General features: G+C 70.5%; 202 protein-coding genes, 3 tRNA genes and 2 pseudogenes (2 of these 207 only partly in view). 121 read left to right on the top strand and 86 right to left on the bottom strand.

From position 1 onward, the window contains the following. Together ACWD5F_RS19240 and ACWD5F_RS19235 are read left to right on the top strand one after the other, a co-directional pair. Positions 1 to 844, top strand: the 3' portion of a protein-coding gene (locus ACWD5F_RS19240) for a hypothetical protein (RefSeq protein ID WP_401720110.1). 20 nt of this gene lie to the left of the window's left edge; the window shows 844 of its 864 coding nt (coding positions 21-864); its start codon lies beyond the left edge, outside the window; its stop codon occupies positions 842 to 844. Between the two features lie 149 nt (positions 845 to 993). Further along, on the top strand, positions 994 to 1668 hold the full coding sequence (locus ACWD5F_RS19235) for a response regulator (RefSeq protein ID WP_451255731.1): 675 nt from the start codon (positions 994 to 996) through the stop codon (positions 1666 to 1668). A gap of 9 nt (positions 1669 to 1677) precedes the next feature. On the opposite strand, the gene ACWD5F_RS19230 is transcribed toward ACWD5F_RS19235, so the two are convergent. Next, the gene (locus tag ACWD5F_RS19230; RefSeq protein ID WP_451255729.1) at positions 1678 to 2898 is read right to left on the bottom strand and encodes a sensor histidine kinase; all 1221 of its coding nucleotides are present in this window, start codon (positions 2896 to 2898) and stop codon (positions 1678 to 1680) included. Positions 2899 to 3086: 188 nt separating this feature from the next. Next, positions 3087 to 4889 (bottom strand): phosphomethylpyrimidine synthase ThiC, encoded by a 1803-nt coding sequence (gene thiC / locus ACWD5F_RS19225; protein ID WP_451255727.1) that lies wholly within the window; start codon positions 4887 to 4889, stop codon positions 3087 to 3089. A 263-nt stretch (positions 4890 to 5152) separates the two neighbouring features. On the opposite strand from thiC, the gene ACWD5F_RS19220 reads away from it, so the two are divergent. Beyond that, entirely contained in the window at positions 5153 to 6928 is a 1776-nt protein-coding gene (locus tag ACWD5F_RS19220) for a YibE/F family protein (RefSeq protein WP_451255725.1), read from the top strand. Positions 6929 to 7091: 163 nt separating this feature from the next. On the opposite strand, the gene ACWD5F_RS19215 is transcribed toward ACWD5F_RS19220, so the two are convergent. From ACWD5F_RS19215 to ACWD5F_RS19200, 4 genes are all read right to left on the bottom strand, one after another. Beyond that, complete coding sequence (locus ACWD5F_RS19215) at positions 7092 to 7529, bottom strand: SsgA family sporulation/cell division regulator (RefSeq protein WP_451255723.1); 438 nt, start codon at positions 7527 to 7529, stop codon at positions 7092 to 7094. Positions 7530 to 7639: 110 nt separating this feature from the next. Beyond that, positions 7640 to 8374: an IclR family transcriptional regulator gene (locus ACWD5F_RS19210; RefSeq protein WP_451255984.1), complete on the bottom strand. Its 735-nt coding sequence runs from the start codon at positions 8372 to 8374 to the stop codon at positions 7640 to 7642. Between the two features lie 851 nt (positions 8375 to 9225). Continuing rightward, positions 9226 to 9438 carry a DUF5326 family protein gene (locus ACWD5F_RS19205; RefSeq protein WP_123999010.1) on the bottom strand — a complete coding sequence of 71 codons (213 nt, stop codon included), beginning with the start codon at positions 9436 to 9438 and terminating at the stop codon, positions 9226 to 9228. A 192-nt stretch (positions 9439 to 9630) separates the two neighbouring features. Next, complete coding sequence (locus ACWD5F_RS19200) at positions 9631 to 9948, bottom strand: cupin domain-containing protein (RefSeq protein WP_451255720.1); 318 nt, start codon at positions 9946 to 9948, stop codon at positions 9631 to 9633. Between the two features lie 59 nt (positions 9949 to 10007). On the opposite strand from ACWD5F_RS19200, the gene ACWD5F_RS19195 reads away from it, so the two are divergent. From ACWD5F_RS19195 to ACWD5F_RS19175, 5 genes are all read left to right on the top strand, one after another. Beyond that, positions 10008 to 10385, top strand: coding sequence for a phage holin family protein (locus ACWD5F_RS19195; RefSeq protein ID WP_401720123.1), 378 nt, complete (start codon positions 10008 to 10010; stop codon positions 10383 to 10385). A gap of 7 nt (positions 10386 to 10392) precedes the next feature. Continuing rightward, positions 10393 to 10884: a low molecular weight protein-tyrosine-phosphatase gene (locus ACWD5F_RS19190; RefSeq protein ID WP_451255718.1), complete on the top strand. Its 492-nt coding sequence runs from the start codon at positions 10393 to 10395 to the stop codon at positions 10882 to 10884. After that, the gene (locus tag ACWD5F_RS19185; RefSeq protein WP_451255716.1) at positions 10881 to 12035 is read left to right on the top strand and encodes a cystathionine gamma-lyase; all 1155 of its coding nucleotides are present in this window, start codon (positions 10881 to 10883) and stop codon (positions 12033 to 12035) included. The genes ACWD5F_RS19190 and ACWD5F_RS19185 overlap by 4 nt, the downstream gene beginning before the upstream one ends. Positions 12036 to 12263: 228 nt before the next feature. Continuing rightward, a complete protein-coding gene (locus ACWD5F_RS19180) occupies positions 12264 to 13166 on the top strand; it encodes a LysR family transcriptional regulator (protein ID WP_451255714.1) in 903 nt (300 codons plus the stop codon). An 88-nt stretch (positions 13167 to 13254) separates the two neighbouring features. Beyond that, positions 13255 to 13737 (top strand): NUDIX domain-containing protein, encoded by a 483-nt coding sequence (locus tag ACWD5F_RS19175; protein WP_401720135.1) that lies wholly within the window; start codon positions 13255 to 13257, stop codon positions 13735 to 13737. A gap of 49 nt (positions 13738 to 13786) precedes the next feature. Here the strand turns inward: ACWD5F_RS19175 and ACWD5F_RS19170 are convergent, their stop codons facing one another. Together ACWD5F_RS19170 and ACWD5F_RS19165 are read right to left on the bottom strand one after the other, a co-directional pair. Continuing rightward, positions 13787 to 15220 (bottom strand): globin domain-containing protein, encoded by a 1434-nt coding sequence (locus ACWD5F_RS19170; protein ID WP_451255712.1) that lies wholly within the window; start codon positions 15218 to 15220, stop codon positions 13787 to 13789. A gap of 297 nt (positions 15221 to 15517) precedes the next feature. Continuing rightward, positions 15518 to 16150 carry an HAD family hydrolase gene (locus ACWD5F_RS19165; RefSeq protein WP_451255710.1) on the bottom strand — a complete coding sequence of 211 codons (633 nt, stop codon included), beginning with the start codon at positions 16148 to 16150 and terminating at the stop codon, positions 15518 to 15520. A 180-nt stretch (positions 16151 to 16330) separates the two neighbouring features. Between ACWD5F_RS19165 and ACWD5F_RS19160 the strand changes: the two genes are divergently transcribed. Then, positions 16331 to 17197 carry a GNAT family N-acetyltransferase gene (locus tag ACWD5F_RS19160; protein WP_451255708.1) on the top strand — a complete coding sequence of 289 codons (867 nt, stop codon included), beginning with the start codon at positions 16331 to 16333 and terminating at the stop codon, positions 17195 to 17197. Positions 17198 to 17232: 35 nt separating this feature from the next. Next, positions 17233 to 17685: an N-acetyltransferase family protein gene (locus tag ACWD5F_RS19155; protein ID WP_451255706.1), complete on the top strand. Its 453-nt coding sequence runs from the start codon at positions 17233 to 17235 to the stop codon at positions 17683 to 17685. A 57-nt stretch (positions 17686 to 17742) separates the two neighbouring features. Here the strand turns inward: ACWD5F_RS19155 and ACWD5F_RS19150 are convergent, their stop codons facing one another. The 3 genes from ACWD5F_RS19150 to ACWD5F_RS19140 all read right to left on the bottom strand — a co-directional run bounded on the left by ACWD5F_RS19150 (position 17743) and on the right by ACWD5F_RS19140 (position 21092). Next, complete coding sequence (locus ACWD5F_RS19150) at positions 17743 to 19128, bottom strand: serine hydrolase domain-containing protein (protein ID WP_451255704.1); 1386 nt, start codon at positions 19126 to 19128, stop codon at positions 17743 to 17745. Beyond that, the gene (locus ACWD5F_RS19145; RefSeq protein ID WP_451255702.1) at positions 19125 to 19805 is read right to left on the bottom strand and encodes an HAD family hydrolase; all 681 of its coding nucleotides are present in this window, start codon (positions 19803 to 19805) and stop codon (positions 19125 to 19127) included. Before ACWD5F_RS19145 ends, ACWD5F_RS19150 begins: the two co-directional genes overlap by 4 nt. 81 nt (positions 19806 to 19886) lie before the next feature. Continuing rightward, positions 19887 to 21092, bottom strand: coding sequence for an MFS transporter (locus ACWD5F_RS19140; protein WP_451255700.1), 1206 nt, complete (start codon positions 21090 to 21092; stop codon positions 19887 to 19889). A gap of 89 nt (positions 21093 to 21181) precedes the next feature. Between ACWD5F_RS19140 and ACWD5F_RS19135 the strand changes: the two genes are divergently transcribed. Together ACWD5F_RS19135 and ACWD5F_RS19130 are read left to right on the top strand one after the other, a co-directional pair. Next, a complete protein-coding gene (locus ACWD5F_RS19135) occupies positions 21182 to 21943 on the top strand; it encodes a DeoR/GlpR family DNA-binding transcription regulator (RefSeq protein ID WP_401720153.1) in 762 nt (253 codons plus the stop codon). Between the two features lie 140 nt (positions 21944 to 22083). Continuing rightward, on the top strand, positions 22084 to 22650 hold the full coding sequence (locus ACWD5F_RS19130) for a dihydrofolate reductase family protein (RefSeq protein ID WP_451255698.1): 567 nt from the start codon (positions 22084 to 22086) through the stop codon (positions 22648 to 22650). Positions 22651 to 22687: 37 nt separating this feature from the next. Here ACWD5F_RS19130 and dnaB read toward each other — a convergent pair whose 3' ends face one another. Then, positions 22688 to 24163 (bottom strand): replicative DNA helicase, encoded by a 1476-nt coding sequence (gene dnaB / locus ACWD5F_RS19125; protein ID WP_123998992.1) that lies wholly within the window; start codon positions 24161 to 24163, stop codon positions 22688 to 22690. Between the two features lie 461 nt (positions 24164 to 24624). Between dnaB and ACWD5F_RS19120 the strand changes: the two genes are divergently transcribed. Then, positions 24625 to 25962: an MATE family efflux transporter gene (locus ACWD5F_RS19120; RefSeq protein WP_451255696.1), complete on the top strand. Its 1338-nt coding sequence runs from the start codon at positions 24625 to 24627 to the stop codon at positions 25960 to 25962. A 172-nt stretch (positions 25963 to 26134) separates the two neighbouring features. Here ACWD5F_RS19120 and rplI read toward each other — a convergent pair whose 3' ends face one another. The 4 genes from rplI to rpsF form a co-directional block, all read right to left on the bottom strand. Further along, positions 26135 to 26581: a 50S ribosomal protein L9 gene (gene rplI / locus ACWD5F_RS19115; RefSeq protein WP_451255694.1), complete on the bottom strand. Its 447-nt coding sequence runs from the start codon at positions 26579 to 26581 to the stop codon at positions 26135 to 26137. A gap of 18 nt (positions 26582 to 26599) precedes the next feature. Then, positions 26600 to 26836 (bottom strand): 30S ribosomal protein S18, encoded by a 237-nt coding sequence (gene rpsR, locus ACWD5F_RS19110; RefSeq protein ID WP_003949403.1) that lies wholly within the window; start codon positions 26834 to 26836, stop codon positions 26600 to 26602. Positions 26837 to 26894: 58 nt separating this feature from the next. Beyond that, the gene (locus tag ACWD5F_RS19105) at positions 26895 to 27512 is read right to left on the bottom strand and encodes a single-stranded DNA-binding protein (protein WP_451255692.1); all 618 of its coding nucleotides are present in this window, start codon (positions 27510 to 27512) and stop codon (positions 26895 to 26897) included. A 77-nt stretch (positions 27513 to 27589) separates the two neighbouring features. Further along, positions 27590 to 27880: a 30S ribosomal protein S6 gene (gene rpsF / locus ACWD5F_RS19100; RefSeq protein ID WP_005482942.1), complete on the bottom strand. Its 291-nt coding sequence runs from the start codon at positions 27878 to 27880 to the stop codon at positions 27590 to 27592. Between the two features lie 263 nt (positions 27881 to 28143). On the opposite strand from rpsF, the gene ACWD5F_RS19095 reads away from it, so the two are divergent. The 3 genes from ACWD5F_RS19095 to ACWD5F_RS19085 all read left to right on the top strand — a co-directional run bounded on the left by ACWD5F_RS19095 (position 28144) and on the right by ACWD5F_RS19085 (position 30859). Further along, a complete protein-coding gene (locus ACWD5F_RS19095; protein ID WP_123998988.1) occupies positions 28144 to 28461 on the top strand; it encodes a hypothetical protein in 318 nt (105 codons plus the stop codon). A gap of 179 nt (positions 28462 to 28640) precedes the next feature. Beyond that, on the top strand, positions 28641 to 29762 hold the full coding sequence (gene femX / locus ACWD5F_RS19090; RefSeq protein WP_401720168.1) for a peptidoglycan bridge formation glycyltransferase FemX: 1122 nt from the start codon (positions 28641 to 28643) through the stop codon (positions 29760 to 29762). A gap of 65 nt (positions 29763 to 29827) precedes the next feature. Next, positions 29828 to 30859: an alanine racemase gene (locus tag ACWD5F_RS19085; RefSeq protein ID WP_123998986.1), complete on the top strand. Its 1032-nt coding sequence runs from the start codon at positions 29828 to 29830 to the stop codon at positions 30857 to 30859. Positions 30860 to 30992: 133 nt separating this feature from the next. Here the strand turns inward: ACWD5F_RS19085 and ACWD5F_RS19080 are convergent, their stop codons facing one another. Further along, a complete protein-coding gene (locus ACWD5F_RS19080; RefSeq protein ID WP_451255688.1) occupies positions 30993 to 32501 on the bottom strand; it encodes a glycosyltransferase family 87 protein in 1509 nt (502 codons plus the stop codon). 130 nt (positions 32502 to 32631) lie between these two features. Then, positions 32632 to 35286 carry a transglycosylase domain-containing protein gene (locus ACWD5F_RS19075; protein WP_451255687.1) on the bottom strand — a complete coding sequence of 885 codons (2655 nt, stop codon included), beginning with the start codon at positions 35284 to 35286 and terminating at the stop codon, positions 32632 to 32634. A 352-nt stretch (positions 35287 to 35638) separates the two neighbouring features. Between ACWD5F_RS19075 and ACWD5F_RS19070 the strand changes: the two genes are divergently transcribed. From ACWD5F_RS19070 to ACWD5F_RS19055, 4 genes are all read left to right on the top strand, one after another. Beyond that, positions 35639 to 36319: a PadR family transcriptional regulator gene (locus tag ACWD5F_RS19070; protein ID WP_401720179.1), complete on the top strand. Its 681-nt coding sequence runs from the start codon at positions 35639 to 35641 to the stop codon at positions 36317 to 36319. 44 nt (positions 36320 to 36363) lie between these two features. Then, positions 36364 to 37446, top strand: coding sequence for an inositol-3-phosphate synthase (locus tag ACWD5F_RS19065; RefSeq protein ID WP_401720182.1), 1083 nt, complete (start codon positions 36364 to 36366; stop codon positions 37444 to 37446). A 98-nt stretch (positions 37447 to 37544) separates the two neighbouring features. Beyond that, positions 37545 to 38807, top strand: coding sequence for an MFS transporter (locus tag ACWD5F_RS19060; protein ID WP_451255684.1), 1263 nt, complete (start codon positions 37545 to 37547; stop codon positions 38805 to 38807). A 123-nt stretch (positions 38808 to 38930) separates the two neighbouring features. Next, on the top strand, positions 38931 to 39440 hold the full coding sequence (locus ACWD5F_RS19055) for an LppU/SCO3897 family protein (RefSeq protein ID WP_451255682.1): 510 nt from the start codon (positions 38931 to 38933) through the stop codon (positions 39438 to 39440). Between the two features lie 147 nt (positions 39441 to 39587). On the opposite strand, the gene ACWD5F_RS19050 is transcribed toward ACWD5F_RS19055, so the two are convergent. After that, positions 39588 to 41030: a CCA tRNA nucleotidyltransferase gene (locus ACWD5F_RS19050; RefSeq protein WP_451255680.1), complete on the bottom strand. Its 1443-nt coding sequence runs from the start codon at positions 41028 to 41030 to the stop codon at positions 39588 to 39590. Between the two features lie 233 nt (positions 41031 to 41263). Between ACWD5F_RS19050 and ACWD5F_RS19045 the strand changes: the two genes are divergently transcribed. The 7 genes from ACWD5F_RS19045 to trxA all read left to right on the top strand — a co-directional run bounded on the left by ACWD5F_RS19045 (position 41264) and on the right by trxA (position 50983). Continuing rightward, the gene (locus tag ACWD5F_RS19045) at positions 41264 to 43630 is read left to right on the top strand and encodes a DUF6049 family protein (RefSeq protein WP_451255679.1); all 2367 of its coding nucleotides are present in this window, start codon (positions 41264 to 41266) and stop codon (positions 43628 to 43630) included. Between the two features lie 45 nt (positions 43631 to 43675). Beyond that, complete coding sequence (murJ, locus tag ACWD5F_RS19040; RefSeq protein ID WP_451255677.1) at positions 43676 to 45937, top strand: murein biosynthesis integral membrane protein MurJ; 2262 nt, start codon at positions 43676 to 43678, stop codon at positions 45935 to 45937. Between the two features lie 138 nt (positions 45938 to 46075). Continuing rightward, entirely contained in the window at positions 46076 to 47764 is a 1689-nt protein-coding gene (locus tag ACWD5F_RS19035) for a protein kinase family protein (protein ID WP_451255675.1), read from the top strand. Between the two features lie 27 nt (positions 47765 to 47791). After that, positions 47792 to 48517 (top strand): RNA polymerase sigma factor SigM, encoded by a 726-nt coding sequence (gene sigM / locus ACWD5F_RS19030; protein WP_451255673.1) that lies wholly within the window; start codon positions 47792 to 47794, stop codon positions 48515 to 48517. Beyond that, positions 48514 to 49455, top strand: coding sequence for an anti-sigma factor family protein (locus ACWD5F_RS19025; protein WP_451255671.1), 942 nt, complete (start codon positions 48514 to 48516; stop codon positions 49453 to 49455). Before sigM ends, ACWD5F_RS19025 begins: the two co-directional genes overlap by 4 nt. 183 nt (positions 49456 to 49638) lie before the next feature. Further along, positions 49639 to 50607 carry a thioredoxin-disulfide reductase gene (trxB, locus tag ACWD5F_RS19020; RefSeq protein WP_451255669.1) on the top strand — a complete coding sequence of 323 codons (969 nt, stop codon included), beginning with the start codon at positions 49639 to 49641 and terminating at the stop codon, positions 50605 to 50607. Positions 50608 to 50650: 43 nt separating this feature from the next. Beyond that, a complete protein-coding gene (gene trxA / locus ACWD5F_RS19015) occupies positions 50651 to 50983 on the top strand; it encodes a thioredoxin (protein WP_123998972.1) in 333 nt (110 codons plus the stop codon). A gap of 95 nt (positions 50984 to 51078) precedes the next feature. Here trxA and ACWD5F_RS19010 read toward each other — a convergent pair whose 3' ends face one another. The 9 genes from ACWD5F_RS19010 to rpmH form a co-directional block, all read right to left on the bottom strand. Beyond that, positions 51079 to 51696, bottom strand: coding sequence for a GNAT family N-acetyltransferase (locus tag ACWD5F_RS19010; protein ID WP_401720211.1), 618 nt, complete (start codon positions 51694 to 51696; stop codon positions 51079 to 51081). A gap of 327 nt (positions 51697 to 52023) precedes the next feature. After that, positions 52024 to 53121 (bottom strand): ParB/RepB/Spo0J family partition protein, encoded by a 1098-nt coding sequence (locus ACWD5F_RS19005; protein WP_401720214.1) that lies wholly within the window; start codon positions 53119 to 53121, stop codon positions 52024 to 52026. Next, a complete protein-coding gene (locus ACWD5F_RS19000) occupies positions 53118 to 54191 on the bottom strand; it encodes a ParA family protein (RefSeq protein ID WP_280876266.1) in 1074 nt (357 codons plus the stop codon). Before ACWD5F_RS19000 ends, ACWD5F_RS19005 begins: the two co-directional genes overlap by 4 nt. Before the next feature lie 296 nt (positions 54192 to 54487). Further along, positions 54488 to 55204 carry a 16S rRNA (guanine(527)-N(7))-methyltransferase RsmG gene (gene rsmG, locus ACWD5F_RS18995; protein ID WP_401720215.1) on the bottom strand — a complete coding sequence of 239 codons (717 nt, stop codon included), beginning with the start codon at positions 55202 to 55204 and terminating at the stop codon, positions 54488 to 54490. Positions 55205 to 55320: 116 nt separating this feature from the next. Beyond that, entirely contained in the window at positions 55321 to 55833 is a 513-nt protein-coding gene (locus ACWD5F_RS18990; protein ID WP_401720218.1) for a Jag family protein, read from the bottom strand. A gap of 15 nt (positions 55834 to 55848) precedes the next feature. Further along, positions 55849 to 57147, bottom strand: a complete 1299-nt coding sequence (gene yidC / locus ACWD5F_RS18985; RefSeq protein ID WP_401720221.1) for a membrane protein insertase YidC — start codon at positions 57145 to 57147, stop codon at positions 55849 to 55851. A 3-nt stretch (positions 57148 to 57150) separates the two neighbouring features. Next, a complete protein-coding gene (gene yidD / locus ACWD5F_RS18980) occupies positions 57151 to 57504 on the bottom strand; it encodes a membrane protein insertion efficiency factor YidD (RefSeq protein ID WP_402356714.1) in 354 nt (117 codons plus the stop codon). Further along, positions 57501 to 57872 (bottom strand): ribonuclease P protein component, encoded by a 372-nt coding sequence (gene rnpA, locus ACWD5F_RS18975; protein WP_079078065.1) that lies wholly within the window; start codon positions 57870 to 57872, stop codon positions 57501 to 57503. The genes yidD and rnpA overlap by 4 nt, the downstream gene beginning before the upstream one ends. A 21-nt stretch (positions 57873 to 57893) precedes the next feature. Continuing rightward, entirely contained in the window at positions 57894 to 58031 is a 138-nt protein-coding gene (gene rpmH, locus ACWD5F_RS18970; RefSeq protein WP_006381191.1) for a 50S ribosomal protein L34, read from the bottom strand. Positions 58032 to 58406: 375 nt separating this feature from the next. Here rpmH and dnaA point away from each other — a divergent pair, with 375 nt between their 5' ends. From dnaA to ACWD5F_RS18925, 9 genes are all read left to right on the top strand, one after another. Continuing rightward, positions 58407 to 60341, top strand: a complete 1935-nt coding sequence (gene dnaA / locus ACWD5F_RS18965) for a chromosomal replication initiator protein DnaA (RefSeq protein ID WP_451255664.1) — start codon at positions 58407 to 58409, stop codon at positions 60339 to 60341. Between the two features lie 857 nt (positions 60342 to 61198). Further along, positions 61199 to 62329: a DNA polymerase III subunit beta gene (dnaN, locus tag ACWD5F_RS18960; RefSeq protein ID WP_123998963.1), complete on the top strand. Its 1131-nt coding sequence runs from the start codon at positions 61199 to 61201 to the stop codon at positions 62327 to 62329. Between the two features lie 141 nt (positions 62330 to 62470). Beyond that, positions 62471 to 63346, top strand: a complete 876-nt coding sequence (gene gnd / locus ACWD5F_RS18955) for a phosphogluconate dehydrogenase (NAD(+)-dependent, decarboxylating) (protein WP_451255662.1) — start codon at positions 62471 to 62473, stop codon at positions 63344 to 63346. Positions 63347 to 63397: 51 nt separating this feature from the next. Continuing rightward, positions 63398 to 64519 (top strand): DNA replication/repair protein RecF, encoded by a 1122-nt coding sequence (gene recF / locus ACWD5F_RS18950; protein ID WP_451255660.1) that lies wholly within the window; start codon positions 63398 to 63400, stop codon positions 64517 to 64519. Continuing rightward, positions 64516 to 65052 (top strand): DUF721 domain-containing protein, encoded by a 537-nt coding sequence (locus ACWD5F_RS18945; protein ID WP_401720237.1) that lies wholly within the window; start codon positions 64516 to 64518, stop codon positions 65050 to 65052. Before recF ends, ACWD5F_RS18945 begins: the two co-directional genes overlap by 4 nt. Positions 65053 to 65427: 375 nt before the next feature. Then, on the top strand, positions 65428 to 67488 hold the full coding sequence (gyrB, locus tag ACWD5F_RS18940) for a DNA topoisomerase (ATP-hydrolyzing) subunit B (RefSeq protein ID WP_401720240.1): 2061 nt from the start codon (positions 65428 to 65430) through the stop codon (positions 67486 to 67488). Between the two features lie 42 nt (positions 67489 to 67530). Continuing rightward, positions 67531 to 70122: a DNA gyrase subunit A gene (gene gyrA / locus ACWD5F_RS18935; RefSeq protein ID WP_451255657.1), complete on the top strand. Its 2592-nt coding sequence runs from the start codon at positions 67531 to 67533 to the stop codon at positions 70120 to 70122. An 18-nt stretch (positions 70123 to 70140) separates the two neighbouring features. Continuing rightward, the gene (locus ACWD5F_RS18930) at positions 70141 to 70965 is read left to right on the top strand and encodes a DUF3566 domain-containing protein (RefSeq protein WP_401720245.1); all 825 of its coding nucleotides are present in this window, start codon (positions 70141 to 70143) and stop codon (positions 70963 to 70965) included. Positions 70966 to 71099: 134 nt separating this feature from the next. Then, positions 71100 to 71176, top strand: a tRNA-Ile gene (locus ACWD5F_RS18925). Positions 71177 to 71282: 106 nt separating this feature from the next. Here ACWD5F_RS18925 and ACWD5F_RS18920 read toward each other — a convergent pair. Next, a complete protein-coding gene (locus ACWD5F_RS18920) occupies positions 71283 to 72131 on the bottom strand; it encodes an alpha/beta fold hydrolase (protein ID WP_451255655.1) in 849 nt (282 codons plus the stop codon). Between the two features lie 245 nt (positions 72132 to 72376). After that, complete coding sequence (locus ACWD5F_RS18915; protein ID WP_451255654.1) at positions 72377 to 72736, bottom strand: DUF6344 domain-containing protein; 360 nt, start codon at positions 72734 to 72736, stop codon at positions 72377 to 72379. A 329-nt stretch (positions 72737 to 73065) separates the two neighbouring features. Here ACWD5F_RS18915 and ACWD5F_RS18910 point away from each other — a divergent pair, with 329 nt between their 5' ends. Both ACWD5F_RS18910 and ACWD5F_RS18905 read left to right on the top strand, forming a co-directional pair. Then, positions 73066 to 73194 carry a DLW-39 family protein gene (locus ACWD5F_RS18910; protein WP_003999697.1) on the top strand — a complete coding sequence of 43 codons (129 nt, stop codon included), beginning with the start codon at positions 73066 to 73068 and terminating at the stop codon, positions 73192 to 73194. Between the two features lie 230 nt (positions 73195 to 73424). Further along, positions 73425 to 74858: a hypothetical protein gene (locus tag ACWD5F_RS18905; protein ID WP_451255652.1), complete on the top strand. Its 1434-nt coding sequence runs from the start codon at positions 73425 to 73427 to the stop codon at positions 74856 to 74858. A gap of 25 nt (positions 74859 to 74883) precedes the next feature. Here ACWD5F_RS18905 and ACWD5F_RS18900 read toward each other — a convergent pair whose 3' ends face one another. After that, a complete protein-coding gene (locus ACWD5F_RS18900) occupies positions 74884 to 76506 on the bottom strand; it encodes a serine/threonine-protein kinase (RefSeq protein WP_451255651.1) in 1623 nt (540 codons plus the stop codon). 450 nt (positions 76507 to 76956) lie between these two features. Continuing rightward, positions 76957 to 77505, bottom strand: coding sequence for a helix-turn-helix domain-containing protein (locus tag ACWD5F_RS18895; protein ID WP_280876032.1), 549 nt, complete (start codon positions 77503 to 77505; stop codon positions 76957 to 76959). Between the two features lie 181 nt (positions 77506 to 77686). On the opposite strand from ACWD5F_RS18895, the gene ACWD5F_RS18890 reads away from it, so the two are divergent. Next, a tRNA-Ala gene (locus ACWD5F_RS18890) sits at positions 77687 to 77759 on the top strand. 114 nt (positions 77760 to 77873) lie between these two features. Here the strand turns inward: ACWD5F_RS18890 and ACWD5F_RS18885 are convergent. Then, positions 77874 to 78494 (bottom strand): annotated as a pseudogene (locus ACWD5F_RS18885) (ScbR family autoregulator-binding transcription factor); the annotation flags it as partial. Between the two features lie 317 nt (positions 78495 to 78811). Next, positions 78812 to 79516 (bottom strand): DUF5324 family protein, encoded by a 705-nt coding sequence (locus tag ACWD5F_RS18880; RefSeq protein WP_401720298.1) that lies wholly within the window; start codon positions 79514 to 79516, stop codon positions 78812 to 78814. A gap of 253 nt (positions 79517 to 79769) precedes the next feature. Here ACWD5F_RS18880 and ACWD5F_RS18875 point away from each other — a divergent pair, with 253 nt between their 5' ends. Together ACWD5F_RS18875 and ACWD5F_RS18870 are read left to right on the top strand one after the other, a co-directional pair. After that, complete coding sequence (locus ACWD5F_RS18875) at positions 79770 to 80303, top strand: peptidylprolyl isomerase (RefSeq protein ID WP_123998948.1); 534 nt, start codon at positions 79770 to 79772, stop codon at positions 80301 to 80303. Between the two features lie 147 nt (positions 80304 to 80450). Further along, entirely contained in the window at positions 80451 to 81341 is an 891-nt protein-coding gene (locus ACWD5F_RS18870; protein ID WP_451255648.1) for a rhomboid family intramembrane serine protease, read from the top strand. 257 nt (positions 81342 to 81598) lie between these two features. Here the strand turns inward: ACWD5F_RS18870 and crgA are convergent, their stop codons facing one another. Then, positions 81599 to 81853: a cell division protein CrgA gene (gene crgA / locus ACWD5F_RS18865; protein WP_123998946.1), complete on the bottom strand. Its 255-nt coding sequence runs from the start codon at positions 81851 to 81853 to the stop codon at positions 81599 to 81601. A gap of 142 nt (positions 81854 to 81995) precedes the next feature. Here crgA and ACWD5F_RS18860 point away from each other — a divergent pair, with 142 nt between their 5' ends. Genes ACWD5F_RS18860 through ACWD5F_RS18835 form a run of 6 tightly spaced genes read left to right on the top strand, consistent with a single transcriptional unit; the run spans position 81996 to position 86226 of the window. Then, positions 81996 to 82787, top strand: a complete 792-nt coding sequence (locus ACWD5F_RS18860) for a DUF881 domain-containing protein (protein ID WP_451255646.1) — start codon at positions 81996 to 81998, stop codon at positions 82785 to 82787. Between the two features lie 23 nt (positions 82788 to 82810). Next, positions 82811 to 83509, top strand: coding sequence for a class E sortase (locus ACWD5F_RS18855; protein WP_451255644.1), 699 nt, complete (start codon positions 82811 to 82813; stop codon positions 83507 to 83509). 16 nt (positions 83510 to 83525) lie between these two features. Beyond that, positions 83526 to 83723, top strand: coding sequence for a hypothetical protein (locus ACWD5F_RS18850; protein ID WP_185146162.1), 198 nt, complete (start codon positions 83526 to 83528; stop codon positions 83721 to 83723). Next, positions 83720 to 84358, top strand: coding sequence for an aminodeoxychorismate/anthranilate synthase component II (locus ACWD5F_RS18845; RefSeq protein ID WP_451255642.1), 639 nt, complete (start codon positions 83720 to 83722; stop codon positions 84356 to 84358). Before ACWD5F_RS18850 ends, ACWD5F_RS18845 begins: the two co-directional genes overlap by 4 nt. Then, a complete protein-coding gene (locus ACWD5F_RS18840) occupies positions 84355 to 85464 on the top strand; it encodes a class E sortase (RefSeq protein WP_451255640.1) in 1110 nt (369 codons plus the stop codon). Before ACWD5F_RS18845 ends, ACWD5F_RS18840 begins: the two co-directional genes overlap by 4 nt. 6 nt (positions 85465 to 85470) lie before the next feature. After that, the gene (locus ACWD5F_RS18835) at positions 85471 to 86226 is read left to right on the top strand and encodes a class E sortase (protein ID WP_401720315.1); all 756 of its coding nucleotides are present in this window, start codon (positions 85471 to 85473) and stop codon (positions 86224 to 86226) included. Positions 86227 to 86495: 269 nt separating this feature from the next. On the opposite strand, the gene pknB is transcribed toward ACWD5F_RS18835, so the two are convergent. The 6 genes from pknB to ACWD5F_RS18805 form a co-directional block, all read right to left on the bottom strand. Next, positions 86496 to 88484, bottom strand: a complete 1989-nt coding sequence (gene pknB / locus ACWD5F_RS18830; protein ID WP_451255638.1) for a Stk1 family PASTA domain-containing Ser/Thr kinase — start codon at positions 88482 to 88484, stop codon at positions 86496 to 86498. 169 nt (positions 88485 to 88653) lie between these two features. Beyond that, positions 88654 to 90144, bottom strand: coding sequence for a peptidoglycan D,D-transpeptidase FtsI family protein (locus ACWD5F_RS18825; protein WP_451255636.1), 1491 nt, complete (start codon positions 90142 to 90144; stop codon positions 88654 to 88656). Beyond that, on the bottom strand, positions 90141 to 91592 hold the full coding sequence (locus tag ACWD5F_RS18820; protein ID WP_451255634.1) for an FtsW/RodA/SpoVE family cell cycle protein: 1452 nt from the start codon (positions 91590 to 91592) through the stop codon (positions 90141 to 90143). Before ACWD5F_RS18820 ends, ACWD5F_RS18825 begins: the two co-directional genes overlap by 4 nt. 27 nt (positions 91593 to 91619) lie before the next feature. Then, complete coding sequence (locus ACWD5F_RS18815; protein WP_401720605.1) at positions 91620 to 93182, bottom strand: Stp1/IreP family PP2C-type Ser/Thr phosphatase; 1563 nt, start codon at positions 93180 to 93182, stop codon at positions 91620 to 91622. A 91-nt stretch (positions 93183 to 93273) separates the two neighbouring features. Further along, a complete protein-coding gene (locus ACWD5F_RS18810) occupies positions 93274 to 93786 on the bottom strand; it encodes an FHA domain-containing protein FhaB/FipA (RefSeq protein ID WP_123998936.1) in 513 nt (170 codons plus the stop codon). 10 nt (positions 93787 to 93796) lie between these two features. After that, positions 93797 to 94672, bottom strand: coding sequence for an FhaA domain-containing protein (locus ACWD5F_RS18805; RefSeq protein WP_401720331.1), 876 nt, complete (start codon positions 94670 to 94672; stop codon positions 93797 to 93799). Positions 94673 to 95196: 524 nt separating this feature from the next. On the opposite strand from ACWD5F_RS18805, the gene ACWD5F_RS18800 reads away from it, so the two are divergent. Then, positions 95197 to 95283 (top strand) — tRNA-Leu (locus ACWD5F_RS18800). A 112-nt stretch (positions 95284 to 95395) separates the two neighbouring features. On the opposite strand, the gene ACWD5F_RS18795 is transcribed toward ACWD5F_RS18800, so the two are convergent. Then, the gene (locus ACWD5F_RS18795; RefSeq protein ID WP_451255632.1) at positions 95396 to 96049 is read right to left on the bottom strand and encodes an FMN-dependent NADH-azoreductase; all 654 of its coding nucleotides are present in this window, start codon (positions 96047 to 96049) and stop codon (positions 95396 to 95398) included. A 102-nt stretch (positions 96050 to 96151) separates the two neighbouring features. On the opposite strand from ACWD5F_RS18795, the gene ACWD5F_RS18790 reads away from it, so the two are divergent. The 6 genes from ACWD5F_RS18790 to ACWD5F_RS18765 all read left to right on the top strand — a co-directional run bounded on the left by ACWD5F_RS18790 (position 96152) and on the right by ACWD5F_RS18765 (position 100928). Further along, the gene (locus ACWD5F_RS18790) at positions 96152 to 96514 is read left to right on the top strand and encodes a winged helix-turn-helix transcriptional regulator (protein ID WP_451255630.1); all 363 of its coding nucleotides are present in this window, start codon (positions 96152 to 96154) and stop codon (positions 96512 to 96514) included. A gap of 116 nt (positions 96515 to 96630) precedes the next feature. Next, a complete protein-coding gene (locus ACWD5F_RS18785) occupies positions 96631 to 98142 on the top strand; it encodes a DUF2252 domain-containing protein (protein ID WP_451255628.1) in 1512 nt (503 codons plus the stop codon). 28 nt (positions 98143 to 98170) lie between these two features. Continuing rightward, positions 98171 to 98644 (top strand): hypothetical protein, encoded by a 474-nt coding sequence (locus ACWD5F_RS18780; protein ID WP_451255626.1) that lies wholly within the window; start codon positions 98171 to 98173, stop codon positions 98642 to 98644. 56 nt (positions 98645 to 98700) lie between these two features. Next, positions 98701 to 99495, top strand: coding sequence for an inositol monophosphatase family protein (locus tag ACWD5F_RS18775; RefSeq protein WP_451255624.1), 795 nt, complete (start codon positions 98701 to 98703; stop codon positions 99493 to 99495). A 165-nt stretch (positions 99496 to 99660) separates the two neighbouring features. Beyond that, positions 99661 to 100506 (top strand): J domain-containing protein, encoded by an 846-nt coding sequence (locus ACWD5F_RS18770; protein WP_451255622.1) that lies wholly within the window; start codon positions 99661 to 99663, stop codon positions 100504 to 100506. 92 nt (positions 100507 to 100598) lie between these two features. Then, positions 100599 to 100928, top strand: a complete 330-nt coding sequence (locus tag ACWD5F_RS18765; RefSeq protein WP_451255981.1) for a rhodanese-like domain-containing protein — start codon at positions 100599 to 100601, stop codon at positions 100926 to 100928. A gap of 23 nt (positions 100929 to 100951) precedes the next feature. Here ACWD5F_RS18765 and ACWD5F_RS18760 read toward each other — a convergent pair whose 3' ends face one another. After that, positions 100952 to 102085: an acyl-CoA dehydrogenase family protein gene (locus ACWD5F_RS18760; protein WP_451255620.1), complete on the bottom strand. Its 1134-nt coding sequence runs from the start codon at positions 102083 to 102085 to the stop codon at positions 100952 to 100954. Between the two features lie 312 nt (positions 102086 to 102397). Between ACWD5F_RS18760 and ACWD5F_RS18755 the strand changes: the two genes are divergently transcribed. The 3 genes from ACWD5F_RS18755 to ACWD5F_RS18745 are packed head-to-tail and all read left to right on the top strand — an operon-like array spanning position 102398 to position 105257. Then, complete coding sequence (locus tag ACWD5F_RS18755) at positions 102398 to 103282, top strand: DUF5819 family protein (RefSeq protein ID WP_451255618.1); 885 nt, start codon at positions 102398 to 102400, stop codon at positions 103280 to 103282. Further along, a complete protein-coding gene (locus tag ACWD5F_RS18750; RefSeq protein WP_451255616.1) occupies positions 103279 to 104499 on the top strand; it encodes an HTTM domain-containing protein in 1221 nt (406 codons plus the stop codon). The genes ACWD5F_RS18755 and ACWD5F_RS18750 overlap by 4 nt, the downstream gene beginning before the upstream one ends. Beyond that, positions 104496 to 105257, top strand: a complete 762-nt coding sequence (locus tag ACWD5F_RS18745) for a TrmH family RNA methyltransferase (RefSeq protein ID WP_451255614.1) — start codon at positions 104496 to 104498, stop codon at positions 105255 to 105257. Before ACWD5F_RS18750 ends, ACWD5F_RS18745 begins: the two co-directional genes overlap by 4 nt. A 91-nt stretch (positions 105258 to 105348) precedes the next feature. Here ACWD5F_RS18745 and paaN read toward each other — a convergent pair whose 3' ends face one another. After that, positions 105349 to 107040 (bottom strand): phenylacetic acid degradation protein PaaN, encoded by a 1692-nt coding sequence (gene paaN / locus ACWD5F_RS18740; RefSeq protein ID WP_451255612.1) that lies wholly within the window; start codon positions 107038 to 107040, stop codon positions 105349 to 105351. 170 nt (positions 107041 to 107210) lie between these two features. Here paaN and ACWD5F_RS18735 point away from each other — a divergent pair, with 170 nt between their 5' ends. Both ACWD5F_RS18735 and ACWD5F_RS18730 read left to right on the top strand, forming a co-directional pair. Beyond that, positions 107211 to 108728, top strand: a complete 1518-nt coding sequence (locus tag ACWD5F_RS18735) for a 3-hydroxyacyl-CoA dehydrogenase (RefSeq protein WP_451255610.1) — start codon at positions 107211 to 107213, stop codon at positions 108726 to 108728. Continuing rightward, positions 108725 to 109315 carry a TetR/AcrR family transcriptional regulator gene (locus ACWD5F_RS18730; protein ID WP_451255608.1) on the top strand — a complete coding sequence of 197 codons (591 nt, stop codon included), beginning with the start codon at positions 108725 to 108727 and terminating at the stop codon, positions 109313 to 109315. Before ACWD5F_RS18735 ends, ACWD5F_RS18730 begins: the two co-directional genes overlap by 4 nt. 13 nt (positions 109316 to 109328) lie before the next feature. Here ACWD5F_RS18730 and ACWD5F_RS18725 read toward each other — a convergent pair whose 3' ends face one another. Then, positions 109329 to 109847 (bottom strand): Lrp/AsnC family transcriptional regulator, encoded by a 519-nt coding sequence (locus ACWD5F_RS18725; protein ID WP_450350525.1) that lies wholly within the window; start codon positions 109845 to 109847, stop codon positions 109329 to 109331. Positions 109848 to 110021: 174 nt separating this feature from the next. Here ACWD5F_RS18725 and pdhA (ACWD5F_RS18720) point away from each other — a divergent pair, with 174 nt between their 5' ends. The 6 genes from pdhA (ACWD5F_RS18720) to ACWD5F_RS18695 all read left to right on the top strand — a co-directional run bounded on the left by pdhA (ACWD5F_RS18720) (position 110022) and on the right by ACWD5F_RS18695 (position 117636). Further along, a complete protein-coding gene (pdhA, locus tag ACWD5F_RS18720) occupies positions 110022 to 111155 on the top strand; it encodes a pyruvate dehydrogenase (acetyl-transferring) E1 component subunit alpha (protein ID WP_451255606.1) in 1134 nt (377 codons plus the stop codon). After that, on the top strand, positions 111155 to 112159 hold the full coding sequence (locus ACWD5F_RS18715) for an alpha-ketoacid dehydrogenase subunit beta (RefSeq protein ID WP_450350523.1): 1005 nt from the start codon (positions 111155 to 111157) through the stop codon (positions 112157 to 112159). Before pdhA (ACWD5F_RS18720) ends, ACWD5F_RS18715 begins: the two co-directional genes overlap by 1 nt. Then, positions 112159 to 113613 carry a dihydrolipoamide acetyltransferase family protein gene (locus ACWD5F_RS18710; RefSeq protein WP_451255604.1) on the top strand — a complete coding sequence of 485 codons (1455 nt, stop codon included), beginning with the start codon at positions 112159 to 112161 and terminating at the stop codon, positions 113611 to 113613. Before ACWD5F_RS18715 ends, ACWD5F_RS18710 begins: the two co-directional genes overlap by 1 nt. A 377-nt stretch (positions 113614 to 113990) precedes the next feature. Beyond that, entirely contained in the window at positions 113991 to 115148 is a 1158-nt protein-coding gene (locus ACWD5F_RS18705; RefSeq protein ID WP_451255602.1) for an NTP transferase domain-containing protein, read from the top strand. Continuing rightward, positions 115145 to 116542, top strand: a complete 1398-nt coding sequence (locus tag ACWD5F_RS18700) for a molybdopterin molybdotransferase MoeA (protein WP_451255600.1) — start codon at positions 115145 to 115147, stop codon at positions 116540 to 116542. The genes ACWD5F_RS18705 and ACWD5F_RS18700 overlap by 4 nt, the downstream gene beginning before the upstream one ends. After that, a complete protein-coding gene (locus ACWD5F_RS18695) occupies positions 116539 to 117636 on the top strand; it encodes a potassium channel family protein (RefSeq protein WP_451255598.1) in 1098 nt (365 codons plus the stop codon). Before ACWD5F_RS18700 ends, ACWD5F_RS18695 begins: the two co-directional genes overlap by 4 nt. A 24-nt stretch (positions 117637 to 117660) precedes the next feature. Here the strand turns inward: ACWD5F_RS18695 and ACWD5F_RS18690 are convergent, their stop codons facing one another. Both ACWD5F_RS18690 and ACWD5F_RS18685 read right to left on the bottom strand, forming a co-directional pair. Then, entirely contained in the window at positions 117661 to 118509 is an 849-nt protein-coding gene (locus tag ACWD5F_RS18690; RefSeq protein ID WP_451255596.1) for an ABC transporter permease, read from the bottom strand. Beyond that, entirely contained in the window at positions 118506 to 119540 is a 1035-nt protein-coding gene (locus ACWD5F_RS18685; protein ID WP_451255594.1) for an ATP-binding cassette domain-containing protein, read from the bottom strand. The genes ACWD5F_RS18690 and ACWD5F_RS18685 overlap by 4 nt, the downstream gene beginning before the upstream one ends. Before the next feature lie 140 nt (positions 119541 to 119680). Between ACWD5F_RS18685 and ACWD5F_RS18680 the strand changes: the two genes are divergently transcribed. Then, positions 119681 to 120661, top strand: coding sequence for an NAD(P)H-quinone oxidoreductase (locus tag ACWD5F_RS18680; RefSeq protein WP_451255592.1), 981 nt, complete (start codon positions 119681 to 119683; stop codon positions 120659 to 120661). A gap of 101 nt (positions 120662 to 120762) precedes the next feature. Here the strand turns inward: ACWD5F_RS18680 and ACWD5F_RS18675 are convergent, their stop codons facing one another. Next, positions 120763 to 121164, bottom strand: coding sequence for a hypothetical protein (locus ACWD5F_RS18675; protein WP_451255590.1), 402 nt, complete (start codon positions 121162 to 121164; stop codon positions 120763 to 120765). A gap of 328 nt (positions 121165 to 121492) precedes the next feature. Between ACWD5F_RS18675 and ACWD5F_RS18670 the strand changes: the two genes are divergently transcribed. Both ACWD5F_RS18670 and ACWD5F_RS18665 read left to right on the top strand, forming a co-directional pair. Continuing rightward, positions 121493 to 122080 carry a PadR family transcriptional regulator gene (locus ACWD5F_RS18670; RefSeq protein WP_451255588.1) on the top strand — a complete coding sequence of 196 codons (588 nt, stop codon included), beginning with the start codon at positions 121493 to 121495 and terminating at the stop codon, positions 122078 to 122080. Positions 122081 to 122175: 95 nt separating this feature from the next. Then, on the top strand, positions 122176 to 122718 hold the full coding sequence (locus tag ACWD5F_RS18665; protein WP_280875995.1) for a bacterial proteasome activator family protein: 543 nt from the start codon (positions 122176 to 122178) through the stop codon (positions 122716 to 122718). A gap of 55 nt (positions 122719 to 122773) precedes the next feature. Here ACWD5F_RS18665 and ACWD5F_RS18660 read toward each other — a convergent pair whose 3' ends face one another. Next, positions 122774 to 124402, bottom strand: a complete 1629-nt coding sequence (locus tag ACWD5F_RS18660) for a protein kinase domain-containing protein (RefSeq protein ID WP_451255586.1) — start codon at positions 124400 to 124402, stop codon at positions 122774 to 122776. 335 nt (positions 124403 to 124737) lie between these two features. Between ACWD5F_RS18660 and ACWD5F_RS18655 the strand changes: the two genes are divergently transcribed. After that, complete coding sequence (locus tag ACWD5F_RS18655) at positions 124738 to 126327, top strand: protein kinase domain-containing protein (RefSeq protein WP_451255584.1); 1590 nt, start codon at positions 124738 to 124740, stop codon at positions 126325 to 126327. A gap of 109 nt (positions 126328 to 126436) precedes the next feature. Here ACWD5F_RS18655 and ACWD5F_RS18650 read toward each other — a convergent pair whose 3' ends face one another. From ACWD5F_RS18650 to ACWD5F_RS18640, 3 genes are all read right to left on the bottom strand, one after another. Beyond that, positions 126437 to 127441: a phosphotransferase gene (locus ACWD5F_RS18650; protein ID WP_451255582.1), complete on the bottom strand. Its 1005-nt coding sequence runs from the start codon at positions 127439 to 127441 to the stop codon at positions 126437 to 126439. Between the two features lie 92 nt (positions 127442 to 127533). Next, the gene (locus ACWD5F_RS18645; protein WP_451255580.1) at positions 127534 to 127992 is read right to left on the bottom strand and encodes a pyridoxamine 5'-phosphate oxidase family protein; all 459 of its coding nucleotides are present in this window, start codon (positions 127990 to 127992) and stop codon (positions 127534 to 127536) included. 62 nt (positions 127993 to 128054) lie between these two features. Beyond that, a complete protein-coding gene (locus ACWD5F_RS18640; RefSeq protein WP_451255578.1) occupies positions 128055 to 128714 on the bottom strand; it encodes a response regulator in 660 nt (219 codons plus the stop codon). Positions 128715 to 129058: 344 nt separating this feature from the next. Here ACWD5F_RS18640 and pdhA (ACWD5F_RS18635) point away from each other — a divergent pair, with 344 nt between their 5' ends. The 3 genes from pdhA (ACWD5F_RS18635) to ACWD5F_RS18625 are packed head-to-tail and all read left to right on the top strand — an operon-like array spanning position 129059 to position 132657. Beyond that, positions 129059 to 130240 carry a pyruvate dehydrogenase (acetyl-transferring) E1 component subunit alpha gene (gene pdhA, locus ACWD5F_RS18635; RefSeq protein ID WP_451255576.1) on the top strand — a complete coding sequence of 394 codons (1182 nt, stop codon included), beginning with the start codon at positions 129059 to 129061 and terminating at the stop codon, positions 130238 to 130240. Position 130241: 1 nt separating this feature from the next. Then, positions 130242 to 131237: an alpha-ketoacid dehydrogenase subunit beta gene (locus tag ACWD5F_RS18630; RefSeq protein WP_451255574.1), complete on the top strand. Its 996-nt coding sequence runs from the start codon at positions 130242 to 130244 to the stop codon at positions 131235 to 131237. 10 nt (positions 131238 to 131247) lie between these two features. Continuing rightward, positions 131248 to 132657: a dihydrolipoamide acetyltransferase family protein gene (locus ACWD5F_RS18625; RefSeq protein WP_451255572.1), complete on the top strand. Its 1410-nt coding sequence runs from the start codon at positions 131248 to 131250 to the stop codon at positions 132655 to 132657. A 100-nt stretch (positions 132658 to 132757) separates the two neighbouring features. Here ACWD5F_RS18625 and ACWD5F_RS18620 read toward each other — a convergent pair whose 3' ends face one another. Beyond that, complete coding sequence (locus ACWD5F_RS18620) at positions 132758 to 133660, bottom strand: D-alanyl-D-alanine carboxypeptidase family protein (protein ID WP_451255570.1); 903 nt, start codon at positions 133658 to 133660, stop codon at positions 132758 to 132760. A 262-nt stretch (positions 133661 to 133922) separates the two neighbouring features. On the opposite strand from ACWD5F_RS18620, the gene ACWD5F_RS18615 reads away from it, so the two are divergent. Next, complete coding sequence (locus tag ACWD5F_RS18615; RefSeq protein ID WP_451255568.1) at positions 133923 to 134594, top strand: GntR family transcriptional regulator; 672 nt, start codon at positions 133923 to 133925, stop codon at positions 134592 to 134594. Further along, positions 134591 to 135904 (top strand): MFS transporter, encoded by a 1314-nt coding sequence (locus tag ACWD5F_RS18610; protein WP_401720419.1) that lies wholly within the window; start codon positions 134591 to 134593, stop codon positions 135902 to 135904. Before ACWD5F_RS18615 ends, ACWD5F_RS18610 begins: the two co-directional genes overlap by 4 nt. A 37-nt stretch (positions 135905 to 135941) precedes the next feature. On the opposite strand, the gene ACWD5F_RS18605 is transcribed toward ACWD5F_RS18610, so the two are convergent. Beyond that, positions 135942 to 136766 (bottom strand): maleylpyruvate isomerase family mycothiol-dependent enzyme, encoded by an 825-nt coding sequence (locus ACWD5F_RS18605; RefSeq protein ID WP_451255565.1) that lies wholly within the window; start codon positions 136764 to 136766, stop codon positions 135942 to 135944. 184 nt (positions 136767 to 136950) lie between these two features. Between ACWD5F_RS18605 and ACWD5F_RS18600 the strand changes: the two genes are divergently transcribed. After that, positions 136951 to 137769 (top strand): carbon-nitrogen family hydrolase, encoded by an 819-nt coding sequence (locus tag ACWD5F_RS18600; RefSeq protein ID WP_451255563.1) that lies wholly within the window; start codon positions 136951 to 136953, stop codon positions 137767 to 137769. Between the two features lie 92 nt (positions 137770 to 137861). Here the strand turns inward: ACWD5F_RS18600 and ACWD5F_RS18595 are convergent, their stop codons facing one another. Beyond that, on the bottom strand, positions 137862 to 138272 hold the full coding sequence (locus ACWD5F_RS18595; RefSeq protein ID WP_451255561.1) for an SsgA family sporulation/cell division regulator: 411 nt from the start codon (positions 138270 to 138272) through the stop codon (positions 137862 to 137864). Positions 138273 to 138504: 232 nt separating this feature from the next. Here ACWD5F_RS18595 and ACWD5F_RS18590 point away from each other — a divergent pair, with 232 nt between their 5' ends. After that, on the top strand, positions 138505 to 140214 hold the full coding sequence (locus ACWD5F_RS18590) for a sigma-70 family RNA polymerase sigma factor (protein ID WP_451255559.1): 1710 nt from the start codon (positions 138505 to 138507) through the stop codon (positions 140212 to 140214). 9 nt (positions 140215 to 140223) lie between these two features. On the opposite strand, the gene ACWD5F_RS18585 is transcribed toward ACWD5F_RS18590, so the two are convergent. Then, entirely contained in the window at positions 140224 to 140715 is a 492-nt protein-coding gene (locus ACWD5F_RS18585) for an LURP-one-related/scramblase family protein (protein WP_123998894.1), read from the bottom strand. Positions 140716 to 140816: 101 nt separating this feature from the next. Between ACWD5F_RS18585 and ACWD5F_RS18580 the strand changes: the two genes are divergently transcribed. Then, entirely contained in the window at positions 140817 to 142643 is a 1827-nt protein-coding gene (locus ACWD5F_RS18580) for an NHL domain-containing thioredoxin family protein (protein ID WP_451255557.1), read from the top strand. Between the two features lie 93 nt (positions 142644 to 142736). Here the strand turns inward: ACWD5F_RS18580 and ACWD5F_RS18575 are convergent, their stop codons facing one another. The 3 genes from ACWD5F_RS18575 to ACWD5F_RS18565 form a co-directional block, all read right to left on the bottom strand. Then, on the bottom strand, positions 142737 to 142985 hold the full coding sequence (locus ACWD5F_RS18575) for a DUF6458 family protein (protein ID WP_280875979.1): 249 nt from the start codon (positions 142983 to 142985) through the stop codon (positions 142737 to 142739). A gap of 111 nt (positions 142986 to 143096) precedes the next feature. Next, the gene (locus tag ACWD5F_RS18570; protein WP_401720434.1) at positions 143097 to 144389 is read right to left on the bottom strand and encodes a M18 family aminopeptidase; all 1293 of its coding nucleotides are present in this window, start codon (positions 144387 to 144389) and stop codon (positions 143097 to 143099) included. A gap of 135 nt (positions 144390 to 144524) precedes the next feature. Then, a complete protein-coding gene (locus tag ACWD5F_RS18565; RefSeq protein WP_451255555.1) occupies positions 144525 to 146351 on the bottom strand; it encodes an acyl-CoA dehydrogenase in 1827 nt (608 codons plus the stop codon). A 161-nt stretch (positions 146352 to 146512) separates the two neighbouring features. On the opposite strand from ACWD5F_RS18565, the gene ACWD5F_RS18560 reads away from it, so the two are divergent. From ACWD5F_RS18560 to ACWD5F_RS18550, 3 genes are all read left to right on the top strand, one after another. Further along, a complete protein-coding gene (locus ACWD5F_RS18560; RefSeq protein ID WP_123998889.1) occupies positions 146513 to 146980 on the top strand; it encodes an SseB family protein in 468 nt (155 codons plus the stop codon). Between the two features lie 111 nt (positions 146981 to 147091). After that, positions 147092 to 148069 (top strand): pirin family protein, encoded by a 978-nt coding sequence (locus ACWD5F_RS18555; RefSeq protein WP_401720439.1) that lies wholly within the window; start codon positions 147092 to 147094, stop codon positions 148067 to 148069. Between the two features lie 166 nt (positions 148070 to 148235). After that, positions 148236 to 149312: an AI-2E family transporter gene (locus ACWD5F_RS18550; protein ID WP_451255552.1), complete on the top strand. Its 1077-nt coding sequence runs from the start codon at positions 148236 to 148238 to the stop codon at positions 149310 to 149312. Here the strand turns inward: ACWD5F_RS18550 and ACWD5F_RS18545 are convergent. After that, positions 149267 to 151471, bottom strand: coding sequence for a SpoIIE family protein phosphatase (locus ACWD5F_RS18545; protein WP_451255551.1), 2205 nt, complete (start codon positions 151469 to 151471; stop codon positions 149267 to 149269). The two genes, ACWD5F_RS18550 and ACWD5F_RS18545, sit on opposite strands and share 46 nt — an antisense overlap. 176 nt (positions 151472 to 151647) lie before the next feature. On the opposite strand from ACWD5F_RS18545, the gene aspS reads away from it, so the two are divergent. Continuing rightward, entirely contained in the window at positions 151648 to 153411 is a 1764-nt protein-coding gene (gene aspS / locus ACWD5F_RS18540; protein WP_451255549.1) for an aspartate--tRNA ligase, read from the top strand. 153 nt (positions 153412 to 153564) lie between these two features. Continuing rightward, entirely contained in the window at positions 153565 to 154449 is an 885-nt protein-coding gene (locus ACWD5F_RS18535) for an intradiol ring-cleavage dioxygenase (RefSeq protein ID WP_451255547.1), read from the top strand. 74 nt (positions 154450 to 154523) lie between these two features. Here the strand turns inward: ACWD5F_RS18535 and ACWD5F_RS18530 are convergent, their stop codons facing one another. Further along, a complete protein-coding gene (locus ACWD5F_RS18530) occupies positions 154524 to 156044 on the bottom strand; it encodes a polysaccharide pyruvyl transferase family protein (protein WP_451255545.1) in 1521 nt (506 codons plus the stop codon). 170 nt (positions 156045 to 156214) lie between these two features. Between ACWD5F_RS18530 and ACWD5F_RS18525 the strand changes: the two genes are divergently transcribed. Next, positions 156215 to 157561 carry a pectate lyase family protein gene (locus ACWD5F_RS18525; RefSeq protein ID WP_451255543.1) on the top strand — a complete coding sequence of 449 codons (1347 nt, stop codon included), beginning with the start codon at positions 156215 to 156217 and terminating at the stop codon, positions 157559 to 157561. A 102-nt stretch (positions 157562 to 157663) separates the two neighbouring features. On the opposite strand, the gene metG is transcribed toward ACWD5F_RS18525, so the two are convergent. Further along, positions 157664 to 159388 (bottom strand): methionine--tRNA ligase, encoded by a 1725-nt coding sequence (gene metG / locus ACWD5F_RS18520; RefSeq protein WP_451255541.1) that lies wholly within the window; start codon positions 159386 to 159388, stop codon positions 157664 to 157666. A 146-nt stretch (positions 159389 to 159534) separates the two neighbouring features. Continuing rightward, entirely contained in the window at positions 159535 to 161157 is a 1623-nt protein-coding gene (locus ACWD5F_RS18515; protein ID WP_451255539.1) for a VWA domain-containing protein, read from the bottom strand. Positions 161158 to 161390: 233 nt separating this feature from the next. On the opposite strand from ACWD5F_RS18515, the gene ACWD5F_RS18510 reads away from it, so the two are divergent. Further along, positions 161391 to 163475, top strand: coding sequence for a PhoX family protein (locus tag ACWD5F_RS18510; protein ID WP_451255537.1), 2085 nt, complete (start codon positions 161391 to 161393; stop codon positions 163473 to 163475). Positions 163476 to 163490: 15 nt separating this feature from the next. Here ACWD5F_RS18510 and ACWD5F_RS18505 read toward each other — a convergent pair whose 3' ends face one another. Next, on the bottom strand, positions 163491 to 164489 hold the full coding sequence (locus ACWD5F_RS18505; protein WP_451255535.1) for a LysR family transcriptional regulator: 999 nt from the start codon (positions 164487 to 164489) through the stop codon (positions 163491 to 163493). Positions 164490 to 164663: 174 nt separating this feature from the next. Between ACWD5F_RS18505 and snpA the strand changes: the two genes are divergently transcribed. Continuing rightward, complete coding sequence (gene snpA / locus ACWD5F_RS18500) at positions 164664 to 165374, top strand: snapalysin (protein WP_451255533.1); 711 nt, start codon at positions 164664 to 164666, stop codon at positions 165372 to 165374. A gap of 119 nt (positions 165375 to 165493) precedes the next feature. On the opposite strand, the gene ACWD5F_RS18495 is transcribed toward snpA, so the two are convergent. From ACWD5F_RS18495 to ACWD5F_RS18485, 3 genes are all read right to left on the bottom strand, one after another. Further along, complete coding sequence (locus ACWD5F_RS18495; RefSeq protein WP_451255531.1) at positions 165494 to 167428, bottom strand: FUSC family protein; 1935 nt, start codon at positions 167426 to 167428, stop codon at positions 165494 to 165496. Positions 167429 to 167456: 28 nt separating this feature from the next. Continuing rightward, complete coding sequence (locus ACWD5F_RS18490) at positions 167457 to 168398, bottom strand: endonuclease/exonuclease/phosphatase family protein (RefSeq protein ID WP_451255529.1); 942 nt, start codon at positions 168396 to 168398, stop codon at positions 167457 to 167459. Between the two features lie 109 nt (positions 168399 to 168507). After that, positions 168508 to 169254: an alpha/beta fold hydrolase gene (locus ACWD5F_RS18485; RefSeq protein WP_451255527.1), complete on the bottom strand. Its 747-nt coding sequence runs from the start codon at positions 169252 to 169254 to the stop codon at positions 168508 to 168510. A 111-nt stretch (positions 169255 to 169365) separates the two neighbouring features. Here ACWD5F_RS18485 and ACWD5F_RS18480 point away from each other — a divergent pair, with 111 nt between their 5' ends. Next, positions 169366 to 170817: an aminotransferase-like domain-containing protein gene (locus tag ACWD5F_RS18480; protein WP_451255525.1), complete on the top strand. Its 1452-nt coding sequence runs from the start codon at positions 169366 to 169368 to the stop codon at positions 170815 to 170817. Between the two features lie 981 nt (positions 170818 to 171798). Further along, the gene (locus tag ACWD5F_RS18475; RefSeq protein WP_451255523.1) at positions 171799 to 172350 is read left to right on the top strand and encodes an SH3 domain-containing protein; all 552 of its coding nucleotides are present in this window, start codon (positions 171799 to 171801) and stop codon (positions 172348 to 172350) included. Between the two features lie 118 nt (positions 172351 to 172468). Here the strand turns inward: ACWD5F_RS18475 and ACWD5F_RS18470 are convergent, their stop codons facing one another. Continuing rightward, entirely contained in the window at positions 172469 to 172945 is a 477-nt protein-coding gene (locus ACWD5F_RS18470; protein ID WP_451255521.1) for a hypothetical protein, read from the bottom strand. A 114-nt stretch (positions 172946 to 173059) separates the two neighbouring features. Here ACWD5F_RS18470 and ACWD5F_RS18465 point away from each other — a divergent pair, with 114 nt between their 5' ends. Further along, a complete protein-coding gene (locus tag ACWD5F_RS18465; protein ID WP_451255519.1) occupies positions 173060 to 174271 on the top strand; it encodes a PP2C family protein-serine/threonine phosphatase in 1212 nt (403 codons plus the stop codon). Positions 174272 to 174373: 102 nt separating this feature from the next. Continuing rightward, positions 174374 to 175843, top strand: coding sequence for a hypothetical protein (locus ACWD5F_RS18460; RefSeq protein WP_451255517.1), 1470 nt, complete (start codon positions 174374 to 174376; stop codon positions 175841 to 175843). Positions 175844 to 175854: 11 nt separating this feature from the next. On the opposite strand, the gene ACWD5F_RS18455 is transcribed toward ACWD5F_RS18460, so the two are convergent. Next, the gene (locus tag ACWD5F_RS18455) at positions 175855 to 177090 is read right to left on the bottom strand and encodes an amidohydrolase (protein WP_451255515.1); all 1236 of its coding nucleotides are present in this window, start codon (positions 177088 to 177090) and stop codon (positions 175855 to 175857) included. Between the two features lie 124 nt (positions 177091 to 177214). Here ACWD5F_RS18455 and ACWD5F_RS18450 point away from each other — a divergent pair, with 124 nt between their 5' ends. After that, positions 177215 to 178033, top strand: coding sequence for a membrane protein (locus ACWD5F_RS18450; protein ID WP_451255513.1), 819 nt, complete (start codon positions 177215 to 177217; stop codon positions 178031 to 178033). A gap of 92 nt (positions 178034 to 178125) precedes the next feature. Here ACWD5F_RS18450 and ACWD5F_RS18445 read toward each other — a convergent pair whose 3' ends face one another. Both ACWD5F_RS18445 and ACWD5F_RS18440 read right to left on the bottom strand, forming a co-directional pair. Then, positions 178126 to 178434 (bottom strand): DUF6401 family natural product biosynthesis protein, encoded by a 309-nt coding sequence (locus ACWD5F_RS18445; protein ID WP_451255511.1) that lies wholly within the window; start codon positions 178432 to 178434, stop codon positions 178126 to 178128. Positions 178435 to 178480: 46 nt separating this feature from the next. Next, positions 178481 to 178642 carry a hypothetical protein gene (locus ACWD5F_RS18440; RefSeq protein ID WP_451255509.1) on the bottom strand — a complete coding sequence of 54 codons (162 nt, stop codon included), beginning with the start codon at positions 178640 to 178642 and terminating at the stop codon, positions 178481 to 178483. A gap of 117 nt (positions 178643 to 178759) precedes the next feature. Here ACWD5F_RS18440 and ACWD5F_RS18435 point away from each other — a divergent pair, with 117 nt between their 5' ends. The 4 genes from ACWD5F_RS18435 (at position 178760) to ACWD5F_RS18420 (ending at position 182777) form a co-directional block, all read left to right on the top strand. Beyond that, the gene (locus ACWD5F_RS18435) at positions 178760 to 180103 is read left to right on the top strand and encodes a helix-turn-helix domain-containing protein (protein WP_401720498.1); all 1344 of its coding nucleotides are present in this window, start codon (positions 178760 to 178762) and stop codon (positions 180101 to 180103) included. Between the two features lie 106 nt (positions 180104 to 180209). Continuing rightward, positions 180210 to 181220, top strand: coding sequence for a permease (locus tag ACWD5F_RS18430; protein WP_451255507.1), 1011 nt, complete (start codon positions 180210 to 180212; stop codon positions 181218 to 181220). Then, positions 181217 to 181978, top strand: coding sequence for a TIGR03943 family putative permease subunit (locus tag ACWD5F_RS18425; RefSeq protein ID WP_451255505.1), 762 nt, complete (start codon positions 181217 to 181219; stop codon positions 181976 to 181978). The genes ACWD5F_RS18430 and ACWD5F_RS18425 overlap by 4 nt, the downstream gene beginning before the upstream one ends. Before the next feature lie 118 nt (positions 181979 to 182096). Continuing rightward, positions 182097 to 182777 (top strand): ANTAR domain-containing protein, encoded by a 681-nt coding sequence (locus ACWD5F_RS18420; protein ID WP_451255503.1) that lies wholly within the window; start codon positions 182097 to 182099, stop codon positions 182775 to 182777. Between the two features lie 77 nt (positions 182778 to 182854). Here ACWD5F_RS18420 and ACWD5F_RS18415 read toward each other — a convergent pair whose 3' ends face one another. Beyond that, entirely contained in the window at positions 182855 to 183646 is a 792-nt protein-coding gene (locus ACWD5F_RS18415) for a hypothetical protein (RefSeq protein ID WP_451255501.1), read from the bottom strand. Between the two features lie 369 nt (positions 183647 to 184015). Here ACWD5F_RS18415 and thrS point away from each other — a divergent pair, with 369 nt between their 5' ends. Beyond that, positions 184016 to 185266 carry a threonine--tRNA ligase gene (thrS, locus tag ACWD5F_RS18410; protein WP_451255499.1) on the top strand — a complete coding sequence of 417 codons (1251 nt, stop codon included), beginning with the start codon at positions 184016 to 184018 and terminating at the stop codon, positions 185264 to 185266. A gap of 88 nt (positions 185267 to 185354) precedes the next feature. After that, entirely contained in the window at positions 185355 to 186344 is a 990-nt protein-coding gene (locus ACWD5F_RS18405; RefSeq protein WP_451255497.1) for a nucleoside hydrolase, read from the top strand. Positions 186345 to 186433: 89 nt separating this feature from the next. On the opposite strand, the gene ACWD5F_RS18400 is transcribed toward ACWD5F_RS18405, so the two are convergent. Next, positions 186434 to 187366: an LAETG motif-containing sortase-dependent surface protein gene (locus ACWD5F_RS18400; protein ID WP_451255495.1), complete on the bottom strand. Its 933-nt coding sequence runs from the start codon at positions 187364 to 187366 to the stop codon at positions 186434 to 186436. 241 nt (positions 187367 to 187607) lie between these two features. On the opposite strand from ACWD5F_RS18400, the gene ACWD5F_RS18395 reads away from it, so the two are divergent. Then, on the top strand, positions 187608 to 189251 hold the full coding sequence (locus tag ACWD5F_RS18395; RefSeq protein ID WP_451255493.1) for a glycoside hydrolase family 13 protein: 1644 nt from the start codon (positions 187608 to 187610) through the stop codon (positions 189249 to 189251). A 16-nt stretch (positions 189252 to 189267) separates the two neighbouring features. Here the strand turns inward: ACWD5F_RS18395 and ACWD5F_RS18390 are convergent, their stop codons facing one another. After that, positions 189268 to 190044, bottom strand: a complete 777-nt coding sequence (locus ACWD5F_RS18390) for a DUF4142 domain-containing protein (protein ID WP_451255491.1) — start codon at positions 190042 to 190044, stop codon at positions 189268 to 189270. A gap of 200 nt (positions 190045 to 190244) precedes the next feature. Between ACWD5F_RS18390 and ACWD5F_RS18385 the strand changes: the two genes are divergently transcribed. Continuing rightward, on the top strand, positions 190245 to 190949 hold the full coding sequence (locus ACWD5F_RS18385) for a DUF6445 family protein (RefSeq protein ID WP_451255489.1): 705 nt from the start codon (positions 190245 to 190247) through the stop codon (positions 190947 to 190949). 30 nt (positions 190950 to 190979) lie between these two features. On the opposite strand, the gene ACWD5F_RS18380 is transcribed toward ACWD5F_RS18385, so the two are convergent. Then, a complete protein-coding gene (locus ACWD5F_RS18380) occupies positions 190980 to 191348 on the bottom strand; it encodes a DUF6479 family protein (protein ID WP_451255487.1) in 369 nt (122 codons plus the stop codon). A gap of 142 nt (positions 191349 to 191490) precedes the next feature. Here ACWD5F_RS18380 and ACWD5F_RS18375 point away from each other — a divergent pair, with 142 nt between their 5' ends. The 3 genes from ACWD5F_RS18375 (at position 191491) to ACWD5F_RS18365 (ending at position 194856) form a co-directional block, all read left to right on the top strand. After that, positions 191491 to 191886, top strand: coding sequence for a luciferase domain-containing protein (locus tag ACWD5F_RS18375; RefSeq protein ID WP_451255485.1), 396 nt, complete (start codon positions 191491 to 191493; stop codon positions 191884 to 191886). A gap of 226 nt (positions 191887 to 192112) precedes the next feature. Then, complete coding sequence (locus ACWD5F_RS18370) at positions 192113 to 194083, top strand: YncE family protein (protein WP_451255483.1); 1971 nt, start codon at positions 192113 to 192115, stop codon at positions 194081 to 194083. Between the two features lie 86 nt (positions 194084 to 194169). Further along, on the top strand, positions 194170 to 194856 hold the full coding sequence (locus ACWD5F_RS18365) for a DUF4328 domain-containing protein (RefSeq protein ID WP_451255481.1): 687 nt from the start codon (positions 194170 to 194172) through the stop codon (positions 194854 to 194856). On the opposite strand, the pseudogene ACWD5F_RS18360 reads toward ACWD5F_RS18365, so the two are convergent. The 4 genes and pseudogenes from ACWD5F_RS18360 to ACWD5F_RS18345 form a co-directional block, all read right to left on the bottom strand. Continuing rightward, a pseudogene (locus tag ACWD5F_RS18360) lies at positions 194852 to 195943 on the bottom strand (chitinase); the annotation flags it as partial. The gene ACWD5F_RS18365 and the pseudogene ACWD5F_RS18360 overlap by 5 nt on opposite strands. A 92-nt stretch (positions 195944 to 196035) precedes the next feature. Beyond that, entirely contained in the window at positions 196036 to 198597 is a 2562-nt protein-coding gene (locus tag ACWD5F_RS18355) for an FtsX-like permease family protein (RefSeq protein WP_451255479.1), read from the bottom strand. Between the two features lie 62 nt (positions 198598 to 198659). Then, the gene (locus tag ACWD5F_RS18350) at positions 198660 to 199424 is read right to left on the bottom strand and encodes an ABC transporter ATP-binding protein (RefSeq protein WP_451255477.1); all 765 of its coding nucleotides are present in this window, start codon (positions 199422 to 199424) and stop codon (positions 198660 to 198662) included. Further along, entirely contained in the window at positions 199421 to 199690 is a 270-nt protein-coding gene (locus ACWD5F_RS18345; protein WP_451255475.1) for a hypothetical protein, read from the bottom strand. Before ACWD5F_RS18345 ends, ACWD5F_RS18350 begins: the two co-directional genes overlap by 4 nt. A 183-nt stretch (positions 199691 to 199873) precedes the next feature. Here ACWD5F_RS18345 and ACWD5F_RS18340 point away from each other — a divergent pair, with 183 nt between their 5' ends. Further along, on the top strand, positions 199874 to 201169 hold the full coding sequence (locus ACWD5F_RS18340; protein WP_451255473.1) for a sensor histidine kinase: 1296 nt from the start codon (positions 199874 to 199876) through the stop codon (positions 201167 to 201169). A 63-nt stretch (positions 201170 to 201232) separates the two neighbouring features. Further along, entirely contained in the window at positions 201233 to 201892 is a 660-nt protein-coding gene (locus tag ACWD5F_RS18335; RefSeq protein ID WP_451255471.1) for a response regulator transcription factor, read from the top strand. 21 nt (positions 201893 to 201913) lie between these two features. Here ACWD5F_RS18335 and ACWD5F_RS18330 read toward each other — a convergent pair whose 3' ends face one another. Continuing rightward, on the bottom strand, positions 201914 to 202960 hold the full coding sequence (locus ACWD5F_RS18330; protein ID WP_451255469.1) for a glycoside hydrolase family 26 protein: 1047 nt from the start codon (positions 202958 to 202960) through the stop codon (positions 201914 to 201916). Between the two features lie 297 nt (positions 202961 to 203257). Here ACWD5F_RS18330 and ACWD5F_RS18325 point away from each other — a divergent pair, with 297 nt between their 5' ends. From ACWD5F_RS18325 to ACWD5F_RS18315, 3 genes are read left to right on the top strand one after another with little or no spacing between them, the layout of a single operon-like run. Beyond that, positions 203258 to 205813, top strand: a complete 2556-nt coding sequence (locus ACWD5F_RS18325; RefSeq protein WP_451255467.1) for an ATP-binding protein — start codon at positions 203258 to 203260, stop codon at positions 205811 to 205813. 21 nt (positions 205814 to 205834) lie between these two features. Continuing rightward, entirely contained in the window at positions 205835 to 206602 is a 768-nt protein-coding gene (locus tag ACWD5F_RS18320; protein ID WP_451255465.1) for a DUF4118 domain-containing protein, read from the top strand. 32 nt (positions 206603 to 206634) lie between these two features. Beyond that, a complete protein-coding gene (locus ACWD5F_RS18315) occupies positions 206635 to 207033 on the top strand; it encodes a hypothetical protein (RefSeq protein ID WP_451255463.1) in 399 nt (132 codons plus the stop codon). Here ACWD5F_RS18315 and ACWD5F_RS18310 read toward each other — a convergent pair. Further along, positions 207011 to 207544 carry a hypothetical protein gene (locus tag ACWD5F_RS18310; protein WP_451255461.1) on the bottom strand — a complete coding sequence of 178 codons (534 nt, stop codon included), beginning with the start codon at positions 207542 to 207544 and terminating at the stop codon, positions 207011 to 207013. The genes ACWD5F_RS18315 and ACWD5F_RS18310 overlap by 23 nt on opposite strands. Before the next feature lie 266 nt (positions 207545 to 207810). Between ACWD5F_RS18310 and ACWD5F_RS18305 the strand changes: the two genes are divergently transcribed. The 6 genes from ACWD5F_RS18305 (at position 207811) to ACWD5F_RS18280 (ending at position 215108) form a co-directional block, all read left to right on the top strand. Continuing rightward, the gene (locus tag ACWD5F_RS18305) at positions 207811 to 209655 is read left to right on the top strand and encodes an APC family permease (protein WP_451255459.1); all 1845 of its coding nucleotides are present in this window, start codon (positions 207811 to 207813) and stop codon (positions 209653 to 209655) included. Between the two features lie 239 nt (positions 209656 to 209894). Continuing rightward, complete coding sequence (gene kdpF / locus ACWD5F_RS18300; RefSeq protein WP_016434100.1) at positions 209895 to 209984, top strand: K(+)-transporting ATPase subunit F; 90 nt, start codon at positions 209895 to 209897, stop codon at positions 209982 to 209984. 6 nt (positions 209985 to 209990) lie between these two features. After that, on the top strand, positions 209991 to 211655 hold the full coding sequence (kdpA, locus tag ACWD5F_RS18295) for a potassium-transporting ATPase subunit KdpA (protein WP_451255457.1): 1665 nt from the start codon (positions 209991 to 209993) through the stop codon (positions 211653 to 211655). Between the two features lie 29 nt (positions 211656 to 211684). Further along, complete coding sequence (gene kdpB / locus ACWD5F_RS18290) at positions 211685 to 213784, top strand: potassium-transporting ATPase subunit KdpB (RefSeq protein ID WP_451255979.1); 2100 nt, start codon at positions 211685 to 211687, stop codon at positions 213782 to 213784. A 5-nt stretch (positions 213785 to 213789) separates the two neighbouring features. Further along, on the top strand, positions 213790 to 214425 hold the full coding sequence (locus ACWD5F_RS18285; RefSeq protein WP_451255455.1) for a potassium-transporting ATPase subunit C: 636 nt from the start codon (positions 213790 to 213792) through the stop codon (positions 214423 to 214425). Then, complete coding sequence (locus ACWD5F_RS18280) at positions 214425 to 215108, top strand: response regulator (protein ID WP_451255453.1); 684 nt, start codon at positions 214425 to 214427, stop codon at positions 215106 to 215108. Before ACWD5F_RS18285 ends, ACWD5F_RS18280 begins: the two co-directional genes overlap by 1 nt. Positions 215109 to 215159: 51 nt before the next feature. Here the strand turns inward: ACWD5F_RS18280 and ACWD5F_RS18275 are convergent, their stop codons facing one another. After that, entirely contained in the window at positions 215160 to 216011 is an 852-nt protein-coding gene (locus tag ACWD5F_RS18275; protein WP_451255452.1) for an aldo/keto reductase, read from the bottom strand. A 163-nt stretch (positions 216012 to 216174) separates the two neighbouring features. Here ACWD5F_RS18275 and ACWD5F_RS18270 point away from each other — a divergent pair, with 163 nt between their 5' ends. The 3 genes from ACWD5F_RS18270 (at position 216175) to ACWD5F_RS18260 (ending at position 218970) form a co-directional block, all read left to right on the top strand. After that, positions 216175 to 217080, top strand: a complete 906-nt coding sequence (locus ACWD5F_RS18270) for a helix-turn-helix transcriptional regulator (RefSeq protein WP_451255450.1) — start codon at positions 216175 to 216177, stop codon at positions 217078 to 217080. 91 nt (positions 217081 to 217171) lie between these two features. Continuing rightward, the gene (locus ACWD5F_RS18265; RefSeq protein ID WP_451255448.1) at positions 217172 to 218179 is read left to right on the top strand and encodes an ATP-binding cassette domain-containing protein; all 1008 of its coding nucleotides are present in this window, start codon (positions 217172 to 217174) and stop codon (positions 218177 to 218179) included. Beyond that, a complete protein-coding gene (locus tag ACWD5F_RS18260; protein WP_451255446.1) occupies positions 218176 to 218970 on the top strand; it encodes an ABC transporter permease in 795 nt (264 codons plus the stop codon). Before ACWD5F_RS18265 ends, ACWD5F_RS18260 begins: the two co-directional genes overlap by 4 nt. Here the strand turns inward: ACWD5F_RS18260 and ACWD5F_RS18255 are convergent. Next, a complete protein-coding gene (locus ACWD5F_RS18255; RefSeq protein WP_451255444.1) occupies positions 218948 to 222142 on the bottom strand; it encodes an ATP-binding protein in 3195 nt (1064 codons plus the stop codon). The two genes, ACWD5F_RS18260 and ACWD5F_RS18255, sit on opposite strands and share 23 nt — an antisense overlap. Positions 222143 to 222229: 87 nt before the next feature. After that, the gene (locus ACWD5F_RS18250) at positions 222230 to 222679 is read right to left on the bottom strand and encodes a DUF5707 domain-containing protein (RefSeq protein WP_451255442.1); all 450 of its coding nucleotides are present in this window, start codon (positions 222677 to 222679) and stop codon (positions 222230 to 222232) included. Positions 222680 to 222950: 271 nt separating this feature from the next. Here ACWD5F_RS18250 and ACWD5F_RS18245 point away from each other — a divergent pair, with 271 nt between their 5' ends. The 5 genes from ACWD5F_RS18245 (at position 222951) to ACWD5F_RS18225 (ending at position 228163) form a co-directional block, all read left to right on the top strand. Beyond that, entirely contained in the window at positions 222951 to 225287 is a 2337-nt protein-coding gene (locus tag ACWD5F_RS18245) for a histidine kinase (protein WP_451255440.1), read from the top strand. Then, positions 225284 to 225967 carry a response regulator gene (locus ACWD5F_RS18240; RefSeq protein WP_451255438.1) on the top strand — a complete coding sequence of 228 codons (684 nt, stop codon included), beginning with the start codon at positions 225284 to 225286 and terminating at the stop codon, positions 225965 to 225967. Before ACWD5F_RS18245 ends, ACWD5F_RS18240 begins: the two co-directional genes overlap by 4 nt. A gap of 25 nt (positions 225968 to 225992) precedes the next feature. Next, a complete protein-coding gene (locus ACWD5F_RS18235) occupies positions 225993 to 226337 on the top strand; it encodes an SCO4225 family membrane protein (RefSeq protein WP_451255436.1) in 345 nt (114 codons plus the stop codon). Between the two features lie 75 nt (positions 226338 to 226412). Then, positions 226413 to 226961, top strand: coding sequence for an RNA polymerase sigma factor (locus ACWD5F_RS18230; protein WP_451255434.1), 549 nt, complete (start codon positions 226413 to 226415; stop codon positions 226959 to 226961). Continuing rightward, positions 226958 to 228163 carry a CU044_5270 family protein gene (locus ACWD5F_RS18225; RefSeq protein WP_451255432.1) on the top strand — a complete coding sequence of 402 codons (1206 nt, stop codon included), beginning with the start codon at positions 226958 to 226960 and terminating at the stop codon, positions 228161 to 228163. The genes ACWD5F_RS18230 and ACWD5F_RS18225 overlap by 4 nt, the downstream gene beginning before the upstream one ends. A 12-nt stretch (positions 228164 to 228175) precedes the next feature. Here the strand turns inward: ACWD5F_RS18225 and ACWD5F_RS18220 are convergent, their stop codons facing one another. Next, positions 228176 to 228358, bottom strand: a complete 183-nt coding sequence (locus ACWD5F_RS18220; protein WP_450357049.1) for a hypothetical protein — start codon at positions 228356 to 228358, stop codon at positions 228176 to 228178. 134 nt (positions 228359 to 228492) lie between these two features. After that, positions 228493 to 228714 (bottom strand): hypothetical protein, encoded by a 222-nt coding sequence (locus ACWD5F_RS18215; RefSeq protein ID WP_123998827.1) that lies wholly within the window; start codon positions 228712 to 228714, stop codon positions 228493 to 228495. A gap of 302 nt (positions 228715 to 229016) precedes the next feature. On the opposite strand from ACWD5F_RS18215, the gene ACWD5F_RS18210 reads away from it, so the two are divergent. Then, positions 229017 to 230686 carry the 5' portion of a protein kinase domain-containing protein gene (locus tag ACWD5F_RS18210; protein ID WP_451255429.1) on the top strand. It continues 262 nt past the right edge of the window, so only the first 1670 of its 1932 coding nucleotides appear in the window; the start codon lies at positions 229017 to 229019; its stop codon lies off the right edge, out of view.

Here is a 230686-nt window from a genome sequence, read left to right as displayed (position 1 = left end):
GCAGCACCTGCACAGCGAGGACCGCCAAGAGTACGAGCGGATCCTCGACGAGGCGCTGCGCTCCGCCCCTACCCGCCCGGAACTGGCCGCTGTCGGACAGCGGCTGAACCCCGAACAGCTGCGCACCATGGCGCTGAACGCCACCGCCCTCATCACGGTGGCCGCCGCGACCGAGTACCAGCACTACGTGAAGGTCCGCGAGGAACTGCGCCAGCCGGCGTCGTCCACCCCGTCGTCCACCCGCGAGACCGGCTCGGCCGAGTCGGGCGTGGGTGCGATGGGGCTCGCCACCACCCTGGGGGAGGCAGCCGAAGGGGCGGGCGCCGTCGCCGTCGCCGCGGTCCTCACCCCCGTCCTCGCCGGCACGGCCGCGGCGATCTTCCTGCTCGTGGGCTACATCCTCAAGATGCTCACCCCCGAACCGGCCTTCGCCCAGACCATGCTCACCGCCGGATGGGTGTTCGGCGCCATGACCGCGGCCGCGATCCTCGTCGCCGCCGTCGGGCTGCTGCTCACCGCACTGCGCAACAGGCCCTCGCTCGAGACCGGCCTCTACGGCGAACTCGGCGAGGAGGTGACCCGAGCCAGGGAAGCCTGGCGCGAGGCCCTCCTGGAGCGCGGCATCCTGCCCTTCCTGCGAGACGCGCTGGCCGATCCCGGCACCGCCGTGGCCCTGCACCCCACGGCACCGTCGGCACCGACCGGCCGCATCCCGCACCTCGGCTACGACCGCCCGGGCTTCACCAGCCCGGACGACGGCCCGGCCGCCGGCCCACGCCCGAGCTTCACGAGCCCGGACTACACCAGCCCGGACTTCGGAGGCCCGGACCACCAGCCGGAGTAACCCTCGGCTTGCGCCCTCCGCCTCGACAGACCCCTTCGGGGGAGCGCAAGCCGAACACTCGTTCTGTCGGCCGAATGACCGACAACCGTGCGTGAGAACCGTGGGCACGGTCGACGTGGCCGTCGCTCACGCCGTGGTAGGAACGGGCAGTGGCCGATACACGGATCACTGTGGTGATCGCCGACGACCAGCAGCTGGTGCGCACCGGATTCAGTCTGATCCTGGGGGCGCAGCCGGACATCGACGTCGTCGGCGAGGCGGCCGACGGCGTGGAGTGCGTCGAACTGGCCCGCAGGCTGCGCCCGGACGTCGTGCTGACCGACATCCGCATGCCGCGCCTGGACGGCCTGGACGTGGTGCGGCAGTTGGCGGGGCCGGGAGTGGTCGATCCGCTGAACGTCGTCCTGATCACCACCTTCGACCAGGACGACTACGTACGGACCGGGCTGCGGAACGGCGCGTGCGGGTTTCTGCTGAAGGACGCCTCACCGGGGTTGCTGGTGGAGGCGGTGCAGGCGGCGGCCCGGGGGGACGCGCTGGTGTCGCCGGCGGTGACGGTGCGGCTGCTGCGGCGGCTGGAGGAGAACGAGCGCGGCTCGGCGTCGGGGGACGCGGGGGTCGGTGGGCTCAGTGGGCGTGAGCTGGACATCGTGCGGCTGGTCGCGGTGGGGCGGACGAACCAGGAGATCTGCGACGAGCTGTTCCTGTCGCTGTCGACGGTGAAGACGTATCTGGCGCGCATTCAGGCCAAGCTCGACGCCCGCAACCGGGTGGAGGTCGCCGCGTGGGCCTGGGAGCACGGCGCGGTGCACCGGCCCCGGTGACGCCGGCTGTCAGCGCCTGAGCCGGTCGGCCCGGAGGGTGTCGGCGGCGGGCACGGCCAGGGGGAAGGCGGCCTGGACCTGCCAGCCGCCGTGGGGGAGGGCGCCGGTGGTGAGCGTGCCGTCGAGTGCCTCGACGCGTTCGCGCAGACCCAGCAGTCCGAAGCCGCCGCGGCCTCCGGCGGGTACGGCGGCCCGGTGACCGGGGGCGGTGTTGGTGACCGTCACCTCCAGCCAGGCGGGGTCGGCGTTCAGGTGGACGGCCGTGCGGGCGCCGGGGGCGTGGCGGCGGACGTTGGTGAGGGCCTCCTGGACCAGCCGCTGCACCGAGAGTTCGACCTCGGGGCTCAGGCGGGCGGTGCGGGCCGCCGCCGTGACCTCCAGCCGGGCCGGTGTGCCCTCGCCGGCGGCGGTGGAGTGGGCGGAGACCAGGTCGGCGAGTTCGGTGAGCAGGTCGCCGGGGCGCAGGGCGGCGTGGTTGTCCTCGCGCAGGACGCGTACCAGGCGGCGCATCGACTCCAGGGTCTCCGTCCCCGACCGGGCTATCTCGCGCAGGATGGGCTCCACCTTGGCGGGGGCGGTGGCCCTGATGGTCAGCGCCGCGTTGGCCTGGACGATGATGCCGGTCATGTGATGGGCGATCAGGTCGTGCAGATCGCGGGCCAGGGCCAGGCGTTCGGTCTGGCGTACGTCGTGCACGGCGCGTTCCCTGCGGACCTCCAGGGAACGGATGGCACAGCCCACGACGACGCAGATCGCCAGGGCGATGGTCAGGACATAGCCGCCGGCGACGAACACCTCCCATGACCCGCTGCGCAGCGGCACCGCGAGGATCGCGACGATCACGGTGAGGGTGTACGCGGTCGCGATTCCCGGCCGCCAGGAGTGCCCCGTGGTGTGCACGACGAGGACGAGCAACCCGGCTGTCTCCAGCGTCCCCCACCACCCCAGGTCGGAGGGTTCGATCATGGTCCAGACGGTCATCGCGAGAGAGATCGCCACCGCGGCGGCGACGCGCCTGACCAGGCCTGCCGAGCGCGGCAGGCCGAGGGCGAGCAGCCCGACCAGCGGACCGGTGACGTACACGGGCAGCCAGGTGGTGGGCGATCCGTAGGGATCGGCGCTCCTGCTGAGCAGGGCGAGGTCCGCGGTCCAGGTGAGCACGAACGCGATCAGGCTGCTGACCTTGAGCAGCCGACCGGCGGCCGGGTTGAGCAGGCGTTTCCAGTCCACGCGGTTCAGCGTAGGAGCGCGGGTCCGATCCGGTGTCGGCCGAATGACCGACAGCCCGATGGGCGGTCGGATACCGCTGCGGTGGTGCCGGTGACGAGGGGGCAGCCCACGCGGTCCGCCCCCTCGTCACCCTGTGGCCGTCAGGGCTCAGCCTTGAACCTTCAGCCCTGACTCCTCAGCCCTGAGCCTCAGTCGGCGATCGGCAGGTAGACCCGGTTGCCCGCCGCCGCGAACTCCTTCGACTTCTGGGCCATGCCCTCCTCGACCTCCGCCCTGGTCCCGCCGTGTTCGCGGCGGATGTCCTGGGAGATCTTCATCGAGCAGAACTTCGGCCCGCACATCGAGCAGAAGTGGGCCGTCTTGGCAGGCTCCGCCGGCAGCGTCTCGTCGTGGAACTCCCGCGCGGTGACCGGGTCCAGGGCGAGGTTGAACTGGTCCTCCCACCGGAACTCGAAGCGGGCGTCGGACAGCGCGTCGTCCCAGTCCTGCGCGCCGGGGTGTCCCTTGGCGACGTCGGCGGCATGGGCGGCGATCTTGTAGGTGATGACGCCGGTCTTGACGTCGTCACGGTTGGGCAGACCGAGATGCTCCTTGGGCGTGACGTAGCAGAGCATCGCCGTCCCCCACCAGGCGATCATCGCCGCACCGATACCGGAGGTGATGTGGTCGTACGCGGGCGCGACGTCCGTGGTCAGCGGGCCGAGCGTATAGAACGGAGCTTCATCGCAGATCTCCTGCTGAAGGTCGATGTTCTCCTTGATCTTGTGCATCGGGACATGTCCCGGGCCCTCGATCATGGTCTGTACGTTGAAACGCTTCGCGATCGTGTTGAGTTCCCCGAGCGTCCTCAACTCGGCGAACTGCGCCTCGTCGTTGGCGTCCGCGATCGAGCCGGGCCGCAGGCCGTCGCCCAGCGAGTACGTGACGTCGTAGGCGGCGAGGATCTCGCACAGTTCCTCGAAGTTCTCGTAGAGGAACGACTCCTTGTGGTGCGCCAGGCACCACGCGGCCATGATCGAGCCGCCGCGCGAGACGATGCCGGTCTTGCGGTTGGCGGTCAGCGGGACGTACGGGAGGCGCACGCCCGCGTGGACCGTCATGTAGTCCACGCCCTGCTCGGCCTGCTCGACGACCGTGTCCTTGTAGATCTCCCAGGTCAGCTCCTCGGCCCGGCCGTCGACCTTCTCCAGCGCCTGGTAGAGCGGCACCGTGCCGATGGGGACGGGGGAGTTGCGCAGCACCCACTCGCGGGTGGTGTGGATGTTGCGGCCGGTGGACAGGTCCATGACCGTGTCGGCGCCCCAGCGGGTCGCCCAGGTCATCTTCTCGACCTCCTCCTCGATCGAGGAAGTGACCGCCGAATTGCCGATGTTGGCGTTGACCTTCACCAGGAACCGCTTGCCGATGATCATCGGCTCGATCTCCGGGTGGTTGACGTTGGCCGGCAGCACCGCGCGGCCCGCCGCGATCTCCTCGCGGACCACCTCGGGCTCGACCTTCTCCCGGATGGCCACGTACTCCATCTCGGGTGTGATCTCGCCCCGTCGCGCGTAGGCGAGCTGGGTGACCGCGCTGCCGTCCCGGCTGCGGCGCGGCTGGCGCGGTCGCCCGGGGAAGACCGCGTCGAGGTTGCGCAGACCGCCCCGCGGGGAGGTGTGCTTGATCCCGTCGTCCTCGGGACGGACGGGACGACCCGCGTACTCCTCGGTGTCGCCGCGGGCGATGACCCAGTTCTCCCGCAGTGGCGCCAGTCCGCGGCGCACGTCGGTGTCGACGAGCGGATCGGTGTACGGGCCGGAGGTGTCGTACAGGGTGACCGACTGCCCGTTGGTGAGGTGCACCTGACGGACCGGCACGCGCAGATCGGGGCGCGAGCCCTCGACGTACCCCTTGTGCCAGCCGATGGACTTCCCGGTCTCCGTGGACTTTTGGCCCTGAACGGGCGGTTCGTCCTGGCTGGAGACAGGCGTGCTTGCGTCCTTGATGGTCATGAGACCTACTCCCTACGCCGGCATTACCCGGTAACAGGTTCAGCGGTCGACGCAGCGGCTTCCGTCTGTCGACGCTTCGTGTGAAACATCACTCGACTCGATTTCCGTCGACTGACGTTCCACGTGAAACATCGCTGGGACGAAGGTCAGCGCCCTCTCAGCCCGGTGCTCCGAGCTCCCGCGTGTGCAAAGGTGCCTCCACGCTAGCGTCAATTCGGGCGCGGTGAACAGAGGGCCTCTTTCGTTCTTGCGATGATCGGGCGGTGACCACCACGAATCAGCCTCCATACCCGCCACCGGACCCGCGCCGCGGCCCGGGCCCCGGTCATGGCCCCGGCGGTGGCCCCGGGCGGGGGTACAGCGAGGGCACCAACGGCCGTGGATACGGTGGTGGTTTCGACGGCAATTCCGGTGGCGGCTTCAGTGAAGGCACCGGCGGCGACTTCGGCGGGAGGCCTGGTCAGGGGCCCAACTCGGGTGGTGGGCGCGGTCAGCGGCCCTCCTCGGGAGACGGCCGCGAGCAGAGACCTCACCCGGACGGCGGGCACGGCCAAGGGCACGGCCACGGGCATGGCGCCGGGGACGGCCACGACCACAGTCACGGCCAGGGTTCAGGTGATGGACACGGGCACGGGCCCAATCCCGGCGATGGGCACGGGCCCGGCTCCGGATCCGGCTCCGGCGGTGGTCACGGACACAGTCACAGCCACGGCCCCGCGGCCCCCGTCTCCAAGCACCTGCGCAAGGTCATCGCCGCGATCCTGATCCCGTTCACCGCGGCCGTGGTGGTCGGGCTCGTGGTGCTGTGGCCCGGCGGCGCCCCCGCGCACGAGCGCACCGGCGTCGGCTTCGACCGGCAGACCCAGCAGGCGACGGTCACCAAGATGCAGAGCCTGAGCTGCAAGTCGGTGAACGCCTCGTCCGGTTCGTCGACCGGCGACACCTCCACCGCCGAGGGCAGCTCCGCCCAGCAGGAGGAGAACGGCACCTGCAAGAAGGCGACCATCCGCATCGACACCGGCAAGGACAAGGGCCGTACGTTCACCGAGATCGTGCAGCCGGACCAGTCACGCCAGTTGCACAAGGGCGAGAAGGTCGTCGTCGCCTACGAGCCCTCGGCGCCCAAGGACCTCCAGTACTCGGTCACCGACGTCAACCGCCGGATCCCGATGGGCGTGCTCGCCGGCATCTTCGCGCTCGCCGTCGTGGTGGTGGGCCGACTGCGCGGCATCATGGCCCTGGTCGCCCTGGCGATCAGCTTCATGATCCTGAACTTCTTCATCCTGCCCGCGATCCTCCAGGGCTCGAACCCGCTGCTCGTGGCGGTGATCGGGTCCAGCGCCATCATGCTGATCGCCCTGTACATGTGCCACGGTCTGTCCGCCCGAACATCCGTGGCGGTGCTGGGCACGCTGATCTCACTGGTGCTGATCGGCGTCCTGGGCTCGCAGTTCATCGGCTGGGCCGCGCTCACCGGCAACACCGATGACAACACGGGTCTGATCCATGGCCTGTATCCGTCGATCGACATGAGCGGTCTGCTGCTCGCGGGCGTCATCATCGGCTCGCTCGGTGTCCTCGACGACGTGACGGTCACCCAGACCTCCGCGGTCTGGGAGCTGCACGAGGCCAACCCCTCGATGGGCTGGCGCGGGCTGTACCGGGCGGGCATCCGTATCGGCCGCGACCACATCGCGTCCGTGGTCAACACCCTCGTCCTCGCCTACGCAGGCGCCGCGCTGCCGCTGCTGCTGCTCTTCTCGATCGCGCAGAGCAGCGTCGGGGCGGTCGCCAACAGCGAGTTGGTGGCCGAGGAGATCGTGCGGACCCTGGTCGGCTCGATCGGCCTGGTCGCCTCGGTGCCGGTCACCACGCTGCTGGCGGCCCTGGTGGTCTCGGCGGACCGCCCGACGGCGGAGAAGGCCGCGGTGACGGCTCCTGCCACGGGTCCGGTGCCCTCCTCGGCTCCGAATCCGGCGACCACCGACACCGCCCCCATCCAGACCCGCACGGGACACGGACGGCGCCGCAAGCGCTGAGTGGCCGAGAAACGCCTTCGCGGCGAAGCCGGGCCGGAGCAGGCAGGCGGGCAGACGGGCAGAGAAGAAGCGTTACTGCACAACCCCGCAGCGCTGGGCTGTCCGAACGCATCCCACCCACCGCGCACCCTGACACCGAGACACGCTGACACCGAGTCACCGATCAGCCCGCGCTCTGCTCCTCCGCCAGGATCCGGTCCAGCGCCTCGTCGAGATGGGCGTCGAAGTCGGCGAGCGCACCCTCCTGGCCGAGCGGCACCAGCTTGTCGGTGCGGTCGAGGAAGGCGATGACCGGCGCCGTCGACGACCGGAACAGCGCGTGGTCGCCGCCGACCTGAAGCCGGATCAGCAGCTCGCCCAGGGAGTCGGGGTCGGCGGGCGAGACCCGTACGTCCCCTTCTCCGGTCGGCCGGCCCACCCCGTCGATCAGCAGCTCGCGGCCGAAGGCCCACGTCACCGGGGCGTCGCCCGGCAGATGGAAGGTCAGCCGCACGGCATAGGGATCACAGGATTCGTAACTCAGCTCCACCGGGATACGGAAGGAGAGCTCCTCGGAGACGAGGAAGCTCATCATGACCTCTGCCTGTACGGACTCGCGCATCGCCTACCCCGTCACTACCCCGTCATATGCCACCGATTGGCCAGGAATGATCCCTCTGACACTGCTGGCATCTTGCTTAAAGTAGGCGACAGATCACAAGGAGTGAGTTTTCAGATACTGATAGAGATCGCCAGTGACCCCAGCAACCGCCCTACCTCGCTCTGCAGTTGCCGTGTCGCGGCCGCCAGCCGACCGGCCTGGTGCGAGGGCAGGGAAATGGCCATCGTGGCCGCCGTCGTGCCCACGGTGATGGGGACCGCCGCGCAGACCGTGCCCAGCGCGTACTCCTGCCGCTCGACGAGCGGTTCCATCCGCCGCGTCCGTTCGAGCCGCCTCAGCAGGGTGTGGTCGTCACGCACCGTGTACGGGGTGATCGACTGCACGGGGTAGCGGCCGAGGTGATCGCGGCGGGCGTCCTCGTCCAGTTGGGACAGCAGGCACTGCCCGATCGCGTGCGCGTGCGCGGTCTCGCGGAAGTCGGCCCACTCCTCGACCGCCGGATTGCCCGGGGTGTCGGAGACGCACATGACCTCGATCTCGCCGTCCCGGTACACGGCGTAGTACACGGGCACGCCGATCGCGTCCCGCCAGTGGGCCAGCGCGTCGACGATCGTGCTGCGACGTTTCTGCTGGGCCGCGCTGCTGCTCAGCCGCTCGGCCGCGTCACCGAGGAAGAACAGCCCCTTGTCCCGGCGCAGATAGCCCTCGTGCACGAGGGTGCGCAGCAGGTGATACGCCGTCGGGAGGGCGAGGAAGGTCTCGCGGGCGAGTTGCTTGGCGGGGGCTCCGTGCGGGTGGTCCGCGACGCATTCCAGGAGTCGCATCGCCCGCTGGACGGATCCGATGAGGGTGGCGGCGGCCTGGGGGTGTGGGTGCGGGGCCGGCGGTGCGGTGGGCGCGTGCCCCGATCGCGGGGACCCTGCGCGCTCGGATTCCGGGGATCCCGTGTGCACAGGTCCCAGAGGATTGGGGTGCCCAGGTTCCGAAAAACTGGCGGGCCCAGGTCCCGGAGGCTTGGCATGCCCGGGTCCCGGAGGGCTGGCGGCCCCGGAGTCCGGAGATCCCGCGCGCCCAGGTCCCAAAGGCCTGACGTGCCCGGATCCCGGAGGACCGGCGGGCCCGGAGTCCGGAGGACTGGCAGGCCCGGAGTCCGAAGACCCCGCGCGCCCAGGTCCCAAAGGCCTGACGTGCCCGAATCCCGGAGGACCGGCGGGCCCGGATACCGAAGACCCCGCGGCCCCGGGTCCCGCAGGACCGGCGGGCGCGGACCCCGGAGGACTTCCGTGCCCGGACGCCGGATGCGCAGTCTCCTGTTCAACCGCCGGAGGCATCGGCGCGCGTTCCTGTGTCGACGGGCCCGGCTGCTCGGGTGGGCGGATCGGGATCGGGCGTACCGGGGGCGGGGCCGCCGGCGGGGGTGTGGCTGGGGATGCGTGGGGGGTTGTCGTTGCGGTGCCGGTGTCTACCGTGGCCAAAGGTCACTCCCGGAGCGCGAGGGGGCAGCCCGTGCGGGGGAACACGGGTGGGGGTGTACGCCGCTCGCGGGGTCGTCCCCGCGTCGAATTCCGGACTCTAACCGTCCGTCACCGCGCGCGGACGGCCCGCCGGAAAACTTCCCTCGCGCGAGGGAACCGGTGATTCCTGTTACCGATCACCGGTGTCCCACGGGTTACCGATCACCCGTGTCCCACGAGCCTCACCAGTCGCTGCGCGACGAGGAGCTCGACGTGAACTTCCGTACGACGTAGATCAGTCCGCCGACCAGTGCCACGAAGACCAGTGCCTTGAAGAGCAGTCCGATGACGAAGCCGACCACGGTCGCTATCAGTCCGCCGAACACGACCAGGGCGATGACCGGCACCGCGATCCACTTCACCCACCAGGGCAGTGTCGAGAAGATCTCTCCCATAGCTGTCGTCCTTACCTCTCCGCCCGTCGCTGGTGCCGGGTCCGTCGATGACCCGGGCTTGTGACGCCGGATCCTTCTGTTGTCCTGCCTGTCGTCCTGCATTCGATGCTAGAGCCGGCAGGGGCCCCGGCGGAGGCCCGGCATCCCTTGTCCTCCCCTGATCGATCCCCTAGGGAACCCCGAGGCGCGGCCTCAGCTCTCGGGCGGAGAGAACACCACCACGACCCGCAGATCCTCGCTGATGTGGTGGAACTTGTGGGCCACCCCGGCGGGCACGTACACCACGCTGCCGCGCGCCACCTGGGTCGTCTCCATGCCGACCGTGATCGCGGCCCGGCCGCTGACCACGAAGTACACCTCGTCCTGCTGGTGCGGCTGCTGCGGGTCCTGGCTGCCCGCGTCGAGCGCGTACAAGCCGACCGACATATTCCGCTCGCGCAGAAACTGCAGGTAAGCGCCGTCGTTGGCGGCGCGCTCCGCCTCCAGTTCGTCCAACCGGAATGCCTTCATCGCTCTTGTCGCCCTCGTCCCACTGCTCGTTTCCGATCTCGTCTGCCACGATCAGACACATGAAGAATTTCGTAGTCAAGACGATCGCCAACGCGGGGGCCCTGGCGGTCGCCGTCTGGCTGCTCGACAAGATCACCCTGACCGGTGACAGCACGGGCAAGAAGGTCTGGACCCTGCTCCTGGTCGCACTGGTCTTCGGGGTGGTGAACTTCCTGGTGAAGCCGGTTCTGCAGGTGCTGACCTTCCCGCTGTTCATCCTGACGCTGGGCCTGTTCACGCTGGTCATCAACGCGCTGATGCTGCTGCTCACCTCGTGGCTGGCCGACAAGCTGGACCTGAGTTTCCACGTGGAAGGCTTCTGGACAGCCGTCCTGGGCGGTCTGATCATCTCCATCGTCTCCTGGGCGCTCAACGTCGTCCTGCCCGACGGGGACTGAGCAGGCGATGACGTATCGCGTCTGTTTCGTCTGTACCGGCAACATCTGCCGGTCCCCGATGGCGGAGTCCGTCTTCCGCGCCCGCATAGCGGAGGCCGGTCTCGCGGACCGGGTCGAGGTCGACAGCGCCGGTACCGGCGGCTGGCACGAGGGCGACGGCGCCGACCCGCGCACCGTCGCGGTCCTGGAGGAGCACGGCTACGAGGGCGAGCACACGGCCCGGCAGTTCCTGTCGTCGTGGTTCGACCGCCTCGACCTGGTGGTCGCCCTCGACGCCGGCCACCTCAGGGCCCTGCGCCGCCTCGCGCCCACTCCGGAGGACGCGGCGAAGGTGCGTCTGCTCCGCTCGTACGACCCCGCCGCAGGCGACGACCTCGACGTGCCGGACCCGTACTACGGGGGCCTGGACGGCTTCGAGGAGTGCCTTGAGATGGTGGAGGCGGCGAGCGAGGGCCTGCTCGCCGTAGTTCGCGAGCAAGTGGAGGGACAGGCGGCATGAGTGATTCCGCTGCGGGAGCGCCGATACACGGCGCCGGTGACGGCACGCGCGCGGTGAGGGCGGGGCTGCCCGAGCCGGTCAGGCACGAGCCGACCCTGCCCGGTCCGGTGTTCGCCGCCCACTTCCATCTGCCGGGCGAGGCGACCGGACCGTACAAGTACGGCCGGGACGAGAACCCGACCTGGACGCATCTGGAGCGCGCCATCGGCGAGCTGGAGGCGCCCGGGCGGGACGACGTCGAGACGCTCGTCTTCGCCTCCGGGATGGCCGCCATCTCGTCGGTGCTCTTCTCCCAGCTGCGCGCCGGCGACACGGTCGTCCTGCCCAACGACGGCTACCAGGTACTGCCCCTGGTGCGCGAACAGTTGGAGGCGTACGGCATCGAGGTGCGCACGGCGCCGACGGGCGGCGACGCCCAACTGGACGTGCTGGACGGCGCCAAGCTGCTGTGGATCGAGTCGCCCTCGAACCCCGGGCTCGACGTGTGCGACATCCGTCGGCTCGTCGAGGCGGCACACGCGCGTGGCGCCCTGGTCGCCGTCGACAACACCCTCGCGACGCCGCTGGGGCAGCGCCCGCTGGAGCTCGGCGCCGACTTCGCCGTGGCCAGCGGCACCAAGCAGCTCACCGGGCACGGTGACGTGCTCCTCGGGTACGTGGTCGGCCGCGACGGCGAGGCGATGACCGCCGTACGCCGGTGGCGGAAGGTCGTCGGCGCGATTCCGGGCCCCATGGAGGCCTGGCTCGCCCACCGTTCGATCGCCACCCTCCAGCTCCGTGTCGACCGGCAGTGCGCGACGGCCCTCGTGGTCGCCGAGGCGCTGCGGGAGCGGACCGAGGTGACCGGGCTGCGTTATCCGGGGCTGCCCGACGATCCCTCCCACAAGGTGGCCGCACGGCAGATGCACCGCTACGGGTGCGTGGTCTCCTTCACGCTGCCTACGCGCACGCGTGCCGACGCCTTCCTGGACGCGCTGCGGCTCGTGGACGACGCGACGAGCTTCGGCGGGGTGCGGTCCACGGCCGAGCGGCGCGGTCGCTGGGGCGGGGACGCGGTGCCGGAGGGCTTCATCCGGCTGTCGGTCGGCGCCGAGGATCCCGAGGACCTGGTGGCGGACGTGCTCCGTGCCCTGGACGAGTCGGCGCGGTGACCGGTTTACGGTCCTCCCGTCGACGGCCGCCTACGGACGAAGGACGGTCCGAGCCTCCCCCCTCGTGGCTCGGACCGCCCCCGGTTCCGCGCGCGAAGAACCGCGCGACCAAGGCTAGTTGACTCTGTGTCAGTGTCCAATCACAGTAGCGACAGAGACCTATCGACTTATTTATAGTTGGGCCCTGCCCGGGGCCGGGAGTGGGGCAGGGAAAGGGGAGGGCGTGCCATGGATCTGGCCTTGCTGCGCACTTTCGTGACCGTGCACCGGGCCGGCTCCTTCACTCGGGCCGCCGCGCTGCTCGGTCTGTCGCAGCCGGCCGTGACCTCGCAGATCCGCACGCTGGAGCGGCAACTGGGCCGCCCGCTGTTCCTGCGGCAGGCCCGTGGGGTGACGCCGACGAGCATCGGCGACGAACTCGCGCACAAGGCCGCCCCGCACCTCGACGCCCTCGTGGAGATCACCGAGACCGGCCTCGACGAGGACTCCTCCCTGCGCACCCTGCACCTCGCCGGTCCCCCGGAGTTCACCGCCGAGCGCGCGCTGCCCGCCCTCACCGGGCTGACCGGCGAGGACAGCCAGGGCTTCGCGCTGCGCACCTCGTTCGGGAACGCGGAGGAGACCCTGGAAGGGCTTGCCGCCGGGCATCACGATCTGGCCATCAGTACGGCCCGGCCACGGGGCGCGCTGCTCACGGCGACTCCGCTCTGCGACGAGGAGCACGTCCTGGTCGCCGCCCCGAGCCGGGCGGAGCGGATCCCCGGCAAGCCGCGCCGCAAGGGGGCGCCCGCGCTGGAGAACGTCCCCGTGATCGAGGTGCACGAGTCGCTGCCCTTCGTCTCCCGCTACTGGGCCGCCGTCTTCGACTCCCGTCCGGCCACCCCGGGCACGGTCATCGTGCCCGATCTGCGGGCGGTCCTCGCCTGTGCCGTCGCGGGCGCGGGACTCGCGGTGCTGCCCCGCTATCTGTGCGCCGCCGCCCTGGCGCGCGGTGACGTCCTGGCCCTGCACGAGCCCGCGGTCCCACCGCTGCGGACGTACTTCTTGGTGGTCCGCACCGGCACGTTGGCGATGCCCCATATCGCGCGGGCGCACGACTGGCTGTTGCGGTCGGCGGCCGACTGGTGCTGACCTGGCCTTTTGTCGCGACTACTCGGGGAGCTCGGTCGGTGACGCCCTGCGATGTTTCACGTGGAACCAGCCGGGCCACATTTCTCCCATGACCGTCCGACCCGTGGTCAAGCGCACCGCCCGTGCCGTTCTGCTCGACGGTGACTACCTGATCCTGATCAAACGCACCAAACCAGGCGTCGATCCTTACTGGGTAACCCCCGGTGGCGGAGTCGAGCCCGAGGACACAACCGTCGTCGAAGCCCTCCATCGCGAAGTGGACGAGGAACTCGGCGCCAAGATCACCGATGTGGTGCCCTGCTTCGTGGACACCGTCGAACACATCGGCAAGGACGCCGCCACGACCGGCGTGAAGGTGCAGCACTTCTTCGTCTGCCACCTGGAGTCCATGGACACGTCCCTGCGGCATGGCCCGGAAGTGGACGAGCCGGCCGGGGAGTACGAGATCGTCCGGGTGCCGTTCACCCGGGTCGGCATCGCCTCCGTCCATCTCGTGCCGCTGTCACTGCGGCACTACCTGGACGGGAACATCGAGGGCGTACGCGCGATGCACGCGCCCGACCTCGGCTGAGCCTGGCGCCGCGTCGGTCGGCGACGCCGAGGCAGCCGTTCGTGCCGTCTCAGTCGCCGGCTCCGACGAGTTCCTCCACCGAGTCGTGCCGGATGCGCTCCGGCGGGATCCCGACGCTCCTGAGCGCGTCCACACCGCTGCGGATCATGCCGGGCGGGCCGGAGAGGTAGGCGTCGTAGCCGCTCCAGGGCGCGTACTGGCGGATGGCGTCCGGCAGTTGGAGATGCGCCTGCTCGTCGATGATCGCGCGGACCGTGAGCCACGGGTGGGTCTGCTGGAGCCTGAGCATCGTGTCGATGTCGTACAGGTCGTGGTCGGTGCGGGCGCCGTAGAACACCTCGACCGGACGCCGTTCGCCGTGTTCGGCGACGTCCTCGACCATCGCCCTGATGGGCGCGATGCCGGTGCCGCCGCCCAGGCAGAGCAGGCCGCTGTCGGTCGTGTGGTCGACGGTCATCGAGCCCGCGGGCGGGCCCAGGCGGAGGATGTCACCGGGCCGGGAGCGGTGCACGAGCGCGTTGGAGACCCAGCCCGCCGGGACGGCCTTCACGTGGAACGTGAGCAGACCGTCGTGGCGAGGCGCCGAGGCGAAGGAGAAATGCCGCCAGATCCGCGGCCACCACGGTGTCTCCACGCTCGCGTACTGGCCGGCGAGGAAGGGATACGGCTGGTTGGGGCGGACCGTGAGGACGGCGACGTCCCGGGTCCTGAGGTCGTGCGTGACGATCTCGGCGTACCACCAGGCCGGGGCGCGCAGTTCGTCCGCGGCGGCCGCGTCGATCATGACCTGCGAGATCGTCGTGTACGTCCGCACCCAGGCCGCCTCCATCTCCGGGTACCAGACGGCCGACGCGTACTTGCTCAGCGCGCCGATGAGGCACTCGCCGACAGCCGGGTAGTGCTCGGGGCGCGTGCCGTACTTGCGGTGGCCGCGGCCGAGATTCTGCAGGTAGTCGACGAGGACGGGGGTGTTGTCGACGTGCTCGGCCGCGGTGAGCAGCGCCTTCAGCAGCCGGTCCCGCTGGGTGTCCATCGCCGCCGGGAACAGCGACCGGAGGTCGGGGTGGCGGACGAAGAGCAGCGCGTAGAAGTACGAGGTGACCTTGTCGGCGACCGGCGCGACCTCCGCCATCGTCCTGCGGATGAGGACGGCGTCCGGCGAGGCCTGCTCCGCACGGGTCGGTACGGCCGTCTGCGGGGCGGCGGGGGCGGGCTGCGGGGCGAAGGAGGTGGAGCGCTGGGCGGGGACGTACGGGTCGGCTGCGGGGGCCGGCGCGACCGGTTGCCCGGCGGGCTCCCGCTGTCGGCCCGGGTCGATGTCCGCGGTGGGTCTGCCGACCGGTCGCATCGCGGCGAGGCGATTGCCCTCGGATGCCTCGCGCTCACTGCCCTGGGGGGTCTCCGGCGGTGTGTGCGACGCGAACCAGCCGGCCCTGCCGCCGGACGTGCCGTTGTCGCCCGACGTGGTGGTCGGAGCGTCCATGGTGTGCCTCGCCTCGAACATCTTTCGGTCGGTCTGCGCACCTCCTCGATCGGAAGATGCCTGCTTCCCCCGCAGACGGCTTGCTTTCCCCGTTTCGCCCAGCGGCCAATGCAGCCACATTCAAACCGCGTTCACATTCCGTACGGACAAGTAAGCCGAGAGTGTGACATTGGCCGCAGTGCGCTCCGCGCCCCTGCTCCCGGCGAACCGGAGTCGACCATACCGGCCACCGCCTCGATCACAAGTCCGGCCTTCCATCACCACGAATGGAGCGGGTCGAACCATCAATTCCTTCAATTACCGGGCGTGGCGCACCAATTCATAGGCTTCCCACAGATCCATGCCCATGTACGAGTGTGTCGCGAGACCGGTCAGGTGGAGGTCCGCATTGACCGCCACGGAAGTCGACACCGCACCGAACAGGTCCTTGTCCGAGAATGAGTCGCCATAAGCGACGCAGTCGGCGGACGTCACTCCGAACTCCTCACACAGTCGCCCGGCGATCTTCACTTTGGCCGCGGCGTTGAGCACCCCGGCGGGATCCACGGGCTCGGTGAACGGCACGGCGGGGAACAGGGATCCATGCGCCGCGTGCGCACCCCAGCTGGTGAGCCGCTCCACGAAGAAGGAGGGAGAGAGCGAGACGACGGCGCAGTAGTCGCCCTCCTGCCGGATCGCCGCCCAGACCTCCCGGATCCGGCCCAGCCACGGTGCCTGCTCGAAGGCCGCCGCCACATGGGCCTCGGTGAGATCCGCCCAGAGTTCACGCACGCCGGCCGCGTACTCCGGCGGTCCGATCAGTCCCGCCGAGATCGCCTTGTCCAGAGCCACCGTCTCGGCTTCCAGACCCAACTGCCGTGAGATCTCCACGGGCGCCGAGGTGCCGTACAGCAACGTGCCGTCGAGATCGAAGAGATGAAGTCGCGCCATGGTCACCGAGACTAGTCCGGCGACGCGGCGGCTCTTCGGCGACGGTGTTTCACGTGAAACACCGGCCGTTGTCGGCTCCGTGTACGGCTGTCCACGACATGGCCAAAAGCTCGCGTCCCCGCCTGAGAAGAACCGGAAAGCGGTGGACGACGAGGCCACCCGTCAGACAGCCTGACCTGCGTGCCGACTCCTTCTCTCGCCGCTCTTCCGATCCGCCGTCTGACGCTTCGCGATCTCACCGCCTGCGCCGACTTGTCCGAGGACCGGGGGTGGCCGCGCGAGGAACACAAGTGGGGCTTCCTCCTCGCATCCGGGAAGGGTTACGGGATCGACGACCCCGACGGCGGTCTCGTCAGCGCCTGTGTCGTCACCGAGTACGGACCGCAGGACCGCCCCGGCCTGGGAGCCGTCGGCATGGTGCTGGTCGCCGAACGGCATGCCCGTCAGGGCGTGGGACGCCGGCTGATGCGACACCTCGTCTCGGCGATGGGCACCACTCCGCTGACCCTGCACGCGACGCCGTACGGCCGGCCGCTCTACGAGGAACTCGGCTTCAAGGTCATCGGCCGGGCGGAGATGCTGCTCGGGCACTTCACGCCCGGCGGACCGGAATCCAAGGTCGTCACCCGCGCGGCCACCGCGGAGGACCTCACCTCGATCCTCCGGCTCGACGAGGAGGTGTTCGGCCTGGACCGGACGCACATCCTCACCCGACTCCCCGCCTTCGCGGACCAGTTGCGCGTCGCCGAACAGAACGGCCGGCTCATCGGCTACGCGGCGGCCTGGCCCAACATGGACACCCATGTCGTCGGCCCGCTGATCGCCCAGGACACCGAGACCGCACAGGCACTGCTCGCCTCCCTGGCCGCCCACACCGACCGCCCCCTGCGCACCGACATCGACGCACGCCACGAAGAACTGCTGGCGTGGGTCAAGGAACGCGGTCTGGCCCGCGTCGCCGACAACGCGGTCATGACCTACGGCATCGCGGAGCTCTCCGGGGACTGGACCAGGCGCTTCGCCCCGCTGACGGTGGCCGCCGGCTGAGCCGGACCGCGCGCCCCTGTGCATAGGCTGCGGGTATGGGAGATCTTGAGATACGGCCCGCCACGGCGGACGACGTGCCCGTGATCGTCGCGATGCTCGCCGACGACCCGCTCGGCGCCCAGCGCGAGTCTCCGGACGATCCGGCCCCGTACCTGGCCGCCTGGGAACGCCTCGCGGCCGACCCGAACCAGCATCTGGTCGTCGCCGTTCGTGAGGACCGGGTCGTCGGCACGCTTCAGCTCACGGTCATCCCCGGCCTGTCACGCCGGGGTGCCACCAGGTCGATCATCGAGGGCGTCCGCATCCATGCCGATGAGCGCGGCAGCGGCCTGGGCACGCAGCTCATCGAGTGGGCGGTCGACGAATCCCGGCGCCAGAACTGCCAGTTGGTCCAGTTGACCTCCGACAGCACCCGCACCGACGCCCACCGCTTCTACGAGCGGCTCGGCTTCACCGCCTCGCACGTGGGCTTCAAGCTGCAGCTATGAGGTCGGGTGGGTGTCGTGTTTCACGTGAAACACGACACCCACCTGCCGACACGTCGGCTATCCGATGCCTCGCCACCCCTCCGGGTCGACTCCACCCGGCACGGAAGCCCCCTCGTCGTACGGCTGACGCGTGAACACGAAGGACCCGAGGTCCAGATGGCTCACGGTCCCGTCGGGCCGTCGTACGGCCTTCAGGAGCTCTCCGGCGTAGTAACCCTCCCGTCCGGTCCAGGTGCCGTCGGCGTTGGCCCGGAAGCGGGACCGACGGCCACCGCCGGACAGGGGCCCCAGGGAGAGCCCGTCGGCGGCCGTCAGACGGAGGGCGAACGCGTGCGTTCCCCAGTACCACGGGCCCGCCAACTCCAGTACGGACGCGTCCACTTCGGGCAGTGGCCGCCACGGGGCGGGGATCCGGGGCTCGGCCTCGGCGACGATGCGCACGAGGTCCGCGCCGACCGTGGACAGCAGGAGGCCGGAGGTGCAGTTGGCCAGCACCACCGCGGCGACGTCGTCCTCGACGCTGATGCTGAGGTTCGCCAGAAAGCCCGGCAGCGAACCGGAGTGGCCCACGAGCAGCCGCCCGTGGCTCTGCTGGATCTGCAGCCCGAGTCCGTACGAGACGCCGTCCGCGACGTCCACGGCCTCGCCCGGCGCCGCCGGCGCACGCATCTCCCGTACGGTCTCGGCGCTCAGGACCCGGTCGTCCCCCTGCGCCAGGAAGATCGCGAACCGCGCCAAGTCGCCGGTGGTGGACCAGAGTTGACCGGCGGGTGCCATGCGTCCGAGGTCCTCGGACGGCTCCGGCAGCATGACGTCGGCCCAGGGATGCACGGCCCAGCCGCCCGCGTGGGGCGCCTTCGGACGACCGCTCGTGCGGTCCAGGCCCAGGGGTTCGAGCACTTCCCGCCGCAGCACCTCCTCCCAGGGAGCGCCGCGCAGCTTCTCGACGAGCGTGCCCAGCACGGTGTAGCCCGGGTTGGAGTAGTGGAAGCGGCGGCCCACCGGGTGCCGGAGGGGCTGTTCGCCCAGGACGTCGGCGAGTTCGGGGCGCAGCGAGCCCGGAGTCCGCTCCCACCAGGGCGCGGGCGACTCGGCGGCCAGCCCGCTGGTGTGCGCGAGGAGGTCGGCGACGGTGGCCTCCCCCACGCCCGTGCCCGGCAGATGCTTCTCCACCGGGTCACCGAGGTCGAGCGCGCCCTCGTCCCGCAGCCGCAGCACCAGAACGGCCGTGAAGGTCTTGGTGATCGAGCCGATCCGGTACTGCACGTTCTCGTCAGGACCGTGCCCGTCCACCGAGGTCCGCGCCCCGTGCCACACGGTCCGCCCGCCCCGTACCACCGCCGCGACCAGCGACGGCGCGCGCCCTTCGGCCTGGGCCACGGCGATCCGGTGCAGCAGCGCCCGTCGCGTGGCGGGGAGCAGCTCTTCCTGAGGTGTCGTCATTCCCCCAGTCCACCCCGCGAGCCGCTCGGGCGTCGAGCGTATTTGCCCCGGGGGCGCGGGCGTCGGGTCGGCAGCCAGGTGTCGACGACGGCCGCCAGTGCGTCACGACCGGTGAAGACGTGTCCGTTCATCCCCGTGGCCCGGGCGGCGCGTACGTTCTCCTCGCGGTCGTCGACGAAGAGGAAGTCGTTCGGAGCGGCCCCCATGGCGACGACGCAGTGCCGGAAGGCCGCCGGGTCCGGCTTCGCCGCTCCGATCTTCCCGGAGAAGGCGACGTGGTCCAGTTCCCGCAGCCAGGGCTGCGCGGCGAGGAAGGCGTCCGCGTGGTCCGAGGGGATGTTGGACAGCAGGGCGACCTCGGCGACACCGCGCAGGGACTGGACGTAGGCGACCATCGCGGTGTCGACACGCGACCAGCTGTCGATGTCGATCAGGCGCAGGTCCTCGATCGTGTCGGCGTCGACGGGCCGGGACAGCCAGCGCAGGACGGCGGTCCAGTACTCGGGCGCGGACTGCCGACCGGCGTCGTAGGGCGGGCGGCAGGCCCAGTAGGCCGTGGTGAAGGCGTCCGTGGGTGTGTGGCAGCGGGCGGCCATCTTTCCCAGGGCACCAGGGCGTTGGTGGCGGGCGATGACGCCGAAGAGGTCGAACAGGACGATGCCGCGGTCGGTGGGCATGGTGGGGTTCCTCCGGGTTCTGGTGGCCGGGGCGGGAGGAGAAGCCTGTGCGGCAGGGAGTGAGCTGTGCCGCACCGGCGGTCAGTGGCTGCTGTGCGCCATCTCCTCGCTCGTGCGGTCGGATCCGGTGCGCAGGACTCCGGCGGCCACGGTGGTGATCGCGCACAGCAGGATCAGCAGGACGAAGGCGTGGTTCAGGGCGACGAAGTGGGTCAGCCAGCCGATGACCGCCGGGCCCGCGAGCATGCCGACGTAGCCGAGCCCGGCGACCCGGGAGACATTGGCCCCCGCGGCGGCGGGGTCGGCGTGCCCAGCCGCACTGAACAACTGCGGGACACAGCCGGACAGCCCCAGGCCGAACAGCGCCCACCCCGCGAACGCGGCCCAGATCCACGGGGAGACGGTCACGATCGTGATGCCGACGCCGGCCGTCGCCGCGCCGTACCTCAGGATCGCCATGGACCCGAACCCGGCGACGAGGCGGTCGGCGAGCAGTCGGCCGATGGTCATGGTCGCCGCGAAGGTGCCGTAGGCGAAGGCGGCCGTGCTCGCGGGTGCGCCGAGGACGTCCTTGAGGTGCAGCGCGCTCCAGTCGTTGGCGGCTCCCTCGCACAGCATGACCAGCAGTGCCAGGGCGGCGAGGATCCAGATGCGCCTGCTGGTGCCGCGGCGCCCGGCGGCCGGCGGCTGCTCGGTCTCCCCCACGGAGTCGGTGGCGGCAGCGGCGGGTGCGGCCGGCAGCAGGGCGCGTGCCGACACCAGGGCGACCGCGATGCCCAGGGCTCCCATGGCGGCCATGCCCGCCGCCGGGCTCAGACCGGCGCTCGCCGTGGCCGCTCCGACGAGTGCGGCGAGGACGCCACCGACCGAGAACGTGGCGTGGAAGGCCGACATGACGGGGCGGCCGTACGCCTTCTCCACGTGCACGGCGTGGGCGTTCATGCTCACGTCCAGACAGCCGTTGCAGAAGCCGAAGACCAGCAGGGCGGCTGCCAGCGTCCACGGTTCACGGGGCAGGCCGGGCAGCACCAGAGCCGCGCTGCACAGGACGGCGGTGGCGGGGACGACCGTGCGCGCCCCGAGACGGTCGGTCAGGCTCCCGGCCACCTGCATCCCGATGAAGGCGCCCAGACCCAGCAGCACCAGCAGAGCTCCGAGCGTCGCGTGGCTGATGTCCACGCGCTCCTCGATGGCGGGGATGTTCACCACCCAGGTGCCCATCAAGGTGCCGCACAGACTGAAGTAGACGAAGGTCGCGACTCGGGCGGCACGCAGCGGATGACTCATGCCGACGACCGTAACGAACACCGGCGATGGTTGAATACTGGCACTTCGCACACATTGCATGTTCGTTTGGTGAGGTGTTCAATCGCGGTATGAGCAACGCAGACCGGCACGGGATGATCGCGCAGGCCGTCAGGGAGTCGGGGCGGAGCACGGTCCAGGAGCTCGTCGAACTGACCGGCGCCTCCGAGATGACCATCCGGCGTGACCTCGACGCGCTGGCCGCGCACGGCGTCCTGGAGCGGGTCCGCGGCGGGGCGCGCACCCTGCTGCTCAGGGGCGAGGAGCCGCCCTTCGCCCTGCGCTCCCACGACTCCGTCGACGCCAAGCGACGCATCGCGGCCGAGGTGTCCTCGCTCATCGCCGACGGCGAGACCGTCCTCCTCGACAGCGGCACCACGTGCCTGGAGGTCGCCCACCTGCTGCGCCGACGGCCGGTCACGGTGATGCCCCTGTCGTTGCAGGCCATCCAGGTACTCGGCGAGGGCCCGGGCCCGGCCACCCTGATGGTGCCCGGCGGGCAGCCCCGGGCCGCCGAGGGAGCCCTCACCGGCCCGCTCACCCTCGCGTCCCTGGCGGCCCTGCGCTTCGACACCGCCGTCATGGGCTGCTGCGGGCTGAGCGCGGCCGAGGGCCTGACCGCCTACGACCTCGACGACGCGGCCGTGAAGAAAGCCGCCATCGCCGGCGCGCGCCGCATCATCGTGGCCACCGACGCCACCAAGCTCGGCCACACCGCGTACGCCCACGTCGGCCCCGCCACCCTCCTGCACACCCTCGTCACCGACACCGGGGCACCAGCCGACGAGGTCGCGGCGCTCGAAGACACCGGCATCGTCGTCAAGTCCGTCTGACCCGGGCTCCTTCGGTTGTGCCGACCGTCAGCGCCACCACCGGGCACGATGACCGCATGTGGGTTCGGATCGCGCAGCGATGAGTTTCCCGCGCCGCGCCGGTCCGTACGCGTGAGACCGACTCACGGAAGGCTGGCGCCATGCGGAAACTGATCTACGGCATGAACCTGACTCTGGACGGCTACATCGCCGCGCCCGGCGACGACATCGGCTGGGGCGGACCGCCGAGCGACGAGCTGTTCCAGTTCTGGTCCGACCAGTTGCAGGCGACCGACCTGTCGTTCTACGGGCGCAAGCTGTGGCAGACGATGAGCTCCCACTGGCCCACCGCCGACCAGCAACCGGGCGCCACCCCGGCGGACGTCGAGTTCGCGCGCCGTTGGCGGGACATGTCGAAGGTCGTGTTCTCCTCGACGATCGACAAGGTCGACTGGAACACCCGCCTGGTCACCGGGGACGCGGTCGCCGAGATCACCCGGCTCAAGGCCGAGGACGGCGGCCCGATGGACATCGGCGGCGCGACGGTCGCTGCGGCGGCCATGCGGGCCGGGCTGATCGACGAGTACGTGCTGGCCACCGCGCCGGTCCTGGTGGGCGGCGGCACGCCGTTCTTCACCGCCCTGGACAGCTGGGTGAACCTGAACCTGGTGGAGACGCGGATGTTCCCCGGCGGCGTGATCGTGACCAGGTACGAGACGAGGCGCTGAACAGCAGCACCACCGCGCTGGTCTCAGGGCGAACGGATCAGGTCTGCGCCATGTCCACGAACCGCGAATAGTGGCCCTGGAAGGCGACGGTGATCGTCGCCGTGGGGCCGTTACGGTGCTTGCCGACGATGATGTCCGCCTCGCCCGCGCGCGGTGACTCCTTCTCGTAGGCGTCCTCGCGGTGCAGCAGGATCACCATGTCGGCGTCCTGCTCGATGGAACCGGACTCACGCAGGTCGGACACCATCGGCTTCTTGTCCGTGCGCTGCTCGGGACCACGGTTCAGCTGCGAAAGCGCGATCACCGGGACCTCCAGCTCCTTGGCCAGGAGCTTGAGGTTTCGGGACATGTCCGAGACCTCCTGCTGACGGCTCTCGGAGCGCTTGGAGCCACCCGCCTGCATCAGTTGCAGATAGTCGATGATCACCAGCTTGATGTCGCTGCGCTGCTTGAGCCGACGGCACTTCGCGCGGATCTCCATCATCGACAGGTTCGGGGAGTCGTCGATGTAGAGCGGCGCGGACGACACCTCGGGCATCCGGCGCGCCAGCCTGGTCCAGTCCTCGTCGGTCATGGTGCCGGAACGCATGTGGTGCAGGGCCACCCGCGCCTCGGCGGACAGCAGACGCATCGCGATCTCGTTGCGGCCCATTTCCAGGGAGAAGATGACGCTCGGCAGGTTGTGCTTGATCGACGCCGCGCGCGCGAAGTCCAGTGCGAGCGTGGACTTGCCCATGGCGGGTCGGGCCGCGATGACGATCATCTGGCCGGGGTGCAGACCGTTGGTGAGCGAGTCGAGGTCCGTGAACCCGGTCGGTACGCCGGTCATCTCACCGCTGCGGGAGCCGATCGCCTCGATCTCGTCGAGCGCGCCCTCCATGATGTCGCCGAGCGGGAGGTAGTCCTCGCTGGTGCGCTGCTCGGTGACCGCGTAGATCTCGGCCTGCGCGCGGTTGACGATCTCGTCGACGTCGTCGTCCGCCGCGTACCCCATCTGGGTGATACGGGTTCCGGCCTCGACCAGCCTGCGCAGCACCGCCCGCTCGTGGACGATCTCCGCGTAGTACTCCGCGTTGGCCGCCGTCGGCACCGTCTGGACGAGGGTGTGCAGATACGATGCGCCACCGACCTTGTTGATCTCGCCGCGTTTGGTGAGCTCGGCGGCGATCGTGATCGGGTCGGCCGGTTCGCCCTTCGCGTAGACGTCGAGGATCGCCTGGAAGACCGTCTCGTGCGCGGGCTTGTAGAAGTCGTGGCCCTTGAGCACCTCCACGACATCGGCGATGGCGTCCTTGGACAGGAGCATGCCGCCGAGAACCGACTGCTCGGCGTCGAGATCCTGCGGCGGTACGCGCTCGAACGACGTTCCGCCGCTCTCCCACTGGCCGTTCTCCCGGCCGCGGTCGTGCTGCTCGTCGCGCCCGCGGCCGCCTTCACCGCGCCGGCGGGCAGGCAGACGATCACTCGGACCACTGTCGGCCCACGGATCGTCCAAGGGCTCGGAAATGCTCACCGAGACACCTCCTCCCGTCCGCCGAGAGCGGACCTAGCCGTGCCTCTCTTTTCTACGGCACGGCACTGACAAACAAGACGCCCAACTCCGGTTATGGCGCGTCGGTTTTGTGATGGTTTCCCAGCCGACGAACGGAGCGGGCGCCGCACCACCGTAGGCCTGTGGGCACCGTCAGCCAATCTGGTTATCCACAGGCCATGTGGACGACGGCCCGGATGCTGTGGAGAACTCCGCAAAACCTGTGCACGACCCGGTGGACAGCCCTGTGAACAAGCTCCGATCTTCGCCGCGGCACCCATCCTGACCTGCGACTCTCCCGTCCACCGGCTGTGCAGAAGAAAAACTTTTCCAGTTGGACCAAGATCACTTCGAACGGTGCACGAAAGAGCACGGGCCGCGAAGCGGAGTAAGGGTCCAAACTGCATTGCATCTCTTACCTGTGGACGATTACATTAGTGCTCATGACACAGGCTCCCGCGACCCCCAAGGCCGACCGGCGACAGCACGATCGAGAGATCGTCGCACTGGCCGTCCCGGCCTTCGGCGCACTCGTCGCCGAGCCTCTGTTCGTCATGGCCGACAGCGCGATCGTGGGCCATCTCGGCACGGCCCAACTCGCCGGACTCGGCGTCGCCTCGGCCCTCCTCATGACAGCGGTCAGCGTCTTCGTCTTCCTCGCCTACGCCACCACGGCGGCCGTCGCCCGTCGCGTCGGCGCCGGTGACCTCCAGGCCGCCATCCGGCAGGGCATGGACGGCATCTGGCTGGCGCTCCTGCTCGGTGCCGCCGTCATCGCCGTCACCCTTCCCACCGCACCGGCCCTGGTCGAGCTCTTCGGCGCCTCGGACACCGCCGCCCCCTACGCGACCACCTACCTCCGCATCTCCGCCCTGGGCATCCCCGCCATGCTCGTCGTCCTCGCCGCGACCGGTGTCCTGCGCGGCCTCCAGGACACCAGGACTCCGCTCTACGTCGCCGTCGCGGGCTTCGTCGCCAACGGCGCCCTCAACGCCGGCCTCGTCTACGGCGCCGACCTCGGCATCGCGGGCTCCGCCTGGGGCACGGTCATCGCCCAGTGGGGCATGGCCGCCGTCTATCTGGTCGTGGTCGTCCGCGGTGCCCGTCGGCACGGCGCCTCGCTGCGTCCCGATGCGGCCGGCATCAGAGCTTCGGCCCAGGCCGGCGCGCCTCTGCTCGTGCGCACACTGTCCTTGCGGGCGATTCTGATGATCGCCACCGCGATCGCCGCCCGGCTCGGTGACGCCGATATCGCGGCCCACCAGATCATCCTGTCGCTGTGGAGCCTGCTGGCCTTCGCTCTCGACGCCATCGCCATCGCCGGACAGGCCATCATCGGCCGCTATCTCGGCGCTGGAGACACCCAGGGCGCCCGCGCCGCCTGCCGCCGCATGGTGCAGTGGGGCATCGCCACCGGCGTCGTCCTCGGCTTGCTGGTGCTGGTCACCCGCCCGGTGTTCCTGTCCTTGTTCACCGGCGACCCCTCGGTCAAGGACACCGCACTGCCCGCCCTGCTGATCGTGGCTGCCGCACAGCCGATCAGCGGCATCGTCTTCGTCCTGGACGGAGTCCTGATGGGCGCGGGAGACGGACCCTACCTGGCGTGGGCGATGCTGATCACCCTGGCGGTCTTCACGCCGGTCGCTCTGCTCGTTCCGGCGCTCGGCGGAGGACTCACCGCTCTCTGGGCGGCCATGACGCTGATGATGACCGTACGGATGCTGACCCTGTGGCTGCGCACCCGCTCCGGCCGCTGGCTCGTCACGGGGGCGACGCGCTGAGTGTTTCACGTGAAACGGCGGGTTCGAGGCCGACGGTTTCACGTGAAACACGGTGTTTCACGTGAAACACCGCGCCCGACCCGTCACCGCCCCACCGTCGTCGGGCGCGAAGAAGGGGCCGCACCCGGCAGGTGCGGCCCCTTCTCTCAACGGCTCAAGCCGAGCGCAGCGGTCAGGCTGCGATGACCTCGATGTTGACCTTGGCGGCAACCTCGGGGTGCAGACGAACGGTCGTCTCGTGGGCGCCCAGCGTCTTGATGGGCGAACCCAGCTCGACACGACGCTTGTCGACCTTCGGACCACCGGCAGCCTCGATCGCCGAAGCGACGTCGGCCGGGGTGACGGAACCGAAGAGACGGCCGGCGTCGCCGGAGCGGACGGCCAGACGGACCTTCACACCCTCGAGCTGGGCCTTGATGCTGTTGGCCTGCTCGATGGTCTGGATCTCGTGGATCTTGCGAGCACGACGGATCTGCTCGACGTCCTTCTCGCCACCCTTGGTCCAGCGGATAGCGAACTTCCGCGGGATCAGGTAGTTGCGAGCGTAACCGTCCTTGACGTCGACGACGTCGCCCGCGGCACCGAGGCCGGAGACCTCGTGGGTGAGGATGATCTTCATTTGTCGGTCACCCTTCCCTTAGCGCGCGGTGGAGGTGTAGGGCAGCAGCGCCATCTCACGGCTGTTCTTGACAGCCGTGGCGACGTCACGCTGGTGCTGCGTGCAGTTGCCGGTCACGCGGCGGGCGCGAATCTTGCCGCGGTCGGAAATGAACTTCCGCAGCATGTTCGTGTCCTTGTAGTCCACGTACGTGACCTTGTCCTTGCAGAAAGCGCAGACCTTCTTCTTAGGCTTGCGCACAGGCGGCTTCGCCATGGTGTTTCTCCTGTGTGATCAAGAAGTTTGGGTACGACCCGCCCCTCGGCCCAAGGGCCTAGAAGGGGGGCTCGTCCGAGTAGCCGCCGCCACCGCCGCTGCCGCCGGAGTTTCCACCCCAGCCGCCGCCACCGCCACCGCTCGCGCCGCCGCCCTGGTTGCCACCGGCGGGAGCGCCGGTTGCCCACGGGTCGTCGGCGGGAGCGCCGCCGGCCGGCTGACCGCCGCCGGAGTTTCCACCCCAGCCGCCGCCACCCTGGCCACCGCCACCGCCACCGCCGAAACCGCCGCCCTGGCCACTGCGACCGCCACCGGCGGTCTTGGTGACCTTGGCCGTGGCACTGCGCAGGCTGGCGCCGACTTCCTCGACGTCCAGCTCGTAGACCGTGCGCTTGACGCCCTCACGGTCCTCGTAGGACCGCTGCTTCAGCCGGCCCTGCACGATGACGCGCATGCCTCGCTGGAGCGACTCCGCGACGTTCTCCGCCGCCTGACGCCAGACCGAGCAGGTCAGGAACAGGCTCTCGCCGTCCTTCCACTCGTTCGTCTGACGGTCGAAGGTGCGGGGAGTGGACGCGACACGGAACTTCGCGACCGCCGCACCGGACGGGGTGAAACGCAGCTCGGGGTCATCGACAAGATTGCCGACGACCGTGATGACGGTCTCGCCTGCCATGGGGGAACCTCTCGGCGGGTTTGCTGCTGGCTGCTTGGTGCTGCTACTCGAATCCCGAGATCAGCTGAGCTAGATGCTCAGTGGGTCTCGGGGCGGAGGACCTTGGTCCGGAGGACCGACTCGTTCAGGTTCATCTGGCGGTCGAGCTCCTTGACGACCGCAGGCTCGGCCTGCAGGTCGATGACCGAGTAGATGCCCTCGGGCTTCTTCTTGATCTCGTACGAGAGACGACGACGGCCCCAGGTGTCGACCTTCTCGACCTTTCCGTTGCCCTCACGGACGACGGAGAGGAAGTTCTCGATCAGGGGGGCGACAGCGCGCTCCTCCAGATCGGGGTCGAGGATGACCATCACCTCGTAGTGACGCATGTGGAACCCACCTCCTTCGGACTCAGCGGCCACGGTCGTTCCGTGGCAGGAGGGTTGTGATGCGTAAGCAACGGTATCGGCCACCACTGACAATCGGGGGCTCCTTGTCGGAGACACCGCCGCGACAAGGGCAGACACCGTGCAGACGGTACAGACTACCCGCACACCCGCTTCCGGTTGAAATCCGGCCCGGGGGACCGTCAGTCTGTACACATCGGGTGTGTATGGCGCTACGGTGCGCCGTCTTCCGCAGGAGGTGCCCTATGGCACAGGCATTGCGACCCAATACCGTCGGCGGCCTTTTCGCCACGGACGGCAAGCCCCACCCGCTCCAGGACACCTTGCTCGCGGTGACCCTGGTGCTCGGCATCACGGCTTTCGTCTCGTCGATGTTCCACAACCTGCATCTGCTCAGCTCCTGGGCCGGCCTGATCGGCCTCGCCACCGGCGCGTACGGCCAGTGGATCTCGGAGACGACACGCGAACGCTTCGGACTCATCCTGGGTCTCGGCGCCGCGGGGGTCGGCTTCTTCCTCGGCATGGCGCACGGCGGCCTCTTCGGTGGGGTCATCGGCGGCTGACGCCAAGGGAGTCCGCTCCCCAACACCGCACAAAGCACCACGGAACGCCTCGACGGGCCACAGGCCGGGGCGCAGGTTCTGTACGCCCAGTCGGGGCGCTCGCAAGGCGCAGTAGGCTTCGGCGCGAGAGCCGGAGCCCCTGTACCCATGGGGACACACCAGCCCGAGGAGCGCCCCGAATGAGCCTGACCCTGAGGACGATCAGCCGCGAGCAGCATCTGGCGTACATCCAGACCCTGCCCTCGGCGAGCCACATGCAGGTCCCTGCATGGGCTGACGTCAAGGCGGAGTGGCGCTCCGAGAGCCTCGGCTGGTTCGACGACCGCACCGGCGAGCTGGTCGGCGCGGGCCTCGTCCTCTACCGGCAGCTCCCCAAGATCAAGCGCTACCTCGCCTATCTCCCCGAGGGCCCGGTCATCAACTGGTACGCGCCGAATCTCACCGAGTGGCTTGAGCCGATGCTCGCGCATCTCAAGCACCAGGGCGCCTTCTCGGTGAAGATGGGCCCGCCGGTCATCATCCGGCGCTGGGAGGCCACCTCCATCAAGGCCGGCATCCAGAACCCGGACGTGAAGCGACTGCGCGACATCGAGGCCGACTTCATCGAGCCGCGTGCCTTCGAGGTCGCCGACAAGCTCCGTCGGATGGGCTGGCAGCAGGGCGAGGACGGCGGCGCCGGCTTCGGTGACGTACAGCCCCGCTACGTCTACCAAGTGCCCCTCGCCAACCGGTCGTTGGAAGAGGTCCACAAGAACTTCAACCAGCTGTGGCGCCGCAACATCAAGAAGGCCGAGAAGGCCGGTGTCGAGGTCGTCCAGGGCGGCTACCACGACCTCGAGGAATGGCAGCGGCTGTACGAGATCACGGCCCTGCGCGACCACTTCAGGCCCCGCCCGCTCTCCTACTTCCAGCGCATGTGGACGGCCCTCAACTCCGAGGACCCCAACCGCATGCGGCTGTACTTCGCCCAGCACAACGGCGTGAACCTGTCGGCGGCGACGATGCTGATCGTCGGCGGGCACGTCTGGTACTCCTACGGCGCCTCCGACAACATCGGCCGTGAGGTCCGGCCCTCGAACGCGATGCAGTGGCGGATGCTGCGCGACGCGTACGCGCTCGGTGCCACCGTCTACGACCTGCGGGGCATTTCCGACTCGCTGGACGAGACCGACCACCTCTTCGGTCTGATCCAGTTCAAGGTGGGCACGGGCGGACAGGCCGCCGAATACCTGGGCGAGTGGGACTTCCCGCTGAACAAACTGCTCCACAAGGCCCTCGACATCTACATGTCGCGCCGCTGACGTCACGTTCAGTGATTCCATACCTCTGATACACCGCAGCCACGAGAAAGGTTCCAGGTCCGGCCATGGCGCTCACGCTCTACGTCGACACCGCGCGCTGGCGGGCGCATCACAAGCACGTGCAGGAGCAGTTCCCGGGGCTCGTCCCGGTCTGCAAGGGCAACGGCTACGGCTTCGGGCACGAGCGGCTGGCGGAGGAGGCCACGCGTCTGGGATCGGACGTCCTCGCCGTCGGTACGACGTACGAGGCCGCGCGGATCAAGGACTGGTTCGGCGGTGACCTGCTGGTGCTGACGCCGTACCGGCGCGGTGAGGAGCCCGTCCCGCTGCCCGACCGGGTGATCCGCTCGGTGTCGTCGGTGGACGGCGTGTACGGCCTCGTGGGGGCCCGGGTGGTCATCGAGGTGATGTCCTCGATGAAGCGGCACGGCATCAGCGAGCAGGACCTGCCGATGCTGCACCAGGCCATAGAGAACGTCCGCCTGGAGGGCTTCGCCATCCACCTGCCGCTGGACCGCACCGACGGCTCGGACGCCGTCGAGGAGGTCATCGGCTGGATGGACCGGCTGCGCGCGGCCCGGCTGCCGCTGCACACGATGTTCGTCAGCCACCTCAAGGCCGAGGATCTCGCCCGGCTTCAGCAGCAGTTCCCGCAGACCCGCTTCCGCGCCCGTATCGGCACGCGGCTGTGGCTCGGGGACCACGAGGCCACCGAGTACCGCGGGGCGGTCCTGGACGTCACTCGCGTCACCAAGGGCGACCGGTTCGGCTACCGGCAGCAGAAGGCGGCCTCCGACGGCTTCCTGGTGGTCGTGGCGGGCGGTACGTCGCACGGGGTGGGCCTGGAGGCCCCGAAGGCCCTGCACGGCGTCATGCCGCGCGCCAAGGGCGTCGCCCGGGCCGGCCTGGCCACGGTCAACCGGAACCTTTCTCCATTCGTCTGGGACGCCAAGCAGCGCTGGTTCGCCGAGCCTCCGCACATGCAGGTCTCGATCCTGTTCGTGCCGTCAGAAGCAGCCGAGCCGACGGTCGGTGACGAGCTCGTGGCCCATCTGCGGCACACCACCACGCAGTTCGACCGGATCGTCGACCGCTGAGCGAGGCTCTCTGCCACACGGCGGCCCAGCCCCTCTGCACACGCTGGGCCCAGCCTCTCCCGACATGCGAAAGGCCGGGTACGGAAACCTCCGTACCCGGCCTTCTGCTTGCTCGTCCGGACAGCCTGTTCGCTCAGAGCGAACGGTCCGTGGAAGAATCCGTTCCGCCGCTGCCCCACTCCACCTGCGGACCCTCGTAGTAGGCGGCGTGCCGCGGCGGATTCGCCGCCGGTCCAAGGACGAAGACGTCCTCCGCGCCGTCGAGCACGCCCCCCGAGGGGTCGTCGTCCCCGGACCTGCGCACGGGGTCCCGGTCGGGCATGAGGATGTCGCGCACCACCATGCCGCAGAAGTACAGCGTCCCCAGCAGGTGCACGGCGATGGCCCAGTGATAGCCGTCCTGCGGCAGGCCCTTGTGAGCGTCTCCGCTGGTCGTGTAGGCGAGGTACATCCAGATGCCCAGGAAGTACGCGACCTCGCAGACCTGCCAGATCAGGAAGTCCCGCCACTTGGGGCGCGCCAGGACCGCCAGCGGCACCAACCACAGCACGTACTGCGGTGAGTAGACCTTGTTGGTGAGGATGAACGCCGCGACGATCAGGAACGCCAGCTGGGCGAAACGCGGTCGGCGCGGGGCGGTCAGGGTGAGGGCCGCGATGCCCACGCAGGACAGCAACACCAGCAGCGTGGCAAGGGTGTTGACGGTTTCGGTGTCCAGCGGGTCGGACGAGTTCTGGGCCATGATCAGCCAGAACGACCCGAAGTCCACGCCTCGTTCCTGGCTGAACCGGTAGAACTGCGCCCAGCCGTCCCAGGCGAAGTACATCACCGGCAGATTCACGACCAGCCAGGCGACGGCCGCTCCACCGAAGGCCTTTCCGAAGTCCCGCCACTTGCCGGCGCGCCAGCACAGCAGGAACAGCGGGCCCAGGAGAAAGACGGGGTACAGCTTGGCGGCCGTGGCGAGCCCCAGGAGGACGCCGAAAGCGAGCGAGCGACCTCGGGACCACATCAGCATCGCCGCGGCCGTCAGAGCGACCGCCAGGAGGTCCCAGTTGATGGTGGCGGTCAGCGCGAAGGCGGGCGCCAAGGCGACCAACAGACCGTCCCAGGGCCGCCGCCGGTGCGTACGGGCCACGCAGACGGCGATGACGGCCGCGCACACCATCAGCATCCCGGCGTTGACCATCCAGTACCACTGTTCCTGGTCCTGGATGGTGCCGCTGCCCGGCGTGAGCCAGGAGGCCACCTCCATGAACACGCCGGTCAGCACCGGGTATTCGAGGTACGGCATGTCGCCGGAGAGCTTGTCGAAGTACGGCACGAGTCCGTCGGCGAAACCACGCCCCTGGTACAGGTGCGGGATGTCCGAGTAGCACGCCTTCGTGTACTGGGAGCTGGCGCCGAAGAACCAGGCGCCGTTGTAGCAGGGGGCCTTCTGGATCAGGCCGAGGGCGAACATGCCGATCGCGACGAGCGCGACGACCCGGACGGGAGTCCACCAGGACGTCCCGAGCAGGGCACGTCGCCCGAGGGGACCGCCGATCAGCTCACTGCCGGACCGGGCGACCTCGTCCTCCTTGGTGGGCCGCACCATGTCTGACTCGTGCTCGCTCGCTTGCGTCGATTCTGCGCTGGGCATGCCGCACATCCTGCCGTACGAGCCTGGCAATACGCCGAGGGCCGCCACATCCGGTGGATGTGACGGCCCCTGTTTCACGTGAAACATATGCATGTTTCACGTGAAACACCCGTGCTGGGCGTTTTGGCAGCTAACCGTTCGGACCTCCGAAGATGCCTCCGTTGTCCTCGCCTCTGCTGGTGCCGGTGCCTGTCGATTCCGTGGCCGTCGGCGTCGAGGACGCGCCTCCGTCCGTTCCGCCGTCGTCGGTACCTCCGTCGTCGCCACCGCACTGGAACTCGAACCGGCAGGACTCGCTCACCGTGGGCGTCGGACTCTCGACCGTCTCGGTCGGTGTCGGCGTCGGGGTCGGAGTGGCTTCCTCGGTCTCGGTGGGCGTCGGAGTGGGCGTCGGGCTCGGCTCCTCGTTGACGATCTCACCGATGGGCTCGGGCGTCGGGAAGGACAGCACCTTCTGGCCCTTCATCGCCTGTTCCATGTAGTCGTGCCAGATCTCGGACGGGAACGAGGCACCGTGGATCTTCTTCTGGCCACCCGTTCCGTACATCTCCAGGAAGGTGCGGTTCTTCTTGGTCTCGTCGTCGTCGTACCGGAACATCGTGATCGACGTGGACAGCTGCGGCGTGTAGCCCACGAACCAGGCGGACTTGTTGCCGTCGGTGGTACCGGTCTTGCCGGCCACCTCCCGGTCGTCCAGCTTGGCGTTGGTGCCCGTGCCCTTGTCGACCACGGTCTTCAGCACGTCGGTGACGTTGTCGGCGACCGCCCGGGTGAACACCTGCTTGGGCTTGTCCTTGTGCGTGAAGACCGTGCCGTCCTTGCTGGTGACCTTCTGGACGGAGAACGGGTCACGCTGCTCACCGCTGGCGGCGAAGGTGCCGTACGCGCCCGCCATGCGGATCGCGCTCGGGTCGGAGATGCCGATGGAGAAGGACGGGAAGCTGGTGCCGGCGAGGCTGTCCGACTTCAGACCGGCGTCCACGGCCGCCTCCTTGACCTTGTCCAGGCCGACATCCATGCCGAGCTGCACGAAGGCGGAGTTCACCGACTCACGCATCGCCTCGCGGAGGTCGATGTCGTAGTCGGGCGCACTACCGTACGACTCGTTGCCGTCGTTGGTCTGCAGCCACTCCTGGCCCTTCTCGTTCTTCCAGATGTCGCCCTTGTAGTCCTCGATCTTGAGCTTGTTCTTGCCGCTGAACAGGCTCTTCGGGGACACCTGAGTGCGTTCGTCCTGCGCCTGTTCCTCGCCCAGGTCCGGGTCCCGCACACCCCACTTCATCGCGGCCGCGAGAACGAACGGCTTGAAGGTCGAACCGACCTGAGCACCGGTCACATCCGCGTTGTTGGTGAAGTGCTTGGTCGCATCCTCACCGCCGTAGATGGCCTCGATGGCCCCGGTGGTCGGATTCACGGAAGCACCACCGAACTGGACGTGCGTGTCCGTGTCCGGGCGTTGCTTGGGCTTGATGTTGGCCTTCTGGACCTTCTTGACGGAGTCCTCGAGCTCCTTGACCTTCTTCTTGTCGAAGGTCGTGTAGATCGAGTAGCCGCCCGTCTGCAGGTCGTCGGCGGTGATGTTCGTGTTGTTGATCAGGTACGCCTTGGAGAGGTCGACGAGGTAGCCGACCTGCCCGCTGAGCGCGGCGTTCGACCGCGGGTTCTGCACCTTGGGCAGCTGGGTGTACTTCTGCCGCTCCGCGTTGTCCAGATGGCCGTACTCGACCATCTTGTCCAGGGTGTCCTGCATCTGGACCAGAGCACGCTTGCTGTTGGCTTCAGGGGTGGCGGCCGAGTCGATGGACGTCGCACCGGCCGGGTCGTAGTACGTGGCGCCCTTCAGCATCGCCGACAGGAAGGCGCACTCGCCCGGGTTGAGATCGACGGCGTCCTTGTTGAAGTACGCGCGGGCGGCGGCCTGGATCCCGTAGGCGCTGCGCCCGTAGTACGCGGAGTTCAGGTAGCCGGCCATGATCTGGTCCTTCTTGACCGTGGTGCCCACCTTGATCGAGACGAAGATCTCCTTGAACTTCCGGGAGATCGTCTGCGACTGGTCGTCCAGCATGGCGTTCTTCACGTACTGCTGGGTGATGGTGGAGCCACCCTGCGTCTCACCGCCCCTGGCCATGTTGAACACGGCGCGGGCGATGCCCTTGGGGTCGATGCCGCTGTCGGTGTAGAAGGTCTTGTTCTCCTGGGAGATGACGGCGTACCGCATCGCTTCGGGGATCTGCGAGAGGTTGACGATCTGACGGTTGGTCTCACCACCCGTCGCGACCATCTCGCTGCCGTCGGCCCAGTAGTAGACGTTGTTCTGCGCTTCGGCGGTCTTGGCGATGTCCGGGACGCCCACGAGGGCGTAGGCGACGCCCGCGACGGCGACGAGGCTGCCGAAGAAGCCGATGAACATGCCGGCCATGAGCTTCCACGACGGCACCCAGCGCGCGGCGCCGTACTTGCCCGCGCGCGGATAGTCGATCAGCCTCTTCTTGGCGGGTACGGCGCGACCCCTGCCGCGCCCGGGTCCGCTGGGGCCACCGGGTTCGGGCGCCCTGCGGCGACCGCCCCCGCTTCTCTGTGCAGCGCGGCGGGCCTCGGCGCGGCCGCCGTACGACGGCTCCTCGCCTCCCGAACCGTATGAATCAGACCCGTACGCGTCGGCAGGAGATCCGGTGGCGCCTCGCGGTGCCGCACGGCGGCCGGAGGACGCACCGGACTGGCCGCGTCGGGATTCGGCACGTCCGCCTCCCTGCGGCTGCGGCGGTTTGCGACGGTGCTCGCTCATCGAACGACTACTCCTCGGGCAGGCGCACCCGTGCGCGCCTGGAAACGGCGGCTGGTTTCCGGTCCCCCCGAAGTACGGATGCGGTCGATCCTGCATTCATCCGTACTGCACCGAGCACGATGACGCCCCCTCGCGTCACTCGGTTCCCGGTGGTGTCCATGGCGCACAGACTACGCACCGTCAAAACCTGCCTAGCCCCGAAGTTCACCCCAAATCAGGCAACTTGCCTCGGGTGAATAAGTGATGTGATCCCGTTCACCGTCTCCCCACTTGTCGCATCCGGAAGGCCGTTCTATCGTCATGATGTATCGAGTCGATACATCGGAGCGACATAAGACGAGGAGGCGAGCGGATGAGCCGGCGTGCCGGGATCCTCGAGTTCGCCATCCTCGGCCTGTTGCGCGAGTCCCCGATGCACGGCTATGAGCTGCGCAAACGACTCAATACATCACTGGGCGTGTTCCGGGCTTTCAGCTACGGAACGTTGTACCCGTGCCTCAAGACGCTGGTCGCGAGCGGCTGGTTGATCGAGGAACCGGGGAACGCCCCTGAAGACGCCCTCGCAGCTCCACTCGCAGGGCGTCGCGCCAAGATCGTCTATCGGTTGACGGCGGAAGGTAAGGAACACTTCGAGGAACTGCTCTCGCAGACCGGCCCCGACGCGTACGAGGACGAGACCTTCGCCGCTCGTTTCGCCTTTTTCGGGCAGACGTCCCGGGACGTACGGATGCGCGTGCTGGAGGGCCGTCGCAGCCGGCTGGAGGAGCGCCTGGAGAAGATGGGCGCCTCCCTGGCACGCACCCGAGAGCGCCTCGACGACTACACGCTTGAGCTCCAGCGCCACGGGATGGAGTCCGTGGAGCGCGAAGTGCGCTGGCTGAACGAGCTCATCGAAAGTGAGCGGGCGGGCCGGGACCTGAAGGGTCCCGCCCACGGAGAACCCGCTCGCGACACCACAGAGGGAGCGCCGGGCGTCCTGCCCCGGCCCGGGGACACCCCCGGGCCGGATACGCCCGGCGACACCACCACGTGAGGTCCCTGCCAGGACCTCACTCGTACACACAGGGAGCAACCGGAATGGGTTCGGTTCGCGTAGCCATCGTCGGCGTGGGCAACTGCGCCGCGTCGCTGGTACAGGGAGTCGAGTACTACAAGGACGCCGACCCGGCGTCCAAGGTGCCCGGCCTGATGCACGTCCAGTTCGGCGAATACCACGTCGGTGACGTCGAGTTCGTCGCCGCCTTCGACGTCGACGCGAAGAAGGTCGGCCTCGACCTCTCGGACGCCATCGGTGCCAGCGAGAACAACACCATCAAGATCTGCGACGTCCCGAACAAGGGCGTCACGGTCCAGCGCGGCCACACCCTCGACGGTCTCGGTAAGTACTACCGAGAGACCATCGAGGAGTCCGCCGAGGCGCCGGTCGACGTCGTCCAGATCCTCAGGGACAAGCAGGTCGACGTCCTCATCTGCTACCTGCCCGTCGGCTCCGAGGACGCGGCGAAGTTCTACGCCCAGTGCGCCATCGACGCCAAGGTCGCCTTCGTCAACGCCCTTCCGGTCTTCATCGCCGGCACCAAGGAGTGGGCGGACAAGTTCACCGAGGCCGGTGTCCCGATCGTCGGTGACGACATCAAGTCGCAGGTCGGCGCCACCATCACGCACCGCGTGATGGCGAAGCTGTTCGAGGACCGCGGTGTCCGTCTCGAGCGCACCATGCAGCTCAACGTCGGCGGCAACATGGACTTCAAGAACATGTTGGAGCGCGACCGCCTGGAGTCCAAGAAGATCTCGAAGACGCAGGCCGTCACCTCGCAGATCCCGGACCGCGACATGGGCGCGAAGAACGTCCACATCGGTCCCTCGGACTACGTGGCCTGGCTCGACGACCGCAAGTGGGCATACGTCCGCCTCGAGGGCCGTGCCTTCGGCGACGTCCCGCTGAACCTGGAGTACAAGCTCGAGGTCTGGGACTCCCCGAACTCCGCGGGTGTCATCATCGACGCCCTGCGCGCCGCGAAGATCGCCAAGGACCGCGGCATCGGCGGCCCGATCCTCTCCGCGTCGAGCTACTTCATGAAGTCCCCGCCGGTCCAGTACTTCGACGACGAGGCGTACGCGAACGTCGAGAAGTTCATCAAGGGCGAGGTCGAGCGCTGAGCACCACCGGCGCGCGGCACTGAGAACGCTCCTGCCAGGGCTGAGAGGGTCCCCGGGTCACCGACCCGGGGACCCTCCCCGTATGTGAGGCTGTGCCCATGGCTGTCGTCCGGGACCTGCGCGCTCTCCTGCGCCTCGGGAACTTCCGGCGTCTGCTCGCCGTACGCCTGCTTTCACAGGGAGCCGACGGCGTCTTCCAGGTCGCGCTCGCGTCGTACGTCGTCTTCTCCCCGGAGAAACAGACCTCGGCCACCGCGATCGCCTCCGCCATGGCGGTCCTGCTGCTCCCGTACTCCCTCGTCGGCCCCTTCGCCGGCGTCCTGCTTGACCGCTGGCGCCGCCGCCAGGTCTTCCTGTACGGCAATCTGCTGCGCGCGCTGATGGCGACGGCGACGGCCGTCCTGATCCTCGTCCATGTCCCGGACTGGCTCTTCTACGTCTCCGCCCTGTGCGTCACCGCCGTCAACCGTTTCGTGCTCGCGGGCCTGTCCGCCGCGCTGCCACGCGTGGTGGACACCGAGCGCCTCGTGATGGCCAACTCCCTTTCCCCGACCGCCGGCACGCTCGCCGCGACCGCGGGCGGCGGTCTCGCCTTCGTCGTACGGCTGGTGTTCGCGGACTCCGACGCGGCAGTGGTGCTGCTGGGCGCCGCCCTGTACCTGTGCGCGGCACTCGCGTCACTGCGTCTTGCTCCCGAACTGCTGGGGCCTGACCGCGAGTTGGTCCGGCAGAGGCTGACGACGGCCCTCTCGGGCACCGCTCGCGACCTGGCGGCGGCCGTACGGCACCTCGCCGCACCACCGCGCCGGCAGGCCGCCTGGGCGCTCCTGACGATGACGCTGATGCGGTTCTGCTACGGCGCCCTGCTGGTCATGGTGCTGATGCTCTGCCGCTACGCCTTCTCCTCGACCACGGACGACGGACTCGCCCTGCTGGGACTGGCGTTGGGGATCTCCGGCGCCGGCTTCTTCGTGGCGGCCGTGCTGACCCCCTGGGCGGCCGGACGCCTCGGACCGGGCCCCTGGATCGCCGTCTGCGCCGCGTCGGCCGCGGTCCTGGAGCCCGCGCTGGGCCTCCCGTTCGCCACCGCCCCGATGCTGGTCGCGGCGTTCGTCCTGGGCCTCACCACCCAGGGCGCGAAGATCGCGACGGACACGATCGTGCAGTCCTCGGTGGAGGACGGATTCCGCGGGCGGGTCTTCTCCGTCTACGACGTCCTCTTCAACATCGCCTTCGTGGGCGCGGCAGCGGTGGCCGCCCTGATGCTGCCGCCCGACGGCCGCTCGGTGACGCTGGTCCTCGCAATCGCCGTTGTCTACGGGGCAGTTGCGGCTGCTATGGCCCGCTTTGAGCGCCAGTAAGTGTCACATCAAAGAAACAGAGTTCGATGGGGCTACAGAGATGTCAGTGACGGCCGGTAATTTACGTCCGTCTTACGCGCTTCTTACGCGCGACACGCATCCATGTTTGAGGGGGACCCCCAAGTGACAACTCCGCCGCCCCAGGGCCAGAACCCGTTCGCGCAGGCCCAGCAGCCTGCCGGCCAGCCCCAGGGCCAGGCTCCTTACCCGCCGCAGCCCGGCTACCCGCAGCAGCCTGGCCAGCCCGGGTTCCCCCCGCAGGGAGCCGCTCCGTTCGCTCCGGCCCCGCCGCAGGGTCGCAAGCTCAGCTTCAAGACGATCAAGAACATCGTCATCGTCCTGGTCGTCGCGGGCGTGGCCATCGGCGGCTACATAACCAGCCGCGACGACGCCGACACGGCGAAGGTCGGCGACTGCATGCACCGCGGCAGCACGAGCGACACCAACCCGGACCTTGAGGTCGTGGGCTGTGACGACGCGAAGGCCCAGTACGTGGTGCTGGCCAAGATCAAGGGCAACTACTCGGCCGTGACGGCGGAGAGCAAGTGCGAGGAGCAGGCGAAGGACTTCCAGTACTCGTACACGGAGTCCGGCGACGGCAGTGACTTCCTGCTCTGCCTGAAGGACAAGTAGGAACGAGCAGGACCCAGAAGGGGCGATGTTTCACGTGAAACATCGCCCCTTGGCGCGTCCCGGCCCCTTGGCGCCTCCGACGCGCTGCCATCGGTCGTTCGCAGTGGGGGTCATGTTTCACGTGAAACATGACCCCGCTCCACGGACTCAGTCCTGCTGGGCCCACCACTCCTTGAGCGCGGCCACCGCGGCGTCGTGCCCCATCGGCCCGTTCTCCAGACGGAATTCCAGCATCTGCTTGTAGGCGCGACCGACGGCCGGGCCGGGGCCGACTCCGAGGAGCTCCATGATCTGGTTGCCGTCGAGGTCCGGACGGATCGCGTCCAGCTCCTCCTGCTCCTGCAGCTGAGCGATCCGCTCCTCCAGACCGTCGTACGCCCGGGAGAGCGCCGCGGCCTTCCGCTTGTTCCGCGTCGTGCAGTCCGAGCGGGTCAGCTTGTGGAGGCGGTCGAGGAGCGGGCCCGCGTCACGGACGTAGCGGCGGACCGCCGAGTCCGTCCACTCGCCGGTCCCGTATCCATGGAAGCGCAGGTGGAGTTCGACCAGATGTGAGACGTCCTTCACGAGCTCGTTGGAGTACTTGAGCGCCGTCATACGCTTCTTCGTCATCTTCGCGCCGACCACCTCGTGGTGGTGGAACGAGACCCGGCCGTCGTCCTCGAACCGGCGCGTACGCGGCTTGCCGATGTCGTGCAGGAGTGCGGCGAGCCGGAGAGTCAGGTCGGGGCCGTCCTGCTCCAGCTCGATCGCCTGCTCCAGGACGATCAGGGTGTGGTCGTAGACGTCCTTGTGCCGGTGGTGCTCGTCGCGCTCCAGGCGCAGGGCCGGCAGCTCGGGCAGGACGTGGTCGGCGATGCCGGAGTCGACGAGCAGGGTCAGTCCCTTGCGGGGGTGCGGAGACAGGATGAGCTTGTTCAGCTCGTCCCGTACCCGCTCCGCCGAGACGATGTCGATCCGCCCGGCCATGTCCTTCATGGCCGCGACGACCTCGGGAGCCACCTCGAAGTCGAGCTGGGCGGCGAAGCGTGCCGCGCGCATCATGCGCAGCGGGTCGTCCGAGAAGGACGCCTCGGGAGTGCCCGGGGTGCGCAGGACCCCTGCCGCGAGGTCGTCGAGTCCGCCGTGCGGATCGATGAACTTCTTCTCGGGGAGCGCGAGGGCCATCGCGTTGACGGTGAAGTCCCGCCGGACGAGGTCCTCCTCGATGGAGTCGCCGTAGGACACCTCGGGCTTGCGGGAGGTCCGGTCGTAGGCCTCCGACCGGTAGGTGGTCACCTCCAGTTGGTGGCCGTCCTTCTGCACCCCGACCGTGCCGAAGGCGATGCCGACCTCCCACACGGCGTCCGCCCACGGCCGGACGATCTTGAGGACGTCCTCGGGGCGGGCATCGGTCGTGAAGTCGAGGTCGTTGCTGAGCCGGCCGAGCAACGCGTCCCGGACCGGGCCGCCGACCAGGGCGAGTGAGAACCCGGCCTCCTGGAAGCGGCGGGCGAGGTCCTCGGCGACAGGGGCGACCCAGAGTGGTTCGCTCGCCGCGCGGTGCGGCACCTGACGGAGGGCGCTGGAGGTGTCTTCGTTGGCGTTCGGCACAACAGAAGAGGGTACGTGGCGCGGACGACCGCGGGCGTCTCCATTAAACGTCCACAATGAGCTTCGCCGGACATGCGCGGCGGCCGGTATTGCATACCCACACATACAGGGCACCTGCCCCAGTCTGCCGATCTTGTGGACCAGTCCGCGGCACTTCCCCTCCGCGCGCATCGTTACCATGCGTGGACGCACATTCCGACGACCACTGACGACGACTAGGGACGGGCGAACGCGTGGCCGAGGCGGCAGACTTCCCGGGGACGAGTCCCTCACCTGCCCGCCGGTGGCTGCGGCGCACCGGAGCGCTGCTCGCCGGTGCGCCTCTGCTGGCCGGTCTGTTCCAGCTGCCCGCCGCCACGCCCGCTCAGGCGGCCGATTCGGGCTCGGTGTCCGTGGCCCTGGATTCCCTCAGCCCCAGCGCCCCCACGGACGGCGACACGGTGACCGTGACCGGCACGGTGACCAACAACGGCAAGCAGGCGGTCACCGGGGCGCACGTAGGGCTTTCTCTGGGATCTCCGCTGACCACACGGTCGGCCATCGAGGACGCCGCGAAGAGCAGCACCGACACCCAGGCGGCGACCGGCTCCGAGGTCGGCGGCAAGTACGTCCAGAAGTTCTCCAAACTCACTCCCGGCGTCGCCGAGCACTTCAGCATCTCCGTGCCGGTCGACAAGCTGGACCTCGGCGACGACGGCGTCTACCCGTTCGCCGTCTCCCTGTCCGGTCAGACGTCCGCGCAGCCCTGGGACCAGGTCCTCGGCATCCAGCGGACCTTCCTGCCGTGGCAGCCCGAAGAGGCGGACACGAAGACGAAGACCACGTTCCTGTGGCCGCTGATCTCGACCGTGCACATGACGGCGGAGACGGGATCGAACGAGCAGCAGACGCCGGTCTTCCTCAACGACGACCTGGCCAAGGAGATCTCCGCCGGCGGCCGCCTGGACCAGATGCTGTCCCTGGGCAAGGACCTGGACGTCACGTGGGTGATCGATCCGGACCTGCTGGCCTCGATCGACGCCATGACGGGCAGCTACCGGATCCGGTCCGCCGACGGCACCACCACGACGGCGGGCACCCACCAGGCGGTCGCCAAGGCGTTCCTCGACGAGCTGCAGAGCGCGGTGGCGGAGAAGGACGTCGTTGCGCTTCCCTTCGCCGACCCCGACCTGGCCTCCCTCGCCCACAACGGCACGAGCGTCACCGGTTCGTTGAACCACCTCAACGAGGCGACCGACGTCGCCGCCACCACGGTGGACACGATCCTGCACGTGACGCCGAGCACCGACTTCGCGTGGCCCGTCGACGGCGCCGTCGACCCGTCGATCGTCAAGGTCGCCACCTCCGCGGGGGCCGACAAGGTGATCGCGCGCAGCGACAGCCTCCAGGAGACCGGCGGCCTGTCCTACACCCCCTCGGCGGCCCGCCCGATCGGCGGCGGCACCACGGCGGTCGTCGCGGACGCCCGGCTGTCCAAGGCGTTCCAGGGCGACCTGACGAAGGCTTCCGGTGCCACGCTCGCCGTGCAGGAGTTCCTCGCGCAGAGCCTCTCGCTCAACCTCCAGACGGACGACCAGCGCAGCATCGTCGTCGCCCCGCAGCGGATGCCGTCGGCCCGCCAGGCCCAGGCGATGGCCAGCGCGCTGACCGCTCTGCAAGGCGGCAACTGGTCCGCGTCCCAGGACCTCACGGCGGCCGCGAAGGCCAAGCCCGACCCCGGCGCCACGACGAAGGTCCCGTCGGCGTCCTCGTACCCCTCCTCTCTGCGCAAGCAGGAGCTGCCGCGGTCGGCCTTCGAGCAGATCGCGAGGACGCAGAGCAGCCTCGAGAGCTTCAAGGTGGTCCTCACCGACCAGGCCCGCGTGGTGACCCCCTTCGGGCGGGCCATGAACCGTGAGATGTCGACGTCGTGGCGGGGCCGGGCGAACGCCGCCACCAGCTTCCGCACCGGTGTGGAGGCCTACCTCTACGACATCACCGGCCAGGTCAGACTGATCGACAAGTCCGACACCAAGCTGTCAGGACGCAGCGCCACGATCCCGGTCACCGTGCAGAACAACCTGGTGCAGGGCGTGGACCACCTGATGCTGCGCCTGACGTCGACGAGCCCGACCCGCCTGCAGATCCACGGCCACGACTATTTCGAGCAGCCCATCGCGGTGTCCGGCGGGCACAGCCAGACGGTGAAGTTCACCACCTCGGCCAAGGCCAACGGCCAGGCGACGGTGATCGCCCAGCTGTACACGCAGGACGGCCAGCCGTACGGCGCCCCGGTCACCTTCGACGTCAAGGTCACCGAGTTCACGGCCACCGTGATGCTGGTCATCGGCGGCGGCTTCCTCCTGCTCGTCCTCGCCGGTTTCCGGATGTACACGCAGCGCAAGAGGGCGGCCGCCCGCGAGGCCCAGGAGGACGGCCCCGACGAGGCGGCGGATCCCGCCGACGGCCCGGAGAACCCCGAGGACCCCGAGGACCGTCTCACGGAGGAGTCCGGCACCGGCACCCGGGCAGACGACCCGGAGCAGCCGAGTGACCCGACACCGGACACCGCAGCGGAAAGCGCCGACCCGTCCGGCACGGGTGAGAGAGTGGACCGTTGAGGATGTCGTGGCCGGTGGGCCCGGGACGATGAGGTGGAGTAAGTCATGAACGCGCCGTACGACGGTGATCGCGGCCAGGGCGCGGGCAGCTCGGGTCACCCCGAGGGCCCGCCGCCCGAGCACGGCCAGGTACCGCCGCAGCCCCCCGCCGACATGTACCTCCAGGACGCCTACGACCAGGACCCCTACCGGGCCCAGGACCTCACCGCCCAGGACCCGGTCGCCGAGGCGCTCTACGACCGCGCCGCGCATCCCCCGCCGCCCCCGGGCACGTACCAGCCTCAACAGCCTCTCTACGGCCAGCCGCCCCAGTCCCCCTACGCACCCGACCCCCGTGTGTGGGCCCAGACCCCGGCGCCCGAGCCGGACGGAGCGACCCAGTACCTGCCGTACGGCGACGATCCCCGGACCACCCAGTACGTCGGCGTCGACGACCTGGTCACGCAGGCCGGCGAGGAGCGCCACGAGCCGGACGCCTTCGCGCACCTCTTCCGCGACCAGGAACAGGGCGGCGGCTTCCCCGCGTCGGGTTCCCCCGCGGTCCCGGGTCCGGCGCAAGCCCCCGGCGGGCCCGGACCGGTGCCCGCTTACCAGGCTCCGCCGCCCGTGGACGACCGGACCATGAACCTCGCCGCCGCACCTGCCGCGACCGCTCCTCCGGCCGCGAAGAAGGCCGGCGGGAAAGCCACGGGACTCCTGAAGTCCAGCGCCGTGATGGCCGCGGGCACGATGGTCTCCCGCCTCACCGGCTTCGTCCGCTCGGCGCTGATCGTCTCGGCGCTGGGTGTGGGTCTGCTCGGCGACACCTTCCAGATCGCCTACCAGTTGCCGACCATGCTCTACATCCTCACCGTCGGCGGCGGACTCAACTCCGTCTTCGTGCCCCAGCTCGTGCGGGCCATGAAGGAGGACGACGACGGCGGTGAGGCGTTCGCCAACCGGCTGCTGACTCTCGTCATGGTGGTGCTCGGCGTACTCACCGCGCTTGGTGTCTTCGCGGCGCCGCTCCTGATCCGCCTGCTGTCCGACCCGGTCGCCAGTGACCCGGTGGCCAACGAGGTGAGCGTCACCTTCGCCCGCTACTTCCTGCCCTCGATCTTCTTCATGGGCATCCATGTGGTCATGGGCCAGATCCTCAACGCGCGCGGCAAGTTCGGCGCAATGATGTGGACGCCGGTCCTGAACAACATCGTCATCATCGTGACGCTCGGCGCGTTCATCTGGGTCTACGGCACCGCGGCTCACTCCGGCATGAAGGTCGGGACGATCCCACCGGAGGGTGAGCGGCTTCTTGGCATCGGTGTGCTGCTCGGTCTCGTCGTCCAAGCGCTCGCGATGATCCCGTATCTCCGGGAGACCGGGTTCCGGATGCGGTTGCGGTTCGACTGGAAAGGCCACGGGCTCGGCAAGGCGGCGACGCTCGCCAAGTGGACGGTCCTGTTCGTCCTCGCCAACCAGGCCGGTGCGATCGTGGTGACGCAGCTGTCCACGGCGGCCGGCAAGTCCTCGCCCGTCGACGGCACCGGCTTCGCCGCCTACGCCAACGCCCAGTTGATCTGGGGTCTGCCGCAGGCGATCATCACCGTCTCCCTCATGGCCGCGCTGCTGCCGCGCATCTCCCGCTCCGCGGCCGAGGGTGACGGCGGCGCCGTACGCGACGACATCTCCCAAGGACTGCGCACCACCGCCGTGGCGATCGTGCCCATCGCCTTCGGTCTCCTCTCCCTCGGCATCCCGATGTGCACGCTGATCTTCGGCTCCTCGGGCACCAGCGAGGCCACGAACATGGGCTTCATGCTGATGGCCTTCGCTCTCGGCCTGATCCCGTACTCGGTGCAGTACGTCGTCCTGCGCGCCTTCTACGCCTACGAGGACACCCGGACGCCCTTCTACAACACGGTCATCGTTGCCGCGGTCAACGCCGGGGCCTCGGTGCTCTGTTACTACCTCCTGCCGGCCCGCTGGGCCGTGGTCGGCATGGCCGCCTCGTACGGCCTCGCCTACGCCATCGGCGTCGGGGTCGCCTGGAACCGGCTGCGCAAGCGGCTCAACGGCGACCTGGACGGCAACCGCGTCCTGCGGACGTACGCGCGGCTCTGCATCGCGTCGGTGCCCGCGGCGCTGCTCAGCGGCGCGGCCTGCTACGGGATCGGCCACACGCTCGGCCAGGGCGTCGTCGGGTCCTTCGCTGCACTGCTGGCCGGTGGGGCGGTGCTGCTCGGGATCTTCTTCGTCGCGGCCCGGCGCATGCGGATCGAGGAGTTGAACTCGCTGGTAGGCATGGTCCGTGGACGTCTGGGTCGCTGAGGCGGGGGTACGCGCACAACCATCGTCCGCCATCGTGTGTCGTGCATAGCGGCGGACTGTGGGCACAATTGGGTTCGGCGTCGGACGGCGCGCACGGAAGTCGGTCGGCGCGCGATGAGTGGGGAGGCAGGGACGACGGTGGCGGAACGGAGCACGGCTGCCGTCGACGTGGCAGACAACAGTGGCGATGAGCCGCTGACCGCCGAGGCGGACCAGTCCACGGCCGACGGCGTGGCCCAGAACCGGGAGCGGGACACGGAGAACGACGAGGCACAGGGGAGTGGCGGGACCGAGAGTCCCGAGAAGGCCTCACCGCCCGAGCTGCACAGCGGTCACAAGCTCGCCAAGCGGTATCGGCTCGAAGAGTGCGTCACCCGTCTGGACGGATTCAGCAGTTGGCGCGCCGTCGACGAGAAACTGCGCCGCGCCGTCGGCGTCCACCTCCTGCCCGCGGACCATGCGCGGGCACGTTCCGTCCTGGCCGCGGCCCGTTCGTCGGCGCTGCTGGGCGACCCACGCTTCGTCCAGGTCCTCGACGCCGTCGAGGAGGACGACCTCGTCTACGTCGTCCACGAGTGGCTGCCCGACGCGGTCGAGCTGACGTCGCTGCTCGCCCCCGGCCCGCTGGAACCGCATGACGCGTACCAGATGGTCAGTCAGATCGCCTCGGCGATGGCCGCCGCGCACCGCGAGGGTCTGGCGCATCTGCGGCTGAACCCGAACGCCGTGCTGCGCACCTCCAGCGGTCAGTGGCGTATCCGCGGCCTCGCCGTGAACGCCGCGCTGCGCGGCATCACGTCCGAGACCCCGCAGCGCACCGACACGGAGTCCGTCGGCGCCCTCCTGTACGCGGCGCTCACACAGCGCTGGCCGTACGAGGACGACGCCTACGGTCTGGCCGGGCTGCCCAAGGACGTCGGCCTGATCGCGCCCGACCAGGTGCGTGCCCATGTCCACCGGGGCCTGTCCGAGCTCTCCATGCGGGCGCTCGCCAACGACGGGGCGACCGCCTCCCGTCACGAGGCTCCGTGCACGACGCCGGAGGAACTGGTCAAGGCCGTCGGCGAGATGCCGCGCATCCGGCCACCGGAGCCCGCGTTCACGGCTCCGCCGGAGTACCAGCGCACGACGTACCAACAGGGCTCGTACGGCCGCCCCGCGCCGCACCCTGGCGCCACTCAGCAGCTGCCGACACCGCCGGCCCCACTGCAGAGCCGCACCGGCAAGGCCCTCAAGTGGGCCGTCTCGGCCCTCCTGATCGCCGCGCTCGGCCTCGGCAGCTGGCAGTTGGCTGACGCCCTCATGGACAAGGGCAACAAGTCCGACGACACGAACCAGACCCAGACGACGGACGGCAACGACAAGAACCCGCAGAAGACGGTCAGCAAGCCGATCGCCATCAGCGGTGCCCGCGACTTCGACCCGTTCGGCGACGGGTCCGAGAAGCCGGGCGACATAGGCAAGACCTACGACAACAGCCTCTCGACCTACTGGCAGACGGACTACTACAAGGGCGCCACCTTCGGGAACCTGAAACCGGGCCTCGGCATCATCCTCGATCTCGGCAAGGTCCAGCAGGTCGGCAAGGTGACGGTTACCTTCATCGGGGACACGTCCGTCGAACTGCGCGCCGCATCCAGTGACGCGAGTTCGGAGCCGACGTCCTTCGACTCCTACGAGAAGGTCGCCGGCGGTTCGGGTACGAGCGTCACCCTCAAGCCGAACGAGTCCCTCAAGTCCCGCTACCTGTTGGTCTGGTTGACCAAGCTGCCGCTCACGGACGACGGCAACCGCGGCCGGGTGGCGGACATCAAGGTGACCAGCTGAGGCTGACGGCAAGGCAGAGGGGGTCAGATGGCGGAAGGCGCCGGATACGCGGGAGCGAGTGACCAGGAGTTGCTCGCCCGCCACGTGGAGGGCGACCCCGACGCCTTCGGTGAGCTCGTGCGGCGGCATCGTGATCGGCTCTGGGCTGTCGCCCTGCGGACGCTGGGCGACCGCGAGGAGGCCGCTGACGCCGTGCAGGACGCCCTCGTCTCCGCCTACCGGGCCGCCCACACCTTCCGCGGCCAGTCGGCCGTCACGACGTGGCTGCACCGGATCACCGTGAACGCCTGTCTCGACCGGGCCCGCAAGGCTGCCTCCCGCAAGACCTCTCCCGTCGACGACAACGAACGGCTCGAGCAGCTCCTGGAACCGCACGAGTCGGCAGAGGCGCCGGCCGAGCGCAACGACCTGCACCGCCAGCTCCTCAAAGCCCTCGGCACACTGCCGCCCGACCAGCGCGCGGCCCTCGTCCTGGTGGACATGCAGGGATACCCCGTCGCCGAAGCCGCCCGCGTGCTCGACGTCCCCACCGGGACAGTGAAGAGCCGCTGCGCGCGGGGCAGAGCCAGACTGCTCCCCCTCCTCACTCACCTGCGGTCGGAAAACGCGGGTGACGGAAAGGAAGGGGGCCAGGGGCGGAACCGGACGCAGGGGACATCCGTCCCACCCGCAGCGGGACCGCCAAGCACCGGTCCACGCGATACAGGGCCAAGCGATCCAGCTGCAGTGAAGGGCGGAGGTGGGCGAGCGTGACATCCACGACGGACATGGCCGGGCACCCGGACGTCGCCGAGATCTCCGACCTCACCGAAGGACTGCTCCCGCCGTCCCGGAGCGCCGACGTACGACGGCATCTGGACGGGTGCGAACTCTGCACGGACGTGTACGCCTCCCTGGAGGAGATCCGGGGACTGCTCGGCACGGTGCCAGTGGCACAGCGCATGCCCGACGATGTCGCGGAACGGATCGACGCGGCCCTCGCGGCCGAGGCGCTGCTCGACGCATCGGCGCCCGATCACACGGACATCCCTGCCACCCCTGTGCTCGTGGGTGCGTCTTCGTCCCTGTCCACCCAGGGCGACAGCGACAGCGCACATGTTTCACGTGAAACATCGGCAACGGCTGACCGGCCGGCGGGTCACGCCCGAGTCAGGACTACTGGGCCGGGTCGCAAGGACCGGAAGCCGGCCGCGCGTCGACGGGTCGCCGTCCTCGGCAGTGTCTTCGCGGTCGCCGCTCTCGGGCTCGGTGGTGTCCTGGTCGCCACGCACAACGACGGCAAGCCCTCCGACACGGAGGCGGGCCGGCCCACTGCTGCGGACACCTTCTCCGAGGGCGGGCTTCAGAAGCAGGTGGCCGATCTCCTCGGCAAGAACGACCGCTCAGGAAGCAGCTCCGGCACCAACCACAGCTTCGGGATCGCGGGAGATCCCAGCGCCGACACCGTCTCTCCCAAGATCTTCAACGTGCCCGACGTTCCCGCGTGCATCCAGAGGGGCATCGGCCGGTCCGACGCGGCCCTCGCCACGAAGCAAGGCACCTACAAGGGGACTCCCGTCCTGCTGGTCGTCCTGACCGACGCTTCCGACAGCGCCAAGGTGACCGCGTACGTCATGGACGCGACCTGCGCGACCAAGGCTCCGTCCACCCAGGCGAAGGTCCTGCTGACGAAGTCCTACGCCCAGCCCTGACCGCCCGCGTTTCGTCTGCGTGCTCCGTGGTGTTCTCCGCCGCGTCCCCGCACACTGTGTTCGCCCCCGTGTGCCCGGACACAGCGGGAATGCACGCCCCTTAGGATCCGTTGGGTGGGGTGAGAGTTCTGAAAGGAGCTCCCACCGGTCTGACGATGCAGTCCAGAGACGAGGAATCCAGTCGTGAGCGACGTCCGTAACGTGATCATCATCGGCTCCGGGCCCGCCGGCTACACGGCGGCGCTCTACACCGCGCGCGCGTCGTTGAAGCCGCTGGTCTTCGAGGGCGCCGTCACCGCCGGCGGTGCGCTGATGAACACCACCGACGTGGAGAACTTCCCCGGGTTCCGGGACGGCATCATGGGCCCGGACCTCATGGACAACATGCGCGCCCAGGCCGAGCGTTTCGGCGCCGAGCTCGTTCCGGACGACATCGTCTCCGTCGACCTGACCGGCGACATCAAGACCGTCACCGACACCGCGGGCGTCGTCCACAAGGCGAAGGCCGTCATCGTCACCACGGGCTCCCAGCACCGCAAGCTCGGTCTGCCCAAGGAGGACGTGCTCTCCGGACGCGGAGTCTCCTGGTGTGCCACCTGTGACGGGTTCTTCTTCAAGGACCAGGACATCGCCGTGATCGGCGGCGGTGACACCGCGATGGAGGAGGCCACCTTCCTCTCCCGCTTCGCCAAGTCCGTGACGATCGTCCACCGCCGGGACACCCTGCGCGCCTCTAAGGCGATGCAGGATCGCGCCTTCGCCGACCCGAAGATCAAGTTCGTCTGGGACAGCGAGGTCGCGGAGATTCAGGGCGACCAGAAGCTCGCGGGTCTGAAGCTGCGCAACCTCAAGACCGGTGAGCTCTCCGACCTGGCGGTCACGGGCCTCTTCATCGCGATCGGCCACGACCCGCGCACCGAGCTCTTCAAGGGTCAGCTGGACCTGGACGAGGAGGGCTACCTCAAGGTGGACGCCCCCTCGACCCAGACCAACCTGACCGGTGTCTTCGGCGCCGGCGACGTCGTCGACCACACCTACCGGCAGGCGATCACCGCGGCCGGCACCGGCTGCTCGTCCGCCCTCGACGCCGAGCGTTTCCTCGCCGCACTGGCGGACGAGGAGAACGCCGAGCCCGAGAAGACCGCTGTCTGACCTCCATCCCGCCCCACCGCACCAACCAGTTAAGGAGCCCGCCGTGGCCGGCACCCTGAAGCACGTGACCGACGATTCCTTCGAGCAGGACGTCCTCAAGAGCGACAAGCCCGTCCTCGTGGACTTCTGGGCCGCCTGGTGCGGTCCGTGCCGCCAGATCGCTCCGTCCCTCGAGGCGATCGCCGCCGAGTACGGCGACAAGATCGAGATCGTCAAGCTGAACATCGACGAGAACCCGGGTACGGCCGCCAAGTACGGCGTCATGTCGATCCCGACGCTGAACGTCTACCAGAACGGCGAGGTCGCCAAGACCATCGTCGGTGCGAAGCCGAAGGCCGCGATCGTCCGCGACCTCGAGGACTTCATCGCTGAGTGATGTTTCACGTGAAACACGAATGGGCCGACCCGTCCGGGTCGGCCCATTCGTGTTCGTGGAGCCCCTTTGAGCCCTCGTGTGCGGCCCACTCGCTGCTAGAGCGGACGCAGCACCGGCTCCTTCTGTACGGCCCCCAGCAGCCGGTCCAACGCCATCTCGACGTCCTCCTTCCAGGAGAGCGTCGTTCGTAGTTCCAGCCGCAACCGCGGATAAGTGGGGTGCTGGCGAACGGTCTTGAAGCCGACGGCCAACAAGTGGTCGGCGGGCAGCACACAGCCGGGCTCTTTCCAGCGCGCGTCACCGAAGGCCTCGATCGCCTTGAAGCCTCGGCGCAGCACATCTTTGGCGACCGTCTGGACCATCACGCGGCCCAGCCCCTGTCCCTGGTAGCCCGGCATGATGAAGCCGGTCATCAGCTGGACGGCGTCCGGCGACACCGGGCTCGTGGGGAATGCCGTCGCTCGCGGCACATAAGCGGGAGGAGCGTAGAGCACGAAGCCCGCCGGCACGTCGTCGACGTAGACGACCCGGCCGCAGGATCCCCAGTCCAGCAGGACTGCCGAGATCCACCCTTCCTTCTCCAGAGCGGGCGTGCCCCCTCTTACCGCGGCTTCTCCGCTGACGGGGTCCAACTCCCAGAAGACACACGACCTGCACCGCTTGGGAAGGTCCGGGAGGTTGTCCAGCGTGAGCGGTACGAGCCGGCGCCCCATGAAGGCTGTTCCTCGCTTCCTTCGCCCGCGGCGCCGCGGGCGGCCGTCAGAGCGCTGTGTTCCCTGAGCAGGCTGCCGACGAAGCCGCCGACCGCGCCCAGTCCCAGGGCTGCGCCCACCAGTCCGGTCCGGCTCATCGTTCGCATGGCCCTGCCTCCCCAAGAGGTGCTGCCAGGTGGATGTGCCATACCCGAACGCATCGTATCGACGATGCGATTCCATCGATACTGCCTGAAAGCAAAGAGCGGGCCGTGTTCCGGTGCACACCGGACACGGCCCGCTCCGGTGGCCGATCGGGCGAAAGTGCCCGGCCGACCACGGAGGAACTCAGTCCTCGGTCTCCTCGGAGTCGCCGTCCATAAGGCTCTTCTGCAGGACCGGTCCCTCGCCCGGGGCGAGGGAGCTGAGGATCCGCTCAAGGTCCTCCATCGAAGCGAACTCGACAGTGATCTTGCCCTTCTTCTGACCCAGGTCGACCTTCACCCGGGTCTCGAAGCGGTCCGAGAGACGCCCCGCGAGATCGGTGAGCGCCGGGGAAACGAGGGCACCGGCCCGCGGTCCCTTGGAGCGCTGAGCCGACTGCGGACGTGACCCCATGAGGGTCACGATCTCCTCGACCGCCCGTACCGAGAGGCCCTCGGCCACGATGCGGTGAGCCAGCCGGTCCTGCTCCTCCGAGTCGTCCACGGAGAGCAGTGCCCGTGCGTGGCCCGCCGAGAGGACTCCTGCCGCGACCCGGCGCTGAACGGCCGGCGACAGCTTCAGCAGACGCAGGGTGTTGGAGACCTGCGGACGAGACCGACCGATGCGATCCGCCAGCTGGTCGTGCGTGCAGTTGAAGTCCTTCAGCAACTGGTCGTAGGCGGCGGCCTCTTCCAGCGGGTTCAGCTGTGCGCGGTGCAGGTTCTCCAGGAGGGCATCCAGGAGAAGCTTCTCGTCGTCCGTGGCCCGCACGATCGCCGGGATCGCTTCGAGCCCCGCCTCACGGCAGGCCCGCCAACGCCGCTCACCCATGATGAGCTCGTAGTGGGTCGGACCCGTCTGCCGTACGACGACCGGCTGGAGGAGGCCGACCTCCTTGATGGAGGTGACAAGTTCCTGCAGCGCGTCCTCGTCGAAGACCTCACGCGGCTGACGCGGGTTCGCCGTGATGGAGTCGATGGGGAGTTCCGCGAAGTGGGCACCGATGGGAGGTGCCGGCGTCTCCACACCGTTGAGGAACGGCTCCTCGGTTTCATGTGAAACAGGCGGCAGCGATGCCACCTTCGCCGCGGCCACACCACGGTCGGTCGTCAGCAGCGGCACCGACGTCGGCGACGCGGAACCGCTGCCTCCCACCGCGGCGGGGGCCGGCGTCTTCTCCGTCGGGGCAGCGGGGATCAGTGCGCCGAGACCACGGCCCAAACCCCTCCGTCGCTCACTCACTGAATGCCCTCCACCATGCTCGGGTTGCTCTGGGCACCGATGTGGGCCTGCGTCGGGTCATAGCTGACGCCGACACCCTTCAGAGCGAGTTCTCGTGCCGCCTCAAGATAAGACAGGGCACCGCTGGACCCCGGATCGTACGTCAGTACCGTCTGCCCGTAGCTCGGTGCCTCGGAGATCCGGACCGAACGGGGAATGCTCGTCCTCAACACCTCGTCACCGAAGTGGCTGCGCACCTCGTCGGCGACCTGGGACGCGAGACGCGTCCGGCCGTCGTACATGGTGAGCAGGATCGTCGATACATGCAGATTGGGGTTGAGGTGACCCCGCACCAGGTCGACGTTGCGCAGCAGTTGACCCAGTCCCTCCAGCGCGTAGTACTCGCACTGGATCGGGATGAGGACCTCCGCACCGGCCACCAGGGCGTTGACCGTCAACAGGCCGAGCGAGGGCGGGCAGTCGATGAGGATGTAGTCGAGTGGCTGCTCGTAGGCCTGGATGGCCCGCTGCAGTCTGCTCTCCCGGGCCACCAGCGACACCAGCTCGATCTCCGCACCGGCGAGATCGATCGTGGCGGGGGCACAGAAGAGACCCTCGACGTCAGGTACAGGCTGAACGACTTCCGCCAGCGGCCTGCTCTCGACCAGGACGTCATAGATAGACGGGACTTCGGCGTGATGGTCGATCCCCAGCGCAGTGGATGCGTTGCCCTGAGGGTCGAGGTCGATCACCAGGACACGGCCACCGTGCAGAGCAAGGGAAGCGGCAAGATTGACGGTCGTCGTCGTCTTGCCCACGCCACCCTTCTGGTTGGCGACCACCATGACGCGTGTCTGCTCGGGGCGGGGCAGCCCCTCGCCGGCACGGCCAAGAGCCTCTACAGCCAATTGGGCAGCACGACCGATCGGAGTGTCGTCCATCGGAGGCGGTGTTTCACGTGAAACATCCTCCCCCATCGACTCGGTACGGGGACCGGGGACCGGATCGGTCATCGGTCCCGCGATGTTGGCGTCGGACCGCAAGGATTCACTCTCCTCGACTTCAGGCTCGCAATGAACAGAGCCTCCCATGTCTTCGGGGTCGTGAACCAGTGAGGCCTGGTGTTCTGTGGAGAAATCCACCTCTGTGGACAACTCCGTGCCCCTGAAGGGGGACGGAGCGTCATCCGAAGCGTCTTCTCTCAGCGAACCTAGGGGTTTTCGGTCGCGCGGTTCCGCGGCGCGGCCCCGGCTGATGATGCCGTGCAACAAGGAGCGACGTTTCACGTGAAACACGATGCACAGCAGTGGTGACCCAAACTGTCGCGACACTCCGGCATGCGTAGGTTTGACAGCTTGTGTGGAGTACGTCTCGTCGTCAGGACGGATCAGCGACGGCGACGAACCCGTCCGGTCCGGGCCGCCTTCGCCTTCTTGGCCGCGAAACGCACACCACCGGGGCTCTCCCCGACCTCGACCCGGACCACCGTGGACAGCGGATCCACTACGCCGTCGCCCACATGGAGGATCGACGTCTCCACCGCACCGAGCTTGCTCAGCGCCGTGGCGGCCGCCTTCAGCTCCTCCTCGGCGGTGTCTCCCTTGAGGGCGAGCATCTCTCCGTACGGGCGAAGGAGCGGGATCCCCCAGGCGGCCAGCCGGTCCAGCGGTGCCACGGCCCGGGCCGTCACCACGTGCACGGGCGGCAGCTTCCCCATGACCTCCTCGGCCCGGCCACGCATGACCGTCACATGATCCAGGCCCAGCAGCTCGACGACCTCGGTGAGGAAGTTCGTCCGGCGCAGCAGGGGCTCCAGCAGCGTGATCTTCAGATCCGGCCGGACCAGCGCCAGGGGAATGCCCGGCAGGCCTGCCCCGGAGCCGACATCGCACACGGTCACGTTCTCGGGCACCACCTCCGAGAGGACCGCACAGTTCAACAGGTGCCGCTCCCACAGCCGGGGCACCTCACGCGGACCGATCAGGCCGCGCTGCACGCCCGCCTCGGCGAGCAGCTCCGCATACCGGACCGCATCCGAGAACCGATCGCCGAACACCTCACGCGCCTGCTCGGGCGCAGGGGGGAGTTCCGCTGCCTCCGTCACGGGGACCGTCCTTCCGTACCGCATCAGCGCACCGGGCGCCGACCACCAGAGCTATCAGGCTGACAAACTTCGGCCCCGTCTGCGCTACAGACGGGGCCGGAGGAACGTAGGACCGATCAGGCGGGAAGCACGACGACGAAGCGCTGTGGCTCCTCGCCCTCGGACTCGCTGCGCAGGCCCGCGGCCTTGACCGCGTCGTGCACGACCTTGCGCTCGAACGGTGTCATCGGGTCGAGCTTCACCGGCTCGCCGGTGTTCTTCACGTCGGAGGCGGCCTTGGCGCCCAGCTCGGAGAGCTCGGCGCGCTTCTTGGCGCGGTAGCCGGCGACGTCCAGCATCAGGCGGCTGCGGTCCCCGGTCTCCCGGTGTACGGCGAGGCGTGTGAGCTCCTGGAGCGCCTCCAGCACCTCACCGTCACGGCCGACCAGCTTGTTCAGGTCTCGGCCACCCGAGTCGCTGATGATCGAGACAGCGGCGCGGTCGGCCTCGACGTCCATGTCGATGTCGCCGTCGAGGTCGGCGATGTCCAGCAGACCCTCGAGGTAGTCCGCCGCGATCTCACCCTCCTGCTCCAGGCGGGACAGGGTGTCTACACCCTCGGCGGGAGCGGAGGTGGTGCCTTCCGTCACGGGATGGGCTCCTTCTTACTTCTTGGAGGGGGACTTGGGGCGCTGCGGACCGCCCTTGCGCTGCCCGGACTGGGCCTTGCTGCGACCGCTCGCACCGGACTTCGGAGCGGGCTTGTCCGCAGGCTTGTCCGCAGGCTTGGCGTCCTGTGGCTCGTCGGACTTCTCCAGCGACGTCGACGGCGTCGAGGAGGCGGAGGCGGTGGACTCGCCGGCCACCCTGGGGCCGCCCTGGCGCTGGGCCTTCGACTGACGCTTGGGCTGCTGGCGCTTGGGAGCACCGCCGGCGGTGGGCGTGCCGTCCTCGGTCAGCGTGGTGACCTCGGCCTCGCCCTTCGCCACGGTGCCGTCCGCCTGGGCCGCGAGACCCGCCTTGTTCAGCGCGTTGATGAACTTGCGCTCGAACTCGTTGCGGTCCCTGCCCTTGGCGACGATCGCCTTGACGATGGTCTTCTCGCTCCGCCTGCGGGTCCTGCCGTGGTGCGTGACGTGCTTGGTCAGGCGCTCCAGGTAGGCGGCCTGGGCCTTGGAACCCGGCGTCGGGTTGTTGCGGATGACGTACATCTGCTGGCCCATGGTCCACACGTTGGTGGTCAGCCAGTAGACGAGGACACCGACGGGGAAGTTGATGCCGAAGATGGCGAACATGACGGGGAAGACGTACATCAGCATCTTCTGCTGCTGCATGAACGGCGTCTTCACCGTGGTGTCGACGTTCTTCGTCATCAGCTGGCGCTGCGTGTAGAACTGCGACGCCGACATCATCACGATCATGATCGCGGTGACGACGCGGACGTCGGTCAGCGTGGCACCGAGCTGGCCGACCTTGTCGGCGCTGTCGGTGAACTTCGCCGCCAGCGGGGCACCGAAGATGTGCGCCTTACGCGCGCTGGCGAGCAGCGGGTCGTTGATGACACCGATCGTCTTGCCCGTCGCGATGCCGTTGAGCACGTGGTACAGCGCGAAGAAGAACGGGGACTGCGCCAGGATCGGAAGGCACGAGGAGAGCGGGTTGGTGCCCGTCTCCTTGTACAGCTTCATCATCTCTTCGGACTGGCGCTGCTTGTCGTTCTTGTAGCGCTCCTGGATCTTCTTCATCTCGGGCTGCAGCGTCTGCATGGCCCGGGTCGCCTTGATCTGCTTCACGAAGAGCGGGATCAGGCAGATGCGGATCAGGATCACGAGAGACACGATCGACAGGCCCCAGGCCCAGCCCGTATCGGGACCGAAGATCTTCCCGTAGACGGAGTGGAACTGGACGATGACCCAGGAAACGGGTGTCGTGATGAAGCTGAAAAGACTGGCAATCGTGTCCACTAATCATGCTCCTTGGACATGGGACGGGGTCTCGGCGGCCGGGCTCGAAGGAGTCTGTCCCTCGATGGCCTGTTCGGCGGCGGAGGTCCCGCCCTTGCGTGCACGCCGGGCGCCGCGCAGCATTTCGTGCCACCGCGGACGCTTGCGGGGCGGCACATGGTCCACACCGCCCAGCGACCACGGATTGCACCGCAGGATGCGCCAGGCGGTAAGTGCCGTGCCCTTGATCGCACCGTGCCGGTCGATGGCCGTGTAGCCGTAGTGAGAGCACGACGGGTAGTACTTGCACACCGGGCCGAGCAGCGGACTGATCGTCCACTGGTACAGCTTGATCAGTGCAAGCAGCGGGTACTTCATCGCGCGCCCCCTCCCAGCAGCCGCTCCAGGGCGGCATCCAGGTCTCGGGCCAGCTGTGCATGGTCGGCGTCACCCGCACCGGGCAGCGCTCGTACGACTACCAGGCTACCGGGGGGCAGCAGGGCGACTCGATCGCGCATCAGGTGACGCAGCCTGCGCTTCACCTTGTTGCGCACCACCGCACCACCCACGGCTTTGCTCACGACGAAACCCGCACGCGTCGGGGGAGCGCTCTCCCCTGGCGCGTGCGGGTCCGTGGCACCGCTACGAAGATGGACGACTAGGGACGGGCGTCCGGCCCGGCGCCCTCGTCGTACCGCGGTCGCGAAGTCCTCGCGCCGCCTCAGCCGGTTCTCGGTGGGCAGCACGACGGCATGACCTGACCGGGATCAGGCGGACAGGCTGGCGCGACCCTTGCCACGACGGTTCGCGAGAATCGCGCGGCCGGCACGGGTACGCATCCGCAGGCGGAAGCCGTGGGTCTTGGCGCGGCGACGGTTGTTCGGCTGGAAGGTGCGCTTGCTCACTCGGGGGCTCCAGAAATCAATCGGGGTTTGGCGGGTGCCGTCCTGGCTGTCACCGTGCGCCCACGAGAAGCTCGCGTCACGCCCGATTGCACCGCTTCCCGATCACCTTCAGCGATCTGTGCCCATCGGAGGCAGGCGGCAGCAGCCATCGACAACTCGACCTGGTTACGGTACGCGCGGCTGAGCCATCCGGTCAAACCAGGGGTCACCGGGAGACACTATCCACAGCCTGGGGACAACAACTTGAACCGCACCCGTCGCCCTGACTACCGTGGCTGGACTCCGATTCGTTCCCTTGTCCCCACCGCCACCCCATTTACCACCCGATCCGTCCCGCAACCACACGTTCGTGGGACCCACGAGAGAGCGTGCCCTGTGGCTGACGTGCCTGCCGATCTTGCCGCAGTGTGGCCACGAGTACTGGAGCAGCTCCTCGGTGAGGGCCGTGCGCAGGGGGTCGAGGCAAAGGACGAGCACTGGATCCGGCGCTGCCAGCCCCTCGCGCTGGTGGCCGACACCGCCCTGCTCGCCGTACCGAACGAGTTTGCGAAGGGCGTCCTCGAAGGCCGCCTCGCTCCCATCGTCGCCGAATCACTGACCCGCGAATGCGGCCGCCCGATCCGGATCGCGATCACCGTCGACGACTCCGCGGGCGAGCCTCCCGGCCCCCCGGCCCCGCAGCCCCGCCCCCAGCAGCGCTACGAGGAGCCCGAGCTCTCCTCCGGCCAGTACGAGGGCTACGGCCGCCACCGCGCCGACGACCGCCGGTCGAACCGCCCCGACCAACTGCCCGGCGCCCCGAGCGACCAGCTGCCCCCCTCACGCCAGGACCAGCTGCCCACGGCCCGCCCCGCCTACCCCTCCGAGTACCAGCGCCCCGAGCCCGGCGCCTGGCCGCGCCCTTCCCAGGACGAGTACAGCTGGCAGCAGCCGCGGCTCGGCTTCCCGGAACGCGACCCCTACGCCTCGCCGTCCCAGGACACCTACGGCCAGCAGCAGGAGCCGTACAACCCGCAGGACTCCTACGCGCCGCCCTCCCAGGACTACCGCCCGCAGTCGATGGAGCGTCCGCCGTACGACGGTCAGCGCTCCGAGTACGACCAGCCGCGTCCCGACTACGACGCGCCCCGGTCCGACTACGACCAGCGCGACGGGCGCCGGGACCGGTCCGAGCCGCCGTCGAACTCCGGGCACGGCCACCGCGGCGGCTCCATGAGCCCCGGTGCTCCCGGCCCGCTGGCCGCACAGCCCGCGCCGGCGACCCGCCCCGGCGAGCCGACCGCGCGACTGAACCCGAAGTACCTCTTCGACACGTTCGTCATCGGCGCCTCCAACCGCTTCGCGCACGCGGCCGCGGTGGCCGTCGCCGAGGCGCCAGCGAAGGCGTACAACCCCCTGTTCATCTATGGGGAGTCGGGGCTCGGCAAGACGCACCTGCTGCACGCGATCGGACACTACGCGCGGAGCCTCTACCCGGGCACGCGCGTGCGGTACGTGAGCTCGGAGGAGTTCACCAACGAGTTCATCAACTCCATCCGCGACGGCAAGGGCGACAGCTTCCGCAAGCGGTACCGCGAGATGGACATCCTCCTGGTCGACGACATCCAGTTCCTCGCGGACAAGGAGTCGACGCAGGAGGAGTTCTTCCACACGTTCAACACGCTCCACAACGCGAACAAGCAGATCGTGCTCTCCAGCGACCGGCCGCCCAAGCAGCTGGTGACGCTGGAGGACCGGCTGCGGAACCGTTTCGAGTGGGGTCTGATCACCGACGTCCAGCCGCCCGAGCTGGAGACCCGGATCGCCATCCTTCGTAAGAAGGCGGTGCAGGAGCAGCTCAACGCCCCGCCGGAGGTCCTGGAGTTCATCGCGTCCCGCATCTCGCGCAACATCCGCGAGCTGGAGGGCGCGCTGATCCGGGTGACGGCGTTCGCATCGCTCAACCGGCAGCCGGTGGACCTGGGCCTGACGGAGATCGTCCTCAAGGACCTGATCCCCGGCGGCGACGACTCGGCCCCCGAGATCACCTCGACGGCCATCATGAGCGCGACCGCCGACTACTTCGGGCTCACCGTCGAGGACCTGTGCGGCACCTCGCGCGGGCGCGCGCTGGTGACGGCACGGCAGATCGCCATGTACCTGTGCCGGGAGCTGACCGACCTGTCGCTGCCGAAGATCGGCGCGCTGTTCGGCGGCCGCGACCACACCACCGTCATGCACGCGGACCGCAAGATCCGCAATCTGATGGCCGAGCGGCGCTCCATCTACAACCAGGTGACCGAGCTGACGAACCGCATCAAGAACGGCTGACAGCCGCGCGGAGGACCGCTGAGGGCGCCCCGGGACGAGTTCCCGAGGGCGCCCTTCTTCGTGTCGCGGCAACCCGCTGTTCGAATACGCGCCGGGTTACGGCCTCTCTCCACAGATTCGGTGACTTTCTCCCGTCCACACCCTGGGGACTGGGAAGTTGTCCAGATCGTGTCCACAGGCGCCCCTGCCGAAAGACCGTCAGGCCAGGTCAGGTGCCTGTGGATTAGTGGACGAACGATCTCCACAGACTGTGGACAGCCGAATGATCCACAAGCTGTGCACGAAGTTGTCCACCGACAACCCACAGGCCAGGGCCGGTTGTCCCCAGAGATCACCAGCTTCTCCACATCCCTGTCCACTGTTCGGCAACGCGACGCGCCTGATCACCGGGTCGAGTGAAAGGCGTCACACGAAGGTGCCGGGTTGGGCTGTGGGAAACGTGGGTAAAGCTGGGGACGGCGCTGGGGAGAAGTGCCCCTCGGCTGTGCATGGAGTGTGCAGAACTTTCCGTTCTCCACAGAAGCGCCCGGTTGTCCACCGCCTCCGCCCACAGGGCCAGTGGACAAAATTCCCGCTCTGAGCTGGGAAAACGAGGTTATCCACGGTTTCCACAGGCCCTACTACTACTAGCAACTAGAGAGAGCTGGGAAACCGTTTCGAAGTGGGCCCTGTGCACAACTCGCTGTCTCGCTCCCGACTGCCCCTCGTCACGACTTGACCCCGAGCGGCACCTACTGTCAGTGGGGTGCGTCAGACTGTTCCCCGGTGTCCTTCCCTTCACAGGGGCTGACAACACCGAGACAGACGACGAAGCCAGGCAGGCCGAGAAGCGCCGGCAACAGCAGGAGGCGGCAACAGTGAAGATCCGGGTGGAACGCGACGTACTCGCGGAGGCAGTTGCCTGGGCGGCACGCAGCCTCCCGGCCCGTCCGCCGGCGCCTGTCCTCGCCGGCCTTCTGCTGAAGGCCGAGGACGGCCAGCTGAGCCTGTCCAGCTTCGACTACGAGGTCTCCGCACGCGTGTCGGTGGAGACCGAGGTCGAGGAAGAGGGCACGGTCCTGGTCTCCGGCCGCCTGCTCGCGGACATCTGCCGCGCGCTCCCCAACCGCCCGGTGGAGATTTCCACAGACGGTGTACGGGCGACGGTGGTCTGCGGCTCCTCCCGCTTCACACTCCACACCCTGCCTGTGGAGGAGTACCCGGCCCTGCCGCAGATGCCGAACGCGACGGGCACGGTCCCCGGCGAGGTCTTCGCTGCCGCCGCCGCCCAGGTGGCCATCGCCGCCGGACGCGACGACACGCTGCCCGTGCTCACCGGTGTGCGCATCGAGATCGAGGGCGACACGGTCACGCTGGCCTCCACCGACCGCTACCGCTTCGCGGTCCGCGAGTTCCTGTGGAAGCCGGAGAACCCGGAGGCGTCCGCGGTCGCCCTGGTGCCCGCCAAGACGCTCCTGGACACCGCCAAGGCCCTCACGAGCGGCGACAGCGTGATCCTGGCGCTGTCCGGCTCCGGCGCGGGCGAGGGCCTCATCGGCTTCGAGGGCGCGGGCCGCCGTACGACGACCCGGCTCCTGGAGGGCGACCTCCCGAAGTACCGCTCGCTGTTCCCGACGGAGTTCAACTCCATCGCCGTGATCGAGACCGCCCCCTTCGTGGAGGCCGTCAAGCGCGTGGCCCTGGTCGCCGAGCGCAACACCCCGGTGCGGCTCAGCTTCGAGCAGGGCGTGCTGATCCTGGAGGCCGGCTCCAGCGACGACGCACAGGCTGTGGAAAGGGTCGACGCCCAGCTGGAGGGCGACGACGTGTCGATCGCCTTCAACCCGACCTTCCTGCTGGACGGCCTGAGCGCCATCGACTCCCCGGTCGCCCAGCTGTCGTTCACGACGTCCACGAAGCCCGCGCTGCTCAGCGGCAAGCCGGCGCTGGACGCCGAGGCGGACGAGGCCTACAAGTACCTGATCATGCCGGTGCGGCTGAGCGGCTGAGCGCGCCTTCGGAAACCCGCAGGTCGGGGCGTACGTTTGAGCGCGTATGCCCACAGGTGTGCGTGAGCGTCCGGGTTTAGGCTCGGACGTGGGTACGAATCACGTGCCCCACACGACACTCGGCAACCTAAGGAACAACTGATGGAGCTCGGTCTCGTCGGCCTCGGCAAGATGGGCGGCAACATGCGCGAGCGGATCCGCCGCGCAGGCCACACCGTCGTCGGATTCGACCGCAACCCGGACCTCGCCGATGTCCACAGCCTGGAAGAGCTTGTGGGCAAACTCCAAGGTCCGCGCGTGGTCTGGGTGATGGTCCCGGCCGGTGCCCCCACCCAGTCGACCGTCGACGAGCTGGCGGAGCTCCTGGAGCCGGGCGATGTCGTCGTGGACGGCGGCAACTCCCGCTGGACGGACGACGAGAAGCACGCCGAGGAACTGGCCGCCAAGGGCATCGGATTCGTCGACTGCGGCGTCTCCGGAGGCGTCTGGGGCCTGGAGAACGGCTATGCGCTGATGTACGGCGGCGACGCGGAGAACGTCGCCAAGGTGCAGCCGGTCTTCGACGCCCTCAAGCCCGAGGGCGAGTTCGGCTCCGTGCACGCCGGCAAGGTCGGCGCCGGGCACTTCGCCAAGATGGTCCACAACGGCATCGAGTACGCGATGATGCAGGCCTACGCCGAGGGCTGGGAACTGCTGGAGAAGGTCGACTCCGTCACGGACGTGCGCGAGGTCTTCCGCTCCTGGCAGGAGGGCACGGTGATCCGGTCCTGGCTGCTGGACCTCGCGGTGAACGCGCTCGACAGCGACGAGCACCTCGACAAGCTCAAGGGCTACGCACAGGACTCCGGTGAGGGCCGCTGGACCGTGGAGGCCGCCATCGACAACGCGGTGCCGTTGCCGACGATCACCGCGTCGCTGTTCGCGCGGTTCGCCTCCCGCCAGGACGACTCGCCCCAGATGAAGATGATCGCGGCGCTGCGCAACCAGTTCGGCGGCCACGCGGTAGAGACGAAGTAATCCACAGGGCTGCCCGGCAGTCCACAACCCGGGGGAGGTCGGCGAACGACCATGCACGTCACGCATCTGTCGCTGGCCGACTTCCGCTCGTACGCCGGGGTCGAGGTCCCGCTCGACCCCGGCGTCACCGCGTTCGTGGGCCCCAACGGGCAGGGGAAGACGAACCTCGTCGAGGCCGTCGGCTACCTCGCCACCCTCGGCAGCCACCGCGTCGCCTCCGACGCCCCCCTGGTGCGCATGGGCGCCGAACGCGCGGTCATCCGGGCGCAGGTCAAACAGGGCGAGCGGCAGCAGCTGATCGAGCTGGAGCTGAACCCGGGCCGCGCCAACCGTGCCCGGATCAACAGGTCTTCGCAGGTCAGGCCGCGAGACGTGCTCGGCATCGTGCGGACCGTGCTGTTCGCGCCCGAGGATCTCGCCCTGGTCAAGGGCGACCCCGGTGAGCGGCGCCGGTTCCTCGACGAGCTGATCACCGCCCGCTCCCCGCGCATGGCCGGCGTGCGCTCCGACTACGAGCGTGTTCTCAAGCAGCGCAACACGCTCCTCAAGAGCGCGGCCCTGGCCCGGCGGCACGGCGGCCGCTCGATGGACCTCTCGACGCTCGACGTCTGGGATCAGCATCTCGCGCGCGTGGGCGCCGAGTTGCTCGCCCAGCGCCTGGACCTGATCGCGGCCGTCCAGCCGCTGACCGACAAGGCGTACGAGCAACTGGCGCCCGGCGGCGGCCCGATCGCCCTGGAGTACAAGCCGTCCGCGCCCGGTGAGGCACACACGCGCGAGGATCTCTACGAGCAGCTCATGGGGGCGCTCGCGGAGGCGCGCAAGCAGGAGATCGAGCGGGGCATCACCCTCGTAGGACCCCATCGGGACGATCTGGTGCTCAAGCTGGGGCAGTTGCCGGCCAAGGGGTACGCCTCGCACGGGGAGTCCTGGTCCTATGCGCTGGCGCTGCGGCTGGCGTCGTACGACCTGTTGCGGGCCGAGGGCAATGAGCCGGTGCTGGTGCTCGACGACGTGTTCGCCGAGCTGGACACCCGGCGGCGCGAGCGGCTGGCGGAGCTGGTCGCGCCCGGGGAGCAGGTCCTGGTGACGGCCGCGGTCGACGACGACGTACCGCACGTGCTGGCGGGGACGCGGTTCTCGGTGTCGGACGGGGCGGTGGAGCGCGTATGACGGACGAAGAGCCCGTCGTCCCGGAGAAGGCCGCGGAGCCGTCCGGCGTCGACCTCGCGCGCGTGGCGCTCAGGGCGGCCAAGGAACAGGCACGCGCGCGTGGGGACGCGGCGCGGCAGAAGAAGCAGGCGCGGCGCGGGGGCCTGCGCTCCGGCGCGCGCGCCGACGGTCGCGACCCCATGGCGTTCGGTGCGGCGATCAACCGGCTGATCACCGAGCGCGGTTGGGAGGCCCCGGCCGCGGTGGGCGGGGTGATGGGGCGCTGGCCGCAGATCGTCGGCGAGGACGTGGCCAAGCACTGCGTGCCGGAGCGGTACGACGAGGACGAGCAGGTACTGGTCGTGCGCTGCGACTCGACGGCCTGGGCGACGAATCTGCGCCTGCTGGCGCCCACCCTGGTGGCCCGGCTGAACGAGGATCTCGGCCACGGCACGGTGAAGGTGATCAAGGTGCTCGGCCCCAGCGGACCCGCCCGTAATTACGGTCCGCTGCGTGCTCCGGGCAGCAAGGGACCCGGCGACACCTATGGGTGACTGACATCACATATGTGGGTGCGTGACGGCCGGGTCGCGCAACGGCGTGCGGTTGCGAATCGCGATCTGACTCCCAAGTAGCCAAGGGTTGACAGCCGGAAGCGCTGAGTGCCGCTGTGAGCCTCTTGGAGCCCCGCTCCGTATATGGGGACCCGGAAGACGCCGGTTGAGGGCGGCACATGAGGACTCAGGTACCGGCAAACCCCCATCACTGTCGGTGCTACCGGTAGACTGGGAGCTAATCCCGCCCCACTGATGGGGACCGCCCGGGAAAAGCTGAGCAACGCTGATCAAGGCTTACCAACGCAACATGCCGCAGCCGCTCCGGCAACCCGCCGACGAGCCTGGCTGGTGCTGTGCCAGAAAGGGCGCTTCGTGGCCGATTCCGGCAACCCCAACGAGAACATCCCGTCCAGCGACGCCGGCGACAACGGCGCGGTGACCTCGTCGAACGGTGAGGTCACCGCCTCGTACGACGCCAGCGCCATCACCGTCCTCGAGGGTCTGGACGCGGTCCGCAAGCGACCCGGTATGTACATCGGTTCGACCGGTGAGCGAGGCCTGCACCACCTGGTGCAGGAAGTCGTCGACAACTCCGTCGACGAGGCGCTGGCCGGCCACGCGGACACGATCGACGTGACGATCCTTCACGACGGCGGCGTGCGCGTCATCGACAACGGCCGAGGCATCCCGGTGGGCATCGTCCCGTCCGAGGGCAAGCCCGCCGTCGAGGTCGTGCTGACGGTGCTGCACGCGGGCGGCAAGTTCGGGGGCGGCGGCTACGCGGTCTCCGGTGGCCTGCACGGCGTGGGCGTCTCCGTGGTGAACGCGCTGTCCAGCAAGGTCGCCGTCGAGATCAGGACCGACGGACACCGCTGGACGCAGGACTACAAGCTGGGCGTGCCGACGGCCCCGCTCGTGCAGCACGAGGCCACGGACGAGACCGGTACGTCGGTCACCTTCTGGGCCGACCCGGACGTCTTCGAGACGACCGAGTACTCCTTCGAGACGCTCTCGCGGCGCTTCCAGGAGATGGCGTTCCTCAACAAGGGTTTGACGATCAAACTCACTGACGAGCGCGAGGTGGCGAAGGCCACGGTCGGTGCCGACGAGGCGGGTGCGGACGAGAAGGACGAGGTCAAGTCCGTCACGTACCACTACGAGGGCGGCATCGTCGACTACGTGAAGTACCTCAACTCCCGCAAGGGAGAAGTGGTGCATCCGACGATCATCGACCTGGAGGCGGAGGACAAGGACAAGAGCCTGTCCCTCGAGGTCGCGATGCAGTGGAACAGCGGTTACAGCGAGGGTGTGTACTCCTTCGCCAACATCATCCACACGCACGAGGGCGGTACGCACGAAGAGGGCTTCCGGGCCGCGCTGACGTCGCTGATCAACAAGTACGCGCGCGACAAGAAGCTGCTCCGCGAGAAGGACGACAACCTCACGGGCGACGACATCCGCGAGGGTCTGACCGCGATCATCTCGGTGAAGCTGGCCGAGCCGCAGTTCGAGGGTCAGACCAAGACCAAGCTCGGCAACACCGAGGCGAAGACCTTCGTACAGAAGGCGGTCTACGAGCACCTCAACGACTGGCTCGACCGCAACCCGAACGAGGCCGCGGACATCATCCGCAAGGGCATCCAGGCCGCCACCGCGCGCGTGGCCGCCCGCAAGGCCCGCGACCTCACCCGTCGCAAGGGCCTCCTCGAGACCGCGTCCCTGCCGGGCAAGCTGTCCGACTGCCAGTCGAACGACCCCACCAAGTGCGAGATCTTCATCGTCGAGGGCGACTCCGCCGGCGGCTCGGCCAAGTCCGGCCGGAACCCGCAGTACCAGGCGATCCTCCCGATCCGAGGCAAGATCCTCAACGTCGAGAAGGCCAGGATCGACAAGATCCTGCAGAACCAGGAGATCCAGGCACTGATCTCCGCCTTCGGCACCGGAGTCCACGAGGACTTCGACATCGCCAGGCTGCGCTATCACAAGATCATCCTGATGGCGGACGCCGACGTCGACGGTCAGCACATCAGCACCCTGCTGCTGACCTTCCTGTTCCGCTTCATGCGGCCGCTGGTCGAGGCCGGGCACGTGTTCCTGTCCCGTCCCCCGCTGTACAAGATCAAGTGGGGCCGTGACGACTTCGAGTACGCGTACTCGGACCGTGAGCGCGACGCGCTGATCGAGCTGGGCCGGCAGAGCGGCAAGCGCATCAAGGAAGACTCGATCCAGCGCTTCAAGGGTCTCGGCGAGATGAACGCCGAGGAGCTGCGCGTCACCACGATGGACCAGGAGCACCGCGTCCTCGGCCAGGTCACCCTGGACGACGCCGCGCAGGCCGACGACCTGTTCTCGGTCCTGATGGGCGAGGACGTCGAGGCACGCCGCCAGTTCATCCAGCGCAACGCCAAGGACGTCCGCTTCCTCGACATCTGAGTCGGTCTCAGCTGACCGCATCAGGAAGGATCCTCACCAGCAATGACCGACGAGAACACTCCCAGTACGCCTGAAGAGGGCGTCATCGCCCAGCGCGTCGAGCCCGTCGGGCTCGAGACGGAGATGCAGCGCTCGTACCTCGACTACGCGATGTCCGTCATCGTGTCGCGAGCCCTGCCCGACGTCCGTGACGGCCTCAAGCCCGTGCACCGCCGCGTCCTGTACGCGATGTACGACGGCGGCTACCGGCCCGAGAAGGGCTTCTACAAGTGCGCCCGTGTCGTCGGCGACGTCATGGGCAACTACCACCCGCACGGCGACTCCTCGATCTACGACGCGCTGGTCCGCCTCGCGCAGCCGTGGTCGATGCGGATGCCGCTGGTGGACTCCAACGGCAACTTCGGCTCCCCGGGCAACGACCCGGCGGCCGCCATGCGCTACACCGAGTGCAAGATGGCGCCGCTGTCGATGGAGATGGTCCGTGACATCGACGAGGAGACCGTCGACTTCACGGACAACTACGACGGCCGCTCCCAGGAGCCGACCGTCCTGCCGGCCCGCTTCCCGAACCTGCTGATCAACGGCTCGGCGGGCATCGCGGTCGGCATGGCCACCAACATCCCGCCGCACAACCTCCGTGAGGTCGCGGCGGGCGCCCAGTGGTGCCTGGAGAACCCGGAGGCCTCGCAGGAGGAGCTCCTGGACGCGCTGATCGAGCGCATCAAGGGCCCCGACTTCCCGACCGGCGCGCTCGTCGTCGGCCGCAAGGGCATCGAAGAGGCGTACCGCACCGGCCGCGGCTCGATCACCATGCGCGCGGTCGTCGAGGTCGAGGAGATCCAGAACCGCCAGTGCCTGGTGGTCACCGAACTCCCCTACCAGACCAACCCCGACAACCTCGCGCAGAAGATCGCCGACCTGGTGAAGGACGGCAAGGTCGGCGGCATCGCCGACGTCCGCGACGAGACGTCGTCCCGCACCGGCCAGCGCCTCGTCATCGTCCTCAAGAGGGACGCGGTCGCCAAGGTCGTACTGAACAACCTCTACAAGCACACGGATCTGCAGTCCAACTTCAGCGCCAACATGCTGGCGCTGGTCGACGGTGTGCCGCGGACCCTCTCCCTGGACGCGTTCATCCGGCACTGGGTGGCGCACCAGATCGAGGTCATCGTCCGCCGTACGAAGTTCCGGCTGCGCAAGGCCGAGGAGCGGGCGCACATCCTGCGCGGCCTCCTGAAGGCCCTGGACGCCATCGACGAGGTCATCGCGCTGATCCGGCGCAGCGACACCGTGGAGATCGCGCGTACGGGCCTGATGGGCCTCCTGGAGATCGACGAGATCCAGGCGAACGCCATCCTGGAGATGCAGCTGCGCCGACTGGCCGCCCTGGAGCGCCAGAAGATCATCCAGGAGCACGACGAACTCCAGGCGAAGATCGCCGAGTACAACGCGATCCTGGCCTCCCCGGTCCGCCAGCGCGGCATCGTCAGCGAGGAACTCGCCGCGATCGTCGAGAAGTTCGGCGACGACCGCAAGACGATGCTGGTGCCCTTCGACGGTGACATGTCCATCGAGGACCTGATCGCCGAAGAGGACATCGTCGTCACCATCTCGCGCGGCGGCTACGTCAAGCGCACCAAGACGGACGACTACCGCTCCCAGAAGCGCGGCGGCAAGGGCGTACGCGGCGCGAAGCTGAAGGAAGACGACATCGTCGACCACTTCTTCGTGTCGACGACGCACCACTGGCTGCTGTTCTTCACCAACAAGGGCCGGGTGTACCGCGCGAAGGCGTACGAGCTGCCGGACGCCGGCCGTGACGCGCGCGGGCAGCACGTCGCGAACCTGCTGGCCTTCCAGCCGGACGAGTCGATCGCCGAGATCCTCGCGATCCGCGACTACGAGGCGGCGCCGTACCTGGTGCTGGCCACGAAGGGCGGTCTGGTCAAGAAGACGCCTCTGAAGGATTACGATTCGCCCCGCTCCGGCGGTGTGATCGCGATCAACCTGCGGGAGCGCGAGGACGGTTCCGACGACGAACTGATCGGAGCCGAACTCGTTTCGTCCGACAGTGATCTGCTTCTGATCAGCAAGAAGGCACAGTCGATCAGGTTCACCGCCTCCGACGAGACTCTGCGCCCCATGGGGCGTGCTACCTCGGGTGTCAAGGGCATGAGTTTCCGCTCAGGCGATGAACTTCTGTCGATGAATGTTGTTCGACCCGGTACGTTCGTGTTCACTGCCACAGACGGTGGGTACGCGAAGCGGACCGCTGTCGACGAGTACCGCGTCCAAGGTCGCGGCGGCCTGGGTATCAAGGCCGCCAAGATCGTCGAGGATCGCGGCTCTCTCGTCGGCGCGCTGGTGGTCGAGGAGCTCGACGAGATCCTCGCCATCTCGCTGTCGGGCGGTGTGATTCGTACGCGAGTCAACGAGGTCAGGGAGACGGGCCGTGACACCATGGGCGTCCAACTGATCAACCTGGGCAAGCGCGATGCCGTCGTCGGTATCGCTCGTAACGCCGAGGCGGGGCGCGAGGCGGAGGAAGTCGACGGCGAGGACGCCGTGGACGAGGCCGCGGAGGACGTCACGACCACCGGCACGGAAGAGGGCGAGTCGCCCTCCTCCGAGTAGCACGAGGAGAGAGACATCGTGAGCGGAGCCACGGGCGCCGGGTCGGCCGGTACCCCCAGGGGTACTGAAACTGACGGCGGCGGCCGTGGCTCCGCCGCGCAGGTGACGGACTCGCATACGACCCAGCTCAAAGCGATCAAGCCACCCGCGAACGAGCCGCGCTCGCCGGACACTCATGGATCCCAGGGGGGAACTGTGACGGACACCCGAGGCCCGCAGACCCAGCAGCACGCGGCTGGGACGGGTCCGGCAGCCCCGGGCGCCCAGCCGCACTCGCAGGCCGCTGCACCGCCCGCACCGCCGCAGCAGCCGGCCTCCCCGCTCCCCGGTGAGCGGCAGCCGCAGCAGCAGGCCGCCGGGCCGTACCACCCGCCGCAGGCCTACCAGAACCCGGCGGCTCCGGCCGCGCCCCAGGCCCCCGCTCCGGCCGGCGCAGTCCGCCGGCCGCGCACCGGGGCACGCACCACGCCGCGGATCCGCAAGGCACGCCTGCGCGTCTCGAAGGCCGATCCGTGGTCCGTGATGAAGGTGAGCTTCCTGCTCTCCATCGCCCTGGGCATCTGCACGATCGTCGCGTCCGCCGTGCTGTGGATGGTCATGGACGCGATGGGCGTCTTCTCGACGGTCGGCGGCACCATCTCCGAGGCGACCGGCTCGAACGAGTCGAACGGGTTCGACCTGCAGTCGTTCCTGTCCCTCCCGCACGTCCTGACGTTCGCGTCGGTCATCGCTGTCATCGACGTCGTCCTCGCGACGGCTCTCGCGACCCTCGGCGCGTTCATCTACAACCTCTCCGCGGGCTTCGTCGGAGGCATCGAGCTGACGCTCGCCGAGGACGAGTGACCGGCCGTCCGCAGGGAGCCCGGCACGGGTTCAAACCTCCGCGGACGGTCCGGCGACTATCGATTTTGGGACTGCCCACGTCGTGCGCTAATCTTCAGGGGTCAGCGCGCGGGACACACACCGCAGAGCGCGGCGGGGCTATAGCTCAGTTGGTTAGAGCGCATCCCTGATAAGGATGAGGCCACAGGTTCAAATCCTGTTAGCCCCACCAGCCAGAAGACCCCCAACCGATCGCGGTTGGGGGTCTCTTGCATGTGTGCCGGGTCTGTCGGGATGTGTGCCCGGTCGGCCGGACCACGACGGCATTCCGCCCGCGGTCAGGCCAGTTTCGTGATGATCTCCGCCACTCGTCCGGGCATCGACAGGAACGGCGAGTGGGAGGCGTCGAGTGCCACGACGGAGGTCGGGTTGTCCGGGAAGGCCGCGTCGGCGTCCGCGATGAACTTCTGCTGGAGGGGCGGCCGGACCGCCATGTCCTGTGCGCAGGTGACGTAGGTGCGCGGAACGGAGCCCCAGCCCTCACGGGTCAGGCCCGTGGTGCCCAGCGCGATGCCGACCGGGGCGTCGGGCGTCAGCAGCCCGATGGCGGCGTCGGCGACGGCCTGGTCGACGTCTCCGAAGAACGCGTCCCGCAACTGTTGCCGGTAGGCGGGGTCGTCCGACGCGACGTCGAGGCGCAGTGCTCCGATCGCGGCGGGATCGGCCCGGAGAGAGGGGCCGACGAGCTCACCGGCGTTCTCCGGGCTCTGGATGTAGGCGGCGGCCGGAGTGTCCGAAGCCGGCATGAACGCGGTCAAGTACACGGCGTGGGCGATGAGTTCGGGGCGCTGCTGTGCGGCCCGCGTCAGGACCGTGCCGCCCATGCTGTGGGCCACCACGGTGACCGGCGCCCCGTGCCCGAACTGCTCGATCTGTGCGACGAGCAGGTCGGCTGCCTGGTCGAGGTCGACCTCGGCGACCGGCGAGACCTCCGTGGCCAGGGCGGCGGAGTCGAACGGGCGCGCGCTGAGGCACGCAGGCCGCAGGGCGCGCAGCCCATGGCCGGCGAGGTCCACCGCGAGAGTCGTACGGCCGCCTGCCGCCAAGGGGGCGATGACCTCGCTCCAGCACCAGGAACCGTGCCAGTAGCCGTGGACGAGGAGCAGGGGGGTCGGTCTGGCGTCCATCGGCAGTCCTCTGGTGCGGAACGGTCAGTGCGGGTGGTCGGGCCGACCGGGCCGGTCAGGTCGTCACATCGGGAAGAATGGGGCGTAATCCCCGGTTCGTCAAGTGAAGATAACTTCGTATATGCGTGACTCAACAGTGAGACCCCTGACCGATTCACGGTCAGGGGTCTGCGGAGACACTTCAAGTGGGCGATTGGGTACGCAAGTTCGCCAGTTCGCCGTGGTGTCAGGGCAGGGCCGGAGTCTCAGAGCTGAAGGGGAGCTGTCTCCTCGGGGGAGGCGGCGGTCGCCTCGGTGAGCGTCGTGTCCATGTCCGTGCTTGTCTCCGCGTCGGCGTCCGCAGGGGTGCGGTGGCGGCAGCTGGGGGACTTGCCGTGGGCCTCGGCGCGGATGCGCTGCTTCATCGTGGGGGGCAGTGACCTGGTGAGGGCCCAGGGCTCGTGGGCTGTGGCCGGCGTCATCGTGTACGCGCTGCTGTTGCTGGTCGTCCCGGTCTGGGGTACGGCCGCGACGGCGGTCGTCGTGATGAGTCCGAGCGTCGTGCACAGCGCCAGGAAGGCGGTGACGATGGTGGTCCACAGCTTCGTGACCTGGTTCTGGGCCATGGCCCCTCACTTTCGGGTTGGGCGATTTGCGTACTTTCCTCATGATGTGTATGGAGGCCGCGAAGTGGTGGACCGACGCCCATGGCGCGTCGATCTTCTGATGAACACCACCCGGATGGGTGCAAGCGGCTTGAAAAGGGGTCGGGAGGACCCAAAGTGACCGGCTGTGGAGGTGTGATCACCCTCCGATCGGAGTGGTGAACTCCGGTTCTACTGCGGTGCGTGGGAGGGGAGTTGAGGGGGTCCACGCAGGTCACCGATCGATATCGGGCGGTGTGTATAGTCGGGCGCCAGAGGTCCCCTACGTCAAAGAAAGACGAGGTCGCGCGGTGAAGAAGCTTCTCCTGGTCGCACTGGCCGCCATCGGCGGGCTCCTCGTGTACCGCCAGATCCAGGCGGATCGCGCGGAGCAGGACCTGTGGACGGAGGCAACCGACTCCGTGCCCACGGGTTCCTGAGCACCGACAACCGATACTGAAAACCCCGGCCGCCCCGCGGTCGGGGTTTTGCGTTTCCCGGGGGCATCGAGGGGTGTCGACGGGGGCTGGAGGGGGCGTCACATCAGGGCCGGAGCAGGGCGTTTCGGACGCTCGTACGGAATGCGCGGATGACGCGCGGCCGTGCGGGGCAGGATGGGCCACGGCCTTGCGGGTCCGGGTGACGACGTGACGACTAGGGGTGACGCGGGATGGGGCGGCGTACGGCGTGGTGGCGTGCCGGGGCACGGCGCGGTCGTCCGTCGGCACGCGCGCGTGTGGCGGCCGCGGTGGTGCTGTGCACGGCCGCGGCGCTCACGTCCTGGCCGACGGGGACCGCGACGGCGGCCGGCACACCGGACCCGGACGCCTCCTCCTCGACGACCACGTCCTCCCTGGCCACCACCTCCCCCTCGGCCACCACCTCCGCCTCGGGTGACGCCTCCCCCTCGGGCTACGCCTTCGCGCCGGGAGCCCTGCCCGTCGACGGGGCGTCGGGCACCGCGGACGCGCCCCTCGTCGAGTCCGGCAGGACATACCGCAGTTCCCTCCCCGAGAGCGAGAAGGTCTACTACCGCCTCGACCTCGACGACACCTCCAACGCGTACGTCTCCGTCACCGCCGTCCCGCGCACCGGCGGCGAACTCTCCGTCACCTCCGGCATCAAGGTGTGGATGCAGAACGCCGACGGCCGCTCCTGCTCCTTCGAGACCGCGAGCTTCGGCGCGTCCCGCAGCCCACACCCCATCACCACCTGGGGCGCCCGTACGACCGCCCCCCGCGACGCGGTGTGCGAGGACGCCGGCGCGTACTACGTCGTCGTCGAACGTTCCGGTACGACGGACACCTCGCCCGGCGCCTGGGACCTGGAGCTCACCGCCGCGACCGAGCCGCGCCTGAAGGCGGTCGGCGCCACGAGCGCGCCCAAGGTGTGGGACTCCGCCTCGCCCAGCGTCCCCACGGGCGAAGCCGAGGAGCGCCGAGGAGGCGCCGGATTCGCTCAGGCCGCCGCCGTGGGGCGGGGCGTGTGGCGCACCGACATCGCGCCCGGACAGACGCTCTTCTACGAAGTGCCGGTCGGCTGGGGCCAACAGCTCTCCGCCGCCGCCGAACTGGGCAGCTCCGACGGCCCCACGGGGCTCGCGCCGGGCGCGCTGGACCTCGCCCTCTACAACCCCGTGCGCGCCGACGTCGAGGACGCGAGCGTCAGCTACGACGGCCGCCAGAAGACCGCCTCCCTCGACGCGGTGCCGCCGGTCGACTACGTCAACCGCTACGCGTTCTCCGACCGGGTGAACGGAATGCGCTTCGCCGGCACGTACTACCTGGTCGTGCACCTCGCCGAGGGTGTCGCCGACGACTTCGGCGACGGACCGTTCGGACTGAACCTGCGGGTCGGGGTGAAGGGGGAGGTGCGGGGCGGGCCCGGATACGCGGGGCAGTCCGTGCCGCGGAACATGTTCGAGGTCGCGGGGCAGGGAGCGGACGCGCCTGCGGACGGTGGGGACGGGGGAGACGGTGCGGGGGGAGACGGCGACACCGCGATGACGGCTCTCGCCGTGGCCGGTATCGGCGGTGGCACGGCGGTGCTGGTGGGGCTGGGGGCGTGGACCGTCGTGGCTCGGCGCCGGGCCGGGGCCTTGTGACGGCGACGGTTGCCGGAGCGGCGGTTCAGATCTGGGTCAGGGCCCAGAAGCCGACCGCGTAGCAGGTCAGCGCCAGCAGCAGGAGCGGGATCGCGACCTTCGCGGGTGGGCCGGGCCGGCGTGCGGCGCGGGTGGCCCGGTGGCTCCGGCGCGAAGTTTTCTGCGCGGGAGGTGGAACCTGCGGGACTTGGGCGGTGTACGAAGCAGTAGAGGGTTCAGCACGCTGGACGAGTGGCTGGGGGGAGAAGAGCACATGCGTGGGGTCGTGGGGGGAGACGTGCGCGGGCTGGTTCGGTTGGTGTGGCTGGTGCTGGGCGCCCTGGTCGGGGTGCGTGTGGGGAGCAGGTGCGGCCGGGGCGGAGGCAGGGATGTGAGGGGAGGAGCCGGTGGCCTGCGGAGGCGGCAGATGGAAGCTGCCCGTGTCCGACATGCTGGGCTGCTGGGAGGAGGACGAGGTGGACGGGGAAGGGGTGGAGGGCGCGGAGGTGTCGGACGGCGGGCGAGAGCCGGTGCTCTGGCGAGGGTCCGACGGACGGGACGTCATCCCGCTTCGGTCGGTGGTGGAATCGCCGGGCCGGTACGGCGCTTGACGGCTTCCTCCGCTTACGGAGGCGGCGGCGCCGCCGGTGCCCGGGCGGGGGTGTCTGTCCGAGCCAAGCCCCGCGCCTGCCCCCGTGCCCGCCCCCGACCCGGATCTCGATCCTGTCCCAGACCCCGTTCCCGTTCCGGTCCCCGTCCTGAGACTCGTGTCCACCCCTGCCGCGGCCTTGAGCGGTCCCTCCGGTACGAACCCCGTTGGGAGAGGGCCGAGTTGGTCGAAGATCTCGATCAGTTCGTCGTCCGGGCCGGGCTCCGGGAGGAGTTCACGGGCGGCGGCGAGGGCCTTGCGCGCCCCCGTGGCCGTGCGGAAGCGCGCGACCGGGTCGGGCTGCAGCAAGGTGGCCACGACCTGCCAGAGCGGCTCGGGGACGCTCTTGGGGGCGCTCGGTGTGCCGTACTCCGCGAAGTACTGGACGAGGGCCTTGGCGTCCGGCTTCGCGCCCTCCAGCAGATACAGCGCGACCAGGCCGACGGCGAACAGGTCGGCGGGGAAGTCGGGTTCGGAGCCCATCATCTGCTCGGGCGCGAGATAACCGGGCGTTCCCACCACGAGGTTGGTCTCCGTCAGGCGCGGCTCGCCCAGCCGCATGGCGATGCCGAAGTCGGACAGCCTGAGGCGCGGTCGGGCGGTGCCGGTGGCTTCTAGGAGCACGTTGGCGGGCTTGATGTCGCGGTGGACGACGCCTTCAGCGTGCACGGCGGCCAGACCTGACAGGAGCTGGTCGATCAGCGTGCACACGAAGACGGGCGGCAGGGGGCCGTAGTCCCCCACCAAGTGGACCAGCGAGCCGCCGGCGACCAGGTCCATGGTGAACAGCACCTGGTCGTCGTCGGCGGCCCAGCTGGCCGGTGCGAGCACATGGGGGTGATCGATACGCAGGGCCTGCTCACGCACGAAGCGCAACAGGGCGTGTGCGTCGCGCTGTTGGAGCACCTTGGCGGCCACGTAGCGGCGGCGGCGGTGGTCCCAGGCACGCCAGACCGCGCCGACCCCACCGCGTCCGATCGGGTCGACCAGTTCGTACCGTCCGGCGAAGACCTCACCCATGGCTGTGCGTCGCTCCTCCCCCTACGGCTACCCCTCTTGCTTCCCCCTCACCTCCCCTTCAATGAGCGATACGACTCCCTCTCGCGCGGATTCTCGGTCGGTCCTCGGTCGAGCATGGGTCGGGCCATGGTCAACGGTGGTCGGCGAAGGTCAGCGATGGTCGATATCGGCCGGTTGACGGCCGGTGATGAGTGATACGACCCTCTCGTGCCCTGCGTTCCCGCGCCCCCGTACACCGCGCCCCCGTGGCCGGCACCCCCGTAGCCCGGCCTCCGTGTTTCGAGCCTCCCCCGAGGCCCGAACCCCCGATACCTGAATCCCTGTGACTCGCCCTCGTGACACGAGCCCGTGTCCCGCGCCTCCGTGACCCGAGAACCGCGCCTCGTGTCCTCCTCGGCCGGTGGCCGTCGGCCCGGCTGCCGAACCCCCTTCGGCGACCGGGCCCCCGGTTCAGCTCTGGTGGGACTGGTAGTGCGCGACCGCGTCCGAGGTGCGGCCGGCGCCGTAGACCCGGAGGAACTCTGCCAGTTCCGGGTGGGTCGGGGCGAGGGTGTCGGCGGCATCGATGATGTCGCCGGCGGCGGCCACCGAGCGGAGCAGCGACTGGATCTCGCGGACCACCCGCTTGACCGTCGGCGCACCTGAACTGCTCGTCGTGGTCGTGGTGTTGCTGAGCACCGAGCCCCCCTGGGACTTCTTGATCTCCTCCATGCGTTCGGTGGCCTCGGCGGCGCTGACGCTGCCGTCCGCGACCTGCCCCGCCAGGTCCTGCAGCAGCTGAACCCGCTGTACGACGGCCGGGTTGCCGATCTTCGCCCGCTGACCGCTCATCAGCTGGGACAGCATCGGCGCGGACAGGCCCAGTACCCCCGCGAGCCTGGCCTGGTTGAGGCCGAGATCTTCTATGAGCTTACGGAAGAGCGCCCCCAGCGGCTCCCCGTACCAGTTCCGCTGCAGTTCCCGCGCTCTTGCGGTCGCTTCCTGCTGTGCGGCGTCCATTGCGTCTCCCCATCGCTTCCCCAAGTACGGTGGTTCGCTGTCGCGAACCACGCCGAGCATCTTACGGAGAGTGGTCGCCAGCGGGGACCCCCAATCTTTTTGCGAGATACGGGGGGTGACCCGGTACTCTGGTCTGCGGCGCCGACCGGTGTGGGTTTCCTCCGGCGGGCGCTACTTTTCCGGGGCCTTAGCTCAGTTGGTAGAGCGCTGTCTTTGCATGGCAGATGTCAGGGGTTCGACTCCCCTAGGCTCCACAGCGAGAACCCCCGTCCGGCCTGCGGAAACGCGATCGGGCGGGGGTTTTCTCATGCGCTCTGGTGTGTTCCCGTGCGCCGTGGCCCTCAGGCGGTACCGGCGTGGACCCCGGCTTCCTCGGTGACCTCGGCGATCTCGGTGGCGCCCTCCGGGCGGAGCCGGGCGATGGTGGCCGGGTGGGCGATGGACGGCAGGATGTGGCGCCACATCCCGGCGACCCGGACGCGCAGGTCGGCCCGTCGGCTGAGGGCCTCGGAGACCAACTGGACGCCGGTGAAGGCGGCCACGACGAACTCGGCGGTCTCCCGGGGCTCGACCTGCGCCAGCACCTCACCCTGCTCCTGCCCCTCGGCCAGCAGCCGGGTGGTGAGGTCGAACCAGTCGCCCCACGGATGCGTGCCGCCGACGTGCATGCCCTCGATGGACAGTCGCGTGCCGGCCCGGGCGAGGGCGTCGTGGCACAGCACGTGGGCGAACTGGTGGGTGATGTCGATGACCGACTGCAGGGGCGAGAGCTGTGGCTCCACGTTCACCAGCGAGGTCTGCTCGTCCATGACCGCCTGGGCGAGCGACTCCTTGGAGGGGAAGTGGAAGTACATCGCGCCCTTGGTGACATGTGCCCGGCGCAGGATCTCCGACGTGGCCGCCCGCTCGTAGCCGAACTCGGCGAACACGCTCGCCGCGGCCTCCACGATCGAGCGCCGGGTCTGCACCGCGCGGGCCTGCTTGGCCATGTCGTCCCCTTCGAGGCGTGCGTTGCGTCGTTCCGTGCCGGCGGCGCCTCGTCGAACCGCCGTCTAACAGGGTGTGACGAGCACTCTACCCGACCATACGGTCTGTTTCGTCACGTTCTGGGTGGGGGTCGTACCCGGGATGAGGGGTTCCGTGAGGCCCTGTTCCCGTGTACGCGTCACGTATGGAGGGGGAAGGGATCTCGGGTCGGCTGCATAAAGAAACCGCCCGGACCGTTTCTTTGTCCGGCCTGTCGTGAGGACGACGAAGGGCCCCCGGCTACCGCGCCGGGGGCCCCAGGTCAGGGTCGATCGAACGTCTACCGGCCCTCGTCACGCTGGGCGGCCTCTTCCTCGGCCTCCTTGACCTGTACCTCGGGGTCGAGGCCCGCCTCGCCGAGGCTGCCGTCCACCGACGTCAGCCGGCCGGTCTCGGGGACCTCGGTCGCCGCGGGCGGCTCGACCAGCCAGTCCGGGTTGGCCTGCTTGTCCCACCACTTCCAGGCGGCGAAGGCGCCACCCGCCAGCACGCCGACCACCAGCAGCGCCTTCGCGGCCCGACCGGCCCGCGCCCGGCGCTGGTGCTTGCGGGCCAGCTTCTGGATCTCCTTCGGCGAGACCTGTCCGCGCAGCGCGGCCAGCGCGGCCGCCCCCCGCGCGGTGGCCTCCTCGCGGACGGGCCCGGCGGCGGCGACCGCCTGCTCGATCCTCGGCCGCGAGTACTCGGCGGCCTGTCGAGCAGCCTGCCGGGTACGGATCGCGGCGTCGTGGGCGGCCTGGTCGACCTTCGGCGGCACATGCGTACGCGCCTGTTCCAGCCGCGGCGCGAGATGGGCGTCGTATTGGACACGGGCCTGGTCGGCGGCGAGCGAGACTCGCGGCGCGAGCCGGACGCGGGCCTCCTGTGCGTAGTGGGCGGCCTTGTCCTTGGCCGTGTCGGCGTAGGGCGCCACCACTTCCGCGGCGTGCAGCACGCTGTCCTTCGCCGAACCGGTCGCGGCGCGCACGCTGTCGATGCGGGTCACTGGTTCCTCCTCCTCGGTGGCGTACGTAATTCGACTTTCCACCCTTTTACGGATCATGCCTGCCGGCACACCCCGGGGCATGTCGGCCAAGTCCAATAGAGGATGAATGCGGTGCAACGGGAGCTTGTCGTCGACAATGCCACGGATCGACGGCGAGTGCCCCCGCCCTGGAGGCACTCGGCCGATTTCCGCGAGCAGGGCACGGGGCGTGGGAGGATCGGGGCGGCACAAGGAAGACAACGGAAGGCAGATCGTGGCCGAGCAGCTCTACGCCACCCTGAAGACCAACCACGGCGACATCGAAGTCCGGCTCCTGCCGAACCATGCCCCCAAGACGGTCCGGAACTTCGTCGAGCTCGCCCAGGGCCAGCGTGAGTGGACCAACCCCGAGACCGGCGAGAAGTCCTCGGACAAGCTCTACGACGGCACGATCTTCCACCGAGTGATCAGCGGCTTCATGATCCAGGGCGGCGACCCGCTGGGCAACGGCACCGGTGGGCCCGGCTACCAGTTCGAGGACGAGTTCCACCCCGACCTCTCCTTCAACAAGCCGTACGTGCTGGCCATGGCCAACGCGGGCCCGGCGACCAACGGCTCCCAGTTCTTCATCACCCTCGCCCCCACGACCTGGTTGAACCGCAAGCACAGCATCTTCGGCGAGGTCACCGACCCGGCCAGCCAGAAGGTCGTCGACACCGTCGCCGCCCTCCAGACCAACCCGCGCACCGACCGCCCGCTCGACGACGTCGTCATCGAGACGGTCGTCGTGGAGACCCGCGAGAGCTGAACCCGACTCGCGAGAGCGAGCCGCACAGACCGGGAACCCCGCAGGGCAGGAACCAAACGCCCCGCCCATCCGTAAAGATTGGGCGGGGCGGTGCATTTCGTGCCCGCCCTCGCGCGCGACCACCTATGCGACGACCTGGGGGATGTCATGGACGACCGAGCCGCCGACAGCTCGCAGGACGCCCAGCGTCTGCCCGGCTGCTACCGCCACCCGGACCGCGAGACCGGCGTCCGCTGCACCCGCTGCGACAAGCCGATCTGCCCCGAGTGCATGGTCGACGCGTCCGTCGGCTTCCAGTGCCCCGAGTGCGCCCGCGGCGACTCCGGTACCGGCCACGCCCCCGCCGCGAGCCGCCCCCGCACCCTCGCCGGCGGCACGGTCGCCGCGGACCCGCGACTGGTCACCAAGATCCTGGTCGGCGTGAACCTCGCGGTCTTCCTGGTCCAGCTCTCCGTCGGCGACCGCTTCGACACCCGCTTCGAGCTGCTCGGCCAGGCCTACGTCCCGGTCCTCGGCTCGGTCGAGGGGATCGCCGAGGGCCAGTGGTACCGGATGCTGACCGCGATGTTCCTGCACGGCAGCTATATCCACATCCTCTTCAACATGCTGAGCCTGTGGTGGATCGGTGGGCCCCTGGAGGCGGCACTCGGCCGCGCCCGCTATATCGCCCTCTACTTCGTCTCCGGGCTGGCGGGCAGCGCGCTCACCTATCTGATCGCCGCCCCCAACCAGCCCTCGCTCGGCGCCTCGGGCGCGATCTTCGGCCTGTTCGGCGCCACGGCCATCCTGATGCGCCGGCTCAACTACGACATGCGGCCGGTCATCGCCCTGCTGGTGATCAACCTCATCTTCACCTTCGGCTGGAGCAACATCGCCTGGCAGGCCCACATCGGCGGCCTCGTGGCCGGCGTGATCACCGGTTACGCGATGGTCCACGCACCGCGCGAACGGCGGAACCTGGTGCAGTACGGGACGTGCGCGGTGGTCCTCGTCGTCGTGGTCGCGATGACCCTGATCAGGACCGCACAGCTCACCTGATACCGAACCGTTGTCCACAGCGTGTGGCGGATCTAGTGCACACGGTGGGGGAACGTCGTCGCCCCCTGTCACCGACCGGCATTTATGCAGGTCAGGCAGGGGGCGAACGAGTTTTCGGTTGCCGGTAGGTCTGTCACACCAGCGTCAACACCCGATGGGTTATCCACAGATCGTCTTTCTTTTCCCCATGTGGACAACGGCTGTGGATAACTCAGCGGATAGCCGTGGGCAGAGCTGCGTTCACCGTGCGGTGGCCGCTACTTCCACTGCGTGGAGACACCGAATCCGGCGGCGATGAAGCCGAAGCCCACCACGATGTTCCAGTTGTCCAGACTGTCGATGGGCATCGACCCGTCGGACACGTAGAAGACGACGATCCAGGCCAGCCCGATGAGGAACATGGCCAGCATCACGGGTGCCACCCATGCACGGCTGTTCAGTTTGATGGCGGTCGCCTGCTTCGCCGGTGGCGGCGTGTAGTCGGCCTTCTTGCGGATACGTGACTTCGGCACGAGGGTCTCTCCTGTCGATGCGCTGCGTGGCCGCGCAGGTAACTGGATCGGGCTCCGGGGCAGCGTACAAGGGGACTCTTAGTGCTCCCCCGGGCGTCCGTTAGCGTAGTGCTTCCGCGGCGCCGAAGGAGATAAGGGTACGTTGACCAATTCTGCCGACTCCCCCGGTACGGGTACAACGGGTTCCGCGCCCGAACCCGCGCGTCGTCGGCTGCGGCCGATGCGGGTGCTCACGGTGGCCGTCTTCGCCCTCGCGGGGCTCATCTTCTTCACCAGCTTCGACACCGCCAAGGGCACCAACATCCGCACGGACGCGTCCCTGCTGAAGCTCTCCGACCTCATCCAGGAGCGCAGCCACAAGAACAAGGGCCTGGACGAGTCCAACGGTTCGCTGCGCGACGACGTCGAGTCGCTCGCCGAGGGCGACGACGGCAGCACCAAGGCGGAGGACGACAAGCTCGCCGGCCTGGAGAAGAGCGCGGGCACGCAGAAGGTGACCGGCAAGGCGATGACCGTCACGCTGAACGACGCCCCGCCGGACGCCACCGCCAAGCTCCCCGGCTATCCCGAGCCGCAGCCCGACTACCTGGTCATCCACCAGCAGGACCTCCAGGCCGTGGTGAACGCGCTGTGGCAGGGCGGCGCCCAGGGCATCAAGGTCATGGACCAGCGGCTGATCTCCACCAGCGCCGTGCGCTGCGTGGGCAACACCCTGATCCTCCAGGGCCGGGTCTACTCACCGCCGTACAAGATCACCGCGGTCGGTGACCCGGACAAGCTGAACCAGGCGCTGTCCGATTCGAAGGCGATCCAGAACTACATGGTCTACGTGAATGTCTACGGCCTCGGCTGGAAAGTCACCCAGGACGGGACGGTGACTCTGCCCGGCTACTCGGGCACAGTGGATCTGCACTACGCCGAGCCCGTGGGGTGAACTGAGCCGTTCAGGAGCTGCCGGTGCGCGTTGTCGTCAGGACCGTCAGCGAACTGTGCATCACGGTCGGCGCGCTGATCGTCCTCTTCGTCGTCTACGTACTGTTCTGGACCGGGGTCCGGGCGGACGGCGCGATGAACCACCAGATCGACGTCCTCCAGGGGCAGTGGGCGAAGCAGACGACGGAGCCCCGGACCACGGCCGCTCCCACGGCTTCCGCGCCCGCGAGCCCGAAGGCGCCGGCGGCCTACCACCCCGGCAAGCCTTTCGCGATCATGTACATCCCGCGGCTTGGTTTCACGTGGAACAAGCCCGTGCTCGAAGACACCGCGGTGAGCACCCTCAAGAAGGGCCTCGGTCACTACCGCGGCACCGCCCAGCTCGGGCAGGAGGGCAATTTCGCCGTCGCCGGGCATCGGCGGACATACGGGGATCCCTTCAAGGACTTCCCCAAGCTGCGCAAGGGCGACGCGGTGGTCCTGACGGACGGGACGACCTGGTTCACCTATCGGATAGACAAAGGCCCCTACAAAACCGTCCCCACGGACGTTGAGGTGATCGACCCTGTCCCACGTAAGTCGGGGTATACGCGTGAAGGCCGGTATCTCACGTTGACCACGTGCGATCCCGAGTGGGGACACAGTCACCGGCTGATCGTGTGGGCGCACCTGGACTCCACGCAGCCGGTGGAGGCCGGGAGACCACAGGCTCTACGCCGTTAGTCTGGTGCGGTACGGCGTGAGTCTGGTGCCGTGGTGGAACGGAAGGGACGGCATGTACGGCTGGATCTGGCGGCATCTGCCGGGCAACGCATGGGTGAAGGCGCTCATCTCGCTCGTGCTGGCGATGGTCGTGGTCTACGTCCTGTTCCAGTACGTCTTTCCGTGGGCCGAACCGCTGCTTCCCTTCAACGATGTGACGGTGGACAACCAGTGACAGCGCGGATTCTCGTCGTCGACAACTACGACAGCTTCGTCTTCAACCTGGTCCAGTACCTGTACCAGCTGGGCGCCGAGTGCGAGGTGCTGCGCAACGACGAGGTGTCGACCGCGCACGCCCAGGACGGCTTCCACGGCGTGCTCCTGTCCCCGGGCCCCGGTACGCCCGAGGAGGCCGGGGTCTGCGTCGAGATGGTCCGCCACTGCGCCTCGACCGGGGTCCCTGTCTTCGGCGTCTGCCTGGGCATGCAGTCGATGCAGGTGGCGTACGGCGGGGTCGTGGACCGCGCGCCGGAGCTGCTGCACGGCAAGACCTCCCTGGTCGAGCACGGCGGCAAGGGCGTCTTCGCGGGCCTGCCGACGCCGTTCACGGCGACCCGGTACCACTCGCTCGCGGCCGAGCCGGCGACCGTGCCGGCCGAGCTGGAGGTCACGGCGCGCACCCACGACGGCATCGTCATGGGGCTGCGGCACCGTGAACTCCCGGTCGAGGGCGTGCAGTTCCACCCCGAGTCGGTGCTCACCGAGCACGGCCACCTGATGCTGGCCAACTGGCTGGTGGAGTGCGGCGACCAGGGCGCGGTGGCCAGGTCGGCCGGGCTCGCCCCGGTGGTGGGCAGGGCCTCGGCGTGACCGCGCTGCGCCCCGAGCGCGAGTCAGGCGCCTCGTACGGACAGGAGTCGTACGAGGCGTCATCGGCGTTGGGGGACTGGACCGTGGGTCGGCAGGCGCCCGAGCAGGCGTACCAGCCGCCGATCGACGAGGAGACGGTGGCGCTGCGGATACCCGAGCCGCCGCCGGGCGGGTTCATATCGCCGTCTGCCGCCTCAGCGACCACATCTGCCACAGGAACCACCCCGGGTGGCCGGGCGGCCCGCAGAAAGGCCGCGAAGGGCCGTCGTGGGGGTCACGGGGGTCATGGCGGCCACGCAGGGCACGGCGGACACGGTCGGCACGGGGGTGCGACCTCGGCGTCGGAGGCCGCGGGGATCGCGGGGGCCGCCGAGGGGGGTTCGGGGGCGCCGCTGTCCCGGATGGAGGCCCGTCGGCAGGCCAAGGCCCGTAAGCCGGGTGCGGCGGTGATGGCCAGCCGGGCGATCGGCGAGGTGTTCATCACCACCGGTGTGCTGATGCTGCTGTTCGTCAGCTACCAGCTGTGGTGGACGAACGTCCGGGCGCACGCGCAGGCGGACAAGGAGACGAGCAGCCTCCAGAACGACTGGGCCAGCGGCAAGCGGGCGCCGGGCAGTTTCGAGCCGGGGCAGGGCTTCGCGATCCTCCACATCCCCAAGCTCGACGTGGTGGTGCCGATCGCCGAGGGCGTCAGCAACAAGAAGGTGCTCGACAAGGGCATGGTCGGTCACTACAGCGAGAGCCCGCTGAAGACGGCGATGCCGTCGGCGAAGACCGGCAACTTCTCGCTCGCGGGGCACCGCAACACGCACGGCGAGCCGTTCCGGTACATCAACCGGCTGAAGGCGGGCGACGAGGTCGTCGTCGAGACGCAGGACGACTACTACGTCTACAAGGTCGCGTCGATGCTGCCGTCGACGGCGCCGAGCAACACGACTGTCATCGACCCCGTCCCGAAGGGATCGGGTTTCACGGCGCCGGGCCGCTACATCACACTCACCACCTGCACGCCGGAGTTCACCAGCAAGTACCGGTTGATCGTCTGGGGCAAGATGGTCGAGGAACGGCCGCGCAGCAAGGGGAAGCCGGATGCGCTCGTCGAGTAGGGGCGGATGAACGTGGCAGCGACCACCGACGGCACACAGCACGAAGAGCACACGGATGCGCCCGCGCCGCCCGAGGTCCGTCGCGGGCCCGGGCCCGTCGCGCAGGCGGTCAGCGTTCTCGGCGAACTCCTCATCACCGGCGGGCTGGTGCTCGGCCTGTTCGTCGTCTACTCGCTGTGGTGGACCAACGTCGTCGCCGACCGCAAGGCCGACAAAGAAGCCGACAAGGTCCGTGACAACTGGTCCCAGGAGGCGACCGGGCCCGGTGCCCTGAACACCAAGAACGGCATCGGCTTCCTGCACGTCCCCGCCATGAAGAACGGCGAGGTCCTGGTCGAGAAGGGCACCTCGACGAAGATCCTCAACAACGGCGTGGCCGGCTACTACACGGACCCCGCCAAGGCCACGCTTCCCACGTCGAACAAAAAGGGCAACTTCACCCTCGCCGCCCACCGCGACGGCCACGGCGCGAAGTTCCACAACATCGACAAGCTGAGCAAGGGCGACCCGATCGTCTTCGAGACGAAGGACAAGTGGTACGTCTACAAGGTCTACGCCACCCTCCCGGAGACCTCGAAGTACAACGTCCAGGTCCTCACCCAGATCCCGAAGGAATCCGGCAAGAAGAAGGCCGGCCACTACATCACGCTGACGACGTGCACGCCGGTCTACACGTCGCGGTACCGGTACGTGGTCTGGGGCGAGTTGGTCCGGGTGGAGAAGGTGGACAACAAGCGCACTCCACCGAAGGAACTGCGCTGACCCGAGTCACTTGTGACGATGCTCCAACCGCCGCAGCCGGGCATGGTGCTGCTGAAGGAGCTTCTCGATCCGCTGAAGGCGAGAGCTTTGGAGCGCGACTGGATCCCACTGGCCCTCTTTGAGAGGGCCAGTGGCGCACCGGCCAGTACCGGGTAGCCGTTGGCAGCCAGCTCCTCACGGTGACCCTTCACAGCGGTCTCGGGCAACAGAGAGGCCCCCGCCGGATTCCCCGGCAGGGGCCCACTGTTCTTCGCTGGTGGTGCCAACCGCTAGCCGCTTGTGCCGCCGAAGAAGTTGGTGCCGCCGTCGTTTCCGCCGTTGTTGCCGTTTCCGCCTGCGGTGGTCAGGTTGACCGTGGTGCCCTTGTCGACGGTGTTGCCCTGGCCCGGGTCCGAACGGATGACGATCGCGTTGTCGTCGTTGGAGCCGTCGATGTTGCCGACCTGAAGGCCGGCGTTCTGCAGGGCCTGCTTGACGTCGCCGAGGCGCTGGCCCAGGACCTGCGGGATCTGGACCTGTTCCTGCTGCTTGGCCTTGCCGACCTTGATGTTGACCGTCGAGTTCTTGTCGACCTGGGTGCCCACCTGCGGATCGGTCGAGATGACCTTGCCGACCTGGTTGTTGTCGTCGGTCTCCTCGTCGACGCAGGTGCCGACCAGGTTGTTGGCCGTCATCTGGGCCTTGGCCGCGTCACAGCTCTGGCCGACCACGTCAGGCACCGTGGACTTCGCCTCGGCCTTCGCGATCGTCAGTGTGATCGTGGAGCCCTTCTCGACTTCCTTGCCGAGCCTCGGGTCCTGGTTCAGGACCGTGTTCGGGTCCTCCGTGGACACCTGGGTCTTGGTCTTGATGACGAACTTGTAGTCGTCGCCCTCAAGGATCTCCGTCGCCTCGTCGAGGCTCTTGCCGAGAACGCTGGGGACGGCGACCTTCGGGGCGCCGGTCGAGACCACGAGGCTGACCGCGGTGCCCTTCTTGATGTTGGTGCCGCTCGCCGGGCTCGAGGAGCAGACCGTGCCCTTGGCCTGGTCCGCGCAGGGCTTCTTGGTGACGTCCCCGAGCTTCAGCTCACTGTTGGTCAGCTGTTTCTCGGCGTCCGGCTGGGACAGGCTGACGAGGTTCGGTACGGCCACCTCGTCGTTGCCGACGTTGTTCCCGCCGAACGCCCACTTGCCGATCAGGATCGCGCCCACCAGCACCAGAACACCCGCCACGACCAGCAGGATCGTCGAGGTGTTCGACTTCTTCTGGCGGCGCCGGTCCGGCCGGTCGTCGTAGCCGTAGCCACCGTCGTCCGGGTTCATCGGCGGCAGCATCGACGTCGCGCCGGCGTCCTGCGCACGCAGCGCCGTGGTCGCCTGGTCGTCGCCGTAACCGCCGTAGCCCACCGAACCCATCGCCGCCGTGGCCGCGACCGGCTGGCCGTCGAGGCAGGCCTCGATGTCCATGCGCATCTCGTCGGCCGACTGGTAGCGGTAGTTCGGGTCCTTGACCAGCGCCTTGAGGACGATCGCGTCCATCTCGGGCGTGATCTCGGGGTCGAAGACCGACGGCGGCTGCGGCTCCTCGCGCACGTGCTGGTACGCGACCGCGACCGGGGAGTCGCCCACGAACGGCGGGCGGACCGTGAGGAGTTCGTAGAGCAGACAGCCCGTGGAGTAGAGGTCCGAGCGGGCGTCGACCTGCTCGCCCTTGGCCTGCTCCGGCGAGAGGTACTGAGCCGTACCTATCACCGCGGAGGTCTGGGTCATCGTCATGCCGGAGTCGCCCATCGCGCGGGCGATGCCGAAGTCCATGACCTTGACCTGGCCGTTGCGGGTGAGCATGACGTTGGCGGGCTTGATGTCGCGGTGGACGATGCCGGCGCGGTGGGAGTACTCCAGGGCCTGGAGGATCCCGATGGTCATCTCCAGGGTGCGCTCGGGCAGCAGCCTGCGGCCCGAGTGCAGCAGTTCGCGCAGCGTGGACCCGTCGACGTACTCCATCACGATGTACGGGATCGAGACCCCGTCGATGTAGTCCTCGCCCGTGTCGTAGACCGCGACGATCGCGGGATGGTTGAGCGAGGCGGCCGACTGGGCCTCCCGGCGGAAGCGGGCCTGGAAGGACGGGTCGCGCGCGAGGTCGGCGCGTAGCGTCTTCACCGCCACGGTGCGGCCGAGGCGGGTGTCATGGGCGAGGTAGACCTCTGCCATGCCACCGCGACCGAGCACCTGGCCCAGCTCGTACCGGCCGCCTAGGCGACGCGGCTCTTCCATAGTTCCCTACCAGCCCTCTCCGTCGGTCCCGACCGGCACGGCTGTGCGGTCGGAGGCTGCCGTCCGGGCCTACCGTACCCGGCTGGCTTTGTGTGATCTGGCCAAGCCCGTCACCCGATACAGGACCGGTATCGCAACGTGCACCGATGTGAAGGGGAGGTGAGCGGCGTCACTTCTTGGAGTTGATGACCGCCTCCATCACACTCTTCGCGATCGGCGCCGCGAGGCCACCGCCGGAGATGTCGTCACGGACGGCGTTGTCGTCCTCGATCACGACCGCGACGGCGACCGGCGTGCTGCCGTCGCCGAGCTTGGCGTAGGAGATGAACCACGCGTAGGGGTTCTCGCTGTTCTCCACACCGTGCTGCGCGGTACCGGTCTTGCCGCCGACCGTCACGCCGTCGCCGATCTGCGCGTTCTTGCCGGTGCCGTCCTTGACGACCGTCTCCATCATCGACTGCAGGATCTGCGCGTTCTCCGACGACAGGGGCTGGCTCAGCTCCTCGGGGTCGGTCTGCGCGATCGTGTCGACGTTGGAGGACTGGAGCTTGTCGACCATGTACGGCTTCATCAGCTTGCCGTCGTTGGCGACCGCGGAGGCGACCATGGCCATCTGCAGCGGGGTCGCGGCGGTGTTGAACTGGCCGATCGAGGAGAGCGCGGTCTGCGAGGAGTTCATGTCGTCGGAGAAGACCGAGGCACTGGAGCGGACCGGCGTGAACTGCTCCTGGTCGAAGCCGAACTTCTTCGCCTCCGCCAGCATCTTGTCGTTGCCGAGGTCGGAGCCGATCTTGCCGAAGACGGTGTTGCAGGAGTACTGCAGCGCGACCCGCATCGTCGCGTTCTTGCAGGGGATGTTCCCCTCGTTCTTCAGCTCGGTCGTGGTGCCCTTCATGATGTAGGGCAGCGGCGAGTCGGTCTTCTCCTCGGCCGTCTTGTACAGGCCGTTCTCCAGCGCGGCCGCGGCGGTGACCACCTTGAAGGTGGAGCCCGGCGGGTAGGTCTCGCGCAGCGCCCGGTTGAGCATCGGGTCGTCGGGGTTGTTCTTCTTCTGGAGCTTGGTCCAGTTCTTGGAGTCCACGTCCGTGGAGTTCCCGGCGAACGACGACGGGTCGTACGAGGGGTACGAGGCCAGCGCCAGGATCTTGCCGGTGGCCGGGTCGAGCGCGGCGACCGCGCCCTTGCCGCCCTGCTTCTTCAGACCGTCGTAGGCGGCCTTCTGGGCGGCGCCGTTAAGCGTGGTGACGACGTTGCCGCCCTGCTTCTCCTTGCCCGTGATCATGTCCAGGGTGTTGCGGAAGAAGAGCCGGTCGTCGTCGCCGGTGAGGATGCCGTCCTCGATGGACTCCAGCTGGTTGGCGCCGAAGGCCTGGGAGGCGTACCCCGTGACCGGCGCCCACATGGCGCCGTTCTTGTAAGTGCGCTTGTACTCAAGGTCGTTGAGCCCCGACTTGCTCGTCTTCGTGGAGCCGGTGATCGGCTCGCCGTCGACGACGATGTCGCCGCGCGGGGTGGAGTAGCGCGCGATGGTGACACGGCGGTTCTTCGGGTCGTCCTTGAGGCTGTCCGCCTGGACGTACTGGAGCCAGTTGTCGCGGACGAGCAGCGCGAGGACCAGAAGGCCGCAGAAGATCGCGATCCGGCGCAGGGGCTTGTTCATGACGGGCGGACCACCTGGGTCATCTCGGCGTCGGGGTTGCCGGCGGGGGCGGGCGCCGGGCGGCGGGCGGTGTCGCTGATGCGGATGAGGATGCCGATCAGCGCCCAGTTGGCGATGACGGAGGAACCGCCGTAGGCCAGGAACGGCATCGTCATACCGGTCAGCGGGATCAGGCCCATGACGCCGCCGGCGACGACGAAGACCTGGAGCGCGAAGGCACCGGACAGACCGACGGCGAGCAGCTTGCCGAACGGGTCGCGGGCGGCCAGCGCGGTGCGCACACCGCGCTCCACGATCAGGCCGTAGATCAGCAGGATCGCCATGATGCCCGCCAGGCCCAGCTCCTCGCCGAAGGTGGCGAGGATGAAGTCGGAGTTGGCGGCGAAGCGGATCAGCTCGGAGTGGCCCTGGCCCCAGCCGGTGCCGAGGGTGCCGCCGGAGCCGAAGGCCCACAGCGCCTGCATGGCCTGCTCGGAGTGGACCAGGCCGTCGCTGCTGCCGTTGCGGCTGAGCATGTACTCGCGCATCGGGTCGAGCCACGCCTGGACACGGGTCTGGACGTGCGGCTCGAAGCTGGCCACGCCGACCGCGCCGGCCGCGGACATCAGCAGACCGAAGACGATCCAGCTGGTCCGCTCGGTGGCGACGTACAGCATGATGACGAACATTCCGAAGAACAGCAGCGACGTACCGAGGTCGGTCTCGAAGACCAGGATGAGGATCGAGATCATCCAGACGACGATGATCGGGCCGAGGTCACGGCCGCGCGGCAGGTACAGGCCCATGAAGCGGCGGCTGGCCAGGGCGAGGGCGTCGCGCTTGACCATCAGGTAGCCGGCGAAGAAGATCGCCAGCACGATCTTGGCGAACTCGCCGGGCTGGATGGTGAAGCTGCCGACCTGGATCCAGATCTTGGCGCCGTAGGTGATGTTGGCGCCCAGGCCCGGGACCAGCGGGAGGAGCAGCAGGACCAGCGCGCCGACCATGGAGATGTAGGTGTAGCGCTGGAGCACGCGGTGGTCCTTGAGGAAGACCAGGACGACGGCGAACAGCGCGATGCCCAGCGCGGTGTAGATCAGCTGGTTGGTGGCCTTGCCACCGGCGACCCCGATCGACTGCAGCAGCTTGGACTGGTCGAGCCGCCAGATGGCGACGAGTCCGAGTCCGTTGAGCAGCGTGGCCAGCGGCAGCAGCAGCGGGTCCGCGTACGGGGCGAACTTCCGTACGACGAGATGCGCCACGCCGGCCAGCAGGCCGAGGCCCAGGCCGTAGCTCAGCAGGCCCGTCGGCACCTGGTCGTCGATGGCCAGGCCCACGTTGGCGTAGGCGAAGACCGGGATGACGACGGCGAACACGAGCATGGCGAGCTCGGTGTTGCGTCTGCTCGGCGCTCCGATCGCGCCGATCGTGGACGTGTGGTGCGTCGGTTGGTTGGTAGTACTGCTCATCGTGTGACGGGGCCTCTCACGGCTTGCCTACTGCTTACCGCACAGCGAGACGACCTTCTGCTCCTCCTCCGAGAGGCTGGGGCCGGGGCTGGGGGTCGGGGCGGTCGCTGATGTGGACGGGTTCGGTGAGGTCGAGGGGCTCGGCGTGGCCTTGGACGTGAGTGAGGTGTTTGTGGTTCCCGTGGTCCCACCCGCCTCGCCCGTACCGGTCTTCGAGCTGTTCTCGCTCTCGGCGGCCTCGCGCTCCGACTCCTTCTTGCAGGCGGAGGCCTGCACGGAGAGCTCGTCGACCTTCGACTGGGCGTCCTTCAGCCCGCCTTCGGCGATCGTGGCCTTGACCTGCTTCTGCTGGTAGGGCGGCAGGTACTTGAGTTCGATCTCGGGGTGGTCCTTCTGCACCTTCGAGAGCGAGACCCAGGCCAGGTCCTGGCTGATGCCCCGGTACAGCGCGACGTGTTCGCCCTTGGTGCCGACGTAGTACTGGTTCTGCGTCCAGCGGTAACCGCCGTACAGGCCACCGCCGATGACGGCGAGCGCGAGCACGCTGTAGAAGGATCTCTTGAGCCACTTGCGGCCCTTGCCGGGCTTGACGAAGTCCTCGTCGGAGTAGTCGCCGAAGCCGCCCGCGGGCACGTAGCCGGTGGTGTCGCCGGAGCCGGGCGGGCCGAACTCGCCTCCCCCGCCCTGGCCGTGACCCTGGCGGCCGAGCCCGGAGGCGCGGCCGGCCGGGGTCTGCATGATGCCGTTGTCGTGCTGCTGGTGCTGATGCTGGTTCTCGGCGACCGCGCCGACCACGACCGGGGTGTCGGAGAGCTGCCCGGCGAGGGTGTCCCCGGTGTCGAGGTCGAGGACGTCGGCGATGATCACCGTGATGTTGTCGGGGCCGCCGCCGCGCAGCGCGAGCTGGATCAGCTCCTGCACGGTCTCCTGGGGGCCCTGGTAGCTGGCGAGGGTGTCCTCCAGGGTCTGGTGGGACACCACCCCGGACAGACCGTCGGAGCAGATCAAGTAGCGGTCGCCGGCCCGGACTTCACGGATGGAGAGATCGGGCTCGACATGGTCGCCACTGCCCAGCGCGCGCATCAGCAGGGAGCGCTGCGGGTGGGTGGTGGCCTCCTCCTCGGTGATGCGGCCCTCGTCGACCAGCCGCTGCACCCAGGTGTGGTCCTGCGTGATCTGCGTCAGCACGCCGTCGCGCAGCAGGTACGCGCGCGAGTCGCCGACGTGGACGAGGCCCAGCCGCTGGCCGGTCCACAGCAGGGCGGTGAGCGTGGTGCCCATGCCCTCCAGCTGGGGGTCCTCCTCGACCATCATGCGCAGCTGGTCGTTGGCCCGCTGCACGGCCGTGCCCAGGGAGGTGAGGATGTCGGAGCCCGGTACGTCGTCGTCGAGCGCCACGATGACGGAGATGGCCTCGGAGGAGGCGACCTCACCGGCGGCGGCGCCGCCCATGCCGTCGGCGATGGCGAGCAGGCGCGGACCGGCGTATCCGGAGTCCTCGTTGCCCTCCCGGATCATGCCTTTGTGCGATCCGGCGGCGAAGCGCAGTGACAGACTCATGCGCACCTCGCCCGTCGGCTCCGGGTACATCCGCACGGTGCCCACCCTCCGGTCGGGAGCGCGCCGGGGCCCGTGGTGGGGGCCACCGCTGCGTGCTCGCTCCGCTCGCTCATTGTCGTATCTACTTCCGCAGCTCGATGACGGTCTTGCCGATGCGGATCGGCGCGCCCAGCGGAATCGGCGTGGGGGTAGTCAGCCGGCTCCGGTCGAGATACGTGCCGTTGGTGGAGCCCAGGTCCTCGACGATCCACTGGCCGTCGCGGTCCGGATAGATCCTGGCATGGCGGCTGGAGGCGTAGTCGTCGTCCAGCACGATCGTGCTGTCGTGCGCCCGGCCCAGGGTGATGGTCTGGCCCTGCAGCGCGACGGTGGTGCCGGTGAGGATGCCCTCGCTCACCACGAGCTTGGTCGGTGCGTTGCGTCGCTGGCGGCCGCCGGCCTGCTGACGCTGCGGTGGGGGCGCGGCCTGCTGGCGGGCGGGCTGTTGCTGGCGCCCGGCCTCCCGGCGGGACCCGCGCTGGGTGACCCGCGTTCCGAACAGGTCGCTGCGGATGACCTGCACGGCCACGATCACGAACAGCCATAGAACGGCCAGAAATCCTAGCCGCATGACCGTCAGGGTCAGCTCTGACATTGCCCCCGCTTCACCCTTCGGCTTGCCGGTAAACGATGGTGGTCTGGCCCACGACGATCCGCGAGCCGTCGCGGAGCGTAGCGCGGGTGGTGTGCTGCCCGTCCACCACGATGCCGTTGGTGGACCCGAGATCCTGGACGGTAGAGGGCGATCCGGTCCGGATCTCGCAGTGCCGGCGGGATACTCCGGGGTCGTCGATCCGCACGTCGGCCTCGGTGCTGCGGCCCAGCACCAGCGTCGCGCGGGAGATCTGATGGCGGGTGCCGTTGATCTCGATCCAGTGGCGGGTACGCGAGCCGGGCGCCGGAGCGCCGACCGGGCCGCCGCCCGCGCGCGGGGCCTGCTGCGGGGAGCCGTACCCACCGGGGCGCGCGCCGCCGGGCGGCGGCCCGGCGGGCATCGGCGGGGCGGCCGCGGGTGCGGCGGCCGGCGGGTAGCCGTAACCGCCGCCGGGCCGGCCGGCCGCGGGCGGAGCCGCCGGGGCGGCGCTGCCGGGGGCCTGCTGGTTGGTGGAGGAGGCGAGCGTACGGCTGCGCACCCGGTACAGACCGGTGTCGAGGTCGTCCGCCTTCTCCAGGTTGACCTTGATCGGTCCCATGAAGGCGTACCGCTGCTGCTTGGCGTAGTCGCGCACCATGCCGGCCAGTTCGTCGCCGAGCTGGCCGGAGTAGGGGCTGAGCCGCTCGAAGTCCGGCGCGCTCAGCTCCACGATGAAGTCGTTGGGCACCACGGTCCGGTCGCGGTTCCAGATGGTCGCGTTGTTGTCGCACTCGCGCTGCAGCGCGCCCGCGATCTCCACCGGCTGGACCTCGGACTTGAACACCTTGGCGAAGGTGCCGTTGACCAGACCTTCGAGGCGTTGCTCGAACTTCTTCAGGACTCCCATGGGGCACCTCCTCCGTCTCTGCCGTCCTGGGCACTGCGTACTTGGTACTGCTTACTGATCGTATCCACGCGCCGCTGAATCGGCTGGTTCCCCCTGTCGGCCCTGTCGACGGGTGTCGACGCCTGCGAAGTTCCCTGCGGAGCCCTGTTTCGAACTCCCGCGGTGCACTCCCCTGGCGAACTCCTCCCGCGTACTCCTCGTCGCATCCTCTGGCAAGGATCGTAGAGGCGGCCGCAGACCAGTGTCCCGCACCTGACTGTGCGCCCGGCCCGGCTCCTGGGGAGACGGGCCGGACCGGTACGAGGTTGATACGTGAACAGCCGCACATTGATACGGAGCCAGGGAACTTTTGGATCACTCGCCGACCACACCGTCCGGTGGCGGTCCGGCGGTGCCTTCGACGACTGCCCTGGTCGTCGGCTGCCCCCGGATAAGGGATGTGAACCCACCCCTACCCCCGTGCTAATCTTCTGCATGTCGGAAGGCGCCAGCCCCTTGGGGAAAAGCCCGAGGACACACCCAATGCGCGGGTGGCGGAATAGGCAGACGCGCTGGATTCAGGTTCCAGTGCCCGAAAGGGCGTGGGGGTTCAACTCCCCCCTCGCGCACCAGTCGAAGGCCCCCAAGTCTCAGGACTTGGGGGCCTTCGCGTTGTCCGGGGGCGGTGTGAGCCGTATTACCTGGTGAGGACAATCACACGGCTTCGCCACCGCCCGGCGGGCGTCACGCGGCGAGGCGTTCGGCGACCGCCTTGGCCTTGGTGGCGGCCTCCTCAAGGGCGCGCTCGCGCGAGGCCTCGTAGAGGGGGACCAGCTCGGCCATCGCCGGGTTGTGCGGGGCCATGGTCAGCTCCGGGACGATGAACTCGACGTCCAGGGCGAGGGCTCCGGTGAGGACCGCCGCGAGGTAGTTCTGGACGTACTCGTTCTGTTCGCGCGGGGTGCCGGGGGCGTAGGAACCGCCGCGGCTGGCGACCACGGTGACCGGGGTGCCGGCGATCTTCGAGTCCTCGGTGCCGGCGGTGCGGCCCATCAGGATCACGTTGTCCAGCCAGGCCTTGAGGGTCGAGGGGATCGCGAAGTTGTACATCGGGGCGCCGATCAGCACGGCGTCCGCCTCCTCCAGCTCCTCGATCAGCCGCAGCCGCGCGGCGAACGCGGCGGCCTGCTCGGGGGTGTGCGTGGCCGGATCCGCGAAGCCCGCGGTGTGGGAGTCGGCGGTGATGTGCGGCACCGGGTTCACGGAGAGGTCGCGGTGGATCACCGTGCCCTCCGGGTGCTGCTCCTCCCAGGCCTTGCGGAAGGCCTCGGTGACGGCCCGGGAGGCGGAGGCCTCGGCCGGGAACACGGAGGAGTCGATGTGCAGGAGTGTGGACATGGGGAGCTCCCGTAAGGTGGTGAGAATTCGTACTGGACTATTGATAACACAGTCACTTACTTTTTTTCATCCCCTCACGGTGGGGGCAGTACCCTGGGGTGCATGGCGGTCGAGCAGGGTCACGATCTGGGCGCGTGCAAGCGGGTGGACGGCGGCATCACGCGCGTCTTCCAACTGCTCGGAAAGCGCTGGACCGGCCCGATCGTGGCCGTCCTGACCGGCGGGCCCGCGTACTTCACCGACCTGCGCCGCGCCATCCCCGGCATCAGCGAGCGCATGCTCTCCGACCGGCTCACCGAACTCGGCGCCGCCGGCCTGCTGGTGCGCGAGGTGGACGAGGGTCCGCCGCTGCGCGTCTCCTACCGGCTGACGCCCGCCGGGGCCGCGCTGGAACCCGCGCTCAAGGAGCTCGGGGAGTGGGCGAAGGTGCACCTGCCCGAAGGGGCACAGCCGCCGGACTGCTGACCGGTGTCCGGTTTTCCACAGGCGTGGAGTTGTCCACAGGGTCTGACGCGTTTCGGCCACCGGCTGTACGGTCTGCACGAGTTGATGTTCGTGTGCGTGCGGGGGAGGCGGTCGGTGTGACCGAAAACGGAGCGGTGACGACAGACACGGCGGGAGTCGAGGCCGCGGCCTCGGCGGCGCCTACGGCTGCCGCGGAACCGGCGGCCGCGGAGCCGACGGTGGTCGTGGTGCCGGTCGCCGCGGCGCGCAGGCTGCCGCGGGTACCGGGGTTCGCCCACGGGCCCGCCGAGGGCTCGCCCAAGGACGAGGGCAAGGCGCTGCGCAGGCTGGTCCCGCGCGGCTCGCACGCCGCGTTCGACCTGGACGGCTCCCGGCCCACCGCGGTCGCCGCCGTCGAGGAGTCCAACCGCGGCCGCATCCCCGGGCTCACGCCGATACGGGCGGGCCGGATGGCGGCGACCCCCTTCGCCTTCCTGCGCGGCTCGGCCGGCCTCATGGCCTACGACCTCGCGCGGACCCCCATGACGAGGATCCGCGCCCAGATCTGCGGCGACGCGCACGCCGCCAACTTCGGCCTGTACGGGGACGCGCGCGGCGACCTGGTCATCGACCTGAACGACTTCGACGAGACGGTCGACGGCCCCTGGGAGTGGGACCTCAAGCGGCTCGCCGCCTCACTGGTGCTCGCGGGCCGGGAGGCCGGCGCCGACGAGGACACCTGCCGCAAGGCGGCCCACGGCGCGGTCGGCGCCTACCGCCGCACCATGCGGCTGCTGGCCAAGCTCCCGGTGCTGGACGCGTGGAACGCCATCGCGGACGAGGAACTCGTCTCCCACACCGACGCCCACGACCTGGTCGGCACCCTGGAGCGGGTCTCCGAGAAGGCGCGGGGCAACACCAGCGGGCGGTTCGCGGCGAAGTCGACGGAGCGCACCGAGGACGGCGGCCGCCGCTTCGTGGAGGCCCCGCCCGTGCTGCGCCGCGTGCCGGACGAGGAGGCCGCCGCGGTCGCCTCCTCCCTGGAGCACTACCTGACGACACTCTCCGAGGACCGCCTCCCGCTGCTGTCCCGGCACGCGGTGCACGACGTCGCGTTCCGGGTCGTCGGCACCGGCAGCGTGGGCACGCGCTCGTACGTGGTGCTGCTCCTGGACCACCGGGGCGAACCGCTCGTGCTCCAGGTCAAGGAGTCCCGCCCGTCCGTGCTGGTGCCGCACCTGGTGGCGGCCGGCTTCGAGACACCCACCGTCGAACACGAGGGCCGGCGCGTGGTCCTGGGCCAGAAGCGCATGCAGGTCGTCAGCGACATCCTGCTGGGCTGGACGACGGTCGACGGACTGCCCTTCCAGGTACGGCAGTTCCGCAACCGCAAGGGCAGCGTCGACCCCGCGGCCCTCGCCGCCGACCAGATCGACGACTACGGCCGCATGACCGGCGCCCTGCTGGCCCGCGCCCACTCCCACAGCGCCGACCCGCGCCTGATCTCCGGGTACTGCGGCAAGAGCGAGGAGCTGGACGAGGCCCTGGCCGACTTCGCCGTCGCCTACGCCGACCGCACGGAGGCCGACCACGCCGACCTGGTCGCCGCGGTGCGGGCCGGGAAGGTGCCGGCGGAGATGGGGGTCTGAGGGAAGTGACGGATGTGAGGAGCGCCGGGTGAAGTACGTCGACCTCGACGGGCGGGACGGTGAGGCGACCGGGGTCGTCGACCCGCGGCCCTATCTCGCGCGGTTGCCGGCGCTCGCCGACCAACTGCCGCCGGGGGCACGCGCGTTCGCCACCGACCCCGGGCACTACGACCTCGCCGGCCGACGGTGTGTGAAGGATCTCAGGCCGCAGGCGGTGCGCCGGACCGGCGACGACGAGATCGAGATCCGCTTCGGCCACGACTGCGGGCAGCACGAGGGGGACCTCCTGGTGCGGTACGCGGGTGTCTCGCGCTTCCAGGTGGACGTCCTGGGCTTCTGCGACGTCTCGGCGCTGGGCGACGTGATCCTCGACGAACTCCTGCCGCACCCCGAGGGCTGCACCCACGAGATCGCCTGCCGCCCGGGCACGCTGGTCGTCGCCTGCCGGGACCTGGCGGCGGAGTGGGTGGAGGCGGGGTGCTCCGGGGCGGGGACGGGCTAGGGCTGTGACCGCATACGGTCGCCGGGGTGGTGGCTCGTCTCGGTAGCGTGCACGGCGTGATCGACTCATATGCGAGTTCCGACGATGCCGAGGTCGCGATAGCCGGGGCGCGGGCCGGCGCGGCTGTGGTCCGTGACATGTACGGCCGGCGCCTCACCCGCATCGACAAGGGTGCCGGGGACTTTGCCACCGCGGCCGACGTGGAGGCCGAGGCGGTGATCCTCGACGTCATCCGTGCCGCACGGCCCGATGACGCGGTGCTCGGTGAGGAGGGCGGTCAGCGGGGCGGCGCCGACGCCGTGCGCCAGTGGCTGGTGGACCCCCTGTGCGGCACGCTGAACTACGCCGTCGGCAGCATGCTGGTGGCCGTCAACGTGGCGCTGCGCGAGGGGGCGGCGGCGGTGGCCGACCCGTTCGGCGACGAGGTCTTCTTCACCGACGGCGAGAGCGCCTGGGTGCGGCACGACGGCGCGGACGACGTACTGACGCCCACTTCCGACTCCCGATTGGTGGACGTCAATCTGGATCAGCCGTTCCCGGGTGCGCCCGGATTCCGGGCTGTGGATCTGCTGGCCCACCCCGGGTTCGTCGAGCGGTTCCGGCCCCGGGTCGTGTCGACGACCCTGGCGCTGGCCTGGGTTGCCGCCGGCAAGCGCGCCGCGTACGTCACCGATGGCGGCGACCTCTCCGGGAGCGTGCACTTCGCCGCCGGCATCGCTGTGTGCCGGGCTGCCGGCTGTGTCGTCACCGGGATCGACGGCGCTCCGATCGGCGAGGGAGGCCGCGGGCTCGTAGTCGCCGCCGACGACGAGACCCACGGGCAGCTGATGTCGATGATCCGCACTCCTTAGTGCTGTGACCATGTCGGTTCGCCGTGTTGGTGGTCGCGGGTGAGGCGCGTGGCCCCGGTGCCGGACGGTGGTTGCGGGGGCCTGGGACCGGTGTCGGGCCGCCGTCGCGAGGGCCCGTGACGGTGGGGCGGCGTGGGCGACCCGCGCGTGGCCTACGCTGAGCGGGTGACGAGCCCAGACGCTGAGCAGGGTGCCGGTGCCGCCGGTGGGGCGCAGGCGGTACCCGAGGACGGTACGCCGCGGCCCGAGGAGCGGCTGGAGCGGGCCGTGCGGGCCGCCGAACAGGCATTGATCGAGTACGAGATCGCGGTCGAGACCTTCCGTATCGAGGTCGAGAACTTCTCCCGGCTGCACCACCAGAAGCTCGGGCCGATGTACACCCGCCTCGACGAGCTGGACGCGGAGATCGCCGAGGCCAAGGCAGCCCGCACCGGCGACCCCGAGGATGTGCGCAAGGCGGACGAGGCGCGGGCCCGGGTGATGCCGATGCCCGGCGTCGAGGAGCTGTTCAACGGCTGGATGGACGGGGACGGACTGTTCCCCGAGGCGGCCGCGATGCTCACCGACCAGCCGGTGCGGCCCCCGCAGCGGGTGCGCCCCAGCGACGAGGCCCGCAAGCTCTACCGGGAACTGGCCCGCAAGGCCCACCCCGACCTGTCGACGGACGAGTCCGAGCGGGCCCGGCGCGAGGAGTTCATCACCCGCGTCAACGCCGCTTACGCGCGCGGCGACGAGCCGCTGCTGCGCGAACTGGCCGCGGAGTGGGCCAAGGGACCGGAGCCCGAGCAGCGCGGCCCGAGCGCCAGCGAGGAGCTCTACGCCCGCCTCGAATGGCTCGCCCGCCGCAAGGAACTCCTCGCCCTGGTCGCCAAGGAGCTGGAGGACGGGCCGATCGGCTCGATGCTGCGGATGGCGCCCGACGATCCGGACCACCTGCTGGACGAGATCGCCGAGCAGCTGCTGGCGCAGGTCGCCGAGCGGGAGCGGGAGTTGGCGGAGCTGGTCGGGTAGCCACCGGGCCGGCCCGACGGCGGGCGAAGCAACCGGCCCGGCATGGTGTCGGGCGCGTCGGGTAGCGTCGGGGCATGCATTTTGGAGCTGGTGTGCCCACGGTCGAGGTCGGGGATCTCAAGGACGGCGACTTCCTGCTCGACGTCCGTGAGGACGACGAGTGGGAGGCGGGGCACGCGGAAGGTGCCCTGCACATCCCGATCAGTGAGTTCGTGGCCCGGTACGGCGAGCTGACCGAGGCCGCGCCGCAGGACGGCAAGGTCAATGTGATCTGCCGTTCCGGCGGGCGTTCGGCGCAGGTCACGACGTATCTGGTCCAGCAGGGCATCGACGCCGTGAACGTCGACGGCGGCATGCAGGTGTGGGCCGCGGCGGGCCGACCCGTCGTGACGGACGACGGCGGGACCGGATTCGTTCTCTAGACGTCTCGGCCGATCGGGGCGGGTCAGCTGAGCGGGTGCGCCGCCAACAGGTCGCCCAGGGCTTCCTCGTGCGCCGCAGCGGGGCCGAGCGACAGTTCCAGGTGCTTGGCCCAGGCGTGGTACCGGTGCAGCGGGTACTCGACGTCGGCCCCGAAGCCGCCGTGCAGATGCTGTGCCGTCTGCACGATCCGTCGTACGCCCTCCGAGGCCCAGATCTTGGCGACGGCCACGTCACCGGAGACCGGCAGCGCGCCCGGCGCCCCCGAGGCGACCCGCCAGGCGGCCTGCCACAGCGTCGCCTCCATCGCCCGCAGGTCGATGTAACGGTCCGCGGCCTGCACGGCCACCGCCTGGAAGGTGGCGACCGGGAACCCGAACTGCTCCCGCTTGCCGGTGTATTCGCTGGTCATGCGCAGCACCCGCTCGCCGAGACCGAGCGCCAGCGCGCACGTCCCGGTGGTCAGCAGCTCGCGCAGCCACTCCCAGGCGCCGTCGGCGTCGATGACGTCACGGGCGGCGATCCGGGCGGACTCCAGGCGCAGTTCGCCGAGCCGCTCGCCGTTGGTGGAGAACTGCTCTCCCAGGCCGACGCCCTCGTGGACGCGGGGGACCACCGCGAGCACCGTCCGGTCCGTGGCCGTGTGCGCGGGTACGAGGATGTGGTCGGCGACCTGGGCCCACGGCACCGCCGTCTGCACCCCGTCCAGGATCCACGCGTCGCCGTCCTGCCGTGCGGTCACGGCGAGTTCGGCCCCGTCGTGGCCGGTACGTCCGCTGGAGGCGACGGTCAGCACCAGTTCGCCGCGGCCCGCCGGCGCGAGCAGGGCCGACCTCAACTCCTCGCCGCCGTACGTCTGTACGGCGGCCGCGGCCGCGCTGCTCTCCAGCAACGGCACCCTGGCCAGCACCTTCGCGGACTCGCGCAGCACCTGGCACAGCGCGATCGCGTCCAGGCCGGCCCCGCCGTACTCCGCGTCCAGCAGCAGGCTCAGCAGGTCCGCCTCGGCGAGCGTGGCCCACAGCGCGCGGTCGAAGTCGTCGGCGACGGCGCCCGCGACGAGCGCGGGACTCGGCACCGCGTCGGGGGCGACTCCGGCGAACACGCCCCGCGCCGCCTCTGCCGCCGCCTGCTGCTCCTCGGTGAAGGTGAAGTCCACGGTCCAGTCCTCTCGGCGGCTCCGTTGATCTGACGGTGCGTCAAGATAGAACAGGTTCTAGAAGAAGGGAATGGTCGAGGGTGGACCCGCCTCGGCCGGTTCCTGCCCGGTCCGCCTTCGCTCGGCCCGTCCCGACCGATCGTCCGGTTTGTCCTGAATTTGCTGGAGGGCGCGCACCGTAAGGTGTCAGTCGCTGTGGACCACCGGCACGACCAGGCGTTCGAGAGGGGCTGTGCCGGGCGGGCCGGTCTGAGTACCGTTCCCGTGCGAACGCGCTGGAGCGGATGGACCGGGATCGGGAAACGGGGTGGAATGGACGCGTACGACACGGACTCGGACGCCCGGCGGGAGCCGGCCGGATCGGGCGGTCCGGACGAGGCGGAGACTCCCGCTGCCGACGCGGCGGCAGAGCCGATCACGTCCGAGCCGATCCCGCCCGAGCCGACTACGTCAGTGCCGACCACGCCAGTGCCGGCTTCAGGCGCACCCCCCGCCGCTGTTCCCTCTGTCGTGGTGCCCCCGGCCTTCATACCCCCCGCCGCCGATCCCCGTACCGGCGTCGCCGCGCTCTCCCCGCGCTATCAGGTCGCCGCGGCGCTCGCGCTGGCCGTCGTCGCGGTGACCGTGTGCGTGCATCTCGCGCTGGTCTTTCTGCACGTGGCGCCGTCGAACACGGTCACCAAGCAGCACGGCAACGCGATAGACGACTGGGTGTACCCGGAGTTCGAGCAGAACTGGAAGCTCTTCGCGCCCAACCCGCTCCAGCAGAACATCGCCGTCCAGGTCCGGGCCGAGGTGCACACCGAGGACGGCGACGTGAACACCACCGGCTGGTACGACCTGTCCGCCGAGGACGGCCGGGCGATAGACGGCAATCTGCTGCCGAGCCACACCGACCAGAACGAACTGCGCCGGGCCTGGGACTTCTTCGCCTCCACCCATGACGCCGAGAACCGCCCCTCGGGTCTGCGCGGCACCCTGTCCGAGACGTATCTGCGGCGGATCGTGGTGCTGCGTCTGGACCGCGAGGGCGCGGCCGGGCGGACCGGGGTCATAGAGAACGTGCAGGTCAGGGCGCGTACCACCAATGTGCCCGCGCCGAAGTGGAGTGACGAGAAGATCTCGGACCAACCGATGTACCGCGTGCTGCCCTGGTGGACGGTCACCGCCGCCGACAGCGACGGAGGCGCCGCGTGAACCGCTTCGCCCTGTCGGTCTCCGCGGCCATCGCCCGGATCACCGAGTCGGCGCTCGGCCCGTACCAGGCCGCCGTGGTCCGCATCGGTTTCAGCGCGACCTGGCTGCTGTTCCTGCTGCGCGAGCTGCCGCACCGCCAGGAGCTGTACGGTCCCGACAGCCCCTGGAGCTGGGACCTCGCCCAGCAGCTGATCGCCAACAACCACGCGTTCACGGCCCTGATGTGGTCGGACGGACAGACCTGGTTCGAGATCGTCTACGCGCTCGCCGTGCTGACCGGCGCGCTGCTGCTCCTTGGCTGGCGCACCCGCACGATGTCCGTGCTGTTCATGCTCGGCGTGCTCTCGCTCCAGAACCGCAGCGTCTTCATGGGTGACGGCGGCGACAACGTCCTGCACCTGATGTCGATCTACCTCGTCTTCACCCGCTGCGGCCAGGTGTGGTCGCTGGACGCGCGACGGGCGCGGCGCACGGACGAGGCACGCGCGCGCGGCGAGCACGTCACGGACCGGACCGGTCCCGTCCTGTGGTCGGTGCTCGGCTTCGCGCTGGTCGCGGTGACCGCCGGGGGCCGCCTCGACGGCGTCGACCCGACCGTGCCGGTGATCCTGTGGGGCATGTGGTCGGCGCTGGGCGTGTGGTGGGCCGTCGGGCGGCTGGCGAAGGGCAGCGAGCCGCGGATCCTGCTCGACGTCATCGGCAACATCGTGCACAACGCCGGACTGTTCGTGATCATGGCCGAGGCCTGTCTGATCTACGCGACGGCCGGCTGGTACAAGATCCAGGGCTCGCGCTGGCAGGACGGCACCGCTGTCTACTACCCGCTCCACCTGGACTACTTCTCGCCCTGGCCCGCCCTCGCCGACCTGCTCTCCTCCAGCGGCACGATGGTGATGCTCGTGACGTACGGGACCGTGATCGTGCAGGTCGCGTTCCCCTTCACGCTGTTCAACCGACGGGTCAAGAACGTCCTGCTGGCCGCGATGATGTTCGAGCACGCGGTGATCGCCGTGGTCCTGGGGCTGCCGTTCTTCTCGCTGGCGATGATCGCGGCGGACGCGGTCTTCCTGCCGACGACGTTCCTGCTCCGCACTGGCGGCTGGGCGGCACGCGCGCGTGACCGCGTCCTCGCCCGGGTCCGACCCGGTCGTACGGAGCTGCCGGCGCCCCGCGCCCCGGAGAACCCCGAGCACGCGCCCGTAGGCTTCACGCCATGACCGCCTCCGCCCCTGACCTGCTCAGCACCTGGCACCGGCTGGCCGACGCCTCCGTCCTGCTCGACGGCTTCCACGCCCTCAAGCACGCCGTGCGCTTCGGGGCCGACATCCCGATGGCGGTCGCGGTGGACCGGGCGGCGGCACTGGCCCTCGCGGACGACCTGGCCCCGGACGTACGGGACACGCTGGCCGGCCTTCTGACGGAGGTGGCGGCGGGGACGTACGCGAACCTCGTGCCGCGCCCGCATCCGACCGAGGTCGCCGCGTTGGCCGTACGACCGTCTCGCGAGGCCGCGCTGGAGAAGCTGGCACATCTGCCCCGGACCACGCCCGTCGTGGTCCTCGACAACCCGCGCAACCTCGGCAACGCGGGCGCGGTCATCCGCCTGGCCGCCGGTTTCGGCGCGACCGGCGTGATCACCACCGGCACGCTCGACCCGTGGCACCCCACGGTGGTACGCGCCGGCGCGGGCCTGCACTTCGCCACCACGGTCGAGCACCTGCCGGTCGAAGAACTGCCGCCGGGCCCGCTGTTCGCCCTGGACCCCGAGGGCGACGACATCCGGGGCATCAAACTCCCGGACGACGCCGTCCTGGCCTTCGGCTCCGAACGCGCCGGACTCTCGCCCGAACTCCGCACGCGAGCCGACCACTTGCTGTCCCTGCCGATGCGCCCGCAGGTCTCCAGCTACAACTTGGCGACGAGTGTGGCGATGACCTTGTACCACTGGAGCATCGGAACAGGGGCACCCCTTTAACGGCAGCGCCGAGCGTTTTTAGGGGCGCGGGGAACTGCGCGACCAGCCACATCGGACGGTCAGCCGCACAGAATCCGCACCCCCCACCCCCTTAGGCGTCCCGACGCACCTCAATAACCCGGAACCGGTTGGCCACAAACGCCCCATCGGCCAGCGCAGCATTCGCCGCCGGGTTCCCCCCGGACCCGTGGAAGTCCGAGAACGCAGCCGTCTGATTGACGAACACCCCACCCGTCAGATTCAGCGACAACTGCGCCGCCTCCTCGAGGCAGACCTCCTCGACCGCAGCCTCAACTCCCGCATCGGTCGTGTACGCCCCGACAGTCATCGCCCCCTTCTCCCGAATCGTCCGCCCCAGCAAGGCCACCGCATCCGCGGCGGAGTCGACGGCGACGGCGAAGGAGACAGGACCGAAGCACTCGTTCATGTACGCGGCCTCGTCGTCCGGCTTCGCCCCGTCCAGCTTCACGATCACCGGCGTACGCACCACCGCGTCCGGGAACTCGGGGTTCGTGATCTCCCGTGAGGCGAGGGCGACTTCGCCGAGCCCGGCGGCGGCCTCCACCCGGGCCTTCACGTCAGGGTTGACGATCGCGCCCAGCAGCCCGTTGGCGCGCGCATCGTCACCCAGCAGCCCGTCGACCGCGCGGGCGAGATCCGCGACCACCTCGTCGAAGGTCTTGTGGCCCTGGTCGGTGCCGATGCCGTCGCGGGGGATCAGCAGGTTCTGCGGGGTGGTGCACATCTGGCCGCTGTAGAGCGAGAGCGAGAACGCCAGGTTGGCGAGCATGCCCTTGTAGTTCGCGGCCGACTCCACGAGGACCGTGTTCACGCCGGCCTTCTCCGTGTAGACCTGCGCCTGGCGGGCGTTGGTCTCCAGCCAGTCGCCGAACGCCGTGGAACCCGTGTAGTCGATGATCCGGATCTCCGGGCGGGTGGCCAGCGTCTTGGCGATGCCCTCGCCGGGGCGCTCGGCGGCCAGCGCCACCAGGTTCGGGTCGAAGCCCGCCTCGGCGAGCACCTCGCGCGCGATCTGGACCGTGAGCGCGAGCGGCAGCACCGCGCGCGGGTGGGGCTTGACCAGGACCGCGTTGCCGGTGGCCAGGGAGGCGAACAGGCCCGGGTAGCCGTTCCACGTCGGGAAGGTGTTGCAGCCGATCACCAGGGCGATCCCGCGCGGGACCGGCGTGAACTCCTTGGTCATGACCAGCGGGTCGCGCTTGCCCTGCGGCTTGGTCCACTGAGCCGTGTCGGGCGTGCGCACCTGCTCCGCGTACGCGTAGGCCACCGCCTCCAGGGCGCGGTCCTGCGCGTGCGGGCCGCCCGCCTGGAACGCCATCATGAAGGCCTGGCCGCTGGTGTGCATGACCGCGTGCGCGAACTCGTGCGTCCGGTCGGCGATCCGCTTGAGGATCTCCAGGCTCACCACCGCGCGGACCTCCGGGCCCGCGTCCCGCCAGGCGCGCTGTCCGGCCTTCATGGCGGGCAGCAGGACGTCGAGGTCCGCGTGCGGGTACTCGACGCCCAGCTCGATGCCGTACGGCGAGACCTCGCCGCCCGTCCAGCCGTCCGTGCCCGGCTGGTCCAGGTCGAGGCGGGTGCCCAGGAGGGCGTCGAAGGCGGCCTTGCCCGCCGCCATGTCCAGGCTGCCGTTCTCCCCGTACGCCTTGGGGTGTTCGGGGTGGGGCGACCAGTACGCGCGCGTACGGATCGCTTCCAGGGCCTGGTCGAGTGTGGGCCGGTGCTTGGCGATCAGTTCGTGCGCGGTCGGTTCGGCAGCCATGGGGGGACCATCTCCTCGTCTTGCGAACACTGTGACTCTTTGCCGGGCTCATGACCTGGGCAGTAACAAGGCGCGGGAACACCCGCTCAGAGTTAGAGTAACCGAACGATCGGTCGGGACAAGGGGGTCCGCCGCATCTGTGGAAAACCCCGTGCGGGAGGATCGCGCACATGACAGCACTGGACCTCAGCAGCCCCGTGGCCGTCGTCGGTACCGGCACCATGGGCCAGGGCATCGCCCAGGTCGCGCTGGTCGCCGGCCACCACGTGCGGTTGTACGACACCGTTCCCGGACGCGCCCGGGAGGCGGCCGAGGCGATCGTCGCCCGTCTCGACCGGCTCGTCGCGAAGGACCGGCTCTCCGCCGACGAGCGGGACGCGGCCCGCGCGCGGCTGCTGCCCGCCGCCGACCTCGCCGACCTCGCGGACTGCACGCTGGTCGTCGAGGCGGTGCTGGAGCGGCTGGACGTCAAGCAGGACCTGTTCCGGGCGCTGGAGGACCTGGTCGACGAGGACTGTCTGCTCGCCACCAACACCTCGTCCCTGTCCGTCACCGCCATCGGCGGCGCCCTGCGCAACCCCGGCCGCCTCGTCGGCCTGCACTTCTTCAACCCCGCCCCGCTGCTGCCGCTGGTCGAGGTCGTCTCCGGCTTCGCCACCGACGTCACGTCGGCCACGCGCGCGTACGAGATGGCCCGCGCCTGGGGCAAGACGCCGGTCGCCTGCGCCGACACCCCGGGCTTCATCGTCAACCGGCTCGCCCGGCCCTTCTACGCCGAGGCGTTCGCGGTCTACGAGGCCCAGGGCGCCGACCCGGCCACCATCGACGCCGTGCTGCGCGAGTCGGGCGGCTTCAGGATGGGCGCGTTCGAACTGACCGACCTCATCGGGCAGGACGTCAACGAAGCGGTGACGCGCTCGGTGTGGGAGGCCTTCTTCCAGGACGTACGTTTCACGCCCTCGCTCGCCCAGCGCCGCCTGGTGGAGTCCGGCCGGCTCGGCCGCAAGAGCGGACAGGGCTGGTACGACCACGGCAAGGACGCCGAGCCCGCCGAGCCGCACACCGCGGAACCGCAGCGGGCGCCCGCCTACGTCGTCGTCGAGGGCGACCTGGGCCCGGCCGCCGAACTCCTCCCGTTGCTGCGCGAGGCGGGCATCCAGGTCCGCGAGGACGAGGAGGACCACGGCACCCGCCTGGTGCTGCCCGGCGGCGGCCAGTTGGCGCTCGCCGACGGCCAGACCTCGGTGGAGTTCCGCGACGTCGTCTACTTCGACCTCGCCCTCGACTACCGCAAGGCCACCCGCATCGCCCTGTCCGCCTCCCAGGACACCTCGCCGCAGACGCTCACCGAGGCCACCGGCCTCTTCCAGGCGCTCGGCAAGGACGTCAGCCTCATCGGGGACGTACCCGGCATGATCGTCGCCCGCACGGTCGCCCGGATCGTCGACCTGGCGCACGACGCCGTCGCCAAGGGCGTGGCCACCGAGGAGGACATCGACACCGCGATGCGCCAGGGGGTCAACTACCCCCTGGGCCCGTTCGAATGGAGCCGCAGGCTCGGCCGCAACTGGGCCTACGCCCTCCTGGACGACCTGCACATGCGCGACCCGTCCGGACGCTACGCGCCGTCCCTCGCGCTCTACCGACACGCGTACGCCACCGACAAGCGGGAGGGCAGCACGTCATGACCACCGCCAAGCGCGACACGTACACCCCGGAGACGCTGCTGTCCGTCGCCGTCCAGGTCTTCAACGAGCGCGGCTACGACGGCACCTCCATGGAGCACCTCTCCAAGGCGGCCGGCATCTCCAAGTCGTCGATCTACCACCACGTGGCCGGCAAGGAGGAACTGCTGCGCCGGGCCGTGAGCCGGGCCCTGGACGGCCTCTTCGAGATCCTCGACGAGGAGCCCGCGCGCGTGGGCAGCGCAGAGGGGCGGCTGGAGTACGTCGTGCGGCGGATGGTCGAGGTGCTGATCACCGAGCTGCCCTACGTGACGCTGCTGCTGCGGGTGCGCGGCAACACGGGCACCGAGCGGTGGGCCCTGGACCGGCGCCGGGACTTCGACCACCGGGTCGCCGACCTGCTGCGGGCGGCGGCCGACGCCGGCGAGGTGCGCGGCGACGTGGAGGTGCGGCTCGCGACACGGCTGGTCTTCGGGATGATCAACTCGATCGTCGAGTGGTACCGCCCCGACGGGCGCGGCATGAACGAACGCGAGGTCGCGGACGCGGTCGTACGGCTGGTCTTCTCGGGGCTGCGCAAGCAGGACTGACACGCCACACGGGTCAGCCCTGCGGCTCCAGGTCCTCCTCCTCGAACACCAGCAGCGTGCGCGTGCTGAGCACCTCCGGCATGTTCTGGAGCCGGGTGAGCACCAGCTCGCGCAGCGCCTTGTTGTCGGGCGTGTGCACCAGCAGCAGCACGTCGAAGTCCCCGCCCACCAGCGCGATGTGGGAGGCCCCGGGCAGCTGTCTGAGCTGTTCGCGCACCGTGCGCCAGGAGTTCTGGACGATCTTCAGGGTGATGTACGCCGAGGTGCCCTGACCGGCGCGTTCGTGGTCGACGCGGGCGCCGAAGCCCCGGATGACGCCGTCTTCGAGGAGGCGGTTGATCCGTGCGTAGGCGTTGGCGCGCGAGACATGCACCCGTTCGGCGACGGACCGTATCGACGCGCGGCCGTCCGCCTGGAGCATCTGAAGGATGTCCAGATCGATCGCGTCGAGGGGGCGCGCGGGCGGCTGGGGCCCGCCGGCCCCGCCGCTCCCGCTGCCCTCTGATCCTTCGGCCATTTGTTCAGGTGCCATGTCCCCCCGCCTCCCTACCATGGACGTACTGCGTTCATTTGAGGTTGTGCAGAACCGTTTGTCCACAGCCTGGAGGTGCCTGTAGCCAAAATGTGCCGACGACCGAACAATCGGTAGGTGAGGCGCATCACTCTCGTGACGCGTCCACAGCCGTTCGCACGAGGAGGTGCCGTCATGACGGTCCTGGAGCAGCGGGGCGCCTACCGGCCCGCGCCGCCGCCCGCCTGGCAGCCCCGCACGGACCCCGCGCCGCTGCTGCCCGACGCGCACCCGTTCCGCGTTCTGGGCACCGACGCCGCCGCGCAGGCCGACCCGGCCCTGCTGCGCCGGCTGTACGCCGAGCTGGTCCGCGGGCGCAGATACAACACGCAGGCCACCGCCCTCACCAAGCAGGGCCGCCTCGCCGTCTACCCCTCCAGCACCGGCCAGGAGGCCTGCGAGGTCGCCGCCGCGCTCGTCCTGGAGGAGCGCGACTGGCTCTTCCCCAGCTACCGCGACACCCTCGCCGCCGTCGCCCGGGGCCTGGACCCCGTGCAGGCGCTCACCCTGCTGCGCGGCGACTGGCACACCGGCTACGACCCGCGCGAGCACCGCATCGCCCCCCTTTCGACGCCGCTCGCCACCCAGCTCCCGCACGCCGTCGGCCTCGCGCACGCCGCCCGCCTCAAGGGCGACGACGTGGTCGCGCTCGCCATGGTCGGCGACGGCGGCACCAGCGAGGGCGACTTCCACGAGGCGCTGAACTTCGCCGCCGTCTGGCAGGCCCCGGTCGTCTTCCTGGTCCAGAACAACGGCTTCGCCATCTCCGTCCCGCTCGCCAAGCAGACCGCGGCCCCCTCCCTGGCCCACAAGGCGGTCGGCTACGGCATGCCGGGCCGCCTGGTCGACGGCAACGACGCGGCGGCCGTGCACGCGGTCCTCGCCGACGCCGTACGGCACGCACGCGCGGGCGGCGGTCCCACGCTCGTCGAGGCGATCACGTACCGGATCGAAGCCCACACCAACGCCGACGACGCGACCCGCTACCGCGGTGACACCGAGGTCGAGGCCTGGCGCGCGCACGACCCGATCGCGCTCCTGGAGCACGAGCTGACCGAGCGCGGCCTGCTCGACGAGGCCGGTGTCCAGGCCGCCCGGGACGCGGCCGAGACCATGGCCGCCGACCTGCGCGAGCGCATGAACCAGGACCCGGCGCTCGACCCGATGGACCTCTTCGCGCACGTCTACGCCGAACCCACCCCGCAACTGCGCGAGCAGCGCGAGCAGTTGGCGGCGGAGCTGGCGGCCGAGCGGGAAGGGGCGCACTGATGACCACCGTCGCCCTCAAGCCGGCCACCATGGCGCAGGCCCTCACGCGCGCGCTGCGCGACTCCATGGCCGCCGACCCGACCGTGCACGTCCTCGGTGAGGACGTCGGCACCCTCGGCGGGGTCTTCCGGGTCACCGACGGGCTCGCCAAGGAGTTCGGCGAGGACCGCTGCACGGACACCCCTCTGGCCGAGGCGGGCATCCTCGGCGCGGCCGTCGGCATGGCCATGTACGGGCTGCGGCCGGTCGTGGAGATGCAGTTCGACGCGTTCGCCTACCCCGCGTTCGAGCAGCTGATCAGCCACGTCTCCCGGATGCGCAACCGCACGCGCGGGGCGATGCCCCTGCCGATCACCGTCCGCATCCCCTACGGCGGCGGCATCGGCGGCGTCGAGCACCACAGCGACTCCTCCGAGGCGTACTACATGGCGACCCCGGGCCTGCACGTCGTCACGCCCGCGACCGTCGCCGACGCCTACGGACTGCTGCGCGCCGCGATCGCCTCCGACGACCCGGTCGTCTTCATGGAGCCCAAGCGGCTGTACTGGTCGAAGGACTCCTGGAACCCCGACGATCCGTCCCCCGTCGAGCCGATCGGCCGCGCGGTCGTGCGCCGCCCGGGCACCAGCGCCACGCTCATCACCTACGGCCCGTCCCTGCCCGTCTGCCTCGACGCCGCCGAGGCCGCGCGGGCGGAGGGCTGGGACCTCGAAGTCGTCGACCTGCGCTCCCTGGTGCCGTTCGACGACGAGACGGTGTGCGCGTCGGTCCGGCGGACCGGGCGCGCGGTCGTGGTGCACGAGTCGGGCGGCTACGGCGGCCCCGGCGGGGAGATCGCGGCCCGTGTGACCGAGCGCTGCTTCCACCACCTGGAGGCGCCGGTGCTGCGCGTGGCCGGGTTCGACATCCCGTACCCGCCGCCGATGCTGGAGCGGCACCACCTGCCCGGCGTGGACCGGATCCTGGACGCGGTGGCCCGACTTCAGTGGGAGGCCGAGGGCTGATGGCACAGGTGCTGGAGTTCAAACTGCCCGATCTCGGCGAAGGGCTCACCGAGGCGGAGATCGTGCGCTGGCTGGTCCAGGTCGGCGACGTCGTCGCCATCGACCAGCCGGTCGTCGAGGTCGAGACGGCCAAGGCGATGGTCGAGGTGCCCTGCCCCTACGGCGGCGTGGTCACAGCCCGCTTCGGCGAGGAAGGCGCGGAACTGCCCGTGGGGGCGCCGCTGTTGACGGTGGCGGTCGGCGGGTCGCCGTCCGGCGGTCCGGCGGAGGCCTCCGGTGGTTCGGCGGAGGGCTCCGGCAACGTCCTTGTGGGGTACGGCACTTCGGAAGCACCCGCGCGGCGACGGCGGGTCCGGCCCGCGGAGCCGACGGGTGCCGCCGCGGCTTCGCCGGGTCCTGCGGTGTCCACGGTTTCTACGGCTTCGACGGCGCCGGTTCGCAATGGCGCGGCCGCACCGGGGCGGATCGACGGCACCGTCGAGACCGCCGACGGGTCGACCGGCCGGACGGTTGACGGGCCTGTGCCGGTCATCTCGCCCCTCGTGCGGCGGCTCGCCCGCGAGAACGGTCTGGATCTGCGGGCGATGACGGGGTCCGGCCGCGACGGGCTGATCCTGCGGGCGGACGTGGAGCAGGCGATGCGTACCGGGGTCTCGCCGAGCACGGTGACGACCATGGCCACGGCCACGGGTTCCGCGCCCCTCGCGCAGACCGCCACGCCTGTCGCGCAGACCGCCGCACCCACCCCGTCGGGTGTCACGCGCGCGGGAACTCGCGTGCCCCTCAAGGGAGTTCGCGGGGCCGTCGCCGACAAGCTCTCCCGCAGCCGGCGCGAGATCCCGGACGCGACCTGCTGGGTGGACGCCGACGCGACGGAGTTCATGCGCGCGCGGGCCGCGATGAACGCCGGGAGCGGGCCGAAGATCTCCGTGCTCGCCCTGCTGGCCCGCGTCTGCACCGCCGCCCTCGCCCGCTTCCCCGAGCTCAACTCCTCCGTCGACATGGAGGCCAGGGAGATCGTCCGACTGGAGCACGTGCACCTCGGCTTCGCCGCGCAGACCGAGCGGGGTCTGGTCGTACCGGTCGTGCGGGACGCCGACGGGCGGGACGCCGAGTCGCTGAGCGCGGAGTTCGCCCGGCTGACCGAGGCGGCGCGGGCCGGCACGCTCACGCCCGCGGAACTCACGGGCGGGACCTTCACGTTGAACAACTACGGGGTGTTCGGCGTCGACGGTTCCACGCCGATCATCAACCACCCCGAGGCCGCGATGCTCGGCGTCGGCCGCATCGTCCCGAAGCCGTGGGTGCACGAGGGCGAACTGGCGGTGCGCCAGGTCGTCCAGCTCTCCCTCACCTTCGACCACCGCGTCTGCGACGGCGGCACGGCGGGCGGCTTCCTCCGCTACGTGGCGGACTGCGTGGAACAACCGGCGGTGCTGCTGCGGACGTTGTGAGCGGGGCACGTGCGTGGGGCTCGGGCGAGGGGCTTGGGCGAGGATCAGGGTGAGTGCGGGCGCGGGTGCGTGGCCTGAGCCGGGCCGTCGCCTCGCGTCCCGCACGCGGTGAGCCGGGGTGAGTGGTGCGGGTGCGGATGTGTGGTCGGGTCCGGCCGCGCCTCCCGTCCCGCACGTAGTGAGCGGTGGCGCATGCGTCGGGCGGGCGCGTGGTCTGTGCCCAGGCGTGCCTCCCGTCCCACGCGCGGTGACGCGGCCCGTGGCGCCGATGCCTGTCCCGCGCCCGACCCACCCGTCCCGTCCTGACCCCCGCAACCCCGTGATTGCGTCACCGCCCGCACGTTCCCTGTGATCGTGACGGCACGCATACTCGGGGGGTGACCTCGTACGAGCCCCCGGGCCGCCCCGGTGCCGACCCGGCCTACGACGCCGTCGTGCTCGCCGGGGGTGCCGCTCGGCGGCTCGGTGGTGCCGACAAGCCCGGGGTGCGGGTCGGCGGGCGGGCACTGCTGGACCGGGTGCTCGCCGCCTGTGCCGACGCGCGTACGACCGTGGTCGTCGCCGATGTCCGCCCCACCGCCCGGCCCGTGCTGTGGACGCGGGAGGAACCGCCCGGCGGGGGCCCGGTCGCCGCGCTCGCCGCCGGTCTCGCGCACACCACGGCGGAACACGTCGTCGTCCTCTCCGCCGACCTGCCGTTCCTCGAACCGACGACCGTGCAGCGGCTGTTGGCGGTCCTGCGGGCGGGCGACACGGAGGGCGCCCTCCTCACCGACACCGACGGCCGCGACCAACCCCTGGTCGCCGCGTACCGCGCGGACGCCCTGCACCGCGAGTTCGCTGCGCTGGCCGGGGCGGAGGCGAACGGGTCCGGCGCTCCGAACGCCCGGTCCGCAGCAGTGGGCCCCGCCGGACCGGACGCCTCCACCGCACATGCGCGCCCGACAACGCTCGCGGACCCGCCTGCGCCCGCCGCGCCCGGCGCTGCCGCGGCCCCCGCCGGCCCGGTGACGTCTGCCCGCTCGGCCGCGCCCTCGGGCTCGCCGCCCTCCACCGATTCCACTCCTACCGATCTCACCTCTACCGATCTCACCTCTACCGATCCCACCGCCACCGATCCCTCCCCCCTGACCGGCCTCCCCCTCCGGCGTCTGGTCAGTGGGCTTCGTCTTACCCGCGTCCCCGACCCCGTCGCGTCGTTCGACTGCGACACCTGGGACGACATCGCCGCCGCCAGGGCACGTATCAGGGAGCATGGGCACGTGTTGGATGAATGGATTTCCGCTGTCAAGGACGAGCTGGGGCTCGATCTGGACGTCGACACCGGCGTTCTGCTCGACCTCGCCCGTGACGCCGCCCATGGTGTGGCCAGGCCCGCGGCGCCGCTGACGACGTTTCTCGTCGGGTACGCGGCCGCGCAGGCCGGGGGTGGTCCGGAAGCCGTCGCCGAGGCCGCCCGCAAGGCCGCCGCGCTCGCCCTGCGCTGGGCCGAGGAGGACGACTCCGAGGCCGAGCCCGCTCCGGACGCCGGATGACCGCCCGGACCGGTGGGAACGCCGAGGACACCGACTTCGACGTCGATGAGGTGCTCGCGCTGGTGAGGGATCCCAACGGGCGTACGCCTGCTCATGCTCATGGCCACGGTTCCGGTCCCGTTTCCGCTTCCGGTGACGCCGTGCCCGCCCCCGGCGGACCCGGCGCCCGGCACGATCAGCACGCGGACGCGCACCGGGCCACCGGCTGGGCCGAGGCCAGGGCGATCGCCGCGCGGGCCGCTCGGTCCGGCGGGCGGCGCGCTCCCGTTTCCGTGCGGATCGAGGACGCCCTCGGGCTCACCCTCGCCGCCCCTCTGACCGCCCTCACCGACCTGCCCTCCTTCGACACCTCGGCGATGGACGGCTGGGCGGTCGCCGGGCCCGGCCCCTGGGACGTACGGGACGAGGGGGTGCTGGCCGGGCACGGGGAGCCGGCGCGGCTCACCGACGGGGAGGCCGTGCGGATCGCCACCGGTGCGCGGATCCCGCCGGACACCACCGCCGTGCTGCGCAGCGAGCACGGACGCACCGACGACAAGGGACGCCTGCACGCCGGGCGGGATCTTCAGCACGGTCAGGACATCCGGCCGCGGGGACAGGAGTGCCGCTCCGGGGACCAACTCGTGCCCCTGGGCACGCTCGTGACCCCGGCGGTGCTCGGTCTCGCGGCGGCCGCGGGCTACGACACCCTCACCGCCGTACCGGCTCCCCGTGTCGAAGTCCTCGTGCTGGGCGACGAGTTGCTCACCGAGGGGCTGCCACGGGACGGCCTGATCCGGGACGCGCTCGGGCCGATGCTGCCGTCGTGGCTGCGGGCGCTCGGCGCGGACGTGATCGCGGTCCGCCGGATCGGCGACGACGCCAAGGCCCTGCACAAGGCGGTCACCGGCTCCGCCGCCGATCTGATCGTGACCACCGGCGGCACAGCCTCCGGGCCCGTCGACCACGTCCACCCCACCCTGGACCGCATCGGCGCCGAACTCCTTGTGGACGGCGTGGAGGTGCGCCCCGGCCACCCGATGCTGCTGGCCCGCACCAAGGAGAACCAGCACCTCGTGGGCCTGCCCGGCAATCCCCTCGCGGCGGTCTCCGGTCTGCTCACGCTCGCCGAGCCCCTGCTGCGGACCCTCGCGGCCCGCCCGGCGCCCGAGCCGTACACGATGCCGATCCAGGACGCGGTCCACGGGCACCCGTACGACACCCGGCTGATCCCCGTCGTGCTGCGCGGTGACCATGCCGTGGCGCTGCACTACAACGGTCCGGCGATGCTGCGCGGTATCGCGGCGGCCGATGCCCTGGTCGTCGTACCACCCGGTGGGTCCCGTGCGGGTGAGGAGCTCGAACTGCTCGATCTGCCCTGGGCGTTCGCCGGGATCGGGGTGTGTTTCACGTGAAACTTCCGGGCCATGACGCGATCGCCCGGCAGGCCGACGAGCATCTCGTGCCCCATCGGGTGAAACTCCCGAAGAAGGTCGTCGAGCGTCCCATCCAACAGGTCGTCAAGCGGCTGCTCATGGCGCTGCTGGTGCTGGCCGCCACCGCCCTGATCGTCTGGATCGACCGGGACGGCTACAACGACAACTCCGACGGCTCGGTCGACTTCCTGGACGCGGCCTACTACGCGACCGTCACCCTCTCCACCACCGGATACGGCGACATCGCCCCCGTCAGCGACGGTGCCCGGCTCATCAACATCCTCGTCATCACGCCGTTGCGGGTGGTCTTCCTGATCATCCTGGTCGGCACCACGCTCGAAGTCCTCACCGAACGGACCCGGGAGGAATGGCGTCAGAACCGCTGGAGGTCCACCTTGCGCGATCACACCGTCGTCATCGGCTTCGGGACGAAGGGGCGTTCGGCGATCCAGACCGTCTGTGCGACCGGGCTGAAGCAGGAGCAGGTCGTTGTGGTCGACCCCAGTGCCAAGGTGATCGAGGCGGCGACCGCCGACGGGTTCGCCGGGGTGATCGGGGACGCGACCCGCAGCGAGGTGCTGACGCGGGCCGAGGTGCAGCGGGCGCGGCAGATCATCATCGCGACCCAACGCGACGACACCGCCGTACTGGTGACCCTCACGGCCCGGCAGCTCAACCGTGGCGCCAAGATCGTGGCCGCCGTGCGCGAGGAGGAGAACGCGCCGCTGCTCAAGCAGTCCGGCGCCGATGCCGTCATCACCAGCGCGAGCGCGGCCGGCCGGCTGCTCGGCCTGTCCGTGCTCAGCCCCGCGGCCGGCATGGTGATGGAGGACCTCATCCAGCAGGGCAGCGGGCTCGACATGGTGGAGCGGCCCGTCATAAAGGCCGAGGTGGGCAGGAAGCCGCGCGAGACGGACGACCTGGTGGTGAGTGTCGTACGCGGGCACCGGGTGCTCGGATACGACGATCCGGCCGTCGGGACACTGCAGTTGACGGACCGGCTGATCACGATCGTGCGGGCGTCGCCGGGCACGCAGATCGCGCCCGACGTCCGCCCGATGCACCGGCACTGACCGGAGCGGTGAGGACCGCCCGGACTACTTGCGGTTGTACAGCCGCATGGTGACCGGGCCGAAGACCGCCACGAACAGGCCCGCCCAGCCCAGCGACCAGGCGACCTCGTCGGCCGGCCAGTCGCCCGCCATCAGGCCGCGCACCGCCGACGAGAGGTGGGTGATCGGGCTGTTGTTGACGAAGGCCTGGAGCCAGCCGGGCATGGTGTGCGGGTCGACGAAGACGTTGGACAGGAAGGTCAGCGGGAAGATCACCATCATGCTGACGCCCATCACCGACTTCTCGGTGCGCAGCAGCAGCCCGAACATCGTCCAGATCCACGAGAACGCGAACGAGAAGACGACGAGCAGCGCGATCCCGGCGAGCACGCCGGCCACCCCGCCGTCCGCGCGGTAGCCGATGATCATGCCGACGGTGAGCATCACGACGGACGCGATCGTGTAGCGCAGGGCGTCACCGAGCAGATAGCCGACCATCACCGCCGGCCGCCAGATCGGCAGCGTGCGGAAGCGGTCGAAGACGCCCTTCTCGATGTCGGTGTTGACCGAGATGCCCGTGTACATGGTGATCATCACGACCGACATCACCAGGATGCCCGGCAGCAGGAACTGGATGTACTCCGTCGGTGACCCGGCCAGGGCGCCCCCGAAGAGGTACGTGTACATCAGCACCAGCATGATCGGGAACGCGGTCACGTCGAAGAGCTGCTCCGGCACGTGCTTGATCTTGAGCATGGCCCGCCAGCCGAAGGTCAGCGAGGCGGACAGGGCGCTGGGCCTCGGCGGTCGCTCCCCGCCGATCAGCAGCGCCGCGAGGGACTCGGCGCTGACGGGGGCGAGGTCCTTGGTCTCGGTGCTCGTGGCGGTACTCATGCGACGGCCTCGCTCTTCCGGTTGCCCTGCTCTGCCTTGTCCGTGCCCTGCTCCGCCGAGTCCTGCGTGTCATGTCCGGTGAGGGCGAGGAAGACCTCGTCCAGGCTGGGCTGGCCCAGCGAGAAGTTGTCCACGGTGATGCCCGCGCGGGCGAGTTCACCCAGGGCGCGGGCGGCCTGTTCGGCGGCCTTGTCGCTCGCCGCCGCGCCCACGCGGGCGGTCAGCGCGACCGGGTCGGGCTCCAGCTGCACCTGCGCGTCCAGCGCCTGCCGCAGCACCTCGGCCGCCTCGGGCCGCTGCCCCGCGTCCCGCAGCCGCAGGTGTACGGAACCGGCGCCGACGGACGCCTTGAGCTCGCCCTTCGTGCCCTCGGCGATCACCTTGCCGCGGTCGATGACGGCGATCCGGGACGCCAACTGGTCGGCCTCGTCCAGGTACTGCGTGGTCAGCAGCACCGTCGTGCCCTGGGCGACGACCGCGCGGACGATGTCCCAGACCTGGTTGCGGCTGCGCGGGTCGAGTCCGGTGGTCGGCTCGTCGAGGAAGAGAAGATCGGGGGTGTTGAGGATGGACGCGGCGATGTCGATGCGCCGCCGCATGCCGCCGGAGTAGTGCTTGACCTGCTTGCCCGCCGCGTCCGTGAGACCGAAGGCCTCCAGGAGCTGCGTCGAACGCTCCCGCGCGGCCTTCTTGGCCTGGCCGAGCAGGCGGCCCAGCAGGATCAGGTTCTCGGCGCCGGTGAGGTCCTCGTCCACCGACGCGTACTGGCCGGTGAGGCTGACGCGGGCGCGGACGTCGTCGGCCTCGCGCACGACGTCGTGGCCGAAGACGTGCGCCTGGCCGCCGTCCGGGCGCAGCAGCGTGGCCAGCATCTTGACGGTGGTGGTCTTGCCCGCGCCGTTCGGGCCGAGGAGGCCGTAGACCGTGCCGGTCGGGACGGCGAGGTCGACGCCGTCCACCGCCCTGGTGTCGCCGAACGTCTTCACCAGTCCCGCGGTCTCGATGGCCAGGCCGGTCGTGTGCTGGCTCATGGTGGGTTTTCCTTCCACGCACTTGGGTTCTGCATGGTGAGACCTTTACCTTCTCCGGAACTCATCGGTGATCGCACACTTTTTTCGGTACGGACCCGGCGGACGGGAGCGGCGCGGTGCCGGGGGGTAGCGTCCTTCACATGCATGCGATCACGATTCCCGAACCTGGTGGGCCCGAGGCGCTGGTGTGGGACGAGGTCCCCGATCCGGTGCCGGGCGAGGGCGAAGTGCTGGTCGAGGTGGTGGCCGGCGCCGTCAACCGCGCCGACATCCTGCAACGGCAGGGCTTCTACGACCCGCCACCCGGCGCCTCCCCCTACCCGGGCCTGGAGTGCTCCGGCCGGATCGCCGCGACCGGACCCGGCGTCACCGGCTGGGCGGTCGGCGACGAGGTGTGCGCGCTGCTCTCGGGCGGCGGATACGCCGAGAAGGTCGTCGTCCCGGCCGGCCAGCTGCTGCCCGTGCCCACCGGTGTCGACCTCAAGAGCGCGGCCGCCCTGCCCGAGGTGGTCTGCACGGTCTGGTCGAACGTCTTCATGGTCGCCCACCTGCGCCCCGGCGAGACGCTGCTGGTGCACGGCGGCTCCAGCGGCATCGGCACGATGGCGATCCAGCTGGCCAAGGCGGTCGGCGCGAAGGTCGCGGTCACGGCCGGTACGAAGGAGAAGCTCGACCGCTGTGCCGAGCTGGGCGCCGACATCCTGGTCAACTACCGCGAGCAGGACTTCGTCGAGGAGCTGAAGAAGGCCACCGACGGGGCGGGCGCCGACGTCATCCTCGACAACATGGGCGCCAAGTACCTCGACCGCAACGTCCAGGCTCTCGCCGTCAACGGGCGTCTCGCGATCATCGGCATGCAGGGCGGGCTCAAGGGCGAGCTGAACATCGCCGCGCTGCTCGGCAAGCGGGGCGCCATCAGCGCGACCTCGCTGCGCGCGCGTCCGCTCGCGGAGAAGGCGGCGATCGTCGCGGCCGTACGCGAACACGTGTGGCCGCTGCTCGCCGCCGGGCACGTGCGTCCGGTCGTCGACCGCGAGATCCCGATGCAGGATGCCGCCGCGGCTCACCTGGTCGTGGAGGAGAGCGGGCACGTGGGCAAGGTGCTGCTGGTGGTGCCTTGACGCCAGGGATGGGGTGGTCGGGGATCGTGGGGCGGCTGCGGGCCGTGGGGGCTGGTCGCGCAGTTCCCCGCGCCCCTTGGGGCGTCCTGCTTGCGCGCGGTTTATCTGCGGCGTAGGCGCAGGCCCGCGAAGGCCAGGCCGAGGCCGACGCCGATCAGGATCAGGCCGCTGCCCAGGGGCAGGATCCGCAGGACGGGTTCGGTGGGGGCCTCGGCGTGGGTGACGGGCCGGTGCGCCGGCCGGCCGGCCGGGGTGACGGCGAACCCCGGCGTCCCGGAGGCTTGGGGGGACTCGGTGGCGTCGGGGGAACTCCCGGCGTCCTCCTCCTCGACGTACCCCGAGTCCTCCTCTTCCCCGTCCGCGTTCTCGTCGGCCGGCGCCGACGTCTCCGCCCGCCCCGGCCGCTCCCGCCCCTCGCCCGCCACGCTTCCGGCGCGGGACGGTTCGGCGGGGCGGTCGGGAGACTCGGGGGACGGGGAACCGGACGCCTTCGGTCCCGCCACGGCCGCGGGGGCCCCGGGAACGGGGGCGTGTGACGGGGTCGCTCCGGGAACTGGGGCGTGCGAAATGGTCCCCTCGTGGGCAGAGGCGCTCGGCGGGGTCACCCCGGGCGACGGCAGCGCCCCATAAGACATCGCTGTCCCGTACGACGGCACAGCCGCCCCCCACCACAGGACGAGCACCCCCGTCCCCGTCCCCACCACCCGTCCCGTCGCGCGCAGCGTGCGCAGCCATGGAGTCACGTCTCCAGGCTCACACCGGCCCCGCGGTCCGGCATTCCGGATTGCGCCAGGGGGCCGAAGGGGCGCGGGACGGTTGCACAATCCAGGTATGTCGATACGCCACGGACTGCTCGCGCTGCTGGACCGCGGCCCCCGCTACGGCTCCCGGCTGCGCACCGAGTTCGAGGCGCGTACCGGCGGCACCTGGCCGTTGAACATCGGGCAGGTCTACACGACCCTCGGCCGCCTGGAGCGGGACGGGATGGTCGTCCAGGACGGGGCCGACGAGGCCGGCCGGGCGCTGTACGCGCTGACCGAGGCGGGCCGCACCGAGCTGCGGGCCTGGTTCGCGGGGCCGGTGGAGCGGTCCGGGGCGCCCCGCGACGAACTGGCGATCAAGCTGGTCCTCGCGGTCGGCGCGCCCGGCGTGGACGTGCGCCGGGTCGTCGAGGCGCAGCGCCGGCACATCGCGGACGCGCTGCACGAGTACGTCCGACAGCGCGCGCGGGCGTTGACCGGGGAGCCCGCCGAGCACCCGGACGAGCTGGCCCGGCTGCTGGTCCTGGAGCAGCTGATCTGTCATGCGGAGGCGGAGATCCGCTGGCTGGACCACTGCGAGGCCCGGCTGTTGCGGATGGTCCGCGGCGGGCGGCCGCAGACGCCGCCACCTGATCGGCCGGAGTCGCCGCCCGCCTGATCGCCGGGACCGGAATTGCCGGGCCGGAAACAGTGGATCACCCAACACCGGGGGTGCCACGGTGATGAAATGCACGGGTGCGAGAGAATGGCGGCATGGAGATGCCGAGGAACGAACGGTCGCCGGACAATCCGCAGATCCTGGTCGTGGGCCAGGACGGCATGGCGATTGGCGGCGGCGGAGACGAGGACTCCCGCGAGATTCCGGTGACGGAACAGGTCGAGCAGCCGGCCAAGGTGATGCGGATCGGCAGCATGATCAAGCAGCTTCTCGAGGAGGTGCGGGCGGCTCCCCTCGACGAGGCGAGCCGGGTGCGGCTCAAGGAGATCCACCGCAGCTCGGTGAAGGAGCTGGAGGACGGTCTCGCGCCGGAGCTGGTCGAGGAGCTGGAGCGGCTCTCCCTGCCCTTCCGGGACGAGGGAACCCCCAGCGACGCGGAACTGCGCATCGCGCAGGCCCAGTTGGTCGGCTGGCTGGAGGGACTCTTCCACGGGATCCAGACCACGCTGTTCGCCCAGCAGATGGCCGCGCGGGCCCAGTTGGAGCAGATGCGCCGCGCTCTTCCGCCGGGCGTAGGCGGCCAGGAAGCGGGCGAGGACGGTCACCCGGGCAGCCGGGTGGGCGGACCGTACCTGTAGACACCCGAACGTGAAGGGGCCCGGCAGCCGACCTGCCGGGCCCCTTCACGTTCGGTCAGGACGGCGGGTAGCCCGTCGAGACGCCCAGCTCGATCTCGGGCATCTTCTTGGGGTCGACGTCGGTGTCGGCGGACGGGAACTGGCTGATGACCGCGCCCTGTCCGTACGTGTTCTCCGGGACGTCGCTGGTCTTCACCTCCCAGCCCGCCGCCTGGAGGCACTCCTTGACCGACTTGATGTACTTGAAGCGGAAGTCGGGCAGCCGGATCTTGCCGGGGTCGTTGTACGACTCCTGCGGCTCCGAGCACTCGGCGGAGTCGATCGTCTTGGACGTGTCCGGGCCGCGGTACCGCGAGGCGTCGCCGGTCGCCGACGCGCTCGCGCTGCTGTCGCCGCCCTTGTTCTCGTCGCCGCTGCCGCCGCCGTTGTTGAGCATCAGCGCCGCGACCAGACCGCCGACGGCGAGCACGGAGACGACGATCGCGCCGACGACCACCGGCCGGTTGCCCTTGCCGCCGCCCCCGGAGGGGGTCCCCGGCTGGGGCGAGAGGTTGTAGGGCGGCGGGGTCTGCGGCTGCTGCCCGTACCCGGCCGGCGTCTGATAGCCGCCCTGCTGCGGGTAGCCGTACGCCGGAGCGGGCGTCGGTGTGCCGTACGGGTTCTGGTTCGGGGTCGGCTGGTACGGCGTGTGGACCGGGCCCGGGGGCGCCTGGCTCGCCTGGTCGACCGGCGGGAACACCGCGGAGCCGACGCCGGAGCCGCTCGGGGTGGGGGCGCCGGGGACGATGCTCGGCGGGGTGGCGTGGAAGGAGGCGGCCACGCGCAGGCACTCGTCGCGCATGGCGACGGCGCTCGGGAAGCGCTCGTTCGGGTTCTTCTTCAGCGCGCGGGCGATGAGCGCGTCCACCGCGGGCGGCAGCGCCCGGTTGACCGAGGAGGCGGCGACCGGCTCCTCCTGCACATGCGCGTACGCGATGGCCAGCGGCGAGTCCGCGTCGAACGGCAGCCGCCCGGTGACCAGTTGGAACAGCATGATGCCGACCGAGTAGAGGTCGGAGCGCGCGTCCACCCCGCGGCCCAGCGCCTGTTCGGGCGAGAGGTACTGCGGGGTGCCGACCACCATGCCGGTCTGCGTCATCGAGGTGACACCGGACTGCATGGCGCGCGCGATGCCGAAGTCCATCACCTTGACCACACCGCGCTTGGTCACCATCACGTTGCCCGGCTTGATGTCCCGGTGGACGAGACCCATCTCGTGGCTGATCTCCAGGGCCGCCAGGACGTCCGCGGTGACCTTGAGCGCCCGGTCGGCGGACATCGCGCCGAACCGCCGCACGTCCTCGTCGAGCACCGAGCCGAGCGGCCGGCCCTCGACGTACTCCATGACGATGTACGGCATCGTCGAGCCGTCCAACTCGTCCTCGCCGGTGTCGAAGACCGAGACGATGTTGGTGTGCGTGAGCTTGGCCACGGCCTGGGCCTCGCGGCGGAAGCGCTCGCGGAAGGCCTGCTCGCGGCCCAGCTCGGTGTGGAGTGTCTTGATCGCGACCTGCCGGTCGAGCACGGCGTCGTACGCCAGGTGCACCGAGGCCATGCCGCCCTCACCGAGCAAGTCGCGCAGCTGATAGCGGCCGCCGGCCAGCGCTCGCCCCGCGTACCGGCCCTGTGCGCCGTCCTGGCTCATGTTCCGTGTCCCCCATCGGCCTTGAGAAGCCGGCCCACCGTCATTGATCTACTGACTCATTACCGGCCAAGTCTGCCGGAGGGCACTGACACGTCAAGTTCGGTGCCCGATCCGTGACCGTACGCGAAAGAAGCTGCGCGAGAGCGTTACAGAGGCTGTACGGGCGGTACACGCAAGTTGCACCACCGAACGGTTCGAGGGTTTGATGGCCGGTCCGTCCTGTGCGGTTCGCGGCACCCGTCCCGGACCGGAGGCTTGCGCCGAGCCTGTAGCGTGGCCGACGGAGACCGTGACAACACCGCGCGCACCGCGGGCAGAAACGACGGCGAGGACTGATGGCACAGCAGCACGCTCAGGGCCCGTCCGACCCCGAGACGGCTGGCGGCGGTATGTCGGACGCACCGGAGCTGTGGGGCAACGGCGGACTGGTCGGCGACGGCCGGTACCGGCTGACCCACAGACTGGGTCGGGGCGGTATGGCCGAGGTTTTCGCGGCCGAGGACGTACGGCTCGGGCGCACCGTCGCGGTCAAGCTGCTCCGTGCCGATCTCGCCGAGGACCCGACCTCCAAGGCCCGCTTCACCCGCGAGGCCCAGTCCGTGGCCGGCCTCAACCACCACGCGATCGTCGCCGTGTACGACTCCGGCGAGGACACCGTGACCACGGGCGGCTACGGCGCGGGCGCCGGCCAGTCGGTGCCGTACATCGTGATGGAGATCGTCGAGGGCCGCACCATCCGCGACCTCCTCCTCAACGCCGAGGCGCCCGGCCCCGAGCAGGCCCTGATCATCGTCTCCGGGGTCCTGGAGGCGCTCGCCTACTCGCACCAGCACGGCATCGTGCACCGTGACATCAAGCCGGCGAACGTGATCATCACGCACAACGGCGCCGTCAAGGTGATGGACTTCGGCATCGCCCGCGCGCTGCACGGCGCGTCCACGACGATGACGCAGACCGGCATGGTCATGGGCACCCCGCAGTACCTCTCGCCCGAGCAGGCGCTGGGCAAGGCGGTCGACCACCGCTCCGACCTGTACGCGACGGGCTGCCTCCTCTACGAACTCCTCGCGCTGCGGCCCCCGTTCACCGGCGAGACGCCCCTGTCGGTGGTCTACCAGCACGTCCAGGACATCCCGACCCCGCCGTCCGAGGTCTCCGACGCCTCGCCGCCGGAGCTCGACGGCCTGGTGATGCGCTCGCTCGCCAAGGAGCCCGACGACCGCTTCCAGACCGCCGAGGAGATGCGCGGCCTGGTCCAGTACGGGCTGCAGATGCTGTACGACCAGGGCGGCCACACCGGCACCTGGAACACAGGCCCGGTCGGCATGCACGACGGCCGCACCCCGGTGGCGGGCTACGGCGCCACGTCGGTGCTGCCCTCCGGCGACTCCTCCGGTACGACCCAGATCCCGCAGCCGATCCTGCCCGGCGGCTACGGCAACGGCGACGACGGCGGTTTCGAGGGGCACGGCAACCGGGGCGGCGGCCGCGGCAAGCTGTGGATCCTCGCGGTGCTCGCGGTGATCGCCATCGCGGCGGGCGTCGCGCTGGCGCTGAACAACACCGGGTCGGGCGACGGCGGTACGAGCCCCTCGAAGTCGCCGTCCCAGTCGGCGTCCACCGAGGACGACTCGGCCAGCGAGACGCCGAGCGACGACACCACCGACGAGCCGACCGACGAGCAGACCGACGACGGCAGCGGCACGAGCTCCGGCTCGAACTACACGCCGTCGTACACGCCCTCGTACACGCCGTCCCAGAGCGCCACGAACGAGCCGACCGACGAGCCCACGGACGAGCCGACCACCGAGGAGCCCACGGACGAGCCGAGCGTGACGCCGACCCAGCCGACGGGCGAACCGACGGACCCGAACGCGGACGGTGGCACGGACGCCGGTGCGGTGAGCTCGGGCGTTCTCGGCTGACCGAGGATCGCGACAGACCTGACACGCGCGCGTAGAGCCGGAAACGGCCTCTACGCGCGCGTGCTGTTTTCCGGATGCCGACAGCGCGGCGTCCGCGGGGACCCTTCGGCTACGACGCGAACGCCTCGCACACCGCGTCGTACTCGCGCGTCCACCACACGGCGAGCGCCGAGGCGGCCGGGAACTGGGGATCCGCGCGGGTGTCGCCGCGTTCGTAGTGCCAGCGCAGCATCCAGAAGTCGTTGAGGCGCTCCCACCACACACGGTGCACGGCCGCCGCGAGCTGGGAGGGCGTGGCGCCGGCCGTGCGCCGGTACGCGTGCGCGTACGCCCGTACCTTCGGCAGGTCCAGCGTGCCCGCGGGGCGTACGAAGAAGATCGCGGCGGCGCGTACGGCCTCCTCCGCGCGCGGGCGCAGGCCGAGCCGGTCCCAGTCGACGATGGCGGCGGGCGCGTCGCCCTTGTAGAGCAGGTTGAACGGGTGGAAGTCGCCGTGCACCCAGCCGACACAGGCGCCGTGCGGGGGGCGCCGGTCGGCGTGCTGCTCAAGGAGCGCCCGGCGTTCCAGGAGGCGGTGGCGGGCCAGTTCGTCGAAGGAGTCCGCCGGGTGGTGGCGCCGTACCCGCGTGAGCAGGTCGTCGATCAGGGTGAACGTGTCCTCGGGGTCGGCGCTGTCGGCCGGCTCGTCGCACGCGCGCGTGGGGCGCGGCATCACGCGCTCCAGGCTCGCGTGCACCACGCCGAGCAGCGCGCCGAGGCGCTCGCACTGGGTGGTGGTGAGCTGGCCGCCGTCGCGGTGGCGCCCCTCGACCCAGGGGTGCAGGGCGTAGGCGTGCCCGCCGACGACGGCGACCGTCCGTCCGTCCCGGCCGGTCAGCGGCGGGGCCACCGGGACGCCCAGGGCGGCCAGGCGCTGGGTGGCGCGGTGCTGGCGGGCGATGGCGACCGGGTCGGCGGTCTCGGGGTCGAAGTGGTGTTTGAGGAAGTAGCGACCGCGGGTCGTGCGCAGCCGGTAGCCGCGGTTGAGCAGGCCCTGTTCGACGGGCTCGCAGGTGACGGCGGAACCGGCGGCGTACTGGCGCAGCAAGGGCTCCAGCGGGGGCGCGTGAGGCAATGGGGGTGGTAACGGGGAGCGCGGCACGCGCCAGATGCTAGGGCACGAGCCGGTGCCTTGACCTGGGCTTTGTCACAGTCAGTCGCATTCGGTCACAGTGTGTGCCCGAAGTGGCGTTCCAGGCCGCCGTCCGTCGAGTGCACGGTCCCGAACTGTGGCTCGACGCTCAGATAGACGGGCTCGTACGGCTCGCCGTCCACCAGGCGGGGCGCCGGGCCGAACCGCTCGGTCTCGGCGGCGGTCGGTTCGTACGCCGTGCACGCGCCCACCACCTGCACGGTCCACAGGCCCTCGCCCGGCCGCGCGAAGCCCAGGTTGTCCGAGCCGTACGCCACCACCGTGCCGACGCAGGCCCGGTCCCAGCCGCAGCTCCTGGGCAGCCGCAGCAGCACCCGGCCGTCCTCGACGATGTGCCGGGCGAAGGCGAGGAAGGGCAGGGCGCGCACGCTGGTGGCGATCCGGCCGTGGTCGGTGCGGGCGAGCAGCTCGACGGCGAGCCGGTCGGTGGTGCGCACGTCGGAAGGCGTCTCGGAGGGTGCGTCGGAGAGCATGCGTTCACTGTGGCGGTGCGGAAAGCGAGATAACAGGGACATAAGTCCCGTATGTCACTCCGTCAATGTCTCTCCGCCTGGAGGCGTGCCACGTACGCGGCCGCCTGGGAGCGTCGCTGCATGCCGAGTTTGGACAGCAGGCTCGACACGTAGTTCTTGATCGTCTTCTCGGCGAGGTGCAGCTGCTCGCCGATCTGGCGGTTGGTGAGGCCCTCGCCGATGAGGTCGAGGATGCGGCGCTCCTGGACGGTGAGGTTCGCGAGCCGTTCGTCGCCCCGCGCGGTGCCGCCGTCGCGCAGCCGCTCCAACACGCGCGCGGTGGCGACCGGGTCGAGCAGGGACCGGCCGGCCGCGACGTCCCGGACGGCGGTCAGCAGCTCGGTGCCGCGGATGGCCTTGAGGACGTATCCGGAGGCGCCCGCCATGATCGCGTCGAAGAGGGCCTCGTCGTCCGCGAACGACGTCAGCATCAGGCACCGCACCGACTCGTCCTGAGAGCGGATCTCCCGGCACACCTCGACGCCGCTGCCGTCCGGCAGCCGTACGTCGAGCACGGCCACGTCGGGCCGGGTGGCCGGAATGCGTACCAGCGCGTCGGCCGCCGTGCCCGCCTCGCCGACCACCTCGATGTCGTCCTCGACCGACAGGAGCTCGTGGACACCGCGCCGGACCACCTCGTGGTCGTCGAGCAGGAATACCCTGATTTTTCCCTCTTCGCGCACAAACGCAGTCTCACACAGGGCCTGAAGTCCCGCCCGAGGGGAACTCTTCCCGTGACCTGGGTCACCGGGATAACGTGCCGTTGTTCCGGCCCCCTGCAAGGCTGTGACCAGGAAGAGTTCCCGACTTTCGCGATTTACTTGGATATCCAAGCAAAATCGCAGGTCAGGAGGGGTTTCACAGAAATGTGGAGCACTGGGTAACGTGCCTTCTGCAGGGCGCTCGCCGGGGCACCTGTCACGCCTGTGTCGCAGAAGGCCGCACCCACCCCGTGCGTCCGTGGGGCACAGGTGAGCCGCACTGGCACCCGGCGAACCCGGGTAGCCGGACCGACGGAGGAGCACACGTGACCGTGGAGAGCACTGCCGCGCGCAAACCGCGACGCAGCGCCGGAGCCAACAGCACGGCCGGCAAGCGAACGACCGCAAAGAACGCGCCGAACGCCGAGCCGGAACTCGTCCAGCTGCTGACGCCCGAGGGCGAGCGCGTCAAGAACCCCGAGTACGACAAGTACGTCACCGGCGTCACCCCCGAGGACCTGCGCGGCCTGTACCGCGACATGGTGCTCACCCGCCGCTTCGACGCCGAGGCGACCGCCCTGCAACGCCAGGGCGAGCTGGGCCTGTGGGCCTCGCTGCTGGGCCAGGAGGCCGCCCAGATCGGCTCGGGCCGGGCGCTGCGCGACGACGACTACGTCTTCCCGACCTACCGCGAGCACGGCGTCGCCTGGTGCCGCGGGGTCGACCCGACCAACCTGCTGGGCATGTTCCGCGGCGTGAACAACGGCGGCTGGGACCCCAACAGCAACAACTTCCACCTCTACACGATCGTCATCGGCTCCCAGACGCTGCACGCCACCGGCTACGCGATGGGCGTCACCAAGGACGGCGCCGACAGCGCGGTCATCGCCTACTTCGGCGACGGTGCCTCCAGCCAGGGCGATGTCGCCGAGTCGTTCACCTTCTCGGCGGTCTACAACGCGCCGGTGGTGTTCTTCTGCCAGAACAACCAGTGGGCGATCTCCGAGCCGACCGAGAAGCAGACCCGCGTCCCGCTCTACCAGCGCGCCCAGGGCTTCGGCTTCCCGGGCGTGCGGGTCGACGGCAACGACGTGCTGGCCTGTCTCGCGGTCACCCGGTGGGCGCTGGAGCGGGCCCGCAGCGGCGAGGGACCGACGCTCGTGGAGGCGTACACCTACCGCATGGGCGCGCACACCACCTCCGACGACCCGACGAAGTACCGGGCCGACGAGGAGCGCGAGGCGTGGGAGGCCAAGGACCCGATCCTGCGCCTTCGCCGGTACCTGGAGGTCTCAAACCACGCGGACGAGGGATTCTTCGCGGAACTGGAGACCGAGAGCGAGACGTTGGGAAAGCGAGTGCGCGAGGCGGTCCGTGCCATGCCGGACCCGGACCACTTCGCCATCTTCGAGAACGTGTACGCGGACGGGCACGCGCTCGTCGACGAGGAGCGAGCCCAGTTCGCCGCCTATCAGGCGTCGTTCGCGGACGCGGAAGGGGGCAAGTGACATGGCGACCGAATCCGTGACGGCCAAGAACATGGCGCTGGCCAAGGCGATCAACGAATCGCTGCGCCGCGCCCTGGAGACCGACCCCAAGGTCCTGATCATGGGCGAGGACGTCGGCAAGCTCGGCGGTGTCTTCCGGGTGACCGACGGTCTGCAGAAAGACTTCGGCGAGAGCCGCGTCATCGACACCCCGCTCGCCGAGTCCGGCATCGTCGGCACGGCGATCGGCCTCGCGCTGCGCGGCTACCGCCCGGTGGTGGAGATCCAGTTCGACGGCTTCGTCTTCCCGGCCTACGACCAGATCGTCACCCAGCTCGCCAAGATGCACGCCCGCTCGCTGGGCAAGGTCAAGATGCCGGTCGTCGTGCGCATCCCCTACGGCGGCGGCATCGGCGCGGTGGAGCACCACTCCGAGTCCCCGGAGTCGCTCTTCGCGCACGTGTCGGGCCTGAAGGTGGTCTCGCCGTCGAACGCGTCGGACGCGTACTGGATGATGCAGCAGGCCATCCAGAGCGACGACCCGGTGATCTTCTTCGAGCCCAAGCGGCGCTACTGGGACAAGGGCGAGGTCGACCCCGAGGCGATCCCCGGCCCGCTGCACAAGGCGCGGGTCGTGCGCACCGGCACGGACCTCACGCTGGCCGCCTACGGCCCGATGGTGAAGCTCTGCCAGGAGGTCGCCGACGCGGCCGCCGAGGAGGGCAGGTCCCTGGAGATCCTCGACCTGCGCTCCATCTCCCCGCTGGACTTCGACGCCATCCAGACGTCGGTGGAGAAGACCCGCCGCCTGGTCGTGGTCCACGAGGCGCCGGTGTTCTTCGGCTCCGGCGCGGAGATCGCCGCGCGCATCACGGAGCGCTGCTTCTACCACCTGGAGGCACCGGTCCTCAGGGTCGGCGGCTACCACGCCCCGTACCCGCCGGCCCGCCTGGAGGAGGAGTACCTGCCGGGCCTGGACCGGGTGCTCGACGCCGTCGACCGCGCCCTGGCGTACTGAGGAGAGGGTCGTGACGACGATGACGGACACGTCCGTACGCGAGTTCAAGATGCCGGACGTGGGCGAGGGGCTCACCGAGGCGGAGATCCTCAAGTGGTACGTCCAGCCCGGCGACACGGTCACCGACGGGCAGGTGGTCTGCGAGGTCGAGACGGCCAAGGCCGCGGTGGAACTGCCCATCCCGTACGACGGGGTGGTGCGCGAGCTGCGCTTCCCCGAGGGCACGACGGTCGACGTGGGTACGTCGATCATCTCGGTGGACGTGTCGGGAGGCGGGGCCGCTCCCGCGGAGGCTCCGGCTACGTCTCCGGTCGAGGCTCCTCCTGCCGAGACGGAGGAGGCGAAGCCGGCGGCCCGCACGCCGGTGCTGGTGGGCTACGGCGTCTCGACGTCCTCGACGAAGAGGCGCCCGCGCAAGGGCTCGGAGGCCACGGCCGCGGAGACCACGGTCCCGGAGGCCGCTCAGGCGATCCAGTCCGAGCTGAACGGCCACGCGGGGACCACCACGGTCGAGGTGGGCCGCCCGCTGGCCAAACCGCCGGTGCGCAAGCTGGCCAAGGACCTCGGCGTCGACCTGAACACGGTGACCCCCTCGGGCCCGGACGGCGTCATCACGCGCGAGGACGTGCACGCGGCGGTGGCCCCGGCGCCCGCGCCCGTGGCGGCCCCGGTGACCGCGCCCGCTCCCGTGTCGGTGCCGACGTACGACACGGCGCGGGAGACCCGTATTCCGGTCAAGGGCGTCCGCAAGGCGACGGCGGCGGCGATGGTGGGCTCCGCCTTCACCGCGCCGCACGTCACGGAGTTCGTGACGATCGACGTGACGCGGACGATGAAGCTGGTGGAGGAGCTGAAGCGGTCCGATGAGTTCGCGATGGCGGGCCTTCGGGTCAACCCGCTCCTGCTGATCGCCAAGGCCCTGCTGGTCGCCATCAAGCGCAACCCGGACGTCAACGCGTCCTGGGACGAGGCGAACCAGGAGATCGTGCTCAAGCACTACGTCAACCTGGGCATCGCGGCGGCGACCCCGCGCGGCCTGATCGTCCCGAACATCAAGGACGCCCAGGCCAAGACGCTCCCGCAACTGGCGCAGGCCCTGGGCGAGTTGGTGTCGACGGCGAGGGAGGGCAAGACGTCCCCCGCCGCCATGCAGGCCGGCACGGTCACCATTACCAACGTCGGCGTCTTCGGCGTCGACACGGGCACGCCGATCCTCAACCCCGGCGAGTCCGCGATCCTCGCGGTCGGCGCGATCAAGCTCCAGCCGTGGGTCCACAAGGGCAAGGTGAAGCCCCGCCAGGTCACGACCCTCGCCCTGAGCTTCGACCACCGCCTGGTGGACGGGGAGTTGGGCTCCAAGGTGCTTGCGGACGTGGCGGCGATCCTGGAACAGCCGAAGAGGCTGATCACCTGGGCGTGACGTCCACGTCGGCGTGAGCCGACGCCGCCGGACATGGAAGGGGCCCGCCGCGATCGCGGCGGGCCCCTTTCTCAGGTGGTGTGCAAGCGGTGCTGGTGTGTCAGCCGATCTTCGCGAAGCCGTAGTTCAGGAGCTTCGTCGCGTCCGTCGCGCGCTGGGTGGCGTTGGTGGAGGCGAGGACCGTGCCGTAGACCGTCTTGCCGTTGCGGGTGGCCGCGAAGACGAGGCAGTACTTGGCCTCGGCGCCGGAGCCGGTCTTCACGCCGATCGTGCCGCTGTAGCTGCTGAGCAGGGTGTTCGTGTTGGTCCAGGCGGCCATCGTGCGGGTGGAGCCCGTCTTGGTGATGGTCTTCGCCGTGTACTTCTTGGTCTTGACGACCGTGCGCAGCGTGGAGCTCTTCATCGCGTTGCTGGCGAGGACCGTCAGGTCGCGCGGCGTCGAGTAGTTGCCGCCGTTGCCGATGCCGTCGAACGAGTCGAAGTGCGTGTTCGTCAGGCCCAGGTTCTTGGCCGTGGTGTTCATCTTGCCGATGAAGTTGGACACGCGCTTGGCGCGCGTCGAGCCGGTGCCGAACTTGTCCGCGAGCGCGTAGGCCGCGTCACAGCCGGACGGCAGCATCAGCCCGTAGAGGAGCTGGCGGACGGTGACCTTGTCGCCGACGATCAGGTGCGCGGAGGAGGCACCCTTCGACACGATGTAGTCGCTGTAGGCCTTCTGGATCGTGACCTTGGCGTCGAGGTTCAGGTTCGACTGCGCGAGCACGACCTTCGCGGTCATGATCTTGGTGGTGGAGCCGGTGGAACGCTTGGTGTTGGCCGCCTTGCTGTACAGCCCCTTGCCGTTCGCGTTGTTCATCACGTAGCCGCCCTTGGCGACGATCGTGGGCGTGGTCACGGCCTGCGCGGGTGCCGCGGTGAGGGCTCCGGTCGCGAGCATCGCGCCGGACGTGATGGCGACGGCTGCGGCTCGGCGGATACGAACGCCCTTGATGCCGGTTATCAACTGAGATACCCCGATTACGTCGAATGCCCCTGCGGTGCGGCCAAGTTGAGGGGAGAGAAGATCGGGCCGCACGTGTCTGACACGTATGTAGCACGGATGGTTGTGCGACAGCTGGGGCGGGTCTGCTTCCGTGACGCGGTCATTACAGAAGCGGCGGCTACCGGCCAGGCGGGCACCCGGACGGGCGGATACCGGGCGGGTGGCTCGTCCGGATCGTGGACCCGCTCTCCTCATGCGTACGTGTTGTATCTAAGATGTCCCCATGGCTTCCGCACCACCCGCCCCGTCCCCCACCGTCAAGCAGCCACCCGCCGCCGACCGCGTGTACGCCCACGTCAAACAGGGCGTCCTGGAGCGCCGCTACGAAGGCGGCACCCTGCTCACCGAGGGCGAGCTGGCCGACGCCGTCGGGGTCTCGCGGACACCCGTGCGCGAGGCGCTGCTCCGGCTCGAGGTCGAGGGGCTGATCCGGCTCTACCCGAAGAAGGGCGCCCTCGTCCTGCCCGTCTCCTCGCAGGAGATCGCGGACGTGGTGGAGACCCGGATGCTGGTCGAGCAGCACACGGTCCGCAAGGTCGTACCGGCGTCACCGACCCTCATCGCCCGGCTCGAGGAGCTGCTCGCCGAGCAGAAGGAGCAGGCCGCCGCGGGAGACCTGGCCGGCGCCGCCGTCACCGACCGCTGCTTCCACGCCGAGATCGTCCGCAGCGGCGGCAACGAGATCCTCTCCCGCCTCTACGACCAACTCCGCGACCGGCAGCTGCGGATGGGCGTCGCCATCATGCATTCGCACCCCGACCGCATCGCCAAGACGCTCACCGAGCACGAGGCGATCCTCGACGCGCTGCGCACCGGCGACGCCGAGGCGGCCGCCGAGATCGTGCACCAGCACGTCGACTGGTTCTCCCACCTGGCCCGGGGCGAGGTCCGATGAGCGGCGGCAGTTCGCGTTCCGCCCTGTCCCTGCCCGGTGATCCGCCCGGTGGCCGGCGCGCCATCGCCGTCTGGGGCATCGGCGTCTCCGTCTACTTCGTCGCCGTCATCTTCCGTACGTCGCTGGGGGTCGCGGGACTCGACGCGGCCGACCGCTTCCACGTGGGCGCCTCGGCCCTGTCGACCTTCTCGATCCTCCAGCTGCTGGTCTACGCCGGCATGCAGATACCCGTCGGCCTCCTGGTCGACCGGCTCGGCACCAAGAAGGTGCTGGCCATCGGCACCGTCCTGTTCACGGCGGGCCAGCTCGGCTTCGCCTTCTCGCCCTCGTACGGCACCGCCCTCGCCTCCCGCGCCCTGCTCGGCTGCGGCGACGCGATGACCTTCATCAGCGTGCTGCGCCTCGGTACTCGGTGGTTCCCGGCCCGCCGTGGCCCGCTGGTCGCGCAGCTCGCGGGCCTCGCCGGCATGGCGGGCAACCTGGTCTCCACGCTGGTGCTGGCCCGGCTGCTGCACGGCGTCGGCTGGACGGCCGCCTTCGCGGGCAGCGCGGGCGCCGGCGTGATCGTGTTCGTCCTGCTCCTGCTGTTCCTCAAGGACCACCCCGAGGGCCACGAGCCGGAGCCCTTCCCGCACCAGGGCGCCGCCTACGTCCGCCGCCAGATCGCCGCCTCCTGGCGCGAGCCCGGGACCCGGCTCGGCCTGTGGGTGCACTTCACCACCCAGTTCCCGGCGATGGTGTTCCTGCTGCTGTGGGGGATGCCGTTCCTCGTCCAGGCGCAGGGCCTGTCCCGCGCCACGGCCGGTGAACTCCTCACCCTGGTCGTCCTGTCGAACATGGCCTTCGGCCTCGTCTACGGCCAGGTCGTCGCCCGGCACCACGCGGCGCGGCTGCCGCTGGCGCTCGGCACGGTGGCGGCGACGGCGACGGTGTGGGCGGTGACGCTGGCCTACCCGTCCGAGCACGCGCCGATGTGGCTGCTGATCGTGCTGTGTTCGGTCCTCGGCGCGTGCGGGCCCGCCTCGATGCTCGGCTTCGACTTCGCCCGCCCGGCCAACCCGCCCGAACGTCAGGGCACGGCCTCCGGGATCACCAACATGGGCGGTTTCGTCGCCTCGATGACGACCCTGTTCGCGATCGGCGTGCTGCTGGACGCGACGGACGACGACTACAGCATCGCGTTCTCCGTCGTCTTCGTCCTCCAGGCCCTCGGCATCAGCCAGATCCTGCGCCTGCGCAAGCGGGCGGCCCGCCTGGAGCGGGAACGGCTGGTGGCCAGCCGGGTGGAGACGGTGCACGTACCGGCGTGAGCCGGGGACACGTGCACGCCCGACCGACCCGGTACCGCTACTGCGTCACCGTGAAGTTCCGCAGGATCGCCCCCGTCAGCTCCGGATCGCCCTCCGCCTTCACCCGGTCCGCCGCCGCGTCCGGCGACACCCGGCCGCAGGCCAGCCGGACGTACGTCTCCCAGTCGAGGGTGAAAGTGGCGGCGGGGCCGAGCGCGGGGGCCGTCTCCAGGGTGCCGCGGCCCTGGATGTCGACGCGGATGGTGCGCAGGAACTCGATCGGACCGTGCACGTCGAAGACGATCGCCGAACTGCGCGGCGCGTCCGCCTTCTCGGCCACGATCGCGGGCAGCTCGGCGAGCAGCACGTCCCGGGCGACCTGCGCGCCGGGGGAGTCGAGGTTGCCGGGCCGGCCGAGGGCGGTGCGCAGATCCTGTTCGTGCACCCAGACGTTGAACGCGTGGGAGCGCATGGACTCTTCGAGGGTGAGCTCGGTGCCGAGGGGGGCGCGCACCTTGGCACCCGGGTCGCGCGACTCGTTGCGCAGCTGCCGGTTGCGGCGGATGATCACGTACTCCAGCTCGGAGGTCATCTCCGGTGCCGTGTGGTGGCGGCGGACGTCGACCTGCATCTCCATGTAGCGCTGGTGGTCGTTGGTGACGTGGTACAGGTCGCGCGGCAGGGTGTGGATGGGCCGCGGGTCGCCGAGCATCTCGCAGTCCAGCCCGATGACATGGGAGACCACGTCCCGCACCGACCAGGCGGGGACCGGAGTCCGGCGGTTCCACTCGCCCTCCACAAGCGGCTGGACCAGCTCGGATATCGCTTCGATGGAGTGGGTCCAGGCGTCGGCGTAGGGCTGGAGAGTGGGATGCAGACTCACGGAAACGGGACCCCTCGGCGGTCGGTACACGGGCTGGTTGGCGTCGTTGCCAGTGGGAGGTGGCGGCTGCGCTGGGCGGGTGTCTTGGGACGCTAAGTTACGCTGCTGTGAGGCACCCCGGCAGTGCTTTCGTGTGACGATCGTAGGCCCGTGTGGACGGCTCGAATGCCAGGACGGTGGTAGTGTGCGCGCCTCTCTCCTCCAACTCGCCGTAGACCAGGGCGAATCGGTTGAATCACGCCGACAGCGAGTGGCTTCCCTGGTACGCGAGCAGGCCGGGGCCGATCTCGTCGTACTGCCGGAGCTGTGGACCACCGGGGCGTTCGCCTACGAGGAGTTCGGCACCGAGGCCGAACCGCTGAACGGGCCCACCTACGAGGCGATGTCCAAGGCGGCGAGCGATGCGGGCGTGTGGCTGCACGCGGGCTCGATCCCGGAACGTGCCGTGGCCGGGGGCGACTTGGCGTCCGCTGCGGGCACGCTCTACAACACCTCGCTCGTCTTCTCCCCCTCCGGTGAACTGGCCGCGGCCTACCGCAAGATCCACCGCTTCGGCTTCGACAAGGGCGAGGCCGTGCTGATGGGTGCGGGGCGCGACCTGGTGACGGTCCGTCTGCCGGACACGGTCCTGGGTCTCGCGACCTGTTACGACCTCCGTTTCCCCGAACTCTTCCGTGGGCTCGTCGACGCGGGCGCCGAGACCCTGGTGATCCCGGCGGGCTGGCCCGAGCGCCGCCGCTCCCACTGGACGCTGCTGGCTCAGGCGCGGGCGGTGGAGAACCAGTCGTTCGTCCTTGCATGCGGAACGGCCGGGACGCACGCCGGAGTTCCGCAGGCGGGTCACTCGATCGTGGTCGATCCCTGGGGCGAGGTCCTGGCGGAGGCCGGCGCCGGCGAGGAGGTCCTCACCGTCGAGTTCGACCCGGCGAGGGTGGGCGTGACGCGGGAACAGTTCCCGGCGCTGAAGGACCGGTTGCTGGGGTTGGACCCGCCCCGACGCTGACGGCTCCCCGGCGCTGACCGCTCCCCGGCACTGACCGCGCTCCGACGCCGACCGCGCCTCGGAGTCGCGAGCGCCCCGGAGCTGAGGGCGGATCACACCCCGTCCAGCAGCGCGGCGAGCCCGTGCTCCAGGGCCGGACCCACCGCCTCCTCGCCCGGCTCCGTCACCGTGTACGTCCGCAGCAGGAACCGGTGCAGGTCGGCCGTCCTGAACCGCAGCATGGCCACCCCGTCCAGGGTGTGCAGTTCCACGATCGTGTCCGTCGGCCCGCACGGCCAGATGTGCACGCTGCCGAGGCCGGTGGACGCGCCGAGACCCTCCTCCAGCAGCGCGCGGGCGAAGGTCCACGTCACCGCCTCACCGTCCAGCGCTATCCAGGCCGGGAACGCGAAATGCACGGCGAGCGGGTCGTCGGAGCCGTAGCGAAGGGTGACGGGGACGGCCAGCTCCTGATCGCGGGTGATCAGTCGGGCGCCGGTGGGCTGGTCGAGGCTGACGTACACGGATGGTCTCCAAGGCGGGCGGGAGGTCGGCGAGTTGGTGCGTGACGCCGATGGCTGGTGGTGCCGATGTCTTCTCGACCGCCGGGAGGGGTTTCTGATTACGCGGTTTCGCGAGTGGCGACTGTGACCTGCGTCACCTTTCATTTCGGCCGCAACTTTAATTGAAACCTTTGTCATCTAGGGTGACAAACCCACCGGGGCCATCCCCCAGCAGGCAACTGGAGTTCCTGCCATGAACGACGGTTCCACCGCCGAGTACGCCCGCGTGTACGCGGAGCAGCAGCCGCGTCTCGTCGCCTACGCGCGCTCGCTCACCAGGAACTCCTGGACCGCCGACGACATCGTCGCCGAGGCCCACTTCCGGGTCTGGCGGCGGCTGTCCGCCGGGCACGAGATCGACAACGTGCCGGCGTACCTGATGACGACGGTGCGGCGGCTGGCCACCGCGGCCGGCGGCGCCGTACGCGAGACACCACGGGATCCGCAGACCGACGAGCGGGCCGAGGCCGGCGCGCACGGGGACGACCCCGCGGAGCGGGTGTCCTCCGTCGACCTCCTCACGCGCGTGCTGGGCGAACTCCCCGAACGCTGGGTCAAGGCACTGTGGTTGGCCGAGGCGGAGGGGCAGCCGCTCGCCGCGATCGGGCCGCAGCTCGGCACGCGCGAGGGGGCGACGGCGGTACTGCTCCACCGCGCGCGTGAAGGCATGCGGCAGGCGTTCCTGCGCACCCAGACCGGCGCCCCCGACGATCCCGCGTGCCAGGTGCACTGGGCGCGCATGCCCGCGTACGTCCGCGGCAACGCGACGGCCCGTCAGTCCGAACGGCTGCTCGGACACGTGGACGCGTGCGACGACTGCCGTGAGCGGCTCGCCCTGTTGATGCAGACGAACAGCAAGCTGCCCGCACTGGTCGGACCGGCGCTGTTGGTGTTCGCGGTGGGCGGGGCCGGAAAGTGGCTCCTCTCGGGGGTGGCGGGCGCGGCGGGCGCCGCGGGTTCGGCGGGAGCCGCAGTGAGCGGTACGTCGGGCGCCGGTGCCTCGGGCGCCGGTGGAGGTGCCGGGGCGAGCGGAAGCGCGGCTTCCGGTGCCGGTGCGAGCAGTGGCGCGAGTGCGGGTGGCGGCGCCGGTGCCGGGGCTTCGGCGGGCGGTTCCGGCGGGGCGTCCGCGGGGGCGGCCGGTTCGGCCGGCGGGCATGGCGCTGCGGCCGGGGTTGCCGGTGGTCATGGCAGTGCGGCCGGGGTTGCCGGTGGTCATGGCAGTGCGGCCGGAGTTGCCGGCGGGCACGGTGGTGCGGCCGGGCTTGCGGGTGGTGGGCACGGTGGTGGGCTGTTGCACGGGGTGAAGTCCGCCGTGGCCGGGGGTGCGAAGGCGCCGGTGGCGGTGGCCGCCGGTGCCGCCGTGGCCGGTGCCGTGGCGATCTGCATCGCGCTCGGGTCGGTCGACCCCGGCCCGGTCACCGTGGACAAGGGGTCGGTGCGGGAGACGCCCGTTGCTCAGGCGCCGGTCGGGCAGCCGGAGACGGGCGACGTGACGCCCACGCCCGGCACCACGGAGGGAACGCGGACGCCGAGAGCCGGTTCGACGCCGTCCGACGTGCCGGTCCCGGTCTCATACGACGTCGGCGACACCGGGCCGGGAACTGCCACGTCGGTGCCGGTACCGCCTCCGCTCCCGCCCCTGCCTCCGTCTCCGACGCCGATACCCACGCCCACCTCGGCGCCTTCGGGTCCGGGTACGCCGGCGCCCGAGCCGACGTCACCGGAGCCCTCGACTCCCGAACCCTCGGCTCCTGAACCCACGTCACCCGAGCCCACCTATCCCGAGCCCACGTCACCCGAGCCCACGAAGCCCGTCGAGGAACCGACGGAGCCCGCACCGTCCCCGTCCCCCACGGACGACTGCCCCCCTCCGGTGCAGTCCGCTCCCCGGTACCCCGTCTAGTCCTCCGGCTCAGTCCTCCCGTTCCTTCTCCGCCAGGTGGATCACGCACACCGCCACCGCGATCAGCAGCGCCGGATCCGCGTCGTCGCGGACGACGTCGACGCCGTACGTCTCGCGGATGTGCATCCAGCGGCGGGAGATCACGGCCAGCAGTTCGTTGTCGTACTCGACGGCGAACTCGCGGTCGAGGATCTTGCCGCTGACGTCGAGCTCGGTGCCGTCGACGAGGGCCACGCGGTAGTGGTTGCGCAGGAGGGAGAGGCGTTTTCGCTTGATGCGGGCGAGGGGTTCGCCGTCCCGTTCGATCACCATGGTGTCGCGCAGGGCGAGCATCTTCTTGTGGATGTCGATGAGGACGCGCCCTCGCGTGTCCTTCAGCTCGAAGGTGTCCCGCAGCCGCATGGCCTTGCCGTCGACGAGGAACACCTTGTTGCCGTGTTCGTCCTCGATCCAGTAGTCGTCACCGAAGCCGAGGAGCCGGTCGCGCACGAGGAATCTCATACCGTCACGGCTTCCCCGGTCCCGGGTCCGCGACGCCGCCGATAGGCCGACGGACTGACTCCGCCGGGGTGACTGTCAGTGGCGGGTGGCACTCTTGACGCATGAGCGACTCCACTCCCCGACGCGTCCGCGTCCGCGCTCCCGAGCTGGTCGGCAAGGGCGGCTGGCTGAACACGGGCGACCAGCGGTACACCCTCGCCGACCTGCGCGGACGCATCGTCGTCCTGGATTTCTGGACGTTCTGCTGTGTGAACTGTCTGCATGTCCTGGACGAGCTGCGGGAGCTGGAGAAGAAGCACGCCGACACGGTCGTGGTGATCGGGGTGCACTCCCCGAAGTTCGTCCACGAGGCGGAGCACGCGGCGGTGGCCGACGCCGTCGAGCGGTACGGAGTGGCGCACCCGGTCCTCGACGACCCGGAGCTGGCGACCTGGAAGCAGTACGCCGTGCGCGCGTGGCCGACGCTGGTCGTGATCGACCCCGAGGGGTACGTCGTCGCGCAGCACGCGGGCGAGGGCCATGTGCACGCCATCGAGCGGCTGGTGACGGAGCTGGAGGCCGAGCACGGGGCGAAGGGCACGCTGCGGCGCGGCGACGGCCCGTACGTGGCGCCGGAGCCGGAGCCGACGGTGCTGCGCTTCCCGGGGAAGGCGATCGTCCTGCCCGGCGGGACCTTCCTGGTCAGCGACACCACCCGGCATCAGCTGGTCGAACTCGCCGCGGACGGGGAGAGCGTCGTACGGCGCATCGGCACGGGCACGCGCGGGTTCGCGGACGGCGGCCCGGACAGCGCCGCCTTCAGCGAGCCGCAGGGGCTCGCGCTGCTCGACGACGGTTCCGTGGTCGTCGCCGACACCGTGAACCACGCGCTGCGCCGCCTCGACCTCGCGACCGGCGAGGTCACCACCCTGGCCGGCACCGGTCGGCAGTGGTGGCAGGGGGCGCCCACCTCCGGGCCGGCCCGCGAGGTCGACCTGTCCTCACCGTGGGACGTCGCCCGGTGGGACGGCAAGGTGTGGATCGCCATGGCCGGGGTGCACCAGCTGTGGGTCTACGACCCGGAGGAGCGGACCGTCGCCGTCGCCGCGGGCACGACCAACGAGGGGCTCGTCGACGGGCCCGCCGCCGAGGCCTGGTTCGCGCAGCCGTCCGGGCTCGCCGCGACGCCCGAGCGGCTGTGGGTCGCCGACTCCGAGACGTCCGCCCTGCGCTGGGTCGATCTGGACGGCAGCGTGCACACGGCGGTGGGCACGGGCCTGTTCGACTTCGGTCATCGCGACGGGGCGGCCGAACAGGCGCTGCTCCAGCACCCGTTGGGCGTCACCGCGCTGCCCGACGGCTCGGTCGCGATCAGCGACACGTACAACCACGCGCTGCGCCGCTTCGACCCCGCGACCGGCGAGGTCACCACCCTGGCCACGGATCTGCGGGAGCCGAGCGACGCCGTGCTCGTCGGCGACGACATCGTGGTCGTCGAGTCGGCCCGCCACCGGCTGACCCGGCTGCGGCTGCCGGAGGAAGCGGTCCGGGTGGCCGCGGTCGCCCATCGGACGCAGCGCGCGGCGACCGAAGTGGCCGCGGGGAAGGTCCGGTTGGACGTGATCTTCCAGGCGCCCGCCGGTCAGAAGCTCGACACCCGGTACGGCCCCTCGACCCGGCTCCTGGTCTCCGCCACCCCGCCGGAGCTGCTGCTCGCGGGAGAGGGCGCGGACACGGATCTCGTACGGGATCTGGAGCTCGACCCGGCGATCGAGGAAGGCGTGTTGCACGTCTCGGCGATGGCCGCCTCGTGCGACGACGACCCAGCCGTCGAGTACCCGGCCTGCCATGTGCACCAGCAGGACTGGGGCGTTCCGGTCCGCCTCACCGAGGGCGGGGCGGACCGGCTGCCGCTGGTCCTGGCGGGCATGGACGAGCGCGAGGCGTGAGCGCTCCGAAAGGCCTTTCGGGCCTCGAAATTCTTCACGCTATTCACACAACTGAACACGTTGGCTTCGCGCGCAGTTGTTCGCGATTGACCGTTACACGCCGTATCCGCCGCCGTAGCCGTCGCGGCGGCGGTTCGGGTCCTCGTCGATCACCGAAGTGGTCGGCGGTACCACCACACGCCTGCGCCGGGCGATGCTGCTGAACGTGCTGACGCCGATGAGTCCGACGGCCATGAGGATGACGCCGACCAGGTCGAGGTTGACCCCCTTCATGTGCCAGTCGGTCGCGAAGGTGAGGATGGCTCCCGAAGCGATCAGGATGATGCATCCACCGAGGCCCATGAGTGTCGCCTCCTGTCCGGCCCGGTCCTTCCGGTCCGGACCTCCGGGTACCCCGGCGTACAACACCCATGCGCCACTGCGCCGTTGACAACCCGTCGGCTGCCCCCGTGACTACCCGTCCAGGAACGCCACCAGCGCGTTGGCCAGCAGATGCGGGTCGTCCGCGCCGCACAGTTCGCGGGCGCTGTGCATCGAGAGGATCGCGGCACCGATGTCCACGGTCTTGATGCCGTGCCGGGCCGCGGTGATCGGGCCGATCGTCGTGCCGCAGGGCATGGAGTTGTTGGACACGAACGACTGGAAGGGCACGCCCGCCTTCTCGCAGGCGGCGGCGAACACCGCGCGGCCCGAACCGTCCGTGGCGTAGCGGTTGTTGACGTTGACCTTGAGGATCGGCCCGCCGTTGACCCGCGGGTGGTGCGTCGGGTCGTGCCGCTCGGCGTAGTTGGGGTGCACCGCGTGACCGGTGTCGGAGGAGAGACAGACGGTGCCGGCGAAGGCTCTCGCCCGGTCCTCGTAGGAGCCGCCGCGGGCGAACACCGAACGCTCCAGCACACTGCCGAGCAGCGGCCCGTCCGCGCCCGTGTCCGACTGCGAGCCGTTCTCCTCGTGGTCGAAGGCGGCGAGTACGGGGATGGAGGGCAGGTTGCCGACGGAGACCGCGGCGAGCGCGGCCACGCCGGCGTGCACCGAGAGCAGGTTGTCCATGCGCGGACCCGCGACCAGGTCCTTGTCCCGGCCCAGGTAGGCCGGCGGTTCCACGGAGTGCACCATCAGGTCCCAGCCGGTGACCTCGCCCGCCGCGAGCCCGGCCGTCTCCTCCACGAAGGCGATCAGGTCGCCGTCGCGCACGTCGTTGCCGAGGCCCCACACCGGCTGAAGATGCCGCTGCTTGTCGAGCTTGAGCCCTTCCGCCGCCACCGAACGGTCCAGGTGGATGGCGAGTTGGGGCACCCGCAGCAGTGGCCGGTCCACGTTGACCAGGCGGGTCGAGCCGTCCCGCAGGGTCACCCGGCCGGCCAGGCCCAGGTCACGGTCGAGCCAGGAGTTCAGCAGCGGCCCGCCGTAGATCTCCACGGCGACCTGGCGCCAGCCGTGCGCCCCGGTGTCGGGCAGCGGCTTGACCCGCAGGTTCGGGGAGTCGGTGTGCGCGCCGACGATACGGAACGGCGTGTGGGGCGCCGCGCCCTCGGGGACGTACCAGGCCACGATCGCGCCGCCGCGCAGCACGTACTTCCCGCCGGTCGTCCCGTCCCAGGCATCCGTCTCCACGACCTGCCTGAACCCTGCCTTCTCCAGCCGCTCGGCGGAGCCGGCCACCGCGTGGTACGGCGACGGGCTGGCCGTCAGGAAGGACATGAGGTCGTCGGTGTGGCCGCGGTCGAAGCGGGGGGGTTCGCTCATGGGGTTCACCTTAACGACGTACGAAGGCCCACTCCGCGTGCTGGGGAGCGGGCCCTCGGGAGGCGATGTGGAGTTCTGGCTACCCAGATCCCGGGCCGCTGGAACCACGACCGGGACCGGGTGACCGGTCTCTCATCAGAACGCGGCTTCGTCGAGCTCCATCACGTCCAGGTCGACGTTCTCGGCGAGCTTGCGGGCGCCGGTGACGCCCGGCAGGACGTTGGCCGCGAAGAACTTCGCCGCCGCGATCTTGCCGGTGTAGAAGGCCACATCCTTGGCGGGGGCGGTCTCCAGCTTCTCGGCGGCGACGGCGGCGCCCTTGAGGAGCAGGTAGCCGACGATCACGTCGCCGGAGGCGAGCAGCAGGCGGGTGCTGTTCAGGCCGACCTTGTAGATGTTCTTGACGTCCTGCTCGGTGGCCGCGAGGTCGGTCAGCATCAGGCCGACGATCGCCTCCAGCTCGACGGCCGCCTTGGCGAGGTGCTCGCGGGCGCCGGCCAGCTGCTCGCCGCCGGTGCCGAGCGCGAGGAACTTCTTGATGTCCTCGGCCAGGGAGTTGAGCGCCGAGCCCTGGTTGCGGACGATCTTCCGGAAGAAGAAGTCCTGGCCCTGGATCGCCGTCGTGCCCTCGTACAGGGTGTCGATCTTGGCGTCCCGGATGTACTGCTCGATCGGGTACTCCTGGAGGAACCCGGAGCCGCCGAAGGTCTGCAGCGACTGCGCGAGCTGCTCGTAGCCCTTCTCGGAGCCGTAGCCCTTCACGATTGGCAGGAGCAGGTCGTTGAGCGCGTGCTCGGTCTTCGCGTCCTCGCCGTTCGTCTCCTTGACCTGGATCGCGTCCTGGATCGAGGCGGTGTACAGGACGAGGGCGCGCATGCCCTCGGCGTACGCCTTCTGCGTGATCAGCGAGCGGCGGACGTCGGGGTGGTGGGTGATGGTGACCTTGGGCGCGGTCTTGTCGCCGAAGGCGGCGAGGTCGGTGCCCTGGACGCGCTCCTTGGCGTACTCCAGCGCGTTCAGGTAGCCCGTCGACAGCGTGGAGATCGCCTTCGTGCCGACCATCATCCGCGCGAACTCGATGATCCGGAACATCTGGCGGATGCCGTCGTGCCGGTCGCCGATCAGCCAGCCCTTGGCGGGCTGCCGGTCGCCGAAGGTCATCTCGCAGGTGTTGGAGGCCTTCAGGCCCATCTTGTGCTCGACGTTGGTGGCGTAGACGCCGTTGCGCTCGCCCAGCTCGCCGGTCTCGAAGTCGAAGAGGTACTTCGGTACGAGGAAGAGGGACAGGCCCTTGGTGCCGGGCCCGGCACCCTCGGGGCGCGCCAGCACGTAGTGGAGGATGTTCTCCTCCATGTCGTGCTCACCGGAGGTGATGAAGCGCTTGACGCCCTCGATGTGCCAGGAGCCGTCCTCCTGCTGGACCGCCTTCGTGCGGCCGGCGCCGACGTCCGAGCCCGCGTCGGGCTCGGTGAGCACCATGGTGGAGCCCCAGGTCTTCTCCACGGCGATCTTGGCGAGCTTCTTCTGCTCCTCGGTGCCCTCCTCGAAGAGGATGCGGGCGAACGCCGGGCCGGAGGAGTACATCCACACGGCCGGGTTCGCGCCGAGCACCAGCTCCGCGTAGGCCCAGATCAGGGAGGGCGGAGCGGTGGTGCCGCCGATCTCCTCGGGCAGGCCGAGCCGCCAGTACTCCGCGTCCATGAAGGCTTTGTAGCTCTTCTTGAAGGACGCCGGGACCGGCGCGGTGTTCGTCTCCGGGTCGAAGACCGGGGGGTTGCGGTCGGCGTCCGCGAAGGACTCCGCCAGCTCGTTCTCGGCGAGGCGGGTGAGCTCGTCGAGGATGCTCTTCGCGGTCTCGGCGTCCATCTCCTCGAAGGGCCCGGTGCCGTACAGCTTGTCGCGGCCGAGTACTTCGAAGAGGTTGAACTCGATGTCGCGGAGATTCGACTTGTAGTGCCCCATGGTGACGGCTCCCGGCTCCGTAGAGAGATCGGCGAGGCACTGGATCCTCGCGCTGGTTCAGATGGATAAACGTGTACCAATAAGTAGCTACGATGATGCTACCCGTCGGTAATAAGAAGCAACCCCGATTGGGTCATCTGTGACTCAGTACTCTTTGGGGCATGTACGGCTACGACCAGGGTGTGGGCGCTCAGCAACAGCAGTACGCCCAAGGACAGCAGCAGATGCCGGGCGGGTACGGCCAGCAGCCGCCGCTGTACCCCGAGCCGTCCCCACCGTCCCTCGCGGACGCGGTGCGGGCGTTCACCACCGGCCAGTTGGCGGCCGAGGACTTCCAGCAGGTCTTCGCCACATCGAAGGTGTACTGCCCGCGGGGCGACAACCCCGGGTTCCTCGCGCTGCACAACACGCAGCAGCCGGTGATCCCGATGTTCACCTCGCTCAAGGAGCTGCGGCGGTACGCGGGCAAGGAGTCCAAGTACTTCGTGATCACCGGCGCCGAGGTGATCGACCTCCTGCCCACCGGCTACGGCTTCGTCCTCGACATGGAGGGCGAGCACAGGATGGTCTTCGACGCGAAGGCGGTCGAACAGATGGTCGACTTCGCGATGCGTCGCATGTACGGCTGATCCGCATCCCCAGACCTGGAAGCCCGGAGGGAATGTCCTCCGGGCTTTCTCCGTTAGGGGTGGCAGAAAGTTCAATGCTCAACTAAACTGGCCGCACAAGGAGGTACCGACATGCCTGCAGTGACCGTCGAGAACCCGTTGACGCTCCCGCGCGTGACCACGCCGGTCGATGCCGTGGCACGCCCCGTGCTCGGCGTCACGACCGCCCCGAGCGGATTCGAGGGCGAGGGCTTCCCGGTGCGCCGCGCGTTCGCCGGGATCCACTACCGCCACCTCGACCCGTTCATCATGATGGACCAGATGGGTGAGGTGGAGTACGCGCCGGGCGAGCCCAAGGGCACTCCCTGGCACCCCCACCGCGGTTTCGAGACCGTCACCTACATCATCGACGGCGTCTTCGACCACCAGGACTCCAACGGTGGCGGCGGCACCATCACCAACGGTGACACCCAGTGGATGACGGCGGGCGCGGGCCTGCTGCACATCGAGGCGCCGCCGGAGTCCCTGGTCGTGTCCGGCGGTCTCTTCCACGGGCTCCAGCTGTGGGTGAACCTCCCGGCCAAGGACAAGATGATGGCCCCGCGCTACCAGGACATCCGCGGCGGCAACGTGCAGCTGCTCACCACCCCCGACGGCGGCGCGCTCCTGCGGGTCATCGCCGGTGAGCTGGACGGTCACGCGGGCCCCGGCATCACGCACACGCCGATCACGATGATCCACGCGACGCTGGCGCCGGGCGCCGAGCTGACCCTGCCGTGGCGCGAGGACTTCAACGGTCTCGCGTACGTGCTGGCCGGCAAGGGCGCGGTGGGCGCCGAGCGCAGGCCGATCCACCTGGGCCAGACCGCCGTCTTCGGGGCGGGCTCCTCGCTGACCGTCCGCGCGGACGAGCAGCAGGACTCGAACACCCCGGACATGGAGGTCGTCCTCCTCGGCGGCCAGCCGATCCGTGAGCCGATGGCCCACTACGGCCCGTTCGTCATGAACAACCAGGCCGAACTCCAGCAGGCCTTCGAGGACTTCCAGAAGGGCCGCCTGGGCACCATCCCGGCGGTGCACGGCATGAACGAGAGCGGCCCCCAGGGCTGACGGGTTCCACGAAAAGGGCCCCGCCCGGCTACGACAGCCGGACGGGGCCCTTCCGTCGGTACGGGCGCCGCCGAATGCCCGGCAACCGCATGACCTGCTGACGGGCCGTCACCCGGACGGGGTGTTCGGGCGGGACGTGAAGGGCGGGGCGTGGTCGGGTGGGGGTGTGCAGCTGCTTCCCGAGGCCGTTCGCCGGTTCGCCGCCTGGTGTGTTGTGCTGTTGCTGCTCGCCGGGGTCGGATACGTCGGGATCCGGCTGTGCGGGGAGCTCAAGACGGCCGTCACGCCGGTGCTGCTCGCGCTGCTGGGGACGGCGCTGCTCGGGCCGCTGTACCGGCGGCTGGTGAAGGCGCGGGTCAACCGGTCGGTGGCCGCCGGGCTCACCTGCGTCGCGGTGGTCGCCGTGGTCGGCGGGGCCGTGTACATCGTGGTCGCGGCGCTGATCGACACCGGCGACGAGATCGTCGCCTCGCTCAAGGACGCGGCGCACTCGCTCACCGAGCACTTCGGGGCCGCCGGGACCTCGCTGGACGACCTCGCCTCCAACGCCAAGGAACTGCTCACCAAGTTCGGCGGCACCGCGGCCTCCAACGTGATCAGCGGGGTCAGTGTGGTCGGCGAGGTCATCGCCATGGCCGTCCTCGCCCTGCTCCTGGTCTTCTTCTTCCTGCGCGACTCCCACCGCGCCGTCGGCACCCTGCGGTCCATCGCCCCGCGCGGCACCGCCGACCTCGTCGAGGCCATGGCGCGCCGGGCCTTCGAGGCCGTCGAGGGGTTCATGCGCGGGACCACGCTCATCGCGCTCATCGACGCCCTGTGCATCACCGTGGGCCTGCTCGTGCTCGACGTCCCCGGCGCCGTCGGCCTGGGCGCGCTGGTCTTCGTCGGCGCCTACATCCCCTACCTCGGCGCCTTCCTCTCCGGCGCCGTCGCCGTCCTGGTCGCGCTCGCCGACCGCGGCTTCGTGATCGCCCTGTGGGCCCTCGGTGTGGTGCTCGCCGTGCAGGTCCTGGAGGGGCATGTGCTCCAGCCGATGATCCAGAGCCGGACGGTCCAGATGCACCCGGCGGTGGTGATGCTGACGATCACCGCGGGCGCGTCCGTCGCCGGCATCCTCGGCATGCTGCTCGCCGTACCGCTGACGGCGGCCGCCTTCGGGGTCCTGCACGAACTGCGAACGCGCTACGGGGCGCCGCCTCAGGCGCCGGGGCCGGTGGAGTCGCCGGCGCCCTCGACCTCGTAGCCCTGGATCTCGTACCCCTCGGTGTCCTTCGGTTCGGGCTCGTGGAGTTCGAACCAGATGCTCTTGCCCTCGCCGCGCGGGTCCACGCCCCAGGTGTCGGCGAGGAGTTCGATGAGGACCAGGCCGCGGCCGGAGGAGGCCAGCTCGCCGGGGCGGCGCTTGTGCGGGAGGTCGTCGCTGGTGTCGGTGACCTCGATGCGCATCCGGCGCCCGTCGGTCTCGTCGCGCACCTCGGCCAGCAGCAGCGCGTCGGCGTCGGTGTGCACGAGGACGTTGGTGAGCATCTCGGACAGCAGCAGGACCGCCGAGTCGATCTGGTCCTGCGAGGTCCAGTCGTGCAGCAGCTCGCGCAGCTGCTGCCGGGCCACCGCCACCCGTTCCGGCTCCGCCTGGGCGACCGACATCATGGTCCGCCGGACCGTCGGCGCCAGCCCGGTCGGTGTGTCCTTGGCGTCGGCGGTGCCCGGGCGGGACAGCAGCAGCACCGCTATGTCGTCCTCACGGCGGTCGGCGAGCGGGCCGGTGGTGTGGTGGGAGGAGGGCCCGTGCACGCCCTGCACCAGGGCGTCGGCCAGCTCCTCGAGGCCGCCCTCGTGCTCTTCGAGGATCGTACGGATCCGCTGCCAGCCCGTGTCCAGGTCGTGGCCGCCGGTCTCGATCAGGCCGTCCGTGCAGATCAGCATGGTCTCGCCGGGTTCGAGGGTGATCCGGGTGGTCGGGTAGTCGGCGTCCGGGTCGATGCCGAGCGGCAGCCCGCCCGCCGTCGGCCGGGCCAGCACCGTGCCGTCCGCCATCCGGATCGCCGGGTCCGGGTGGCCGGCCCGCGCGATGTCCAGGGTGCCGGTGGCCGGGTCGGCCTCGATGTACAGGCAGGTCGCGAAGCGCAGGTCGGAGGCGTCCTCGGGGGAGCCGTAGGTCATCCCGTGCAGGAAGCGGGAGGCGCGGGAGAGCACCGCGTCGGGGCGGTGTCCCTCGGAGGCGTAGGCGCGCAGGGCGATCCGCAGCTGGCCCATCAGACCGGCCGCCCGTACGTCGTGACCCTGGACGTCGCCGATGACCAGGGCGATCCGGCCGCCGCCCGCGGTGTTGCCGGGCAGCGGGATCATGTCGTACCAGTCGCCGCCGACCTGGAGGCCGCCGCCGGTGGGCACATAGCGGGCGGCGACGTTCATGCCCGGTATTCGGGGGCCCAGGGTCGGCAGCATGGAGCGCTGGAGGCCGTCGGTGAGAGCGCGCTCGCTCTCCTCGACGCCGGCCCGGGAGAGTGCCTGGGCGAGCATGCGGGCGATGGTGGTCAGGACCGAGCGCTCGTCGGGGGTGAAGGCGACGGGATACGCGAAGGACGCCATCCAGGCCCCCATCGTGCGGCCCGCCACCGTCAGCGGCAGATACGCCCAGGACTCGCGGCCGAGGTGCTCGATCAGCTGCCACATGACCGGATAGCGGGCCTTGTAGTCGCCGGGCGACGAGAGGTAGACCGCGCGGCCGGTGCGGATCACCTCGGCGGCCGGATAGTCCGCGTTCAGGGACATCGGGGAGAACGGGTCCTCGTCGCCGGGCTGGTAGCCGTGCAGGCCGATGATCGACAGGCGGTCGCCCGCCACCTCGAAGACCGCGAGCCCGTCCGGGGAGAAGCCCGGCATCGACAGGCCCGCCGCGACCCGCAGCACCTCCGCCGTCGACCGCGCCTCGGCCAGCGCCCGGCCCGCGTCCAGCAGGAACGCCTCCCGGGAGCGCCGCCAGTCGCCCGTGACGGCGCTGCGCCCCGCGGGGCTGCCCGGGGTCGGCTCGGTGACCTCCTGGAGGGTGCCGATCAGCTGGAACGCTTCCTGCGCGGGGTCGTACGACGGCTTGGAGCGGGAGCGGACGACGCGGATCACCCGGCCGTGCTCGTCCATGACCCGGACCCGCACCTCGGCGAGGGTGCCCTCGGCGACGGCGAGACCGACGATGCCGGCGATCTCGTTCCAGTCGACGGGGTGCAGCCGGGACCGGATCTGGGCCTCCGTGAGGGTGGCCGCCTTCGCGGGCAGCCCCAGCAGACGGGCGGCCTCGGCGTCCACCGTGACCGCCTCCGTGGCGGTGTCCCAGGACCACAGGCCGGTCGCGAGGGCGGCCAGAACCTCCCCCACGGCGGGCAGAGGCTCACCAGTGCGCATTGCCCCACTTTAAGAAAAGGTGATCGATGAGTGCCACTGATCGGGGTGTGAGAAGTGTTCCGGGCCCTGAATGGTGGGGAGCCGATCTTGGGGTCCCCGGTAGGCTGGGCCGAGTGTTTCACGTGAAACACCCCGACTGGCACAGACTCCGATTCGCGAAGACTGGATGAACGACGATGCATCGGTACAGGTCCCACACCTGCGGCGAGCTCCGCGCCTCTGACGTCGGCACCGACGTCCGGCTGAGCGGCTGGCTGCACAATCGGCGCGACCTGGGCGGCATCCTCTTCATCGATCTGCGCGATCACTACGGCATCACGCAGCTCGTCGCCCGCCCGGGCACGCCCGCCTACGAGGCGCTGGACAAGGTCACCAAGGAGTCGACGGTCCGCGTCGACGGCAAGGTGGTCTCCCGCGGCACGGACAACGTGAACGCGGATCTGCCGACCGGTGAGGTCGAGGTCGAGGTCGGCGAGGTCGAGCTGCTCGGCGCGGCCGCGCCGCTGCCCTTCACGATCAACACCGAGGACGGGGTCAACGAGGAGCGGCGCCTGGAGTACCGCTTCCTGGACCTGCGCCGCGAGCGCATGCACCGCAACATCATGCTGCGCTCCTCGGTGATCGCCGCGATCCGCTCGAAGATGGTCGCGCTCGGCTTCAACGAGATGGCGACGCCGATCCTGTCCGCGACCTCCCCCGAGGGCGCCCGTGACTTCGTCGTCCCGTCCCGGCTGAACCCGGGCAAGTTCTACGCCCTGCCGCAGGCGCCGCAGCAGTTCAAGCAGCTGCTGATGATCTCGGGCTTCGACCGCTACTTCCAGATCGCGCCCTGTTTCCGTGACGAGGACGCCCGCGCGGACCGTTCGCCGGGCGAGTTCTACCAGCTCGACGTGGAGATGAGCTTCGTCGAGCAGGAGGACGTGTTCCGTCCGATCGAGCAGCTCATGACCGAGCTGTTCACGGAGTTCGGCGGCGGCCAGGAGGTCACCTCCCCCTTCCCGCGCATCCCGTTCCGCGAGTCGATGCTCAAGTACGGCTCCGACAAGCCGGACCTGCGCGCCAAGCTCGAACTCACCGACATCACCGACATCTTCGAGGGCTCGGAGTTCAAGGCCTTCGCCGGCAAGCACGTGCGGGCGCTCGCGGTGCCGGACGTCTCGGCGCAGCCCCGCAAGTTCTTCGACCAGCTCGGCGACTACGCGGTCACGCTCGGCGCGAAGGGCCTGGCCTGGGTCCGCGTGACCGACGACGGCTCGCTGACCGGCCCGATCGCGAAGTTCCTGACCGAGGAGAACATCGCCGAACTGACCAAGCGCCTGTCGCTGGCCGCCGGTCACGCCGTCTTCTTCGGCGCGGGCGAGTTCGACGAGGTCTCCAAGATCATGGGCGCGGTCCGGGTCGAGGCCGCCAAGCGCGCCGGGCACTTCGAGGAGGGCGTCTTCCGGTTCTGCTGGATCGTCGACTTCCCGATGTACGAGAAGGACGAGGAGACCGGCGCGATCGACTTCTCGCACAACCCCTTCTCCATGCCGCAGGGCGGTCTCGAGGCCCTGGAGACGCAGGACCCGCTGGACATCCTGGGCTGGCAGTACGACATCGTCTGCAACGGCGTCGAGCTGTCCTCCGGCGCGATCCGCAACCACGAGCCCGACATCATGCTCAAGGCGTTCGAGATCGCGGGCTACGACCGGGACACCGTCGAGGACAAGTTCGCCGGCATGCTGCGCGCGTTCCGCTTCGGCGCCCCGCCGCACGGCGGCATCGCCCCCGGCGTCGACCGGATCGTGATGCTGCTGGCCGACGAGCCGAACATCCGCGAGACCATCTCCTTCCCGCTCAACGGCAACGCCCAGGACCTGATGATGGGCGCTCCGACGGAGCTGGAGGAGGCCCGCCTGAAGGAGCTGCACCTCCAGGTGCGCAAGCCGCAGGCGAAGTGACACCAGCGGTCCGAGCGGTGGTGACACAAGCACGCTGAGCGGTACCGAAGGGCTCGAAACCGGCGTCGGTTTCGAGCCCTTTCGCTTGGGCACCGCGATTCACAGCTCTTTCAGATGTTCCTGCCGAGTAGCTCACGCCTACGTTCGCTGACCATGACGGACACTCAAACACCCGAAGACAGAGGGACGTTGGCCCGCCGCACGGTCTTGGTGGCCGGCGGTGTCGCGGTGACCGCGGCCGGTGCGGGCACCGCCCTCGCCACCGGCGCATCCGCCCAGGAGGGTGGCCCGAAACAGAGCGCCCCGAAGCCGGGCGCCCCGGAGGACACCTGCTACACGCTGACCTCCGAGCTGGTCGAGGGGCCGTACTACATCGACGCCGACAAGATCCGCCGGGATGTCACGGAGGACCAGGAGGGCGTCCCGCTCGCCCTCCAGCTCAAAGTGATCGACGCGGACACGTGCAAGCCGGTCCGCAACGCGGCCGTGGACATCTGGCACTGCAACGCCACGGGCGTGTACTCCGGCTACGAGGACATGGGCAGCGGCGGCGGGGGCGGCGGCCCGACGGGCCCTCCGCCCACGGATGCCCCCACCGGCCCTCCCCCGGGCGGTGGCGGCGGCCACCAGGAGCCGACCGACGACGAGCGCTACCTGCGCGGCACCTGGCGCACCGACCGGCACGGCGAGGTCACCTTCCGGACCGTCTTCCCCGGCTGGTACCAGGGCCGTTGCGTCCACATCCATGTGAAGGTCCACGTGGACGGCACCTGGACCGACGCCGGCTACGAGGGCGGGCACGCCTGCCACACGGGCCAGCTGTTCTTCGACGAGCCGTCGGTCCTGCTGTCGGCCGAGGTGGAGCCGTACGCGAGCAACACCACTACGCGCGTCACCCTCGACGAGGACTCCATCTACCCGGACAACGGACACGCGGGCGGCCTGCTCTACCTCAAGTACGACCGCAGGCACTTCGCCCGGGGCGTCCACGGCCGCCTGACCCTGGAAGTGGCGACGGACGAGACGCACGACGGCTGAGCTACGCGAGCCGAGGGCGCCCGGGAACCTGGCAGTGAGGTTCCGGGCGCCCTCGGGACGTGAGCAGGGACGCGTCAGTCGTTGCCGACCGGGGTCTTGCCCGGCGCCGTGGCCGGCGCCCTGTGAGTACGGCGGCGCAGGGCCGGGCCGAGGCGGACCAGGACCCGCCGGTCGATGCCGGTGACCCGGCGCTCCACCGCGCCCAGGCGCTTGGTGGCGGCGGCCAGTTCCTTGCGCAGGGCGTCGAGCTGGCGGGCGGTCTCGCTCGCGCGCTTCTCGGCGGCGGCGAGCCTGCCGCGCAGTTCCTTGTTCTCCTTGGCCTGCTTGGCGGCCCGTTCGCCGGACCTGGTGTCGGCCGCGGTGATGCGCTCGCGCAGGCTGCTGATGCGGTAGCGCAGCTGGCCGTCGTCCCCGCCGTCCCAGACCGGCATCGACGCGGGCAGGTCGAGGGCGGCCATGCGGGCGTCGAAGGCGGCGCCGCCGTCGCCGTGGCTGTAGGTGTTCTCCAGGTCGTTGCGGTCGAGGAAGGCGATGATGCGCTCGAAGCGCTCGCCGTGGCCCTTGAGCATCGCGGAGAAGTCGGCCTCGTCGTACAGGTCCCGCGGGTCGGTGTCGGCGGTCAGTTCGGTGAGCGGGCGGTGCGGGATGTCGAAGTAGCGGCAGAGTTCGAGGGTGCGCGAGTCGTGGGTGAGGACGACGCTCGGGGTGCCGGCCAGCAGGGCCGCGACATTGCCGTGGATGCGGGTGCCGTAGGCGAAGTCGTACGCGCGCAGTTCGTCGATCCAGGTCGCCGGGTCCAGCGGCATGCGGACCTTGTTCTCCTGGAGGAGGGCGTGGCTGAGCTGGAGCGGGAAGGCGTCCTCGTGGCCGGACTCGGGGGTGGTGTCGCCCCACATCAGCAGTTCCGCGTCGGCGGTGTTCTGCGCGTAGTACATGAGGTCGGGGTAGCGCTCCCACGCGGTGCGGGCGATGCCCGCGATGTCGCCGACGGGGATCGCGTCCGGCGAGAGGTTCAGGGCGATGCGGGAGTCGGAGGTGAGCTCCGAGGCCCGTATCTCGGGGAAGGTCGCGCCGTACAGGAACATCGACGGGCAGCCGATGATGTCCACGTCGTGGAAACCGAGGTCGCGCAGGTAGCCGGCGGTCAGTTCGCCGCGGACGCCGATGGAGGCGGAGCGCTCCAGGACGGCGCGGGCGAAGCGGCGCACGGAGTCGGCCATCGGCCGCAGCCACTCGGTGTCGTAGTCCGCGGGCGCCTGGGCGCCGACGCCGAACACCACGACCGGGATGGTGAGTTGCTCGATCAGCGTCGACAGCCGGTCGAGGGAGCCCTTGAAGGCGGGGCGGAAGGCGTTGGCGAGCGGGACGACGAAGACGTCGTACTGCTCGTTGATCTCGGCGGCGCGGCGGGCCGAGATGTCGGTCCTGATGCCGTTCGACGTCACCTCGGTGTCCGGGGTCGTCAGCATCTTGTGCGCGGAGTCGCTGAAGATGAGATTGCCCGTGTTCGTCCCGATCAGGTCCTGCTGGATGAACTCCGCCGGAGTGGCGACACGGAAGGGGCTCTTGCCGGAGCGGATCAGGATGCGTTTCACGAACGGAACCCTATAGCGAGGTAAATGTGTAGTGAAGGGAGCGTAAGAGATCGATCAGTGTGACAAGAGGCAACCTTTTTCGATCGTGTGACCACTGGTGAGTCGGAAGGTCCCTTCGCGGGAGCTTCACGTCGAGCATGGCTGTCTTCGCACCACGTAAGGACTCATCCGTGGCCTCTGCTTCCCACCGTCGGTCCCTTCGCGCGCGCCGCGTCGTCGTCGTCTCTGCTGCGGCCGTGGTCGCCGTCGGGGGTGCCGGTGTCGTCGTGCTGAACGCGAACGCCGGTACGACCGTCGACCTCTATCACCGGACGCTCGCCGCCAAGGACGGCTGGGCGTCGTCCGGGACCGGCACGACCGGTGGTGCGAAGGCGGACGCCGCGCACACCTTCACCGTCTCCACGCGTGCGCAGCTGGTGAAGGCGCTCGGCTCGGTGTCCGACACGACACCGCGGATCATCAAGGTCAAGGGCACGATCGACGCCAACACCGACGCCGCAGGCAAGAAGCTGACCTGCGCCGACTACGCGTCGGGCACCGGGTATGCGCTGACCGCCTATCTGAAGGCGTACGACCCCGCCACCTACGGGCGTTCCAAGCTGCCCTCCGGCACGCAGGAGAAGGCGCGGGCCGCGGCCCAGGACAGACAGGCCAAGAACGTCGTCCTCAAGGTGCCGGCCAACACCAGCATCGTCGGCGTCCCGGGCACCAAGGCCGGCATCACCGGCGGCATGCTCCAGATCCAGAACGTCGACAACGTCATCGTCCGCAACCTCACCTTCGCCGCCACCGAGGACTGCTTCCCGCAGTGGGACCCGACGGACGGCGACGCCGGCAACTGGAACTCGGAGTACGACTCCGTCACCCTGCGTGGGGCGACCCATGTCTGGGCGGACCACAACACGTTCACCGACGCGGCCCACTTCGACAGTGCCAACCCCACGTACTACGGCCGCGAGTACCAGATCCACGACGGCGCCCTGGACATCACCAAGGGCTCCGACCTCGTCACCGTCGAGCGCAACCGGTTCACCGACCACGACAAGACGATGCTGATCGGCAGCAGTGACACCGACAGCACCGGCAAGCTGCGCGTCTCCATCCACCACAACGTGTGGAAGGGCATCGTCCAGCGCGCTCCGCTGGCCCGCCTCGGCCAGATCCACCTCTACAACAACGTCTACGACACGACCGAGGTGAACGGCTACGCGCCGCAGTACAGCATCAACTCCCGTGCCAAGGCGCAGGTCGTGGCCCAGAACAACTACTGGAAGGTGCCGGCCGGCGGAAAGATCGCCAAGCTGCTGAGCGGCGACGGCACCGGCTCGGTCGCGGGCTCCGGGAACCTCGTCAACGGCACGGCGACGGACCTGGTCGCCGCGTACAACGCCGCCGCGTCGAAGAAGATCAAGACGTCCGTGAACTGGACGCCGACGCTCACGGCGGGACTTGAGACGTCGGCGAAGAACCTGCTCACGGAGCTGGCGTCGACGACGGGGGCGGGCGTGCTGTCGTAGGACGGCTTCGGCTGTCGGGACGGCTCCCAGAACAGGCGTGAGGCCCCGGGATGTTCACGGGCCCGGGGCCTCACGCCGCAATACGGTCACACCAATACGTCGTTACGCGGGCTCGCCGCCGAAGCGCTCCTTGTAGTTCTCCAGGTCCTCGTCCGTGAGCTTGGCGAAGAGGACCGGGGGGACCGTGAAGGGGGTGCCGGTGGGGACCGAGTCGAGGGCGCGGGCCTGGTCGGGGGTGACCCAGGTCGCCGTGTCCTCGGCGAGGGCGAACGCCTGGCGCATGGCCTTCGACGACGTCGGGATGAGGGGTTCCGAGACCACCGCGTAGAGGTGGATCAGGTTCATCGCCGTACGGAGGGTGAGGGCCGCCGCGTCCTTGTCGGTCTTGATCTCCAGCCAGGGGGCCTTCTCCTCCAGGTAGGAGTTGCCGGCCGACCACAGGGCGCGCAGTGCTGCCGCGGCCTTGCGGAACTGGAGGGCCTCCAGCTGGGACTCGTACTCCGCGAGGAGCTCCGCGATCTGTTCGCCGAGCTTCGTCTCCGCCGCGCCCGCCGCCGCGCCCGCCGGGACCTCGTCGCCGAAGCGCTTCTTCGAGAACGACAGGACGCGGTTCACGAAGTTGCCGAGGGTGTCGGCGAGGTCCTTGTTCACCGTCGCCGTGAAGTGCTCCCAGGTGAAGGACGAGTCGTCCGACTCGGGGGCGTTGGCGATCAGGAAGTACCGCCAGTAGTCCGCCGGGAGGATGTCCAGGGCCTGGTCGGTGAAGACACCGCGCTTCTGGCTCGTGGAGAACTTTCCGCCGTAGTACGTCAGCCAGTTGAAGGCCTTGACGTAGTCGACCATCTTCCAGGGCTCGCGGATGCCGAGCTCCGTGGCCGGGAACATCACCGTGTGGAACGGGACGTTGTCCTTCGCCATGAACTCCGTGTACCGGACCGGGTTCTCGCCGGCGTCGGACTCGTACCACCACGCCTTCCAGTCGCGGTTCTCCGGGTCCTGGTCCGACCACTCCTTCGTCGCGCCGATGTACTCGATCGGGGCGTCGAACCAGACGTAGAAGACCTTGCCCTCCGCGGCCAGCTCCGGCCAGGTGTCCGCCGGGACGGGGACGCCCCAGTCCAGGTCACGGGTGATCGCGCGGTCGTGCAGGCCCTCGGTGAGCCACTTGCGGGCGATGGAGGACGCCAGCTGCGGCCATTCCTCCTCGTGCGCCGCGACCCACTCCTCGACCTCGTTCTGGAGCTTCGACTGGAGGAGGAAGAGGTGCTTGGTCTCGCGGACCTCCAGGTCGGTGGAGCCGGAGATCGCGGACCGGGGGTTGATGAGGTCCGTCGGGTCGAGCACGCGGGTGCAGTTCTCGCACTGGTCGCCGCGGGCCTTGTCGTAGCCGCAGTGCGGGCAGGTGCCCTCGACGTAGCGGTCCGGGAGGAAACGGCCGTCGGTGGGCGAGTACACCTGGCGGATCGCGCGCTCTTCGATGAAGCCGTTCTCGTTCAGGCGGCGGGCGAAGTGCTGCGTGATCTCCCTGTTCTGCGGGGAGGAGCTGCGGCCGAAGTAGTCGAAGTCCAGCGCGAAGCCGTCGTAGATCGCCTTCTGCGCGTCGTGCGCCTGCGCGCAGAACTCGGCTACGGGGATGCCCTGCTCCTTCGCGGCCAGTTCGGCCGGGGTGCCGTGCTCGTCCGTCGCGCAGATGTAGAGCACGTCGTGGCCGCGCTGGCGCAGGTAACGGGAGTAGACGTCCGCCGGGAGCATGGACCCCACCATGTTGCCCAGGTGCTTGATCCCGTTGATGTACGGAAGGGCGCTGGTGATGAGGTGTCGAGCCATCGGGGGCTGCTCCCAGGTCGCGGTTTCTGCAAGGTGTTCTGCAGGTGTGAACCTTGAAATCGTAGCCGACATGTGTATGCCGTCCGCCTCCCGTTTTATTGGGTGAGAAGCGGACGGCACGGGGTGCGACGGGGTGGAGCGCGGACTTACGGGCGCCAGTCGATCAGGACGCCGTCGTAGAGTTCCGCGTCCGTGAGTTCCAGGGGGGTCGGGCCCGCGTGGAAGAAGGCCGTGTTGGCGGTCTTCAGCTTGCGGAGGTAGTCGAAGGCCTTGTTGTCGTGGTCGCCGAACGCGACGAACGAGAAGAACACGGAGGCGTGCGACTTCGCGGCGTCCGTCAGGGACTGGGTCGCCGGGGTCTTCGCGTCCGGGGCGCCGTCCGTCTGGAAGACGACCAGGGCGGGGGTGCCGGGGGTGGCGTTCTTGTCGTAGTGCGCGAGTACGGCTTCGACGGCGGCGTGGTAGCTGGTGCGGCCCATGCGGCCGAGGCCGGCGTGGGTCTCGTCGATCGCGTTCTCGGGGGAGGCGGCGGTGAGGTCTGTGGTGCCGTCCACTTCCGTGGAGAAGAAGACGACGTGGACGGTGGGGGTTTCTGCGGGGTCCAGGTGGGTCGCCAGGGCGAGGGTCTGGTCGGCGAGGGCCTGGGCGGAGCCGTCCTTGTAGTACGGGCGCATGCTCGCGGAGCGGTCCAGGACGAGGTAGAGCTTGGCCTGGGTGCCGGTGAGGTTGGCCTTGGCGAGGGCGGTCCCTACGGGGTCTGTGGGGGCGGGGACCTCGGCCTCGGCTTCGCCTTCGGCCTCGATGATGTTCCCACCCGCACCACCCGTGCTGCTTTCGTCGTCGAGTGCGGGTGGCCCCTGTGGGGCTTCCTCGACATCGGCGGCCGCGGGCTCGGGGGTGGCGGCGAGTTCGGGGGTGGTGGCGGGCTCGGGGGCCGCGGCAGGTTCGGGGGTCGCGGGAGCGGTCGGTTCGACGACCTCCGCGGCTACCGGTTCGGCGACCTCTTCGGCTACCGGTTCGGCGACTGCCGTGGCCGCGGGCTCGGAAGCGGTGGCTTCGGGAGCGGCGGCATCGGTCGGTTCGGCGACTGCCGCAGGCTCGGGAGCGGCGGGCTCGGAAGTGGCGGCATCGGCCGGTTCGGCGACTGCGGCTGCTTCCGGTTCGTCGACAGTGGTCGCGGCCGGGTCCACCGTCGGTTCCGGTTCCACCGTCGGCTCGGGAGTCTCCGCCGCGGGCTCCTCCTCCGTCGGCGGCACGAGCACGATGACCGCCTCGGCGGTGATCACTTCCTCTTCCGTGACCGAGGTCTCGGCAAGGACGACCAGCGGTTCGGCCTCCGCGGCCACCGGCTCCTCGGCCACCGGCTCCGTCACCACCGGCTTCGCCGGAGGCTCCTCGGCGGTGACCTCTTCTTCTTCCTCTTCGGCGATCAGCGTCTCGGCGGGCACGACGACCACGACCGGTTCCGCTTCCGCCTCCGGCGTCGGTTCCTCGGTGACCGGGGCCTCGACGACCCGCTCCCCCTCCACCGGCGAAGCCGGCTTCGGGACGGCGACCTTGTCGAAGGCCGCTGCCACCAGGTCGTGCTCGTCGGAAGAGGACTGTGACTGTGCGGGGACCGTCGGCTGCGGAGCGGGGGACGGCTCGGTCGATGTGACCGGCGTCTCCTCCGTCCGCTGCGAAGGGGTTCGGTCCGCACCCTCTGCTTCGGCGGCACGCCCCTTGCGTGACCTGCCGAACGCGTTCCGCAGGAGAGTGAGAATGCCCATGTGCGCAACCCTTCGCGTGAGTTGAAGCCCGTCAATCCCTGGCCAGGACGGACACGTAAGGTTAGCGGCCCCAGGCGGTGATCTTGGGCAGGGGCGGGAGACAGTAGCGGGCCCGGTGTCAACAGCCCCGCGGCCAACCGGGGTTCACCTTTCGTTCAACCCGCGTCAGCGCTCCCGCACATGCGTGCCCCTAGCGTCACGTTCAAGCCAAGGGCATGCAAGGGGAGAGTAAAGTGCGCAAGCAGTTGCCGATCATCGGGATGCCGTCCGACTCGCACCCGGGAGGACGATCCTCCCTGACCTGTCGTTTCCGGTGTGGTGACGCCTGTTTCCACGAGGCGCCCAACACCAGCTCCAACGAGTACGTCGGTGACGTCATCGCCGGTGCCCTCGGTCGCCGTTCGATGATGCGGGCCGCCGCCGTCGTCACGGTCGCCGCCGCTGCCGGGACGGCCGGTGTGGTCGGGGCCCGGCCCGCGGAGGCCGCGGTGCGGGAGTCGTCCGCCGAATCCTCTAAAACGCACAAACCCCAGGGCAAAGCCGCGCGCGGACTGCGGTTCGGGGCCGTCGCTCCCAACACCGCCGACGCCGTCGTCGTCCCCGACGGATACGCGCAGAACGTCGTCATCCGCTGGGGCGAGCCCATCCTGCGCGGTGCCCCCGCCTTCGACCCGGAGAACCAGACGGCCGCCGCCCAGGCCGGGCAGTTCGGGTACAACAACGACTTTCTCGCCCTGTTGCCCGTTCCGGGTGAGCATCGGCGGCAGCTGCTCGTCGCCAACCACGAGTACACCGACGAGGTGTTGATGTTCCGCGGGTACGACCCCGCCAACCCCACCCGCAACCAGGTCGAGGTCGCCTGGGCCGCGCACGGGCTCGGTGTCGTGGTCGTCGAGGAGGACCGGCGGACCGGCGCCCTGCGTCCCGTGCCCCGGCACCACCTCAACCGGCGCGTCACCGTCACCACCGAGTTCAAGGTGACCGGGCCCGCCGCCGGCAGCGACCTGCTGAAGACCTCCGCCGACCCGACCGGCCGCAAGGTGCTCGGCACGCTCAACAACTGCTCCGGCGGGACCACCCCTTGGGGCACCACCCTGCACGGCGAGGAGAACTTCAACCAGTACTTCGCCAACGGGGCCCGCGCGACGGACAAGCGGTACGGGCTGGTCGCCGGGCCGACCGAGCGCAAGTGGGAACGCTTCGACAAGCGGTTCGACGTGCTCCAGGAACCCAACGAGTCGCACCGGTTCGGCTATGTCGTGGAGCTGGATCCGTACGACCCGACCTCCACGCCCCGCAAGCGCACCGCCCTCGGGCGCGTGAAGCACGAGGGCGCGACCGTGCGGCTCACCGACGACGGGCGTCCCGTCGTCTACACCGGTGACGACGAGCGGTTCGACTACTTCTACAAGTTCGTCGGCAGCAAGCGGATGAAGAAGGGGTCCTCCCGTGCCGCGCGTGAGCACAATCTCACGCTGCTCGACGAGGGGACCCTGTACGTCGCCAAGCTCACCGGCGACTCCCCCGCCCTCGAGATCGACGGGACCGGGAAGCTGCCCGCCGACGGGGAGTTCGACGGCAGCGGCGAGTGGATTCCGCTGGCCACCGCCACCGCCAAGGGTGCCGTCTCGCACGTCCAGGGGATGACGGCCGAGGAGGTGCTCGTCTTCACCCGGCTCGCCGGTGACAAGGTCGGCGCGACCAAGATGGACCGGCCCGAGGACATCGAGCCCAACCCGCACACCGGCAAGGTGTACGTCGCCCTCACCAACAACACCAACCGCGGTGTCGGTGCGAACGCCCCCGTCGACGAGGCCAACCCGCGCAACGCCAACAAGCACGGGCACATCCTGGAGCTGACCGAGCGTCACAACCGCGCCGACAGTACGAAGTTCGCCTGGTCCCTGTTCCTCGTCGCCGGTGACCCGAAGGATCCCGCGACTTATTTCGCGGGTTTCCCCAAGGACGACGTCAGCCCGATCTCCTGCCCGGACAACGTGGCCTTCGACCCGCACGGCAACCTGTGGATCTCCACCGACGGTGCCCAACTCGGCTCCCACGACGGCCTGTTCGGCGTGGCGACCAAGGGGCCGCGGCGCGGTGAGCTCAAGCAGTTCCTGACCGTGCCGAACGGCGCCGAGACCTGTGGTCCGCTCGTGCAGGACCGGCGGGTGCTGGTGGCCGTGCAGCACCCGGGCGAGATCGCCGGCGCGACCGTCGAGAGCCCGGCGAGCGTCTGGCCCGACGGCCCCGGCAGGATCGTGCGCCCGGCTGTCGTCGCCGTGTGGCGCAAGGACGGGTGCGACATCGGCGTCTGATCCGGACGACAGCCCCTACGGGAGGGCTGGGGCGGGCTCGGGTCTGGGGTCCCCGCCGTCGGGCGTAGGTCTCATACTTTTGCCCTCGGGCGTGGGTCTTCCACCCTCGCGATCCAGCCACTCCCGGTACGCCGGTGCCTCCAGGGCCGCCTCCCAGTACGCCTCGCGCAGGGCCGGCAATGCGCCGTCCAGGTCCGTCTCCGTGCGGGCCGCGAGCAGGAGCCGTACGCCCAAGGGGTCGCCGTGCAGGCGGCGTACGGCCATGTCGGGGCGGGGGAGGCAGGACGGCTGGCAGACGGTGACGACCTCGCCGGTGTCCACCAGGGCGGCGGCCGTGTGGTAATCGCCGTGCAGGACATGGGGGTTGATGCCCGCCGTGCGGAACATGTGCTGCACGGCGTCCCACTCGCCGTCCACCGTGGGGTCGATCATCCAGCGGTCCCGGGCCAGTTCGGAGACGTGCACCGAGGCGTGCGCGGTGGCCGGGTGGCCGGCGGGCAGGGAGACGAACTGCGGTTCGCGCTCGATCAGGACGCGCAGCGGCAGGCCCTCGGGGATGCGCAGCGGGGAGCCCTCGACCTCGTGCACGAAGGCGACGTCGAGCTGGCCGTCGGCGACCATGCGCAGCAGGGCGTTCGGGGAGACGTTCATGTGCAGGGTGGGGTCCTGGCCGTGGGCGCGCAGGCGGCGCAGCCAGCCCGCCAGGGCGCGGCTCGCGGTGGAGCCGACGCGCAGTTCCTGGCCGCCCGTCGCGGCGGCCCGGGCCTCGCTGACCAGGGAGCGCATTTCGGCCACCAGCGGGCGGGCGCGGCTGAGTACCAGACGGCCCAGCGGAGTGGGCCGGCAGCCGGTGCGGGCCCGGACGAAGAGCGGGCCGCCCAGCTCCTGTTCGATCCGGCGCAGCTGGGTGCTCAACGACGGCTGGGCGACACCCAGTTGGCGGGCAGCCCGGTGCAGGCTGCCGGTGTCGGCTATGGCGCACAGTGCACGGAGGTGCCTCACCTCTAGGTCCATGCAAACGGAGCGTAAAGCGGAAGCAGACGTTTCACCAGACGCACAAATCCCGCCCGGTACACACGAATTGGGCTCCCGATAGGGCGGTGCTATCGCCGACTGCCATCATCACAGCCGGGCCACAGGCGCAGAAACTCCTCGGTGACGAGACTCACCCCCACCTAGGAGTCCTCGATGAACAAGTCCCTTTCCCTGCATGCCCGTTCCGCGGTCGCGACCGGTATCGGTCTCGCGGTCCTCGGTCTCGGTACGGCGGTTCCGGCCGCCGCCGCCACGGCCTCGGCGCCCGCCCCGCAGGTCAGCGGCTCCGGCTACTCGGCCTACACCGGCTCCGCCGCCGAGTCCGACGCCAGCCGGGCCTTCTTCCAGGCGGTCCTGAAGTCGGTCGCCGAGAAGCGCGCCGCCAACCCGACCAGCGCGGCGGCCGTCACGGTGATCTACGACGCTTCCCGCGCGCCCACCTTCGCCACCCAGATAGCCCGCTCCACCGCGATCTGGAACGGCGCGGTGACGAACGTGAGACTCCAGTCAGGGTCCGCGTCCAGCGCCAACTTCAGCTACCGCGAGGGCAACGACTCCCGTGGCTCCTTCGCCTCCACCGACGGCCACGGGCGCGGGTACGTCTTCCTCGACTACCGGCAGAACCAGCAGTACGACTCGACCCGCGTCACCGCCCACGAGACCGGGCACGTGCTCGGTCTGCCCGACCACTACACGGGCCCGTGCAGCGAGCTGATGTCCGGCGGCGGCCCCGGCACGTCCTGCACCAACTCCAACCCCAACGCCGCCGAGCGGGCCCGGGTGAACCAACTGTGGGCGAACGGCCTCGCCGCCGCCCTCGACCAGGCCGCGAGCGACAAGTCCCTCCAGAAGTCCGGGCGTTAGGACCTAACGCCGGGTACCGACCACCCAGCACTCACCACCCCCCACCAGGTGCGGGCCGCCTTCTGCACGAGGCGGCCCGCACCCATCTGTGCCGCCGGGAGCGGGTTGGTCTGCGGACGTCAGTGCGGCGAGGCGATGGCCCGGGCCGCCGCCACCTCCTGGCGCAGCGGCTCCAGCACGCTCCCGGCCGGCCCGGTGAGGTCGGTGCGGACCTCCACCAGCACCTCGGACTCCCGTACGCCGTCCGCCAACTCCCGCAGCTGAAGCGTCACTTGGTGGATCTCTCCCGCGGACGGCGGAGCCGCTCCGTGGCGCACCCGCACCCGGGCCGCCGTCGTCGCGTCCACGATCCGTTCCACGGCGACGACCAGCGGCCACCAGGCGGCGGCCCGGCGGCCGGTCGGCGGGGGTTCGGTCAGAGCGCGCTGGAACTCGGTGCGGATGACGGACAGATCGCGGTAGAGACGGCGCCGCATCCGGGCCCGCGCGGCCGGTTCGGTGTCGTCGCCGAACGCGGACTCGACGTAGCGCGCGGTGTCGGTGACCGCGTCCGCGAGGCGGTCGCCGACGCGGGTGTGCCAGCTCTCCGGCCACAGCAGATAGCCGGCGACCAGGGCGATGCCGCAGCCCATGAGGGAGTCGAGCAGGCGGGGCAGGAGCAGGGCGGTGCCCTGGTGGTTGAGGACGTCGGACAGGAGCAGGATCACCGGGGTGATGGCGGCGGTCTGATAGCCGTAGCCGCGGGGTGTGAGGAGCGGGATCAAGGGGGCCAGGCAGAGCAGGACCGCCACGTCCCACCAACCGCGCGGCACCTGTGAGAGCACCGCCGCAGCGACGAGCAGGCCGGCCACCGTGCCGAGGGCGCGCAGCAGGGCGCGGGAGAAGACGGAGCCGAAGTCCGGCTTCATCACGAAGGTGATGGTGAGCGCGACCCAGTACGAGCGCGGCACGGGCACGATCGAGACCAGGGCCTGGGCGATGCCGATGCACAGGGCCAGGCGCAGTCCGTAGCGCCAGGAGGCGGCGGAGAGGGTGACGTTGCGCAGGGCGCGGGCGGTGCGGATGCCGAGGGCGGCGGGCCGGCCGAGGCGGTCGTCGATGCCGCGCGGGTCGACGTCGGGCCGGGCGACGACCTCGGCCGCGTGGCGCAGGGCGTGGTCGACGGCGCGGGCGGTCTCCGAGGCGGGCGCCGGGAGCCTGAGCCCTGTCGGCCCGGTGTAGCCGGTCTCCACGGCGTGCGCGAGGTGGCGTACCGCTTCCGGGATCTCGGCCGGCATGGGGATGCCGGCGAGATGGGCGGCGGGGGCGGCCTCCACGACCGGGGTGATGGCGTTCAGCTGGGCCAGCAGCCGGGTCAGTTCGGTGCTGCGGCCGTGGTGGCGGGCGCGCCGGGCCAGGATGAGGTCGTAGGACTGGTTGAGGGACTGGGTGACGGCGTGCCGGGCCTCGTCGTACTCCTCCCGCCCGCAGGCCGCCATCAGTTCGGCCACCTGCCGGTAGGTCCCGCCGACCGCCGCCCGCTCCGGCACCCCCGACCTGAGCGGCCAGGCGAGCAGCGCGAGGAGCAGCACCAGCAGCCCGCCGCCGGACATCAGCAGCGGCGCCAGCCACCACGCGCCGGGCAGTGGCAGGCCCGCGCCGATCACGCAGTTCAGGAGCAGCAGCAGTCCGGATACGGAGGCGACCGCGCCGATCGTCGAGATCATTCCGGAGGCGAGCGCGACGGCGGTGACGGCGGCGACCGCGAGCCAGCCGTGCCCCTCGACCAGGGCGCCCAGGGTCACGCCGATCGCGCCGAAGAGCTGCGGGATCGCGATCTTCAGCAGCCGCATCCGGTACGCGTCGGCGGTGTCGCTGATCACGCCGGACAGGGCGCCCATGGAGGCGAGCGCGCCGTACGCCGCGTGGTCGGCGGCGAGGCCGATCAGCAGGGGCAGGGCCATCGCGATCGCGGCGCGGGCCACGGCGGGGCGGTTGACGGGGGTCTGCTGGGCTCGGAGGTTCCGCACCAGCCAGTCGGGAGGGGTGAGGCCGATGGGGAACTCGCGGGGCATGCGCCCATTATGGGCACCCCGCCCAGGGTCAACCGCGCTGGTGGAGCGTGATGTCGACGACCAGGGCCCGGTGGTCGGTGTCGGCCAGCGTGAGGAAACGGGCACGGCTCGCGGAGAAGTCCCGGGAGACCAGGACGTGGTCGATCTGCGCGCCGATCACCCCGGCCGTGCGGGACGGCCAGCTCGGCGTGCGGTCGTGACCGGCGAGCCGGGCCGCGTCGCGCAGCCCGGCGCCCAGGATGTCGCGGAACGCCGCGTGGTCCTGTGAGGCGTTGAAGTCCCCGGCCAGGATGGTCGGTGCGTCCCGGTCGGCGGCGGCCACGTCCCGCAACCGGCCCAACTCCCGTTGCCAGACGTCCACCTGGCCGGGCAGCGGGGGCATCGGGTGCGCGAGCTGGAGCCGTACGGACGCGCCGCGCACGTCGACGACGGCTCCGGGCATGCCCATCGTGCCGGCGACTCCGTCGGTCGCGCGCAGGGGAAAACGGCTGAGGATGATCGACCCCTCCGAGCCGCCCGCCCGGACGGCCTGACGGTAGGGGTACTCGGTGGCGAAGGCGTCCTCCAGGGTGTCCTGGCAGGTGTACTCGCACTCCTCCACGAACACGATGTCCGGCCGCTCGCGGTGCAGGACGGGGACGAGGGAGGGGGCGCCGCGGCCGAACTCCACGTTCGAGGTGAGCACCTTGAGCTGGGCGATGGGCGTTCCGTCGGGCTCGTCGCCGCTGCCGTACGGCTCGATGAACCACGCCAGTAGTCCGAGCAGGACGATCCCCCACACCAGCCCGGTCCGCCAGCGCGCCAGCAGCGCGAGCAGCAGGGCGAATCCGGTGGGGGCGAGCAGCCAGGGGAGGAAGGCGAGGATCTGGGGGACGGGGGTGAAGCCGTCGCTGTCGAGGAGACGACAGCCGACGATCAGGCTCAGTGCGGCGAACAGTACGGCGGCGGGCCACAGTCCGGCACGCGGCACCCGGCGTCGACGCTCGCCGTCACGGGGGCTGCCGCCCCTGTCCCCCCGCTTCGGCCTGAACGGCCTCGTCCTCGAGCGCCGGACGGGCTGAATGGTCACTCGCCCGACATTACGGGCACGTGCCGATCCGCGCCAGGAACTTCCCCAACGCCTCGTCGAACTCCGCCGGTCGCTCCAGGTTCGGCAGATGCGCCGCCCGTTCGATCACCCGCAACGTCGAGTCGGGCAGCGCCGCGTGCATCGCCTCGGCGTCCGAGACCGGGGTGTACTCGTCGTCGGCGCCCACGACGACCAGGGCCGGGACGGTGACCCGGGTGAGCAGGTCGCGGTAGTCGGGGCGGGCGGCCCGGGCGCGCAGGGCGGCCGCGGCGGCCTGTGGCGCGGTGCCCGTCATCATGCGGTGCACATGCGCCTTGACCTCGGCGTCGGCGTACGGCGCCACCATCTTCTCCAGCACCTCGTCGGCGTACCCGCGCATGCCCTCCCGCAGCAGCCGGTCCGCCATGGCGTGCCGTGCGCGGACGCCCTCGGGGGTCTCGGCGGCGGGGAAGGTGTCGGCGAGGACCAGGCCCCGGACGCGGTCCGGGAACCGCCGGTAGCAGTCCATGACGATCTGGCCGCCCATGGAGAGACCGCCCAGCACGCACGTCTCCACGTCCGACGCGTCCAGCAGCGCCTCGATGTCCTGCGCGAACTGTTCGAAGGCCGTGATCCCGGGGGACGGCGGGGAGGCGCCGTAGCCGCGCAGGTCGGGGGCGAGGACGCGGCGGGTGGCGGAGAAGGCGGTGAGCTGCGGGCGCCACATCGTGTGGTCGAAGGGGTGACCGTGGATGAGGACGAGCGGGATCGGCGGCATGTGATCGACGGTAGGCAGGGGCAACTCCTCGGTGCAATAAAATCTTTGCCCTCGGTGCAATGGGGAGAACGGGAGGGGTTCCGAGCAATGACGGGAACGGGTGGGGCTCCGATGGGACGACCGCACGACTTCCGCGCGATCGCCGACCGCATAGGCGCCGACATCGCCGCCGGACGGCTCCGCCCGGGCGAACGGCTGCCCCCGCAGCGGGCGTTCGCGCGCCGGCACGGGATCGCCGCCTCGACGGCGGAGCGGGCGTACGGCGAACTCGTGCGGCGCGGGCTGGTGGTGGGCGAGGTCGGCCGCGGCACCTTCGTACGGGCCGCCGCCCCGCAGCCGACCGGGCGCGCGCTCACGGAGCCGGCCGCCGAGGAACCGGTCGGCCTGATGCCCGACGATCCGTCCGCGCCGGCCGACCTGGAACTCAACCTCCCTTCCGCACCGGTCAACCTGGAGCTCAACTACCCGTCCGTGCCCGGTCAGTCGGAGCTGCTCGCGCCCGCCCTCGCCCCGCTCCTGCGCCCCGACGTCCTGACCGAGGCCCTCCGCCCGGCCCCGGTCACCGGCACCGCGTCCGCCCGCGAGGCGGCATCCGATCTGCTCGCCGTCCCCGGTTGGCGCCCCGACCCCGCGGGCCTCCTCTTCACCGGCAACGCCCGCCAGGCCATCGCCGCAGCCCTCGCCTCACTCGTCCGCCCAGGCGGCCGGGTCGGCGTCGAGGAGTTGACGTATCCGCTGGTCAAGGAGATCGCGGGACGGCTGGGCTGCACGCTGGTGCCGTTGCCGGGCGACGCGGACGGGCCGCTCCCGGACGCACTTGCGGCCACCCACCGCACGGCCCCCCTCTCCGCGCTCTATCTCCAGCCGACGCTGCACAATCCGACGGCACGGTCGATGAGCGTCGGGAGGCGACGCGAACTGGCGGAAGCAGTAAGGGGCTTGGCCATCCCCGTCGTGGAGGACCGCATCTGGTCCTTTCTCGACGCGGCGACCGGCACCGCCCCCTTCGCCGCCCACGCGCCCGAACTCACCCATGTCGTCGACGGGTTGTCCAAGCGGGTCGCGCCCGGGCTCACCGTCGGCTTTCTCGTCGTACCGCCGCGGCGGGTGGAGACGGTGGCGGCGGCCGTGCGGTCCGGGGGATGGAGTGCGGGGCGGTTCGCGCTGGAGGCGGGCGTGCGGTGGATCGGGGACGGGACGGTGGCGCGGCTGGTCGCGGCGAAGCGGGCGGACGCGGTGCGTCGGCAGGGGGTGCTGGCCGAGGTGCTCGACGGGTTCCGGGTGCGGTCGGATCCGCGGGCCTATTTCGCCTGGTGGGAGCTGCCGGCCCCGTGGCGTGCGGACACCTTCACGGCGGCCGCGGCGGCCCACGGCATCGCCGTCACCCCGGGTTCCGCCTTCGCCGTCGATCCGCGCCGCACACCGGACGCGGTCAGGCTTGGACTCGGGTCGGCCCGTTTGCCGGATCTGGAGCGGGCGTTGCGGGTGCTCGGCGACGTCGTACGAGGTGCAGGACGAGGTGTCCCCAGCGGGCCGTCAGCCAGGTGGTCACCGCGACCGTGAGGCCCAACGCGAGGAGGAGCCAGGCGGTTTGGCGGAGGGTCGTGGTGAGGGCGTCGTAGATCGCCGCCGCCGCGGGACGGTGGGTCTCGTCGGGGAGGTCGGTGAGCGTGAGGTGGCGGCCCAGGGCGACGGCGAGGCCCAGGGCGGCGCCGCCCAGCGCCGTGCCGAGGGCGGTCGCGGTGAGGGCGCGGCGGCGGCAGGCGGCGAGCGCGATGCCGGCCACGGCGAAGACGACGGCCGCCAACGGCAGCCAGAAACCGGCGACTTCCAGCACGTGGAAACCCTTTCGGAACCGGTCCACTTCCTGGGCCGGGAGGACGGCGACTCGGGTGTGTTCGACGGGGATGTCGGCGGCCAACGGCACGTGGTCGACAGTCAGTTGGGCCTTCAGTCGGGCGGTGACCGGAGCGAGGTCGACGGTCACGTCCTCGTGGTCCGTCCTGTCGCGCAGCGCGGTCAGCACCGCGTCGTGGACGGCCCGGTTGCCGGTGTCCCAGGCCGTGCGGAAGGCCTCGGTCGTGGTGAACGAACGGACCGCGGACCGTACGAAGGGGCGGGCGGCGGCGGGCAGGGGGCCTGTGTCGGTCCGGTCGTCGACCTCGTGCATGATTCCGGCCCCGACGGAGTCCACGACGGCGTCCCGCACCGCGGGGTCCTTGGCCAGCGGCGCCATCGTGGTGACGTACCGGCCGGTGTCGGCGAGCCCGTACGCCGCCCAGGCCGCCAGCGCGCCGAACGGCGCGAGGACGCACGCGAGGGTGAGCAGAGCGGCCGCCAGGGCGCTCCTGGGACGGGAGGGCACCCTCTCAGGCAAAACGGTCGAGGGTGGGGGCGCGAGCGGGGTGACTCCATCTGGGCGCACGCTGCCAGTCGAACGGGCGCTGTGCGTCGGAAACCGTGGCGGAGCTGGGCATTCCGCTCTCCGGTGGAGGGTTCACCCGAACGGGTGTTTCCTGGTGCTGGGGAGAAGGAGGCCGATCCATGCGCACCACTCCGGCCCTGCGGACCCTGGCCGCGGTACTGCTCACCGGTGGCACCCTCGTCGCCGCGGCGGCGGGCACCTCGGCTGCAGCCGCTGCCCCGCCGACGTACGCCGACGGTCATGGCGGCGGTGGCGGATCCGGCGGTCCGATCTGGGGCACCATCGTCTCCCGCTCCGCACTGAACGTGCGGTCGGGTCCCACCGTCAACTCCTCCGTCGTCGACCAGCTCTCGCCGGGCAGTCAGGACCGTGTCGAGTGCATGGTCCAGGGCCAGAGCGTCAACGGAAACCCGTACTGGTACTGGCTCGTCGGCGCCCAGGGCTGGGCGAGCGCCGCCTTCGTGGACACCAACGGGCAATGGGTGCCGACCTGCGCGGACCCGTGTCCGCAGTGGCGGGACGGCAACTGGTCCAACGCCAATTGGAACGACCCGAACTGGAACGACGGCTCCTGGGCCACGTCGAGTTCCGGGTCCTGGAGCGCCTCGGGTTCGTGGAGCTTCAGCGCCTCCGGATCCTCGTCGTCGGCCTGGGACTGGCTGCCTTGGTGACGCTGCCTCGGTGAGGTGAGGGAAACCGAGGGAGAGCACGAGAGACCGAGGGAGTCGGAGAACGCGTGGGCCCCGGCGGATCCATCCGCCGGGGCCCACGCGTGTGCGGTGCCGTCCGTCAGCGCAGGCGGTTTCCCTCGCCGTCCTCGCGCGTGTAGTAGCGGTAGAAGAAGACACCGAAGACGGCCGCCGTGACGACGATGCCCAGCGCCACCGAGCGGTAGATCGACTCGCCGGTCTGGCTGTAGAGGAAGCCGACCGCGGCGCCCGCGAAGCCGGACTTCACCAGCGAGTGCAGTTCGCGCTTGAGCAGCGGGGCGAAGGTCGCGACCGCGAGGCACAGCACGATGAACGCGGCCGCGCTGACGAAGCCGAACAGGATGTTCCAGCCGGTGATCTCGCCGCCGCCGCGCCGGTTCGCGGCGGCCCAGTAGCCGAAGACGAGTCCGAGGATCACCGGGATCCCGTAGCGCGCCGCCCGGTGCACGCGGTCGTCGAAGATGTCGGGTGTATGGATGGGCCGGGTCGTCCGGCCCGCGAACCGGCTGCCGGTCCTGCCGCGCATTCCGCCGGGCGTGGGTGCCGCTTGAGCCATGAGAGTGCTCCTCTCTCTCCTCGCCCCCGACTTCCAGAGCACACCTGGAAAAGGGAGCTGGCAAGTCGTCGTGCCCGGATGCGGGCGGTGGGGGCGCGTGTTTCGCTGGGCCGCATGAGACGGGCCGGGGCTCGGCGCGGTGACCCGGCCGCCCGGCATCAGATGCTGCGGGTGCGAGGGCGCAGTGTGGCCTGGGTGCCGCCGCTGGTGCTGCTGCTCGCGATCGCCGCCGTGGACTGGAACACCACCGGCGAGTTCCGGGTCATCTCCTGGATCGTGCTCGTGCCCGGGATCGCCGCCGCGATCTGCGGGGTGTGGGGCACCGCCGTCATGTCCGTGCTGGCCGTCCTCACCTACGTCGTGGTCGACAGCGCGTGGCCCGGCGAGTACCAGGCCGGCTGGCCCGACTTCGTGCTCGTTCTCGTCGGCGGCAGCCTCGCCACCCTCGCCTGCGTGGTCCGCGTCCGCGGTGAGCTCCGCATGCTGCACATCCGGGACGTCGCCGACACCACCCGCCGTACCGTCCTGCGCCCGCTGCCCCCGCACTGGGGCGGCCTCGAACACGCCGCCGTCTATCTCTCCTCCGACGTCGAGGCGCGGGTCGGCGGCGACTTCTACGACATCCAGCCCGGCCCGCACGGCACCCGCGTCCTCGTCGGTGACGTCCAGGGCAAGGGCCTGGGCGCGGTGGAGGCGGCGGCCGCGCTGCTGGGCACGTTCCGGGAGGCCGGGTACCACGAGGCGGACCTCGGCACGGTCGCCGAGCGGCTGGAGATCCGGATGCTGCGGCACCGACGCCGGAACGCGGCGCTCGGCCCGGACCGGGGGACGCCCGCGCCGGCGCGAGGGGCTCCCGACCGCCCGCTGGACGGCGACCGGTTCGCCACCGCCGCCCTGGTCGGCTTTCCCGCGGACGACCCGTGCGCCGTGGACGTGCTCCTTTTCGGCCACGAACCTCCGCTGCTCGTCGGTCCCGACGGGGTACGTCCCGTGCCGCCGGGCGACGGACTTCCGCTCGGGCTCGGTGAACTCGCCGTCGACGGGCCGCCGTCCGTGCGCCGGGTGCCGCTCGCGCCCGGCGAGACGCTGCTGCTCACCACCGACGGGGTGACCGAAGCGCGGGACGGGGACGGGGAGTTCTATCCACTGGCCGCCGACGTGGCCCGCGCCGTCGCGGCCGACCCGCGCACCGCCGAGCCCCGGCGGCTGGTGGCCTTCGTACGGGATCGCACCCTGCGCCACTGCGGCGGGCGGCTCGTCGACGACACCACGGTGTTCGCGGTGCGGCGCGACGGGGAACAGGGGGAACGGGGGGAAGGGGGGTAACGGGTGGTCGGAAGTGGACGTTTGCAGTCCTGAGACCCACCTTTGCAGCCGCAGCGGTTACGGTGCTGGCGTACGTGATCGTCGGGGGATGGGGAGGGAACGATGCCCGGAACCGTGCTGCTGCTGGCCGCTTCACCGGTCGGCAAGGGGTGCCTGGTGGACGCGGCCTCGGTGCTCCCCGTTCTCGCCGCGGTCCCGCCCGCCGTGCTGTCCGGCACGGACACGGCCAACGTCGTCGAGCTCGCCGACCCGTTGGAGCCGCAGGCCGTCCTGACCCGGCTGCGTGCCGCGGCGACCGCGCCGGGGCCGTTGACGCTCTTCGTCACCGGGCAGCTCCAACTCGACCGGCGGCAGCGGCTGCCGCACCTCGCGCTGGCCCGCACGACGCCGTCCACGGTCCGCTACACGGGTCTGCCCTGGCAGTGGATCCGTGAGGAGCTGCGGCTGCGGCCGCCCGGGGCGACGACGATTCTCTTCGATCTGCATGCGGACGTGGAGACGTGGGAGTGGTTGCGTTCGAGCCCGCTCGACTGCGGTCGCAACAACGCGGTGTACGGCCGTGTAGCACCGCCACCGGGTCGGCGGACCGTGGCTGTTCCTACGTACATGAAGGCTGTGGCGACGATTCTGCGCAGTGGGTTTCGGCCGCCGGTGGAGCAGCTGCATCAGCAGGCGTTGGCCCGGGTGGGCCCGGACGGCTTCGCCGACTTGCTGTTTTCTAGCGAGCCCGGTGTTGTGGGCGCCGTCCCTGGGGGCTCCGCCCCCAGACCCCCATATCGGCCTGAACGGCCTCGTCCTCAATCGCCGGACGGGCTGGAAAGTGAACGGAGTTACGGCGAAGCCGCCGATCCCGGCAGGGGCCCCGACCTCGGCAGAGTCCCCGATCCCGGCAGGGCCCCTGACCCTGGCAGGGTCCCCGATCCCGGCGAAGCCGCCGATCCCGGCGAAGCCGCCGCCCCCGGCAAATCCGCCGCCCCTGGCAAAGCCGCCGATCCCGGCAGGGGCCCCGACCTCGGCGGAGTCCCCGACCCTGGCGGGAGTCCCGCCCTCGGCAGGGGCCCCGATCCCGGCAAAGCCGTCGCCCCCAGCAAAGCCGCCGCCCCCGGCAGGAATCCCGATCTCGGCAGAGCCGCCGCCCCCGGCAGGGAGCCCGACCCCTACGCCGAGATCTCCGCCGCCGTCCAATCCGGCCGTCACCCCGACGCCGACGCCCTCGCCGCAACGCACGAGCAGCTTGCCGTGCGGGCGCATGGGCCCGGGTCCGAGGATGCGTTGCACTGGGCCGAAGTCCGGGCGGATCTGGCGATGTTCGCTGGGGATCCGGTGCGTAGTTGTCGGACCTGGCTGGCGGTGGCGGGGGCGCGGCTGACGGCTGGGTGGCCGGCTGATGCGCCGGATGTGGAGGCGGCTGTGGATCGGGCGCACCATCAGTGGGGGCAGGTCGTCGATCCGGTTGCCGCGCGGGAACTCGGTTCGGAGCTGGCCGACTTGAGGTCGCGGGTGCCGGGGCGGCGCGAGGGCGCGCTGGATCATGTGCAGCGTCAGCTGCGGCAGTTGCAGACGCAGAGCTAGGCGATCCTGGTCTAGGTGAGGTAGGTCAGCGCACCCGACACCAGCGTCCGTACGCCCGGTGCCACCGTCGACAGGTCCGGGGCGAAGTGCGGGCTGTGGTTGCTGGGGACGGCGTCGAACTTCTCCATCAGGTCCGTGCCGGGCGCCGCGTTCCAGGTCTCGGCCGGCGTGGAGGTCACGAACCAGTAGGAGTACGGGAGTTCGTCGAGGGCGAGGCGGGAGAAGTCCTCGCTGCCCATCGCCGGGCCGGGGTCGAAGACGGTGGCCGCGCCGAAGACCTCACGGTGGACGGCGGCCACGCGGTGGTCGGTGTCGGGGTCGTTGACGGTGACCGGGAACTCGTCGCCCAGGATCAGTTCGGGCTCGCGCGGGCAGCCCGCCGCACGGCACTCGCCCTCGGCGATCCGGCGGACCGCGGCGACCATCCGGTCCCGTACCGCCGGGGACTGGGTGCGGAGGTTGAGCCAGATCCGGGCGGTGGCCGGGATGATGTTCGGGGCCGTGCCCGCCTCGATGCGGCCCACGGTCAGGACGGCCGACTCGCGGGGCGCGATCTCCCGGCTGACGACCGTCTGGAGGCGGGTGACGATGTGCGCGGCCGTGACGATCGGGTCGACCGTCGTCTCCGGACGGGAGCCGTGGCCACCCTCGCCGTGCACCACGATCTCGACGTCCGTCGACGCCGACATGATCAGTCCGGGCACGTGCGCGTACAGGCCCGCCGGGCCCGGCGCCACATGCTGGCCGAGCAGCACGTCGGGGCGCGGGAAACGGTCGTAGAGCCCGTCCTCGATCATCGCGGCGGCGCCGCCCCCGGTCTCCTCGGCGGGCTGGCCGAGCACGAGGAGCGCGCCGGACCAGGTGTCGCGGCCCGCGGCCAGTGCGGCGGCGGCGCCCGCGAGCCAGGTGACGTGCAGGTCGTGGCCGCAGGCGTGCATCAGGCCCGGGGCGGTGGAGGCGTACGGCAGTCCGGTCCGTTCCTCGACCGGCAGCGCGTCCATGTCGGCGCGCAGGAGGACGGTCGGTCCGTCGCCGTTGCGCAGGAGGCCCACCACGCCGGTGCCGCCGATGCCCTCGGCCGTCTCGTAGCCGGCGGCGGTGAGGCGCTGGGCGAGCACGCCCGCCGTGCGGTGCTCCTTGAACGCCGGTTCCGGATGGCGGTGCAGGTCCCGGTAGAGGTCCTCCAGCGCCGGGACCGCGAGGTCGGCGGTGAGGTCCAGAGCGGTGCGCGCGGCGGCAGAGGTCATGCGGGCAGCGTATGGGGCCCGGATGTCACCCGCATGGGGGCGTTCGCGCGGCCGGAATCCGGTGGCGCTGCTATCCACGGAGGAGGGGGACGGTCACCACCGATTCCACCGAAGGAAGGCCCTGATGGCCACCACGCTCTCCATAGATTTCACGCAAGGCCTCAACGACGCCTGGTCGAAGGTCGCCCAGTTCGTGCCGAAGCTCATCGGCTTCCTGGTCGTACTGGCCATCGGCTGGTTCATCTCGAAGATGATCGCCCGCGTCCTGGACCGGGTGCTGCGCAAGGTCGGCTCGGAGCGACTGTCCGAACGGGCGGGCACGCAACGGCTGTTGAGCGACTCCAAGTACGACATGACAGGCATCGTCTGCAAGATCGTCTACTACGCGCTGATGCTGATCACCCTCCAGCTCGCGCTCGGCGTCTTCGGCACCAACCCGGTCTCCACGATGATCAACGGCATCGTCGCCTGGCTGCCGCGCGGCATCGTCGCGGTCGTCCTGATCGTGGTCGCCATGGCCATCGCGAACGCCGTGCGCTCCATCGTCACCGGCGCGCTGTCCTCGGTCTCCTACGGCCGCACGGTCGGCACCGTCATGTGGGCCTGCATCCTCGCCCTGGGCGTCATCGCCGCCCTCGGCCAGGCGGGCATCGCCACCACGGTCACCCAGCCCGTCCTCTACGCGGCCCTCGCGACCGGCGTCGGCATCCTGATCGTCGGTGTCGGCGGCGGCATGATCGGCCCGATGCGCCAGCGCTGGGAGCGCATGCTGACCACCGTCGAGACGGAGTCGACCCGCGCCAAGGGCAGCATGGCGGCCTACCAGGCGGGCCGCGAGGACGCCCTCGGCAACCAGCCGGTACGCGAGCGCACGGACCTGCGCGGCGGCGACATGGGCATGGGCGGCGGCGGTACGGACATGCGGGGCCCCGGCGGGATGTGACCCCGCCGGTCACCTGCGGGCGGCGGGCGGCTGTCGGTGCGCACGAGGAGGTGCGTGCCGGTGACCGCCCGCTCTCTCTACGCCCGCCTTCTCTACGCCCGGTCGGCCAGCAGATCGTGTCGATGCACCAGCCAGCTGATCGCGGTCAGCCGGCACACCGCGTAGTCGTGCCCGACCGGCTCCCGCCAGTCGATCTCGTCCAGCGCGTCGAGAAAACCGAGCGCGTAGTCGGCGAGGACCTCGCGGTGCGGGGGTCGGGGGATCAGCCCGGAGTGATTGACCGCGAGCCGTTCCCTGAGTTCGGCCACGTGCTGATCGACGGCGGCCACGAATCCTGGCTCGAACGCGAACTCCGCGAAACGGGGTGCGAACGAGCCGCTGATTCTGGCCAAGGGGGACATTTCTCTACGGTAAGTGGGTCGGGGGCGGTTGATTACGTGATTTCCCTCACCGCTGAGTCGTCGTGTGCCGTACCTGCTCATGGGCAGGGTCGGGCCCCGTCGCCCGGGCCGGGCCCGCGTTCGCCGCGAGGATCAGGGTCACTACGGTGACCACGGCGGCGGTCAGGCTCCTGGCATAACGCTGGGCGGTGCTGGTGCGTTCGAGCACGGTCACCTCGCAACAGCCAAATGTTGAACGAAAGCCAACGGTTAAACACGTTTACTGTGCGGTTTAACCTAGGGGCTGACAGAGCCGAACGGCAAGGGGCGCAGGGGGAGTTGGCCGATGACGGACCGCGATGACCCGGGCACTATCGGGCGAAGAGTGCAGCATCTGCGGGCCGAACGGGGGCTGACCCAGAAACAGTTGGCCGAGCCCGCGTACACCCCCGCCTACATCTCCACCCTGGAGGCGGGCCGGGTGCGCGCCTCCGACGAGGCGCTGCGGCACATCGCCGAGCGGCTCGGGGTGGCGTACGAGGAGCTGGCGACCGGGCGGCCGGCCCACCTCGCGACCGATCTCCGGCTGCGGCTGACCGAGGCGCAGCGCACGCTCGCCACCGGCGCGGCCGAGGAGGCGGCCGGGCAGTACGCCGCGCTGCTCGCCGAGGCCGAGGCGCACGAACTGACCGACGTCGAGGCCGTCGCCCTGCTCGGGCTCGGCGAGTGCGCCATCGACACCGGCGAACTGGCCGCCGCCCGCCTGTACTTCGAGCGCTCCGAACAGGCCCTCGCCGACGCACCGCTGCCCGCTCGCGTGCCCGCCCTGCGCGGCCGCGCCGTCTCCCACTACCTGGCCGGCGAACTCCGGTACGCCGTCTACCTGTTGGAGTCCACCCTCGACGAACTCAACCGCGGCGGACTGCACGACCCCGATGCGCTGCTCCTCCTCTACGCCAGCATCATCGGCCCCTACATGGACATGGGCGCCCAGGCCCGCGCCGCCCAGGCCGCCGAGTTCGCGCTCGCCCTCGCCCCGCAGTCGCAGGACCCGGCCCTGGTCGCCCGTATGCACCGCTCGGTGGCCCGCACCCTGCTCGCCGAGGGCCGGATCGCCGAGGCCGACGCCTCCCTCGTCAAGGCCGCCGAGCTCTACCGCACCCTCCAGCTCCGCACCGAGCTCGCCAACTGCCACTGGATGCGCGGCTACGTCTCCGCGCAGAACGGCGAACTGGAGCGCGCGGAGGGCGAGTTGCGCGAGGCCCTCGCCATGCTCACCGCCAAGCGCGCCGCGCTCTACAGCAGCCAGGTCGCCGTCGAACTGGCCGACGTACTGCACCGGCGCGGCAAGTCCGACGAGGCCGCCGCGATCCTGGAGGACGTCCTGGGCGGCCTCAGCTCCGAGCGCGGCGCCCTGCACTCCGCCGCCGCGCACCGCCTGCTCGGCATCATCGCCGAGGACGCCCGCGACACCGACGCCGCCGAGGAGCACTACGTCCGCGCCCTGAGCCTGCTGGAACGGGCCGGAGCCGCCGGTGACCTCGCCGACCTGTGCCGTCTGCTCGGCGACCTGCTGCGCCGTACCGGCCGGGTGGAAGCCGCCCTCGACGCCTACCGCACCGGCCTCGGCCACCGCACCTCACCGGGCACGACGACCCTGGGCCCGGCCCCGGCGCAGCCGCCCCTGTGACCTCGGCCGATGTGATCCACAGCGCGCTCTCCGGCGAACCCGGGGTGGTGCACAGCGGCACCCGTTAGCCTGCGCGGGACGTTTCCGGCACTACTGGGACAGGCGCGTGCAGAATCAGCGGACGGTGGTCGACGGCGTGCGCCTCGTCGTACGCGCGCTGGTGTACGCCGTGCTCGGCGGCTCCGCGCTGATCGCCATCGCCACCGTCGTCTCCGTGCTCGGGCCGATGCTCGCGCTCGACCTCTACACCCCGCCGGTCGCCGCCTGGTGGACCGTGTTCACCGCGATCGCCGTCCAGGGCGTGCCCTTCCTGCTGCTCGGTACCGTCGTCTCCGCGGCGATCGGCGCCTTCGTACCGGAGCGCGTCTTCACCAAGCTCCTCCCCCGCAACCCCGCCCTCGCCGTGCCCGTCGCGGGCGCCGCCGGAGTCGTCCTGCCCGGGTGCGAGTGCGCGTCCGTGCCGGTGGCCGGGAGCCTGATGCGGCGCGGGGTCGCACCCGCCGCCGCCCTCGCCTTCCTCCTCTCCGCGCCCGCCATCAACCCGGTGGTCCTGGTCGCGACCTCGATCGCCTTCCCCGGCCAGCCCAGGATGGTCCTCGCCCGGCTCGTCGCCTCGCTCGCGACCGCGGTGGTGATGGGCTGGCTGTGGGCCCGGTTCGGGAAGGACGAGTGGCTGCGGATGCCGGCGGCGAGGGGTGGTGGTCGGGGCGAGGCCTCCGGCCCGCGCGCCTTCCTCACCGGTCTCCAGCACGACTTCCTGCACGCCGGCGGCTTCCTCGTGCTCGGCGCCGCGGCCGCCGCGACCTTCAACATCGCCGTACCCCGGTCCGTCCTGGACCTGTTCACCGGTTCCGCCTGGGCCGCCGTGGGGCTGCTCGCGGTGCTCGCCGTCGTGCTGTGCGTGTGCAGCGAGGCGGACGCCTTCGTCGCGGCCTCCCTCAGCGCCTTCCCGCTCACCGCGCGACTGGCGTTCATGGTGGTCGGCCCGATGGTCGACCTGAAACTGATCGCGCTCCAGGCGGGCACGTTCGGCCGCTCCTTCGCCGTCCGCTTCTCCTCGACGACCTGGCTGGTGGCCGTGACGAGCAGCGTCCTGGTGGGGTGGTGGCTGCTGTGAGACTCCGCCGGTACGGACCCGCCGTACTGCTCCTGCTGACGGGCGGCGCGGTGCTCCGCGTGACGCTCTTCAGCGACCTGTACCTGAGGTACGTACAGCCGGCCCTGCGGCCGTACCTCATCGTCTCCGGGGTGGCGCTGGTGCTGCTCGGCGTGACGACGGCGGTACTGAGGCGGGAGGCGTACGAAGGCGAGGGGGAGGACGAGGACGAGCACGAGGGGCATGGGCACGGTGACGAGCACGGCGGGCACCGTCACGGCGCCGCCGGGCCCCGTGTCGCCTGGTTGCTCACCCTCCCCGCCCTCGCCCTCCTGCTCTTCCCTCCCCCCGCCCTCGGCTCCTACAGCGCCGGGCGGGAGGCCGCGCAGCGGGCGGCACAGGGGGTCGGGAGCTTTCCCGCGCTGCCCGCCGGGAACCCGGTCGAGCTGAGCGTCGGCCAGTTCAGCTCGCGGGCGATCTACGACAGCGGACGGTCCCTGACGGGCCGGACGGTCAGGATGACCGGCTTCGTCACCCACGGGGACGACGGCACCTGGTACGTCACCCGGCTCCTGGTCTCCTGCTGCGCCGCCGACGCCACCACCGGCAAGGTCGAGATCCGTGGCGACGACGCCCCGCCCACCGACACCTGGGTCACCGTCACCGGCACCTGGCACCCCAAGGGCGAGCTGGGCTCGGACGCGGCGTGGCCGCCGGTGCTGGACGTGACGTCGGTCCGGCAGGTGAAGCAGCTGGCGGATCCGTACGAGAAGCGGTAGGCCCTGCGCCGGACGTGACGTGTTTCGGTCCTCGGGGCACGGGTAGTCGGCCGGGGTCCGGTGCCGTGGACGGCGTCGGCCGCTTCGCCATCGTGGCCGCGCCCGTGCGAAGGAGGCGGTGGCTGTGCGGCCCAGGCACGACGGCCGTGACGCCCGCGGCGACCCGACGAACCGAGAGGTACCCGGGCTGCTGTGCCGGGTGGCGGTCGGACTGCTTCCGGTGACCGGCGCGAGCATGTCGCTCTACAGCCACGGGCTCCCGGTACGGCTCGGCGCGAGCAACGCGCAGGCCTCCTGCATGGGCGACCTCCAGGCCACGCTCGGCGACGGGCCCTGCCGGTCCGCCGTACGGGCCCGGGCTCCCGTGCTCGCCGACGACCTGGCCTGCCCCGAGGACGCCGGTCGCTGGCCGGTCTTCGCCGAGCGGGCCGCGGCGGCCGGGGTGCGGGCGGCGTATGCGATCCCGCTCGGCGACGACGCCGTGTGCGTCGGCACGCTCGACCTGTACCGCGACACCCCGGGCGCGCTCACCGGCGGCGAACTGGACACCGCCCGGCTGCTCGCCGCGCTGATGACGGCCGCGCTGACGACCCTGGGCGGCCTGACCGACGGACACGACGACGTCCACCAGGCCACCGGCATGATCATGGCCCAGCTCGGCGTCTCCGACGGCGACGCCCTCGCCCGCCTCCGCGGCCACGCCTTCGCCCACGACCGCACGGTCGTCGACGTGGCCAGGGAGGTGGTGGGACGCCGGATGCGGTTCGAGCGGGAGGAGGAGGCGGAGGAGCCGGAATAGGCGGAGTAGGCGGAGTAGGCGGAGGGAGGACGCGAGTCGCTCGAGGGAGGACGGGAGCAGGCGAAGGGCCGCCCTCGTCAGACCTGCGCCCGCCCCTGCTTCCGTACGTCCGCCAGCCGCTGTGCCCCGACCTCCAGCGTCGCGTTGGTGATGTCCGGGGAGACCTCGCCCAGGCCGCCGTTGGTGACGGCGATGGTGTCGTCGCCGGTGCGGGCCGCGGCGACGTCGAGCGTGAGGACCGTCGGGTCGCCGTCGGGTGTCTCGGAGGTCAGGGTGACGCGCAGGCCCTGCCGGGTGTCGCCGACCTCCGGCAGGGCGGCCTCGGTGACCTGGACGGTCTGGACGGTGCCGCGTTCGGTCACCGCCGTGAACCGCGCGCACTTCTGCGGCAGCGACTTCAGCCAGGCCAGCGTCCGGTCGACCTCGGCGGGCGGCAGGGCGAGTACCTGGTACCGCAGTTGGGCCTCGTCCATGGTGTCGTCCAGGCCGGTCACGGCCCGGGGCTCGGCGCCCGCGCCGAACAGGTCGTCGGCGTACAGCGCGTCGAGCAGCCGACGGCAGTCGGGCGCGTTCGTGGTCGCCTTGAGCAGGGCGTCCCGCCAGGTCGCCGCGCCCTGGGTCGGCGCCCACGGGTCGCCGAGGTCGGCCTCGGTGACCAGGGCGGCCTGGGCCTGCGCGGTGGTGAGACCGCCGGGAGTGGTCGCCGCGGCCGGGGCGGACGGCGACGCGGAGGTCGGGGGCGCGGAGGACGGGATCGTGGGCAGCGGCGCGTGCGCCTGCGGCGGCGTGCTGAGACAGGCCGACGCCGTGAGCAGGGTGCCCGCCGAGAGCGCGGAGGCGACGAGGACGCGGGCCGGGGGACGGGGCATCGGAGCCTCCTGGGAGACGGACGGGGGACGCGCGAGGAGCCGTACGGGACGTCGTACGGCGGTGTGCGCGGGGCCGGTTACGTCTCCAAGGGATCACCGCGTCCGGCGCTCCACCAGCGAGCCGGGCCGTCCGGGTTACCCGGGCACCCGGGGGTTGTCCCTGCTCGGCCCCGATATTGCGTGGCACCCGTACCCCGCCCCTGGCTACCGTGGGCCGTATGAAGCGCGCCCAGCCGTCCCTCACGACGACGCCGGAGAGTGTCCCGGCGCGCTGATCCACGACTGGATGACCGAAGCCCCGGGGCGAGTGCCCCGGGGCTTTTCGTCGCCCATCGGCTCCTCGCCCCGCACCTGAACGAGGAGCCCGCCATGTCGCACGAGCCCACCGCCCACGACCCCTTGGCCCCCGCGCCCCACGACCACCGCCGTCTCGGCCGCGAACTCGACCTCTTCGACACCGACCCGCTGATCGGCGCCGGCCTGCCCTACTGGCTCCCGGACGGCGCCTTGGTCCGCCACACCCTGGAGGAGTACGTCCGGGAGGCGGAGCGCGCCGCCGGCTACCGGCACGTGTACTCGCCGGTCCTCGGCAAGCGGGAGCTGTACGAGATCTCGGGCCACTGGTCGCACTACAGCGAGGACATGTTCCCGCCCATGAAACTCGGCGCGGAGGAGGTCGTGCTGCGCCCCAGCCTCTGCCCGCACCACGCCCTGATCTACCGCTCCCGTTCCCACAGCTACCGCGAACTCCCACTCCGTATCGCGGAGTTGGGCGGCATGTACCGCTCCGAGCTGTCCGGTGTGCTCGGCGGTCTGACCCGCGTACGGGCCATCCAGCTCAACGACGCCCACATCTTCTGCACCCTGGACCAGGCGGTCGAGGAGGCGGCCTCGGCCCTGCGGCTGATCGCCCGCGCCTACGCCGATCTCGGCCTGAGCGCCCACCGGTACCGTCTCTCCCTCCCGGGCGAGGGCGGCAAGTACGTCGCCGACCCGGAGCTGTGGGCGCGGGCCACCGCCCTGCTGCGGGAGGTGCTGGCCGATGCCGGAGTCGACCACGAGGAGGCCGAGGGCGAGGCCGCCTTCTACGGTCCCAAGATCGACGTGCAGATCGCCGACGGGGCAGGACGTGAGTCCACCCTCTCCACCGTCCAGATCGACTTCCACCAGCCCGAACGCTTCGACCTGCACTACATCGGCGCCGACGGCGCGAAGCACCGCCCGGTGATGGTGCACCGCAGTGTCATCGGGAGCGTGGAGCGGGCGGTGGCACAGCTGGTCGAGGTGCACGGCGGGGCGTTCCCGGTCTGGCTGGCCCCGGTCCAGCTGGTGGTGCTGCCGGTGTCGGAGGAACAGGGGGAGGCGGCCGAGCGGCTGGCGCGGGCCGCGGTCGCGCGGGGGCTGCGGGCGGAGGTCGTCGGCGAGGGCAGTCTCGGTGCCCGGATCCGCGCGGCGCGCCTGGTGCCGTACCAGGCGGTGATCGGGGCGCGGGAGGCCGCCGGCGGGCTGACCGCCGTACGGCTGCGGGACGGGCGCAGGCCGGGCGTGCTGCCGGGCGAGGAGCTGCTGCACCGGATCGGTGAGCGGGCCGCGGCCCGCGGAACCGGCCTGTGGGAGTGACCGTCGGGTGACCATGGACGCATAAGGTCGGGGACGGCGGCTGAGTCCGTCCCAGCAGTGGTTCCGGCTCTACGGAAGGACTCCCGAGGTGACCGACCAGCCCATCCCGGTGATCATCGACTGCGACACGGGGGTCGACGACGCGCTCGCCCTGCTGTTCGCCGTGCGGCACCCGGGTCTCGATCTGCGGGCGGTGACCTGCGTCGCCGGGAACACGGACGTCGACGGCGTGGTCCGCAACACGCTGACCGTGCTGGAGGTGGCGGGCGCCGGGGACATCCCGGTGGCCCGCGGCGCCGAACGTCCGCTGATCGCACCGGCCCGCTCGGCCCGGCACGTGCACGGCGCGGACGGCATGGGCGACCTCCCCGGCCTGCCCACCCCGACCCGCGCCCCCGCCGACGTGGACGCGGTGACCCTGCTGCACCGCGAGATCCTCGCCTCCCCGCGCCCGGTCACCCTGATCCCGACGGCGCCCCTCACCAACATCGCCCTGCTCCTGCGTACGCACCCCGATGTCGTCCGCAACATCGAGCGGATCGTCTTCATGGGCGGCGCGGTGGCGACCGGGAACGCCACGGCGGTCGCCGAGTTCAACGTCTGGCACGACCCCGAGGCGGCGGCGGTGCTGCTCACCGCCGGGGTGCCGATCACGATGTACGGCCTCGACGTGTTCCAGCGGGTCGTCGTCCCCGGCCCGGACGTACGACGCCTGCGCGCGAGCGCCGACCCGGCCGCCCGCCTCGCCGGCGACCTCCTCTCGCACCGGCCGGCCACCCCCGACGCCGACGGCGACGACCCGGGCGGCGGCATCGGCGACGCGGGCGCGGTCTGCGCGGTCGTCGACCCGGCCGGCATCACCACCCGGCTCCTCCCGGTCGAGGTCTCCCTGGCCCCCGGCCCCACCCGGGGTCAGACGATCGTCGACCGCCGCCCCCGCCCCGGCGAATCCGAGATCCACGACGGCACCCGCGCCCGCCAACTCGTGGACGTGGCCCTGGAGGTGGACGTGCAGCGTTTCGTGAAGCTCTACCTCGACACGGTGGAACCCGGCCGCGAAGGGGCGCCTTCCGTCTGACGCACGGCAAGCCGAACGCCCCGGAGAGAGAAGGACTCCGGGGCGTTCGTCATGGGGACGGGGTCAGGAAGGCCGGCTCACGGGCCGGGTCAGGCGCGCGTCGCGCGGCGGCGCTTGGTCGCCACGACGATCGCCGCGCCCGCCGCGAGGAGCGCTGCCGCGCCGCCCGCGATGATGCCGCTGCTGCTGCCGCCACCGGTCTCGGCGAGGTCACCGCCGCCGTTCGGCGTGGGGGCGGCGGGGGAGGTCGACTCCGAGGCGGGCGGGGTCGACTCCGACGCGGGCGGAGTGGACTCCTCGGCCGGCGGGGTGGACTCCGACGCGGGCGGGGTGGTCTCCTCCGCCGGCGGGGTCGTCTCCTCGGCCGGGGGCGTGGCCGGCGGGGTCGTCTCCGGGGTCTTCGTGCAGTCCTTCGTGCCGCCGTTCCAGGCCGCGATCAGCTTGTCCTTGATGACCGGGTGGTCGGGACCGGCCGGCAGGTCGCCGTGCTCCAGGCCGTCGTTCGCGTCCTTGACGCCGTCGAACTTGACCGCGCCGCGGTACAGGTCGATCTGCGCGAAGCAGCCCGCGTCCGGCACCGCGATGTCGAGCGACTCGGTCTGGCCCTGCTTGACCGTCACGGTGTCGAAGTCGACGAAGACCTGCTCGCCGGAGGTGGCGAAGGTGGGGCCGTGGGCGATGTAGGAAGCCAGCGAGGCGGTGCAGGTGGAGGCGTCACCGGCGGCACGGACCTTGATGTGGATCTTGCCGTCGTCGGTGGGCTTGAGGTTCTGGTCGTCGACCTTCACCGAGGGGAAGAAGCTCGTGCCGTCGAGCGAGAACTCGCAGCGGTCGGTGCCGGTCTCGGTGCCCGCGCCCGTGCCGGGCCGGTACGAGCCGCCGGACTTCCAGCCGTCACCGCCGGGCGTACCGCCGTGGGCGAGGGCGCCGGAGGCGCCGGCCACGGAAGCGGCACACAGGACGAGTGACGCGGCGCCCGTCCCCAGCAGGCGGCGCGCGGTGACAGGTCTGGCTATAGACATGGATGTCCCATCTCAGGAGCTCAGAGAGAGCAGAGGAAAGGCAGAAGAGAGACACTGGCCCCATTGGTCACTTGCGGCACAGCGTGCCCTCATGGTGGTTCGAGCCGTTGAGGCGTGTCAACTTGCTGTGACGCACGGAAAGTTCAAGAGTCATCACAAATCCATCACACAGGGAATCATCTACTCCGATCCCGCTCCGCCGAGTTCAAAGCGTTATGCCGAGCACTGCCGAAGGGACACCGTGACCGACCTTTCCTCCAGGAATCCCGACTGGTGGCGCCAGGCCGTCGTCTACCAGGTCTATCCGCGCAGCTTCGCCGACGCCGACGGCGACGGGTTCGGCGACATCCGGGGCGTCACCGAGCGCCTGACCCATCTGGCCGGACTGGGCGTCGACGCCCTGTGGCTCAGCCCGTTCTACCCCTCCGAACTCGCCGACGGCGGCTACGACGTCGCCGACTACCGCGACGTGGACCCGCGCCTGGGCACTCTGGCCGACTTCGACGCGATGGTCGCCGAGGCCCACCGGCTCGGCCTCAAGCTGATCGTCGACCTGGTGCCCAACCACACCTCGCATCTGCACCCCTGGTTCCAGGAGGCCCTGGCCGCGGGCCCCGGCTCCCCCGCCCGCGCCCGCTACGTCTTCCACGACGGCCGCGGCGCCCACGGCGAACTCCCGCCCACCGACTGGCAGTCCGTCTTCGGCGGCAGCGCCTGGCGCCGGGTGCCCGACGGCCAGTGGTACCTCCACCTCTTCACCCCCGAACAGCCTGACCTGAACTGGGACCACGAGGAGGTCCGCGAGGACTTCCGCACCACCCTGCGCTTCTGGTCCGACCGCGGCGTCGACGGCTTCCGCGTGGACGTCGCGCACGCGCTCGCCAAGGACCTGAGCGAACCGCTGCGCGACCTCGGCACCCCCGAACTCAGCGCCGACGCCACGCTCGACCGACTCCCGCCCGGCACCCACCCCTTCTACGACCGTGACGAGGTGCACGCCATCTACCGCGACTGGCGCCGCATCCTCGACTCCTACACCCCGCCCCGCATGGCCGTCGCCGAGGCCTGGGTGCCGGGCCCCCGCCGCGCCCTGTACGCACGACCCGAGGAACTCGGCCAGGCCTTCAACTTCGAGTATCTTCAGGCCGGTTGGGACGCGGAGGAACTGCGCGGGGTCATCACCGGCTCGCTGGAGACCGCGCGCGCCTCCGGCGCCTCCGCCACCTGGGTCCTCTCCAACCACGACGTCGTACGGCACGCCTCCCGGCTGATCCTCCCGCCGGGCACCGACGACAACGCCTGGCTGCTGTCCGGCGGTCACGCACCGGAGGTCGACCCGGTCGCGGGCCTGCGCCGGGCCCGGGCGGCGACCCTGCTCATGCTGGCGCTGCCGGGATCCTCGTACGTCTACCAGGGCGAGGAACTCGGCCTGCCCGAGGTCGCCGACCTGCCCTTCGAGGTGCTCCAGGACCCGGTCTGGGAACAGACGGGCCATGTCCGCAAGGGCCGCGACGGCTGCCGGGTGCCGCTGCCCTGGACGCGGACCGGACCCTCGTACGGCTTCGGGGCGGGCGCGGCCTGGCTGCCGCAGCCGGAGAGCTTCGGCGGGTACGCCGTCGAGGCGCAGGACGGCACGGAGGGCTCCACGCTGGAGCTGTACCGGGCCGCCCTGAAACTGCGCCGCAAACTGCTCGCGGGCGAGGCGCTGACCTGGACCGCGGACGCCCCCGCCGGGGTGCTGGACTTCGTGCGCGGGGACGGCTGGCGGTGTGTGACCAACCTGTCCGGGGCGGCCCTGCCGCTGCCCGCCGGCGAGGTGCTGCTGAGCAGCGGGCCGTCGGCGGCGGGCTCGATCGACCCGGACACGACTGTCTGGCTGGGCTGAGCGGAACGCCCGCGGATCAGCCCACCGTCGGGGTGGGGCTGGGGGCCGCCGCGCCGCCGCCCGAGAGGCCGTCGATGTCCACCGGCGTGGAGGTGGCGTTCGGCGGCGGGGTGAGCACGATCGGCTGCTGGCCCGCGGGCGGCGCCGGCGGGGTCAGGTCGGTCTTGGGCAGCTTCGGCGGGGTCGTCTGCGTGAACAGGGACGTGTCGAAGTTGACCAGGCCGGTCTTCTCCATGACCGTGATGTGGTCCAGGACCGTGTTGTTGGCCTGGTCGGCCAGGGCGCGCACCAGGCTGTTCTTGGTCGTGGACCGGACCTTCGCCACCGTGTTGAAGATCGAACCGTGCGTGATGCGCAGGATGTTGGCGAAGTCGTTGTCGAACTGCGCGCCGCTGTCCGCGTTCAGGGTGTTGACGAAGCCCTGCTGCTGCGGACTGGCCAGGTTGGGCAGCGTGATGCCCAGCATCGGGGCGATCTTGCGGCACGTGGTGTCGAGCGCCGAGTGCCCGTCGATCAGGTGCTGCGAGGCGACCAACACCCCCTTGTTGGTGCCCTTCTTCAGGCCGATCTGACCCACGGGGTACTCCCACAGGCCGGCCGCGCGCACTTTGACCACGAAGTCCCGGTCGGACTCCGTCAGCGGCCCCCACTGGGTGTTCGCGATGATTCTGTCCGGTGAGGTCGAGACGGTGCTCACCCCGAGCATCGACGGGTAGGCGAGGGCGGCAAGGGTCAACGTGAGAGCACCGCCAACAAAGAGAGTTCCCGTCGCATTTCGCGAAAAGCGCACCATGCCTCCTGCCCGGTCGGGGGTCCCGCCGAGCACGGCGGGGTCGATCGAGGAGAAGTACGGCTGCGAAAGCCGAGTGACTCTCTAGTTTTGGTAAAACGTGACGTGTCCTCGGTCACGTCGACGTGCACACGACATGTGTTGACGCTTTGTTGACCGGCTCGCGGGAGAGTCCATACGGACCCCCGCCCTAGATTCGCCGCATGCCCCCACAGCATCCCTCCCGGGTTCCCGCCGGCCGCCCCGCTCCCCCCGCGCTTCCCGTCCTGCCCTACCGCAAGCCCACCAAGGGCCGCGACTACTGGGTCCTCGACGACGTCCTGCCCGAGGTGGACGCCGTACGGGAGCGGTGTCTGGCCAAGGACGACTGGGTCGAGGGGTACCCGTACACCTCGGAGACCTGGCCCGGGCTGCGCACCATGCCGGGTCTGGAGCCCGCCGAACTCGCCCGCGTGGAGCGGCTGGTGAGGCAGGCGACCGGCGCGAAGGAGCTGTGGGTGCAGCGGGCGCCCGGCGGCGGCACCCTCAATCACAACTGCGTCCAGGTCGTCGGCGAGGGCGAGAGCGAGCCGCGTCCGCACACCGACTCGCGCGCGCTGTGCCGGTACGCGGCGGTGCTCTACCTCAACCCGGCCGTGCCCAAGGACTGCGGGACGAGCTTCTACCGCCAGTCCATGCCGGGCGGCCGGCTCGGCGGCAACGTCGTCCAGGCCCCGCACAACAACCTCGTCGAGGCCCTCGGCACCCGGTTCGTGGCGCCGGACGCGTTCGAGGAGGACGTACGCGTCCCGCACAAGTACAACCGGCTGCTCCTCTACAACGCCAACCTCGTGCACAGCGCGACCGGTTACTCCGGCCGGACGCTGGAGGAGAAGCGGATGACGGCGGTCTTCTTCTGGATGGCCTGACCGGGTTCCCTCCGGGGGCGGGGGACGGGCTCAGACGTGCCCGAGACCGCCGCCGCCGAAGGATCCGCTGGATCCGGGCGTCCAGCGGTGGCGCTGCTGGTCCTTTCCGGTTCTGCTCCCCGAGTGGTGCAGGTCGTGCGGCATCAGCCGTTCCCCGCCCTGCCCGTGCGGCATCTCGTCCGGTTCGCGGATCTCGCGCTGCTCCCGGACCGGACCGGTGGCGGGAAGGTGGGGCTGGTCGCCCGCGACGGGCCGCGGCAGCTCGCGGTCCCCGACCCTCATACCGAACTGCACGGCCCAGACCAGCGCACCGGCGATGATCAGGCCACCGACGAACGCGGCGATCACGTCGAGTACTCCACTCGACGTGGCCGCCAGGACAAACGTGGCAGTACTCATGCACCAAGTATCGCCGAGAACCGGATGAAACGGGAATAACGGACTGTATCGCCGCCCCTGCGGAACGTGCGATAAGTCTCCTCCGGGTTACGTACCCCGCAATCCCTGGTGGCCGGGCGGTGAGCACCGCACCATGGATCCCATGACCCCGGCCCAGAAAGCCATGGACCAGCTAGTCGAGTGGCCCGACCTCAGCCCCTGTCCGGCCGCGTGCGGCACGGGCCGGGCGCTGCGTTCCACCCGCGACGAGATCATCCACTTCCACTCCGACCGCGATGTGGACCTCCATCTCACGTCCCGGGCGATCCAGCGGCTGCACTACGACTTCGCCGAGTCGAGCGCGATCCGGATGGTCCCCGGTTCCCGCTGGGTCACGATCCACCTCGACTGCGACGGCGACGTCGACCTGCTGCTCAGCCTGGTGAGCGTGGCCCTCAAGGCCCATCAGAGCGGCTCGGGTCCGGAGACCGCCCCGATGATCGGGTGTAACTACCACCGGGTGACGGTGCTGCAGCGGGAAGGCGCAGAGGACGCGTGACGGTGTCGGCCGACGGCGCGTGATCATCACCTCCTTCAAATCTCTTTCACAACTGTCACAGCCATGACATAAGCTGCGTTCAGGCAGCCGCGCCCCGTGCGTCACCGCAGGACGACAGCACAGGCAGTACAGACACCACTGGCAGTACAGGGGGCACGTACGGGCGTTGCGCGGCGCTCTCAACTCCCGGTGACACACCGGGTTTCTTCGTGGGGGTATCAGTACTGTGCGCACGCGCAGCATCTCGACCGCGACGGCGCTCGCGGTTCTCTTCGGCTCGGCGGCGCTCGCCGTGGGCACGGCCGGACCGGCGGCGGCCGACTCCGCCAGGATCCTGCCGGTGAAATCGGTCGGCGACCTCGTCGTGGACGGCCTGCACCAGCGGGTCTACGTCTCCGACCCGACCAGCGGCAAGATCCTCATCACCGACTACTCCGGCACCGTCAAGGCGACCCTCACCGGGATGCCCGGCGTGACCGGCCTGGCGCTGTCCGCCGACTCCAGCCTGCTCTACGGGGCGGTCAAGGGCGACGACCGGATCGTCACCGTGGACACCCAGACGGCCACGCCGACTCTGAGCTACCCGCTCGGCAACGATGTCGACCCGACCGACCTGGAGGTCGTGGACGGCCGGGTCTGGTTCTCCTACGACGGCAACTTCGGCTCGCTGGACACCTCCGGCGCCGAGCCCGTGGTGCACCTCGACCAGCGCGGTGACCTCGGCCTCTCCAACTCCGGCGGGCTCCTGGCCGCCGACCCGTCCGTGCCGGGCGTCCTGGTGGCGAGCGACGGCTACTCGGTCGGGGTCTACGACCTCACGGCCGACGGGGCCACGCTGCGCACCAAGGGCAGCACGGGCACCACCGTGAAGCAGATCGACCTCACGCCCGACGGCAAGCAGATCCTCACCTCCTGGGGCGGGTCCGGCGGTTACGGCGTCGGCGTCCTGTCGGCCGCCGACCTCACCGCGCAGCCGAACTACCCGACCGAGCCGTACCCGAACGCGGTACGGGTCGCGCCGGACGGCTCCGTCGCGGGCGGCAGCGACTCCTGGTACGAGCCCGACGTGCACATCTTCAAGCCGGGCGACCTGAAGCCGACGCGGGAGTACGACTTCCCCAACACCGGCAACAGCAGCGGTTCCGACACCCTCGTGGACGGTGCGCTGGCCTGGGCCCCGGACAGCAGCCGGATCTTCGCCGTCTCCGTCAACGACTCCGGCGTCTTCTCCCTGCGCGCGCTGACCGACCCGACCAAGGAGCTGCCCACCCTCACGGTGGCGGCGCCCTCGAAGTCGGACCGGGCCAAGAAGCTCACGGTCACCGGCAAGCTGGCGTCCAAGACGCTGCTCCCGGCGGGCACGAGCCTCAAGGTCACCCGCACCGACCTCGACTCGCCGAACGGCAAGGCGCTGCCCGTCGTCAAGACGAAGGCGAACGGCACCTTCTCCTTCACGGACACCCCGCCGGCCGGCGGCAAGGTCACGTACAAGGTGACCTTCGCGGGCGACACGGCCCACACGGCGGCCGCCGGCTCCGACGCGGTCACGGTCTCCCGCGCCTCGACGAAGCTGAGCCTGAACAACAAGGGCAAGGTCTACTCGTACGGCAAGGACGTCAAGTTCACGGCGCACCTCGGTACGACGTACAAGAACCGCTCGGTCGAGATCTGGGCCAACCCGTTCGGTGCCGACAAGCCCAACAAGCTGCTCAAGTCCGGCAAGGTCAACTCGCACGGCGACATCGCCGCGTGGGTCGACATGACCCGCGACATGGACGTCACCGCCGTCTTCAAGGGCGACTCCCGCTACGCGCCGAAGACGGTCAAGGTCACGGCCTACGCCAAGGTCAAGGTCTCGGTCGCCGTCTCCAAGCACTACAAGACGGGCAAGATCGGCTCCCGCACGTACTACTGGTTCCACAAGAACACGAGCCCGCTGCTCACCACGACCATGACGTACTACCCCGGCCGTCAGCAGCGCTTCGACCTGGAGGTCTACTACCAGGGCAGCTGGTACGACGCCGGCTCGGAGTACTTCTCCCTCGGCACCAGCGGCAAGTCCGCGGTGACCCTGGGGGCGGCGGGCGAGTCCGGCATCAAGGCCCGGATGCGCTCGGCGTACATCAACGGCTCCTCGGGCGACAGCGTCAACTCGACGACGTACACGGGGTGGAAGTACCTGTACTTCTCCAACTGACGGACGCGGGTGGGGGCAGGAGTCGGCGTCGGCCGGCTCCTGCCCCCACCCGTTCGTGTCCGTACCTCGTCAGCGAGGATGACCCGGTGAACGATCACCAGGCGTCCGCCCTTCCGAGTCCCTCCGCCGGCCCCCACCTGCAACCCGTCCGTGGCGTCGCTCTGTGCGCCAGCGTTGCTCTCGCCCTTGCCGGGCTCGCCTGGGTCGTCCGGGGTGTGTGGGAGGTCAGGCTCGCGGTGGCGGGGGAGCCCGCGTCCGGGCCGCCGGATCAGGGGGACGGTGTGCATCGGCCGTTGAACTCGTTGGAGGACTCGTACCACCTGGTGTCGTCCGCGGGCGGGTTCCTGGTGGTCGTCTGTGTGCTCGCGTTCCTGAGCTGGTTGAACCGGGTGCGGGAGAACGCGCGGCTGGTGGCCGGCACGCCGGCTCGGTATGCCGGGATCTGGGTCTATGCCGGGTGGATCGTGCCCATCGCGAATCTGTGGATACCTCGTGGGCTCGTCGTCGACGTCCATGAGAAGAGTGCGCCCGGTGCGCGGCTGCCCCGGGTCGTGAACGTGTGGTGGGGGCTGTGGCTCGTCGGGTTGTTCAGCGGGGTGGGGCTGGTGTACTCCGACTCCACCGACGAGGTCATCGGCCGTGCCTACAGCGAGGTGTGGCCGCTGCTCGCCTCCGACCTCGCCGTCGTGGGTGCGGCGGTGGCCGCGATCTTCGTCGTGCGCGCGGTCACCGCCGTACAGGAGAGGCAGGGGCGAGGGCAGGTCAGTCCGTGAAGCGGGCGAACGTGTGGCTGAAGTAGTAGAGGTCCTGGGCGATCCCGGAGCAGGAGTTGGCGCCCTTCGTGCCCACACAGCCGCCGTTGTCACGCTGAAGGGCCCAGAAGGAGAGGGTGTTGATGCCCTTGGCCTCGGCCCAGCGTTCGACCTTGACGGCGTCCTGCGTGGTGAAGGTCTCCTCGGGACCGAAGTCGTCGATGCCCGGCATCTCGGTGACACCGATCATGTGCCACAGCTTCGACGAGCTCTTCTTCGGGTAGAGCGCGGCGAGTTGGGCGTGCAGCCCGGCCGCCGCCGTCTTGGTGTCGGCGGCCATGTCGTGCACGAGGCCGTCCCAGTAGTCGAAGGTCATGATGTTGACGACGTCCACGCGGGCGCCGTTGTCGACCGCGTTCTGGAGCAGCGCCACACCGCTCGGCGCGAGGCCGTTGGTGAAGGACGGGAGCGTGTACGAGAACTGCACGCGGTGGCCGGTGCGTTCGGACCAGCGCTGCACCTTCGCGATGGCCTTGTTGCGGCGGTCGACGCCGGCCGTGTTGTTGATCGAGTCGGCTTCGATGTCGAGGTCGATGCGGGAGATCCCGTACGTCGTCACGAGGCCCTCGTAGACCTTCGCGATGGCGTCGACGTCGGTGCAGCTGTCGGCCAGTTCGGTGTTCGTCGTGTCGGCCGCGTAGCCGCCGAAGGACGGGATGACGTTGCCGCCGCGCGCCTGGATCTTCGCGAAGTCGGCGCCGAACGAGGCCTTGGTGAGCGGGAGTTTGGTGTCGCCGTTCCAGTAGGCGGTGCACGAGCCCGGGGCGTCCGTCTGGAGGAAGGCCATCGTCAGGTACTTGTTGCCGGACGCGGCGGCCAGCGCGGCGGGGCTCTCGCCGGTCCACGCCTCGAAGTACGGCGCCGCCACGTGCGCCGGCATCGGCCGCACGTGGTGCGTGGGGTGCCCGGAGTGCGCGGGCGTCTGCTGGGCGGCGCTCGCCCCGCCGCCGCCGAGCGCGAGGAGCCCGGCGGACAGGGCGGTGACGGCGGTACAGGAGAGAAGAGCACGGACTCGCAGTGCTCGAAGTGGCGGACGCTGTCTTCTCATTGGCGCTCCTGAGGAGGAGGGTGGCCTGAACGGGCAGCGCCTATCGTTGGACTAGACCAATTGTCTGTCAAGGTTCTTTACCATCACCGGACCTAACCGGCCTTCACCGCACTCGCCGGCGCCGTCCGCAACGCCCGCCTGGTCGGGAACTCCACCGTCGCGAACGCCGTCACGACCACCGTCGCCGCGATCGCCGGGAGCAGCCACACCGGACCGGCCGGCCAGGGGTGCCCGAGGAACCCCTGCCCCAGCAGCGCGAGCGGCACCGCGGACAGCACGAGCCCGGAGGCGAGCGCGGTCACGGCGATCACCGCGGCTTCACGGCGCATCATCGCGCGGACCTGGCGCGGGGTCGTTCCCACCAGACGCAGCGCTCCGATCTCCCCACGCCGCTGGGACGTCGCCGCCACCAGCTTGTTGGCGATGCTGAGGAGGAGATAGCCGAGCAGGACGACGACCACCGCGAGGTTGATCCAGACCTGCGGCGGGGTGTCCTGGCCGGTGTCGACCCCGTCGGTGGGCGCGAGCGTCAACCCGGGCCGGGCGGCGACGAGTTGATCGAGCCGGTGTTCGGTCGCGGCGCTGCCGTCGGTGCGGACGAGGACGCTCGGGTCCAGATTCGTGGAGGTGTGACCGGCGGCGAGGTCGCGGGACAGCACCAGCGGGCCGAACCCGAGTCCCCGGTCGTACACCGCGACCACCCGCGCCCGAACCGGCGTTCCGTCCCCCAGCACCAGCCGCACCCGGTCGCCCACCCCGGCCCCGAACGAGCGCGCGGCCTCGTCGCTGACGGCGACCGTGGCGCCGGTGAGGCGGTTCGGGTCGCCCTCCCGCACCCCGAGGTCGATCACGCCCGCCGCGCCCGGCGAGAGGATCTGCGCGGTGGCCGAGTCGGTCGTCGGCGCGCTCCCGAACTCCTTGTACCGCACCACCACGGTGGTCGATCCGACGGCCGCCGCCGCCCGCACCCCCGGCACCTCGCGCACGGCCTGGGCGGTCCCGGCCGGCAGCCCGCCGAGACCGGGCGCGCTCACCCGGAACTGGGCCAGGGTCCCCGTCCGGGTGTCGTCCGAGGTGGCGGCCATGACGGTGGTCTGCGCGAGGGCGTACGTCAGCACGAACACGACCACCATCGCGAGCGGGCTGACCACGCCGGACAACCGCTGCGCGTACCCGCGTACGTTCGCCACCGCGAGCCAGGTCGGCGCCGCGACCCTCGGCCGCAGCCGGCGCGCCATCGCGTCGCCCATGCCCTTGACCAGGGCGGGACCGGCCAGCGCCAGGCCGATCGCGGCCAGGATCCCGGCCATGGAGGTCGTCGAGGCACCGATCGCGGTCCGGGCGAAGAGCGGTGTCACCGACAGCGTGAACGCCCCCAGGATCAGCACCAGTCCACCGCTCGTGCGGGCCTTGGACGGCTTGCGCGGTTCCACGCGCGACTCGGCGACGGCCTCGGTGGCGGGCATCCGCGAGGTGCGCCAGGCGGCGCAGCGGGCCGAGATCTGCACGGACGCGCCCATGAGGAGGAGGGTGGCGAGGGCCGGCAACGCGCTGACGGTGAGCGGGAGTTCGGGTGGCAGTACCCCGTGGTCGGTCAGGAGCGTGCGGAACCGCCCGGCGAGTACATAGCCGAGGCCGATCCCCGGCACCAGCGCCACCGCCGCCACGATCGTCGACTGCGTCGCGGCAAGTCGCCTGATCTGCCGGGGTGTTGCCCCGACCGCCCGCATCAGGGCCAGGTCACGGCGCTGCCCGGCGATCGTGACCCCCAACGCGCCCGCCGTGACGAAGCCGGTGATCAGCAGCACGATGCCGGCGAGGGACGTGGACAGCAGGACGAGGAGGGAACGGGCCGAACCGATGCCGGGGGCCACCGCGTCCCCGCGGTCGGCGCCGGTCAGGACCTTGAGGCCGGTGCCTTCGGTGGTGCCGTTGAGCCGGTTCCGGACGGCGGAGACGACCCATTCCTCGGTGCCGGGTTTGGTGCGCAGGCCTATGAGGTCGACGGTGCCGGCGCGGGGGTCGGCCGTACCGGTGGCGTTCCCGCTCCCGCGTCCGGACAGGCGTAGGGCGGTCTCGTCCGCGAAGTAGACGCCGGCGCCCGGGGCTTGGACCAGCGCGGAGACCCGGTACGGGGCGGCGGGGCGGCCATCGGCGATGACCTCGACACGGTCGCCGACCCGCAGACCGGTCCCGGCGGCGACCGCGATCTCGCCCGAGCCCGTCGGCGCGCGGCCCTCGACGCGGGGCCGGGAGAGCAGCTTCGTGGAGGACCAGCCGTGGCCCGCGGAAGCGGGGTCGTCGGCCAGGGGGACGACCGTGCCGTGGGCGTCGACGAGTCCGGCGGGGAAGCCGATGTCGCCGACGGCCGCGGTGACGCCCGGCAGTCCGGCGAGCCTGCCGACCAACTCGGCCGGGACGGTGGCGCGTTCGGGCAGGGCGATCGGCATCTCGCCGTCGGAGTGGAACTCCTGGTCGGCGGCGACGACGACGTTCGCGCCGCCGAGGCGGCCCGGCGGGAGCTGGGAACTGAGTCCGGACTCGGCCAGTACGCCGGTCGTGGTGATGAGGGCGGCACCGCCCAGCACCGCGCACGCCACGGCGAGCAGGGAGGTGATGCGGTGGGCGGCCATGCGCCAGGCGAAGTGCAGCATGTCTGTGTCTGTCCCTGTCTCTCTGCGTCTCTCTGTTTCCCGCTACGGCTCTCTGCGTTTCGCTACTTCTCGCCCAAGGCGACGAGCCGGTCGGCCAGTTCGGGGGCGGTCGGGTTGTCCAGGGACTCGACGACCTGCCCGTCGGCCATCACCAGGGCGCGGTGCGCGCGGGCCGCGGCGGCCGGGTCGTGGGTGACCATGACCACCGTCTGACCCAGCTCGTCGACGAGGTCGCGCAGCAGGTCCAGGACCTGGTGGGCGCTGCGCAGATCGAGCGCGCCGGTCGGTTCGTCCGCGAACACGACGGCGGGTTTGGCCGCCAACGCCCGCACCACGGCGGCGCGTTGCTGCTGGCCGCCGGAGAGTTCCGCGGGGCGGTGGGTGAGGCGGTCGGCGAGGCCGACCCGGTTCACCAGGGTGTGCAGCCACTGGTCGTCGGGGCGGCGGCCCGCGAGGCGCAGGGGGAGCGTGATGTTGTCGGCGATGCTGAGGGAGGGGATCAGGTTGTAGGCCTGGAAGACGAAACCGACGCGCTCGCGGCGCAGTTCGGTACGGCGGGTCTCGTTCAGCCCGGCGATCTCGTGGCCGTCGATGCGGATGCTGCCCGAGGTCGGCGAGTCCAGTCCCGCGGCGCAGTGCATCAGGGTGCTCTTGCCGGAACCGGACGGCCCCATCACGGCGAGGAAGGTGCCGCGCGGGACGGTGAGCGAGACGTCGGCGAGGGCGTGGACGCCGCCGGCGTAGGTCTTGGCGACGTGTTCGAGGGCGATGGCGGGGGTGGGGGTGGCGTGCTGGGCGGGCGGGTTCGCCGCGAATCGAGTGTTCACCGGCGTCGTCCTCGCAGGCTGCGCACGACCAGCGTGCCGGCGGACAGGACGGTGACGATGCCGGCAGCCAGGTGCGGCACGGTGCCCGAACCACCGTAGGAGAGCGCCATGTTGGTGACGGCGCTGATCACGACGAGGGCCCAGAGCAGGGTCCGGGCGACGTCGGCGCGGGTGATGGTGTCCGAGGTGTCGGCGGAGGCTGTGTCGGAGACGTGGGTGGGGGTGGGGGCCGTGGAGGTGAAGCGGTAGGGGTCCGTGTGCGCCATCGGAATCTCCTGTGGGCGGTCGGGGTTGCTGACGTGCCCAAACGCTATGGATCGGGACCCCTCGCGGCCGATCCCGTGGGCCGCCGGGTTCGAGGTACAGCAGGCTGTACTTCCCGCCAGGAAGGGCGACGGCGGACTCCTTTCCCTCATAAGGTCGTCCGCGACGAGAGGAGGGCCGAGCCGATGACGGACGCGCCCGCGATATCGACGTCGACGCCCACTGCGACACCGCCTTCGCCGCCGAGGGCGACGGTTCAGGAAACCGTCGTACGCACCGTGAAGGCGGCCGGGGCCGCGATCTCGCAGCTGGCCGGCGGGTTCGGCACGGCGGTCCTGGCGCTGGGCGTGCTGGCCCTGCTGGCGGTGACGACGGTGACCGCGCTCGTCGGCGTGGGCCTGCTCCTCGCGCCTCCGGCGTTGCGCGCGCTGCACGCGCTGGCCGGTCGGGAACGCGCCCGCCTGGACCGGACCGGCCCCGAGGTGATCGCCCCCGAACCACCGCCCACCCGCCTACGGGTCGCCCTCACCGACGCCACCACCCGCCGCGAGCTGCGCTGGGCGGCCCGGCACGCGAGCCTGGGCCTGCTGCTGGGCTTCCTGGGAGTCGTCCTCCCGTTGTCCGCCGTGCGCGACAGCACGTTTCCCCTGTGGTGGAAGCTGCTGCCGGAGGGCGGGACGAGTACGTCGATCGGGATCGGGAGCGCGCACTCCTGGCTGGACGCGCTCGCCGTGCTGCCGCTGGGCGTGGGCTGGATCGCGATCGTGCTGGGCCTGAGCCCGGCGATGGCGCGGTTGCAGGCGGGTCCGGGCCGTCGCCTGCTGGCGGCCGGCCCGGACGTCGATCTCTCGCTGCGGGTCGCGGAGCTGACGGCCACGCGGGCCGCCGCGCTGGACGCCCACGCGACCGAACTCCGGCGTATCGAGCGCTCGTTGCACGACGGCACCCAGAACAGGCTCGTCACCGTCACGGTGTTGCTGGGCGCGGCCCGTCGCCGGGTGGCCCGCGATCCGGAGGCCGTCGACGAACTCCTCGAACGCGCCCAGTCCGCCGCCGAACACGCCCTCGCCGAACTGCGCAGCGTCTCCCGCAGCATCCTCCCGCCGGTCCTGGACGACCGGGGTCTGGCGGGCGCGCTCTCGGGGCTCGCGGCGGAGTGCGCGGTGCCGTGCCGGACGGACGTGGACGTACCGCAGCGGTGTGCGGCGTCCGTGGAGGCGACGGCGTACTTCGTGGTCGCGGAGGCGCTGACGAACATCGCCAAGCACAGCGGCGCGACCCGGGCGACGGTCACGGTCCGCGCGCACGGCGGACGCCTGCGGCTGCTCGTCGAGGACGACGGCCGCGGGGGCGCCGACGAGAACGGCGGCTCCGGTCTGACCGGCATCCGCCGCCGGATCGCGGCCCTCGACGGTACGCTCCGCGTCACGAGCCCGAGGGGTGGTCCGACGCGGCTGGAGGCCGAACTCCCCTGTGGATAAAGGCAATCGACTGTTAATAGCGGCAGTCGACGTGCCGACATGAACTGAGGACTGGACACTGACATGCGCGTGGTGATGGCCGAGGACGACCCGTTGCTGCGGGAGGGCGTGGCCCTGCTGCTGGGGGCGGAGGGGCTCGACGTGGTGGCGAAGGCCGGCAACGCCGAGGAGGCCCTGGCCGCCATCGACACCCACAAGCCGGACGTGGCGATCCTCGACGTACGGATGCCGCCCACCCACACCGACGAGGGGATCCGCGCGGCGGTGGAGGCCAGGCGCAGACACCCCGGACTCGCCGTGCTCGTCCTGTCGGCGTACGTCGAACAGAGCTTCGCCACCGAGCTGTTGAGCGGCGGGGTGAACGGCCTCGGTTATCTCCTCAAGGAACGGGTCGGCCGGGTCGAGGAGTTCCTCGACGCCCTGCACCGCGTCGCCGCCGGCGGCACGGCCATCGACCCCGAGGTCGTCGCCCAGCTCTTCACCCGCTCCCACCAGGACACCCGCCTCGACCGCCTCAGCCCCCGCGAACGGGACGTCCTGACCCTCATGGCCGAGGGTCTCGGCAACACCGCCATCGCCGAACGCCTCGTCGTCACCGACGGCGCCGTCCACAAACACATCCGCAACATCTTCGCCAAACTCGACCTCTCCCCGACGGACCAGGTGGACCGCCGAGTGGCAGCGGTACTCCAGTACTTGGAGGAGTCGCGCCGGGCGCGGTGACCGGGTCGACCGATCCACGGGTCAACGCCCCATCTCCCGCCGATACACAGCCGAAGACCGCGGATGGGCCCCGCACCTCCACACCCCGTGCGGGCAGTAGTCCGTGATCGACTGGTAGACCGGGCGGACGCGGGCGATCCAGGCGAGCATTCCTCTCATGTACGTCGGGTTGTCGCCGTTCTTGTACAGGCCCCACTCCGGGTACGACACCGGCTTGCCGTGCGCTCGGGCGAAGCGGAGTTGGGCCGCCAAGCCGTACGGTTCGCGGAGTTGGGTGCGGAAGGGCATCGCGTGCGGGGAGTCGTAGGCGTCCATGCCGATGATGTCGACGTAGCGGTCGCCGGGGTAGCAGCGGGGCCAAGGGACGGCGTCGCGGCCGCGGTTGGGGGCGAAGTCGAAGCGGAAGTGCTGGCCGGGGACCGCCCGCATGGAGGTGACGATTCGACGCCAGTACGTCCGCCAGGCCGCCGGGTCCGGGCCGCAGCGGTGGGTGTACGTGATGCCGTTCATCTCCCAGCCGATGACGAGGACGGTGTCCGGGAGGCCGAGGCGGACCAGGCGTTCGGCGAGGGCGCGGAAGTGGGGGTCGTAGCGGCCCTGCGCGCCGCGGCGGAGTTCCGTGCGGACCGTCCGGTCGGGGAGGTGGGCCTCGTTGCGGGGCAGCATCGGGACGTTGAGGACGAAGAGGCGGTCCGGGCGGGCCCGGCGCCAGGTGCCCCAGTCCGACAGCTGGGCGTCCGATCCCTCGATGCCCCTCCAGCGGTCTCCCGGCAGGTACTCGCGGCCGACCTGGGGCGCGGGCGCCCCCGGCCCGAGCCAGCCCGCCAGGCCGGCGATCCGCCGGACGCCTGCGGGGCCGTAGCCGAGGTACGCGCCGAAGGGGGCGGCGGAGGGGCGGGACGCCGGCGCGCCGGACGCGTACATCCCGTCCTCGCCCGTTCCGTCCTCAGCTGTTCCGCCCCCACCAAGGGGCGTGCTCGCCGGTCCCACCAGTGCGGCCAGGGCGAGGAGCGCGGCGAGCAGGGTCAGTGCCAGGCGCCGTATGCCGCAGGTGCCGTCCGGGGTCACTGATCCGTCTCCTGTCCTGGGCGGCGGCCGCGCCGCCCTGACGGAAACGACGTACGGCCGTTCGGGGTAACGCGGCGCGGGCCCACCTGCGACGACCGCCGGACGGTTCCTCCCTCGGGGCGGGCGTCAAGACCGTGTCAATGTCCCCCCGCCCCGCGCCAAGGAACCGCTAACGCGAGCCCCGGCCAGGGGTCCGAGGGGCTTCCGTAGAAGGAGTGATCCTCCTCCCGCGGGAACCGGGCCCGCGGACAGCGAACCCCCGGGGGTCGAGCCAGTGAGCGGAGCGCGTCGGCGGCGATGACTGATGTACGGGCCGGACGGCTGAAGGTCTACCTCGGGGCGGCCCCGGGCGTCGGCAAGACCTACCGGATGCTCGACGAGGGCCGGCGGCGTGCCGCGCGGGGCGCGGACGTGGTGGTGGGGTTCGCCGAGTGCCACGGCCGGCCGCGCACCGAGGCGATGCTGGCGGGCCTCGAGGTCGTGCCGCGCGCCCGATGCGCGTACCGGGGCGGGGAGTTCGAGGAGATGGACCTCGCCGCCGTGCTCGCGCGGCGGCCCGAGGTGGCGATCGTCGACGAGTTCGCGCACACGAACGTGCCCGGCGGGGGACGCAATCCCAAGCGGTGGCAGGACATCGAGGTGCTGCTCGCCGCCGGGATCGACGTGGTCACCGCGCTCAACATCCAGCACCTGGAGTCCCTCAACGACGTCGTCGAGCGGATCACCGACGTGCCGCAGCACGAGACGGTGCCCGACGACGTGGTACGCCGGGCCCACCAGGTCGAGTTGGTGGACATGCCCCCGGAGGGACTGCGGCGCCGGATGGCGCACGGCAACGTGTACGCGCCGGAGAAGGTCGACGCCGCCCTCGCCAACTACTTCCGCACCGGCAATCTCACCGCCCTGCGCCAACTCGCGCTGCTCTGGGTCGCCGACCGTGTCGACGAGGCACTCCAGGACTACCGGACCCGGCACGGCATCGGGCGGGTGTGGGAGACCCGGGAACGGGTCGTCGTCGCGCTGACCGGCGGCACGGAGGGGGACACGCTCGTACGACGGGCCGCCCGCATCGCCGCCCGGTCGGCCGGCGGCGATCTGCTCGCCGTGCACGTGGCCCGCAGCGACGGCCTCGCGGCCGGCGTCTCGCACGCCTCGCTCGCCCGCCAGCGGCGCCTGGTCGAGGACCTCGGCGGCAGCTACCACTCGGTGGTCGGCGACGGCATCGCCACCGCGCTGGTGGAGTTCGCGCGGGCCGAGAACGCCACCCAGCTGGTGCTGGGCACGAGTCGGCGGGGCCGGCTGGAGCGGTTCCTCACCGGGCCCGGCACCGGGGAGACCGTGACCGAGCTGTCCGGCGACATCGACGTCCACCGCGTCACCCACGAGCGGGCGGGGCGCGGCACGCTGCTGCCGTCCCGGCGCCGCACCCTGTCCCCGCGCCGGATGATCGCGGGGCCGGTGGCGGGGCTCGTGCTGCCGGTGCTGCTGACGGTCGTGCTCGCCCAGGTGCGCGGGGCCGTCAACCTCACCAGCGAGGCCCTGCTGTTCCTGCTCACCGTGGTGGGCGTGGCCTGCATAGGAGGGGTCGCCTCGGCCCTGATCGCCTCGGTCACGGCCTCGCTGCTGCTCAACTACTGGTTCATCCCGCCGGTCGGCTCCTTCACGCTCGACGACCCCAACGCCCTGCTCGCCCTCGGTGTCTTCGCGGTCGTCGCCGGCACGGTCGCCGCCGTCGTCGACCGCTCCCTCAGACTGTCCCGCCGCTCCGCCCGGGCCACCGCCGAGGCCGAGACCATGTCGTCCCTGGCCGGCAGCATCGTGCGCGGCGGCGCCACCATTCCGGCCCTGCTGGAACGTACCCGCGAGACCTTCGGCATGGAGTCCGCCGAACTCGTCGACGAGCCGCCGGACGGGCCGGACGGTTCGGACAGCATCGGCGTCACCGTCGTACCGGCCGGACCCGGCGCCCATCTCGCGCTGCGCGGACGCACCCTCTCCTCCTCCGAGCGGCGCGTCCTGGCCGCGTTCGCCGCGCACGTGGGTTCCGCGGTGGAGCGGGCCCGACTCGCCGAGGCCGCCGCGGAGATCGAGCCGGTGCGGGCCGCCGACCGGATGCGTACGGCGCTGCTGCGCGCCGTCAGCCACGACCTGCGCACCCCGCTCGCCGCGGGCTGGGCGGCGGTGACCTCGCTGCGCAGCCGGGACGTGGAGTTCTCGCCGCAGGACCGGGACGAACTGCTCGCCGCGGCCGACGAGTCGATGGCCAAGCTCAACCGGCTGGTGGAGAACCTCCTCGACCTGAGCCGCCTCGAAGCGGGCGCGCTCACCCTCAACCTGCGGGCCACCGCCCTGGAGGAGGTGCTGCCCATGGCCCTCTCCGACGTGCCCGAGGTGGTGGTCGCGGACGTGGAGGCGATCCCGGCCGTGCTCGCCGATCCGCCGCTCCTGGAGCGCGTGATCGCCAACCTGGCCGGCAACGCGGCCCGGCACACGCCGCCGGGGACGCCGGTGCTGGTCACCGCGAGCGCCCTGGCGGGGCGGGTCGAACTGCGGGTGGTCGACCGCGGCCCCGGCCTCCCGGCGGCCGGCCGGGACCGGCTCTTCGAGCCCTTCCAGCGCCTCGGCGACACCGACAACACCACCGGCCTGGGCCTCGGCCTCGCCCTCGCGCGGGGCCTGACCGAGGCGATGAACGGCACGCTCACCCCGGAGGACACCCCGGGCGGCGGTCTGACCATGGTCGTCTCCCTGCCGTTCGCGGAACGGACGACGGGGAGCACACAGGCGGTACGGCACGCGCAGCCACACCCGCACCCGCATCCGCACCCGGATCCGCGAGGTGCCAGGACGTAGACGGACACAGGAGGTGCCACCATGAGCAGCACCGAGACCCACACCGGCACATGGAGAATGCCCCGAACGGACCGGGGAATCCAACCGTCCCGCAACCAACTCGCCGTCGCCGCAAGCCTGTTGGCCCCCTTCCTCGTGGCTCTCGCCCTCGTCCCCTTCCGCACGCACCTCTCCTCCACGAACGCGGCGCTGATCCTCGTGGTGGTGGTCGTCGCCGTCGCCGCGCTGGGCAGCCGTACGGCGGGCGTGGTCGCGGCGCTGTCGGCGGCGGCCTGGTTCGACTTCTTCGCCACCCGCCCCTACGAGACCTTCGACATCACCGCGTCGGGCGACGTCGAGACGGCCGTACTGCTCCTGATCGTCGGCGTGATCGTGTCCCAACTGGCCGCGTACGCGCGCCGCTTGGAGGTCGTCACGGTGACGGACGCGGCGCACCTGGCGCTCCTCCACCGCATAGCGACCCTGGCCCGGACACCGGGCTCGGCGGACACGGTCGTCGACGAGGTCCGCACGGAACTGACCGGCCTCCTGGGCCTCCAGGCCTGCCGCTTCGAGTACGGCACGCTCCTGGGCCGTCCACCCCGGCTCCGCGAGGACGGCACGGTGACCGGCGCCCACACCTGGCCCGACACCGAGATCGAACTCCGCTCCTACGGCAACGGCCACTACATAGGCCGCTTCATGCTCACCCCGGGCCCGGGTCCCGTACCGCCGTTGCGGGCACGCCTGGTCGCGGTGACCTTGGCGGAGCAGGCGGGGGCGGCGCTTGCTCCTGGCCGGCGACCGTAGGATCGGGGTCCATCGCTGGGTGGGGGGACTGGATGGCTGAGATTTTCCCGGCTTCGGACGACGTGTTCGAGGCGGTCAGGCGGCACATGCGAGACCCCTCGCACACCGTCGGTGTGGGTCCTGGCTGGCAGCAGTTGGTGCTTGAGTGCCATCAGGCGGTGGTCGCCGAGTTCCCGCAGTACGAGCTCCTGGCCGTCAAGCAGAAGTGGGGAACCCTGGCTTTCCAGGCCTTTCCGCGGCCGTGGAAACCTGGCGGCAACTGGTCAGCTGCCGAGCATGCCCGCCTCCATGCCGTCATCGATGTCTTCGCCGACCGCAGTGCGGGCATCTGCGAGCGCTGTGGTGCGGACGGCTCGCTGCGTGAGAACAGACGGGTCCACCGGGTGCTGTGTGACCGGTGCGAGACGCCTACTCCAACCCCGAGTTCCTGAACACCGCTTGAGCCGTCTCCCGGTCGATGCGGCGGGAGAGGCGGTTCAGGGTGACCGCGCCGGTCTTCAGCGTGCCCGCGTTCGTCGATCGTCGCGCGCCCTCCGTCAGGTGGAACCACAACTGGGGGTTGTCGCCCAGGACTTGGGGGTCGATCTCCACCCGTCCGTCCAACGCGTCGCGCAACACCAGCCGTTGGGACACCCCGTCCAGCCAGCCCACCGACACCAGCAGGTCGGTCCGTACCCGTCGCTCGCGCAGCAGGCCGCGTGAGGACAGCCAGTTGTCGCCGGCCGACACCCGGGCGGGGCACAGTACGGCGAACAGGAGCAGGGACAGGCCGAGCCAGAGGGCGCAGCGCCACGGCTCCAGGCGGCCCGCGCCCCAGTCGACCAGCAGGAGCAGCGCGAGCAGGACGCCGGCGCAGCGCACGGCGTCCCGCAGGTCGCCCGCCCAGCGCAGGTCGTGCACGGCCTCGGGTGGCCGCTTCACGTCGTCGTCACCGCGTTCCATAGCGGAGACCGTAAGGAAGCGAAGCGCCGGAACGACAGGCATTGACGCGACTCATATACGACTCTGACGGGATTCTGTCCGACGGGATTCCGTACGACTGCGACGGGCACCCCCACCCGTCAACGCCCCGTCAAAGAAGGCCCGTTCCGCGCGAAGAACCCGCAAGGATCCGTCGGCCCAGGCCAGGAACGGACAGAACCTGAGGGCACCGTGCGCCCCCAGTCCTCGCGCGCGGAACCGGACGCCCGATGAAGGAGCACGTGCCCATGTCCGTCCTGACCCTCGAGCCGGGCGGCGCGACCCCCGCCGACGAAGAGCCGCCCGACACCGGTGAGCGGCACCGGCTGACCGCCGTCACGGGGCTCGCCGCGCTGTCGCTGGACGCGATGGCGTCGGTGGCCTACGGGCCGGAGGCGATCGTGCTGGTGCTGGCCGCGGCCGGCGCGCACGGGCTCGGGTTCACGCTGCCGGTCACGCTGGCCATCGCGGGCCTGCTGGCGGTCCTGGTCGCCTCGTACCGGCAGGTCATCGCGGCCTTTCCGGACGGCGGCGGCTCCTACGCGGTCGCCAGGACCCACCTCGGCGCGCGCACCGGCCTGGTGGCCGCCGCCTCCCTGGTGCTGGACTACGTACTCAATGTGGCTGTGGCTGTCACGGCCGTTGTGGCCGCGTTGACCTCTGCCTTTCCGGCGCTGTACTCGGATCGGCTGTGGCTCTGCCTGGCCGTGCTCGTGTTGATCACCGCGGTGAATCTGCGGGGCATCGTGGAGTCCGCGCGGGCCTTCATCGTGCCTACCGTCGTGTTCGTCGGGGCGATCTTCGTGCTGATCGGGGTGGGGCTCTTTCGGTCCGCTCCCGTCAGTACCGCCGCCGCCGACGGACACGCCTCCGTGCTCGCCGACAACGCCACCACCGTCGGCGCCCTGCTCCTGCTGAAAGCATTCGCCTCCGGGTGCAGCGCCCTCACCGGCGTCGAGGCCATCGCGAATGCCGTGCCCTCCTTCCGCCGCCCCCGCGCCCGGCGCGCCCAGCGGGCCGAGGTCGCGCTCGGTGCCGTACTCGGTCTGATGCTGATCGGCCTGTCGGTGCTGATCTCCCGCTTCCACCTCCAGCCGGTCGCGGGCGTCACCGTCCTCGCGCAACTCGCGGACGCCTCCTTCGGGCACAACTGGGCTTTCTACGTCGTCCAGTTCGCCACGATGATCCTGCTGGCGCTGTCGGCGAACACGTCCTTCGGCGGGCTGCCGGTGCTGCTGAAGCTGCTGGCCCGGGACAACTACCTCCCGCACGTCTTCGCCCTGAAGGCCGACCGCCAGGTGCACCGGCACGGCGTCCTCGCCCTCGCTCTCGTCTCGGCCGCCCTGCTGGTGTTCTCCGGCGGCGACACCAACACCCTCGTCCCGCTCTTCGCCATCGGCGTCTTCGTCGGCTTCACCATCGCCCAGGTCGGCATGGTCCGGCACTGGCGGCTCGAGCGGGGTCAGGGGTGGCGGGGCAAGGCGCTGCTGAACGGGTTCGGGGCGGTGCTGACCGGGGTGGCCACCGTCGTGGTCACGGCGAGCAAGTTCGAGGAGGGGGCCTGGCTGCTCGTGGTGGCGCTGCCCGTGCTCGTCGCCGCCTTCGTCGCCGTGCACCGGGCGTACGACCGGCTCGGGGAGCGGCTCGGTCTCGGCCGGGTGCCCGAGGCTCCGCACCGCGAGCGCTCCCTGGTGATCGTCCCCGTCTCCTCGCTCTCCCGGCTCACCTCCGAGGCACTGACCGCCGCCGCCTCCCTCGGCGACGAGGTCCGCGCGGTGACCGTCTGCTACCCCGACCCCGAGGACCGCGCCCAGCTGCACGCCCTGGAACGGGCCTGGGCCGACTGGGACCCGGGCGTGCCCCTGGTCCGCCTGGCCTGCGAGCACCGCACGCTGGGCCGCCCCATCGCCGCCTACGTCCGTGAGGTCGCCGCCACCGAGCCGGCCACCCGCGTCACCGTGCTGATCCCCGAGACGGAGCCGGAGCGGCTGTGGCAGCGGCTGCTGCAGAACCAGCGGGGCGCGGTCGTCGCCCACGCCGTGCGCCGGGAGACCGACGCGGTCATCTGCCGGCTGCGGTTCCGGCTGCCGTGAGCCGAGGTCATGAGACGCGGTCGTGGGCCGCTGTCGTAAGAGTCCCGTCAAGGGAGCGCCCGCCGCCGTAAGGGAGGCGTCAACGGTGGCCGAAACCGCTCTGACAGGCGTTTTGCTCTAAGCGTCCTCATCTTCCGAACCTCATCCCAGGAGTCAGCGATGGCCGATCTGGCCTTCGTAGTCATCACGCTCGCGGTCTTCGCGCTGGTGGCCCTCGTCGCCAAGGGGGTGACCAAGCTGTGACCGCCGAGAACATCGTCGGCCTCGTCGTGGCCGTCGCCCTGCTGGGCTATCTCGTCCTCGCCCTGATCTTCCCGGAGAGGTTCTGAGACGCCATGGGTCCCGTACTCGCCGGCGTGCTCCAGCTGCTCGCCCTCATAGGCGCCCTGGCGCTCGCCTACATCCCGCTCGGCAACTACATGGCCCGGGTCTACACCTCCGACAAGCACTGGCGCGTCGAGAAGTGGATCTACAAGGGCATCGGCGCCAACCCCGACACCGAGATGCGCTGGCCCGCCTATCTGCGCGGGGTCATCGGGTTCTCCCTGGTCGGTGTGCTGTTCCTGTACCTGCTCCAGCGGATCCAGGGCGTGCTGCCCGGCTCGCTGGGCTTCTCCTCGATCGAGCCGGCGCAGGCGTTCAACACCGCCGCGTCCTTCGTGTCCAACACCAACTGGCAGTCGTACTACGGCGAACAGGCCATGGGCCACGTCGTGCAGACCGCCGGGCTCGCCGTGCAGAACTTCGTCTCCGCGGCCGTCGGTATCGCCGTCGCGGTGGCGCTGGTGCGCGGCTTCGCCCGGGCGCGCACCGGTGAGCTGGGCAACTTCTGGTCCGACCTGGTGCGCGGCACGATCCGCATCCTGGTGCCGATGGCGGCCGTCGCGGCGGTCGTGCTGGTCGCCTGCGGTGCCATCCAGAACTTCTCCGGCATTCACGAGGTCGGTCAGTTCATGGGAGGCCAGCAGCAGTGGAACGGCGGCGCGGTCGCCTCGCAGGAGGCCATCAAGGAGCTGGGCACCAACGGCGGCGGCTACTTCAACGCCAACTCCGCCCACCCCTTCGAGAACCCGACGCCCTTCACCAACCTGTTCGAGATCTTCCTGCTGCTGGTCATCCCGTTCGCGCTCACCCGCACGTTCGGCGTCATGGTCGGCTCCGTGAAGCAGGGCTACGCGATCCTCGCCACCATGGCCACCATCTGGGTCGGCTTCGTCGCCCTGATGATGTGGACCGAGTTCGCCCACCACGAGGGCGCGCTGCAGATCGCCGGCGGTGCGCTGGAGGGCAAGGAGACCCGCTTCGGGGTCGGCGCCTCGTCGATCTTCGCGGTGTCCACGACGCTCACCTCGACGGGTGCGGTGGACTCCTTCCACTCGTCGTTCACCGGCTTCGGCGGCGGCATCACCATCCTGGGCATGCAGCTGGGCGAGATCGCGCCCGGCGGTACCGGCTCCGGCCTCTACGGCATCCTCATCATGGCGATCATCGCGGTGTTCATCGCCGGACTGATGGTCGGCCGCACGCCTGAATACCTGGGCAAGAAGATCGGCTCCCGCGAGATCAAGCTGGCGGCCGTCTACATCCTGATCACCCCGGCCCTGGTGCTGGTCTTCACCGCGATCTCGATGGCCCTGCCCACCCCGCCGGACTCGATGCTCAACTCGGGCGCGCACGGCTTCTCGGAAGTCCTGTACGCCTTCACCTCGGCGGCCAACAACAACGGCTCGGCCTTCGCCGGTCTCAACGCGAACACCGACTGGTACAACACCATGCTCGGGCTCGCGATGCTGCTCGGCCGGTTCCTGCCGATGGTGTTCGTCCTCGCGCTGGCCGGTTCGCTCGGCGAGCAGAAGCCGGTGCCGGTCACCGCGGGCACCCTGCGCACCGAGAAGCCCCTGTTCACCGGCCTGCTGGTGGGCGCGATCCTGATCATCGTCGGTCTGACGTACTTCCCGGCCCTGGCGCTGGGACCGCTGGCCGAGGGGCTGGCGTCATGAGCACCCGTATAGAGAAGTCAGAGGACTCGATGTCCACAGCCACTCCGACCCGGGCGCCGCACAGCGACGTACCCACCGGGCACAAGTCCGCCGAGAGCCGCGTCGGCGCGGGTCTGTTCGACCCGAAGCAGCTGCTGCGGTCGCTGCCGGACGCGGTCCGCAAGCTCGACCCGCGGGTGATGATCAAGTCGCCCGTCATGTTCGTGGTGTGGATCGGGTCCCTGCTGACCACGGTCTTCTCCTTCAAAGACCCGGGCGACTGGTTCGGCTGGACGATCAGCGCCTGGCTGTGGCTGACCGTGATCTTCGCCAACCTGGCGGAGGCGGTCGCCGAGGGCCGCGGCAAGGCGCAGGCCGACACCCTGCGCAAGGCCAAGACCGACACCGTCGCGCGGCGGCTGGTCGGCGAGCGCGAGGAGCAGGTGGCCGGCACCGAGCTGAGGATCGGTGACCTGGTCGTGTGCGAGGCCGGTGACGTCATCCCCGGCGACGGTGACGTCGTCGAAGGGGTCGCGTCGGTCGACGAGTCGGCCATCACCGGCGAGTCGGCGCCCGTCATCCGGGAGTCCGGCGGCGACCGTTCGGCCGTCACCGGCGGTACGAAGGTCCTCTCCGACCGGATCGTCATCAAGATCACGACGAAGCCCGGCGAGACCTTCATCGACCGCATGATCGCCCTGGTCGAGGGCGCGGCCCGGCAGAAGACGCCGAACGAGATCGCGCTGAACATCCTGCTGGCCTCGCTGACGATCGTCTTCCTGCTCGCGGTGGCGACCCTGCCGCCGTTCGCGGACTACGCGGGCACCCATCTGACGATGATCGTGCTGGTCGCCCTGCTGGTCTGCCTCATCCCGACCACCATCGGCGCCCTGCTCTCCGCGATCGGCATCGCCGGCATGGATCGGCTGGTGCAGCGCAACGTCCTTGCCATGTCGGGCCGTGCGGTCGAGGCCGCCGGTGACGTCTCCACGCTGCTGCTCGACAAGACGGGCACCATCACGCTGGGCAACCGGCAGGCCTCGGAGTTCGTGCCGGTGAGCGGTACGACGGAGGCCGAACTCGCGGACGCGGCGCAGCTGTCGTCGCTGGCCGACGAGACGCCCGAGGGCCGCTCCGTCGTCGTACTGGCGAAGGAGAAGTACGGACTGCGGGAGCGCCACCAGGGCGAGTTGGCGCACGCCGAGTGGGTCGCGTTCACCGCGCAGACCCGGATGTCGGGCGTCGACGTGGACGGGCGCAAGATCCGCAAGGGCGCGGCCGGTTCGGTCGTCACCTGGGTGCGGGAGCGGGGCGGCGATGTCACCGCCGAGGCGCAGGAGTTGACGGAGCGGATCGCCGGGGCGGGCGGCACGCCGCTGCTCGTGGCGGTCGAAGACACCGACGGCGCCCGGGTGCTGGGCGTCATCCACCTCAAGGACGTCGTCAAGGACGGCATGCGCGAGCGGTTCGACGAACTGCGCCGCATGGGCATCAAGACCGTCATGATCACGGGTGACAACCCGCTGACCGCCAAGGCGATCGCCGAGGAGGCGGGCGTCGACGACTTCCTCGCGGAGGCCACTCCCGAGGACAAGATGGCCCTCATCAAGCGGGAGCAGGCGGGCGGCAAGCTGGTCGCGATGACCGGCGACGGCACGAACGACGCGCCGGCGCTGGCTCAGGCGGACGTCGGCGTGGCGATGAACACGGGCACGTCGGCCGCGAAGGAGGCCGGCAACATGGTCGACCTCGACTCGAACCCGACCAAGCTCATCGAGATCGTCGAGATCGGCAAGCAACTCCTCATCACCCGAGGCGCGTTGACGACGTTCTCCATCGCCAACGACGTCGCGAAGTACTTCGCGATCATCCCGGCGCTGTTCGCGGCGGTCTACCCGGGCCTGGACAAGCTCAACATCATGGACCTGTCCTCGCCGGACTCCGCGATCCTGTCGGCCGTCGTCTTCAACGCGCTGGTCATCATCGCGCTGGTGCCGCTGTCCCTGCGGGGCGTGCAGTACCGGCCGGTCAGCGCGGACCGGATGCTGCGGCGCAACCTCGCGATCTACGGCATCGGCGGACTGATCGTCCCGTTCATCGGCATCAAGATCATCGACCTGCTCATCTCACTCATCCCCGGAATCGGTTGACCGCCATGAACAACTCCGTATCCAACACGGCCCGGTTGCTCGGGGCGGGCCTGCGTGCCCTCCTCGTGCTGACCCTGGTGACCGGCGTCATCTATCCGCTGGTCGTCACCGGCATCGCCCAGGGGCTGTTCAACAACAAGGCGAACGGCTCCGAGATCAAGTCGGCGGGCAAGGTGGTCGGTTCGTCGCTGATCGGCCAACAGGGCTACAGCCTGGACTACTTCCAGCCGCGCCCGGCCAACGGGCTCGGCGAGAACTCGGTCAACACGCAGTACAAGCTGATCCTGTCCGGCGCCACCAACCTCTCCGCCGACAGCAAGGTGCTGATCAAGCAGGTGGAGGACGCCCGGGCCAAGGTCGTCAAGGACAACTCCGTGCCCGGCTACACGGTCAAGCCCTCCCAGGTCCCCGCCGACGCCGTCACCTCCTCCGGCTCCGGCCTCGACCCGGACATCTCCCCGGCCTACGCCGAGCTCCAGGTGCACCGGATCGCCGAGAAGAACCACCTCTCGGTCGCGCAGGTGGAGAAGCTCGTGAAGAACCACACCGAAGGCCGCACCCTCGGCTTCATGGGCGAGCCCCGGGTCAACGTCCTCGAACTCAACATCGCCCTCAAGGACCTCGTGACCAAGGGAAGTTGATGACCCGGGTGCTGGTCGTGGAAGACGACCCCCAGCTCGTACGAGCGCTCGTGATCAACATGCGGGCCCGCCGGTACGGAGTGGACGCGGCGCCCGACGGCGCCACGGCCCTCCGGCTGGCGGCCACCGGCCGGCCGGACGTGGTGGTCCTCGACCTCGGCCTGCCCGACATGGACGGGGTCGAGGTCATCAGGGGCCTACGGAGCTGGAGCCGCGTACCGATCCTGGTGCTGTCGGCCCGGCAGGCCTCCGAGGAGAAGGTCGCCGCGCTCGACGCGGGCGCCGACGACTACGTCACCAAGCCGTTCAGCATGGACGAACTCCTCGCCCGGCTGCGGGCGGCGGTCCGCCGCACCGAGGAGCCCCCGGCCGACACCGGACCGACCTTCGTGCGGACGGCCGACTTCACCGTCGACCTGCTCGCCAAGCGGGCGGTCCGGGACGGCCGGGACATCCGTCTCACCCCCACCGAATGGCACCTCCTGGAGATCCTGATCACCAACCCGGGCCGCCTGATCACCCAGAAACACCTCCTCCAGGAGGTCTGGGGCGCGACCCGCAGCAACAAGACGAACTACCTGCGCGTCTACATGGCCCAGCTCCGCCGCAAGCTGGAGACGGATCCGTCGCATCCGCGGTATCTGATCACCGAGCCGGGGATGGGGTACCGGTTCGAGGGCTGAGCGGCGGACGGCGGCACAGGCCGCGCGCCTCCGTGCCGCGCGCCTCCGTGCCTATGCGTCCACCCGGCGCCCGGCGAGCCAGGCGACCATCTCCGGGTCGTGGTGGTCGAAGAACAGCGAGGCACCGGTGTCGAGGCCGGCGATCCGGGCCATCTGGTCGTCGGTGAGCTCGAAGCCGAAGACGTCGAGGTTCTCCGCCATGCGCTCGGGCCGGACCGACTTGGGGATCGCCACGACACCGCGCTGGGTCAGCCAGCGCAGCACCACCTGAGCCACCGACCTGCCGTGCGCCGCACCGATCTCGCTGAGCAGCGGCTGCCGGAACAGGTCGTTCCTGCCCTCGGCGAAGCCGCCCCAGGACTGGATCCGCACCCCGTGCTCGCGCATGAGGTCCTGGTAGTCGGCGCGCTGGAAGAACGGGTGGGTCTCGATCTGGTTGACCGCGGGGGTGACCTCGTTGTTGAGGATCAGGTCGATCAGCCGGTCGGGGTAGAAGTTGGCGACACCGATCGCCCGGGCGAGCCCGGCGCGGTGCAGAGCCTCCATGGCACGCCACTGGCCGTACACGTCACCGTAGGGCTGGTGCATCAGGTACAGGTCGAGGTGGTCCAGGCCGAGCCTGGTCAGCGAGGTCTCGAAGGCGCGCTTGGTGTGCTCCTCGGCGGGGGCGTCCTGGACCCACAGCTTGGTGGTGACGAACAGGTCGTCGCGCGGGACGCCGCTGTTCCTGATCGCCCGGCCGACGGCTTCCTCGTTGCCGTACGAGGCGGCCGTGTCGAGCAGGCGGTAGCCGGCCGCGAGCGCGTCGGAGACGGCCCGCTCGGTGTCCTCGGGCGGGATCTGGTAGACGCCGAAGCCGAGGACCGGCATCTCGACGCCGTTGTTCAGGGTGACGTACTGCATGGGGGGCCTTTCAGGTGCACCGCTCCGGAGGGGAGCGTTCCGGTGTCCGGCACCTTCACCCTCGCGCGCTGTCCGCCCGCCTGCCAGGGCGGGCTCTTCGGGGGTAACGACAGGGCCCCTCTCCGGCCCGCCCCGCAGGTCGGTGCGGTGTGACACTGAGGGCATGGCAGCATCCGAGGGCACGTCCGCCGGGCGGGGCGCGAGCAGTGAGGGCGCCGAGCTGGGCCGGTTCCTGCGGGCCAGGCGTACCGGGACGCGGCCGGAGCAGGTGGGTCTCACGGTCGGTGCCGGGCTGCGCCGCACCCCGGGGCTGCGCCGGGAGGAGCTGGCGACCCTGGCCGGGATCAGCATCGACTACTACGTACGACTGGAGCGCGGCAAGGAGACCCGGCCCAGCCCCTCCGTCCTGGACGCGCTCGCCCGCGCCCTGCATCTGGACGAGCAGGAGCACGGGCATCTGCGCGAGCTGGCCGCCCGCTCCGCGCGGTACGCGTCCGAGCCGCCGCCCGCGCCCGGCCGCACGGTGTCCCCGGACCTGAAGGTGCTGCTGGAGTCGATGCGCCCGAACCCGGCCTATGTCATCAGCCGCAGCATGGACCTGCTGGCCTGGAACCCGGGCGGCCTCGCGCTGTACCCGGGCCTCGCGGACTGGCCGGTCAAGCAGCGCAACCTCGCCCGCTACCTGTTCCTCCACCCGGCCGCCCGGAGTCTGTTCCCGGACTGGGACCGGCAGATCACCGCGTGCGTCGCCCGGCTGCGCGCCACCGCCGGCACGGCACCCGACGCCCCCGACCTGACCCAGCTGGTCGGTGAACTCCTCCTCAAGAGCCCCGAGTTCGCCGGACTCTGGGAGCGCTACGAGGTGACGGGCCGCAAGCCCGCGCGGAAGACCTTCCAGCACCCCCTGGTCGGAACGATCACGCTCACCGCCCGGTCCCTGCACCTGGAAGGCAGCCCCGGCCGCCGCATCGGCGTCTACACGGCCGAACCCGGCACCCCCGACCACGACGCGCTGCTCCTGCTCGACATGACCGCGCCCCAGCTCAGCGCCCCGAGGCGAACGCCCTGAAGCCACCGCACCGCCCGCTGAAACCGCCGGCCCCGCGCACTGAAACCGCACTGAAGCCGTTCTGAACCGCCCCGGCCGCAAGCTCTGCGGCATGACGACAACCACTCACACCGGCGAGCAGCCGGCCATCGCGGCCACCGGGCTGCGGAAGTCCTACGGCGACAAGACCGTCCTCGACGGCATCGACCTCACCGTGCCGGCCGGCACGATCTTCTCGCTCCTCGGGCCGAACGGCGCCGGCAAGACGACCGTGGTCAACATCCTGTCGACGCTGATCTCCGCGGACGGCGGACAGGCGCGGATCGACGGGTACGACATCACCGGCGAGGCCCAGGCCGTGCGGGGCGCGATCGGGGTCACCGGGCAGTTCTCCGCGGTGGACGGGCTGATCACCGGCGAGGAGAACATGCTCCTGATGGCCGACCTGCACCACCTGCCCAAGAGCGAGGGCCGGCGGGTCACCGCCGAACTCCTGGAGCGTTTCGACCTGGTGGAGGCGGCGAAGAAGCCCGCGTCGACCTACTCCGGCGGGATGAAGCGGCGCCTGGACATCGCGATGACCCTGGTCGGCAGCCCGCGGATCATCTTCCTCGACGAGCCGACCACCGGTCTGGACCCGCGCTCGCGGCACACCATGTGGCAGATCATCCGCGAGCTGGTCTCCGGCGGCACGACCGTCTTCCTCACCACCCAGTACCTGGAGGAGGCCGACCAACTGGCCGACCGCATCGCGGTGCTGAACGACGGCAAGCTGGTCGCCGAAGGCACCGCCGCCGAACTCAAGCGGCTGGTCCCCGGCGGTCATGTGCGGCTGCGGTTCGCCGACCCGGTGGCGTACGAGCGGGCCGCGACCGCCCTGCGCGAGACCAACCGCGACGACGAGGCGCTCACCCTTCAGATCCCCAGCGACGGCAGCCAGCGTGAACTGCGGGCCGTCCTGGACTGGTTGGACGCGGCCGGCATCGAGGCCGACGAACTCTCCGTGCACACCCCCGACCTGGACGACGTGTTCTTCGCCCTCACGGCAAGTCCCGTACCCGCCCGGTCCGCATCCGCGCAGTCCGCCGGCAACGACACCGCCAAGGAGACCGTCCGATGAGCACCGCTTCCTACGCCGTCCGCGACAACCTCACCATGCTGCGGCGCAACCTCCTGCACGCCCGCCGCTACCCCTCCCTCACCCTCAACCTCCTGCTCACCCCGGTCATCCTGCTGCTGCTGTTCGTCTACGTCTTCGGCAACGTGATGAGCGCCGGTCTCACCGGCGGCCCCGCGGACCGCTCCGAGTACATCGCCTACCTCGTCCCCGGCATCCTGTGCCTGACCGTGAGCATGACCTCGCTGGGCACCGCGGTCGCCGTGTGCACCGACATGACCGAGGGCATCATGGCCCGCTTCCGCACCATGGCGATCTCCCGCGCCTCCGTGCTGATCGGCCACGTCATCGGCAGCGTGATCCAGACCATGATGGCGCTGGTCCTCGTCCTCGGCATCGGACTGGCCATCGGCTTCCGGCCCGACGCCTCACCGGTGGAGTGGATCGCCGCGGCCGGCCTGATGGCCCTGGTCAGCCTCGCCCTCACCTGGCTCGCCGTCGGCATCGGCCTGATCAGCCCCAACCCCGAGGGCGCCAGCAACATCGGTACCCCCCTGGTCATGCTGCCCTTCCTGTCCAGCGCGTTCGTGCCGGTGGACGCCATGCCGGGCTGGTTCCGCTGGTTCGCCGAGTACCAGCCCTTCTCACCCGCCATCGAGACCCTGCGCGGACTGCTCCTCGGCACCGAGATCGGCACCAAGAACGCACTGCTGGCCGTCGGTTGGTGCCTGGCCATGACGGTCCTCGGCTACCTGTGGTCCAAGGCGAAGTTCAACCGCGAGCCCCGGCACTGAGCTCGTGCAGTGCGGCGGCCCGCAGCTCCTCCCGGTTCAGGGTGGCGTACGTCGACCTCGCGTCGTCGTAGGCCGCCCTGTCGGCGTTCTCGGCCGCCCGCCGGGACCGGGCCGAGGACAGGGTGGGGAACTCCCGTACCGCCGGCATCCGTTCCGCCAGCGCCACCAGCCGTACGGCCGTCGGGTCGCCCTCGGCCAGCCCGGCGAAGCCGAGCGCGGTCAACATCGTGCCGTGGACCTGGAGTTCAAGGGGGGAGCTGGTCTCCGAAGGATCAGAGGAACCGGAGGAGCCGGACGAGCCGGAAGAAGCGGTCAGCATCGCGAGCAGCCGCTCCCGCAACTGTCCCGCCAGCGCGGCCACCGGCTCCGGTCGCCCCTGCTGCGCATGCGCGGCCACCGCGGCCGACTGCACCTCCAGGGCCCACGGGTCCACGAACGGATCGCCGTCGCGCAGGGCGAGCACCACGCTGTCCTCGCGGATCCGCTCCACCGCCCGGCGCCACAGCCCGAGCCCGACCTCGGTCAGCCCGCGGGCCAGCGCGATCTCCGCGCGGGCGGCCAGATCGGGGGCGTAGATCCGGACGGACTCCGGCTGCTGGTCCAGGGCCGCGAGCCCGAGCCAGTACTCCGCCTCGTCGATCTCCCCGCGTTGCAGACAGGCCAGGACCAGGCCCCAGCGGACGCCGATCGAGTCCGGCCAGCCGTCGAACTCCTCCAACGTGCGCAGCGCGGCCCGCAGATGGTCGTACGCCTCCGCGCCCCGCTCGGCCTGCATGCACAGTTCGCTGATGCGTCCATGGCTGAGCAGCCGCATGGCGGGATTGGCCAACTCGCCCAAGGTGTCGGGCATACGGCGGGCGCACTCCAGCGCGCGCTCGGTCTCGTGCTCGGCCTCCCAGACGTAACTGAGGACGCCCCAGGCCATGCCCGACAGCAGGGGCGCGTCGGACGCGCACAGTTCCTGGAGGCTCGCGTACTCGGGCGGACGCATGTCCGGGGTGGCCCTGAGCACCACGGCCATCGCGCGTACGACCGTGTCCGGCGGGGCGGGCGGCAGCCGGCGCACGGTGGCGAGCTGCCGTACGGCGTGCGGGCCCAGGCCCATGAAGAGGGCGCCCGCGCACATGGTGGCGGCGGTGCGGGCGGTCTCCACGTCCTCGGGGCTGTCGGGCCCGGGGCGGAAGTGGGACAGCGGGCCGCCGGTCTCGGCGCACAGCGTGATGACCCGGCCGAAGCTGGAGTCGGTGACCCACAGGGAGGCCAGTACGGCGGTGAGGGCGGCGGTGGTGGGTCCGTCGGCGCGGGCCAGCGCGTGGCGCAGGGCCAGCACGAGGTTGTCGCGCTCGGCGCGGATGCGGTGCCAGGCGGGCAACGGGTCGGCGCGGAACAGGACATCGTGGTGAGCCCGCCCGAAGTCCCGTGCCCAGAGCAGGAACCGGTCGGTGACCACGTCGTCCTCGCCGGCCTCGGCGCGCCGGGCGGCGCTGAACTCCCGTAGCGTCTCCAGAAGATGGAAGCGGACGCCGGCGGGGCTGTCGCCCACCTTGAGCAGGGACTGGCCGGCCAACTGCTCCAGCAGGAACAGCGCGTCGCCGCTCTCGCCGAGCACGTACTCGGCGGCCTCCTCGGAGAAGCCGCCGGGGAACACCGACAGCGCGCGCAGCGCGGCCCGGCCGTCGGGCTCCAGCAGGTTCCAGCTCCAGTCGACCACGGCCCGCAGGGTGCGGTGCCGCTCGGGCGCGTCCCGGGCGCCGCCGCGCAGCAGCGCGAAGCGGTCCTGCAACCGGCGCGCGATGTCGGCCACGGACAGCACCCGTACGCGGGCCGCGGCGAGTTCGACGGCGAGCGGCAGGCCGTCCAGATGCCGGCAGATCTCGGCGACCCGCTCGGGGTCCAGCTCCACCCCGGGCCGCGCGGCCCGCGCCCGCTGCTCGAACAGCTCGACCGAGGTGGCAGGCGACAGCTCCGGCAGCGCGTACACGGACTCCGAACTCAGCCCGAGCGGCGCCCTGCTGGTGGCCAGGATCCGCAACTCCTTGGATCGCGACACGAGTTCCCGTACGAGGTCGGCGGCGCCGTCGACGACGTGCTCGCAGTTGTCCAGCACGAGCAGGGCGGGGCCGGTGCCCAGTGCGGCGACGATGCCGCTCACCATGTCCCCGCCCCCGGCGAACCGCCCGCCCTCACCGGCGCCGACGGCCGAGGCGACCTCGTCGGTCACGTCGTCGTCGGAGGTGACGCCGGCCAACGGGACGAAGTGCACCACGGGTTGGGCGGCGGCCCGGCTCACCGCGTGCGAGAGCCGGGTCTTGCCCAGCCCACCCGGTCCGACGACGGTGACCACCCGGGCGTCCCGCAGCAGCGCGCCGACGGCGGCGATGTCGGCGTCCCGGCCGAGCAGCGGGTTCGGCTCGTGCGGGACGTCGTGCCGGACGGGCGGCGCGTCCGCCTTGAGCAACTCCTGGTACACGGACCGCAGTCCGGGCCCGGGGTCGGTGCCCAGCTCCTCGCGCAGCCCGCGCCGATAGGCGTCGTACCGCCCGAGCGCCGCGGCCCGTCCGACGGTCACCGCCTCGCAGCGCAGCAACTCGGCGAGGACCTCCTCGTCCCGGGGCACCTCCAGCGCCAACTCGCCGAGCGGGCCCGCCGCTTCCTCCCGCCGCTCCAGCCGCGCCAGGGCGAGCGCCCGGGACCGCACCAGCGCACGGAAGGTCCGCACCCGGGCGACGCGCAGCGCGATCACCGGATCGTGCAGATCCTCACCGGCCCCGGCGCCCACGCTCCCGTCCCACAGCGCCAGCCCCGCCTCGGCCTGCGCCAACGCCCCCGCGTGGTCCCCGCCCCGCGCCCGCTCGGCGCTGCCCGCCTCGAACAGCAGCAGCGCGGAACTGTCGACCCGCGCGGCCTCCAGCCCGAGCCGGTACCCGGTGGGCGTACTCAGAACGACATCGGCCCCCAACTGCCCCCGCACCCGGGACACCAGCACCTGCACGGCCTTCCCCGGCCGCTCCGGCACCCCGTCGTCCCCCCACAGCCCCTCCGCCAGCCGCCCCGTGCTGCACCCGCCCCGCAGGTCCTCCGCCAGCAACGCCAACAGCCCGCGCAGCCGGGGCGCGGTGATCTCCCGCCCTCGGAAGGCGACACGGGACAGCAGGGCCAGGTCGGTGGTCATGCGTGCAGGTTATCCACCGGCGGCCGGGCGCCGCCCGCCCCGGGCGCACCCCCTGCCGGACCGAGCCGCGCGCGGGAGGCCGTCGGCTCAGCGCGTCATCTCGAAGGTGGCCGCGGCCGGGACGTACAGCGTGTTTCCGTCCTTGGCCGTGAGCAGCGCGGAGACGTTCCAGGTGCCCTGCGCGGCCTCGGCCGCCTCCTTCGCGGTGACCTTGAAGGTGTAGGTGCAGCGGGACGTCTCGTCCGAGGTGCGCACGCAGGTGGCGGCGTCCACGAACCGCAGGTCCCCCTCGGTCGGGGCCAGCTCCGAACTCGCGGGCCAGGCCACGACGTTGAGCCCGCGGATGCCGGAGTCGTCGCTGACGTCGGCGGTGTAGGTGAACGTGCCGGCGCGGGTACCGGTCGTAGGGACGTAGCGGGCGGAGCCGTTGGTCAGGGTCGGATCGGTGGCCGAGGAGGCCATGGCGATACCGCCGGCGGTGATGCCGCCGACGGCGGCGACGGCGAGGAGCGAGGAGACGAGAGCGCGCTTGGACATGGGAGATCCCCCTGTGTGGTGGTGTGGGTGAGATGGAAGCGCTGGTCCGGCGCTTCCTCGATGTGATCGAGCCTAGGTCCGGGGACCCGGCGCGGTCCTCGGGCGGAAGGACGATCGCCACGTGGAACCGGAGGTAGAGAGAGCCCTCCGGTCGTCCACCCAGGGGCGGCCGGGACCGCTCGCGGCCCGCGTCTGCAACCCAGGTAAGAGACGCGAATCCCCCTTCAGCCTGAGCCGGGCCCCACGCCCCCGCCCATAGCCTTGAACCGTCATGAATCGAACCGATGACCGGTTGCTCCCGGTCCTGCTGATCTGCGCCCAGGCCGCCGTGTGGCCCGGAGCCGCGCTCGCACAGGGGACCGTCCCGGACGGCTCCGCCCTGCTGGTGGCCGCCCTGGTCGCCGGTCCGGTGACGGCCGCGCTCGCGCTGCGCCGCACCTACCCGGTGGTCGCCCTCATGGTGATCGCCGTCGCCTGCGCGCTCGGCGCCGGACCACTGCCCACCGGCGGTACGGCGGTCCTGGGCACGGCGGGGGTCGCGCTGGCCCTCTTCACGGTGGCGACCGAGCGGGACACCTTCACCGCCGTGCTGTGCGTCGCGACCCTCGCCGCCTGGCAACTCGCCCAGAACATCACCCTGAACGGCCTCAGCGACCGCGACGGCCTCGACCTCGTCCTGACGGCGGTGCTGTACGCCGCCGCGTGCGGCACGGGCCTGTTCGTACGACGCCGGCGGCACGCGCGACAGGCCGCCGAGCACCTGCTCAAGTGGGCCGAGACCGAGCGGCACCGGCTCCCGGCGGTCGAACGGCGCCGGATGGAACGGGAGTTGCACGACGTCAGCGCCCACCATCTGACCGCCGTGGTGGTCACGGTGGGCGCGGCCTCCGGACTGCGCGAGCGACGCCCCGAACTCGCCGACGAGGCGCTGGAGTTCGCGGTCGAGACGGGCCGCGAGGTCACCCGGGCGTTGGGCTCCGTACGGGCCCCGGCCCCCTCGCGCGAGGAACTCCCCTCCCCGGAAGAGCGGTTGAAGGCCCTGGTGGCCGGCTTCCGCCGCCTCGACCAGCCCGTCGACTTCGAGATCGACCCCCTCCCCGACGGCACCGTCGCGGACGCGGCCTTCGGCATCGTCCGCGAGGCCCTCACCAACGTGGCCCGGCACGCACCCGGCGCCCACACCACCGTGCTCTGCCGCTACGGCGACACCCGCACCGACGTCGTCGTCACCAGCGCGCCACCGCCGACCGGCGTCGTGGCGCACGGCGCGGGCCTCGGCGGCGGCCGCGGCACCGGCTTCCTGCGCTCCCGAGCCCGTGAGGCGGGCGGCACCCTGACCACCGGCCCGACGGCGGAGGGCGGTTGGGAGGTACGGGCGACCCTGCCCGGCCGCACCGCGGCCCCGGTGGAGGAGGCGGTCCCGCCGAGTTACCGAGCGGCGCAACTGGTCGCCGCGTTCGGCCTCTTCGCCCAACCCCTGCTAGGGGTGATCGTGATCCGCGACGGATCGGCCCCGACCAACTCCCAAGTCTCAGCAGGCGTCCTTTTCGCGCTGCTGGCGGCGGCCCAGGCGGTGGCGTTGCTCTGGCTGCGCAAGGCTCCACGGTCGGCGCGGGGCGCGTTGCTGGGCTTGGCACTGCTGTGGCCGATGGCGATGGCGGTGGGCGACTACACGGGCCCAGTACTGCTGCCACCGATGCTGGGCATGGTCCCAACATGCGTCGCGCTGCAGGCTCGTCAGGGGCGCGGGGAACTGCGCGACCAGCCCCCACCGGCTAGCAGGTACGCACTACCCCAAGTCCCCATCTCTGTCTTTGTCTTTCCCCTTGCAGCCACGGCAGTACATGCCACCGCCCTCACCACCGCCGTCCTCCACCGCGGCACAACCCTCCCCACCTGGCTGGTAGCCATGGCAGCAACTACCGCCACCGCCTTGATAGTCGGCGCGGCCCACTACGGCGGAGCCGTGCGCCACAAGCGCGACAGGACAGCTCAGGCAACGCAAACCAAGAACCTCGCGACCTGGACGGAGGCCGCCGTAAGAGACGCCTGGGCGGAACGCCAACGCATCGCCGCCGGCCTGGAAACCACCGTCCTGGCCCGCACCGCCGACATGATCGCCGAGGCACACGCAGGCCGCCTGGACGCGACAGCGACCCGCGCCCGCGAGGCACTCGCCGCGATGCGCGCCCTGCTGGACACTGTCAGGGACGGCGAGACCGGCGGAGCCGACCTGCGCCCGCAGCCCACCCTCCAGGCCCTCGACCTGCTCGCCCAGCAGTGCCGGGCCACCGGCCGTGACGTCGAGATCCGGCTCACCGACCGGGTGCCGGACCGCCTGCCCACCGAGGTCGACCTCGCCGCCTACCACGCCGCCGAGACCCTGCTGGCGACCGGCGACGACGAGCCGGCCGTCCTCGAACTCGACGCGGCCGACGGTACGTTGACGCTCACGGCCACCGGGGTCCCGGGCGCCGCCGGCACAGCCGTACGGGAACGGCTGACGGCCCGGATCGCGCCGCTCGGCGGCACACTGACCGCCGGCCCGCCGGGCACGGTCGGTCTGCGGCTGCCGCTCGCGCCGGCCGTCGAGGAGGGGGAGCGATGAGTCTCAAGGTGCTGGTCGTCGACGACCAGGGCATCGTCCGGGCGGGCTTCGCCGCGGTGATCGACGCGGAGGACGACATGACGGTCGTCGGCGAGGCCGCCGACGGTGTCGCCGCGGTCCGGCTCGCCGAGCAACTGGCCCCCGACGTCGTCGTCATGGACGTACGCATGCCCGAACTGGACGGTATCGCCGCCACCCGGATCATCACCGGGCGCGAGAACGCGCCCCGCGTCCTGGTGTTGACCACCTTCGACCTCGACGCGTACGTCTTCGACGCGCTGCGCGCCGGGGCCTCCGGGTTCCTCCTCAAGGACGTGCACGCCTCCGAACTCCTGCACGGCATCCGGGTGGTGGCGACCGGCGAGAGCGTCCTCGCCCCGTCCGCGACCCGTCGCCTCATCGGCCACTACGCGTCGGGGCCGGTGACGGGCGCACGGCCCGGCAGCGGTCCGCGTGAGCTGGAGACCCTCACCGGCAGCCAGCGCAACGTCCTCGCCCTGCTCGCGACCGGCCTCAACAACATGGAGATCGCCGAGCAACTCGGCATCACCGTGGGCACGGTGAAGTCGCACGTGAACGCGTTGCTGCGCAAGCTCGGCCTGCGCGACCGCGTCCAGGCGACGATCCTCGCCTACGACCTCGGCCTCACCCGCCCGAACCCACCCGGCCCTCACCTCTGACGGCCCTGAGCTCAAGGAGACCCCTGTGACCGGCACCGGTACCGGCCGATCCGGCCTGCCCTCGTCCCGTTCCCCTTCCCCGCCCCCGTCCCTGCTCCGACGGCTGCGCCACTACCTCACCGACTTCGTCGCCCTCGGCTACCTGGCCGTCTGTGCCGGCCTGCTCGGGTGGCTGCTGTTCCTGTTCCTCGACCCCGACGCGGACGTCGGCTTCGCGCCCGTCGTCCCGGCCTTCGCCACCGCCCCGGCCAGCTTCGTGTGGTTCCTCCTGCCCGACAGCACCGTCCTGCTCTTCGTCGCCCTCGCGTTCGGGGCCCTGGTCAACGCCACGGTCATCGGCTGGTGTTCGCGCACACTGCGCCGCCGCTGAATTTCCCCGTGCCCTGTAATAACCCGGCCGCCCCACCCATTCCTCGGTGACAGAGCCGACACGAAGGGACGGCGCGTGACTGAAGCCCAACGCTTCCGGGACGTCTACGAGGAGTGTTATCCGCGCGTACTCGCCTATGCCACGAGCCAGGTGGGACGGCAGGTCGGGGAGGACATCACCAGCGAGACCTTCACCGTGGCGTGGAGACGGATGCGGGATCTGCCGCAGCCGGCGCTGCCGTGGCTGCTCGGCGTGGCCCGCAATCTGGTGCGGGAGCTGCGGCGCCGGGACAGCCACCAGTACGCCCTGGCCGCGCGGGAGGCACAGCGCGTCGGCAGCGGCGGCGGGGCCGAGGCGGCGGACGTGGCGACGGGCGTGATCGACCGGCAGGCCGCGTTGCAGGCCCTGGCGAGTCTGTCCGAGGCCGACCGCGAACTGCTGACGCTGATCGCCTGGCATGGACTGAGCCCGAAGGACGCCGCGCGTGTCCTGGGCTGCGCCACCGCCACCCTGACCGTCCGGCTGCACCGGGCCCGCCGTCGGCTGGAGCGGGCGATGGACGCCCTGCCCGTTCCGCCCGCCCCGGCGGCCCGCCGCACCGACCCCGAAGGAGTACTCGCATGAGGAACACGAAGGAACGCTCCGCGCGGCGGCGCGACGTCATGAAGACGCTCGCGGACGCCCGCCCCGACGAGCTGGACCCGGTGCTGCTGGCCGGCTCCCGGCGCCAGCGCGAGGACCTGGCCCGCATCACGGCCGAGGCGCGCGAGGAGACCGCGGGGCCGCACCCCCTGGCCTGGCTGCGCCCCCGGCTGCTGCCGCTCGGTGCGGTCGCGACCGTCGCCGCGTCGGCGATCGTGGTCGCCGGCCTCGTACAGACGCATTCGGACGGAACGGCGGGCACCCGCGCGGAGAGTCGGACCCCGGCCGCGAGTGCCACGGCGGTGAACGGCCGTATGGAGCTGCTCGGCGTGGCGAAGGCGGCGGCGAGTCCGGCCGCCGAGGGCACGTACTGGCAGGTGACGACGGAGACGGCGAATGTCGACGTCGTGGGGGAGAAGGGGCGGCGCTACACCCTGCTCAGCACGTCGCACGGCGAGTGGTCGGTCGGGGTCCGTCCGGGGACCGAGAGCCTGATGGTGTCAGGGCTCGACTCCGTGACCGGGCCGCGCACGCCGGCGGACAAGAAGGCCTGGGCGGCGGCGGGTTCACCCCGTCGGGTGGAGGGGCCGGCGAGTACTGACGGGCGGATGCGGCTCGGTCACACGGTCGGGTCCGGTACTCCGACCGTCCTGCACACCAACGCCGACGACAAGATCTACGCGCTCGGGCCGGAGAACATCTCCTACCGGGACCTGCGTCAACTCCCGACGGACGCCGACAAGTTGAGCGGTGAACTGGAGCGGTTGTACGAACAGGAGGGGGGCGCCGGGACCAGTGCGGGGCGCACCGCCTGGATGCTGCGCCACACCGCCGACCTCATCACCATGCCGGTCGCGCCGGCGACCCGGGCCGCCGCGTACCGCGTGCTGGCGGAGCTGCCGGGTATCGGGGTGCAGCCCGCCGCCACCGACCCGCTGGGCCGCAAGGGGATGGCCGTCACGCTGCCCGTCGACTCGGCGACCGTACTGGGCGGGGTCGAGCAGCGCCTGGTGGTGAATCCGTCCACCGGCGCTCTGCTCTCCGAGGAGACCGTCCTGACCGCTCCCTCGGCCATCGCCCGCGAGGCGGGACTGACCGCCGGTACGACGGTGAATTACGAGGCGACCACGCGGATGGGGTGGTCGGAGCGGCAGATCACGGTGCCGGAGAACGCGAAGTACTGAAGAGCCTCGGGGTCAGCCGGCCCTGCGTCGGGAGGAGCCGTTGCCCCGGTTGTTGTTGCCCCGGCCCGAACCCGTGCCCCTGCTCGTGACGATCGCGACGGGTACGACAGGTACGTCGACGTCGTCGTCGAGCAGGGCGGTCTCGTCCTCTTCGAAGTCCGATGCGAAGTCCGGAGCCTGGAAGGGGTTGGTCACCGGAGTGGGCGAGCCCGCGACGGCACGGTCGTGCGCCCCCTCGGGGGCGGAGAACAGCGAGGTTTCGATGAGAGTGCTTCCAATCGTTACAGGGAGATGAGCAGGCCGGCCGTGCCCGACCGGGCACGGCGGTCCTACAGCTTGCTCATCTTGGAGTACGGACTGAGGATCCGGTGCTGAACGGATCCGAAGTCCACCAGCGTCGCGATTCCTTCTTCGACGCCGATCACCCGGCCAAGGCCGTACATGTCGTGTGTGACCCGGTCGCCCACGGCGAAATGCTTGGGAGCTGCCGTGACCGGGGCCTTGAAGGGGCTGGTAGGCAAATAGCGCTTCGGTGCAGCTGGCTTTGTCATTGTCACCAGTATGCGCCCGCGGGCACCTCTTCGGTGCGGTCGGCGGACTTCGTTGCGGCGCTGGAATGTATGACGGACCGTGTTCGCGGGAACGCGTGCGCGGTACTCACGGTCATGTCGGTACCGCCCTTCGCAGGTTGTGTCTACACAGAGTGACGAGAACGTCCAGGATCGGCTGTGCGGGTTCTGCGCTCTTCCCAGTGAAGTTCTGTGAACAGGATCACTGCTGTGTGCACGCTGAGTACACTCCGTGACCGTCGGCGGGGCCACGCGGGCGGGTGGGGCGGGCGAGGAGTGGGGCAGTGCTGGTGACGCCAGAGGCGGGCGATCGGGTCGCCGGCCGGTATCTGTTGCAGGAGACCATCGGCAGCGGCGGCATGGGAGTCGTGTGGCGGGCCTGGGACGAGCGGCTGGAGCGCCGGGTCGCGGTCAAGTGCGCACGGCTCGACGACGACCGGGCCACACGCCGGCTGATGGGCGAGGCGCGCAACGCGGGCCGGCTGCACCACCCGAACATCGTGGGCGTCTTCGACTACATAGACGAGGGCGTCACCTGCTGGATCGTGATGGAGTACGTCCCCTCGCGCAGCCTCGCCCAGATCATGGCCGAGCGCGGTCCGCTGCCGCCCGAGGAGGCCGGTTCGATCGGCTGTCAGATCGCGGACGCGCTGGTGAAGTCGCACAACGAGGGCGTGGTGCACGGCGATGTCACGCCGGAGAACATCCTCGTCACCGACGAAGGCGTCGCGCGGCTCACGGACTTCGGGATCTCCCGGGCCCTGTGGAGCGAGGTCACGCACAGCGGCACGCACGGTGTGACGGGCGGTGTGCGCGGCAAACCCCGGTATCTGGCCCCCGAGTTGGCCAAGGGGCTGCCCATGGGGGAGAAGGCCGACGTGTTCTCCCTGGGTGCCTCCCTGTTCGCGGCGGTCGAGGGCCGGTCCCCGTACGGGGAGGCCGAGCACCTCATGACGTATCTGGCCCGGGCCGTGGAGGGCCACATCGAACCCGCGCGCCGGGCGGGCCCGTTGACCGAACCGCTCGCCGCGCTGCTGACGGTGGACCCCCGCCACCGCCCCGACGCGGCCGGCGCCCGCAAGCTCCTGACGCAGGCGACCCCACCGCCCCCGCACCTCCAGGCGCAGCTGCCCGACCACTCCACCCGCACCCTGGACCTCTCGGCGTTGACCCTGCGCCTGCCGCGTCTGGTACGTCGTCGGCGGCGCCCCCTGGCGATCGGCGCGGGCGCCCTGGTCACCGCCGGGGCGATCACGGCCGGGCTCGTCCTGTTCGGCCCCTGGGACTCCCACGGCGGGGGCGACCGGGCCGCCGGTGCCGACGCGAAACCCTCGGCGTCCGCGGCGACTTCGGCCGCGGGACGCGCGGGCACCATCGGCGACGACCGCACGGCGGACCCCTGCGCGCTGCTCGACGCGGCCTCCCTGAGCCGGTTCGGGACCACCGAACTCGACCCGGACTACGGGGAGATCGACCGCTGTGACGTCCTGGTGGAGAACAGCAGCGGTGACGACATCGCCGACCTCCAGGTCAACCTCGACGCCGACCGGGACGAGTACGACGGGGTCCAGGCCACGCGGGTCGTCGACGGTCTCACGGTCGTCACCCTCAAGCGGGACGGCGACGTCTGCGAACGGGCCGTGCAGACCGCCGACAGCCAGCAGATCCGGATCATCGGCAAGCGGCTCGCGTCCTCGTCCCCGGACCCGTGCGCCCTCGCGGACGCGGCGACCGACCGCGTCGTGGGCATCCTGGCCGACGGCCCGGTCCCGCGCCGCCCGTCACCTCCGGCGGCCGACTCGCTGGCCCGGGTGGACGCCTGCGCCCTGCTCGACGCCACCGCCCTCGAGCGCCTGCCCGGTGTCGAGGCGGACAACGACGACCGCGGCTTCGGCGGCTGGGACTGCGACTGGTCCAGCGACGACGGCGAGCGCGAGGTGCAGATCCAGTACAG

It is taken from the genome of Streptomyces sp. NPDC002499, from assembly GCF_053595415.1.
The sequence above is the reverse complement of the archived record's forward strand: the minus strand, read 5'-3'. Positions and strand labels throughout refer to the sequence as shown.

Coding starts and splice junctions, on each gene's coding strand:
- thiC (WP_451255727.1), bottom strand. CDS start 4,889: ATGACCATCAAGGACGCAAGCACGCCTGTCTCCAGCCAGGACGAACCG.
- ACWD5F_RS19215 (WP_451255723.1), bottom strand. CDS start 7,529: ATGCGCGAGTCCGTACAGGCAGAGGTCATGATGAGCTTCCTCGTCTCC.
- ACWD5F_RS19205 (WP_123999010.1), bottom strand. CDS start 9,438: ATGGGAGAGATCTTCTCGACACTGCCCTGGTGGGTGAAGTGGATCGCG.
- ACWD5F_RS19200 (WP_451255720.1), bottom strand. CDS start 9,948: ATGAAGGCATTCCGGTTGGACGAACTGGAGGCGGAGCGCGCCGCCAAC.
- ACWD5F_RS19195 (WP_401720123.1), top strand. CDS start 10,008: ATGAAGAATTTCGTAGTCAAGACGATCGCCAACGCGGGGGCCCTGGCG.
- ACWD5F_RS19190 (WP_451255718.1), top strand. CDS start 10,393: ATGACGTATCGCGTCTGTTTCGTCTGTACCGGCAACATCTGCCGGTCC.
- ACWD5F_RS19185 (WP_451255716.1), top strand. CDS start 10,881: ATGAGTGATTCCGCTGCGGGAGCGCCGATACACGGCGCCGGTGACGGC.
- ACWD5F_RS19180 (WP_451255714.1), top strand. CDS start 12,264: ATGGATCTGGCCTTGCTGCGCACTTTCGTGACCGTGCACCGGGCCGGC.
- ACWD5F_RS19175 (WP_401720135.1), top strand. CDS start 13,255: ATGACCGTCCGACCCGTGGTCAAGCGCACCGCCCGTGCCGTTCTGCTC.
- ACWD5F_RS19170 (WP_451255712.1), bottom strand. CDS start 15,220: ATGGACGCTCCGACCACCACGTCGGGCGACAACGGCACGTCCGGCGGC.
- ACWD5F_RS19165 (WP_451255710.1), bottom strand. CDS start 16,150: ATGGCGCGACTTCATCTCTTCGATCTCGACGGCACGTTGCTGTACGGC.
- ACWD5F_RS19155 (WP_451255706.1), top strand. CDS start 17,233: ATGGGAGATCTTGAGATACGGCCCGCCACGGCGGACGACGTGCCCGTG.
- ACWD5F_RS19150 (WP_451255704.1), bottom strand. CDS start 19,128: ATGACGACACCTCAGGAAGAGCTGCTCCCCGCCACGCGACGGGCGCTG.
- ACWD5F_RS19145 (WP_451255702.1), bottom strand. CDS start 19,805: ATGCCCACCGACCGCGGCATCGTCCTGTTCGACCTCTTCGGCGTCATC.
- ACWD5F_RS19140 (WP_451255700.1), bottom strand. CDS start 21,092: ATGAGTCATCCGCTGCGTGCCGCCCGAGTCGCGACCTTCGTCTACTTC.
- ACWD5F_RS19135 (WP_401720153.1), top strand. CDS start 21,182: ATGAGCAACGCAGACCGGCACGGGATGATCGCGCAGGCCGTCAGGGAG.
- ACWD5F_RS19130 (WP_451255698.1), top strand. CDS start 22,084: ATGCGGAAACTGATCTACGGCATGAACCTGACTCTGGACGGCTACATC.
- ACWD5F_RS19120 (WP_451255696.1), top strand. CDS start 24,625: ATGACACAGGCTCCCGCGACCCCCAAGGCCGACCGGCGACAGCACGAT.
- rplI (WP_451255694.1), bottom strand. CDS start 26,581: ATGAAGATCATCCTCACCCACGAGGTCTCCGGCCTCGGTGCCGCGGGC.
- rpsR (WP_003949403.1), bottom strand. CDS start 26,836: ATGGCGAAGCCGCCTGTGCGCAAGCCTAAGAAGAAGGTCTGCGCTTTC.
- ACWD5F_RS19105 (WP_451255692.1), bottom strand. CDS start 27,512: ATGGCAGGCGAGACCGTCATCACGGTCGTCGGCAATCTTGTCGATGAC.
- rpsF (WP_005482942.1), bottom strand. CDS start 27,880: ATGCGTCACTACGAGGTGATGGTCATCCTCGACCCCGATCTGGAGGAG.
- ACWD5F_RS19095 (WP_123998988.1), top strand. CDS start 28,144: ATGGCACAGGCATTGCGACCCAATACCGTCGGCGGCCTTTTCGCCACG.
- femX (WP_401720168.1), top strand. CDS start 28,641: ATGAGCCTGACCCTGAGGACGATCAGCCGCGAGCAGCATCTGGCGTAC.
- ACWD5F_RS19085 (WP_123998986.1), top strand. CDS start 29,828: ATGGCGCTCACGCTCTACGTCGACACCGCGCGCTGGCGGGCGCATCAC.
- ACWD5F_RS19080 (WP_451255688.1), bottom strand. CDS start 32,501: ATGCCCAGCGCAGAATCGACGCAAGCGAGCGAGCACGAGTCAGACATG.
- ACWD5F_RS19075 (WP_451255687.1), bottom strand. CDS start 35,286: ATGAGCGAGCACCGTCGCAAACCGCCGCAGCCGCAGGGAGGCGGACGT.
- ACWD5F_RS19070 (WP_401720179.1), top strand. CDS start 35,639: ATGAGCCGGCGTGCCGGGATCCTCGAGTTCGCCATCCTCGGCCTGTTG.
- ACWD5F_RS19065 (WP_401720182.1), top strand. CDS start 36,364: ATGGGTTCGGTTCGCGTAGCCATCGTCGGCGTGGGCAACTGCGCCGCG.
- ACWD5F_RS19060 (WP_451255684.1), top strand. CDS start 37,545: ATGGCTGTCGTCCGGGACCTGCGCGCTCTCCTGCGCCTCGGGAACTTC.
- murJ (WP_451255677.1), top strand. CDS start 43,676: ATGAACGCGCCGTACGACGGTGATCGCGGCCAGGGCGCGGGCAGCTCG.
- sigM (WP_451255673.1), top strand. CDS start 47,792: ATGGCGGAAGGCGCCGGATACGCGGGAGCGAGTGACCAGGAGTTGCTC.
- ACWD5F_RS19010 (WP_401720211.1), bottom strand. CDS start 51,696: ATGGGGCGCCGGCTCGTACCGCTCACGCTGGACAACCTCCCGGACCTT.
- ACWD5F_RS19000 (WP_280876266.1), bottom strand. CDS start 54,191: ATGGGAGGCTCTGTTCATTGCGAGCCTGAAGTCGAGGAGAGTGAATCC.
- yidD (WP_402356714.1), bottom strand. CDS start 57,504: ATGAAGTACCCGCTGCTTGCACTGATCAAGCTGTACCAGTGGACGATC.
- gnd (WP_451255662.1), top strand. CDS start 62,471: ATGGAGCTCGGTCTCGTCGGCCTCGGCAAGATGGGCGGCAACATGCGC.
- recF (WP_451255660.1), top strand. CDS start 63,398: ATGCACGTCACGCATCTGTCGCTGGCCGACTTCCGCTCGTACGCCGGG.
- ACWD5F_RS18945 (WP_401720237.1), top strand. CDS start 64,516: ATGACGGACGAAGAGCCCGTCGTCCCGGAGAAGGCCGCGGAGCCGTCC.
- gyrA (WP_451255657.1), top strand. CDS start 67,531: ATGACCGACGAGAACACTCCCAGTACGCCTGAAGAGGGCGTCATCGCC.
- ACWD5F_RS18920 (WP_451255655.1), bottom strand. CDS start 72,131: ATGGACGCCAGACCGACCCCCCTGCTCCTCGTCCACGGCTACTGGCAC.
- ACWD5F_RS18915 (WP_451255654.1), bottom strand. CDS start 72,736: ATGGCCCAGAACCAGGTCACGAAGCTGTGGACCACCATCGTCACCGCC.
- ACWD5F_RS18905 (WP_451255652.1), top strand. CDS start 73,425: ATGGGGCGGCGTACGGCGTGGTGGCGTGCCGGGGCACGGCGCGGTCGT.
- ACWD5F_RS18900 (WP_451255651.1), bottom strand. CDS start 76,506: ATGGGTGAGGTCTTCGCCGGACGGTACGAACTGGTCGACCCGATCGGA.
- ACWD5F_RS18895 (WP_280876032.1), bottom strand. CDS start 77,505: ATGGACGCCGCACAGCAGGAAGCGACCGCAAGAGCGCGGGAACTGCAG.
- ACWD5F_RS18870 (WP_451255648.1), top strand. CDS start 80,451: ATGGACGACCGAGCCGCCGACAGCTCGCAGGACGCCCAGCGTCTGCCC.
- ACWD5F_RS18835 (WP_401720315.1), top strand. CDS start 85,471: ATGAACGTGGCAGCGACCACCGACGGCACACAGCACGAAGAGCACACG.
- pknB (WP_451255638.1), bottom strand. CDS start 88,484: ATGGAAGAGCCGCGTCGCCTAGGCGGCCGGTACGAGCTGGGCCAGGTG.
- ACWD5F_RS18825 (WP_451255636.1), bottom strand. CDS start 90,144: ATGAACAAGCCCCTGCGCCGGATCGCGATCTTCTGCGGCCTTCTGGTC.
- ACWD5F_RS18820 (WP_451255634.1), bottom strand. CDS start 91,592: ATGAGCAGTACTACCAACCAACCGACGCACCACACGTCCACGATCGGC.
- ACWD5F_RS18815 (WP_401720605.1), bottom strand. CDS start 93,182: ATGTACCCGGAGCCGACGGGCGAGGTGCGCATGAGTCTGTCACTGCGC.
- ACWD5F_RS18810 (WP_123998936.1), bottom strand. CDS start 93,786: ATGTCAGAGCTGACCCTGACGGTCATGCGGCTAGGATTTCTGGCCGTT.
- ACWD5F_RS18805 (WP_401720331.1), bottom strand. CDS start 94,672: ATGGGAGTCCTGAAGAAGTTCGAGCAACGCCTCGAAGGTCTGGTCAAC.
- ACWD5F_RS18795 (WP_451255632.1), bottom strand. CDS start 96,049: ATGTCCACACTCCTGCACATCGACTCCTCCGTGTTCCCGGCCGAGGCC.
- ACWD5F_RS18790 (WP_451255630.1), top strand. CDS start 96,152: ATGGCGGTCGAGCAGGGTCACGATCTGGGCGCGTGCAAGCGGGTGGAC.
- ACWD5F_RS18755 (WP_451255618.1), top strand. CDS start 102,398: ATGGACGCGTACGACACGGACTCGGACGCCCGGCGGGAGCCGGCCGGA.
- ACWD5F_RS18745 (WP_451255614.1), top strand. CDS start 104,496: ATGACCGCCTCCGCCCCTGACCTGCTCAGCACCTGGCACCGGCTGGCC.
- paaN (WP_451255612.1), bottom strand. CDS start 107,040: ATGGCTGCCGAACCGACCGCGCACGAACTGATCGCCAAGCACCGGCCC.
- ACWD5F_RS18735 (WP_451255610.1), top strand. CDS start 107,211: ATGACAGCACTGGACCTCAGCAGCCCCGTGGCCGTCGTCGGTACCGGC.
- ACWD5F_RS18730 (WP_451255608.1), top strand. CDS start 108,725: ATGACCACCGCCAAGCGCGACACGTACACCCCGGAGACGCTGCTGTCC.
- ACWD5F_RS18725 (WP_450350525.1), bottom strand. CDS start 109,847: ATGGCACCTGAACAAATGGCCGAAGGATCAGAGGGCAGCGGGAGCGGC.
- pdhA (WP_451255606.1), top strand. CDS start 110,022: ATGACGGTCCTGGAGCAGCGGGGCGCCTACCGGCCCGCGCCGCCGCCC.
- ACWD5F_RS18715 (WP_450350523.1), top strand. CDS start 111,155: ATGACCACCGTCGCCCTCAAGCCGGCCACCATGGCGCAGGCCCTCACG.
- ACWD5F_RS18710 (WP_451255604.1), top strand. CDS start 112,159: ATGGCACAGGTGCTGGAGTTCAAACTGCCCGATCTCGGCGAAGGGCTC.
- ACWD5F_RS18700 (WP_451255600.1), top strand. CDS start 115,145: ATGACCGCCCGGACCGGTGGGAACGCCGAGGACACCGACTTCGACGTC.
- ACWD5F_RS18690 (WP_451255596.1), bottom strand. CDS start 118,509: ATGAGTACCGCCACGAGCACCGAGACCAAGGACCTCGCCCCCGTCAGC.
- ACWD5F_RS18685 (WP_451255594.1), bottom strand. CDS start 119,540: ATGAGCCAGCACACGACCGGCCTGGCCATCGAGACCGCGGGACTGGTG.
- ACWD5F_RS18680 (WP_451255592.1), top strand. CDS start 119,681: ATGCATGCGATCACGATTCCCGAACCTGGTGGGCCCGAGGCGCTGGTG.
- ACWD5F_RS18670 (WP_451255588.1), top strand. CDS start 121,493: ATGTCGATACGCCACGGACTGCTCGCGCTGCTGGACCGCGGCCCCCGC.
- ACWD5F_RS18665 (WP_280875995.1), top strand. CDS start 122,176: ATGGAGATGCCGAGGAACGAACGGTCGCCGGACAATCCGCAGATCCTG.
- ACWD5F_RS18660 (WP_451255586.1), bottom strand. CDS start 124,402: ATGAGCCAGGACGGCGCACAGGGCCGGTACGCGGGGCGAGCGCTGGCC.
- ACWD5F_RS18655 (WP_451255584.1), top strand. CDS start 124,738: ATGGCACAGCAGCACGCTCAGGGCCCGTCCGACCCCGAGACGGCTGGC.
- ACWD5F_RS18645 (WP_451255580.1), bottom strand. CDS start 127,992: ATGCTCTCCGACGCACCCTCCGAGACGCCTTCCGACGTGCGCACCACC.
- ACWD5F_RS18630 (WP_451255574.1), top strand. CDS start 130,242: ATGGCGACCGAATCCGTGACGGCCAAGAACATGGCGCTGGCCAAGGCG.
- ACWD5F_RS18615 (WP_451255568.1), top strand. CDS start 133,923: ATGGCTTCCGCACCACCCGCCCCGTCCCCCACCGTCAAGCAGCCACCC.
- ACWD5F_RS18610 (WP_401720419.1), top strand. CDS start 134,591: ATGAGCGGCGGCAGTTCGCGTTCCGCCCTGTCCCTGCCCGGTGATCCG.
- ACWD5F_RS18590 (WP_451255559.1), top strand. CDS start 138,505: ATGAACGACGGTTCCACCGCCGAGTACGCCCGCGTGTACGCGGAGCAG.
- ACWD5F_RS18585 (WP_123998894.1), bottom strand. CDS start 140,715: ATGAGATTCCTCGTGCGCGACCGGCTCCTCGGCTTCGGTGACGACTAC.
- ACWD5F_RS18580 (WP_451255557.1), top strand. CDS start 140,817: ATGAGCGACTCCACTCCCCGACGCGTCCGCGTCCGCGCTCCCGAGCTG.
- ACWD5F_RS18575 (WP_280875979.1), bottom strand. CDS start 142,985: ATGGGCCTCGGTGGATGCATCATCCTGATCGCTTCGGGAGCCATCCTC.
- ACWD5F_RS18570 (WP_401720434.1), bottom strand. CDS start 144,389: ATGAGCGAACCCCCCCGCTTCGACCGCGGCCACACCGACGACCTCATG.
- ACWD5F_RS18565 (WP_451255555.1), bottom strand. CDS start 146,351: ATGGGGCACTACAAGTCGAATCTCCGCGACATCGAGTTCAACCTCTTC.
- ACWD5F_RS18560 (WP_123998889.1), top strand. CDS start 146,513: ATGTACGGCTACGACCAGGGTGTGGGCGCTCAGCAACAGCAGTACGCC.
- ACWD5F_RS18555 (WP_401720439.1), top strand. CDS start 147,092: ATGCCTGCAGTGACCGTCGAGAACCCGTTGACGCTCCCGCGCGTGACC.
- ACWD5F_RS18545 (WP_451255551.1), bottom strand. CDS start 151,471: ATGCGCACTGGTGAGCCTCTGCCCGCCGTGGGGGAGGTTCTGGCCGCC.
- aspS (WP_451255549.1), top strand. CDS start 151,648: ATGCATCGGTACAGGTCCCACACCTGCGGCGAGCTCCGCGCCTCTGAC.
- ACWD5F_RS18535 (WP_451255547.1), top strand. CDS start 153,565: ATGACGGACACTCAAACACCCGAAGACAGAGGGACGTTGGCCCGCCGC.
- metG (WP_451255541.1), bottom strand. CDS start 159,388: ATGGCTCGACACCTCATCACCAGCGCCCTTCCGTACATCAACGGGATC.
- ACWD5F_RS18515 (WP_451255539.1), bottom strand. CDS start 161,157: ATGGGCATTCTCACTCTCCTGCGGAACGCGTTCGGCAGGTCACGCAAG.
- ACWD5F_RS18505 (WP_451255535.1), bottom strand. CDS start 164,489: ATGGACCTAGAGGTGAGGCACCTCCGTGCACTGTGCGCCATAGCCGAC.
- snpA (WP_451255533.1), top strand. CDS start 164,664: ATGAACAAGTCCCTTTCCCTGCATGCCCGTTCCGCGGTCGCGACCGGT.
- ACWD5F_RS18495 (WP_451255531.1), bottom strand. CDS start 167,428: ATGCCCCGCGAGTTCCCCATCGGCCTCACCCCTCCCGACTGGCTGGTG.
- ACWD5F_RS18485 (WP_451255527.1), bottom strand. CDS start 169,254: ATGCCGCCGATCCCGCTCGTCCTCATCCACGGTCACCCCTTCGACCAC.
- ACWD5F_RS18480 (WP_451255525.1), top strand. CDS start 169,366: ATGGGACGACCGCACGACTTCCGCGCGATCGCCGACCGCATAGGCGCC.
- ACWD5F_RS18475 (WP_451255523.1), top strand. CDS start 171,799: ATGCGCACCACTCCGGCCCTGCGGACCCTGGCCGCGGTACTGCTCACC.
- ACWD5F_RS18470 (WP_451255521.1), bottom strand. CDS start 172,945: ATGGCTCAAGCGGCACCCACGCCCGGCGGAATGCGCGGCAGGACCGGC.
- ACWD5F_RS18465 (WP_451255519.1), top strand. CDS start 173,060: ATGAGACGGGCCGGGGCTCGGCGCGGTGACCCGGCCGCCCGGCATCAG.
- ACWD5F_RS18460 (WP_451255517.1), top strand. CDS start 174,374: ATGCCCGGAACCGTGCTGCTGCTGGCCGCTTCACCGGTCGGCAAGGGG.
- ACWD5F_RS18455 (WP_451255515.1), bottom strand. CDS start 177,090: ATGACCTCTGCCGCCGCGCGCACCGCTCTGGACCTCACCGCCGACCTC.
- ACWD5F_RS18450 (WP_451255513.1), top strand. CDS start 177,215: ATGGCCACCACGCTCTCCATAGATTTCACGCAAGGCCTCAACGACGCC.
- ACWD5F_RS18445 (WP_451255511.1), bottom strand. CDS start 178,434: ATGTCCCCCTTGGCCAGAATCAGCGGCTCGTTCGCACCCCGTTTCGCG.
- ACWD5F_RS18435 (WP_401720498.1), top strand. CDS start 178,760: ATGACGGACCGCGATGACCCGGGCACTATCGGGCGAAGAGTGCAGCAT.
- ACWD5F_RS18415 (WP_451255501.1), bottom strand. CDS start 183,646: ATGCCCCGTCCCCCGGCCCGCGTCCTCGTCGCCTCCGCGCTCTCGGCG.
- thrS (WP_451255499.1), top strand. CDS start 184,016: ATGTCGCACGAGCCCACCGCCCACGACCCCTTGGCCCCCGCGCCCCAC.
- ACWD5F_RS18400 (WP_451255495.1), bottom strand. CDS start 187,366: ATGTCTATAGCCAGACCTGTCACCGCGCGCCGCCTGCTGGGGACGGGC.
- ACWD5F_RS18390 (WP_451255491.1), bottom strand. CDS start 190,044: ATGGTGCGCTTTTCGCGAAATGCGACGGGAACTCTCTTTGTTGGCGGT.
- ACWD5F_RS18385 (WP_451255489.1), top strand. CDS start 190,245: ATGCCCCCACAGCATCCCTCCCGGGTTCCCGCCGGCCGCCCCGCTCCC.
- ACWD5F_RS18380 (WP_451255487.1), bottom strand. CDS start 191,348: ATGAGTACTGCCACGTTTGTCCTGGCGGCCACGTCGAGTGGAGTACTC.
- ACWD5F_RS18375 (WP_451255485.1), top strand. CDS start 191,491: ATGACCCCGGCCCAGAAAGCCATGGACCAGCTAGTCGAGTGGCCCGAC.
- ACWD5F_RS18355 (WP_451255479.1), bottom strand. CDS start 198,597: ATGCTGCACTTCGCCTGGCGCATGGCCGCCCACCGCATCACCTCCCTG.
- ACWD5F_RS18345 (WP_451255475.1), bottom strand. CDS start 199,690: ATGGCGCACACGGACCCCTACCGCTTCACCTCCACGGCCCCCACCCCC.
- ACWD5F_RS18340 (WP_451255473.1), top strand. CDS start 199,874: ATGACGGACGCGCCCGCGATATCGACGTCGACGCCCACTGCGACACCG.
- ACWD5F_RS18335 (WP_451255471.1), top strand. CDS start 201,233: ATGCGCGTGGTGATGGCCGAGGACGACCCGTTGCTGCGGGAGGGCGTG.
- ACWD5F_RS18325 (WP_451255467.1), top strand. CDS start 203,258: ATGACTGATGTACGGGCCGGACGGCTGAAGGTCTACCTCGGGGCGGCC.
- ACWD5F_RS18320 (WP_451255465.1), top strand. CDS start 205,835: ATGAGCAGCACCGAGACCCACACCGGCACATGGAGAATGCCCCGAACG.
- ACWD5F_RS18315 (WP_451255463.1), top strand. CDS start 206,635: ATGGCTGAGATTTTCCCGGCTTCGGACGACGTGTTCGAGGCGGTCAGG.
- ACWD5F_RS18310 (WP_451255461.1), bottom strand. CDS start 207,544: ATGGAACGCGGTGACGACGACGTGAAGCGGCCACCCGAGGCCGTGCAC.
- ACWD5F_RS18305 (WP_451255459.1), top strand. CDS start 207,811: ATGTCCGTCCTGACCCTCGAGCCGGGCGGCGCGACCCCCGCCGACGAA.
- kdpA (WP_451255457.1), top strand. CDS start 209,991: ATGGGTCCCGTACTCGCCGGCGTGCTCCAGCTGCTCGCCCTCATAGGC.
- kdpB (WP_451255979.1), top strand. CDS start 211,685: ATGTCCACAGCCACTCCGACCCGGGCGCCGCACAGCGACGTACCCACC.
- ACWD5F_RS18285 (WP_451255455.1), top strand. CDS start 213,790: ATGAACAACTCCGTATCCAACACGGCCCGGTTGCTCGGGGCGGGCCTG.
- ACWD5F_RS18280 (WP_451255453.1), top strand. CDS start 214,425: ATGACCCGGGTGCTGGTCGTGGAAGACGACCCCCAGCTCGTACGAGCG.
- ACWD5F_RS18275 (WP_451255452.1), bottom strand. CDS start 216,011: ATGCAGTACGTCACCCTGAACAACGGCGTCGAGATGCCGGTCCTCGGC.
- ACWD5F_RS18270 (WP_451255450.1), top strand. CDS start 216,175: ATGGCAGCATCCGAGGGCACGTCCGCCGGGCGGGGCGCGAGCAGTGAG.
- ACWD5F_RS18265 (WP_451255448.1), top strand. CDS start 217,172: ATGACGACAACCACTCACACCGGCGAGCAGCCGGCCATCGCGGCCACC.
- ACWD5F_RS18260 (WP_451255446.1), top strand. CDS start 218,176: ATGAGCACCGCTTCCTACGCCGTCCGCGACAACCTCACCATGCTGCGG.
- ACWD5F_RS18255 (WP_451255444.1), bottom strand. CDS start 222,142: ATGACCACCGACCTGGCCCTGCTGTCCCGTGTCGCCTTCCGAGGGCGG.
- ACWD5F_RS18250 (WP_451255442.1), bottom strand. CDS start 222,679: ATGTCCAAGCGCGCTCTCGTCTCCTCGCTCCTCGCCGTCGCCGCCGTC.
- ACWD5F_RS18245 (WP_451255440.1), top strand. CDS start 222,951: ATGAATCGAACCGATGACCGGTTGCTCCCGGTCCTGCTGATCTGCGCC.
- ACWD5F_RS18240 (WP_451255438.1), top strand. CDS start 225,284: ATGAGTCTCAAGGTGCTGGTCGTCGACGACCAGGGCATCGTCCGGGCG.
- ACWD5F_RS18225 (WP_451255432.1), top strand. CDS start 226,958: ATGAGGAACACGAAGGAACGCTCCGCGCGGCGGCGCGACGTCATGAAG.
- ACWD5F_RS18215 (WP_123998827.1), bottom strand. CDS start 228,714: ATGACAAAGCCAGCTGCACCGAAGCGCTATTTGCCTACCAGCCCCTTC.